We start from the raw sequence: 230,686 nt of genomic DNA, 5'->3' as shown, positions 1-230,686 counted from the left end.
GTCATGATTTAAACTAGCAATTCGCATTGATTGTCAGAGGCTTTGCAGTCCAAGAAAATCGACAATCTGGGTGAAATGATCCTCAAAGCCCGTGAAAGCATGATTTCCGCCCTCTTCTACAGTTTGGCGGCAGGATGCGTAATACGCCACTGCCTGGCGGTAATCCAGCACTTCATCACCCGTCTGCTGCAGCAGCCAGATGAGATCGGGCGCTTCCAGCGGGTCTACCTGCATGACTTTGAGGTCGTAAATATGGCGTGACTCTAGCACATATTGTTGTCCGGTGTAGGGGTTCTCGTTTTGCCCGAGAAAGTCCCTCAGCAGCTCAAACGGGCGTACCGCCGGGTTAACCACCACGGCGGGCACCATAAACGCTTGCGACAGCCAGGTGGCGTAATATCCGCCGAGCGACGATCCCACAATGCCAAGCGACTCTCCGCCATGTTCCAGCACAATGGATTCCAGCATCTCCGCCGCGTCTGCCGGATAGGGCGGCAGCTGGGGGACGATCATCTCAACGTGCGGATGATGCTCGCTCAGCCACTGGCGAAACAGCGTCGCTTTTGCAGAGCGCGGGGAGCTGTTGAATCCGTGTAAATAGAGAAGCGTCGACATCAATAGCCTTCTGAAGCGGTATCGGGACGAAATTCTGCACCTGACAACCGGCAGACTTCCGTGGTCAGGGTGCCGTCGGCATGCAGTTCCAGCCACCGCCAGCCCGGCGCGATGGTATCCAGCGTGAAGCTGTCGCAGTGCGGCTTGAACTGTACGCAGGTCGAAGGGGTAGCCAGCAGGCGGCGACCGTTCCAGTCGAGATCCTGCTCCTGGTGAATGTGCCCGCACAGCAGGTTTTTCACGTGCGGGAATTTCACCAGCACTCTGTCCAGCGCGGCCGAGTTGCGCAGGCTGTGTTGATCAAGCCAGCTACAGCCCGCAGGCAGAGGGTGATGATGAAGCAAAAGCAGCGTATGCCGCGCAGGCTCAGCGGCCAGTTTGCTCTCCAGCCAGTCGAGCTGAAAGTCGCTCAGTTCACCGTGAGGAACGCCAAACACCTGACTGTCGAGCAGCAGAACTTGCCACTGTTCGCCGAGGAACACACACTTCGCCGGGGAGATCCCCGCCTCCTGAAGCGAGCTGTACATGGCAGGCTGAAAGTCGTGATTGCCCGGCAACCAGACGCAAGGTGCGCTGAAGCTCGCGATGCCTTCAGAAAAATGCTGATAGGCCGCGGAGGATTGATCCTGCGCCAGATCGCCCGTTGCGACAATCAAATCGCAGCGGCGGTTTTCGGCATGAATCGCGCTTAATACAGCCTGATAACTCTCCCAGGTATTCACGCCCAGCAAAGTCTCATGCTTTTCGGCAAAAAGGTGAGTATCGGTGATTTGTAATATCCTGACTGGCGCCCCACCAGCAACAGTCAGGTTCAACAGGCTTTCCAAATGGTGTCCTTAGGTAGGTTTATGACGCTAACAAACCGGAATCGCCATTGCTCCATGTGCTAAACAATATCTTAGCCAGTCGGCTAAAAACTGGTTAATTTGATGCTTTTCGTCGCGTTGATGCAACTTTTTATTGGGATAATCATACCGCGCTTTGAAGCGAAAGATCTGCTGGCTTGAACACACTTCAGCGACCATTGCGTCATGATAGAGGCGTACCGACATCGACGGCAGGCTCCAGTAGCTAATGGTGGGCGCGGTTTGTTCTATCTCGACCAGGGTCGTGTAACGCGTTGATTCTGTAATAGTTAACCGGTACTGCGCGTTGCTCACCTGATAGCTAACCGTTTCGCCGGGTGCGTCGTTTCGCGGCAGCAGGCGGCGCAGCTGGGCGAAATTGGTTTCGCACAGGCGCATCATTTCTGGGAAGTCAGGTGTATAACGCTTCATTTTAACCACTCGTTTCTTAATTTCTGATGATGCAGCTGCAGCCATTGCAGGGCGATGACAGACGCTGCGTTGTCGATTTTCCCCTCTTCTACCCACTGGTAAGCCTGTTCCCGGCTCACCACATGAACACGAATGTCTTCGTTTTCATCAGCCAGACCGTGAATACCTTTCGCGGTCGTGGCGTCCACTTCGCCTACCATAATAGATAAACGTTCGCTCGTGCCGCCTGGGCTTGCCAGATAGCTCAGCACGGGCTGCGTTCTGCCGACGACCAGCCCCGCCTCTTCCTGCGCTTCGCGGCGGGCAACGTCCTCGACGGACTCGCCTTCTTCGATCATCCCGGCCACCATCTCCAGCAGCCACGGGCTTTCACTGACATCATACGCCGCAATACGGATCTGCTCGATCAGCACCACTTCATCACGCACTGGGTCAAAGGGTAGCAAGACAGCCGCATGGCCGCGCTCAAAAATTTCACGTTTAATTTCACCGCTCATCTCGCCGTTAAATAAGCGATGCCTGAAACGGTAAAGATCCATTGAAAAAAAACCGCTATAAAGCGTTTCTCGTGCAATAATTTCTACATCGTTTTTGGTGAAAGTCACTGGCAACTTTTCTGGTTTTTGCATGAGTCATGTCCTGGTAGCAATAGTGATGAAATTGTGAATTTCAAGTCTGTTTGGCTGCCGTTTGTAAGGCTATATGGTAGATTGGTGCAAATTACCGCCAGATGGCACGTAACGCCAACCTTTTGGTGCGGATGATTCTGTTAGAATCGGCAATAATTTTTTAATTTGATCAGCGCTAATACTGCTTCACAACAAGGAATGCAAATGAAGAAATTGCTCCCCATCCTTATCGGCCTGAGCCTGACGGGCTTCAGTTCAATGAGCCAGGCAGAGAACCTGTTACAGGTCTACCAGCAGGCACGTCTGGGCAACCCTGATTTACGTAAATCAGCGGCCGATCGTGATGCTGCGTTTGAAAAGATTAACGAAGCACGTAGTCCGCTGCTGCCGCAGCTGGGCCTGGGTGCTGATTATACCTACGGTAACGGATACCGCGATAATAATGGCGTCAACTCTAACGCCACCAGCGCGTCGCTGCAGTTAACGCAGACCCTGTTTGATATGTCCAAATGGCGCGCCCTGACCCTTCAGGAAAAGAGCGCGGGCATCCAGGATGTGACCTATCAGACCGATCAGCAGACGCTGATCCTGAACACCGCCACCGCGTATTTCAACGTGCTGAGCGCCATTGACTCGCTCTCCTACACCGAAGCGCAGAAACAGGCCATTTACCGTCAGTTGGATCAAACCACCCAGCGTTTCAACGTGGGTCTGGTGGCGATCACCGACGTGCAAAACGCCCGCTCACAGTACGACAGCGTGCTGGCGAACGAAGTGACCGCGCGTAACAACCTCGACAACGCGCTGGAATCGCTGCGTCAGGTCACCGGTAACTACTACCCTGAGCTGGCCTCCCTGAACGTGGACAGCTTCAAAACCGATAAGCCGCAGGCCGTCAACGCGCTGCTGAAAGAAGCAGAAAACCGCAACCTGGCGTTATTGCAGGCGCGTCTGAGCCAGGATCTGGCCCGCGAGCAGATCCGTCAGGCACAGGATGGTCACCTGCCAACGCTGAGCCTGAGCGCATCAACCAGCGTATCCGATACCACCTACAGCGGCTCCAAAACCAATACTCAGGCCTATGACGACAAAAATATCGGTCAGAATCAGGTTGGCCTGAGCTTCTCCCTGCCGCTGTACCAGGGCGGAATGGTGAACTCTCAGGTGAAACAGGCGCAGTACAACTTTGTTGGCGCAAGCGAGCAGCTCGAAAGCGCGCACCGCAACGTGGTGCAGACCGTTCGTTCGTCATTCAACAACGTGAACGCCTCTATCAGCAGCATCAACGCCTATAAACAAGCCGTGGTGTCTGCGCAAAGTTCACTGGATGCGATGGAAGCCGGTTACTCCGTTGGTACACGTACTATCGTCGACGTGCTGGACGCAACCACCACGCTGTACAACGCCAAACAGCAGCTCTCCAGCGCCCGTTATCAGTACCTGATTAACCAGCTGAACATCAAGCAGGCACTGGGTACGCTGAACGAACAGGATCTGCTGGCGCTGAACAATGCGCTGGGCAAACCGGTCTCGACGTCGCCTGAAAGCGTCGCGCCGGAGAACCCACAGCAGGACGCCGCCGTTGATAATTTTAACGGTAACGGCAATGCGCCTGTCGCGCAGCCTGCCTCTGCGCGTACGACCGCGCCTGCCGGCAACGGTAACAACCCGTTCCGTCAATAAGCCCTGCCTTCCCTCTCCTGGCTAACGGGAGAGGGAGAACACATATCACACCTGAACGTAAGTCAACGTAAAGACCCCCTGATTTCGCCCCTCTTCGCTTCATTTTCAACCACTCATCCTCTATCCTGAGCGTTATCACCACTGGGTCCTGGAAGACAAAGATGAAACGGACAAAAACGATTAATCACGCTTCGTTCCGCAAAAGCTGGAACGCGCGTCACCTCACACCGGTCGCGCTGGCGATCACCGCCGTCTTTATGCTGGCGGGCTGTGAACAAAATGACGAAACCGTCTCGATGTATCAAAACGCCGACGACTGTGCGTCCGCGACCGGTAACGCAGCTGAATGTAAAACGGCCTACAACAACGCCCTGAAAGAAGCGGAACGTACCGCGCCGAAATATGCCTCACGCGAAGACTGCGTGGCGGAGTTTGGTGAAGGCCAGTGCCAGCAGGCACCTGCGCAGGCAGGCATGGCGCCGGAAAACCAGGCGCAGGCGCAGTCCAGCGGCAGCTTCTGGATGCCGCTGATGGCGGGTTATATGATGGGCCGTCTGATGAGCGGCGGTGCAGGCTACCAGCAGCAGCCGCTGTTTAGCTCCAAAAATCCAAACAGCCCGGCGTACGGCAAATATACCGATGCCAGCGGCAAAAACTACGGCGCTGCCACGCCGGGTCGTAGCATGACCGTACCGAAAACGGCAATGGCACCGAAACCGGCGACCACCAGCACCGTTACCCGTGGCGGCTTCGGTGAATCCGTCGCGAAACAAAACACCATGCAGCGCAGCGCAACGGGTTCTTCAACTCGCTCAATGGGCGGCTGATCATGGAAAGAGTCAGTATTATCGAGCGCCCGGACTGGCGCGAAAAAGCCACCGAGTACGGTTTTAACTTCCACACCATGTACGGCGAGCCGTACTGGTGTGAAGATGCCTATTACAAACTCACGCTCGCCCAGGTTGAGAAGTTGGAAGACGTGACCGCAGAGCTGCACCAGATGTGCCTGAAGGTGGTGGAGAAGGTGATAGACAGCGACGAGCTGATGACCAAATTCCGCATTCCAAAGCACACCTGGAGCTTCGTTCGCCAGTCATGGAAAACTAGCCAGCCGTCGCTTTACTCGCGCCTCGATCTGGCGTGGGACGGCGTGGGTGAACCCAAGCTTTTAGAGAATAACGCCGATACGCCGACCTCCCTGTATGAAGCAGCGTTCTTCCAGTGGATCTGGCTGGAAGATCAGGCTAACGCAGGCAACCTGCCGGAAGGGAGCGATCAGTTCAACAGCCTGCAGGAAAAGCTGATCGCGCGTTTCGCCGAGCTGCGTGAACAGCACGGTTTTAACCTGCTTCACCTCGCCTGCTGTCGCGACACGGAAGAAGATCGGGGAACGGTTCAGTATCTGCAGGACTGCGCCGCAGAAGCCGAAGTCGCAACCGAATTCCTTTATATGGAAGATATCGGCCTGGGTGAGAAAGGTCAGTTTACCGATCTGCAGGATCAGGTGATCAGCAACCTGTTCAAGCTCTATCCGTGGGAATACATGCTGCGCGAAATGTTCTCCACCAAGCTGGAAGATGCCGGTGTACGCTGGCTGGAGCCGGCCTGGAAGAGCATTATCTCCAACAAAGCGTTGCTGCCGATGCTGTGGGAGATGTTCCCGGACCACCCTAACCTGCTGGAAGCGTACTTTGCCGAAGACGACCATCCGCCCATGGAGAAATACGTCGTTAAGCCGATTTTCTCCCGCGAAGGGGCGAACGTGTCGATTATCGAAAACGGTAAAACGCTGGAAGCGGTTGAAGGGCCGTATGGCGAAGAGGGAATGATCGTCCAGGCGTTTCATCAGCTGCCGAAGTTTGGCGACAGCTATACGCTGATTGGCAGCTGGCTGATTAACGATCAACCTGCAGGGATTGGCATTCGTGAAGACAGAGCGCTGATTACCCAGGATCTGTCACGGTTCTATCCGCATATCTTTGTGGAGTAAGATCTGCCGGGTGGCGGCTTCGCCTGACCCGGCCTACGGTTTTATAGGCCCGGTAGCGTAGCGCCACCGGCCATTTTTCACCCTACCTGCACCGACAACATACTGATACTGCCCATCTCAATACCCTCGACCGGGACGGTCACCGGCTCCTCTGCGTCCCATGCGCCTAAGACATACAGCAGCGGCAGAAAGTGTTCTGGCGTCGGGTTAGAGAGCGATCCGCCTTCGTGATCCAGATAGTTGACCAGCGGGTGCTGCTCAACCGGGCCTTGCCAGGTCAGGTTCGCTTTCACATAGTCATTAAAGGATGTTGCCCACGGATACGGCGTGTTCTCACCGTGCCAGCGTGCCGTGCGCAGGTTATGCACCACGTTACCACTGGCGATCAGCATGATGCCTTCATCACGCAGCGCCGCAAGCTTACGGCCCATCTCAAGATGCCACGCCGCCGGTTTGGTGCTGTCGATGCTCAGCTGCACCATCGGGATGTCGGCATCCGGGTACATCTTAATCAGCACGCCCCATGAGCCGTGGTCAAAGCCCCAGGCCTCTTTGTCCAGGGCAACAGGAACGGGCGCGAGTAAATTCACCAGCCGCTGTGCCAGCTCAGGCGAGCCGGGTGCCGGATAGTGCGTGTCGTACAGCGCCTGCGGGAAACCGCCGAAATCGTGGATCGTTTTTGGGGTTTCCATCGCGGTCACACCGGTGCCCCGGGTGAACCAGTGCGCGGATACCACCACAATGGCTTTCGGGCGCGGCAACGTCTCACCCAGCTGACGCCAGGCGCGTGTATAGACGTTGTCTTCCAGAACGTTCATTGGGCTGCCATGGCCTAAAAACAGTGCTGGCATACGAGGCGAACTCATGGTGTTATCCTTAAAGAATGTGTCATGTTGATGGCTCTACATTACGCGTAATGCAGGTAAGATGAACCCAGATAACCATGATGATCATCATCAGGAAATTTGAATATAAGGAGAGAGAGGGATGTCAGTGCCTTTGATTCTGACCCTACTTGCGGGCGCGGCCACCTTCATTGGCGCGTTTCTCGGCGTACTCGGCCAGAAGCCGTCCAACCGCGTGCTGGCCTTTTCGCTCGGCTTCGCCGCCGGGATCATGCTGCTCATCTCCCTGATGGAAATGTTACCCGCAGCGCTGGCCACTCAGGGCATGTCACCGGTGCTGGGTTACGGGATGTTCGTCTTTGGCCTGCTGGGGTACTTTGCGCTCGACCGCCTGTTACCCCATGCGCACCCCCAGGATTTAATGGAGAAACAGGCCGGGCCGCAGCCGCGCACGATCAAACGCACCGCGATTCTGCTGACGCTGGGTATCAGCCTGCATAACTTCCCGGAAGGCGTTGCCACCTATGTGACGGCCAGCAATAACCTGGAGCTGGGGTTCGGCATCGCGCTGGCGGTGGCTTTACACAATATTCCTGAAGGACTTGCCGTCGCCGGGCCGGTTTATGCGGCGACGGGGTCAAAACGCAAGGCCGTATTCTGGGCGGGAATCTCCGGCCTGGCCGAAATTCTCGGCGGCGTGCTGGCGTGGCTGATTCTGGGAAGCCTTATTTCACCCGTGGTGATGGCTGCGATTATGGCGGCAGTGGCCGGGATCATGGTGGCGCTCTCTGTCGATGAACTTATGCCGCTGGCAAAAGAGATCGATCCTAATAACAATCCCAGTTACGGCGTGCTGTGCGGGATGTCGGTAATGGGGTTAAGTCTGGTGCTGCTCCAGGCGGCGGGGATTGGCTAATCTGTCGGGGCCTCCTTATGGGGGCCCTTGCGTTTTATGAATACGTGCGGCGCTTTAAATATGTATTAGAAATTAATCAAACGAAAAAATATAATCTCTCTGTTTTATTTTATCTAAAGTCAATATTTAAACTGGATATTATTATTCTCAATAAATTAATTGCAATTCGCGCAAAGAAAAAGACAAGCCCTTCAAAATCAAGCAGCACAAATCACTCCAGATAATACATTTAACGCCGCTACATTAATATTTAAGTTTGATTAATCGCATCCCCCCCGCCCACACCGTTATACTTTTACCGAAGTTTACTGAAATAACATTCAGACGATGAATTAATTTGAAAAAGGATATTTTCATGCACTTAGCTAAAAAAGCGCTGTTAGCGATTTCCATGGCAACCATCATCTCCGGCTCAGCCTTTGCGAGTGAGCAGGGTTCCGGGAAAATCAAATTTAAAGGTGTGGTGATTAATGCGCCTTGCAGCATTGCACCAGACAGCGTTGATAAAGAAGTTGATCTGGGTGAAGTGACCACCGCAACGATCAATGCCAATAGAAAATCGGCACCGGTTGCAGTCGATATCAACCTGCAGAACTGCGAGCTGGAAAACCCAGGCGATGAGTCGGCCACACCAATCACGAAAGTGGACGTCACATTCACCAGTACCGCAACCAACGCGGCAGACACCAGCCTGATGGCAAACACCTATGCCGATGGCGCGCAGAACGTTGGCGTACGTCTGCTGGATAATACCGAAACCAAGATCACGCTGGGCTCAGCAAAGGAAGTTGCTCTGCAGTCAGGTTCAGACACTCAGGTGCTGCACTTTAAAGCGCAGATGGAAGTCCCTACCGGTGCAACTGCAACAGCCGGCCAGGTTGAAGCGACTGCCAACTACGTCCTGCAGTACAAATAATACTGCCAGCATCACCGTTTAACCGGCTGATGAATTTTATCAGTCGGTATTTTTATTCTCTCGAGTAACAGTATGATGAAAAATAAATCACAATGGATAATCATCATTACTGCCCTGTTAATGACGAAAGTCGCCTCTGGCACCGAATTTAATATCAACGCCATCGATAAAGATCTCCGAAGCGGCATTGACCTGTCCCGTTTTAAAGATGAAACATCCGTCACGCCCGGCCGCTATTTCGTTAGCGTTTCTATTAATGATATTCCACTGACAAATGGCTGGCAGCTAACCTGGAAAGAGGTCAATGATACTGTTCAGGTGTGTATTCCTTCAGAACTTGCTGATACCTTTGGTTTGCAGGATAAATTACGCCAGAAACTCCCGGTCAACGATGGTTGCGTGGATTTTAGCACGCTCCCGGATATTACCTTTACCTTCGAACAGGCAACCCAGACCTTAAAGGTCACGGTTCCGCAAGCGTGGCTTCAGTATCGTTCCACCGACTGGATGCCCCCGTCGACCTGGGATAACGGCGTCGCAGGCGTCCTGCTGGATTACAATCTGTTTGCCAGCCACTATCAGCCCAACAGCGGCACCAGCACGGATAACGCCAACGCCTATGGCACGGCAGGCGCGAACCTGGGCGCGTGGCGATTGCGCAGTGACTTCCAGTATAACCAGACGCATACCGACGGAGGTTCAGAGCACGACGGGCGCTTCTCACGCGTGTATATGTTCCGACCGCTGCCCGCCTTAGGGGCGAAGCTCACGCTCGGTGAGACCGATTTCCAGTCCGCCATTTTTGATGCCTTCACCTACACCGGTGCGTCGCTTATCAGTGATGAACGCATGCTGCCATGGTCGCTTCGCGGCTACGCGCCGCAAATTTCCGGTATCGCGCAGACCAACGCCACGGTAACGGTCTCGCTGTCGGATCGTGTGATCTATCAGGCCAAAGTTCCACCCGGTCCCTTTGTCATTCAGGATTTGAATCAGTCGGTTCAGGGTACGCTGGACGTTAAAATTACTGAAGAAGACGGGCGCGTCAGCACCTTTCAGGTTTCCGCGGCGTCGGTCCCTTTCCTGACGCGTAAAGGCCAGATCCGCTACAAGCTTGCAGCGGGTAAAGCCCGTGAAGATGCCTCACACAGCGTCGAGGACAGTGCGTTTATGAGCGGGGAGTTCTCATGGGGGGTTCTGTCGCAAACGTCGCTGTACGGCGGAACCCTCGCGGACGGCGATCGCTACCGTTCCGTTGCGGCAGGTATCGGGCAAAACCTGGATATCCTGGGCGCCATTTCCTTCGACGTCACCCAGGCAACCAGCCAGGTGCCCGATCAACGCAGCCAGACGGGGTACAGCTATCGCTTTAACTACAGCAAGCGGTTCGATACCACGGGAAGCCAGCTCACGCTCGCCAGCTATCGCTATTCCGATCCGCAGTTTCTGAGCTACGCGCGCTTCCTTGAGCGTGACGACGATGACAACCAGACTGAAAAGCAGACCCTGAGCGTGACGGCAAGCCAGTACATTCCGGCGTTGTCGCTCAACGTGTATCTGAGCATGTTACGCCAGACCTGGTGGGACGACTCGCCGTCCACCACCGGCAGCATCACGGCAGGTTATAACTTTGACCTGGGTCGCTGGAAAAATATGGGGATAACCGTCTCGTTAAGCAAAACGCATTACGAGGATCAAAAAGACGATAACCAGTTTTATCTCTCCCTCAGCGTTCCGCTGGATACCGACCATCGTCTGACCTACGACCTGCGTAACAGCGACAACCTGAGCCAGAACGTCTCCTGGTACGACACCTCGGATCGGGATAACACCTGGGGCGTGTCCGCCGGTACGGAAAGCGAAAAAACGGATGCGGGCGCGCAGTTTAGCGGTAACTACCAGCACTACTCTTCGCTTGGCGATCTCAACGTGTCCGGAAGCTACAAGGCGAATGAGTATAACTCTCTCAGCGCCAGCTGGAACGGCTCCGTAACCGGCACGGCGAAAGGCGTCGCTCTGCATCGTCGCAGCTACGGCAATGAGCCCCGGGTGATGGTGAGCACAGACGGTATTGGCAACATTCCGCTGAATATGTCCCGGGATGAAACCAACGCGTTTGGCATAGGCGTATTACCGTCCTTCTCCAGCTACTCGCCGTCTAACGTGCAGGTCAACATGAATAACCTGCCGGACGGGATCGATGTGGACAATCGGGTCACCACCTCGACATGGACAGAAGGGGCCATAGGCTATCGCCAGATCGCTACACGTGCGGGGAGCGATGTCGTCGGGGTCCTGCGCACCGCGTCCGACGTTCCCCCTCTCGGTGCGCAGGTTCTCCTGCAGGAGAGTGGCCAGGAAGTGGGCATTGTGGCCGATGAAGGACACATCTGGCTCGGGGCCGTTAAACCTGAACAACAGTTCCTGGTGACCTGGGGGGACAACAATCAGTGTCGCTTCTCGTTGCCGTCACACCTTGAAAACAGTAAGCAGTTGATGCTGCCATGCCGGTAAGAAACCCATGATGAAACATTCACCCTTAAAACTTCTGTGCCTGATGCTCATCGGCACCAGCTTAACGACCCACGCCGCGATCAACCTGGATCGCACCCGGATTGTGTTTCCACAGAGCGACAAAGCCAGTAGCCTGAAGGTCGATAATCAGAGCAAATCTCTGCCGTATCTCGCGCTCTCCTGGATTGAAGACGAGAACGGGCGCAAGGAAGACAGCCATTTTATGGCTCTCCCGCCCATCCAGCGTATTGAACCAGGCGCATCGTCACAGGTGCGGATCGTCAGGCAGGCGGGCGTCAGCCAGCTTCCTAGCGATCGCGAGTCGCTGTTTTACTTCAACCTGCGCGAAGTCCCGCCGAAAAGCAGCAACGCCAGCGAGGAGCGCAGCGTGATGCAGGTTGCCATGCAAAGCCGCATCAAGCTGTTCTGGCGTCCTAAAGCCATCAGCAAAAAAGCGGGCGAGAAGAGTGAAATGCGCTTAGAAGTCACGGCGACCGCTAAGGGGCTTACCTTCCATAACCCGACGCCTTACTACATTACGCTGGCCTGGCTCAGTAAAGATGCAAAAACCATGCTGCCGGGTTTTGACAGCCTGATGATTGCGCCGTTTGCCACCGCTTCCGCCTCCACCGGTAGCTACCACGGCAGCTACTACAGCATCGGTTACATTGATGATTACGGCGCGCTGCGCAAGGTAGACGCCAGCTGCGCGGGTGCGGCGGCGTGTAAGCTCAGCGAGCGCAAGGTAGAGAGCGATGAAAAGACTCGCTAAACTTCTGTTTTTAAGCCTGCTGCTGTTCGTCCCGCTTAAGGAGGCCCTGGCGCTGAACTGCTATCTGGGCACGGCCAACGGCCCGGTTGAGCAGACGAAAACCATCGCGCCGTTCTCCATACCGAGCAACGCACAGCCGGGGCAAAAAATCTGGGAATCTGACGATATTAAAATTCCGGTGTACTGCGATCGCAACACCGCGTCGAACCATGCAAACGAAGACGTTTACGCGTGGGTGAACCCCTACTTATCCAGCGAGGATCCTTATTACCAGCTGGGGGTGACCTACGAGGGCGCGGACTATGACGCAGCCGGGCAGCCAACCGGGATCGACACCCATCAGTGTCTGGATAACAACAGCCTGAACACCTATACCCCCGCGCAGCTGCATGACATGGGCTGGGAGCATTACATCTGTTCCGGCAATGTTAACGACATCCACACCAGCCGCTATTTTATCGCGCGTTTTCGCCTGTACGTGAAAATCAAAACCATGCCGCCCCACGGCTACATCAGCTCGCTCGGGGATTACATACTGGTGCAGTTCGACGGTAAGGGGGGCGTGAACACGCTGTCTGATGCGAAGAACCTGAAATATCACGTGAACGGTCTGAATAACATCAACGTTCTGGACTGCGGGGCAACGTTTAGCATCTTCCCGGAAAACCAGGAGATCGACTTTGGCTCCTTCAGCGCCCGCGACATCGTCAATCAGGGTACCCGTAACCGGACGTTTACCGTTAAAACCACCAAAGTGCAGGACGCCCAGTGCTCGGACGGCTTCAAGATGGACTCGTCGTTTTACACCGACGGTTCCCTCAGCAATAACGATACCGCGCTGCTGATCGGAAACGGGCTTAAGCTGCGGATCCTGGATGGCACCCGGCCGTTTACCTTTAACCAGTATAATGAGTACGCCGATTTTACGGGCAGCACGTTGCAGGTTGAGCAGACCTATACCGCTGAGCTTTCGCCCGTTGCGGGGAAAGCCATTGATTCTGGCCCCTTTGAAACCGTCGTGCTGTTTAAAATTAACTACCACTAAAAACAAAAAAAGCCGGGGGTCGCCCGGCTTTTATCGTTACGTTTGCGCCTTTCAGCTGGCTTTGCGCTCGTGCGCCTGGCGATATTCAACCAGATCTTCGATGGTCACCACCGGCATGTTATGCAGACGGGCAAAGGTGATGCACTCTGGCGCGCGCGCCATGGTGCCATCATCGTTGGTCAGTTCGCACAGCACGCCTGCAGGTTTGAAGCCTGCCAGGGTCACCAGGTCGATGGTGGCTTCGGTATGGCCGCCGCGGGTCAATACGCCACCCGCCTGCGCGCGCAGAGGGAAGACGTGGCCTGGGCGATGCAGATCGGATGGCTTCGCACCGTCGGCAATCGCAGCACGCACGGTGGTCAGACGGTCAGCCGCTGAGACACCGGTAGTCACGCCGTGCGCCGCTTCGATGGTCACGGTAAAACCGGTTCCAAAGGCGCTGGTGTTGTTTTCAACCATCATTGGCAGGTCGAGCTGCTTGCGGCGGTCTTCGTTGATGCACAGGCAGACAATGCCGCTACCGTGACGAATGGTGAGTGCCATCTGCTCTACGGTCATATTTTCAGCGGCAAAAATCATGTCGCCTTCGTTTTCACGGTTTTCATCGTCAAGCACCATCACACCGCGGCCTTCGCGCAGTGCATCCAGTGCATGTTCAACACGTTGAGTTGAAGTGCCAAAAGAGGAAAGTAGCGTCTGATTCATGGTAAAAAAACCTCATTAACTATATGGTTACCAGAATCAGGGCAGTCTTAGGAGCGCCGTATACGCGGCAAAAAGATAACGTGAGCGGGCCTTTGCCCGACTGGATCGTTACTCTCTCCCATCCGGACTCTAACCGTCGGCCCCGGAATTACACCGGATCTGCTGACCTTTGAGTGTTCACCCAAAGCGCTCGCGGGCTTTCAGCATGACGCTGATTTACCGCCGGTGGGGAATTTCGCCCCGCCCTGAGAATAAGCGAGATAACTATAACGCTATTGATTAACCTGGGCAATGCATAAGCTTCAAACAAATCTTGTTTATGCCCGGCACTTACAGGCTACAATGGTTTCTGAGACCGTTTTACCAAGGGAAGCCACAATGATTGACCCGAAGAAAATTGAGCAAATTGCGCGTCAGGTTCATGAGTCCATGCCGAAGGGCATTCGTGAGTTTGGTGATGACGTTGAGAAGAAAATCCGCCAGACGCTGCAGGCGCAGTTGGTCCGCCTTGATTTAGTCAGCCGCGAAGAGTTTGACGTGCAAACGCAGGTTCTGCTGCGCACCCGCGAAAAGCTGGCGCTGCTGGAGCAACGTCTGAACGAGCTGGAAAACCGCAACGTGCCGGAAGAAGTGAAACCGGCACCGGCTATTCCGCCGGTGGACGATCAGGCGTAATTGCGGCCTGTTGTGCCCGGTAGCGGCTACGCCTTACCGGGCCTGGATGAACGCGTAGGTCGGGTAAGGCACAGCCGCCGCCCGCCATAAAAAAACGGGCCAAACGGCCCGTTTTTTACTGACTGTCTTTCTGGATCTTCTTAATGATGTTGGTGGTTGAACACCCGTCCTCAAAGTTGAGCACCATCACCTCGCCGCCGTTGGCCCAGACCTCTTCGCTCCCCGCGATTTGCTCTGGCTTGTAATCGCCGCCCTTCACCAGCAGATCCGGCAAAATACCTGCAATCAGGCGCTGCGGCGTGTCTTCCTCAAACGACACCACCCAGTCCACCGCTTCCAGCGCGCCGAGCACGATCATGCGCTGCTCCAGCGGGTTCACCGGGCGCGTTTCGCCTTTAAGACGTTTGGTTGACGCATCGCTGTTCACCGCCACAATCAGGCGATCGCCGAGCTTACGCGCATTCGCCAGATACGAGACGTGGCCCGCGTGCAGAATGTCAAACACGCCGTTGGTCATCACCACTTTTTCACCGCGCTTACGCGCCGCGGCAACGGCCACCTTCAGCTCGTCTTCGGTCATCACCCCAAAACCGGTGTCGGCACGGCCACGCACAGCGTTTTCGAGCTCGATTGGCGACACGGTAGAGGTGCCGAGTTTACCCACCACCACGCCCGCTGCCGCGTTAGCAAAGTAGCAGGCCTCTTCCAGGGAGTTCCCCGCCGCCAGCGTTGCCGCCAGCACGCCAATCACCGTATCACCGGCTCCGGTCACGTCGTACACTTCCTGCGCCTGCGTCGGCATGTGCAGCGGCGCTTTGCCCGGCTGCAGCAGCGTCATGCCCTGCTCGGAACGGGTCACTAACAGCGCGGACAGCTCGAAATCGGCGATGATTTTCATGCCGCGCTCAACCAGCTCTTCTTCGGTTTTGCACTTGCCCGCCACCGCTTCAAACTCAGAGAGGTTTGGCGTCAGCAGCGTTGCGCCGCGATAGCGTTCAAAGTCGGTGCCTTTCGGGTCGATCAGTACCGGCACGCTGGCTTTACGCGCCAGCTGGATCATGGTCTGCACGCTTGCCAGCGCGCCTTTGGCGTAGTCGGACAGCACCAGCGCGCCGATATTGCCCAGCGCCTGGTTGATGCGCTCGTGCAACGGCTCGGGATCAACGCCCTCGAAACCTTCTTCAAAGTCGAGGCGAATCAGCTGCTGGTTGCGTGACAGCACGCGCAGCTTGGTGATCGTCGGGTGGGTGGGAACAGAAACAAAGTCGCACTTCACGTTCACGTCCGCCAGCGACTTGCTCAGCGCACGCGCCGCATCGTCGATGCCGGTCAAGCCAACCAGACGCGACTGCGCGCCCAGAGAAGCAATGTTCATCGCCACGTTTGCCGCGCCGCCGGGGCGCTCTTCAATGGTGTCGACCTTTACCACCGGAACGGGCGCTTCCGGGGAGATGCGGCTGGTCGGCCCATACCAGTAGCGATCCAGCATCACATCGCCGACAACCATAACCCCAGCACGTTCAAACTCTGGCAGTGTTACTTTCATTCCTGACTCCAGAAAGATTCACAATTTGCGCGCGATAATATCACACTTGCTTTGTTACGCACGGTTCCACCAGCCACTTCAGCCAGCTGGCGGTCACCTGCGCCCGCTCGTCGACGAACTGGTCGAGCGCCACATGGCCCGGCTGCTCCTGCAGGGCCAGGTGATGCAGGGCATCCCTTAGCGTGGTGTAGGCCCGGGTCAGCGCCTGCGCCTCCTGCTCATCCATAATCTCATTCTGCGCAAGCAGCTCCAGAATGCGCACGTTATCGGACCAGCGCGTCAGCTTTGGCTTCGCGTGGGCGTGCAGCAGCACCAGATACTGGGTAATAAACTCAATATCGGTAATTCCGCCCTCATCAGCTTTGATATCAAAGCGATCGCGGTGTTTATTGCCAAGATGCGCGCGCATTTTTTCGCGCATCTCGCGCACCTCGGTCTGCAGCGTGCTGCCGTCGCGTAAGGTGGTCATGACCTCCTTGCGGATGAGATCAAACTGCGTTTTTAACTGCGGATCGCCATAGACCACGCGGGCGCGCACCAGCGCCTGATGTTCCCACGTCCAGGCCTCGTTTTTCTGATAATCGGCAAAGGCGTCCGTGGAGGTAACCAACATGCCCGCCGCGCCGGACGGGCGCAGGCGCGCATCCACCTCGTACAAAATGCCCGACGAGGTGCGCGTGCTGAACAGGTGCATAATGCGCTGCGCCAGTCGTAGGTAAAACTGACGCCCGTCGATTTCACGCTCGCCGTCGGTCATGACGTCTACCGGGCAGTCGTGCAGGAAGATCAGATCAAGATCGGAGCTGTAACCCAGCTCCCAGCCGCCGAGCTTGCCATAGCCGACCACCGCAAAGCCGCGCCCTTCACGCTCGGCCAGATGTTTCGGCTGGCCGTAGCGTGCCACCATCTGCACCCAGGCCTGATGCACGACGGCATCAATCATCGCTTCCGCCAGCCAGGTTAAGTGATCGCTGACTTTCATTACCGGCAGCGTTCCGGCGATATCGGCCGCCGCCACACGCAGCATCTGCGCCTGCTTAAACTGACGCAGCGCCTCCAGCTGCTGCTCTTCATCCTCTTCCGGCACGCGCAGCAGATACTGGCGCAGTTCGTCGCGGTAGGCGTCCGTTGCCGTGGGCTGGTAAAGGGTGTTGGGATCGAGCAGTTCGTCCAGCAGCAGCGGATAACGCGCCAGCTTGTTGGCGACCATCGGCGACGCGGCGCAGAGTGAAATCAGATGCTTGAGCGCGCCGGGGAATTCGCTCAACAGTTCAAGATAGGTGGTGCGGGTGATGATCCCGCTCAGGAGCGGCATCATTCGCGACAGCGGCACCGGGGCATCCGCGCGCGCGCAGACGTCGCTTAGTAGATGCGGCATCAGGTGATCCAGCACCTGGCGACCGCGCGGGCCAATGGCGCGCTTGTTCAGTTCGAGACGGAAATCGGCAATTAACGCCACCACGCGGTGTCGGTCGTCATCGCTTAAATGCGCCAGCACCGGCGTGGTGTCATCTTCCTGGAGGGCGTCCTGCCACAGCTCGCGCCAGTGTTCGGACAGCGCATCGTCCTGCGACTCCCCTTCGTCGTCGCCGATCAGATCGTTAAAGATCCGACGCACGCCTGCCATGTGGGCATCCAGCCTCTCGGTGAGCGCCGCCCAGCCTTCCATGCGCATTCCCCAGGCGAGCCGCGCCCGGTTCAGGTCATCCCCTGGCAGGGTTTGGGTTTGTTCGTCGTTTATGCTTTGCAGCAGGTTTTCCAGCCGACGCAGGAACAGGTAGGCCTCGCGCAGCGTTTGCGCGTCGCCCTCCGGCAGCAGGTGAAGCTGTTCGATGGCGTTCAGCGTCGGTAGCAGCGAGCGGGATTGCAGCGACGGCTCACGACCACCGCGGATAAGCTGGAAGACCTGAACGATAAATTCGATTTCACGAATGCCGCCCGCGCCGAGCTTGATGTTGTCTTTCAGGCCACGGCGGCGCACTTCGCGGGCGATCATCCCCTTCATATTACGCAGGGACTGGATCACGCTGAAGTCGATGTAGCGGCGGAACACGAACGGGCGCAGCATGGCACGCAGTTCGTTGGCATAGGCATCGTCGCTGTCGCCCATGATCCGCGCCTTCACCATCGCGTAGCGCTCCCAGTCGCGCCCCTGTTCCTGATAGTAATCTTCCAGCGCGGCAAAGCTCAGCACCAGCGGGCCGCTGTCGCCGAACGGCCGCAGGCGCATATCAACACGATAGACAAAGCCATCCTGGGTGGGCTGGTCCAGCGCCTTAATCAGCCGCTGGCCAAGGCGGGTAAAGAACTGGGCGTTATCCAGCTCGCGCCGCCCGCCGCGCGTGGCCCCGTTCTCAGGCCAGGCAAAAATCAGATCGATATCCGAGGAGAAGTTCAGCTCGCATCCGCCAAGCTTCCCCATCCCCAGAATCAACAGCGGCTGAGGAACCCCTTCCTCGTTGCACGGCGTGCCCCACTCTTTACAGCATGCGGCATACAGCCAGTCGCGTGCGGCAACAATCAGCGTTTGCGCCAGCTCGCTGAGCTGCTGCAACGTACTCTCTTCGCTGACCAGCTCCAGCGCCTGGGCCCAGGCAATGCGCACCATCACCCGGCGGCGGAACTGACGCAGAACGCGCATTAACGTGGCTTCATCCGCTACGTCTGCAAGCGCAGCCTGCAGCCAGCTGGCGTACTGCCGCCACTCTTCCGCCTGCGGAGGCGCGCTTTCCAGCGCCGCCAGCCAGCCCGGATTCGCCGCGACACTCTCCTGCACAAAATCACTGAAGGTAAGCACGCACTTCGCCTGCTCACTTAGGGATGACGGCGATAATAACTCAGGCAGACGTTCGCAAACAATCTGCCACTGCTGCTGTAACTGCGAAGAAAGCGCCATGATGGGGGTTCCTTGCCAGAATTAACGTTTTCCGCTGTGCAGCCAGAACGGCTCCTGCGAAATGGCCTCGTTGCGGAAATGCTCAATCTCGACCTGCTGGCGGTTTTCGATGGCTTGCTTCAGCCCCTGCCAGTTCTCCATCCAGGCCTGCGCTTTCACGCCGTCATAGGCACCGGACAGCAGCAACATGCTGTCGATATTACGCGCCAGACGCGGAAGCTGATCGCCGTACTGGTCGCCCAGCGGGTAGGCAAACGTGGTTCTCAGCTCAGCGGCATGCCGCGAAAGATGAATATCCGCAAAGCGCTTAAAGTTATCCGCGATTTTGGTCTGCGCTTTTGCATCAAGGAAAGTCCGCCAGCCGCGCGTTACCAGAAACTCAGTGAGCGCCAGTTTGGCCGAGGCGGCCTGTGGGCTATAGAGCGCCGTTTGTGCCGACACATCGGAGAGCATAAGTGCTTCGGTTTGGGTAAGCAGATCACGTAAGTGAGCGCTTGCTTTACGCGGCACGATACCGCCGAACAGCGCCAGCGTATGACGCACCAGGCCAATAGCCGCCATGACGTGGGTTTTCGCATTTTTGACATTTCGCGCCCACAACTCTTCGTGGTACAGCCACTGAGAGAGCGCCAGTTCCAGCGCCGCTTCCATGCCCTGTTCGATGCTGGCTTTCGGCACAACGCGTAAAATCGGCGTCTCTTTCACCGTACGTGGCGCATTCCCGGCCGCCAGATGATAACCGCGTGCGGCCTTACTCAGGCTGCCCTGACGCAAGCCGGACTGGTTCACCAGCTTACGTGCCAGCTTCAGCACGTCGTTCGCGTCACCTTCCAGCAGCTCAAGCTCCAGTTCGCAGAGTGGCTCCTGCCATTCGCCCGCCTTCACGTCACCCAGATCGAGGGCAATCTCTATGCGGCTTTTGCCTTCCGTCACCTGCCATTTTTCGCGCCAGAAATCGGTGCTGAACAGCGGCTGCACCTGCGCCGCTAACGTTGCCGGCAGCTCGCCCTCTGGCCATACCTCGGCCGGGAAACGCGCCAGTTCAAGTTCCGGCTTGCTGATATCAATATTGTATTCCGGGCGCTGGTGTAACCCGCCGACCACGCGGCCAGCGGTTTTCATCGTCATTTCATAGCGCCCGCCCGCTCCCCGGATGCGCAGCCCCATGTCGTGCTGGCGCAGCCAGTTGTCCGGCGTTTCGTAATAGATGTTAAGCAGCTGTACCGGTTCATGGTGCTCGCCGGAAAGCGTGTGCAGATGCTGACGAAGCGCGTCAACGCTGTCTTTTTCGACGATAAACTTTAATTCGATTTCTTGTGCCATAGCCTTGTACTTTTGCGTGCGTCACAGACGCGTCAATGAAGGCGAACTTCCTCGCCATTTGTTTGTCAGTACATAGTATTTTGCGCCAAATTGCCATGCAATGAGCAATTTGACGGGCGTAAAAGTTTAAAGCAGTAGAAATCAGGACACAGATGATTCCGATTGATGATGAATCCTTTGCGTAGAGACACTGATGCCACTACTATCGTTCCACTATTTATGAATATAACGACTGATATGCTTAAATTGCGCCTGATTGGACTTACTTTACTCGCTTTTAGCGCCGCAACCGCGGTGCACGCTGAAGAAAAGCGTTACGTTTCTGATGAACTCAACACCTGGGTACGCAGTGGCCCCGGAGACAATTATCGCCTCGTGGGCACGGTGAATGCCGGCGAGGAAGTGGTTCTGTTACAAACCAATGCAGATACCAACTATGGCCAGGTTCGCGACAGCACTGGCCGCACTTCGTGGATCCCGCTCAAAGAGCTGAGCAACGTGCCAAGCCTGCGCACGCGCGTGCCGGACCTGGAAAACCAGGTGAAAACCCTGACCGATAAGCTGAACAACATCGACAGTACCTGGAACCAGCGTACCGCAGAGATGCAGCAGAAAGTCGCGCAGAGCGACAGCGTGATCAGCGGCCTGAAGGACGAAAACCAGAAACTGAAAAACGAGCTGATTGTCGCGCAGAAGAAAGTGAACGCCGCCAATCTGCAGCTTGACGACAAACAGCGCACCATCATCATGCAGTGGTTTATGTATGGCGGCGGCGTGCTGGGCGTGGGTCTGGTGCTGGGTCTGGTGCTTCCAATGCTGATCCCAAGCCGCAAGCGCAAAGACCGCTGGATGAACTAACTCGTCTTCTCTGCCACACTTACGTATTATCTTGCGAAAAGAAAAAACGGGAGTGTGGCTGTGAAGAGTTATCTGGTCGGTGGTGCGGTTCGTGATGCGTTATTAGGTCTGCCGGTCAAAGATAAAGACTGGGTTGTGGTCGGCGCCACGCCAGAAGAAATGCTCGAGGCGGGCTACCAGCAGGTAGGCCGCGATTTTCCCGTGTTTCTCCATCCGAAAAGCCGTGAAGAGTACGCCCTGGCGCGAACGGAGCGAAAATCCGGCGCGGGCTATACCGGCTTCACCTGCTATGCCGCCCCGGACGTGACCCTGGAGCAGGATTTACTGCGCCGCGACCTCACCGTTAACGCCCTGGCACAGGACGAGCACGGCCAGATCATCGACGTTTACGGCGGCCAAAACGATCTCCGCGATCGGCTCTTGCGCCACGTTTCTCCCGCGTTTTCTGAAGATCCGCTGCGCGTACTGCGCGTGGCGCGTTTCGCTGCCCGCTATGCTCACCTGAGCTTCCGCATTGCCGATGAAACGCTGGCGCTGATGACCGCCATGACCGAGGCGGGCGAACTGGCGCACCTGACGCCGGAACGCGTCTGGAAAGAGACTGAAAACGCGCTGACCACCCGCAACCCGCAGGTCTTTTTCCAGGTCCTGCGCGACTGTGGTGCCCTGAAGGTGCTGTTCCCGGAAATCGATGCGCTGTTTGGCGTTCCGGCGCCGGCGAAGTGGCACCCGGAAATTGATACCGGCGTGCATACCCTGATGACGTTAAGCATGGCCGCCATGCTCAGCCCGGAGGTTGACGTCCGTTTCTCGACCCTGTGTCACGATCTCGGCAAGGGGCTGACGCCGAAAGCGTTGTGGCCGCGCCACCACGGACACGGCCCGGCGGGGGTGAAGCTGGTTGAAGGGCTTTGCCAGCGCCTGCGCGTGCCTAACGACATCCGCGACCTGGCGAAACTGGTGGCGGAGTTCCACGACCTGATCCACACCTTCCCGATCCTGAAGCCAGCCACCATCGTTAAGCTGTTCGACAACATTGACGCCTGGCGCAAACCGCAGCGCGTAGAGCAGATTGCGCTCACCAGCGAGGCTGACGTGCGCGGGCGTACCGGGTTTGAAGCCAGCGATTATCCGCAGGGGCGCCTGCTGCGCGAAGCCTGGAACGTGGCGAAAGCGGTGCCGACGAAAGAGGTGGTTGAGGCAGGATTTACCGGCCCGGCTATTCGGGAAGAATTGACGAAACGGCGGATTGAGGCGGTTGCGGCCTGGAAGGAAACGCGTTGCCCTCAGCCAAAGGACTGAGGGCGGTCGGTCATCAGAAGAAGACCACGTACACGGCAGCTGCGACGATAAAGCGGTAGATCGCGAACGGAATGAACGAGATACGCTTAATCAGCTGCAGGAAGGTTTTAATCGCAATCAGCGCCACGATAAAGGCGGTGATAAAGCCCACAGCAAACATCGGGATGTCGCCGGTAGTCAGGAAGCCGATGCTTTTATAGAGGTCCAGCGCGGTGGCGCCCATCATCATCGGGACCGCCAGCAGGAAAGAGAACTCTGACGCCGCATAGCGGCTCACGCCCATCAGCATCCCGCCGGAAATGGTCGCCCCTGAACGGGAGAAGCCCGGCCACAGCGCCAGACACTGGAAGCAGCCAATGATAAACGCCTGACGATAGGTCATGTCATCCAGACCTTCCGCACGCGGGGTTTTAGGTTTGAGCAGTTCCGCCGCGATCAACAGGACGCCACCAACCACCAGGGCGTACATCACGTTGATGGGATTAAACAGCGACTTGATGGTATCGTGGAATATCAGCCCCAGCACCACTGCCGGGATCATCCCGAGCAGGATATGAATCAGCGTCAGACGGCCTTTGCCCTCGCCTTCGCGCTGCGGCAGACGGCCAAAGTGGATGCCAATCAGGCCAAACAGACGACGCCAGAACATCACCACCACGGCCAGGATTGAACCGAGCTGGATCACCACTTCGAATGTCTTTGCGGTATCCCCCTCAAAGCCCAGCAGATGGCCCACAATAATCATATGGCCCGTACTGGAAACCGGCAAAAACTCCGTCAATCCCTCGACCACACCCAGTATTGCCGCCACCAGCAGCGAGTGCATATCGCTCATCTATAAACCCCTAAAAAGATATAAAAAAACGGTCGCTATAAAGGCTCCCGTGAAAGATACAGCTTTAAGACCTGTATAACCGAAAATGGTTTAGCGATTATGACGTTAAATCATTCCTTTCAGATTTTTGCCACGCTCGATAATCACGCCCACGTTGGCGGCGCGCGCCACGGCGCCGGGTTTGCTCAGCTTGATACGCACCCACGGTGAATTAAACTTGCTCAACAGCAGCTCCGCAACCTCTTCCGCCACGCGTTCAACCAGTGCAAAACGCTGCCCTTCTACGTGGCTCACGACGGTTTCGCTGATGTCGGCATAGCTTAAACAGTCATTCACGTCGTCGCTTTTTGCCGACGCGCGGTTATCCCAGCCCATTTCGATATCGAACACTAATTTCTGTTCTATGGTCTGTTCCCAGTCGTAAACACCAATAGTGGTGATTACCGAAAGTTGCTCTATAAATACAATATCCATCACGACCTGCCTGCTTTTTGGCTAAACCGGATACCACTTCCGGCGAATTATGCGTATTATCCACAGATGCTGAGAATACAGATACATTTTCAAAACGGAACAGCGTTATGAGTGCAATCGCGCCTGGAATGATCCTCCTCGCCTACCTTTGCGGCTCAATCTCCAGCGCCATTCTGGTCTGCCGCATTGCCGGGTTACCTGACCCGCGCGAAAGCGGCTCCGGGAATCCCGGGGCGACCAATGTACTACGAATTGGCGGCAAGGGAGCAGCCGTAGCGGTTTTGATTTTTGATGTTCTGAAAGGGATGCTTCCCGTCTGGGGCGCGTATGCGCTGGGCGTCACGCCGTTCTGGCTGGGGCTTATTGCCATTGCCGCCTGCGTTGGCCATATCTGGCCGGTATTCTTCGGCTTTAAAGGCGGTAAAGGCGTCGCGACTGCCTTCGGTGCCATCGCGCCGATCGGCTGGGATCTCACTGGCGTAATGGCCGGGACCTGGCTGCTGACGATTTTACTGAGCGGCTATTCGTCGCTGGGCGCCATTGTCAGCGCGCTTATCGCGCCGTTCTATGTCTGGTGGTTTAAACCGCAGTTCACCTTCCCGGTTTCGATGCTCTCCTGTCTGATTTTGCTGCGTCATCACGACAACATTCAGCGCCTGTGGCGTCGCCAGGAGACCAAAATCTGGACGAAGCTGAAGAGAAAGAAAAAAGAGCCGAAAAACGGCTCCTCCTGATTACGCCTCCGGCAGTTCTGCCAGCGGCCAGCGTGGACGCACGGAAACGCTGAGATCGGATGTCGCGCCGGCATTGAGCCGCACCATACCCGCGTAGGCGATCATCGCGCCGTTGTCGGTACAAAATTCCGGACGGGCGTAAAACACTTCACCGCGACGCTTTTGCATCATCTCGGCCAGCTTCGCGCGCAGCGTACGGTTGGCGCTAACGCCCCCGGCCATTACCAGGCGCTTAAAGCCAGTCTGATCCAGCGCGCGCTTGCATTTGATCATCAGCGTATCGACGACTGCATCTTCAAATGCCCGGGCGATATCCGCGCGGGTCTGTTCATCATTATCGTTGTTGCGAATGGTGTTGGCGGCAAAGGTCTTCAGACCAGAGAAGCTGAAGTCCAGGCCCGGACGATCGGTCATAGGGCGAGGGAAGACGAAACGGCCTTCCGTCCCCTGCGCGGCCATTTTCGACAGCATCGGGCCGCCAGGATAATCCAGCCCCAGGAGCTTGGCGGTTTTGTCGAAGGCTTCACCGGCTGCGTCGTCAATCGACTCGCCCAGCAGTTCATACTTGCCAATGCCCGTCACGCTAATCAGCTGCGTGTGGCCGCCAGAAACCAGCAGCGCCACAAACGGGAACGCCGGCGGATTGTCTTCCAGCATCGGTGCCAGAAGGTGCCCTTCCATATGGTGAACCGGGATCGCCGGAACATCCCACGCAAACGCCAGAGAACGCCCGACGGTTGCACCGACCAGCAGTGCGCCGACAAGGCCAGGACCTGCGGTATACGCCACGGCATCGATATCTGTTGAGCTCAGCCCGGCCTCTTTCAACGCCGCCTGAATTAAAGGGACGGTTTTACGCACATGGTCACGAGAGGCCAGTTCAGGCACGACGCCACCGTAGTCAGCGTGCAGTTTCACTTGACTATACAGTTGGTTGGCCAGCAGCCCTTTTTCGTTGTCGTAAATGGCGATGCCGGTTTCATCGCAGGATGTTTCAATACCCAGTACACGCATGACTTGTTTTACCTCGCTTCAGTACCGCGCAGTGTAGAGCCTGGGCGGGTTGATGTAAAACTTTGTTCGATCCAGGAGAAAGGCTCGTGTATACTCCTCACCCTTATTAAAGTCCCTTTCAAAATCGCTTCGGTGCTTTACAAAGCAGCAGCATTTGCAGTAAAATTCCGCACCATTTTGAAATAAGCTGGCGCTGATGCCAGCGGCAAACCGAATTTATTAAAGGTGAGAGTTACATGCCGGTAATTAAAGTACGTGAAAACGAGCCGTTCGACGTAGCACTGCGTCGCTTCAAACGTTCATGCGAGAAAGCAGGTGTTCTGGCTGAAGTTCGTCGTCGTGAGTTCTATGAAAAACCAACGACTGAACGTAAGCGCGCTAAAGCTTCTGCAGTGAAACGTCACGCGAAGAAACTGGCTCGCGAAAACGCACGCCGTACTCGTCTGTACTAATGTGTTGAGGGCGCACGCTCTCAGCTGACAGACAGAGTAATAGTCGTAAGGCCGTGCTTCCGGAAGGAATGCGCGGCTTGTTTTCGTTTATAAGTCGCTAAACTATTGGGGCCTATGGCTGGACGAATCCCACGCGTTTTTATCAATGACCTGCTGGCCAGAACCGACATCGTCGATCTCATCGACGCGCGGGTAAAGCTCAAAAAGCAGGGCAAGAACTACCATGCGTGCTGTCCGTTCCATAACGAAAAAACCCCCTCTTTCACCGTAAACGGTGAAAAACAGTTTTACCACTGCTTCGGCTGTGGCGCCCACGGTAACGCGGTCGATTTTTTGATGAACTACGACAAGCTCGAGTTCGTTGAAACGGTCGAAGAGCTGGCGGCGATGCACAACCTTGAAGTGCCATATGAAGCAGGCAGCGGACCCAGCCAGATAGAGCGCCATCAACGGCAAACGCTTTATCAGCTGATGGACGGCCTGAATGCATTCTATCAACAGTCTCTTAAGCACACTGCGGCTGAGCCTGCGCGTCAATATCTGAATGCGCGCGGACTGAGTGACGATGTGATTGCGCGTTTCGCTATTGGTTACGCCCCGCCCGGCTGGGACAACGTGTTAAAGCGTTTTGGCGGCAATAGCGAAGATCGTAAGTCTCTCATCGATGCAGGCATGCTGGTCACCAACGACCAGGGACGAAGCTACGACCGCTTCCGTGAACGGGTCATGTTCCCGATCCGCGACAAGCGTGGCCGGGTCATTGGTTTTGGGGGTCGCGTGCTGGGCGATGCCCTGCCGAAGTACCTCAACTCCCCGGAAACCGATATTTTCCATAAAGGCCGCCAGCTTTACGGTCTTTATGAGGCGCAGCAGGAAAATGCGGAACCTCCGCGTCTTCTGGTCGTCGAAGGCTATATGGACGTCGTTGCCCTGGCGCAGTACGACATCAACTATGCCGTTGCGTCATTAGGCACGTCCACCACGGCCGATCATATTCAGCTGCTGTTCCGGGTGACGAATAACGTCATCTGCTGTTACGACGGTGACCGCGCAGGACGCGATGCCGCCTGGCGTGCGCTGGAAACGGCGCTGCCTTACATGACCGACGGACGTCAGCTACGCTTTATGTTTCTGCCCGACGGTGAAGACCCGGATACGCTGGTGCGTAAAGAGGGTAAAGCGGCGTTTGAAGCGCGGATGGAGCAGGCTCAGCCGCTCTCCACGTTTTTGTTTAACAGCCTGATGCCGCAGGTGGATTTGAGTACCCCTGACGGGCGTGCGCAGCTCAGTACGCTGGCACTGCCGTTAATCAGCCAGGTGCCCGGCGAAACGCTGCGCATCTATCTGCGTCAGGAGTTGGGTAATAAGCTCGGCATTCTGGATGACAGCCAGCTTGAACGTTTAATGCCTAAACTTGCTGAAAACGGTGCGGCTCGTCCGGCGCCTCAGCTAAAACGCACAACCATGCGTATACTGATAGGATTGCTGGTTCAAAACCCAGAACTTGCGCCGCAAGTGCCGTCGCTGGCGGGTTTGAACCATGAGAAGCTGCCCGGGCTTGGGTTATTTTCAGAACTGGTCAACACGTGCTTGTCACAGCCAGGACTCACCACCGGACAGCTTTTAGAGCATTATCGCGGCACTAAAGAGGCCGCTACCCTTGAAAAACTGTCGATGTGGGACGATATAGCAGATAAGGACATTGCAGAAAAAACGTTCACCGACTCACTCAACCATATGTTTGATTCGATGCTTGAACTGCGCCAGGAAGAGTTGATTGCCCGCGAGCGCACGCACGGTTTAAGCAGCGAAGAACGCCGGGAACTCTGGATGATTAACCAGGAACTGGCGAAGAAATAGAAGAAATAAGTAAAAGACAAAATCATTCGCGTTGTATCAAGGCAGCAAGTGAACGAACGCCAGAGAGTGTACAAAAGTACACGACCAGGATGAGAAAACGCCGCTAACGCAGAGACAACGTGAAGGATAAAGTATTTAACGGCTTAAGTGCCGAATATCGATCGGGAAGCCCCCGGCAGCCGCACTGAGAGGCAGCGGCAAAAATATAAGTACGCCCTCGCTTTAAATGTTGGCAGCCCCATCGCCGACACCAATCAAACGAATTAAGTGTGGATACCGTCTTATGGAGCAAAACCCGCAGTCACAGCTGAAACTTCTTGTCCAACGCGGTAAGGAGCAAGGCTATCTGACCTATGCCGAGGTCAATGACCATCTGCCGGAAGATATCGTCGATTCAGATCAGATCGAAGACATCATCCAAATGATCAATGACATGGGCATTCAGGTGATGGAAGAAGCACCGGATGCCGATGATCTGTTGCTGGCTGAAACCTCCAACAACACTGACGAAGATGCCGAGGAAGCTGCTGCACAGGTACTGTCCAGCGTGGAATCTGAAATCGGGCGTACCACTGACCCGGTCCGCATGTATATGCGCGAAATGGGTACCGTTGAACTGTTGACCCGCGAAGGCGAAATCGACATCGCGAAACGCATTGAAGACGGGATCAACCAGGTTCAGTGCTCCGTTGCTGAATACCCGGAAGCGATCACCTATCTTCTGGAACAGTACGATCGCGTTGAAGCGGAAGAAGCGCGTCTGTCCGATCTCATCACCGGCTTCGTCGATCCGAACGCTGAAGAAGACATGGCGCCTACCGCCACGCACGTCGGGTCTGAACTGTCTCAGGAAGAGATGGATGACGACGAAGACGAAGATGAAGAAGAAGACGACGACAGCAGCGATGACGATAACAGCATCGACCCTGAGCTGGCGCGTGAGAAGTTTGCCGAACTGCGTACGCAGTATGAACTGGCCCGCGATACCATCAAGGCGAAAGGCCGCAGCCATGCTGCCGCTCAGGAACAGATCCTGAAGCTGTCTGAAGTGTTCAAGCAGTTCCGTCTGGTGCCTAAGCAGTTCGACTACCTGGTTAACAGCATGCGCGTGATGATGGATCGCGTACGTACCCAGGAACGCATCATCATGAAGCTGTGCGTCGAACAGTGCAAAATGCCGAAGAAGAACTTCATCACCCTGTTCACCGGCAACGAAACCAGCGAAACCTGGTTCAACGCCGCTATCGCGATGAACAAGCCGTGGTCTGAAAAACTGCACGACGTGAAAGACGATGTGCATCGCGGCCTGCAGAAACTGCAGCAGATTGAAGAAGAGACCGGCCTGACCATTGAGCAGGTAAAAGACATTAACCGTCGTATGTCTATCGGTGAAGCGAAAGCCCGCCGTGCGAAGAAAGAGATGGTTGAAGCGAACCTGCGTCTGGTTATCTCTATCGCCAAGAAATACACCAACCGCGGTCTGCAGTTCCTGGATCTGATTCAGGAAGGCAACATCGGTCTGATGAAAGCGGTAGATAAGTTTGAATACCGTCGTGGCTATAAGTTCTCCACCTACGCAACCTGGTGGATCCGTCAGGCAATCACCCGCTCTATCGCGGATCAGGCGCGCACCATCCGTATTCCGGTGCATATGATTGAGACCATTAACAAGCTCAACCGTATCTCCCGCCAGATGCTGCAAGAGATGGGCCGCGAGCCAACGCCGGAAGAGCTGGCTGAACGCATGCTGATGCCGGAAGACAAGATCCGTAAAGTGCTGAAGATCGCCAAAGAGCCTATCTCCATGGAAACGCCAATCGGCGACGATGAAGATTCGCATCTGGGTGATTTCATCGAGGATACCACCCTCGAGCTGCCGCTGGACTCTGCCACTACCGAGAGCCTGCGTGCTGCCACGCACGACGTGCTGGCTGGCCTGACCGCCCGTGAAGCTAAAGTCCTGCGTATGCGTTTCGGTATCGATATGAACACCGACCACACGCTGGAAGAAGTGGGTAAACAGTTTGACGTTACCCGTGAACGTATCCGTCAGATCGAAGCGAAGGCGTTGCGTAAACTGCGCCATCCAAGCCGCTCTGAAGTGCTGCGTAGCTTCCTGGACGATTAATCCAGGTAACAGCAAAAAGCTCCCATTCGGGAGCTTTTTTTTATTCTTCTACCTCTTGGAGAGGGTCAGGCCGCAGAGGCCCTACAGTCCCCGCACCATCAACGCCTCATCGAGTTCGCGGTACGCCTCTACCAGCTTATCCAGCGTCGCCCTGTTCAAGCCGCTCGGGTTTGGCAGCACCCACACCTGCGTCGCACCGATACTAATGCTCTGCTTGCCCCACTGCGCTCCACGCTGGCTGAACGCCTGTTCATAGGCCTGCTTGCCGAGGATCGCCAGCGCTGCCGGCTGGTAGTCTTCTATCTTTTTGATAAGCTCCCGCCCACCGCTGCGCAGTTCGTGCAGGTTAACTTCACTCGCCTGCACCGTTGGGCGCTCAACCAGCATGGTGATCCCACAGCGCGTGTCCAGCAGATGTTGCTCCTCTTCAGGCTTAAGTAACTTGTCGGTAAACCCCGCCTGATAGATCACCTTCCAGAAGCGATTTCCCGGATGGGCGAAGTGAAAACCGGTGTGCGCCGAGGACTTGCCCGGATTGATTCCGCAGAACACCACCCGCAGGCCCGGTGCCAGAATGTCGTTAATCATCTCTACTCCCAATCGATACATCGTTATAGAAGTATAAAGGATTGATTATGCGTTGTTTATAAAAACAGCAGGCAGGTGCGAATGGCTGGATTGCTGAAGGGAGTTACTTTATAATTCACCGCCACGGCCCCTTAGCTCAGTGGTTAGAGCAGGCGACTCATAATCGCTTGGTCGCTGGTTCAAGTCCAGCAGGGGCCACCAAATTTTAGCTTTAAAATCATCCATTTAAGCCACTCGATTGAGTGGCTTTTTTGTTGACTGAGGATTAAGTGTCGCAATGTGTCCCACGAAAAGTGAAAGCGGCCACTTACTCCTTCAACTCACCCCCCCCTTACGTCGCGGGCGGGTTCAGCATCTCGCCTGTTATCTGAAGATTTTACCTGCCTCACAGACGGCAAAAACTAAAGAAATCCCCCGTCGCGCCGATCATCATCCGTGTGTATTATTTCCTGTAGCGTTTACCGCAACTAACCTTAACTCAAATACTTAAGCGCCAAAGCGAAAGGCATCATGAGCACACCGATCAAACGGCTAGAAATCATTAAAAATGCCATTGAACTGGAAGATGACGACATCATCCAGAGCCAGCTGACACGCCTGAAAAACGAAGCGTTTGACGAGGGGCTGCAGGCGATCGTCGTGGCGCTTGAACAGAAGAACTACACCGACGCCATGGCGGCCATCACTGCCTGGCTGCAAAGCCAGCGGGCCATCACGCAGTGGCGGGATCCGCAGGTGGCAGCCAGCAGGCTGGAGCTGAAGGCGCTGGAAGAGCGCCTGCGGGATCTGATCGACCGCCGCAACGCGCGCGTTCAGCAACTTGATGAGTTCAACGATCTCTATTTCTCCCGGCTCGGCCCGCTGATGCAGCAGATCCTTGCCCTGCGCAAAACGCTGGCGGAGCTGAACCTGCGTCGTCAGCAGGCGGAAGCCCGCCGTCGCGAAGAGGATTATCGCCGCTGCCAGCGCTACATGGCGCAGGCGGTGGAGGTGCTGACCACACTCACGCAACGCTGGCGCGAGCTGCCCGCGGACTCTGTGCAGGCTGCCGAGGCCCGTAAGCATCTGCAGCAGCAAAGCGATCTGATTGCGAATCTGCTGGCCGAAGCGCGCGAACTGGAGAGCGGCCTTACCCGTGAAGAAGAGCCGGCACGTCAGGCGCGCGACGAGGCAAATGATGAGTATGAGAAGTATCGCGAGCAGCATCACGATGCGGAGATACGTCTGCGCAAAGGAAAAACGCTCTCTGAAGACGATCGAAACGAACTGAAGCGGCTCTGGCGTCAGGCGAGCAAACTGTGCCACCCGGACCTCGTCGCAGATGATTTAAAAGAAGAAGCCAACGCCATGATGGTGCAGCTCAATCAGGCCAAACAGCGTGGCGACGTTAAGGCGATCCGTTCACTGGTGGCGCGTCTGCAGCAGGGCTTTGAACCGCTGATGGCGAGCGACAGGCTGAACGATCTGGAGCGTATCCGCAAAAAAATGGCGCAGGTTCGCGAGCAAATCGACACCTTAGTAAACGAGCTGGCTGAGCTCGAGAAAGAAGAGTCCTGGCTGCTGGTCTCGTCGCTGAACAACATGGAAGCCTATTTTGCGCAGCAGGAGAAAGCGCTGCACGACGTCCGCGCTTCGCTCGAACATCAGGTAAGCGAAGCGCAGATGGATTCAGCCGCGTAGCTATTTGGCGTGCCAGTATGCGCTGGCACGCACCAGCTGCTGATCAATCGCGTCGGTCTCAAAGCGACGGCTCAGGTTTTTCACCACCTTCCCTTCCCCCGTCAGCCAGATAAAGTAATCTTCCGCCGGAACGGTCAGCGCGGCCAGTTGGTCTGCCACCGCCTGTTCGCTATGGCCCACAATCCAGGTAATGTTGAACCCGCTCAGGTTCGCGAGATAAGTCTTGTAAGACGCATCGCCGACGGTCACCACCGCATGGATCTCCGGGCGAACCTTCAGGCTGGCGATAGCCTCTAAACGACGGCGCAGCGCGGGCATCCCGGACTCGTCGCACACGTAGAGCTGCCAGGCGTAATCTTCCGGCACCACCAGCGAACCGCGCGGGCCGCCGATCGTCAGCTTATCGCCCACTTTCGCTTCCAGCGCCCAGCGGCTGGCGACCCCGCCGTCGTGGACGAAGAAATCGAGCACCAGTTCGTTGTGTTCCGCGTCAAACAGCGGGGTATAGTCACGCGCCTGCGGGCGGACGCCCTCTCCCCAGTCGATGCCTTCCTCAGTCACGACGGGCGGAACGAAAGTCGTACCCGGCGCCGGGAAAAAGACTTTGGTATGGTCGTCAAAGCCCCGTGAGCTAAAGCCCTCCAGCGCTTCACCGCCTAAAACAATGCGCTGAAAGCCAGCATTGACGCGCTCGACGCGGAGCACGTCCAGCTCGCGAAAACGCAGGTCATTACGAACACGTTGCGGGTAACGAGGTGATGTCATGGTGATGCCCTCTCAGATGAATACGATATATCTAAATAAATTTTAAATGATAATGATTGCTAATTAGCAAGAATGCAAGATCTTTTAGATTGCATCTAAACATATCTACGATATAGTTTAGATATATCTTTTAGAGAGACATGACATGCGACATGAACATGAGGGCGGCCGCCGTCCGCGTTTTTTTGGACACGGCGATCTGCGGCTGGTGATCCTGGATATCCTGACGCGCAATGCGAGCCACGGTTACGAGCTGATCAAAGCGATCGAAAACCTGACTCAGGGGAACTACACCCCCAGCCCGGGTGTGATCTACCCGACCCTGGATTATCTGCAGGATCAAACCTTTATCACCATTACGGAAGAAGAGAGTGGCCGCAAGAAAATAGCGATCACCGTGGCCGGACAGCGCTGGCTGGATGAAAACCGGGAACAGCTGGAACAGATTCAGGTGCGTATCAAAGCGCGCAGCGTCGGCTTCCAGCTGCGTAAAAACCCGCAGATGAAGCGGGCGCTGGATAACTTCAAAGCGGTATTAGACCTGAAGGTTAATCAGGGAGAGCTCAGCGACGCGCAGCTTAAGCAGATCATCGGTGTGATCGACCGCGCGGCGCTGGAGATCTCCCAGCTGGATTAAGCCAGCGCGTGCTCGCTCACGCGGAACACTTTTACCAGCTCTTTCAGGTGCATCGCCTGATCGTTCAGCAATGCCGCTGCGGCCACAGACTCCTCCACCAGGGCTGAGTTCTGCTGCGTGGTGGCATCAATCAGGCCAATCGCGCTGTTGATCTGCGAGATCCCTTCCGTCTGCTCATGGCTCGCCTGGCGAATTTCGCGCAGGATCACGTCCATCTCTTCCACGTTGCCAACCATCCCGTTGATCAGCCCGCTGGCTTTTTCGACCAGGTTCATTCCGTCCTGCGTCTGGCTGGAGGAGCTTTCAATCAGCTGGCGGATTTCACTGGCTGAAGAGGCGCTTTTTTGCGCCAGTTGGCGCACTTCACCGGCGACAACCGCGAATCCACGGCCATGCTCACCCGCACGCGCCGCCTCTACCGCCGCGTTCAGCGCCAGAATGTTGGTCTGGAAAGCAATGGCGTCGATCAGGTCAATGATGTCGGACATCCGGTTCGATGTTTCGTTAATCAGGCGCATTTTGCTGGTCACCTGCTTCATCATTTCACCATTATTTTTCACCACCGCAGCCGCATCGGCGGAGAGGTTGGTGGCTTCCCCGGTGTGGGATGCGGTGTTTTTGACCGTCGCGGTGATCTGCTCCATCGACGCCGCCGTCTGTTCAACGGAACTTGCCTGCTCTTCCGTGCGCGCGGCCAGATCCTGGTTGCCCGCCACAATTTGCGCGGCCGCGCTGGAGATATTCTCCGACCCGGTCTGCACCTGCTGCACAATCTCCAGCAGGCGAGTTTTCATCTCCATCAGCGCAGAGAGCAACAGGCCCGTTTCATCTTTCCCGTGGGAGGCGATGCTGCCAGTCAGATCGCCGTCGGCAATGGCCTCGGCAAAGCTCACCGCCTCGCCCAGCGGACGAGTAATCGAGCGCATAATAAACCAGCCAATCAGGCTCCCCATCACCACGCTAAAGAGCGTGATAAGGATCAGCACCAGCCGGTTGGTGCGAAAATCACCGTCCACCTGCGCGCCTGCGTTTTGCATCTCCGCGTCCTGAACCGCAATCAACTCCTGCACTTTCGCTTTGTAGGCCTGCTGCAGGCTAAGCGTGGTGGTCATCATCTCCTGAATAGCCCCAGGACGATCGTTGTTTTGCACCGCCTGTAAAATACGGTAACGCGAGTCCAGGTACTGCTGGCGGACGTCGCGAATATCCGACAGAACCTGCTGAGATTTTTTATCCTGCAGGTCGGTGTTCAGCTCACCCAGGATGACGGTGATACGCTCGCTGATAGCCTTCAAACGCTGCTGTGACTGGGCGGTGTAACTCCCCTGCTCATCCAGCAGCATGAGTTGCTGAGTGCTAACAAATTCCTGGAAGTTATCGATGAGCTGGTTCGCTTTTATCGTGGTGGGATAATCATGGGAAAGGATTGTTTGCATTCCGTGATTGGCCCGATTCAGGCTCATCAGGGACAAACTCGCGCTGACCACCATCAGTACAATAAAGAAGCCAAACGCCAGAAATAATTTAGTGCCGATCTTTACGTCATGTAAGTACATATTTACTCCATCGATGTGATTATTTCTCAGACGATCGCTGTTATCGGTAACTGTCGCGCTAACTTTATGACTTTGATCGTTTTTTTATTTCATAACCCACACAATGGATAGGCAGAGGCTATTAATTTCGCCCCATCGATCGTTATGCGGCCGCTTATGAGGGCATTGATGAAATAGCGTAGGGGAAAACCGACTTAGGCAGGAACAAATAACTGAGGCATTTCTTTAGTTATTTAATATTATATTAACAATAAACCACATGAATAATCACAAAAAAAAGCCGCTTATTCCTGAACGAATAAACGGCTTTACGGGAACATGCCGAAATCAGTGCAGCACCGTGACCGCATCTTCAAGCCGTCCGGCGCGATGCTTCACCATGGCGGAGATGTGCGCACTCTCTTCCACCAGATCGGCGTTTTTCTGCGTGATGCTGTCCAGCTCCTCAACGGCGCGGGTCAGCTCAGACAAACCGGTCGCCTGTTCTGACGTTGAGTGGCTGATCTGGGCGATGAGCCGGGTGACGTTTTTCACCTGCTCGACGATATCATCCATCGTCCGGCCCGCGGCATGAACCTGATCGGAGCCGGACTGCACCTTGCTGGCGCTGGCATCAATCAACTTGCGGATATCGTTGGCGGCGTTCGCGCTGCGGCTGGCGAGATGGCGCACTTCACCGGCCACCACCGCAAATCCTTTGCCCTGCTCGCCCGCCCTCGCCGCTTCTACCGCCGCGTTCAGCGCCAGGATATTGGTCTGGAACGCGATATCGTTGATAAGCGTGGTAATGGAGCCGATTCGCTGCGTGCTGTCGGCAATGTCGTCCATGGTTTTCACCACGGTTTGCATCGCGTGCCCGCCTTCCGACGCCGCACTGCTGGCGGCGACGGAGAGTTTGTCCACTTCGGCAGCGGTCTCGGAGTTACTTTGCACCGATGCTGCCATCTGGTTCATGGTCGCCACGGTTTGCTGGACGTTGGAGACGGTCTGGCGCGTGCGGTCGTTCAAATCTTCATTGCCCTGCGCCAGTCGGTCGCTGCCGTCGCGTACGCTCACCACCTGGCTTGAAACGTCATTGATCAGCCAGCGGCACATCAGCCCCAGTTGCCCGACTGCGCGCAGCGTCAGCCCTAGCTCGTCGCTCCGGTTCAGGTGCTGCACGCTGTTACGTTCTCCGGTCGCCACTTTCAGTGCCTGACGCGCCACGTTCTCCACCGGGCGGACGATCTGCTGTTCAAATAATGCCGTGCCCACCAGCATGACAACGGCACTCGCGGCAAGCGATACCCAGCCCGCAGACGTTACGAAAAGCGTTGCGGCTAACAGTGCAAACAGGATGGCCATGACGCCGCGTACGCGCCAGCGCAGCGGCATCGCGGGCATCTTCCCGAGCCAGCCTTTGCGCACCACCAGTCCCTTATGGATACGCTTGTTGCAGCGGCCTTCATTCAGCGCCTTATAGAGCGGCTCAACCGCCGCGATCTCCTCCGCCGTCGCCCGGGTACGGATCGACATATAGCCGGTCATCTGCCCCTGACGGACCATCGGCACGGCGTTCGCCCGCACCCAGTAGTGGTCGCCGTTCTTGCGGCGGTTTTTGACGATCCCGCTCCACGGCTCGCCTTTTTGCAGGGTGTACCACATATCGGCAAACGCCGCTTTGGGCATATCCGGATGGCGTACCAGATTGTGCGGCTGCCCGATCAGCTCCTGAAGCGAATACCCACTGACCTGTACGAAAGTGTCGTTAGTGTGAGTCATATAGCTGTGGAGGTCGGTCGTCGACATGAGCGTGGTGTCGTCGTCCAGAGGGTATTCGTTCTGGGTGACGCTGGATGGAGAGGACATAATGAGCATCCCTTGCAGGTTATTTGAATGTTAATTTTGTGGTTTATTGTTTTTTCGGCGGTTAAGAATTTATCTTTAGTTGTTAAACATGATTGAGATCGCAAATTTCAGTTAAACCGCACTTTTTGCGCGCCTTTTTAATTAATTGATTTTAAATACTTTCGTTGTGAAATTACTCACAAAGCATGATCTGTTAACGCCCACTAAAGAAGCACACGCCGCACCGCACTGGTGCGCCTGCTTGCAGGAGGCAAAAACCGGCCTGCCGCTTCATCTCGTCCGGGCTTTACCGGCATGATTAAATATTGCGCAATAATCATTTCCCCTGGCGTTTATCCCGATTTTTGTTAAGTCCTCTGAAGTGGCGTAATCCCTGCAATAATTAACGCAGTATCATGTGATACGCGATCCCCGGGAGCATATTTTGAACAGGTTACCTTCCAGCGCCTCGGCTCTTGCCTGTACCGCGCACGCACTGAATCTCATTGAAAAGCGAACGCTTGACCATGAGGAGATGAAACACCTGAATCGCGAGGTCATCGACTACTTTAAAGAACATGTGAACCCTGGATTTTTGGAGTATCGCAAATCTGTTACCGCCGGCGGGGATTACGGAGCCGTAGAGTGGCAAGCGGAAAGTTTGAACACGCTTGTCGACACCCAGGGACAGGAATTTATCGACTGCCTGGGTGGTTTTGGCATTTTCAACGTGGGGCACCGTAATCCAGTTGTGGTTTCCGCCGTACAGAATCAACTCGCGAAACAACCTCTCCATAGCCAGGAACTGCTCGACCCGCTGCGCGCCATGCTCGCAAAAACGCTGGCGGCCCTCACACCCGGCAAACTGAAGTACAGCTTCTTTAGCAATAGCGGCACGGAATCGGTCGAAGCGGCGCTCAAACTCGCGAAGGCGTACCAGTCGCCGCGCGGGAAATTCACCTTTATTGCCACCAGCGGCGCGTTCCACGGTAAATCCCTGGGTGCACTGTCGGCGACTGCCAAATCGACCTTCCGCAAACCTTTTATGCCGCTGCTGCCGGGCTTCCGCCACGTGCCGTTTGGCGACATTAATGCCATGCGCACCGCCCTTAGCGAATGCCGTAAAACCGGCGATGACGTGGCGGCGGTGATCCTGGAACCCATCCAGGGCGAAGGCGGCGTGATCTTACCCCCGCAGGGCTATCTGCCCGCCGTGCGTCAGCTGTGCGATGAATTTGGTGCCCTGCTGATTTTCGACGAAGTGCAAACCGGCATGGGGCGCACCGGCAAGATGTTTGCCTGCGAGCATGAGAACGTTCAGCCGGACATCCTGTGCCTGGCAAAAGCGCTCGGCGGCGGGGTGATGCCGATAGGTGCCACGGTTGCCACCGAAGAGGTGTTCTCGGTGCTGTTCGATAACCCCTTCCTGCACACCACCACCTTTGGCGGCAACCCGCTGGCCTGTGCGGCCGCGCTGGCGACCATCAACGTGCTGCTGGAGCAAAACCTGCCTGCGCAGGCGGAGCAGAAAGGCGACATGCTGCTGGATGGCTTCCGTCAGCTGGGGCGTGAATATCCGGATCTGGTACAGGACGCGCGCGGCAAAGGCATGCTGATGGCCATCGAGTTTGTGGATAACGAAACCGGCTATAGCTTCGCGAGCGAGATGTTCCGCCAGCGTGTACTGGTGGCCGGTACGCTTAACAACTCAAAAACCATTCGCATTGAACCGCCGCTCACGCTGACGATTGAACAGTGTGAGCAGGTGCTAAAAGCGGCACGTAAAGCGCTGGCCGCGCTGCGGGTGAGCGTGGAAGAGGCGTGAGATTGTGCCGGGTGGCGTTAGCGCTTACCCGGCCTAATAAATACTGCATATGTAGGCCCGGTAAGCGTTAGCGCCACCGGGCTGCTTTTTATCGGTGAAACTCCGCCACCGTCATGGTGAAGCGAAGCATGGTATTGCCTTGACTGGCATAGCCGTGCGCCGCTTCGATTTTCGCCACCACGGACGCCCCGGCAGCAACCTGCAACAATTGATGCCTGGCGCAACGGCTCAGGTCCAACTGCTGGAACTGTAAGAGGACAACACGATATTTCACGGGTTAAGCGCCTTTCCGTTAACGCCCCTGAAAGAGGGTAAGTTTGACGAGCGGGCCTTTATCAATCTGCTGCGTCCCGTGGTCGACGCCGGCGTGGATTCGCTGGGTATTCTGGGTTCAACGGGCACGCGTATTTCACCGTTGAGGCGCGCGCACATAACCCGCTGCGCGGTGGAGCATGCCAATGCTCTTCCCGTCATGGTCAGTATTGGCGCGCTGAGGCTGGTCTGAAAAATACCGGGTGGCGCTAGCGCTTACCCGGCCTACAAAACAGTAACAGGCTGGGTAAGGGTTCAGGTTCAACTGCAGACCTTTTACTCACGCATGGAAATCTCGCAATAATGATTCCCTTTCCAGGATGAGATATCATTTCCCGATAATCGACCAGCAATCTCTGAGGGACCATGCGCTATTTTTTTCTGGAATGGGTCAATCCTTTCGAAATCATGATGCTTAATTCGCTTGCGCAGGATCATCCCGTTAAGCAAATTAATCGTATTATGCGACGTTACAAATCGATCAATGCCTTGTTACCAGGCAACGCGTTAAAAAAATGGCATAAACGCACGCATTGTGCTGTGAAACTATCAGCAATAAAACCCGATGATATTGCGATTTGTAATGGATACAGCATCTTTCCGTTCCTGGATTATGTCGCCAGGATGCCGTGTAAAAAAGTGCTGATTCTCCGCGACTCCGTAGATGCTCTGACGCGTAAACGTCGTCTCCTTGGGCAACTGGCTCACGATCAGGATTATATCGAGACCGTTCGCCCTGCGTTTGATGCTATTTATAGCTTTGATCCCGCCGATTGCGAACGCTATGGCCTGCGTGCGATAGAGCAGTTTTTACCCTTTAGCTGGAAAGAGGTTGAGCAGTTTCAAAAGCAACATCCAACGGAAAATAAAAGCTGTTTTTTTGTCGGTGGTTATGATCCCATTCGTGCAAATATTGTGCAAACATTAACACCGGTACTCGAAAATAGCGGCTACAAAACAGATTTCTTCCTGCTGGATAAGTACGGTAATCAGGACAACTATCCTGATAATTGTCAAAATAAAAAACTTAGCTATCAGGAGAATATTGAAAAAGCCAAACGCTGCTCGGTCATGCTGGAAATAAACAAACCCGAGCAACAGGGATTAACGCTCCGCGCCCTGGAGGCCCTGATACTGAACAAGAAACTGATCACCACAAACGCGTCTATTAAAAACATGGCACTTTACGATCCCGCCCGTATTTTCATTTATAACGGTGTTGATACCGAAGGCCTGGAGGCCTTTCTTCACGGTGATCTGCCTGAAAGGGATGAAAAACTCCTCAGACAATATTGCGCAGACAGCCTGCTCGCAACGCTGCAGAGGCATCATGCCTGACCGACGTTAGCCCGGCAGTACACTACCGGGCAAGGTCTCTACTCCGGCAGCAACCCCACAAAACAGCGCTTTTTGCGCGGCTCCGACATCAGCGCCTCAAGCTTCTCCACGCAGGCCAGATAGTGCGGTGTCTGCTTGTGCGCCAGCACTGCCGCTTCGTCTTTATAGGCCTCGTAGATAAAGAACCGGCTTTTCACCCGCGGGTCCTGCAGCACGTCAAAACGCAGGTTTCCCGGCTCCTGAATCGCCCCTTCGTGGTTGGCGCGAAACACCTCCAGAAACTCGTCCACGCGCTCGGGTTTGATGTTGATCTCGACTAACGTCACGTTCATTTTGCTTCTCCCTGTTTTTCTTCCTGCCAGAACTGGAACGCGTCCCGCGCGCTCATGTTCTCGTGAACCACTTTTTTCACCGCTTTCAGCATGGCGAGCGGCGCGCTGGACTGGAAGATATTCCGCCCCATGTCTACGCCGGACGCCCCCTGATCGATCGCCCGCCAGCACATCTCCAGCGCCTCGTTTTCCGGCAGCTTTTTGCCCCCGGCGATGACAATCGGCACCGGACAGCTGGCGGTCACTTTTTCAAAGCCCTCGTCGACATAATAGGTTTTAACGAACTGCGCCCCCATCTCGGCGGCAATACGGCTGGCGAGGGAGAAATAGCGGGCGTCACGCGCCATCTCTTTGCCAACGCCCGTCACCGCCAGCGTCGGCACGCCGTAGCGCGCGCCCGCGTCCACCAGTTTGATGATGTTATTGATCGACTGATGCTCAAATTCACTGCCGATATAGACCTGCGCCGCCACCGCGCAGGCGTTCAGGCGCAGCGCGTCTTCCATCGCGACCGCCACGCACTCGTTAGACAGTTCGCCCAGAATCGAGTTACCGCCCGAAGCGCGCAGCACCACCGGCTTATTGGTGGCCGCTGGCACGGTGCTTCGCAAAATACCGCGGGTGCACATCAGTACATCGGTTTCACCAAATAGCGGGGCAATAGAAAGATCGATACGCTCAAGGCCGGTGGTCGGGCCCTGAAAATAGCCGTGGTCAAAGGCCAGCATTACCGTGCGGTTGCTTTGCGGGTTGAAGATCCGCGCCAGCCGGGACTGCATGCCCCAGTCCAGCGAGCCACAGCCCTTCAGGGTATAGGGCGTGTTTACCTGTGGCGTGCCGATGCCAAAATCCTTGCCGTCTTTGATGTCGTCTAAATCAGCCATTTGCTCCCCCGTCAGAAATCGTATTTGCCGATGTTCTCTTTGGTAAACACCACGCGCTCCGGCAGCAGCACAATACCGTTGCCCTTCGCCTCATACTGGTAGCCCTGCACGCTGTTTGGCTCGACCTTGAGCGTGCCGATATCTTTTACCTCCACGCTGTCGCCCACGTTAAGATCGCCTTTTTTCAACAATTGATCGGCGACATTGACCGCAATTTTGCCCTGTTGCACCACATCCCACAGGCCGAAGGCTTTCACCGTGCCGCGTTCAACGTACGGACGCATGACGTTCGGTGTGCTGAACCCGACGATGGCGACGCCCTCCCGCTTCAGGTTTTCTGCCGCCTGCGCCGCAGCTGGCAGGGCGTTAGCGTCCGGGGCAATGATCGCATCCAGATCCGGATATGCTTTTAAGATCCCTTCAGCGGTTTGCAGGGATTTCGTGGCGTCGTTATAGCCGAACTGGGTGGTGACGACCTGCCACTGGGGATGATCTTTCTCGATTTTGGCCTTCGCCTCTTTGACCCACTGGTTCTGGTCAGTGACGGTTGGGCTGGAGTAGAAGAACGCGACTTTGGCATTCGGTTTGGTGACCTGCTTACCGGCCATATCGACCAGCAGGCCGCCGAGCTGTTCCGGCGTCCCCTGGTTGATGTAAATGCTGCGGCACTCCGGTTTAGTGTCGGAATCCCAGGTCAGCACCTTCACGCCGCGCTGCATCGCACGCTTCAGCGCCGGGCAGAGGCCGTCCGGCGACACGGCGGAGACGATAATCGCGTTATAGCCCTGGTTCACGAAGTTATTGATCAGCTGCACCTGGCCGGAGACGCTCGGCTCAGTCGGGCCGTCGTAGGTCACGTCCACGCCAAGATCTTTACCCGCCTCTTTCGCGCCGTTGCCGCCGCTGGTAAAGAACCCCACCCCCACCAGCTTCGGGATAAAGGCGATGCGGTCCGCCGCCTGCGCAGACGCCACGCTGAGCGCCATCGCCAGGACTATCAGTTTTGTTTTCATCTTACGCTCCGGATATGTTTTGTGAGGAGAGAGCGCACCCATTCACGGTGCAGACTCAGCGAACGTCCCATCACCACCACAACCAACAGCGCCCCTGACAGCGCGCTCGACACCTGGTTGGGGATGCCGACCATCTGTAAACCCTGTTGCAGATACCCCACCAGCAGCGCCGCCAGTGCCGTACCGATAACCGAACCTGAACCGCCGTAGATATTCGCGCCGCCCAGCACCGCGGCGGTCAGCGCGGGCATCAGTAAATCGCGCCCCAGATCCGAACGCGCCGAGCCGAAATAGGAGACCATCACCAGCGCGGCAATCGCCGAGGCGACGCCCACCAGGCCATACAGCGCGTAAGGCATACCGTTCACCGATAGCCCCGCATAGCGTGCCGCACGCGGATTTTGCCCCATCAAAAACAGGTGCCGACCGAAGCGCCCGCGATGGGTAATCAGCCAGAAGAAAAGGGTTATCACCGCGAACAGCACCAGCGGGATCGGCAGACCCAGCACGGTGAGGTTAGCGAAGGCGGTAAAACTGTCCGGAAAGCCGCCGATCCCCTCGTAGCCAGTCGCGCCCGCCATGCCGGAGAGCAGCAGCGCCCCGCCGCCATAGAGGTACAGCGTGCCGAGGGTTATCACTAACGGGCTGATGCCGGTGTAGTGGATCAGCGCGGCGTTCACCAGCCCGCACAACAGACCGAGCAGCAGCGTCAGCGGGATCGCCACCGCCATCGGCCACCCCGCCTGCATCATCACGCCCAGCGCAATGGCGCACAGGCCGATGGTGGAGCCGAGCGAAATATCGATCCCACCGCTGATGATGACCAGCGTCAGCGGCAGCGCCACAATACCGATGCAGATAAAGTCGCTGGTGCTGAACAGCAGCATATTGATATCGAGCATTCGCGGGTTGATGGCCCCAAAGAGCAGGATCTCCAGCACCAGCAAAATCAGCAGCGCGCTTTCCCAGTTAAGCCTCATTTACGCCACCTCTTTTTTGCGTTTTGGAAACGGGGTAACGTGCTTTCCCCCTTTATTACCCGGCTGGAAACGGCTGTATTTCAGCGCCCGCTGATGCCTTGCGAGCGCCTGACGCAAGCGCCCGTCGAGCACCAGCACGCCCAGCAGCACCAGCCCGGCAATAAAATCGTTCCACCAGGCCGGGAGCCTGAACAGCACCAGCACGGTGTCGATTTGGGTCAGGAAGAACGCACCGAGCAGCGCGCCAATCAGCGTGCCCGTCCCGCCCAGCAGCGAAATACCGCCAAGCACGCAGGCGGCGATGGCTTTCATCTCCAGGCCACTGCCGGTCTGATTCGGTACAAAGCCAATCTGCGCGGCAAAGACGATGCCTGCACAGGCCGCCAGCATCCCGTTAAGCGTAAAGGCGATTATCCGCGTGCGGTTGACCGCCACGCCCAGCTGGCGCGCGGCGGCGAGGTTGTCCCCCACGGCGTAGAAGTCACGGCCAAAGGCGGTGCGCGACAGCGTCCACGCGCCGACGGCGGCGAAGAACAGCACCACGAAGCCCAACGGTGAAATCCCGAGGGCAACCGGCGCGGAGAGCGCTTTCAGATCCGGCGGAAGCCCTTCAATCCACTTCCCGCCGGTCCAGAGCAGCATCGCCCCACGATACAGCCCCAGCGTGCCGAGGGTGGCGACAATCGCCGGTATCCGCAGCCCTACCACCAACACCCCGTTGAACGCGCCTGCCAGCGCGCCGATCGACAGGGCAAAAAGGATGGCGGCCGGCAGGCTGTAACCGCTGTTGAGCGCCACGCCAACCGCGATGGCAGACAGCCCCACGGTAGACCCGACCGAAACGTCGATGTTGCGGGTCAAAATCACCAGCGCCGCGCCAAGCGCCAGCAGGATCAGGATCTGCGCGCTGGCGAAAATCATCCCCAGGGTTTGCAGACTGAGATAGGCCGGGTTCAGCGCCACCAGCACAACGAACAGGGCGAGGATCGCCAGAAACGCGCTCAGCTCGCGGTTTTTCAGTAAGGTCTTCATGATTGCCCTCCAAACGCCAGCCCCATCATCCGATCGAGCGTCACGGCGTGGCGCGGCAGTTCACCGCTGAGCATGCCCTGATGCATGACCAGCACGCGATCCGCAAGACCGGGAAACTCGTCGAGATCGCTTGAGATCATCAGCACCGCCACGTTCTGCGCCGCCACGCTTTTGATCAACTGATAGATATCGGCGCGCGCCGAAACGTCCACACCGCGCGTGGGTTCATCGACAATCAGCAGCAGCGGGTTGGCCTCCAGACAGCGCGCCAGCAGGACCTTCTGCTGGTTACCGCCAGAGAGCGTGCGCACGGTTTGATCCGCATGGTTAAGCTTGATCCCCAGCGCCCGGTGATAACGCTCCACCACCGCAGATTCCCGCCTGCGCTGCTGCCAGAGAGACGGCTCGTTCAGGGTCACGGTGTTCCAGCGAACCGGCGCATCCAGGAACAGGCCGGAGACCTGCCTGTCTTCCGGCAGGTAGACCAGCCCTTTTTCCAGACGCGCGGCAACCGAATCCGCGTTGATCTCCTGATTTTCAAGCCAGACGCGTCCGCCGCGCACGGGGCGCAGGCCGTAAAGTGTTTCAGCGAACTCGGTACGCCCGGATCCCACCAGCCCGGCCAGGCCGACGATCTCCCCGGCGTAAATCTCCAGGCTGAGATCGATAAACCCTTCCCCGGTAAGATCGTCTACCCGCAGCACCGGAAAGTCCTGCGGCTGGGTCCGGCGATTCCCGGGCAGCGCCAGCCACAGTTTTTGCGTGTCGCTTAAGCGTTGTTCCCGGCTCACCGGGGTCATGGCGGCAATCAGGGCGTTATCGTCAAAGGTCGCGGTTTCGCCGCTCAGCACCACGGCCCCATCGCGCATCACCGAGACGTGGCTGGAAAGCTGGCGGATCTCCGGCAATTTATGTGAAATAAAGACAATGCCAACGCCCTGATCCTGCAGGGCGCGGATCTGGCGAAACAGCCGCTCGGTTTCGCCAGGGGTCAGCGACGCCGTAGGCTCGTCGAGGATCAGAATTGTTGCATTACGCATCAGCCCGCGCAGGATCTCCACCATCTGCTGATCCGCCACCTCCAGCGTGCTGGCGGTAGCATCGAGACTGAGCTGGCACTGCAGCTGCTGCAGCTTCTCCGCAAGACGCTCGTCCACCCCCTTTTCGCGCGGCAGGCGGAAAAGGATATTTTCCCGCACCGTCAGGTTAGGAAACAGCAGCGGCTCCTGCGGCACCAGGTAGATCCCCAGCCCGTGCGCCTGGCCGGGACTGAGGCGTGCATATGCCCGTCCGGCAACCGAAAGTTCACCGCTGTCCGGCGTCTCGACGCCAGCGATAATCTTCATCAGCGTCGATTTCCCCGCCCCGTTACCGCCCATTAACGCATGCACCTGGCCCGCAAGCAGCATGAAATCAATGCCTTTTAACACCGGCACGCCCGAGAATTGCTTGCTGATATTCCGTGCTTCGATAAGTTGGGTCATCACCGCTCCGCTGTTGAACAAATGATTTTTTGATTTAATAATGTTCAAAAGCGTAGACGGTGAACTATATTTACAACCGTGCAGGGATCACAGTTTTATCGATTAAGATCCAGATACCCCTAAAACAATTTTAAAGATCTGTTTTGCCGCGTGGCTCACATTTTCGGCCCGCGCCTGAGCGAACATATGATCTAAATTTTTATAAGAGTTCAAATATGAGCGATAAACGCACTGTGGAAGAGGGTCGTTTTGCCGGGCTGGCGCTGGCGGAAGAGGAGCTGGTCGCTCGCGTGGCATGGTGTTACTACCACGACGGGCTGACCCAGAACGACATTGGCGAACGGCTCGGCCTGCCGCGCCTGAAGATCTCCCGCCTGCTGGAGAAAGGCCGCCAGTCGGGGGTGATCCGCGTGCAGATCAACTCGCGCTACGAGGGCTGCCTGGCGCTGGAGACCGAACTGCAGCAGCGCTTTGGGCTGAAGCTGGTGCGCGTGATGCCCGCCCTTAACACCCCGCCGATGAATATGCGGCTGGGCATTGGCGCAGCGCAGTCGCTGATGGGCGTTCTGGAACCCGGCCAGCTGTTAGCGGTGGGATTTGGTGAAACAACCATGAGCAGCCTGCAGCACTTAAGCGGTTTTATTAGCTCACAGCAGATCCGCCTGGTAACGCTCTCCGGCGGCGTCGGGCCGTATATGACCGGTATCGGCCAGCTGGATGCGGCCTGTCGCGTCAGCATGATCCCCGCCCCGCTGCGCGTTTCATCCGCCGGGGTGGCCGGGATCTTAAAGCGTGAAACCAGCGTGCGGGACGTGATCCTCGCCGCCACCGCCGCCGACGTGGCGGTGGTTGGGATTGGTTCAGTGAACCAGCGCCGCGACGCCACCATTTTACGCTCCGGCTATATCAGCGAAGGTGAACAGCTGATGTACGCCCGGAAAGGGGCGGTGGGCGACATTCTCGGTTACTTCCTGAATGCCGACGGCGAGTGCGTCGAGGAGCTTGAGATCCATAAAGAATTACTCGGCGTCACCCTTGATGAACTGGCGCAGCTGCCCACCATCGTTGGCGTGGCCGGAGGTGAAGAGAAAGCCGATGCGATTTACGCCGCACTGAAAGGTCGCCGTATTAATGGCCTGGTGACGGAAGAGACGACAGCCCGCGCGGTGCTTGCTCTGGCAACATAAGAGACGGCCCTGCGCCTGACACGAGGCATGCTATGAGTTACCTTTTAGCGTTAGATGCAGGGACAGGCAGCGTTCGCGCCGTTATTTTCGATGTGCAGGGCAACCAGATTGCCGTCGGCCAGGCCGAGTGGAAACACCTGAGCGTGGAGAACGTGCCCGGCTCGATGGAGTTTGACCTCGAGACCAACTGGCGGCTGGCCTGCCAGTGTATTCACCAGGCGCTGGAGCGTGCCCACCTGCGCGCGGCGGATATTCAGTCCGTGGCCTGCTGCTCCATGCGCGAAGGCATCGTGCTGTATGACCGCAACGGCGACGCCATCTGGGCCTGCGCCAACGTCGACGCCCGCGCCAGCCGCGAGGTGGCCGAACTCAAAGAGATCCACGACGACCAGTTTGAATCCGAAGTGTATGACGTTTCCGGCCAGACACTGGCCCTGAGCGCCATGCCGCGCCTGCTGTGGCTGGCGCACCACCGCCCGGATATTTATCGCAAAGCGGCGACGATCACCATGATCAGCGACTGGCTGGCGGCAAAACTCTCTGGCGAACTTGCGGTGGACCCCTCCAATGCCGGCACAACCGGCATGCTGGATCTCTTTTCCCGCGACTGGCGTCCGGCGCTGCTCGACATGGCCGGGCTGCGCGCCGATATCCTCTCCCCGGTGAAAGAGACGGGAACCGTGCTGGGGGCCATTACCCGCGAAGCCGCGCAGCAGAGCGGCCTGCGCGAAGGCACGCCGGTGGTGATGGGCGGCGGCGACGTGCAGCTTGGCTGTCTCGGGCTGGGCGTGGTGCGTGCCGGGCAAACGGCGGTGCTGGGCGGCACTTTCTGGCAGCAGGTCGTCAACCTGCCGCAGGTGCGAACCGATCCGGATATGAACATCCGCGTGAACCCTCACGTCATCCCCGGTATGGCGCAGGCGGAGTCGATCAGCTTCTTTACCGGGCTGACCATGCGCTGGTTCCGCGACGCCTTTTGCGCGGAGGAGAAGTTAATTGCTGAACGCATGGGCATGGACACTTACACCCTGCTCGAAGAGATGGCCAGCCGCGTGCCTGCGGGCTCACACGGGGTGATGCCGATCTTCTCCGATGCGATGCATTTCAGGCAGTGGTACCACGCCGCGCCGTCGTTTATTAACCTCTCCATCGACCCGGAAAAATGCAACAAGGCCACGCTGTTCCGTGCCCTGGAAGAGAATGCGGCGATTGTCTCCGCCTGCAACCTGACGCAGATATCGCGATTCTCCGGCGTGACGTTTGACAGCCTGGTCTTTGCGGGCGGCGGCGCGAAGGGCGCGCTGTGGAGCCAGATTTTAAGCGATGTCACCGGGCTGCCGGTACGCGTGCCTGAAGTCAAAGAGGCGACGGCGCTGGGCTGTGCCATCGCCGCGGGTACTGGTGCCGGGCTGTTTACCGACATGGCCTCCACGGGCGAGCGGCTGGTGAAGTGGAGCCGCGAATTTACGCCGAACCCGGAATACCGGGAACTGTACGACGGCATGATGCAGAAATGGCAGGCGGTGTACGCGGATCAGCTTGGGCTGGTCGACAGCGGGCTGACCACGTCGATGTGGCAAGCCCCGGGTCTGGTGCGGGCATCCCCCTCACCCCGGCCCTCTCCCTGAGGGAGAGGGAGATCGTGTCCCCTCTCCCCGTGGGAGAGGTTTAGAGTGAGGGCACCAGGCCGCACAATATTTGAATCCCATCACAATCGCCGCATTACCCTTTTCCCTTTTACTCTCCGCTGGCTAAATTAGTAACTCATCCGACCACATAACAATAATTTTACACTGGAAGAGACTATGAGCCGCTACCCGTCGTTATTCGCCCCCCTCGATCTGGGGTTCACAACGCTCAAAAACCGCGTGTTGATGGGTTCGATGCACACCGGGCTGGAGGAGCGTCCGGACGGCGCCGAGCGGCTGGCCGCTTTCTACGCCGAGCGCGCCCGGCACGGGGTGGCGCTGATCGTTACCGGTGGCGTGGCCCCCGCGGTTTCTGGCGTGACGATGGAGGGCGGCGCGGTGCTGAACGATGCGGTCCAGCTGCCGCATCACCGGATCGTGACCGACGCGGTGCATAAAGAAGGCGGTAAAATTGCCCTGCAAATTCTGCATACCGGGCGCTACAGCTATCAGCCAAATCTGGTTGCCCCGTCGGCCCTTCAGGCCCCGATCAACCGCTTCACACCCCATGCCCTTACCCACGATGAGATCCTGGCGCTGATCGAGGACTTCGCCCGCTGCGCGGCGCTGGCGCGCGAGGCGGGCTATGACGGCGTAGAGGTGATGGGGTCGGAAGGCTACCTGATTAACGAGTTCCTCGCCGCCCGGACCAACCATCGTGACGACGAGTGGGGCGGCGATTATGCCCGCCGTATGCGTTTTGCCATCGAAGTGGTGCGCGCCGTACGGGAACGTGTGGGCGCAGATTTTATTATCGTCTACCGCCTGTCGATGCTCGATCTGGTGGAGGGCGGCGGCACGTTCGACGAAACCGTCCAGCTGGCGCAGGCAATTGAAGCCGCCGGGGCCACGATCATCAACACCGGCATCGGCTGGCACGAGGCGCGTATCCCGACCATCGCCACGCCGGTACCGCGCGCGGCGTTCAGCTGGGTGACGCGTAAACTGAAAGGGAAAGTGTCTGTTCCGCTGATTACCACTAACCGCATTAACGATCCGCAGGTGGCGGAAGAGGTCATTGCGCGCGCCGATGCCGACATGGTGTCGATGGCACGCCCGTTCCTCGCCGACGCGGCGATCCTTTCCAAAGCGCAAAGCGGACGCGCGGACGAGATCAACACCTGCATCGGCTGCAACCAGGCCTGTCTGGATCAGATCTTCGCGGGCAAAGTCACCTCCTGTCTCGTCAACCCGCGCGCCTGCCATGAAACGAAAATGCCGGTAACACCTGCCGTCACCCCAAAACGGCTCGCCGTGGTCGGCGCGGGCCCCGCCGGGCTGGCGTTTGCGGTGAATGCCGCCGCGCGCGGGCACAGCGTGACGCTGTTTGATGCCCTGGCTGAGATCGGCGGGCAATTTAATATTGCCAAACAGATCCCCGGCAAAGAGGAGTTTTACGAAACCCTGCGCTATTACCGCCGGATGATCGACCTGACGGGGGTCGAGCTGCGGCTTAACCATTTTGTGAATGCGTCTGATCTGGTGGCGTACGATGAGGTGATCCTGGCCAGCGGGATCGTCCCGCGCCTGCCGGCGATCGCGGGCGTCGATCATCCGAAAGTGCTGAGCTATCTCGACGTATTGCGCGACAAAAAACCGGTCGGCGATCGCGTGGCGATAATCGGCTGCGGCGGGATCGGTTTTGATACCGCCATGTACCTGAGCCAGCCGGGGGAAGCCACCAGCCAGAATATTGCGGCGTTTTGTGAGGAATGGGGGATCGATACCAGCCTCAATCAGATCGGCGGCCTGCGACCGGAAGGTCCGCAGCTGCCAAAAAGCCCGCGCCAGATCGTCATGCTGCAGCGTAAAGCCAGCAAACCGGGCGACGGGCTGGGCAAAACCACGGGCTGGATCCACCGCGCCACCCTGCTCTCACGCGGGGTGAAGATGATCCCGGCGGTGAGCTACCAGAAGATCGACGACGACGGGCTGCACGTGCTGATCGGCGGTGAGCCGCAGCTGCTGGCGGTGGATCATGTGATTTTGTGCGCCGGGCAGGAACCGAAGCGCGATCTGGCCGAACCGCTGCGTGAGGCGGGCAAAACGGTGCATTTGATCGGCGGGTGTGACGTGGCGATGGAGCTGGATGCGCGGCGGGCGATTGCGCAGGGAACAAAGCTGGCGCTGAGTATTTAACGGCATTGCCCGGTGGCGCTGCGCTTACCGGGCCTACGGGTCCGAGGCCATTGTAGGCCCGGTAAGCGCAGCGCCACCGGGCGTTTGAAACTACAGGCCTGTGCAAGCGCAGCGCCGCCAGGCGAAACACGCTTACCGACGACGCCCCAGCTTAACCGCTTTCAGCACCACAAACTTATTGTTCGTCGCAATGGTGACGCAGTTACCGAAAATCTTCTTCAGCTTGTGGAAGTAGTCCAGATGACGGTTTGCCACGATGTACAGCTCGCCGTTAATCTTCAGGCAGCGGCGGGCATGGTGGAACATCTCCCACGCGACGTTATCCGTCAGGGCGTGCTTCTGGTGGAACGGCGGGTTGCAGAACACGGCGTTGAAGCGGAAAGGCTCCACGCCCGACAGCGCGTTGTTGATCATAAACTCGCAGCGATCCAGCGCGTCCGGCATGTTGGTTTCGACGTTCAGACGGCTTGATGCCACCGCCATCGGCGACTCATCGCTAAACACCACGCTGGCGTCCGGGTTCTTCGCCAGCAGCGTCAGGCCAATTACGCCGTTGCCGCAGCCCAGGTCAACGATCTCGCCTTCCAGGTTTTCCGGCAGATGTTCGATAAAGAAACGCGCCCCGATATCCAGCCCGGTGCGGGAGAAGACGTTCGCGTGGTTGTGGATGGTCCAGTCGGTGCCCTCCAGTTTCCAGCTCAGGGTGTCTGGTGCGTCAGCCAGTTCCGGTGCGCTGAAGGTACAGTTGATCAGGCGCGCTTTTTTCCAGGCCAGCGTGGTGGTGGTGGGGCCGAGCACTTTTTCGAACAGTTCCAGCGTCGACGTGTGGATATCACGCGCCTTGGCACCGGCGATGATGCGCGTTTGTGGCGTGACGACCTTACGCAGCGCGCGCAGCTGCTGCTCCAGCAGCGCCATGGTTTTCGGCACTTTGATCAGCACCACGCCCGGCGCCTGCGGGTAATCCGCGGTGCTGTCGAGGAACTTCACGCTGCCTTCATCGATATCGTTATGGCGCAGGTTCTCGCGCGTCGCCAGCTCGCTTAAGTAAGAATCTCCGATGCTGTAAGGCGTGTGCTCCGCCAGGGCACAGCCCAGTGCGCCAAACGCGTCATTCAGGATCAGAACCGGGCCGCTGATTTCGGTGTCATCCAACTGCTGCAGCAGATAGTCATCCGCCGCTTCCCACGCCTGAAGCGGGTTAACGTCGTCCGTTTCCGGGAAACGTTTAAGGTTGAGTGAACGGAAACCGTTGTCTAAGTGGCTCATCGGCCCTCCTGAATGGTAAAATTTGGCTTATCCCTGAAAAGGGTGCGTGAGTATACCCGTTTTATTGTCGATTTGGGGCGTTGATGAACCAACTTACTTATCTCCAGGGCTACCCGGAGAACTTACTGACTCAGGTTCGCAGCCTGATTGCCGAACAAAAGCTGGGCGCGGTGCTGGAAAAACGTTATCCGGATACGCACGATTTCGCGACCGATAAGGCGCTCTGGCAGTATACGCAGGATCTGAAAAACCGGTATCTGAAGAGCGCGCCGCCGATCAATAAGGTGATGTACGACAACAAGATCCACGTGCTGAAAAATGCGCTTGGGCTGCACACCGCCATCTCCCGCGTGCAGGGCGGCAAGCTGAAAGCCAAAGCCGAGATCCGCGTGGCAACGGTGTTTCGCAACGCACCGGAGGCCTTTTTGCGGATGATCGTGGTGCATGAGCTGGCGCACCTGAAAGAGAAAGAGCACGACAAAGCGTTCTACTCCCTGTGCTGCCACATGGAGCCGCAGTACCACCAGCTGGAGTTTGATACCCGCCTGTGGCTGACGCATTTATCGTTAAAGAGTAATGCGCAGTAGCGCACGCGAAATGTCATGATGACGTGCTACAGTGGCTACAGGTCCCCCGTTACGGAGTACGTAAACGTCTATGATACGTTTCGCAGTTATTGGTACGAACTGGATCACACGCCAGTTCGTCGACGCCGCCCACGAAACCGGCAAATACAAGCTCACCGCAGTTTATTCCCGCAGCCTTGAGCAGGCGCAGAGTTTCGCCAACGACTACCTGGTCGAGCATCTATTCACCTCGCTCGACGAGATGGCGCAAAGCGACGCCATCGACGCGGTCTATATCGCCAGCCCGAACGCCCTGCACTTCCCGCAAACGACGCTGTTTCTCAGCCATAAAAAGCATGTGATTTGCGAGAAGCCGCTGGCCTCCAACATTCAGGAAGTGGAAGCCGCCATCGCACTGGCGCGCGAAAACCAGGTGGTGCTGTTCGAAGCCTTCAAAACCGCCAGCCTGCCGAACTTCCTGCTGTTGCAGCAGTCCCTGCCGAAAATTGGCAAGGTGCGTAAAGCCTTTATCAACTACTGCCAGTATTCGTCGCGCTATCAGCGCTACCTTGACGGTGAAAACCCGAACACCTTCAACCCGGCGTTCTCTAACGGCTCGATCATGGATATCGGTTTCTACTGCCTGGCCTCCGCCGTGGCGCTGTGGGGCGAACCGCACGGCGTGACGGCCACCGCCAGCCTGCTGGAGAGCGGCGTGGACGCGCACGGTATCGTGGTACTGGACTACGGTGATTTCAGCGTCACGCTCCAGCACTCCAAGGTGAGCGATTCAGTCTTACCGAGCGAAATTCAGGGCGAAGACGGCTCGCTGGTCATCGAAAAAATCTCCGAATGCCAGAAGCTCAGCATCGTGCCGCGCGGCGGCAAAGCGCAGGAGCTGACGCAGCCTCAGCATATCAACACTATGCTGTATGAGGCAGAGGTCTTTGCGCGTCTGGTTGAGGACAATGAGGTGAACCACCCGGGGCTGGCGGTCAGCCGCACCACGGCGAAACTGCAAACGGAGATCCGCCGTCAGACCGGCGTGGTGTTCCCGGCAGACGGCGTGGGTGCGCAAGTTACCGCGTAAAACTGTGTAATGAATTCATGCCGAGCCTTGACGGATCGCCGGGCCTGACATATTTTGTTACCAGCAAAGGGGAGTAACTTCCTTGCCGGTGGATCGTCATTACGATGCGTGCAATACCGCATCCGGTCGCCGGGCAACCCTCGTGGTTGTAAGTGAGACCTTGCCGGAAGGCGAGGTCTATGCATAAAAAGCTAACGGCTATCGTCTTCTGACCATAGCCGTTTTTGTTTTTTTATGTGTAAGGAAAATAGTATGCATTCTGTCGGCACTCCAATGTTGTGGGGCGGATTCGCGGTTGTCGTGCTCATCATGCTGGCGATCGATCTCTTTTTGCAGGGGCGTCGTGGCGAGCACGGCATGACCATGAAGCAGGCTGCCGCCTGGTCACTGGTGTGGGTCACCCTCTCCCTGCTTTTCTGCGCCGCCTTCTGGTGGTATCTGGCCTCGACCGAAGGCCGTACGGTGGCCGATCCTCAGGCACTCGCCTTCCTCACCGGTTATTTGATTGAAAAAGCCCTCGCGGTCGATAACGTCTTCGTCTGGCTGATGCTGTTCAGCTACTTTGCCGTGCCTGCGTCACTGCAGCGCCGCGTGCTGGTCTATGGCGTGCTGGGCGCGATTATCCTGCGTACCATCATGATCTTCGCGGGCAGCTGGCTGATCACCCAGTTTGAATGGCTACTGTACGTTTTCGGCGCGTTCCTGCTGTTCACCGGTGTCAAAATGGCGCTGGCGAAAGAGGATGAAACCGGCATCGGCGAGAAGCCGCTGGTGAAGTGGATCCGCAGTCACCTGCGCATGACGGACAAAATCGAAAGCGAGCACTTCTTCGTGCGCAAGAACGGCCTGCTGTTTGCCACCCCGCTGCTGCTGGTGCTGATTCTGGTTGAGCTGAGCGACGTGATTTTCGCGGTAGACAGCATTCCGGCAATTTTCGCGGTCACGACAGATCCATTCATCGTCCTGACTTCTAACCTGTTCGCGATCCTCGGCCTGCGTGCCATGTACTTCCTGCTGGCGGGTGCGGCAGAGCGCTTCTCCATGCTGAAGTACGGCCTGTCGGTGATCCTGGTCTTTATCGGTATCAAGATGCTGATTGTCGATTTCTACCACATTCCGATCGCCATCTCGCTCGGCATTGTGTTTGGCATTCTGATCGTGACGCTGATTATCAATACCTGGGTTAACCGCCAGCACGATAAAAAGCAGCAGGCTTAGTGCTTTTTGCCCGGTGGCGCTGCGCTTACCGGGCCTACAACGTCACCCCGAAGGCCGGGTAAGCGCAGCGCCACCCGGCACTTTCGTTAATCAACAGTTAAAAAATATGACGCAACACGTAAAATCCAGCATTTTACGCTTCCCTCCTTTCGCGCATTCCCTATACTCGACCAGGCAAACATTTTCTTACATCCGGACATAAATGTGACTTAGAGCACATCCGGAATGGAACACAATTTCACTCAGGAATACTGTATGAGCACACAATCAACGGGGCTTTTTGCGCGCCTGGCGCAGGGGAGTCTGGTTAAACAAATTCTGGTAGGGCTGGTGCTGGGTATTCTGCTGGCGATGGTGTCAAAACCTGCAGCGGAAGCCACGGGACTGCTCGGCACCCTTTTCGTGGGCGCTCTGAAAGCGGTCGCGCCGGTTCTGGTTCTGATGCTGGTCATGGCGTCGATAGCCAACCACCAGCACGGACAAAAAACCAACATTCGCCCTATTCTGTTCCTGTATCTTCTGGGGACTTTCTCTGCTGCATTAACTGCCGTTGTGTTCAGCTTCCTGTTCCCGTCCACGCTGCATTTAACCAGCGCGGCCGGTGATATCACGCCGCCCTCCGGGATTGTCGAAGTCCTTCGCGGGCTGCTGATGAGCATGGTCTCTAACCCTGTCACCGCGCTGATGGAAGGCAATTACATTGGCATCCTGGTGTGGGCGATTGGTCTGGGCTTCGCGCTGCGTCACGGTAACGACACCACGAAAAACCTGGTCAACGATCTGTCCAACGCCGTGACCTTTATGGTGAAGCTGGTGATTCGTTTTGCGCCAATCGGCATCTTCGGGCTGGTCTCTTCCACCCTGGCAACCACCGGTTTTGAGGCGCTGTGGGGCTACGCGCAGCTGCTGCTCGTTCTGGTCGGCTGTATGCTGCTGGTGGCGCTGGTGATCAACCCGCTGCTGGTGTTCTGGCAGATCCGTCGCAACCCTTATCCGCTGGTGCTGACGTGCCTGCGCGAAAGCGGCGTGTACGCCTTCTTTACCCGCAGCTCGGCGGCTAACATTCCGGTTAACATGGCGCTGGCTGAAAAACTGAACCTGGACCGCGATACCTATTCGGTGTCGATTCCGCTGGGCGCAACCGTCAACATGGCCGGCGCGGCCATCACCATTACCGTGCTGACGCTGGCGGCGGTGTATACGCTGGGTATTCCGGTGGATCTGCCCACGGCGCTGCTGCTGAGCGTGGTGGCATCGCTGTGTGCCTGTGGTGCATCCGGCGTGGCGGGCGGTTCGCTCCTGCTGATCCCACTGGCGTGTAATATGTTCGGCATCCCGAACGAGGTCGCCATGCAGGTGGTTGCCGTAGGCTTTATCATCGGCGTGCTGCAGGACTCCTGTGAAACCGCGTTGAACTCCTCAACCGACGTGCTATTTACCGCAGCGGCATGCCAGGCGGAAGACGCGCGTTTAGCGAAGAACGCCCTGCGCAGTTAAAAACAAAAGCCCGGTGGCGGCTACGCCTTACCGGGCCTACAAGGTAAATGCAAAACGGCAACATGTGTTGCCGTTTTTAATGTTTGTACCCTCTCCCCGTGGGAGAGGGCCAGGGTGAGGGCATCAGGCCGCACCGATTAAAGCGTCACTCCACTCTTGAAGATCGCCAGCTCGCGGAAGTCGTTTTTCTCGTTGCAGGTCTGCTTGCCGTTAGCAAATTCCACAATGGTATCGACAAATTCATTAAGCAGCTGCGGCATCGCTTTACCGTGGATCAGCTGTCCTGCATCAAAGTCGATCCAGTGTTTCTTCTTCGCCGCCAGCTCGCTGTTGGTGGCGATTTTTACCGTCGGCACAAAGCCGCCGTAAGGCGTACCACGACCGGTACTGAACAGCACCATATGGCAGCCCGCCCCGGCCAGCGCGCTGGTCGCCACCGCATCGTTACCCGGCGCACTCAGCAGATTCAACCCGTGCGTTTTCAGGCGTTCACCGTAGCGCAGAACGTCGACCACCTGGCTGGCGCCTGCTTTCTGGGTACAGCCGAGGGATTTCTCCTCAAGCGTCGTGATGCCGCCCGCCTTGTTACCCGGCGACGGGTTCTCATAAATAGGCTGGTTGTGGGCGATAAAATACTGTTTGAAGTCGTTCACCATCGCGACGGTCTTTTCGAAGGTCTCTTCGTCGCGGCAGTGGCTCATCAGAATACGCTCAGCGCCGAACATCTCCGGCACTTCGGTCAGCACGGTTGTGCCGCCGTTGGCAATCATATAGTCCGAGAAACGGCCCAGCATCGGGTTGGCGGTGATGCCCGAAAGCCCGTCCGATCCGCCGCACTCAAGGCCAAATTTCAACTCGCTCAGCTTGCCCGGCTCACGTCTGTCGTGGCGCATCACCTCATACAGCTGGTGAAGTTGCTCCAGACCCGCTTCCACTTCGTCGTCCTGATGCTGACACACCATAAAGTGCACGCGCTCAGGATCGAACTCACCCAGCGTTTCGCGGAAGGCATCCACCTGGTTGTTTTCACAGCCCAGGCCAATCACCAGCACCGCACCCGCGTTCGGGTGGCGCACCATGTTTTGCAGCATCGTGCGGGTATTGATGTGATCGTCACCCAGCTGCGAGCAGCCGTAGGTGTGGCTGAAAAGATGCACGCCGTCGGTGCCTTCAGCGTCATTGGTCTCTTTCAGGAAACGCGTCTGGATTTGACGCGCAATCCCGTTTACGCAGCCGACGGTTGGCAGGATCCACAGCTCATTGCGGACCCCAACCTCGCCGTTCGCACGGCGGTAGATCTGTACGTCACGATCTGCCGCCTGCGCCTCTTCCGTCTGGAAATCCGGTTGATAGCTGTACTCGTCCAGATCGCTAAGATTGGTGCGGGTATTGTGGGAATGAATATATTCACCCGGCGCAATGTCCGCCAGCGCATGACCAATCGGCAAACCGTACTTCACGACGTTTTCCCCTTTGGCGATGGGGATCAGGGCAAACTTATGCCCGCGTCCAACGGCCTGGCGCAACGTCACCGACTGCGTATCGAAAGTCACTTCCGTGCCTTCGGACAGATCCGCCAGTGCGACGGCAACGTTATCCAGCGAATGGATTTTGATGTATTGCATATCAACCTCAGACAGCACTAGTTCAGTTCAATGGCGAAGTAGTCACGCGCATTGTTAAAGCAGATGTTTTTCACCATCTCGCCGAGCAGCTGGATATCCGCCGGAGCTTCGCCAGCCTGTACCCAACGGCCAATCATCTGGCACAGAATGCGGCGGAAATATTCGTGGCGAGTGTAAGACAGGAAGCTGCGGCTGTCGGTCAGCATGCCGACAAAGCGGCTTAACAGGCCCAGCTGCGCCAGCTGCGTCATCTGACGTTCCATGCCGTCTTTCTGATCGTTGAACCACCAGCCGGAACCGAACTGCATCTTGCCCGGCATCCCTTCACCCTGGAAGTTGCCGATCATAGTGCCCAACACTTCGTTATCGCGCGGGTTCAGACAGTAGAGAATGGTTTTTGGCAGCAGGTTTTGTTCGTTCTGCTTGCTGAGCAGCTTAGAGAGCTCTTCCGCCATCGGACGGTCGTTAATGGAGTCGAAGCCCACGTCTGCGCCCAGCAGTTTGAACTGGCGCAGGTTGTTGTTGCGCAGCGCCCCAATGTGGTACTGCTGCACCCAGCCGCGACGGGCATATTCCGCGCCGAGGAACACCAGTACCGCGGTTTTGAACTGCGCCACTTCGTGTTCGCTTAACGTCTCACCCGACAGACGACGCGCCAGGATGCTGTCCAGCTCGGCTTCGTTTGACTCGGCAAACAGCACCACGTCAAGCGCGTGGTCAGAGACCTTACAGCCGTGCGCCGCAAAGTGGTCCAGACGTTTGGTCAGCGCGCTTTGCAGGTCAGCGAAGCGGCGGATGTCGGTATCGGACACGTCCGCCAGCTTAGCCATATAGTCGTTGAAGGTCGCCTGCTCAATGTTAAAAGCCTTATCCGGACGCCAGCTCGGCAGGACCTTAACATCGAAAGTGCTGTCTTTCGCCACGACGGCGTGATGTTCCAGCGAATCGATTGGGTCGTCAGTGGTCCCGACCATTTTGACGTTCATCTGCTTCATGATGCCGCGCGCGGAGAAGGCATCCTGCGCCAGCAGCGCGTTGCACTCATCCCAGATTTCATCTGCGGTAGCCGGGGAGAGCAGCTTGCCGGTGATGCCAAACGGACGGCGCAGCTCGAGGTGCGTCCAGTGGTATAACGGGTTGCCGATGGTGTGCGGCACGGTTGCCGCCCAGGCGTCAAACTTCTCGCGGTCAGTGGCATCCCCCGTACACAGACGCTCCGCGACGCCGTTGGTGCGCATCGCGCGCCATTTATAGTGGTCACCTTTCAGCCAGATGTCATACAGGTTTTTGAAGCGGTAATTTTCGGCAACCTGCTGCGGCGGTAAATGGCAGTGGTAGTCGAAAATCGGCTGGTCTTTTGCATAGTCATGATACAGGCGACGGGCAAATTCGGTATCTAACAGAAAATCGTCGGTCATAAACGGGGTCATTATCGTCATCCTCTGTAACGGGAGCGTCAGAAAGCGTATGTTCAGATGCTGCAAAGTTATCACACCAATTTCCAGCACCCGAAGGTTTTTTCGTGAGTTAGATCAATAAACGCCGACAAATAAATTACCCTCAAAGGAGTAAACCCGCCTGTAAGCCGCGCCAGTTCTGGCTTCCTACGACTGAGCGAAAGCCCCTACAAAGATTCCAGCATTTGTGATGTCACTCACCTTTTAAAGTTGTATGACAAGTTATCTTTTCGCCGTCGCAAACGATAAGCCGACTAAATGCATTCCCGGTGAGAGATACACCGGATTTACGGTACGGATACCGACTTAAGCACGATTACTTATGGCAAGGTTCGGGCCGTACCGGGAAATACCGCCGGTAGCGCCCCTCCCGTTAACAGCCACTCCCGAACACGGTTGAGAGGTTGCCGCGCCCCGGTGCGGAAATAACATAACGATGAGGTTTTAGATGCGTAAAATTAAAGGGTTACGTTGGTACATGATCGCGCTGGTGACGCTCGGCACCGTGCTGGGCTATCTGACACGTAATACCGTGGCAGCGGCCGCACCCACGTTGATGGAAGAGTTACATATCTCCACGCAGCAATATTCTTACATCATCGCTGCTTATTCCGCTGCTTACACCATCATGCAGCCTGTGGCGGGCTATGTCCTTGATATTCTGGGTACGAAAATCGGTTACGCCTTCTTCGCCGTGGCCTGGGCCGTGTTCTGCGGCGCGACGGCGCTGGCCGGCAGCTGGGGTGGCCTGGCGCTGGCACGTGGTGCAGTCGGTGCCGCAGAAGCCGCGATGATCCCGGCGGGCCTGAAAGCCAGCTCCGAGTGGTTCCCGGCGAAAGAGCGTTCCATTGCGGTGGGTTACTTTAACGTTGGCTCCTCTATCGGGGCGATGATTGCACCGCCACTGGTGGTGTGGGCTATCGTGATGCACAGCTGGCAGATGGCGTTCATTATCTCCGGTGTGCTGAGCTTTGCATGGGCGATGGCGTGGCTTGTCTTCTATAAGCATCCGCGCGATCAGAAAAAACTGTCCGAAGAAGAACGCGATTACATCATCGGCGGTCAGGAATCTCAGCATCAGACCAACAACGGCAAAAAAATGTCCGTCTGGCAGATCCTGGGTACCCGCCAGTTCTGGGGTATTGCCCTGCCACGCTTCCTGGCCGAACCCGCCTGGGGGACCTTCAACGCGTGGATCCCGCTGTTCATGTTCAAGGTCTACGGCTTTAACCTGAAAGAGATCGCCATGTTCGCCTGGATGCCGATGCTGTTTGCCGACCTCGGCTGCATCGTGGGCGGCTACCTGCCACCGCTGTTCCAGCGCTGGTTTGGCGTGAACCTGATTGTCTCCCGTAAAATGGTGGTCACCATGGGCGCGCTGCTGATGATTGGCCCGGGTATGATCGGCCTGTTCACCAGCCCGTACGTTGCCATTGGCCTGCTGTGCATCGGTGGTTTTGCTCATCAGTCGCTGTCCGGCGCGCTGATCACCCTCTCTTCTGATGTCTTTGGCCGTAACGAAGTGGCGACGGCAAACGGCCTGACCGGCATGGCCGCCTGGACAGCAAGTACAATGTTTGCTCTGGTCGTGGGTGCGCTGGCCGATACCATTGGCTTTAGCCCACTGTTCGCGGTGCTGGCAATCTTCGACCTGTTGGGGGCCGTGGTTATCTGGACGGTGCTGAAAAGCAAATCCGCAGATGAGTTGGCAAAAGAGTCGCTCGGACGACCGGCCACGCAGAGTTAGCGCGAGCGGCACCCGGCAAAAGCCGCCTTCGGGCGGCTTTTTTGATGGCAAAATCTGGAGACTGGCGCGCAGAAGTGGTATAACAAATAATCCGCCGTACCCTGCCTGGAGCGCATATGGAAATCACCGAACCACGACGTTTATATCAACAACTTGCTGCCGAGCTGAAAGATCGCATCGAGCAAGGGGTGTATCTTGTCGGTGACAAACTTCCCGCTGAGCGCTTTATCGCGGATGAAAAGAGCGTGAGCCGCACGGTTGTGCGCGAAGCAATCATCATGCTGGAAGTCGAAGGCTATGTTGAGGTGCGCAAAGGCTCCGGCATTCACGTCATCTCGAATCAGGCAAAACACTCCCCGGCACCGGACGAAAGCCTGGAGTTCGCCAACTACGGTCCGTTTGAACTGCTGCAGGCCCGCCAGCTGATTGAGAGCAACATCGCTGAATTTGCCGCCACGCAGGTGACCAAACAGGACATCATGAAGCTGATGGAAATTCAGGATAACGCGCGTAAGGAAAAATGCTTCCGCGATTCTGAATGGGATTTACAGTTCCACGTGCAGGTCGCCCTGGCAACCCAGAACACGGCGCTGGCGGCAATCGTTGAAAAAATGTGGACTCAGCGCGTTCATAACCCGTACTGGAAGAAACTGCACGATCACATCGATTCCCGCACCGTCGATAACTGGTGCGACGATCACGACCAAATCCTTAAGGCGTTGATTCGCAAAGACCCGCACGCGGCCAAACTGGCGATGTGGCAGCATCTGGAAAATACCAAGCAGATGTTGTTCAACGAAACCAGTGACGACTTCGAATTTAACGCAGACCGCTATCTTTTTGCCGATAATCCTGTCGTTCATCTCGATACGGCGTCCAGTCTGGCAAAATAGCTTGCCTTATCGCTGGCAGGCGCTTCGTTGCGCCTTACGCCAAAGGTGGGTAAGCAAATATATAGAGTGTCAGCCTTTGTAAATCCCCTCGCGCCCCTCCTGGGGTTACGCCAAAATCATCTCATCCCTGCAAATTCTGTGACGCAGATGGTTGGGCTTTGTTACAATTGGATTCAATTCGCTATTTTGTAAGTTAGTGCTTGCTAACCAGCCAATTAACAGGGAACAGTGTTGGCCACATCGTAATGTGTCCGCGAGCGACCACAATGAAATCACAATAATGTCGCCGTGCTGTTTTACCCGGATAACAGGCGTGACGTTAACCGATTTCCAGGAACACTGAATGGAACTTTTGACCCAACTTCTGCAGGCCTTGTGGGCGCAGGATTTTGAAACGCTGGCCAATCCCTCCATGATTGGCATGCTCTATTTCGTCCTCTTTATGATCCTGTTCCTTGAGAACGGATTGCTTCCTGCCGCCTTTTTACCCGGCGACAGCCTGCTGGTTCTGGTTGGCGTGCTGTGTGCCAAAGGGGCCATGGCGTTCCCGCAAACCGTTTTGCTTCTGACTATTGCCGCCAGCCTCGGCTGCTGGGTGAGCTATATTCAGGGCCGATGGCTGGGCAACACGCGCATCGTACAAAACTGGCTCTCGCACCTCCCGGCCCATTACCACCAGCGAGCGCACCACCTTTTCCATAAGCACGGGCTATCTGCCCTGCTGATTGCACGCTTTATCGCGTTTGTCCGCACCCTGCTGCCGACCATCGCCGGCCTTTCCGGGCTGAGCAGCACGCGCTTCCAGTTCTTCAACTGGATGAGCGGCCTGCTGTGGGTGCTGATCCTCACCACGCTCGGCTACGCCCTTGGTAAAACACCGGTATTCATGAAATATGAAGATCAGCTGATGTCCTGCCTGATGCTGCTGCCGGTTGTGCTGCTGGTTGTCGGTCTGGTCGGTTCGCTGGTCGTGCTGTGGAAGAAGAAATACGGGGCAAGGAGCTAACCATGGTTATCTCTCCGCTCGCCCTTCGCCGCTTGTCCTGGGCCATGATTGCGTTATTGATGTTCATCGCCCTGTTCCTGGCATGGACGGCGGTGCAGAATCAGGAATCTACGCTGGCGATACGTTCTGTGAATCAGGGTGCCAGCGTGCCGGACGGTTTTTCCGTCTGGCATCATCTGGATGCGAACGGCATTCGTTTTAAGAGCATTACGCCGCAGAACGACGTGCTGCTGATAAAGTTTGATTCCAGTGCGCAAAGTGCCGCCGCGAAAGCGGTACTCGACCGAACGCTGCCGCGCGGTTACATCATCGCGCAGCAGGATGATGACAGCCAGCCAGCGGCGTGGTTATCACGTCTTCGCGATACCTCGCATCGGTTTGGTTAATTACCAGGATTCCGAATCTTTTCACTAACTTTGGTGAATCCCCCGTTTACTTACTATGCTTAAGTACGCGGAGCACCCCTCAGATGTTCTCCGCAATGAACTGGAAACGGCTCACGCCGTAACACAATGGAAGGTTTCGATAATGAAATACCGCATGACTCTGGCTCTGGCCCTTTTTTCTTTAAGCACAGCGTCCTTCGCGAACACTCTCTGTCAGGAGAAAGAAAAGGACATTCAACGCGAAATCAGTTATGCCGAAAAGCATAATAATCAGCACCGTATTGACGGTCTGAAAAAAGCGTTAAGCGAAGTGAAAGAGAACTGCACGGACAGCAAACTGCGTGCCGATCATCAGAAAAAAATCGCTGAACAAAAGGACGAGATTGCCGAGCGCCGTCAAGACCTGCAGGAAGCGAAAGAGAAAGGTGATGCGGAAAAAATTGCCAAGCGTGAGAAAAAGCTGCAAGAGGCGCAGGACGACCTGAAAGCGCTGGAAGCTCGCGAATATTGAGTTAACGGAAATCTCAACAGGAGAGAATCATGTCAAAAGATACGACGTCAGAAAACCTACGCGCTGAACTGAAATCCCTGGCAGACACCCTGGAAGAGGTGCTTAGCTCCTCTGCCGACAAATCAAAAGATGAAGTCAGCAAACTGCGCAGCAAAGCCGAGAAAGCACTGAAAGAGAGCCGTTACCGCCTGGGTGAAACCGGCGATGTGCTGGCAAAACAGACGCGTGAAGCTGCCGCGCGCGCTGACGAGTATGTGCGTGACAATCCATGGACTGGCGTAGGTATTGGTGCCGCGATTGGCGTGGTGCTGGGTGTCCTGTCGACGCGTCGTTGATTATGGAAGATCCACGTCACGCACAAGGGCCTGCTAATAACGTCCTCGGCATCGGTCAGCGTATCTTAACGACGCTGGTCGGGATTGCCGAAACGCGCGTCCGCCTGGCGGTAGTCGAGCTGGAAGAAGAGAAAGCCAACCTCTTCCAGATGCTACTGATGCTCGGGCTTACCATGCTCTTCGCCGCGTTTGGTCTGATGAGCCTGATGGTATTGATCATCTGGGCCATCGATCCGCAGTATCGTCTTAACGCGATGATTGCAACGACCGTGGTTCTGCTGGTTGGGGCATTGATCGGTGGCGTCTGGACGCTTCACAAAGCCCGCACGTCTACCTTCATGCGCCACACTCGCCAGGAGCTAGCCAACGATCGCTCGCTTCTGGAGGATGACAAATCGTGAGCAGCGCAGCCGAACGTCAAAAGCGAAAAGCGTATCTGTTGAGCCAGATCCAGCAGCAACGGCTGGATCTGTCCGCCAGCCGTCGTGACTGGATAGCATCCACGCGTCGTTTTGACCGTGGCTGGAATACTGTCCTGAGCCTGCGCTCCTGGGCGCTGGTCGGCAGTAGCGTCATGGCTATCTGGACGGTTCGGCATCCCAATATGCTGATCCGCTGGGCCCGCCGCGGCTTTGGTGTCTGGAGCGCCTGGCGTCTGGTCAAGACCACGCTGCGCCAGCAGCAGTTGCGGTAGCCTTCTCGTCGGGTGACGGCTTCGAGGTAAAAGCAAAACGGTAACTCAGGTTACCGTTTTTTGTTTTTGCGCCCTCTCCCCGTGGGAGAGGGTTGGGGTGAGGGCACCAGCGCGCACCTCTTTTTACTCAATATCTTTGAAGAAGATTGACAGTTTTCCTAGCTAACAATTCTTTTCCGCCCCGTTTACACTCCTCTCCATCGACAGCAAAGACGCGGTATCTACCCGAATTTGCACATAAATAACGTTATGCCGCGTATGTGGTTTCCTGGAGAGTAAAATGAAAAAATTAGAAGATGTTGGCGTACTGGTCGCACGTATTTTGATGCCTGTGCTGTTTATCACCGCAGGCTGGGGCAAAATCACCGGCTATGCAGGCACTCAACAATACATGGAAGCGATGGGCGTTCCGGGGTTCCTGCTGCCGCTGACCATCCTTCTTGAATTTGGTGGCGGTCTGGCCGTGCTGTTTGGCTTCCTGACCCGTACCACCGCCCTGTTCACCGCAGGCTTCACCCTGCTGACGGCGTTCATCTTCCACAGCAACTTTGCGGAAGGCGTGAACTCCCTGATGTTCATGAAAAATCTGACCATCGCAGGCGGCTTCCTGCTGCTGGCCATCACCGGCCCGGGCGCATACAGCATCGACCGCGTTCTGAATAAGAAGTGGTAAGCACGCTATACTGAATGAACAAAGCGAGGAGACATCTCCTCGCTTTTGCTATCTGACGGAGGAGAAAAAAATGGGACAACTTGTAGACGGCGTCTGGCAGGATGTCTGGTATGACACCAAATCCACCGGCGGACGCTTTAAGCGCTCCGTTTCCGCCTTCCGTAACTGGCTGACCGCCGATGGCGCACCCGGCCCAAGCGGCGAAGGCGGCTTTGCGGCCGAGAAAGATCGGTATCATCTGTATGTTTCTCTCGCCTGCCCGTGGGCGCACCGCACGTTGATTGTACGCAAACTGAAAGGCCTTGAGTCGCTGATCCCGGTGTCGGTTGTTAACCCGCTGATGATGGAAAACGGCTGGACGTTCGACAGCAACTTCCCGGCAGCCACCGGCGATGATCTTTATCACCACGATTTCCTGTACCAGCTCTATCTGCGTGCCGACCCGCACTACACCGGGCGCGTCACCGTGCCGGTCCTGTGGGACAAAAAAAACCAGACCATCGTCAGCAATGAGTCTGCGGAGATCATCCGCATGTTCAACACCGCGTTTGATGCTCACGGCGCACTCGCCGGAGACTACTACCCGGTGGAACTGCGCGATAAAATCGACGAACTGAATAGCTGGATCTACGACAACGTTAACAACGGCGTCTATAAAGCCGGTTTTGCCACCAGCCAGGAAGCCTACGATGAGGCGGTCGGGAAAGTGTTCGAGTCGCTGGAACGCCTGGAGCAGATCCTCGGCCAGCACCGCTACCTGACGGGCGATCGCCTGACAGAGGCGGATATTCGCCTGTGGACCACGCTGATCCGTTTCGATCCGGTCTACGTCACCCACTTTAAGTGCGATAAACATCGCATCGGTGATTACCTGAATCTGCACGGTTTCCTGCGCGATATCTACCAGACGCCAGGCATTGCTGAAACGGTCGATTTTGACCATATCCGCACCCACTACTATCGCAGCCATAAGACCATCAACCCAACGGGCATTATCTCAATTGGGCCATGGCAGGATCTGGATGAACCGCACGGGCGTGACGTCCGTTTTGGATAAATATGAAGGGTATCAATAGATGCCCTTTTTTAATTCACAATATCCATCTATTCTTACCTCGATCGCTTAGAAAACAAGTGATTGACTGATTAATGAGGCAAGGAAAATGGACTGGTATTTAAAAGTACTGCGCAATTACGTTGGATTTGGTGGCCGCGCCCGCCGCAAAGAGTACTGGATGTTCATTCTGGTGAACTTCGTCCTGCTCATGGTGCTGGGTATTGTTGATAAACTACTCGGCTGGCAGCGGGACGGCGGGGAAGGCATTCTTACGTCAATCTATGGGATCTTTATTCTGCTGCCGTCCTGGGCCGTCCAGTTCCGGCGTCTGCACGATACCGACCGTTCAGCCTGGTGGCTACTGCTGCTGTTGATCCCGATTATCGGCTGGCTGGTAATTCTGATTTTCAACTGCCAACGCGGCACGCCGGGCGAAAACCGCTTTGGCCCGGATCCTAAGATCGCTGCGTAAATTATTGCCCGGTGGCGCTGACGCTTACCGGGCCTACACGCTTATTTATTGTAATGCGCAAAGAGCTTCGGGATTTCGCGTAAGCACCATGACTTCGCCTCGCCCATGCTGTCGCGTCGCCACGCCATAATGATATCCACTTCGCTGGTGTACTCCGGGCTGACAACCCGCAGCCGCCCTTCGGCAATATCCTTTTCAACAAACGGATACGGCATAGTGGCAACACCTAAACCTGCCAGCAACGCCTGACGTTTATCTTCCAGTGACGTGACGGTCAGGCGCGGCTGTTTATCCAGCAGCTGCACCGTTAACACCGGGCGCTCGCGTGCGGTATCGGCGACCGCCACGCCGCGATATTTCACGCGCGTCACCTCTGAGAGCGGCTCCGCCTCCTGGTGGATCGGGTGATCCGGTGCCGCGACGTAGACGTTCATCACGCTGTAGAGTTTTTTCGAGTTAATCTCTGAGGAAGAACGGAAGTGCATGTCCGGCGCGATCACGATATCCGCTCGCCCCGTCTCCAGACGCTCCCAGGCACCGGCCAGCACTTCGGTGATGATCGACAGCTGGGTATTGGCCTTGTCCGCCAGACGCTCCACCAGCGGGAACAGCGCCTCGGTCGGGACCAGCGCTTCCGTGACCAGCGTCAGGTGCGTTTCCCAGCCGCGGGCCAGGGCTTCGGCATCGGTTGTCAGCTTGTCTGCCGCTTCCAGCAGCACGCGCCCGCGCTCAAGCAGCATACGGCCTACATTGGTGAATTTTGTTCGATGACCGGAGCGGTCGAACAGCACTACGTCCAGCTCTTCCTCCAGCTTCTGCATGGTGTAGCTCAGCGCAGACGGAACGCGCCCCAGTTCATCTGCCGCTGCGGCAAAGCTGCCGCGACGGTCTATTGCGTCCATGACGCGAAGCGCCTCAAGCGTCAATGCTCTCTCTTTAGCCATCTCGTTCTCATTCAGGAAATTTGAACATACCGGGCAGAATATCTGGCTAACAATGCAGCGTCCATACCTTTACCATTGTTTTAGTGTAAAGAGAGGTCAAGTTTATGATTACGACAAGAACAGCTAAACAGTGCGGACAAGCCGATTTCGGTTGGCTGCAGGCGCGCTACACCTTCTCCTTTGGACACTACTTTGACCCGAAACTCCTCGGTTACGCCTCACTGCGCGTGTTGAATCAGGAAGTGCTCGCCCCTGGCGCCTCTTTCCAGCCGCGTACGTACCCGAAAGTCGATATTTTGAACCTGATCCTGGAAGGCGAGGCAGAATACCGCGATAGCGAGGGCAATCATGTCCAGGCGAAGGCTGGCGAAGCCTTACTGATTTCAACGCAGCCGGGCATTAGCTATAGCGAGCACAACCTCAGCAAAGACAACACGCTGACCCGCATGCAGCTGTGGTTAGATGCCTGCCCGGAGCGGGAAAATCCGCTGGTACAGAAGCTGGATCTGAAAGGCGGTCAGCAGCAGCTGATTGCCTCCCCGGACGGCAGCAACGGCAGCCTGCAACTGCGCCAGCAGGTATGGTTGCACCACATCGAGCTGAAGAAAGGCGAACAGGTTAGCGTGCAGCTTCACGGCCCGCGTGCATACCTGCAGTCGATTCACGGGACGGTGCACGCCGTCACGCATACGGAAGAGAAAGAAGCGCTTACCTGCGGTGACGGGGCGTTTATTCGCGACGAAGCGAATATTACGCTGGTTGCCGATACGCCGCTGCGGGCACTGCTGATTGATTTGCCGGTTTAATTAAACCTTACCCCTCTCCCCAAAGAGGAGAGGGAACGATCGAGCCCCTCGCCCCTTTGGGGAGAGGGGTTGGGGTGAGGGGAATTCTTTACACCTTACTCGCCATTATCTCAATAATCTGCCGATCCGTTGCCTGCATTGAACGACACGCCAGCGCGCACAGATTAGCGATAGACTGCTCCACGTCGTGCGCCACAATCCCTTCGTTGCCCGTCACGGCCGTTTCATCCAGCGCCATCATCACCGCTTTCCAGGCGCTGCCTACGCTGGTAGAGACCTTCATCGCGCAGCTGTTCGATGCGCCATCGCAGATCATCCCGCTGACATCCCCGATCATGCTGCCGATCGCCATGGCAATGGTCTGGTAGCCTCCGCCCATCAGCCACGCCATCCCAGCCGCAGCGCCCATTGCTGCCGTCGTTGCCGCACACAGTGCGGATAAACGTGGAAGCTGATGATGGATGTAGATAGCCGACAGGTGCGAGAGCATCAGCGCCCGGGCAAGCCGCTCTTGATCGGCCTGTACGTGCTCTGCCACGACCACCACAGGCATGGTCGCGGCGATCCCCTGGTTGCCGGAACCCGAGTTGCTCATCGCCGGGAGCGTCGCCCCGCCCATACGCGCATCTGACGCCGCGCTGGTGCGGATAACGATATCCGACCCGACATCCTGCGCCAGCCAGCCGCGCGCGCGTTGCTTAGTGAGCGTTGCGCCAATGTGCAGCCCCCATTTACCGCTCAGCCCCTCCCGGGAGAGCGCATCGTTCAACTCCCCTGCTTGCAGAATAAAGCGGATCGCCCCGAACGGAACCTGTTCGGCAAACGCCATAATCTGAGCAAGCGTGGTGTCCGAAAGTACCGACAGGGGATCGGCGTTCACCTCGCCCTGCGGCTCGTCGAGCGTAAAGCGCGTTTCGCCCCGGCACACCACCTCGACAACGCGCGTATGCCCCCCTGCGATGGTCACCATCGCAGAGGCCTCTCCGGCGTAAACACAGGCGCGGGAATAGAGGATCTCATCGCACGGCTCTTGCAGTTTCACCTGCACCAGACCGGCCTCCAGCAAGGCTTTGGCGCGCGCCAGCGCCTCAGGCGTGGCATCTTTCAACACCTCCAGCCCGGCCTGCGCGTTGCCGCCAATGGCCCCCAGCGCCGCCGCAATCGGCAGGCCGACCATGCCAGTACCGGGCACCGTAACGCCCAGACCGTTTTTCATCAGGTTTGGCGATACCCACGCCTCAATTTTCGTGACCTCAGCGCCCAGCTGCTCAGCGGCAATCGCACAGGCCAGCGCCAGAGAGACAGGTTCCGTACACCCCAGGGCAGGCTTAACTTCTTCCTGCACCGCACGAATAAACTGCGTCCATAAAGGATTGATTTGCTCAGACATCGTGACAACCTTATTCACTCCTCAGGAAAACGCGAGGAAAGGAGAAACACACAGCAGCAGTCCGGTAATAACGATAATCACCAGCGACACGCCTTTATATTTGTGCAGCGCCGGGACTTTGTAGACCAGCCACGCCGGAATTAAGCAGCCCACCATGCCGAAAATGGGGCTGCAAATTGAGGTAAAGCTCAGCACGGGCGCGTTTAACACAATGGCGCTCCAGGCCAGCAGAATGGCGAACAGCATGATGCCGCGCTGCACGGTACGTTCATTGATTTTGTCTGTCGGCATTTTGCGGCGCAGGATATTCATCACAATGCCCTGCGTCGCCTCGCGAAAGCCGAGATACACCCCGAAGAACGCGGTCATGACGGCGAAAATATTGAGGATCACGCTGACGATTTTGACCCAGCCCGCGCCGTCGCCGCTGATAAACTGCGCCGCAATCGCCAGAGCTGAAATATTCTGCTCGTAGGCTTTTACCGCTTCGTCGTGGCCCATTGCCAGGGTGAAGGAGACGGCGTAAAAAAAGACCGTCACAAACAGGATGCCGAAGGCGATATTCATTGCCCGCAGAGCCTTGTGGCGCGCGACCTCAACGGACTTCTCACGTGAGCGATACGAAATGACCATCGGGCTTAAGGTCTGAATAAACAGGATCGACGTTAAGGTAAACGGCAGCGTGATAATGGCGTTTTTAATCAGCAGCCCCATCGGCGGCAGCATGCCCACGTTGGCTAAATGCCAGAGGCCGATCATCGACAGCCCAAGCGCCGCCACCACAAACAGCTTGGTGAGCACCATCAGGCTTGAGACTTTAAACAGCAGCTTCTCACCGCGCGACGAGATCGCGACCAGAATGCAGATCAGGAATAAGCCGTAGAACGGGTTTTCCGAGAGCAAGCCGTCGGTCAGACCAAAGGTGTGCAGATAAGAGGCGCTGTCGTTGGTGATGGCAGTAGAATAGACGAACATCCAGATCACCAGCATCACGAAATAGAGCGCGCCTAATAATATGCCCCAGTTTTTCCCGAGATAACCGCTGATCACGCTCGGGTAATCTTTGCATTCCGGGGATTCTGCCAGCGTATTAATAAACAGACGCTGGAATAAATACATGGCCGGATAGCCAATGATCGACGAAAGTAAAAACACCCACAGGCCCATTAATCCGACCTGCACCGGGAGAAAAACGATCCCCGCGCCGATAGCCATCCCAATACTCATGATGACCCATCCCGTGTCGGTGCTGTCGAATTTAATCGCCTCGCGCCATTCGCTTTCACTCATACCTGCCCGCCTTGCCGCGGACGAGTCTTTCACAATCACACTGCTTTTTGTTGCCGTTTCCATTGGGCACTCGCTTATTTTGTAGGGTAACTAATTATTTTTTATTTGGTTTTTTCTCATCAGCGATAATGAGCAGAACTGCCGCAGGTGTGTGTTTTTAGAATGAAAAGATGATATCCGCAGAGGAAGAGAAAAAAGTCACAATTTTTATGAGGATTTACGCAAGCGGGAGGAAATTTTACTTCTTAATGGAGGGTTTTCGCCCTGTTTTGCTAAAAGTGACGGCGATCAAGAAAAAAAAGCCCCCTGTTATCGAGGGGGCTGGAGACATTGCAGGTTACATCGCCTGAGTAAAGGTTCGGGAGATCACGTCCTGCTGCTGCTCGCGCGTCAGGGCGTTAAACCGCACCGCATAGCCTGAAACGCGGATCGTCAGGTTCGGGTAATTCTCCGGGTGCTCAATGGCATCCATCAGCATCTCCCGGTTCATGACGTTGACGTTCAGATGCTGCCCGCCCTCTATGGCCGCTTCGTGATGGAAGTACCCGTCCAGCAGCCCCACAAGGTTGGTTTTGCGCACGCCTTCATCTTTGCCCAGCGCCTGCGGCACAATCGAGAAGGTGTACGAAATACCGTCTTTGGCGTAGGTAAACGGCAGCTTCGCGACCGACGTCAACGAGGCCACCGCCCCTTTCCTGTCGCGTCCGTGCATCGGGTTGGCGCCCGGTGCAAACGGTGTCCCGCCGCGGCGGCCATCCGGCGTGTTGCCGGTCTTCTGACCGTAGACCACGTTCGAGGTGATGGTCAGGATCGACTGGGTCGGCACGGCGTTACGGTAGGTTGGCAGCGCCTGAATCTTCTTCATAAAGCGCTCGACCAGATCGCAGGCGATGCTGTCCACCCGATCGTCATTGTTGCCGTACTGCGGATAGTCGCCTTCAATCACAAAATCCACCGCCAGGCCAGTGTGGTCGCGCACCGGCTTCACCGTGGCGTACTTGATGGCTGACAGCGAATCCGCCGCCACTGACAGCCCGGCGATGCCGCAGGCCATGGTGCGATAGACATCGCGATCGTGCAGCGCCATCAGCGAGGCTTCGTAGCTGTACTTATCATGCATGTAGTGAATGAGATTCAGCGCGCTGATGTACTGTACCGCCAGCCAGTCCATAAAGTGATCGAGGCTCGCCATCACGGTGGCGTAATCCAGCACCTCGTCCAGCAGCGGATCGGTTTTCGGCCCCACCTGGATCTTCAACTTCTCGTCCACGCCGCCGTTGATCGCATACAGCAGCGTTTTGGCGAGGTTGGCACGCGCCCCGAAGAACTGCATCTGCTTGCCGATCACCATCGGGCTGACGCAGCAGGCTATCGCGTAATCGTCGCTGTCGAAGTCTGCGCGCATCAGATCGTCGTTTTCATACTGCAGCGAAGAGGTGACGATCGACACCTGCGCGGCATATTTCTTGAACGCGATCGGCAGGTGTTCAGACCAGAGGATCGTCAGGTTCGGCTCCGGCGCAGGCCCCATGGTGTGCAGCGTGTGCAGGTAGCGGAAGCTGTTTTTGGTGACCAGCGTGCGGCCATCCAGCCCCATACCGCCGATCACCTCCGTGGCCCAGATAGGATCGCCGGAAAAGAGCGTGTCGAACTCCGGCGTGCGCAGGAAGCGTACCATGCGGATCTTCATAATGAAGTGGTCGATCAGCTCCTGCGCCTGCATTTCGCTCAGGCGGCCTGCCTGCATATCCCGCTCAATGTAGATATCCAGGAACGTAGCCGTGCGCCCCAGCGACATCGCCCCGCCGTTCTGGGATTTCACCGCCGCCAGATAAGCAAAGTAGACCCACTGCACCGCCTCCTGAGCGTTCATTGCCGGGCGGGAGATGTCAAAGCCATAGCCCGACGCCATCTGCTGGATCTGCAGCAGCGCGCGTTTATGTTCCGCCAGCTCTTCGCGCAGGCGGATCGTCGCCTCCAGATCTTCACCGCGCTCAAGTTTTCCCTGCAGATCGGCGAACTGCAGCTCGCGCTCGCGCACCAGATAGCTGATGCCGTACAGCGCCACGCGACGATAATCACCGATGATCCGCCCGCGTCCGTAGCCGTCCGGCAATCCCGTCAGCACGCCCGATTTTCGGCAGCGCATCATCTCCGGGGAGTACACATCAAATACACCCTGGTTATGGGTTTTGCGCAGATCGGTAAACAGGTACTCAAACTGCGGATCCATTTCGCGCCCGTAGGCCTCGAAAGAGCTGCGGATCATGTTGATCCCGCCGTACGGATGCAGGGCGCGCTTGAGGGGTTTATCGGTTTGCAGACCGACGATCGTCTCCAGATCTTCGTCGATATAGCCCGGCCCGTGCGCGGTAATGGTGGTAGCAATATTGGTGTCAAAATCCACCGGGGCGTGGGTGGCATTCTCCTGACGAATGCCGACCATCACCTTCTGCCACAGCGCCGTCGTTGCAGGCGTCGCCTGCGCGAGGAAAGCCTCATCACCTTCATAAGGGGTGTAGTTATGCTGAATAAAATCGCGCACGTTGACGGCGTCTTTCCATTCTTCACCGCGAAACCCGGCCCATGCGTCGCTGTAGGGCGCAACGCGCGTATCGATAGTTACTTTCATTCTCTTCTCGCTTTATCAGGCATAAGCCGCAGCCGATGTGACCTTCCCAAGACGGAGGGCATCCAGCGCGATCATTTTTTCTTCGTTGGTCGGGATCACCGCGCAGGCCGCACGGGACGCGTCGGTGGAAATAATGCGCTCGCCTGCGCTGCCCGGCAGGGCGTTTTTGGCGTCGTCCAGCGTGATGCCAAAGACCTTGAGCCGTTCAGCCACCAGCGCGCGGATAAGCGTTGAGTTCTCGCCGATTCCACCGGTGAAGATCACAGCGTCCAGCCGGTGCAGCGACGCCGCGTGCCCGGCAATGTGCCGCGCGATACGGTGCACAAAGGTGTGTATCGCCAGCTGCGCCCGCTGATGGCCTTCATGCCAGGCTTTTTCGAGCGTTCGCAGGTCGGACGATATTCCGGAGACCCCCAGCAGACCGGACTCTTTGTTAACCATCCGTTCCAGATCGTCGAGCGATTGATCCGTCTGCCGGGCAATCCACGCCATCGCGCCAAAATCCACGTCGCCGCAGCGCGTGCCCATCATCAACCCTTCCAGCGGCGTCATGCCCATAGAGGTATCGACGCTTTCACCGTTACGCACCGCGCAGATGGATGCCCCATTGCCCAGATGGGCAATAACCAGCCCGCTGTCGTCAGGCGAAAGCCCAAGAAGCGTATGCGCCTGCCCGCTAACGTAGCGGTGCGAGGTGCCGTGGAAGCCGTAGCGGCGCACGCCCAGCTCTTCGAAATAGCGATACGGCAGCCCATAGAGCCAGGCGTGCGGTGCCAGCGTCTGGTGGAAGCTGGTATCAAACACCGCAACCTGCTGCACGCCCGGGAACATGCGTTCAGCCGCTTCCACGCCGCTCAGGTTGGCGTAATTGTGCAAAGGCGCCAGCGGAGACACCTGGCGGATCTGCTCGATGACCTCCTCGGTGATAAGGGTGGATTCGCTGAAGCGATCGCCACCGTGGGCAATGCGGTGGCCAATCAAGGCCACGCTGCTCATCAGATCGCGCTTCTCCAGCTCAAGGGCGATGGCCGCCAGCGCCCCTTCGTAATCCTGGTGAGCCAGTTTGACCGGCTCACCGCCGTTCACCGAGATACAGGCGTTCTCAGTGTTGATGCCGTCTGCAATGCCCGTCATCAGGGCATCGCAGTGTGCTGCGTCGAGTACTGAAAACTTAACCGAAGACGATCCGCAGTTAATGACCAGTACAACCGGAAATTCAATCATGGTGTGACTCCGCTCATCCTGAGCTTTGGGTTAGAACAGTTTGTAAACGATATTCAGAATGGTCAGCAGGCCGACCGCAGTAACGAAAATGTTCTCCGCTCTGCCTTTATATTTCGCCAGCGCCGGTGCCTTGCGAATGGCATACATCGGCAGCAGGCACAGCAGTGAGGCGATGATTGGCGCACCCATGGCTTCAATAAGGTCGAGAATGTTCGGGTTGGCGTAGGCCACCACCCAGGTTGACCCCATGATGAATACCATGCTGATGGTGTTCAGTTTGCCGACCGAGACGTTCTTCTTGTCACCCTTGTAACCAAACTTCAGGATCAGGCCGTTCAGCCCTTCCAGGGTGCCCAGGTAGTGGCCGAAGAAGGATTTGAAGATCGCTACCAGCGCGATGATAGAAGCACCGTATTCCAGTACCGTCGCGAAGGTCGATTTGCTGCCCGACATCGAAGCAAAGTGGTTCGCCAGATAAGAGAGCACCGGAATGTTCTGCGCTTTGGCTTCCGCCATGTTCTGTGGGGAGAGCGTGAACAGGCAGCTAAAGGCAAAGAACATCACCACGGCGACCATCAGCAGGCTGGCGCGACTGATGATTTTGGAACATTTCTGCTCGGTGAACGCTTTGCCAAACTCCGGCTCGTACTCTTCGCGTTTGGAGACCACAAACGAGGAGACGATAGGCGAGAAGTTAAAGGAGAAAACCATGATGGAGATGCCCAGCCAGACCGTCACCAGAATGCCGTCGTGCCCGGTAAAGGCGATATCGCTCAGGTTGACCTGGTCGATCACCGCCGAGTTCCAGTAGGGGATCAGCGACAGGGAGATCAGCACCAGACTGGCGATAAACGGGAACACCAGGAAGCTCATCACCTTCACCATCAGGTCTTTACCAAACCAGATCACAAAGGCCATCAGCAGCAGCAGGAACAGCGCCACAAAGCCACGGTTAAGCGCCGGGAGCTGCAGTTGGTTTTCCCAGAAGGTCATAAAGGTGTTGGTAATGGTGACGCCGTAAATCCACAGTAGCGGGCAAATTGCAAAGAAGTAGAGGAAGGTGATCACCACCCCACCGGTCTTGCCGAAATGCTCTTCCACCGTTTCGGTGATGTTCCCGGAGACGTTGCTCCCGGACAGGCACAAACGCGCCAGCGCGCGGTGGCAGTAAAAGGCGATGGGATAGGCCAGCACGAGCATCAGCAGGATTGGGATCAGCCCGCCAAAGCCTGCACGGATCGGGAAGAACAGCACGCCTGCGCCAATGGCGGTACCAAACAGGCCCAGCGTCCAGGTGGTATCAGACTTACGCCATGCGGACGTTTTTGTCTGGCCAACGATAATGCTTTCTGTGTTGCTCATAGGTCATCCTTTATGCGTCAACGAAGCCGGTAATTTGCGAAACGCGGGAAAGATCGATATTGCCGCCGGAAATAATGCACACCGTTTTGCGGCCCTGAATATAGTGGTCCAGTTTGCCGCTTAATAAGGCGGCACAGGCCAGCGCGCCCGCCCCTTCTGTCACCACTTTATTTCGCTGAATAAGTGCAATCATGCTGTTGCGAATGTCATCCTCGCTGACCAGCACAATGTCATCGACTAACTCACGAACAATGTCGAACGTTAATTTACCCGGGCGAGAGACATCGCAGCCGTCGGCTAATGTGCCGGTTACACGGTGATTAATGATTTCTCCGGCTTGCCAGGACGCCGCCATACCGTGTACGTTTTCTGACTGCACGCCGATAATATTAATGGTTGGGTTAACGGATTTAATGGCCGTAGCAATGCCGGCAATTAATCCGCCGCCGCCAATAGGCACAATCACGTTATCCACATCATAGAGATCTTCAAGAATTTCCAGGCCAATTGTTCCCTGCCCGGCAATGACCTTAGGATCGTCATAAGGCGGGATAAAAATGCGCCCTTCCATCTCAACGATTTCGCTCACTTTCGCGATGGTATCGTTGAAGTTTTCGCCGTGGAGCACCACCTCGGCGGAGTAGTCGCGCGTAGCGGCGACCTTGGATTTCGGTGCGCCCATCGGCATGACCACTTTGCCATCGATACCGAGCATGGCGCAGGAGAGCGACACGCCCTGAGCATGGTTTCCGGCGGAACACGCCACCACGCCTTTGCGTTTCTCCGCCTCCGTAAGCGAACTGAGTTTATTAAACGCACCGCGAATTTTAAAAGAGCCGGTGCGCTGCATATTTTCAAATTTCAGAAAAATTTCACCCTTGCAGCGTTCGCTGAGATAATTTGAACGCGGCATACCGGTTTTATAAACCTTACCGGCCAGGCGTTTTCTGGCATCCTGAATATCTTCGATGGTCACCGGGAGGTCGTAGGTAATGTGCATAATATCCTCGTTATAATAATTGATTGTTTTCAGGCAAAGTCAGGGTATCAGAGCGCTAAAACGACACGCTCCGGGTGTTTTTTAAACTGTTGTTACGATTTCATCGTCGTCGTTCGATATTCATTGACGAATATTGTTTCGCCAGTTCGACTAATACCGAAGCGGATTTTTTAATACTGTAATTTTTGGACCACACCGCGGCGTAACGTGCCACGGGTAATTCATCTTCAACCGGCAGCATAATAAACTGGTCAGAACCGAACGGCGCAATCATGTCGCGAGGAATAACCGTCAGGTAATCGGCATTCAGGACAAGGTTATAAATGGTGACGACCGAATCGGTCTGGACGATATTTTCAATGCTGATGTGGTTGTCTTGCAGGGTAGTCAGAAGTTCTTTGTAGTAGCCCATATCGGTTTGCGGCATCACCCACTGTTCATGCGTGAGCGATGCCAGTGTAGTCGAGCCGGTGCACGTTCGTGATTTGCTGGCGACCAGCACAAACTCGGACTCAAACAGCGGCTCCACGTGAAGATCCTGCAGCAGCATCTCGTCGCTCAGCGTGCCGATAGCAAAATCCAGCCGACCATCGCGAATGGCGGGCAGGAAAGAGGAGAGCTGCGCTTCATACATGGATACCCGCGCTTTCGGGAACACTTCCTTGAACTTTTTGATCATCTCCGACAGGAAGGTGAAGCCGATGAGCGACGGATAGCCGAATGAAACGTCCATGACGGTGCTAAAGCTGAGGCTGTTAATTTCGCTCACCATGTTCTTCATCTCTCGGGTGATCGACTCTGAGTACGACAGCAACACCTGGCCTGCGGCAGTAAGCTTTACGCCGGTATTTTTACGAACCATCACTTCGACGCCGAAGTAGGATTCGATATCGCTGATGATTTTGCTGACCGCGGGTTGCGTCAATCCCAGTTGTCTTGCAGCAGAACCTATGGAGCCACTTTTAATGACTTCCTGAAATACCACGAGATGCTGTGTTTTCGGTAGAATAATAGTGTTCATAATATTCTGCGCTTATTTCCCTATGACCGGGCGAATTCTACCCAATATTGTTTCAGGGGGTATGTGCTGTTACTCACAATTTGCCTTTACTCGCTTTCACCACCCATAATAAAAACCCATTAAATTTCTTTTTATTCAATAAGTTAAACAAAAATAAACACGCTATTTGGCTGATATTGATCAACAAAATCGCAGGTAATAAAAATATTTTATGGTGATAACTGAGGTGAATTTTTTGGATATATAAGCGGCAAGAAAGGCGATATTTCAAGCAATTAAAGACTACTAAGTAACCATTATTTTGTTAAAACATTCCTGTATTTTATCAAATAAAGCGATAACGAATGATTGCTGCCAAAGTAAAGAGTGGAGCGGGTCACATATTCACATGGCAAATGTATTGAATTTCAATATATACATTTCAACTACGAAAACTTTCACTCTCATTCATGTAACACTATTCACATCAGAACAACACTGCGAATCGTCACTTTTTTAGCGTGAAATTTTGTGATTGCGATCGTCTACGGATGATGACCTGCCAGCAAAACGGCGTTGGGAGTGAAATGTGCTTAATGTCGCAAATATGAGAATTGATGTCGTTTACCGGGGGTTATGGGTGGTACGGCGCTTACCCGGCCAACAACCGAACGGGCCAACGACCGACAGATAGCAAAAACCCGCCGAGGCGGGGTTCTTTAAGACGTTGAAGCTGACCGGTAAGCCGCGTTCTTTCATAGAAAGCGGAGTGGACAGTCATTCATCTCATTTAGTGTACATAGCAAAAACCCCGCCGAGGCGGGGTTCTTTAAGAAGTTGAAGCTGACCGATAAGCCGGGTTCTGTCGTGGACAGTCATTCATCTAGGCCAGCAATCGCTCACTGGCTCAAGCAGCCTACCCGGGTTCAGTACGGGCCGTACCATGTGAACCCCTATTTGGCCTTGCTCCGGGTGGAGTTTACCGTGCCACGGACTGTTACCAGCCGCGCGGTGCGCTCTTACCGCACCCTTTCACCCTTACCTGATCCCGCTTGCGCGGGCCATCGGCGGTTTGCTCTCTGTTGCACTGGTCGTGGGTTTCCCCCCCAGGCGTTACCTGGCACCCTGCCCTGTGGAGCCCGGACTTTCCTCCCCTCCGCCCGTCTCCCCCCGAAAGGGGACGACGACGAAGCGGCGACTGTCTGGTCAGCTTCGGCGCGAAGTATAGAGGGTTTGCGTCTCGCTGTCACCCTTACGTGCGCATCCCCACCTGCAAAGTGGCGGCGATATTGCGCGAGGCGCGATAAATATTGTCATAGGCCCCGCGAAACGCCTCCTCCAGCGAGCCAATACTGGTCAGCACGCTAAACACCGCGTCAATGCCATATTGATGTACCACGCCGACGTCCTGCGTCAGGCTTCCGGCAATGCCGATCACCGGCTTATGGTATTTTTTGGCGACGTTCGCCACGCCCACCGGCACTTTGCCATGAATGCTCTGGCTGTCGATGCGCCCTTCCCCCGTCAGCACCCAGGTACAGTCATGGATATGCTCTTCAAGGTTGAGTGCCTGGGTGACAATTTCAATGCCGCTCTTCAGCTCTGCGCCGAGGAAGGCCATCAGCGCCGCCCCCATTCCGCCTGCGGCCCCCGCGCCCGGCACCTGTTTAACATCGATGCGCAGGGATTTTTTAATCACGTCGGCATAATGGCTAAGGTTGGCATCGAGTTCGAGGATCATCCCCTCGGTCGCCCCTTTCTGTGGGCCAAAGATCCGCGACGCGCCCTTTTCGCCCACCAGCGGGTTCGTCACGTCACAGGCGACGCGGATAGTGCAGCCTTTGAGCCGGGCATCCAGGCCCGTAAGATCGATACTGTTCAGCGCCATCAGGCTGCCGCCGCCATAGCCAATGTCCGTGCCGTTCGCGTCGGTGAGCTTCGCGCCCAGCGCCTGCATCATGCCCGCCCCGCCGTCGTTGGTTGAACTGCCGCCAATGCCGATAATAATGTTGCGTGCGCCTTTATCCAGCGCACAGAGGATCAACTCGCCCGTGCCGCGCGAGGTGGTCACCAGCGGGTTACGCCGCGTGGGAGGCACCAGCGCCAGGCCGCTGGCCGCCGCCATCTCGATAAAGGCGGTGCCGCCATCGCCAGACATCCCCCAGCAGGCATTGACCTTCTCGCCCAGCGGGCCAGTGACCACGGCATGCTGTTCTGTGCCCCGGGTCGCGGCAATCATCGCTTCGACTGTCCCTTCTCCACCGTCAGCAACAGGCACAGAAACATAAAGTGCATCGGGGAAGATTTCCCGAAATCCTTTTTCAATCGCCTGTGCTACCTCGGTGGCAGAAAGGCTTTCTTTATACGAGTCTGGCGCGATTACGATTTTCATAGTTGTAGCCTGTTACTACACAACGCCCGGCAGGCGTAACGCCGCCGGGCAGGACGTCATTAGCGAGAGACTTCCACCTTCGCCAGCTTTTCGTAGTAGCACGCAATCGCGCTATGGTCGGCGGTACCCAGACCGTCGGCGCGCAGCGCCTGCATCATCTCCATCACCGCGGCGGTCAGCGGCAACTGCGCGCCCACACCGTGCGAGGTATCCAGCGCGTTCGCCAGATCTTTAATGTGCAGATCGATACGGAAGCCCGGCTTGAAATTACGATCCATCACCATCGGCGCTTTGGCATCCAGCACGGTACTGCCCGCAAGACCGCCACGGATCGCCTGATACACCAGGTCCGGGTTAACGCCGGCTTTGGTTGCCAGCGTCAGGGCTTCAGACATCGCGGCGATGTTCAGCGCAACAATCACCTGGTTTGCCAGCTTGGTGACGTTGCCCGCCCCGATTTCACCGGTATGCACTACGGAACCGGCCATCGCTTTCATCAGGTCGTAGTATTTGTCGAAGATAGCCTTATCACCGCCGACCATGACGGAAAGCGTGCCGTCGATGGCCTTTGGCTCACCGCCGCTTACCGGCGCATCCAGCATATCGACGCCCTTCGCTTTTAGCGCTTCGCTGATCTCGCGGCTCGCCAGCGGGGCGATAGAACTCATGTCGATCACCACCAGGCCCGGCTTCGCGCCCTCGATAATGCCGTTCTCACCCAGCGCCACCTCTTTGACGTGCGGGGAGTTGGGCAGCATCGTAATGATGACATCGCACTGTTCGGCAATGGCTTTGGCCGTGGTCGCGGCTTCTGCCCCGGCCGAAATAACCTCAGCCACCGACTCCGGATTACGGTCAGAAACCACCAGTGAGTAACCGGCTTTGATGAGATTTTTGCTCATGGGCTTGCCCATGATCCCCAGGCCAATAAAACCGACTTTCAGCGTCATAATCTTTTCCTCGATGATGGTTATTTTTTAAAAGCGTCCGCTAATTTCTGCGTGGCCGAGCGGAACACGCCGAGATCGCTACCCACGGCGACGAAGGTTGCCCCCCACTCAAGGTAACGGCGGGCGTCTGCCTCAACCGGTGCCAGGATGCCGCACGGTTTGCCGTGCGCTTTGGCGCGGGCAAAGATGTGCTGGATGGCGCGCTGCACCTCCGGGTGCCCGGCATTGCCGAGGTGGCCGAATGCAGCCGCCAGATCGCTTGGGCCGACGAAGATGCCGTCCACGCCGTCGGTCGCCGCGATAGCATCCACGCTATCAACGCCCTGCTGGCTCTCGATCTGCACCAGGATGGTGATGTTCTTGTTGGACTGCGCGAGGTAGTCCGGCACGGTGCCAAACATATTGGCGCGATGCGAAACGGACACGCCGCGGATGCCTTCCGGCGGGTAGCGGGTAGAGGCCACGGCCTGCACCGCCTCTTCTTCACTTTCCACAAACGGGATCAGGAAGTTGTAGAAACCGATATCCAGCAAACGTTTGATGATCACCGGCTCGTTAGTCGGGACACGTACCACCGGCGCGCTCTGGCTGCCTTTCAGCGCCATCAGCTGCGGGATAAAGGTGCTGATGTCGTTCGGCGCATGTTCGCCGTCCAACACCAGCCAGTCGAAACCGGCAAGACCCAGCACTTCGGTACTGATGGGGTTCGCCAGCGCAGACCAGCAGCCAATCTGGATCTGGTGTGCCGCGAGGGCCGCTTTAAATTTGTTCGGGAAGATATCGTTACTCATCGCTTATACCTTTGCTTATTTCTGCAATTCCATACGTTTGATGTCGCCTACCACAAACAGGTAGCAAACCATCGCCATCAACGCTGAACAGCCCACGAATACCAGCGCCGCGTTGAACGAATGCAGCTCGCTGACCAGATAACCAATGACCAGCGGCGTCGCGATAGACGCCACGTTACCAAAGACGTTAAATACCCCACCGCACAGGCCGACAATCTCTTTTGGTGCGGTGTCGGAAATGACCGGCCAACCGAGTGCACCAAATCCTTTACCGAAGAAGGCCAGCGCCATCAGCGCTACCACAAGCGTGGTGTTATCGGTGTAATTACACAGGATGATGGAGGACGCCAGCAGCATGCCCAGCACAATCGGCAGCTTACGCGCCAAGGTGATCGACTTGCCCTGCTTAATCAGATAGTCCGAGAACACTCCGCCGAGCACGCCACCGGCAAACCCGCACAGCGCCGGAATAGAGGCCACCAGGCCCACTTTCAGAATCGACATGCCTTTTTCCTGCACCAGATAAATCGGGAACCAGGTGAGGAAGAACCAGGTGATGGTGTTGATAAAGTATTGACCAAAAAAGACGCCCAGCATCATGCGATTGGTCAATAACTGTTTGATGTAATGGAGCTTAGGCCCGCTGGCAACCTGCGCGCCCGGCTTTTTATGATCCATATCCACCACGGCGCCGCCTTCAGTAATGAAGTTCAGCTCCTGCGCGGACATCCGCGGATGGTCGGTCGGGTTATGGATAAACTTCACCCAGATGCCCGTCAGGACAAAACCGATCGCGCCCATCACGGTGAACACATGTTCCCAGCCCCAGGCGAAGGTCAGCCAGCCCAGCAGCGGAGAGAAGATCGCCAGCGAGAAATACTGCGCGGCGTTAAACAACGCGGAGGCCGTCCCGCGCTCTTTGGTCGGGAACCAGGCCGCCACAATACGGGCGTTCGCCGGGAAGGACGGCGCTTCAGAGAAGCCGAGCATAAAACGCATGACAAACATCGACACGCCCGCCCAGGCCAGGGGGAAAACGTCCACAAAGCCCTGCAGGAAGGTGAACAGCGACCAGAAAAACAGGCTATAGGTATAGACCTTTTTGGAGCCAAACTTATCGAGAAGCCAGCCGCCGGGGATTTGCATCAGCAGGTAGGCCCAGCCGAATGCGGAGAAAATATATCCCATTGAGACGGCGCTAAGCTGCAGCTCTTTCGCCACTTCCGTACCGGCAATCGACAGCGTGGCACGGTCAGCGTAGTTAATGGCCGTCACGATAAAAATAATAAGCAGAATTAAATAGCGGGTAGGCATACCCTTTCTCGATTCTACGGTCGTATCCAGTATCATGTTTATTTCCTCGGGCACATCGGGAGTTTTATATTTATAATTTTAGGAAGAGTCTCTCCTGATTATTTATCGATAGCAGCTCATATCAGGTAATTAACCAGACGCAATGAAATCGTGATTCAGTATAGCCACCGTCCAATGGCATCACATTGGATTAACGCTCAATTATTACGGCAATTTTCAATAATGTTTTGAGCATATGCACAACGTACTGGGCGCTGATGCACAGAATCATCGATAACCTGCCGGGTGGCGTGTTCTCTCGCCTGACGAGGTGATCTTGATCACATTTTTATATCCCAGGTCCTGACATTCTTTATTTAGAAAGCAGCGTCTTTATTTCGACAATAAGAAAATAAATACACATCTGGCTGCATTTATTATCAGACACTTTGCTGGAGAATACTGAACAATGGCCGACATTGAAATTCGACAAGCATCGCCGACGGCGTTCTATATTAAAGTTCACGATACCGATAACGTGGCGATTATTGTCAACGACAACGGCTTAAAAGCGGGGACGCGTTTCCCGGACGGGCTGGAATTAATTGAGCATATTCCTCAGGGGCATAAAGTCGCACTGGTGGATATCCCCGCTCACGGTGAAATCGTGCGTTACGGCGAAGTGATTGGCTACGCGGCGCGGGCCATTGCGCAGGGAAGCTGGATTGAGGAGTCCCTGGTTGAGCTGCCAACCGCGCCGCCACTGAACACCCTGCCGCTGGCGACCCGCGTACCGGAGCCGCTGCCGCCGCTGGAAGGCTATACCTTTGAAGGCTACCGCAATGCGGACGGCAGCGTCGGCACCAAAAACCTGCTCGGTATTACCACCAGCGTGCACTGCGTGGCGGGCGTGGTGGATTACGTGGTGAAGATCATTGAGCGCGACCTGCTGCCGAAATACCCCAACGTCGACGGCGTGGTGGGTCTGAACCATCTCTACGGCTGCGGCGTAGCCATCAACGCCCCCGCTGCCGTGGTCCCGATTCGTACTATTCACAATATCGCCCTGAACCCCAACTTTGGCGGCGAGGTTATGGTGATTGGTCTGGGCTGTGAAAAACTCCAGCCTGAGCGCCTGCTCCAGGGCACCGAAGATGTCAAAGCCATTGCGGTCGACGACGCCAGCATCGTGCGCCTGCAGGACGAGCACCACGTCGGCTTTCGCTCAATGGTTGACGACATTCTTCAGGTGGCAGAGCGTCATCTCGACAAACTGAACATGCGCCAGCGCGAAACCTGTCCGGCTTCCGAGCTGGTAGTGGGCACCCAGTGCGGCGGCAGCGACGCGTTCTCCGGCGTGACCGCTAACCCGGCGGTCGGCTATGCGTCCGATTTGTTAGTGCGCTGCGGGGCGACGGTGATGTTCTCCGAAGTTACCGAAGTACGCGATGCCATTCATTTGCTCACGCCGCGCGCCGTCAATGAAGAGGTCGGCAAACGTCTGCTGGAAGAGATGGCCTGGTACGATAACTATCTTGATATGGGCAAAACCGATCGCAGCGCCAACCCCTCGCCGGGCAATAAAAAAGGCGGCCTGGCAAACGTGGTGGAAAAAGCCCTCGGTTCGATTGCGAAATCGGGCCAGAGCGCGATTGTCGAAGTGCTTTCGCCGGGCCAGCGCCCGACCAAACGCGGCCTGATCTATGCGGCAACCCCCGCCAGCGATTTTGTCTGCGGCACGCAGCAGGTGGCGTCAGGCATTACGGTACAGGTCTTCACCACCGGGCGCGGCACGCCGTACGGCCTGATGGCAGTACCGGTGATCAAAATGGCGACCCGCACCGAGCTGGCAAACCGCTGGTATGACTTAATGGATATCAACGCGGGCACTATCGCGACCGGGGAAGAGAGCATTGAGGAGGTGGGCTGGAAGCTGTTCCACTTTATTCTGGATGTGGCGAGTGGACGTAAGAAAACCTTCTCCGACCAATGGGGACTGCACAATCAGCTGGCGGTGTTTAACCCGGCGCCGGTGACGTGATTATTCCCCTCACCCTGCCCTCTCCCCAAAGGAGAGAGGGTGAAAATCGCACCGAACGGTTCCCTCTCCCTGTGGGAGAGGGTTAGGGTGAGGGGGAAAAGCCCTTTAAACCAGCACCACTTCAATCCCGCTCTTACGCAGCCCCTCCAGGCTTTCAACCGGTATCCCTTCGTCAACGATAATCATATCAATTCGCTGCGTATCGATGATTTTATGCAGGCTTGAGCGGTTAAACTTGCTTGAGTCAGTCACGACAATAATACGCTCGGCCACTTCGCACATTTTGCGGTTCAGGCGGGCCTCATCCTCGTTGTGCGTGCTCACGCCGCGATCGAGATCGATGGCATCAACCCCCAGGAACAGCAGGTCGAAATGGTAGTTTTGCAACGACTGTTCCGCCTGGTCGCCATAGAAAGATTGCGACTGGCGTCGCAGGTGTCCACCGGTCATCAGCAGTTCTACCCCATCCGCTTCCAGCAGGGCATTCGCAACGTTCATACCGTTCGTCATGGCAATCACATCCGTATGCTGGCGCAGCATGCGGGCTATTTCAAAGGTGGTGGTACCGGAGTCCAGAATAATGCGATGCCCCGGCTTCACCAGTCCGGCCGCGGCCTGGGCGATGCTGCGTTTCACCGCCGTGTTCAGCGAGCTTTTGTCCTCAACGGAAGGCTCGACCCCAGCGGCAGTGCCTTCGCAAATCAGTGCGCCGCCATAGGCGCGAACCGCAATCCCCTGCTTCTCAAGAAACGCCAGGTCGTTGCGGATGGTCACCGTCGACACGCCGTATAAAGAGGAGAGATCGTTCACCTGCACGCTTCCCTGCGCCCGCAACCGCTGAATAATGTGTTCTCGCCTTTCACTGGTCCCGGTGATGCGCTTCTCTGCGGAGGAATCGGTGCTGCTCATGCGAGCTCCTTAATCAATAAACTTTCGTTTCATTTCGTTTTATCTATTAACGCCTTTCTTTTACGAAAATGCAACCCCGCCACGGCCCCGTGGCGTCAGCACTTTTCGCGCTGAAACCTTTCATTATGTTTCTTTTGTGAAACAGATCGGAAAACTATTATCTTTCGTTTTATTTTTATACCACCATGATACAGTATCAAATGAAACAAAACGAAAGATTGACACCATCACCATCCGAAATGGAGAGGAAAGTGAAACATCTGACAGAAATGGTGAAGCAACATAAACGGGGGAATGCAAACGGGATTTATGCCGTCTGTTCCGCACATCCGCTGGTCCTTGAAGCCGCAATTCGATACGCCCAATTGCACCAGACACCGCTGCTGATCGAAGCCACCTCGAACCAGGTGGATCAGTTTGGCGGTTATACCGGCATGACGCCCGCCGATTTTCACGGGTTTGTCTGCCAATTGGCGGAGTCTCTTGGCTTCCCGTCGTCACAGCTGATCCTCGGCGGCGACCATCTGGGGCCAAACCGCTGGCAAAGCCTGCCTGCGGATCAGGCAATGGCCAATGCCGACGATCTGATCAGGTGCTATGTCGCAGCCGGTTTTAAAAAGATCCACCTCGATTGCAGCATGTCCTGCGAAGACGATCCGGTCCCGCTAACCGATGCCATTGTTGCCGAACGCGCGGCGCGTCTGGCAAAAATTGCCGAAGAGACCTGCCGCGCGCGGTTTGGCACCGCTGACCTGGTCTATGTCATCGGCACGGAAGTGCCGGTGCCCGGGGGTGCGCATGAAACGTTAAGCGAGCTGGACGTCACCACGCCCGAGGCAGCACGCGCCACGCTTGAGGCGCACCGTCACGCGTTCGAAAAGGAAGGATTAAATGCTATCTGGCCACGCATCATTGGCCTGGTGGTGCAGCCCGGCGTCGAATTCGACCACACCCAGGTGTGTGATTATCAGCCGCAAAAAGCCGTCGCGCTCAGTAAAATGGTAGAGGCTTACGACACCCTGGTGTTTGAGGCACACTCCACCGATTACCAGACGCCGCAGTCCCTGCGACAATTAGTGAACGATCACTTCGCGATCCTCAAAGTCGGCCCGGCGCTCACCTTTGCCCTGCGTGAAGCCTTGTTCTCTCTGGCCGCGATAGAAGAAGAGTTATTACCCGCCAAAGCCAGCTCTGGCCTGCGTCAGGTGCTGGAAAACGTCATGCTCGACCGCCCGGAATACTGGCAAAGCCACTACCACGGCGATGGCAACGCACGGCGTCTGGCACGTGGCTACAGCTATTCCGACCGCGTGCGCTACTACTGGCCAGACGGCCTGATTGACGATGCCTTCGCGCGGCTGGTGCGTAATCTGGCAGACGAACCTATCCCCCTGCCGCTTATCAGCCAATATCTGCCGTTGCAGTACAGCAAAGTTCGCGAGGGTGCTCTCAAGTCGACGCCACGGGACCTCATCATTGACCACATTCAGGACATACTCCAGCAGTACCATGCCGCCTGCGAAGGCGTAACGACTCAACACGCATAATTAAAAAAGAGGAACACGCTATGCCAAACATTGTTTTATGCCGCATCGATGAACGCCTGATCCACGGTCAGGTAGGCGTGCAGTGGGTTGGGTTTGCGGGGGCAAACCTGGTGCTGGTGGCTAATGACGAGGTTGCAGAGGATCCGGTTCAGCAAAACCTGATGGAAATGGTGCTCGCAGAAGGCATTGCCGTGCGCTTCTGGTCGCTGCAAAAAACGATCGACAACATTCACCGCGCCGCCGACCGCCAGAAAATTCTGCTGGTTTGCAAAACCCCCGCTGATTTTCTGACGCTGGTAGAAGGCGGCGTGCCCATCACCCGTATCAACGTCGGAAATATGCACTATGCCAATGGCAAACAGCAAGTTGCCAAAACGGTGTCTGTAGACGCGAACGATATCGCCGCGTTCAACGGCCTGAAAACCGCCGGGGTGGAATGCTTCGTTCAGGGCGTTCCAACAGAAACTGCTTTGGATCTCTTTAAACTGCTCTGAGGGATTCACAATGGAAATCAGTCTGTTGCAGGCATTTGCGTTAGGCATTCTCGCCTTTATCGCAGGCCTGGATATGTTTAACGGGTTAACACACATGCACCGCCCGGTGGTGCTTGGGCCGCTGGTCGGCCTGATTCTGGGCGATCTCCACACCGGTATTTTGACCGGCGGTACGTTAGAGCTGGTCTGGATGGGGCTGGCACCGCTGGCAGGCGCGCAGCCGCCGAACGTGATTATCGGCACCATTGTCGGTACCACGTTCGCGATTACCACGGGCGTGAAGCCGGACGTGGCCGTTGGGGTCGCCGTGCCCTTCGCCGTGGCGGTACAGATGGGCATAACCTTCCTGTTCTCGGTCATGTCCGGCGTGATGTCGCGCTGCGATCGCATGGCGGCCAATGCGGACACCGACGGCATTGAACGGGTCAATTATCTGGCGCTGCTGGCGCTCGGGGTCTTCTACTTTCTGTGCGCGTTTCTGCCCATCTACTTTGGTGCGGAACACGCAAAAACCGCCATTGATGTCCTGCCGGAGCGTTTGATCGACGGCCTCGGCGTCGCGGGCGGCATCATGCCGGCTATCGGCTTTGCCGTGCTGCTGAAGATCATGATGAAAAACGTCTACATCCCTTACTTCATTATCGGTTTCGTGGCGGCTGCCTGGCTGAAGCTCCCGGTGCTGGCCATTGCGGCAGCGGCGCTGGCGATGGCCCTGATCGACCTGCTGCGTAAATCCCCTGAACCGACGGCACCCGCAGCCCAGAAAGAGGAATTCGAAGATGGCATCTAATCACACTACCCTGCCGGACGTCATCGAAAGCGAAACGTCGCTGCTCACCGGCGTAAACGAAAACGTCTACGAAGACCAGCAGATCGGGGCTGAGCTGACAAAAAAAGATATTAACCGCGTGGCCTGGCGTTCGATGCTGTTACAGGCGTCGTTCAACTATGAACGTATGCAGGCTTCCGGCTGGCTGTATGGCCTGCTGCCCGCGCTGAAAAAAATTCACACCAACAAACGGGACCTGGCGCGCGCCATGAAAGGCCATATGGGCTTCTTCAATACCCACCCGTTCCTGGTGACCTTTGTGATCGGCATTATCCTGGCGATGGAGCGTTCCAAGCAGGATGTGAACAGCATTCAAAGCACCAAGATTGCCGTGGGCGCCCCGCTCGGCGGCATCGGCGATGCCATGTTCTGGCTCACCCTGCTGCCCATCTGCGGCGGTATTGGTGCCAGCCTGGCGCTGCAAGGCTCCATTCTTGGCGCGGTGGTCTTTATCGTGCTGTTCAACGTGGTGCATCTCGGCCTGCGCTTTGGCCTGGCGCACTACGCATACCGAATGGGCGTTGCCGCCATTCCGCTGATAAAAGCCAACACCAAAAAGGTGGGCCATGCGGCCTCTATCGTCGGGATGACGGTGATTGGCGCGCTGGTAGCAACCTACGTACGCCTCAATACCACCCTTGAAATTAAGGCCGGGGATGCGGTGGTCAAACTGCAAACCGACGTTATCGACAAGCTGATGCCCGCATTTCTGCCGCTGGTCTATACCCTGACCATGTTCTGGCTGGTACGCCGTGGCTGGAGCCCGCTGCGCCTGATTGGTATCACCGTGGTCCTGGGCGTTGTCGGTAAATTCTGTCACTTCCTGTAAACGCGAAGAGGTTGCGATGTTAGGCATTATTTTGACGGGTCATGGCGGTTTTGCCAGCGGGCTTGAGCAGGCGATGAAGCAGATCCTCGGCGAACAGCCGCAGTTTATCGCCATTGATTTTCCCGCGTCTTCCACGACAGCGCGGCTGACCGCTCAGCTCGAGCAGGCGGTGAGTGAGCTGGACGGGCAATTCGACATTGTGTTCCTTACCGACCTGCTGGGCGGTACGCCATTTCGCGTGGCTTCAACGCTGGCGATGCAGCGGCCCGGCAGCGAAGTTATCACCGGCACGAATCTGCAGCTTCTGCTGGAGATGGTGCTGGAGCGCGAGGGACTGAGCAGCGAAGCGTTCCGCCTTCAGGCGCTGGAGTGCGGGCACCGCGGCCTGACGAGCCTGGTGGATGAACTTGGCCGCTGTCGCGAGGAAGCGCCTGCCGAGGAAGGGATATGAGCCAGGTACTGCGCGCGCGGCGGCTACTCACCGAAGGGGGCTGGCTGGACGACCACCAGCTGCGCATTGAAAAAGACGTGATCGTTGCCATCGAACCCATACCGACGGGCGTGACCGCGCGCGATGCCGAACAGCTTTGTCCGGCCTATATCGATACCCACATTCACGGCGGCGCGGGGGTGGATGTGATGGATGAGGCGCCCGGCACGCTGGATACGTTAGCCCGGCATAAAGCGCGTGAAGGCGTGGGGGCGTTTCTGCCCACCACCGTCACCGCGCCGCTGGAGGCCATTCACGGTGCGCTCACGCGGATTGCCCGGCGCTGTCTGGCCGGTGGTCCCGGCGCGCTGGTGCTGGGCAGTTATCTGGAGGGGCCGTACTTTACGCCGCAGAATAAAGGGGCGCACCCGCCCGGACTGTTTCGCGAACTGGATATCGCCGAGCTGGACGCGTTGATGGCGGTCTCGCAACACACCCTCAAAGTGGTGGCACTGGCACCAGAAAAACCGGGTGCGCTGCAGGCGATTCGCCATCTGAAGCAGCGAGGCATCCGCGTGATGCTGGGCCACAGCGCCGCCACCTACGGGCAGACGCTTGCCGCCTTTGACGCAGGGGCAGACGGGCTGGTCCACTGCTATAACGGCATGACGGGATTACACCACAGGGAACCCGGTATGGTGGGTGCCGGGCTAACGGACGAGCGGGCGTGGCTGGAGCTGATTGCCGACGGGCACCACGTTCACCCCGGCGCCATGCGCCTGTGCTGCTGCTGCGCAAAAGACCGCATGGTGTTGATTACCGACGCCATGCAGGCGGCCGGTATGCCCGATGGCCGTTATACGCTTTGCGGTGAAGACGTTACTCTGCACGGCGGCGTGGTGCGTACGGCGGCAGGTGGGCTGGCGGGCAGTACGCTATCGCTGGATGCTGCCGTACGCAACATGGTTGAACATACGGGCGTAACGGCAGAAGAGGCGATTCATATGGCCTCCCTGCACCCTGCCCGCTTGCTGGGCATTGACGGGCAGCTCGGATCGCTCGCCCCGGGCAAGCGCGCCAATATTATCGCGCTGGACGGCGGTTTACACCTCCAGACGATCTGGATCCAGGGTCAGGCTCTCTCCCTCTGACCTTTCACTTTGCGCTTTTTGGCTTTACGACCCCACCTCGTAAGGCCTTTCTTTTCCTTTCCTTCATTTTTTGCTTTTCCTTTTCGATCACACTTTTCGTTTTATTTCTTTTTTCACATTGAACTTTCGATTTCTTTTCTATAAATTTTATTCAACTGCTGAAGTGAACAAGTGAAACGAAACGAAAGATAGCGACACGTTTGCCAGCGTCTGATGTGGAATTCACACGACTAAGGACTGAGTTATGCCAGAAACTATCCCCACCGCCACGACCGGCACATGGACTGAAGAAGAGATCCGCCAGCAGCCATCAAGCTGGATCCGATCGCTGAACAACATCGATAGCCTGCGCGCCTCGATTGACGGTTTTCTTCAACCGCTGCTGCGCAAGCGCGATCTTCGGATCGTACTGACAGGCGCAGGCACCTCCGCCTTTATCGGCGATATCGTTGCGCCGTGGATCGCCAGCCACACCGGGAAAAACATTACCGCCGTACCCACAACCGACCTGGTCACTAACCCAATGGACTACTTCAGCGCCGCGCATCCGCTGCTGCTGGTCTCCTTTGCCCGCTCGGGCAATAGCCCGGAAAGCGTCGCAGCCGTACAGCTGGCTAACCAGTTCGTGCCGGAGTGCTATCACCTGACCATTACCTGCAACGAGGCGGGAAGCCTCTACCAGAACGCGGTCGACGGTGATAACGCCTTTGCCCTGCTGATGCCTGCCGAAACGCACGATCGCGGGTTCGCGATGACCAGCAGCATCACCACCATGATGGCGAGCTGCCTGGCGGTGTTCGTGCCAGAAGTCTTTAACAGCCAGGCGTTTTGCGCCGTCGCCGATCGCTGTCAGGCGATCCTCTCCTCGCTGGGCGATTTTAGCCACGGCGTTTTTGGCAACGAGCCATGGAAGCGGATCGTCTATCTGGGGAGCGGCGGCCTGCAGGGCGTGGCACGCGAGTCGGCGCTGAAAGTGCTGGAGCTGACCGCAGGCGAGCTGGCGGCCTTTTATGATTCCCCAACCGGCTTCCGCCACGGGCCAAAATCCCTGGTAAATAACGAAACGCTGGTGGTGGTCTTCATCTCCAGCCATCCGTATACCCGCCGTTACGATCTGGATCTGCTGGCCGAGCTGCGCCGCGATCGTCAGGCGATGCGCGTGGTGGCGATCGCAGCCGAAACAGATCCCGTTATAGAGGCTGGTCCGCATATTTTGCTGCCGCCTTCCCGCGCGTTTAACGACATGGAACAGGCGTTCTGCTTCCTGATGTACGCCCAGGTCTTTGCGCTCACCCAGTCCATTCGCGTGGGCAACACGCCAGATACCCCGTCTGCCAGCGGCACGGTCAACCGTGTGGTGCAGGGCGTGGTTATTCATCCGTGGCAGGCTTAAGAGGATCGCATTATGAGTATCATCTCAACCAAATACCTTCTGCAGGACGCGCAGGCCAAGGGCTACGCCGTACCGGCATTCAACATTCATAACGCCGAAACGATCCAGGCGATCCTTGAAGTGTGCAGCGAAATGCGATCACCGGTGATCCTCGCGGGCACGCCGGGCACCTTCAAGCACATTGCGCTCGAAGAGATCTACGCCCTCTGTAGCGCTTACTCCCTCAGCTATGACATGCCGCTGGCGCTGCATCTCGATCACCATGAATCGCTGGACGATATTCGTCGCAAGGTGAACGCCGGCGTGCGCAGCGCCATGATCGACGGCAGCCACTACCCGTTTGAACAGAACGTGAAGCTGGTGAAATCGGTTGTCGATTTCTGCCACCTCAACGACTGCAGCGTCGAGGCCGAACTGGGGCGACTGGGCGGCGTGGAAGATGACATGAGCGTGGACACTGAGAGCGCATTTCTGACCGACCCGCAGGAAGCGAAACGCTTCGTTGAACTGACGGGCGTGGACAGCCTTGCCGTCGCCATCGGAACGGCCCACGGTCTGTACACCAAACGGCCAAAAATTGATTTCCAGCGCCTGGCGGAGATCCGCGACGTGGTGAGCGTTCCGCTGGTGCTCCATGGCGCGAGTGATGTGCCGGATGAATATGTACGCCGCACCATCGAGCTGGGCATTTGCAAAGTCAACGTGGCTACCGAGCTAAAAATTGCCTTTTCTGATGCGGTTAAAGCCTGGTTTGCCGACAACCCGCAGGGCAACGATCCGCGCTATTACATGCGCGTCGGCATGGACGCCATGAAAGAGGTGGTCAGAAGCAAAATCAACGTGTGCGGCTCGGCCAACCGACTGCTGCTTACGGCTGATGCCTGAATCCCGTCGTAAATAACATCGCTCTCTGAAAATAACTATAAGCCTCGCAAATATGAAGGCGCGTCCTTAAGCCGGACAGCGCCTTCCTTTACCATAAAAAAATTCCGAGGAGTCCCTACATGACACAGGAAAAGTCGTTTAAATCGAAAGCGTGGGCGTTTTTTCAAAGTCTGGGAAAGACCTTTATGTTCCCGGTCTCGCTGCTGGCCTTTATGGGCCTGCTGCTGGGGATCGGCAGTTCCGTCACCAGCCCTTCAACCATTAAAAGTTTCCCTTTTCTGGGTGGCGAGCTCACACAGCTCACCTTTGGTTTTATTGCCATGGTCGGCGGTTTCGCCTTTACCTATCTTCCCCTGATGTTCGCGATGGCGATCCCGATGGGGCTTGCCAAACGCAACAAGGCCGTGGGCGCGTTTGCCGGGTTCGTGGGCTACATGCTGATGAACATGAGCATTAACTATTACCTGACCGCAACCCACCAGCTTGCCGATGCGGCCACCATGAGGCAGGTGGGGCAATCCATTGTGCTGGGGATCCAAACCCTGGAGATGGGCGTACTGGGCGGGATCGTGGTTGGGGTGATTACCTATTTTCTGCATGAGCGTTTTCAGGACACGGTATTACACGACGCCTTCGCTTTCTTTAGCGGCATCCGCTTTGTGCCCATTATTACCGCGCTGACCCTCTCGCTGGTCGGCCTGTTCATTCCCCTGCTGTGGGAATACGTGGCGCTGGGCATTGCCGGAATTGGCCATATCATTCAAAGCACCAGCGTTTTCGGCCCGTTCCTGTACGGCGTGGGCGTGCTGCTGCTCAAGCCTTTTGGCCTGCACCATATCCTGCTGGCGATGGTGCGTTTCACCCCGGCGGGCGGCATTGAGATGGTCAATGGTCATGAAGTGGCCGGTGCGCTGAATATCTTCTACGCCGAACTCAAGGCCGGACTGCCGTTTAGCCCGCACGTCACCGCATTCCTGTCGCAGGGCTTTATGCCGACCTTTATCTTTGGGCTCCCGGCGGTGGCGTATGCCATCTACCGCACCGCGCGCCCGGAGAATCGCCCGGTAATCAAAGGGCTGCTGCTCTCCGGCGTGCTGGTTTCCGTTGTTACCGGTATTTCAGAACCGATTGAGTTCCTGTTCCTGTTTATCGCGCCGGCGCTTTACGCCTTCCATATCGTGATGTCTGGTCTGGCGCTGATGGTTATGGCCCTGCTGGGCGTCACCATCGGCAACACCGACGGCGGCATTCTGGACCTGCTGATCTTCGGTGTAATGCAGGGCATGTCGACCAAATGGTATCTGCTGTTCCCGGTAGGCATCGCCTGGTTCGCCATCTACTTCTTCGTCTTCCGCTGGTACATCCTCAAGCACGACATTAAAACGCCAGGGCGCGAAGTGGATACCCAGGGGGCGCTGCAGGCCGTTGAGGCCAACACCCGGGCGCGCGGAAAATCGAAATATGATCATGGGCTTATCCTGCGTGCGCTCGGCGGTAAAGAGAACATTGAGTCCCTCGACAACTGCATTACCCGCCTGCGTCTGGTGGTGAAGGATATGGGGCTTGTGGATCAACAGGCGCTTAAAACGGCCGGGGCGTTATCCATCGTGGTGCTCGACGCACACAGCGTGCAGGTGATTATCGGCCCGCAGGTCCAGAGCGTGAAAACCGGCATTGAAGCCTTAATTTAACAGGGGGTAGTTGTGTTTGATTTTGACAAAATCATAGAGCGCAAAAGCGATAGATGCCGCAAATGGGATCACGCCTTTGTCTGTTCACGCTTCGGTGATGTGCCTGAGGGGTTTATCCCGCTGTGGATTGCGGATATGGATTTCACCTCACCGCCCGCCGTGATTGAAGGCTTTCAGCGCATCGTGGAGCACGGCACCTTTGGCTATACCTGGTGCTTCGACGAATTCTACGATGCCGTTATCGCCTTCCAGCGCCAGCGCCATCAGGTAGAAGTTGAGAAGGCGTGGGTAACCTTAACCTACGGCACCGTCTCTACGCTGCATTACACGGTCCAGGCATTCTGCGAGCCCGGTGACTGCGTGATGATGAACACACCGGTATACGACCCGTTTGCGATGGCAACGCAGCGTCAGGGCGTGCAAGTACTTGCTAACCCGCTGCGTGTGGACGACAACCGCTATTACCTGGATTTTAACCGGGTGGAGGAGCAGCTTAAAACGCACCGACCCCGGCTGTGGTTCTTCTGCTCGCCGCATAACCCCTCCGGAAGGATCTGGCGGGCAGACGAGATTCGCCAGGTCTCCGACCTGTGTCAACGCTACGGCACTCTCCTGGTGGTCGATGAGGTGCACGCGGAACACATTCTCGACGGCAGGTTTGTTAGCTGTCTGACAGCCGGCTGCGCTGCGCAGGACAATCTGATCGTTCTGACCTCGCCAAATAAGGCGTTCAATCTGGGCGGGCTGAAAACCTCTTATTCCATCATCCCGGATGATTCTCTGCGCCAGCGCTTCCGCCAGCAACTGGAGAAGAACTCCATCACCTCACCCAACATCTTCGGCGTATGGGGAATTATTCTGGCCTATCAGCACGGCCTGCCGTGGCTTGACGCGCTGAACAATTATCTGCGCGGCAATGCACGTTATCTGGCAGATGCCCTCCAGACCCACTTCCCGGCATGGAAAATGATGAACCCGGAGTCGTCGTATCTCGCCTGGATAGACGTCAGCGCCGACGATCGGAGTGCCACCGAGCTGACCCGGCATTTCGCCCGGCAGGCGGGCGTGGTTATCGAGGATGGCAGCCACTACGTACAAAACGGCGAAAACTACCTGCGGATTAACTTCGGCACCCAGCGCGACTGGCTGGAGCAGTCCATCGACCGCATGCTGAAGCATTACTGATATCGACCCGCGTCGGCTGGTCAGGTCAGACTATGACCTGCCAGCTGCCTCCTTTCCTGGCACCTTCACGCTTCACTTTATTTTTGTGTTGTAACGTACGGAGATAACGCTCAACGGTGCGGGAACTCACGCCTAACGCGGATGCCAGCATCGCGGCGGTCATCTGAGGATGGGCGGTAAGAAGGTGCAGAATCGCGATCTCTTTTTCCGACATTTGTTCCGACATTTGTTCCGACATCTCTGTCGGAACGGCAATACCTTCACGCAGCGTATCCGCCATATTCCGCAGCATAAACTCGATAAAAGCGGTGCAATCGCTCGCACGATCGCACTGGCCCAGGATTTCGTAATAACGTGATTGCTGGAAATGGATCAACGTCTCGACAGGCAACCAGGCAAGTTCAGCCCGCCAGTGGCTCAGGATAAGCGTTTGCCACAACCGTCCCATACGGCCATTGCCATCGGAAAAGGAATGAATAAATTCAAACTCGTAGTGAAACACAGAGCTGGCTATCAGGGGATGGATGTCGGTTTGCTCCAGCCAGCAGAGGAGATCGTTGATAAGACGTTGCATTTGCGAAGCGGGCGGGGCCATATGAACCAGTTGCGTTCCACGGTAGACCCCCACATCACCCTGCCTCAGTTTACCAGGATTATCGACCAGACCAGACATCAACACCCGATGCGCGCTGAGCAAATCGTTGAGACGCCAGGGCTTCCAGTCGGGCAGTTTCTCGTAGGCAAGGATAGCGTTGCGCACCTCCTGAATATCCTTCTCAGGTGCAAGTACACGTTTCCCGTCCATAATCGCCGTTACCTGCCCGGTCGTCAGCGAGTTATGCTCAATCGCCAGGGATGCCTGAATGGTCCGAATGCGATTCTCTTTGCGTAGCAGAGGGGATGTTCTGCCAGAATGCGCCGCCCAGTGTCCCAGTAGTTCGCCGATCTCAATAACCTGATTGAGGATAGAGGGCGTAATCGTAAAAGGAGGCTGATAGCGGCTCATGTGTTACTCCCCCTGCTGCTCCAGCGCATACTTATACAACGCATTTTTCTTCACGCCGTGAATCTCTGCAGCCAGCGCGGCGGCTTTCTTGAGCGGCAGTTCAGCCTGCAGCAGCGCCAGGGTGCGCAGCGCATCGGCGGGCAGTGCATCTTCCTGCGCTTTATGGCCTTCGACTATCAGAACCATTTCGCCCTTGCGGCGGTTTTCGTCCTCTTTGACCCATGCCAGCAGTTCGCCCACCGGCGCGCCGTAGATGGTCTCCCAGGTTTTGGTCAGTTCACGCGCCAGCACCACATAGCGGGATTCGCCCCAGACGGTGACCATATCGTCCAGGCTTTCCAGCAGACGATGGGTGGATTCGTAGAAAATCAGCGTACGCGGCTCGGCTTCCAGATCTTTTAACACATCGCGACGGCCTTTGGATTTCGCGGGCAGAAAGCCTTCGTAGCAGAAACGGTCGGACGGTAAACCGGCCGCGCTTAACGCCGCAATGGCCGCGCATGGGCCTGGCAGAGGGACCACGCGGATGCCCGCTTCACGGCAGGTACGCACCAGATGGTAGCCCGGATCGTTGATCAGCGGCGTGCCGGCGTCGGAGACGAGTGCAATGTTCTGCCCCTCTTTCAGCTTTGCCACCAGCGTTTCTGCTTTTTGTTGCTCATTGTGATCGTGCAGGGCAAACAACCGGGCGCTAATGGCGAAGTGTTGCAGCAGTAAACCGGTATGTCGGGTGTCTTCAGCAGCAATTAAATCAACGGCTTGCAATACGGTAAGTGCACGTTGGGTAATATCAGACAAATTCCCGATAGGAGTAGGTACAATATAAAGCTGGCCTTGAGAATTATCTGCCGTTTCGTGTTGTTTCATTGTTTAGTCCGGATTGCCGATTTAATATTGAGCATTGCGTAAAAAAAATCACTGGATACAGTATGGTACCGTTAACGTTTATAAGAACAAAAGCCGCACGCAGCGTGCCTCTCCTGCTGGCCGCCCTGATCTTCGCAGGCTGTGGCACGCAGGCACCCGACCAGAGCACGGCCCACATGCAGGGTTCGGCTCAGGCTGATTCTGGCTTTTATCTGCAACAAATGTCGCAGAGCTCGAATGATACCAAGACCAACTGGCAATTACTCGCCATTCGTGCACTGCTGAAAGAGGGTAAAACCCAGCAGGCCGCCGAACTGTTCAACCAGCTGCCGCAAGATCTGACCGACACCCAGCGTCGTGAGCAGGGTTTACTCTCTGCCGAGCTGAAAGTGGCGCTGAAAGATTACGAATCAGCGAAGAAAATCCTCGGTAACATTGACGTGGGCGCGCTGGATAAAAACCAGCAGGCCCGCTTCTGGCAGGCCGGTATCACCGCGGAGCAAGGCCGTCCGTCCCTGACGCTGCTGCGCGCGCTGATTGCCCAGGAGCCGTTGCTGAGCGGGGCCGATAAACAGAAAAATATCGATGCCACCTGGCAGGCGCTCGCCTCCATGACCCAGGATCAGGCCCGGGCGATGGTCATCAATGCGGACGAAAACGTGCTGCAGGGCTGGCTGGATCTGCAGCAGATGTGGTTCACCAACCGCAGCGATCCGAACATGCTGAAAGCGGGCATTACCGACTGGCAAACACGTTATCCGCAAAACCCGGGGGCCAAAATGCTGCCCGGGCAACTGGTCAACGTGCAGAACTTTAAGCCAGCCTCCACCAGCAAGATTGCCCTGCTCCTGCCGTTGAACGGTCAGGCGGCGGTGTTTGGTCGCGCGATCCAGCAAGGCTTTGAAGCCGCGAAGAACGGCACAACGACAGTGTCAGGCAGCGCGGTTCCGGATCAGGCAGCCCAGGCGGCGAACGTCAGTGACGTGATCAGCCCGTCCGCCGCAGAGACCAGCGACCTGACCACAGCGCAAGCTCCGGCTCAGGGGACCCTGCAAAACCCGGTTACGGCACCGACGACGCCACCAGCTGAGACAGCGGCACCGGCCCCGGCGGCCCAGGCCCCTGTTGAAACGCCAGCCGCGCCGGCGACCGAGGCGACAACCACGGCGCAACCGCAGGCCACTCAGCCAGAGCAACAGCCTGCCGCGCAGCAGCAGACCGTAGCAACGCCCGGCGCTAACCCGGGCGCGGAGCTGAAAATCTACGATACCAGCGTCCAGCCGCTCGACCAGGTACTGGCGCAGGTGCAGCAGGACGGCGCGAGCATCGTTGTCGGCCCGCTGTTGAAAAACAACGTAGAAGAGCTGATGAAGAGCAACACTCCGCTGAACGTGCTGGCGCTTAACCAGCCGGAGCAGGTGCAAAACCGTGCCAATATTTGCTATTTCGCCCTCTCACCGGAAGACGAAGCACGCGATGCGGCGCGGCATATTCACGAGCAGGGCAAACAGGCCCCGCTGCTGTTAATCCCGCGTAGCGCGCTGGGCGACCGTGTCGCTACCGCCTTTGCCGACGAGTGGCAAAAACTGGGCGGCGGCGTCGTGCTGCAGCAGAAATTTGGCTCAGCCGGTGAATTGCGCGCTGGGGTAAACGGCGGCGCAGGCATCGCGCTGAACGGCAGCCCGGTCGCCGCCAGCCTGCCACAGCAGCAGAGTGTAACCATCGGCGGCCTGACCATCCCGGCACCGCCAACGGACGCACAAATCAGCGGTGGCGGTAAGGTCGATGCGGCTTACATCGTTGCCACGCCGGAAGAGATTGCCTTCATCAAGCCGATGATCGCCATGCGTAACGGCAGCCAGAGCGGGGCGACGCTCTACGCCAGTTCCCGCAGCGCGCAGGGCACCGCAGGCCCGGATTTCCGTCTGGAGATGGACGGCCTGCAGTACAGCGAAATCCCGATGCTGGCAGGCAGCAACCCTGCGCTGATGCAGCAGGCGCTCGGCGCAGTACGTAACGACTACTCCCTGGCACGCCTGTATGCCATGGGCGTTGATGCGTGGGCGCTGGCCAACAACTTTACCCAGATGCGTCAGGTACCGGGCTTTGAGCTGAACGGTAACACCGGCGATCTGACGGCAACGCAGGACTGCGTGATTAACAGGAAGTTATCATGGCTCAAATACCAGCAGGGGCAAATCGTCCCGGCCAGTTAAGCCGTAAAGAGACCGGCGACGCGTGGGAGGTAAAAGCGCGTCGCTGGCTTGAAGGCAAAGGACTGCGCTTCATTGCCGCCAACGTTCGCGGACGCGGCGGCGAAATCGACCTGATTATGAAAGACGGCCCGGTCACCGTGTTTGTTGAAGTGCGCTATCGACAGTCGTCCCGTTTTGGCGGTGCTGCCGCCAGCGTGACGCTCGCCAAACAACATAAATTATTACAGACTGCCCACTTGTGGCTCGCCCGCCATAATGGGAGTTTTGATACTGTGGATTGCCGGTTTGATGTGGTAGCCTTCACCGGAAATGAGATCGACTGGCTTAAAAACGCTTTTGGCGAAGACGCATAATTACGATTTAAAGGGATAACGTGCTCGATAGAATTAAAGTGTGCTTCACAGAAAGCATTCAAACGCAGATTGCCGCGGCGGAAGCTCTCCCGGACGCGATTTCCCGCGCCGCGATGACGCTGGTGCAGTCCTTGCTCAACGGCAACAAAATCCTCTGTTGTGGTAATGGTACCTCGGCCGCCAACGCACAGCATTTTGCTGCCAGCATGATCAATCGTTTTGAAACCGAACGCCCAAGTTTACCCGCCATTGCACTAAATACCGATAATGTGGTCTTAACTGCGATTGCAAACGACCGTCTGCATGACGAAATTTACGCAAAGCAGGTGCGCGCCTTAGGCCATGCCGGAGATGTGCTGCTGGCGATTTCAACCCGCGGCAACAGCCGTGACATCGTCAAAGCCGTTGAAGCGGCCGTCACCCGTGATATGACCATCGTGGCATTAACCGGCTATGACGGCGGCGAACTGGCCGGTCTCCTTGGGCCGCAGGATGTGGAAATCCGCATTCCTTCTCACCGCAGCGCCCGCATTCAGGAAATGCACATGCTGACGGTGAACTGCTTATGCGATCTGATCGATAACACGCTTTTCCCTCACCAGGATGATTAAGGAGTTTTCATGAAGGCTTTATCGACCCTTGCAGTCCTTATGTCTGCACTGCTACTCCAGGGTTGTATCGCGGCGGCCGTCGTCGGTACCGCCGCCGTGGGTACCAAAGCGGCGACCGATCCGCGCACCGTCGGCACACAGGTTGATGACGGCACGCTGGAGCTGCGCGTCAACAGTGCGCTGTCTAAAGACGAACAGATTAAGAAAGAAGCGCGCATCAACGTGACGGCCTATCAGGGCAAAGTTCTGCTGGCAGGACAGGCGCCAACCACTGAACTCGCGTCACGTGCTAAACAGATTGCGATGGGCGTAGAAGGGACAATCGAAGTGTTTAACGAAGTGCGTCAGGGGCAGCCAATCAGCCTTGGTACCGCATCGTCAGATACCTGGATCACCACCAAAGTACGTTCCCAGCTGTTGGGTTCTGACCAGGTCAAATCCTCTAACGTGAAAGTGACCACCGAGAACGGCGAAGTGTTCCTGCTGGGTCTTGTGACCGAACGTGAAGGGAAAGCGGCAGCGGATATCGCCAGCCGGGTGAGCGGCGTGAAACACGTCACCACCGCGTTTACTTACATCAAGTAACCTAAACCTGCCCCCAGGCCCGGTAAGCGCTAGCGCCACCGGGCTTTTTTTTTTACAGCAGCGCAATACTTCCCACAATTATCCCACTCAAGGCCACCAGCCCCGCCGTCAGCCACAGCGCTTTCGCAGGGAATGACTTACGCAGCATAACGAACGAGGGCAGGCTTACCGCAGGTAGCGTGATAAGCAGCGCCAGCGCGGGCGCGGTGCCCATTCCGGCCAGCATCATGGTCTGGACAATCGGAATTTCTGCCGCCGTTGGGATCACAAACAGGCACCCTGCCACCGCCATCGCAACCACCCACATCAGCGTGTTGTCGATAGCCCCATCCGCATGGGGGAACAGCCAGACGCGCGCCGCGCCGAGAACCAGTACCGCCAGGATATAAACCGGGATAGTGCTCCAGAAGAGCTGCCACAGCGCTTTGCCCCAGCGAGCGAAGAACCCGCCCTGCGGCTCGCGCATCTCCAGTTCAACGGACGCTGTTTCTACCGTCTTGTCCTTCACCAGGTGCTGCACCAGCGTGGCGACCACCAGCACGGTCAACAGCCCGGCGACCAGGCGGATAAAGGCAAAATGCCAGCCGAGGACAAAGCCCATGAACACCAGCGTGGCCGGATTAAGCAGCGGGTTTCCCATCCAGAACGCGAGCGCCCCGCCCATTGAGACGCGCTGGCGACGCAGACCGGCGGTAACCGGCGCAGCGCAGCAGGAGCACATCATGCCCGGCAGGGAGAAAATCGTCCCCAACAGCGTGCCCTGAAAGCGCGGCTGGCCTAAGGTTTTCACCAGCCAGTTACGCGGGATAAGGACCTGAACCAGCGAGCCGAGGAGCACCCCTAATACCGCCGCTTTCCAGACGGCAAGGAAATAGACCATGGCATAGTCCCACGCCGCCCGTAGCGGGCTGGCATCGGCCTGTGCGAGGATGGATTTACCAATACTGTGCGTGTCGGCAGCGGTGAAGGCTTTACCGTAGTAAGGCTGCCATTTCACGTACCAAAGGCCAACGATGACCACAAGAAAGAAGAGTGCGGGCTTCCACCATTGAACAGGTGTTGCCGCCTGAGATGAAGACTGACCAGTCATAGCATTCCCCGGAGAGTGTTATTGAATAAGCCGGGGGAGTTTACGCCTCGCCCTGCGCGATTTCACGCAGTTTTGCTGAGGGGATAATATTCACACCTTTTTTAGAGGGCGACAGGCCTTCTTTTAACATGGCGCGGGCGACGTCTCTTGCCTCGATGGATTTCCAGTTTCCGGGCAGGATTTTAAACAGCGGGGCAAAAAAGGATTCGTTGAACCGTCGCTCGTCACGGTGCCCGAGCAGCATCGAAGGCCGGACAATGGTCAGATACTCCCACTCCTGAGCGATCAGCGCCTCCTCCATTTTGCCTTTTACCTTGCTGTAGAAAAAAGGCGAGCTGGCGTTGGCACCCATTGAGCTGACCACCACAAAATGCTTCGCCCCCAGCTTTTTGGCCGTCAGGGCCGTATCGACAATCAGCGTGTAGTCGGCATGCACGAACGCCTCTTTGCTGCCCGCCTCGCGCCGCGTGGTGCCGAGACAGCAAAAGGCGATATCTATGGGGTCCTGCACCTGCCCCAGCGCATCGGTAAGCTGCGGATCGTGAGGATTAAAGACGCCTGAGATATCGGCCAGCGGGCGACGCGTAGGCGCGGCGATATAGTTTACCCTTCGCTCCTGAATCAATAGCCGCAGCAGATGGTCGCCCACCAGCCCGGTTGCGCCTGTTATCAATACCTGGCTCATCCTCTTCCCCTTTACAGAATAGTCCGTTTGCGATTCTGGCCTGCTCGACCACACTTAAAAGTCTGTACGGTAAGTATTTACCACAAACGGGAAAAAAACAGTCTGAAGCGATAACAACGGAGGAACCATGGGTAAAAAAATCGCAGTCTTGATTACCGACGAGTTTGAAGATTCAGAATTCACGTCGCCAGCAGAGGCATTCCGCAAGGCGGGCCACGAGGTCGTTACCATCGAGAAAGAAGCGGGTAAAACCGTGAAGGGCCACAAGGGCGAAGCCAGCGTGACCATTGATGAATCCATTGATAACGTCAGCCCGTCAGATTTCGATGCCCTGCTGTTACCAGGCGGCCATTCACCGGATTCCCTGCGCGGAGACGATCGTTTCGTCACGTTCACTCGTGATTTCGTCGCCACCGGCAAGCCGGTCTTTGCCATTTGCCACGGGCCTCAGCTGCTGATCAGCGCTGATGTCGTGCGCGGACGTAAGCTCACCGCGGTGAAACCGATCGTTATCGATCTGAAAAACGCGGGTGCCGAGTTCTACGATCAGGAGGTGGTCAACGATAAGGATCAGCTGATCACCAGCCGTACGCCGGACGATCTGCCAGCGTTTAACCGCGAAGCGTTACGCCTGCTCGGCGCGTAACCAGTGCAGCTTTTTGCCAAAGCCCAGCGTGTTGTCGGTAAATTTCAGCTCATCAAGGCGGATTTCCCACACCGGGGCTTTTAGCGCAGCGGCAACCGGGAAGCGTCGCGTATAGCGTTTACGCTGCGCGTCGCTTTCCTCTCCTTCCAGACGGCGAATTTCCCCTTTGAACTGAAGCCCGCGGATCAGTGCCACCGTTTTCGGCTGGCCGTTTACCGTGCCGGCCACCTTCGCCTGTTGGCCCGTCATTTGGGCATGACGCGTTTTGTCTTCGCTGAGGACGTAAAACGCCACCCGCTCCGGGTCGTAATAGTAGAACGCGTTCGCGCACCACATCTCCCCTTCGTCGTAGACACACCAGGTGACAACATGCTGCTTCGCAAGCCAGCGGTTTATGGCGGCCAGTGTTTCCATTTTTACTCTCTCTCATGCTAAGGTGCGTTTCACCTTAACATACTGAATCTGAATACCGTGTGCTGGTTTCTCTATCTTGTCCGAACCGCTGATAACGCGCTCTACACCGGGATCACCACCGATGTGGCGCGGCGTTTTATCCAACATCAGACGGGGAAAGGGGCTAAAGCCCTGCGGGGAAAAGGGGAACTGCGGCTCGCGTTTTCTGCCGCCGTTGGCGACCGTTCGCTGGCACTCAGGCTGGAGTACCGCATAAAGCAGCTGACGAAGCGCCAGAAAGAGCGTCTCGTCAGTGGAGACGGCTCCTTCGAGGCGCTACGCGAAAGCCTGATTAAAAGCGATTGAAATGGTCGTGATACTCCACCAGACCATTAACGCCGTTCAGCGCGTCATCCGCCAGACGATGTACCTGGAAGGCGGATTCGGTGCCCGGCCAGCGGCAGCGCAGATCGTAATGCGCCGCCTGCTCAAAGCCTAAACGGCCATAGAACGCCGGATCGCCAAGCGTCACCACCGCCGCGTAGCCGAACTCATTCAGCGAATCCAGCCCTTCATAGACCATCTGGCGCGCCAGCCCCTGGCCGCGATAACGCTCATCGACCGCCAGCGGGGCCATTCCTACCCACTGTAGCTCTTCGCCCTGAACCACCACCGGACTGAATGCGACATAGCCCACCACCTGACCTTCGTCATCGGTGGCGACCAGCCCCAGCGTAATCAGGCCGTCTTCACGGAGATCCTGAACCAGTTGGGCTTCGGCATCGCTCTCAAAGGAGCGGCGCAGCAGCGCGTCAATACCCGGAGCATCAATCCCAATTTCGACTCGAATCAGCATGGCTCACCTACTGAAGTGTGTTTACCGTCCGGCGGGGTTTTCAGCCCGGCCTCAACGAAATCTGCCATTTGCATCAACATCATGCGCAGCGCTTTTGGCATCTGCTCCAGCTCAATGGCATCCATTAAATTTTTGACGTACAGACCCAGTTCCGTGTCACCTTCAATCACCAGACGGCGCTGGAAGAACAGCGTATCCGGATCCTGTTTACGCGCGGCGATCATCAGCAGATCGCTGGCACAGGCGCTAAAGCTCACATCCGCTTCGGCAGATTCACGCACGATCAGCTGGTCGTTCTCCACGGAGGTAAACCAGCGCAGCCCGATATCGCGGACCTCAATACTCAACCAGCGGCCTTCAAGGAACGCCAGCTCGCCGTCCTGCAGCGCCTGGCGGAATTGCCAGCTCAGGACCTGCTCCAGCACCTGGCGCTTGAGCGCGAACGGGGCCAGTTTGACCGGCACGCTCAGCATTGATGGGCCAAATTGTACGAGACGCGAACGCAGTTTATCCAGCACGAGCATTACTCCCTGATGTCTATAATCCTGTTATTTTGCCATATCCCGACGAGAACATAGCGGCGTAAATCAACAAACCGGCGTCCGCCTTACCTCATTATTGGTGTCATCAATACGCCATTAGCTGCCTTAAATCAAAAATTGTCGCGTATAGGTTAATTAAAATCCCAGCTCGTTAACAATTTTGCGATCGCTGCGATCGTCAACATCGGGATAATTTATGGAGCTGCTCTGCCCTGCCGGAAACCTTCCGGCGCTTAAGGCGGCCATCGAAAATGGGGCCGACGCGGTCTACATTGGGCTTAAGGATGATACCAACGCCCGTCATTTCGCTGGCCTAAACTTTACGGAGAAAAAGCTTCAGGAAGCCGTCAACTTCGTCCACCAGCACCGCCGCAAGCTGCATATCGCCATCAACACCTTTGCGCATCCTGATGGCTACGCCCGCTGGCAGCGCGCGGTGGACATGGCTGCCCAACTGGGCGCCGATGCCTTAATCCTGGCCGATCTCGCCATGCTTGAGTATGCGGCAGAACGCTATCCGCATATTGAGCGCCACGTCTCTGTTCAGGCATCTGCCACCAACGAGGAGGCGGTGCGTTTCTACCATCGTCACTTTGACGTTGCCCGCGTGGTTCTGCCGCGCGTGCTCTCTATCCATCAGGTGAAGCAACTCGCACGCGTCACGCCGGTGCCGCTGGAAGTGTTTGCTTTCGGCAGCCTGTGCATCATGGCTGAAGGGCGTTGTTATCTCTCGTCCTATTTAACCGGTGAGTCTCCGAATACCGTCGGAGCCTGTTCCCCTGCCCGCTTCGTTCGCTGGCAGCAAACGCCGCAGGGGCTGGAATCTCGTCTCAACGAGGTGCTGATCGACCGTTATCAGGACGGTGAAAACGCGGGCTACCCGACGCTGTGCAAAGGCCGCTATCTGGTAGACGGCGAGCGTTATCACGCGCTTGAAGAGCCGACCAGCCTCAACACGCTGGAGCTGCTGCCGGAACTGCTGGCGGCGAATATCGCCTCGGTAAAAATTGAAGGTCGCCAGCGCAGCCCGGCCTACGTGAGCCAGGTGGCGAAAGTGTGGCGGCAGGCGATTGACCGCTGCATGGCCGATCCGCAGAACTACGCCGCCCAGCCTGCCTGGATGGAGACGCTCGGATCAATGTCCGAAGGCACGCAGACCACGCTTGGTGCCTATCACCGTAAATGGCAGTGAGATAACCATGAAATATTCATTAGGGCCGGTGCTTTACTACTGGCCAAAAGAGACGCTGGAAGATTTCTACCAGCAGGCGGCAAACAGCAGCGCCGATGCGATTTACCTCGGCGAAGCGGTATGCAGCAAGCGCCGGGCCACCAAAGTGGGCGACTGGCTGGATATGGCGAAAAGCCTCGCAGGAAGCGGTAAACAGGTTGTGCTGTCAACCCTCGCGCTGGTGCAGGCCTCGTCGGAGTTAGGCGAGCTGAAGCGCTACGTTGAAAACGGCGAGTTTCTGGTGGAGGCCAGCGACCTGGGCGTGGTGAACCTGTGCGCCGAGCGTAAGCTGCCGTTTGTCGCCGGCCATGCGCTGAACTGCTATAACGCGGTGACGCTGCGCCTGCTGCTTAAACAGGGGATGACGCGCTGGTGCATGCCGGTTGAGCTTTCCCGCGACTGGCTGGACAATCTGCTGAAACAGTGCGACGAGCTGGGTATTCGCCATCAGTTTGAAGTAGAGGTACTGAGCTACGGCCATCTGCCGCTGGCCTACTCGGCCCGCTGCTTTACCGCCCGTTCGGAAGATCGTCCGAAAGATGAGTGCGAAACCTGCTGCATTAAATACCCGAACGGGCGCAGCATGCTGTCCCAGGAAAATCAGCAGGTCTTTGTCCTCAACGGCATTCAGACCATGAGCGGCTATGTGTATAACCTCGGCAACGAGCTGGCATCGATGAACGGACTGGTGGATATGGTGCGCCTGTCACCGCTGGATACCGGTGTCCTTGCGATGCTCGACGCGTTCCGCGCCAACGAAAACGGTGCCTCGCCGCTGCCGCTTACGTCCAACAGCGACTGTAACGGCTACTGGAAACGTCTGGCCGGGCTGGAACTTCAGGCCTAAAAAAGGCTCACTTTGTTAACAACGGTTAGTAAACTTTAATGCAGTATGAAAGATTCACCGTCGACAAAGTGAGCTGCTATGACTGACAAAACCATTCCGTTCTCGGTGCTGGATCTCGCGCCGATCCCACAAGGCTCCTCGGCACGAGAAGCCTTTTCGCATTCGCTCGCGCTCGCTCAGCTGGCCGAAAAGCGCGGCTATCACCGCTACTGGCTGGCCGAACATCACAATATGGTCGGCATCGCCAGCGCCGCCACGTCCGTGCTGATTGGCTATCTGGCGGCCAATACGACGACGCTGCACCTCGGCTCGGGCGGCGTGATGCTGCCTAACCATGCCCCGCTGGTGATTGCTGAGCAGTTTGGCACCCTGAATACGCTCTATCCTGGCCGTATTGATCTGGGGCTTGGCCGCGCACCGGGAAGCGATCAGCCAACGATGCGCGCGCTGCGCCGCCACATGAGCGGTGATATCGACAACTTCCCGCGCGATGTCGCCGAACTGGTGGACTGGTTCGACGCGCGCGATCCGAACCCGCACGTACGTCCGGTGCCGGGCTACGGCGAAAAAATCCCGGTCTGGCTCCTGGGCTCCAGCCTGTATAGCGCCCAGCTCGCAGCACAGCTTGGGCTGCCGTTTGCGTTTGCTTCGCATTTCGCGCCAGATATGCTGCACCAGGCGTTGCATCTGTACCGCACCCACTTCAAACCGTCCGAGCGTCTGGAGAAACCGTACGCGATGGTGTGTATCAACATCATTGCCGCCGACAGTACCCGCGATGCGGAATTCCTGTTCACCTCCATGCAGCAGGCCTTCATGAAGCTGCGTCGCGGCGAAACCGGCCAGCTACCGCCGCCGGTGGAGAACATGCATCAGCTGTGGTCCGCCTCCGAGCAGTATGGCGTTCAGCAGGCGCTAAGTATGTCTCTGGTGGGGGATAAGGCGAAAGTGCGTCACGGGCTGGAAGCGGTGCTGCGTGAGACCCAGGCGGATGAGATTATGGTTAACGGCCAGATCTTCGATCATCAGGCGCGTTTGCATTCGTTTGACCTGGCGATGCAGGTAAAAGAAGAGTTGGTGGGGTAGCCTTTTCGCCCGGTGGCCCGTCGCTTACCGGGCCTTCGGGATCGCATAGGCCGGATAAGGCGTAGCCGCCATCCGGCACAAAAAACTTACTGATACACTGGCAACAGATTGAAGCTCGACAATACGTGTACCACCGCGTTGCCTACCCCGAACACCAGAATCAACGCAATCATCGGCTTACCGCCCCAGACGCGGAACGTCGGGCTACCAAAGCGCTTACGGGATTTGCGTGCCAGCAGCGCCGGAACGATTGCCGCCCAGATGGTTGCTGCCAGCCCTGCATAGCCAATGGCGTACAGGAAACCGTTCGGCCACAGCAGACCGCCGACAACCGGCGGCAGGAAAGTCAGCAGCGCGGTTTTGAAGCGCCCCATCGCCGAATCGTCAAAGCCAAACAGATCCGCCAGGTAGTCAAACAGACCCAGGGTAACGCCCAGGAAGGAGCTGGCCACCGCAAAGTTAGAGAACACAACTAACAGCAAATCCAGGCTGCGGCTGTTCAGTACGCCGCTCAGCGCCTGGACCAGCACATCAATATTACCGCCCTTCTGCGCAATGCCGATAAATTCCGGACGCGGGATGTTACCCATTGTCCCCAGCAGCCAAATCACATACAGCCCCAGCGCCAGCAGCGTGCCATAGATCAGGCACTTCACAATGGTGCGCGGATCTTTACCGTAGTATTTCATCAGGCTCGGCACGTTGCCGTGATAGCCAAACGAGGCCAGACAGAACGGCAGCGTCATCAGCAGGTATGGCGTATAGGAGGTGTTCACTTCCGCCACGTTAAACAGCGTCGCGGGGGTGACATGGCCGAGCAGGCTGCCGAAAGTCAGGAAGAAGGTGATCACCTTCGCGCCCAGCACGATCGCCGTCATGCGGCTCACCGCTTTGGTGCTTAACCAGACGATAAACGCCACGACCAGCGCAAAGCTGAATCCGGCCACGCGCGCTGGAACGTTCAGCGACATCTCTGAAAACGTATGGTGCAGAATTGAACCACTCGCGGAGATGTACGCGTAGGTCAGGATATAGAGCACGAACGCAATCGAGAGGCCGTTGATCAGGTTCCAGCCCTTGCCCAGCAGGTCTCTGGTGATGGTGTCGAAGCTGGAGCCCACGCGATAGTTCAGGTTAGCCTCCAGGATCATCAGCCCGGAATGCAGCATGCAGAACCAGGTAAAGACCAGCGCCGCCAGCGACCAGAAAAACCACGCACCGGACATGACCACCGGCAGGGAGAACATCCCAGCACCAATGATGGTTCCGCCGATGATCACCACGCCGCCAAGCAGCGAAGGTGACGTTTGGGTGGTGGTTAGTGTCGCCATACAGCCTTTACTCCAGTCAAAAATGTGGTTCGCAGTTTAATGTGCAGCACTGTACCAGTACAAGAGTACAAAGGAAATAAAAAAAGCCCCGATCGCGTTGATCGGGGCTGTATATTTTACTTTACGTCTGAAGCGTAAGGCTTACGCGTCACGGCGACGGCTTGCGCCTTCGTCACGACGTGGGCCACGGTTTTCACGGCGTTCGCCGGAGAAACGACGACCTTCACCACCGCGACCTTCGCTACGACCGCCTTCACGACGCTCGCCACCGAAGCTGCGGCCACCGCCACGACGTTCGCCGCCGCGGTCAGTGCGAGGCTGTGCATCGCCCATCAGCTGCATGTTCATCGGCTTGTTCAGGATGCGAGTGCGAGTAAAGTGCTGCAGTACTTCGCCCGGCATACCTTTCGGCAGTTCGATGGTGGAGTGGGTACCGAACAGCTTGATGTTACCGATGTAACGGCTGCTGATGTCGCCTTCGTTAGCGATCGCGCCAACGATGTGACGCACTTCAACGCCATCATCACGGCCCACTTCAATGCGGTACAGTTCCATATCACCCGCGTCACGACGCTCACGACGTGGACGGTCTTCACCACCACGCTCTGGACGGTCACCACGTGGGCCACGGTCGTTACGGTCGCCACGACGTTCGAAACGGTCGTCACGGTCACGGAACTCACGCTTAGGACGCATAGGCGCATCTGGCGGAACGATCAGGGTACGTTCGCCCTGTGCCATTTTCAGCAGTGCTGCAGCCAGGGTTTCGATATCCAGCTCTTCGCCTTCAGCGGTAGGCTGGATCTGCGACAGCAGCGCACGGTACTGATCCAGATCGCTGCTTTCCAGCTGCTGCTGAACTTTGGCGGCGAATTTTTCCAGGCGGCGTTTGCCCAGCAGCTCTGCGTTTGGCAGCTCAGCTTCTGGAATGGTCAGCTTCATGGTGCGTTCAATGTTACGCAGCAGACGACGCTCGCGGTTCTCAACGAACAGCAGCGCACGACCAGCACGACCCGCACGACCGGTACGGCCGATACGGTGAACGTAAGACTCAGAGTCCATCGGGATGTCGTAGTTTACAACCAGGCTGATACGTTCAACGTCCAGACCACGTGCTGCCACGTCGGTTGCAATCAGGATATCCAGACGACCGTCTTTCAGGCGCTCCAGAGTCTGCTCACGCAGGGCCTGGTTCATGTCACCGTTCAGCGCTGCGCTGTTGTAGCCGCTACGTTCCAGGGCTTCAGCCACTTCCAGGGTCGCATTTTTGGTACGCACGAAGATAATCGCCGCATCAAAATCTTCTGCTTCCAGGAAACGAACCAGCGCTTCGTTTTTACGCATGCCGTATACAGACCAGTAGCTCTGGCTGATGTCCGGGCGAGTGGTAACGCTGGACTGAATGCGTACTTCCTGCGGCTCTTTCATGAAGCGGCGGGTAATACGACGGATAGCTTCTGGCATGGTGGCAGAGAACAGAGCGGTCTGATGACCTTCCGGGATCTGCGCCATAATGGTTTCTACGTCTTCGATGAAGCCCATACGCAGCATTTCATCTGCTTCATCCAGTACCAGACCGCTCAGTTTAGAGAGATCAAGGGTACCGCGCTTCAGGTGATCCAGCAGACGGCCCGGCGTACCGACAACAATCTGTGGACCCTGGCGCAGGGCGCGTAACTGCACGTCATAACGCTGGCCGCCGTACAGGGCTACCACGTTTACGCCGCGCATATGTTTAGAGAATTCAGTCATCGCTTCAGCAACCTGAACAGCCAGTTCACGGGTTGGAGCAAGGACGAGGATCTGCGGTGCACGCAGGTCCGGATCAATGTTGTGCAGCAGCGGCAGCGAGAATGCTGCGGTTTTACCGCTACCAGTCTGGGCCATGCCCAGCACGTCACGACCAGAGAGCAGATGCGGAATACATTCTGCCTGGATCGGAGATGGTTTTTCGTAACCCAGATCGGTAAGGGCTTCAAGGATAGGAGCCTTCAGGCCCAGATCTGCAAAAGTGGTTTCGAATTCAGCCATGTAGTACAAGTGCCTCGATATTAATGGCGGCCAGTCTACTTAGCTCATCGTGAAAATGATTAGCAATTTTCATTGAAAAGTGTGAACCGGCTCAAAGTAGGTGTATTGACGAACAACAACGCCCTCACCAGTTAAGGTGATGGCAATCAAAAAGATTACGGGCTGATGTTTATGTCGTCAGCTATTGCTGGTCCGATTCTGCCAGGTCGTCTTGCTCCTGGCCCAAGAGCGATAATTCCAACAATGCATAACGGTGCTCAACGAAGTTGTGTACGTTGTTAGCAACCGCTAATTTGAACAGTGCCGTAGCGCTGTCCTTTTCCCCCAGACTTAGGTAGTACTTACCTAAATAGAAGTTGGTTTCACTGAGATGCTCAGCGAGCGAGGTGTTATCCGTTGCGTCCGCCTTGAGGCGTTCCATCAGCGTTGCTTCGCTAATGTTGCCCAGGTAGAACTCGACAATGTTCCATCCCCACTGTTCCTTGTCCGATTTATCGAAGCGCTGTTTCAGTGCTTCTTTTGCCTGCTTCTCATCGAGCTTCTGCTCAACGATGTAAAGCCACAGGCTGCGGAAAGGATCATTAGGATCGTCTTGATAAAACGCCAGCAGATCATCTTGCGCTAACTTGTCACGACCGCCGTAATACAATGCGATACCGCGATTCAAGTGCGCGTAGTTGTAAGTTGGATCAAGCTCAAGTACAGAATCAAACGCTTCATAGGCAGCATCAAAATTGCCTGCCTGCGTTAAATAAATGCCTAAGTAATTGAATACTTCAGGCATATCAGGTCGGATTGCCAGTGCTTGTGAAAAATCATTTCGCGCTAATGCCCTCAGACCGAGACTATCATACAACACTCCGCGCTCATATAAAAGCTGTGCGCGTTCGTCATCGGTTAAAGCCCGACTGGCAAGAATTTGTTCCATGCGTGCCAGAATCACTTCCTGCTGCAAAGTCGGTTGCAATGGCACTGCGAGGACTTCGCTCTTACGCCAGGCAGAGTTGCTGCATCCTGCCAGCGTTAAAGCTGTCGCAACGAAACACCAGCGCAAAAAAGGCTTCATTTCCCACTCCCGAAGACAACTATTGGATGACGTCCTGTCCCCCGGCTGCTAACAAGGCGTCCTGCCTGGTAATAGGCCCTCCGCAACGCGGAGGGCAAATGGCAACCTTACTCGCCTTGCTGTTCTGCTGCCGGTGCTTCTGGCGCAGCAGGCTGAGACTGCTCGGTTGCTTCTTTAATGCTCAGACGGATACGGCCCTGGCGGTCAACTTCCAGAACTTTAACCGGAACTTCCTGGCCCATCTGCAGGTAATCGGTCACTTTCTCAACACGCTTGTCAGCGATCTGAGAGATGTGTACCAGACCTTCTTTACCGCCACCGATGGCAACGAATGCGCCAAAGTCAACGATACGGGTCACTTTACCTGCATAGACGCGGCCCACTTCGATTTCTGCCGTGATTTCTTCGATGCGACGGATAGCGAATTTCGCTTTCTCGCCGTCGGTCGCTGCGATCTTCACAGTACCGTCATCTTCGATTTCGATAGTGGTGCCAGTCTCTTCGGTCAGGGCACGGATAACGGAACCGCCTTTACCGATAACGTCTTTGATCTTGTCTGGATTGATCTTGATGGTGTGGATACGTGGCGCGAACTGAGAAATATCGCCACGCGGCGCGTTGATCGCCTGTTCCATCACGCCCAGGATGTGCAGACGCGCACCTTTAGCCTGGTTCAGAGCAACCTGCATGATCTCTTTGGTGATGCCTTCAATTTTGATATCCATCTGCAGTGCAGAGATACCTTCGCGGGAACCCGCGACTTTGAAGTCCATATCGCCCAGGTGATCTTCATCACCCAGAATGTCAGACAGAACAACGAAGTTGTCGCCTTCTTTCACCAGACCCATTGCGATACCCGCAACAGCGGCTTTGATCGGCACGCCTGCATCCATCAGCGCCAGAGAGGCACCACACACGGAAGCCATAGAAGAGGAACCGTTAGATTCGGTGATTTCTGACACTACGCGAACGGTGTACGGGAATTTGTCAGCTTCTGGCATCACTGCCAGCACGCCGCGCTTCGCCAGACGACCGTGACCAATCTCACGACGCTTCGGTGAGCCCACCATACCGGTTTCGCCTACGGAGTACGGAGGGAAGTTGTAGTGGAACAGGAAGCTGTCGGTACGTTCGCCCATCAGTTCGTCGATGTTCTGTGCATCACGGGCAGTACCCAGCGTGGCGGTAACCAGCGCCTGAGTTTCGCCACGGGTGAACAGTGCGGAACCGTGGGTACGTGGCAGAACGCCAGTACGCACGTCCAGACCACGGATCATATCTTTTTCACGACCATCGATACGCGGTTCGCCTGCCAGTACGCGGCTACGAACAACGTTTTTCTCGATTGCGTGCAGGATTTCGCCAATTTCGTTAGCGTCCAGCGTTTCGTCTTCAGCAACCAGGGTCGCGGTCACTTCAGATTTGATCACATCAACCTGAGCATAGCGCTCCTGTTTGTCGGTGATGCGGTATGCGTCGCTCAGACGAGATTCTGCCAGTGCCGCTACGCGTGCATTCAGCGCGTCGTTAACCGCTTCTGGCTGCCAGTCCCAACGTGGTTTACCGGCTTCTTTCACCAGGTCGTTGATGTTCTGGATAACGATCTGCTGCTGGTCGTGGCCGAAGACCACAGCGCCCAGCATCTGGTCTTCACTCAGCAGCTCTGCTTCGGATTCAACCATCAGAACCGCGGCTTCGGTACCGGCAACGACCAGGTCCAGCTTACTTTCTTTCAGCTCTTCCTGCGTTGGGTTCAGCACGTACTGGTCATTGATGTAACCTACGCGTGCAGCACCGATTGGGCCGTTGAATGGAATACCAGACAGTGACAGGGCAGCGGATGCGCCGATCATCGCAACGATGTCCGGGTTAACCTGTGGGTTAACGGAAACAACGGTGGCGATAACCTGAACTTCGTTAACGAAGCCTTCCGGGAACAGCGGACGAACCGGGCGGTCAATCAGACGCGCAATCAGGGTTTCGCCTTCGCTTGGACGGCCTTCACGACGGAAGAAACCACCCGGGATTTTACCGGCAGCGTAGGTACGCTCCTGGTAGTTTACGGTCAGTGGGAAAAAGTCCTGACCTGGTTTAGCTTTTTTCTGGCCCACAACGGTAACGAACACCGCGGTGTCATCCATGCTTACCATTACGGCAGCAGTAGCCTGACGCGCCATCATGCCGGTTTCCAGCGTGACGGTGTGCTGACCATACTGGAACTTACGAACGATCGGATTCAGCAAAATTCTATCCTTTCTTAAATGTGTGACAGCACACCACCGGTGTGCTGACGATTTAACCCGACCTTCTTCGCATCCTCGCGACTAATGACAACCGACACCCCCATGGGTGAAGCCTCTCATTAGCCGCGCGAACCTCTGCAATGAAGATCATTTATAGCAACAATACAATAGTTTCCATTGAATTGCTGCCGTCTGGTTGAAAAAAGGGGCCATCAGGCCCCCTTTTCTGAAACTCGCAAGACTTAGCGACGCAGACCCAGACGCTCGATCAGCGAGGTGTAGCGTGCAACATCTTTACGCTTCAGGTAGTCGAGCAGTTTACGACGCTGAGAAACCATGCGCAGCAGACCACGACGGCTGTGGTGATCTTTTTTGTGCTCTGCAAAGTGACCCTGCAGGTGGTTAATCTGTGCAGTCAGCAGTGCAACCTGAACTTCGGTAGAACCGCTGTCGTTAGTACCACGACCAAACTCAGAAACGATTTTAGCTTTAGCTTCAACGCTTAGAGACATTTTCAAACTCCAACATATAAAGAATTTAAGGATGCCGATCTCTAATTCAGCAATCCCAGTGTACGACCCGCAGATTGTTAAACAATTTGCAGACCGTTAAGCGGCGATATTCTACTCGTCTCCCCTGCTTATCGCAAGGTGAGCCGTTATCGCCGTTAGCCTTCGACCGGGTATTCAACCACCAGACGGCGCGGCGCAACGCGCCCTTCGCCATCCATTTCACCCATGCCGATAAACTTCCCTTCCTCACCTTCGGTCACGCGAACCAGGCCTTCAGCCGGCGCGTCCGTTGTACGAACCGGGTTTCCGTTCTTAAAGTACACGGAAGACGTTAAAGGAAGGTTAACGACAGGGAAATCGGCCGCCGGGCTGTCCATCGGCATCAGCAGCGGATCGAGCAGCTCGGCAGGGGAAATCTCCTGCGCGTGCGCCTGCTCAACCAGCGCATGAAGATGCTCAAGGGTCACCATGCGTTCAACCGGATATTTACTGACGGCCAGACGACGCAGGTAAATCACGTGCGCACCGCAGCCCAGCTTTTCACCGAGATCGTCAATGATGGTCCGAATATAGGTCCCTTTCGAACAGTGGACTTCCAGCTCCAGCTCATCGCCCTCGTGGCGGATAAACAGCAGCTCATACACCGTGATCGGGCGTGCCTCGCGCGGCACCTCAATGCCCTGACGCGCGTATTCGTAGAGCTTCTTGCCCTGATATTTCAGCGCCGAATACATCGACGGCACCTGCATGGTATCGCCGCGGAAGCTCTCCAGCGCGGCATCCAGCTGTTCGGCGCTAAAGGTTACGGGGCGCTCTTCCACTACCTGACCATCGGCATCGGAGGTATCCGTGCGCTGGCCGAGCTTGGCGATAACGCGATAACGCTTATCGGAATCCAGCAGATACTGAGAAAACTTTGTCGCCTCCCCCAGGCAAACCGGCAGCATACCGGTTGCCAGCGGATCCAGCGCGCCAGTGTGGCCCGCACGGTTGGCGTTAAAAAGACGCTTCACTTTTTGCAGCACGTCGTTGCTGGATGCGCCCTGGGGTTTATCCAGCAGCAGCACGCCATGCACGTCGCGACCACGACGACGAGGACGACTCATCAGTCCTCCTTGCTGTCGTCCGCTGGGTTAACACGACGTTCATCGTCATGTTTCACCACGCTGGTCACCAGGTTGGACATACGCATACCTTCGACCAGCGAGTTGTCGTAGAAGAAGGTTAGCTCAGGCACGATACGCAGGCGCATCGCTTTGCCGAGCAGAGAGCGGATGAAACCAGAGGCTTCCTGCAGGGCTTTAATGCCGTTTTTCACTGCCGCTTCGTCCTGATCGTTCAGGAAGGTCACGAACACTTTGGCATAGGCCAGGTCACGTGACATTTCAACGCCGGACACGGTGGTCATCATGCCCACGCGTGGGTCTTTAATTTCGCGTTGCAGAATGAGCGCGATCTCTTTCTGCATTTCCTGCGCTACGCGCTGAGGGCGACCAAATTCTTTCGCCATAATAAATTCTCCAGACAAAAAAGGGGCTAAAAGCCCCTTTTGAAATTATTGCCGGGTGGCGCTTCGCTTACCCGGCCTACGCGAATTAATCATCAAAGGATTTTGGATTGCCGCCAACACCGTGGCGGCCCAAAAACCGACGACGATTACGCGATGGTACGTTGGATTTCGATGATCTCGAACACTTCGATCATATCGCCAACGCGAACGTCGTTGTAGTTCTTCACGCCGATACCACATTCCATGCCGTTACGCACTTCGTTAACGTCATCTTTGAAGCGGCGCAGGGATTCCAGCTCGCCTTCATAGATAACCACGTTGTCGCGCAGTACACGGATTGGGTTGTGACGTTTGATGTTACCTTCGGTAACCATACAGCCCGCGATCGCACCGAATTTCGGTGATTTGAACACGTCACGCACTTCAGCCAGACCGATGATCTGCTGTTTCAGCTCAGGAGACAGCATGCCGCTCATTGCCGCTTTCACTTCGTCGATCAGGTTATAGATGACGGAGTAGTAACGCAGATCCAGGCTTTCCGCATCGATAACTTTACGCGCAGAGGCGTCAGCACGAACGTTGAAGCCAACCAGGATAGCGTTGGACGCTGCAGCCAGGGTCGCGTCGGTTTCGGTGATACCACCTACGCCAGAACCGATGATCTTCACTTTCACTTCGTCGGTAGACAGTTTCAGCAAGGAGTCGGAGATCGCTTCCACAGAACCCTGAACGTCGGCTTTCAGTACGATGTTCACTTCGTGAACTTCGCCTTCGGTCATGTTCGCGAACATGTTCTCAAGTTTAGATTTCTGCTGACGAGCCAGTTTCACTTCACGGAATTTACCCTGACGGTACAGAGCCACTTCACGCGCTTTCTTCTCGTCACGTACAACGGTCACTTCGTCACCCGCGGCCGGAACACCGGACAGACCCAGGATTTCCACTGGAATGGATGGACCCGCTTCCAGCACTTCCTGACCCAGTTCGTTACGCATCGCACGAACGCGACCGTATTCGAAACCACACAGTACGATGTCACCCTTGTTCAGAGTACCTTCGCGAACCAGAACGGTCGCTACCGGACCACGACCTTTATCCAGGAAGGATTCGATAACCGCACCGCTCGCCATACCTTTACGAACCGCTTTCAGCTCCAGTACTTCAGCCTGCAGCAGGATGGCGTTCAGCAGGTCGTCGATACCGGTACCGGCTTTTGCAGAAACAGGGATGAACTGCGCTTCGCCGCCCCACTCTTCCGGCATAACGCCGTACTGGGAGAGTTCGTTCTTAACGCGATCCATATCGGCTTCTGGCTTATCGATTTTGTTGACCGCAACAACCAGAGGCACCTGCGCCGCTTTCGCGTGCTGGATAGCTTCAATGGTCTGTGGCATCACGCCATCGTCTGCTGCGACAACCAGTACAACGATATCCGTTGCCTGAGCACCACGAGCACGCATTGAGGTAAACGCTGCGTGGCCCGGGGTATCCAGGAAGGTGATCATGCCGTTTTCGGTTTCTACGTGGTAAGCACCGATGTGCTGGGTAATACCACCCGCTTCGCCGGAGGCAACCTTAGTAGAACGAATGTAGTCAAGCAGAGAGGTTTTACCGTGGTCAACGTGACCCATGATGGTCACAACCGGCGCGCGCGGTTCAGCCGCTGCACCCGTGTCACGGTCGCTCATGACTGCTTCTTCCAGCTCGTTTTCACGACGCAGGATAACTTTGTGGCCCATCTCTTCGGCAACCAGCTGTGCGGTTTCCTGGTCGATGACCTGGTTGATGGTCGCCATTGCGCCCAGTTTCATCATCGCTTTGATGACCTGAGAGCCTTTAACCGCCATCTTGTTCGCCAGATCGCCAACGGTGATGGTTTCGCCGATCACAACGTCACGGTTAACGGCCTGCGCTGGCTTCTGGAAGCCCTGCTGCAGAGCGGAACCTTTACGCTTACCGCCTTTACCGCCGCGAACCGCTGCACGTGCTTCTTCACGGTCAGCTTTAGATTCAGCGTGCTTGTTGCCTTTTTTCGCTGGACGCGCGGCTTTGGTGCTGCGAGTACGGCCACGACCACCTTCGACTTCACGGTCGTTGTCATCTTCAGCCTGGCGTGCGTGCTGGGAAGTGGTAACGTGATAATCGCTGTTGTCTTCAGACGGCTCAGCGGTATTCACACCGTTTTTCTCGTTTTCTTCTGCCATACGGCGTGCTTCTTCTGCCACACGACGCGCTTCTTCTTCCAGCTTGCGGCGTGCTTCTTCTTCCGCTTTACGCTTCAGTTCGGCAGCTTCATTTTCACGGCGGGCTTTTTCAGCCTGGGCGGTTTTTGTCATATCGTCGGTCTGTTGATTGCTCACTTTGTCTTTTTCCGCAGCTTCACGCTTCACTTTATCACTTGCGTCGCGTTTCGCTTTTTCTGCGGCCTCACGTTCAGCTTTTAATTCTGCTTCGCGTTTGGCAGTTGCTTCTGCCTCACGCTGAGCTTGTTCTTCCGCTTCACGCTGTGCCTGCTCTTCCGCAGCAAGGCGTTCGGCCTCTTGCGGATCACGTTTTACAAAGGTGCGCGTCTTGCGGACTTCGATTTGTACCGATTTGCTTTTGCCACCGGTACCAGGGATATTCAACGTGCTACGCGTTTTGCGCTGCAGCGTTAACTTGTCAGGCGTAGAACCGTGTTCACGGTTCAGGTGCGCTAACAAGGTTTGTTTTTCTTGCGCGGTCACCGAGTCATCAGCGGACTTCGGGATCCCTGCATCAGCAAATTGCTGTACCAGGCGGTCCACGGAGGTCTGAATCTCGGCAGCCAGCGATTTTACAGTTACATCAGTCATGCTGTTCCTTCCTGCTACAGTTTATTACGCTTCGTCGCCGAACCAGCAAATATTACGTGCGGCCATGATGAGTTCGCCGGCTTTCTCGTCGGTTAAACCTTCGATATCGGCCAGGTCATCAACGCCTTGCTCAGCGAGATCTTCCAGCGTACAAACACCACGGGCAGCCAGCTTGAACGCAATCGCACGATCAAGACCTTCCAGATTCAGCAGGTCATCAGCCGGCTTGTTATCGCCAAGGCTTTCTTCCTGAGCCAGCGCCAGGGTGGTCAGTGCGTTTTTAGCGCGTTCACGCAGGGCTTCAACGGTCGCTTCATCCAGACCGTCAATTTCCAGCAGCTCTTTCATTGGCACATAGGCCAGTTCTTCCAGCGTAGAGAAACCTTCTTCAACCAGAACGGTGGCGAAATCTTCGTCAATGTCCAGGTATTTGGTGAAGGTATCGATCGCCGCGTGGGCTTCAGCCTGATGCTTGGCCTGCAGGTCATCAACGGTCATCACGTTGAGTTCCCAGCCGCTCAGCTGTGACGCCAGACGTACGTTCTGACCGTTACGGCCAATCGCCTGCGCCAGGTTACCCGCTTCTACCGCGATATCCATGGTGTGCTTGTCTTCGTCAACCACGATAGACGCCACATCAGCCGGCGCCATTGCGTTGATCACGAACTGCGCCGGGTTATCGTCCCACAGAACGATATCGATACGCTCGCCGCCCAGTTCGGTAGAAACCGCCTGAACGCGCGCGCCGCGCATACCCACACACGCACCAACCGGATCGATACGCTTATCGTTGGTTTTCACCGCGATTTTCGCACGTGAACCAGGATCGCGAGCCGCTGCTTTGATTTCGATAACTTCTTCGCCGATTTCCGGCACTTCAATACGGAACAGTTCTACCAGCATTTCTGGTTTAGAACGGGTCACGAACAGCTGTGCGCCACGCGCTTCAGGGCGAACGGCATACAGCACACCGCGGATACGGTCGCCTGGGCGGAAGTTTTCACGCGGCAGCATGTCTTCACGCAGGATAACGGCTTCAGCGTTACCCGGCATCCCTTCGGATTTGATCTCCAGAGAGATGTTGTCGCGGTTCACTTTCTTCACCACACCCGTGATGATTTCGCCTTCCTGATCGCGGAACTGATCGACAACCAGCGCGCGCTCGGCTTCGCGTACTTTCTGTACGATAACCTGCTTCGCGGTCTGCGTGGTGATACGGTCGAAGGTAACAGATTCAATCTGATCTTCAACGTAATCGCCCACGTTCAGGCTTTCGTCTTCGTAACGCGCCGCTTCCAGGGTGATCTCTTTAGTCGGCTGGGTAACTTCTTCAACAATCACCCAACGACGGAATGTATCGAAGTCACCGCTTTTACGATCGATTTCTACGCGAACATCGATCTCTTGTTCGTATTTTTTCTTGGTTGCTGTAGCCAGTGCACTTTCCAGCGCTTCGAAAATCTTCTCACGCGGCAGTGATTTCTCGTTGGAGACGGCTTCAACAACAGCCAAAATTTCTTTGTTCATCGCGGGCTTTTCACCTCAATCCAGACTGTTAAAAGTGGGGAACCAGGTTCGCCTTCTGGATATTACTCAGCGCGAACACTTCATCTTTGCCTTCGACTGTAACCGTGATCATTTCACCATCAACAGCTTTGATAATTCCCTGCCATTTACGGCGGTTCTGTACGGCCATACGCAGAACGAGAGCCACTTCTTCACCGGTAAAGCGCACATAGTGCTCGGCCGTGAACATCGGACGATCGAGGCCGGGTGAGGAAACTTCCAGGTTGTACGCAACGGTAATTGGGTCTTCAACATCAAGAACCGCACTCACCTGGTGGCTAACATCAGCACAATCATCAACATTGATGCCATCTTCACTATCAATATAGATGCGCAGCGTCGATGTGCGGCCGCGAACGAATTCGATGCCGACCAGTTCGTAGCCCAGTGCTTCGACCGGTGCAGTAATCATCTCTGTTAATTTTTGCTCTAATGTGGACAAGCCCACCCCCAAGACATAAAAAAAGGGCGTAAAGCCCAGTTATTCTGTAGTCAGATAACAAAAAACCCCGAAAAATCGGGGCTTTAGATAACTGAACCCTATAGCCACAACTGTGGCCTGGAGCACTCTCCGAAAGAATTTTTTCAAATCCAGCTACGAAGGCTCTGAGTCTTCACAGTATATTTGAAAAAGAACTTTATGGGAAAGTGGTTGCGGGGGCCGGATTTGAACCGACGACCTTCGGGTTATGAGCCCGACGAGCTACCAGGCTGCTCCACCCCGCGCCTGAAACGTGGCAAATTCTACGCGTTTTGAGGAGAATTTGCAAATAATGCTGGGATTTGGTACCGAAGACGGGACGTAAAATCGGCGTTCAGTATATTGATAGTGACCCCCACCTGTCAACCCAACATAACGTAGCGTAAAGAGAGGGAAATTTTTACAAAAAATGCACACGTCTCTTCCGGTCATCGTCAAAAGATGATTAAATGAATACTCACTTATTTTGCATAAACATGCATCGAGAGCGAAAGCGATCTCTTCTCAGTCAATCAAGCAGGGTTTTATTTTATGACGACGATTCTCAAGCATCTCCCGGTAGGACAACGTATTGGCATCGCTTTTTCGGGCGGCCTGGATACCAGTGCTGCGCTGCTGTGGATGCGACAAAAGGGAGCGGTTCCGTATGCATATACTGCGAACCTGGGTCAGCCGGACGAGGAAGATTATGATGCTATCCCACGTCGTGCCATGGAGTACGGTGCAGAGAACGCCCGTCTGATTGACTGCCGTAAGCAACTGGTGGCGGAAGGCATTGCTGCCATTCAGTGTGGCGCGTTCCACAATACCACTGGCGGCCTGACCTATTTTAACACCACCCCGCTGGGCCGTGCCGTCACCGGCACCATGCTGGTTGCCGCCATGAAAGAAGATGGTGTGAACATCTGGGGTGACGGCAGTACCTATAAAGGCAACGATATCGAACGTTTCTATCGTTATGGCCTGCTAACCAACGCCGAGCTGCAGATCTACAAGCCGTGGCTGGATACTGATTTTATCGATGAACTGGGCGGCCGTCATGAAATGTCAGAATTCATGATCGCCTGCGGCTTTGACTACAAAATGTCGGTCGAAAAAGCCTACTCCACCGACTCCAACATGCTGGGTGCCACGCACGAAGCAAAAGATCTGGAGTTCCTGAACTCCAGCGTGAAAATCGTCAACCCAATCATGGGTGTGAAGTTCTGGGACGAAAACGTCAAAATCCAGGCTGAAGAAGTGACAGTACGTTTCGAGCGCGGCCATCCGGTTGCCCTGAACGGCAAAACCTTCTCTGACGATGTCGAGCTGATGCTGGAAGCGAACCGTATCGGCGGACGTCACGGTCTGGGCATGAGCGATCAGATTGAGAACCGTATTATCGAAGCGAAAAGCCGTGGCATCTATGAGGCTCCGGGGATGGCGCTGCTGCACATTGCCTATGAGCGTCTGCTGACCGGCATTCATAACGAAGATACCATCGAGCAGTATCACTCTCATGGCCGTCAGCTGGGTAAACTGCTGTATCAGGGCCGCTGGTTCGATCCACAGGCGCTGATGCTGCGTGATGCCCTGCAGCGTTGGGTGGCGAGTGCCATCACCGGGGAAGTGACGCTGGAACTGCGTCGCGGTAACGACTACTCGATCCTCAACACCGTCTCTGACAACCTGACCTATAAAGCAGAGCGCCTGACCATGGAGAAAGGTGATTCAGTATTTTCTCCGGACGATCGTATTGGTCAGCTGACCATGCGTAACCTGGACATCACCGATACGCGCGAGAAGCTGTTCAACTACGTTGAGAACGGTTTGCTCTCAGCCAGTTCTGGCAACGGCCTGCCGCAGGTTGAAAACCTGGAACACAGCGATAAGAAGTAACGCTGACAAGAGATGCAAAAGGCGCCCGTTGGGCGCCTTTTTTATTTGGGTTTTCGTAGACCCGGTAAGCGCAGCACCACCGGGCAATATAGCGGGTGGCGCCAGGCTTATCCGCCCTACGAAAGATCGAAGACACACGATCTTCAGACGAAAAAAAAGACGTCTTTCGACGTCTTTCTTCTGGAATATTGGTACCGAGGATGGGACTCGAACCCACAAGCCCGTTAGGGCACTACCACCTCAAGGTAGCGTGTCTACCAATTCCACCACCTCGGTACTGAGTACTTAGTGTGGGATGTCGCTGGTCGGCTTAGCCGGTTCAGCTGGCTGAGTCTGCTCAGTTTTAGACGGAGCACTCAGATTTTCCCACTCGCTTCCTTTACTGGTCTTGTTGCTGTTGATATTGCCCAGCACCAGACTGATGATGAAGAACAGCGTAGCCAGAATCGCAGTTGTACGGGTCATGAAGTTCGCAGAACCACTTGAACCAAACAGCGTACCGGAAGCGCCTGCTCCGAAGGAGGCTCCCATATCAGCGCCTTTGCCTTGCTGCAGCATGATCAGCGCTACAAGAGCGATGGCTACAATAAGGAAAATAACTAAAAGAGCTTCGTACATAATCAACCTGTTCCTTGCGGATTTGCCGCATACCAATGCTTCGACCAATTAGCAGGATTTCGTGTTTCCCACTGAAGCGGGTGTGAATACTAACCAAAGCGAATGACCTTCGCAAGGGCAATTTTGGCACATTTTATCAAGTGAGGAAAAAACCATCAAAATGAATTTAAAGTGACCATAAAACTCAGAAATCCAATCGAAAAATGTTATTTAGTTGCCTTCGAAAGGGCTTGATCCATTTTTTGCAGCTTGTATTTGCCAAATTTACTCACGATACGCCAGTTACCTTCATCCGTTTCGACGATTTCCTGTGGAGAATACATCGTCATTTTACGCCCAGTCCGCACGCCGATTTGTAATGATTCGCCTTCGCCAGCGATTACCGCAATTTTCGGCGTCATATCGACAGGTTCTGGAGCTGGTAACGATTCGGATACGACCTGTAATGCCGGATGCGCATCTTTTTCCCCGGCAGGCTCAAAAAGGAGTGTCATGGGATCGAGCAGCTTGTCATCATGAATAATTTCAAGATGCAGATGAGGCCCGTCTGTGCGGCCAGTATTCCCGGACAGCGCAATCACATCGTCCTTTTGTACATACTGATTTTTGACCAGCAGCAGTTTATTCAGATGCAGATAACGACTACTCCAGCCGTCAGGATGGCGAATCGTCATATACAGACCCGTAACCGGCCCATAACCAGTTTCTGTCACCATGCCGTCTGCAATAGACATGACCTCACTGTTTAGCGCCGCGCGAAGATCTACCCCCTCATGACGCATGAAAGTATGGATGATGGGGTGATAACGCATACCAAACGGAGAGGTCACCACGGGCTCGGCGCGCAACGGGAAGACGAAATGCTGCCCCCTCGCTTTTTGGCTGAGCAACGGTCTCCAGACGGGTGCCGGGGCACTCGTGGTCGGAATTGTCGCGTTCATTACCGAGAATACGCTGCTCGTTGCCTCTCCACCATCGACGGGCAGGTTCTCCTCATCGGAAGCGTCATCAGATATCACTTCCGCCGACAGGTCTTCCTGAGCCTCCACCAGCAGAGACGCCGGTTCAAAAGGCGCGCTGATGAGTGTCGTCGCAACGCCTGCTGAATCATATTCTTGCGTCGGTGGTAGATGAGTTGCCAGCCAGGTCCTGATATCGGATACGCTCAGGTAACTCTCTTCTTTAAGATCATTCCAGCACAGTTCTGGCTCTGATGACTTAAACGGCTGAAAGTCTGGGTCATATTCCTTTGATAGCAGAATTTGCGACAGGTGATGAGACACCGGATAATAGCACTCAGCACCGTGCGTAGAAGCAGGATGCATCGTTAACAGCAGACCGGATAAAAGCATATAAGACATTAATTTAGCACCTCCATGTGCATAATGATGATAGCGGTAATGGCAATTGCAGGGCCGAACGGGATATATCCCCCCGCATCATCTGCTTTTTGGGAACGGAAACGGATACCCCAGCGCACAAAAAAGAACAATGCCCCCAGCGAAGCCGAACCCAGCATTAATTGCCCGATGTGCTCGCTGCCAATCCACGCCGCACAGGCCGCAAAGAGTTTTACGTCGCCATTACCAAATCCTTCCCGCCGGGTGACCCACGTAAATCCTTTTGCCATCACCCAACTGAATACCCAAATAAAAGCGGCACCTGTCACGCTATCGCGTGGTGAAACGGGAATGATATTTCTGACAGAGGCGATCAGACCTGCCCAGAGAAGCATATAGACGAGGCTATCTGGCAGAAGAAAGGTCTTGATATCGATCATCGCCAGGGTATAGAGCAGGCTAAAAAATAACGCCACGAACGCAATCTGGATGAGGCTATGCTGTGGGTAGTAGCAAAAGACCAGTAAAAAGTATCCAATGCCGATCAACCCTTCACTTATAGGGTACTGGAAAGGGATCGCGCTTTTGCAGCAGCGACATTTACCACGCAGCAGTACCCAGCTCAACACAGGGATGTTATCCCAGGGTTTAATCAACGTTTGACACAATGGGCAGTGCGACGGCGGCCACCAGAGATTGACATTGGGTAAGGTTTTCAGCGTTTCATCGTCCGCCGACTCCCGAAAGAGCATGACGGGCAGACGATAAATCACAACGTTAAGAAAACTGCCAATCAGTAGCCCTAACCCTAAGGCAAGCCAGGGGAACCAGGGGGCGAAAAACGCTTCCAGGCGCATTAAACATATCCTTTAACTAAAATGCATCTTCACGACGAAATAGCGAGACGTCAGTTGAAGTAAGTATTTTCCGCAACATCCATCATTCAAATCAATAATGCCAAATAGCTACTTTTCTCTGTAAAACCATTTGACATTTTTATATCTTAACCCCCTGCCGTTTTGGAGAGCGTATCCATTAATGCAAATAACGCTATGAAGACCCACACAACGCAGCCCCCCAGGACGACCGTGGCCAGGTTTTTCAATAAACCCGCCAGTTTTTTAATATATTCCTGAATATGATCGCGTGAACGATCTGAGACCGAACGCAATACCTCATTGAACGAGGGAAGTTCCGCATACAGGCTAATGTTCAGTAACTCTTCTTTGCCGAGTAAGCCCGTCGAGAGTGCCTTACTATAGTGAACCCCCTGAGCCATTTTGTCATTCATGACATCAATATGCCAACGCAACCAGCGGTTTGCATTTAGACGTACAATATGTAAAGAGTCAGTCAGCGGAATGCTGTTACTGAGCATCAGCGCCAGGTTATTCAAAAATACGGAAGACGCAAGCTGCCTGTAGGTTGAAAACGGTAGAACTTTATCAAAGATTTTATTACGAACATTGCCACTCAGGTTTGCCATAGCAAATTTGGATAAGAAAACAAAAGTAATAAAACCAACCAGGATCTTAATCCACAACCCTTGATATAACGCTGTACCAAAATTATATAAATTCTGGGTAACGCCCGGCCATTTTTCCACCGGAACTACCGAGGCGAAGGCAGGGAATACTTTTTGTGAATAACCCGCAATAACAATCAGCGACAAAGTGATCATGATCAGAGGGAAGATCATTGCGCCGACGATTTTTTTACGCAGTTCATCATTGTATTTAATCACGGCGACCAGTGTTAGAAAACCCTCCGCGAGGCTTCCGCTTTTTTCTGCCGCGGTAATCACACTCAGTTCAGAGTTAGGGACTACGTCAGAAAATACTGCTGACACCGACACCTCCTGCTTCATCTGCAGGATAACCGCGCCCAGTTTATCACTGAACCCTTTACCAAGGAGCGTGCGTCCTTCGGTTTGCAACTTTTGCAGCGAATCGAAAAGCGGTAAGCCTGCGCTAATCATATCGGCACAAAACTGATAGAGGTACAGACGCTGTTTTTTACCGAATTTTTTCAACGATCATCTCCAGATCTTCATCCTTCATTGCGCCAAATTCCATGGCAAACCATGCAGCATCAATACGTCCCTTGAGGACATGCGCCATGACCTTTTCACGAATTTCAAACCCTTCAGCTAACCCCTGCGCCGCAGCACGTTTTTTACGCCAAAGCGTGTATACGTTCAGCCATTCCTGCTTAGAAATTGCGGCTAACTCTTCGTAGGTCGGCAGGAAGTATTCCATCGCCAGCTGGCGTCCTTTGATCCCGCTCTGACGACACTGTTCGCACCCACCCTCCCCTGCGGTATAGAGGGTAAACTCTCGCCCGGAAATGGTTTTGGTGCCCATGACGGTTTTGCAGTTTTCGCACAGCACGGGAACCAACTTTTGGCACTGCAAGCCGGCAATAAAGCCCGGAGTGGACATTTTGTCGCTACCGATCCCTAACGCAGACATACGCTGCAGCAATGAGACGATGTTACCGGCATGAACCGTAGTGAAGCAGTAGTGACCACTTTCGACCGCACCCGCCAGGGCATTAGCAGAAATGTTGTCACGGATCTCCCCCACCATCAGCACATCCGGATCGCGGCGCAGAGCGGATTTAATTGCGGCGTGGAACCCACCACCCGAGACATCCACCACGGAACTCTGCTTCGCCCCGTAAATCTGATATTCCACCGGATCTTCTACAGTCAGGAAGCAACCGCGGTCTTCATAGCGGTTGATCTGCAACCACTCCATCAAATTTTTAAGCGTGGTGGATTTCCCTGAACCTGTCGTACCGGCGATAACGTATGCACCATAGGGATTACTGAGGATCTTTTTCAGATCCGCCACTTCTTCATCCGATATACCGATCTTATCCAGTGAGCCAATATTCCCCTTCTGGAGACCTGATGGAATAATACGCAATACCGCATGGTAACAATCCGCCGTTTCACCAAAGATCGGGAAGTGCGCGTAACGGAAGCGGTAAGGCTTACCGGACAGGTTATAAAGAATGTTAGCGTTTTGCGGAATTGCACGGTTCCAGGTCGTATCGCGAGTCGTCGCTTCTACGTTATAGAGGACGAACACCAGCTCATCGCAAAGCTGAGATTTGAGCTGCATAAAGGGCATCAACACCCCATTCACGCGGGCTTCAAAGAGCGCCAGCACATCATTGCGCGTTATATGTAAGTCGCTCGCGCCCATACTCACGACGCGCTGGAGGATAGCCGCCAGTCGCTTCTGAGTGTCGGTAATATCAATATTTTTACTCGCGTCATTAAGCTGTTTTAATGAAACATGCTCAATAATCCGGTAATAATCTTCCTCGGCGACAAGCGCCAGGCCTTCGACCTGACGCTTGTGCTGAGAAATCAGCCTTGATACCTGGATCTGATATTCAAACAGGTTTTCAATGCCGAGCGTATTCACCACCAGGTAATCGCGCTCTTCAGCTGTTGCCGTAAAGCCAATTCCCTCAAATTCCTGGTAAGTCCATTTCCCAGCGAGTAATTCGTCGGCTGAAATACGCGTAAAGTCCATTTTCACTGCACAGCATCCTCTGCCATAACGACTGACTTCCTGTCTTTCGACAGCTTGTATTTGATATTGCCCACGGTGAACGTTTCACCCGGGCGAACATAGCTAAGCGTATTTCCGCTCATTACGGCAACGCGATTCGCACCACCGATATCCGCTTCCAGAACAACGCGCGGCGTTTCAGACCTTGCAGATGCTGATATTTGCCCCTTAGACGCTGAGGCAGAAGTCGCTGGCGTGGTTTTGATTTTATCTTCGCCACGGAGCTTGACAATTTCACTACGCAATTTTTCAAGTTCTACCAGATTTGCAAGCTTGCGTCGCATTTGTTCAAAGGCATAATCTTCTTCGGCCATTGACGCCAGTCGATCCTGGATACTCGCCGTGTTATCCGCCTTGTCTTGTTCGGCGTCTCCCGATGGCACCAACGGATCCTTGTCTTCCAAAGAGGACGTGAATGTTTCCTGTTTGGCAGCTACAGAGCCAGAGGCATTCGCTTGCGCTTTTGGCGTGGCGGCTACGGCGCTCTGCGTGTTTTGGCCTTTTTCACTTTTCCCTGAGACAACGTCATCAACAACCTTCTGCATTTTTTTTGACAGTACCGGGGGTTGTTCGGTTGCGGGAGCCGCTTCAGCAGCACCAACAATGAACGTTAGCGCACCGACCATTACCATTGACTTTACTTTTTGCATACCAGTCCTCCTGAAACTATCAGTCCCTTGTCTTTCGTCTCAACTTTATTAACGATAAACGCATCGCGATACGCCTGCTTATAAAGTAATAATTGCATGTTCGTCATATCATCAATTGATAACGAACTTTCGTCTTTCTTAATTTCCAGCTCCCATTTCCCCACCTGCAAGCCGTATGCTTTTACTTTTCCTGAAAGCGTTGACTCAAGGTCATTCACGGAGGAAGTTGGCATTTTTTTTATCACGACCTGATCAAGGTTTTTCTTACCTCCCCCTTCTTTTTTCACCATCGAATTGAAGGTCATGATATAAGAAACTACATCGCTACAAGGATAAAGTTTCAGCGGCTTTTTGCTGTCATACTCTTTCAGATACTTATTATTATTAAGTCTCGACTCAATCTTATCGTACTGAAAATCCATTTTATCCTTACCGCCAGATTTCTTATTCCCCGTTGCTAAAGCGGTGGGGTTGTATGTCTTATCCCAGAATGACTTTTGAGGAAGTATCCAAAGCGCCCCCTTTTTTAGGGCATATGAGAACTTACAGCTTTTGGGATCGCATACAAATGAATATTTTTCCAAAGGAATGATCGACAGTTTCTCATTACTTTTCTTAACTTCATCGAGCAGTAATACGGTTTCATCAATACCGCCACCCGTCAGAGAACTGGTATAGAATTTCTTAACGGCTTCAATATCATCCCTTAACTTCTGAGCTGCCTGCTGTTGCCTTGCAATAGCTTCTTCTTTCGCTTTTTCATCGGGAAGCATCACGAAATAATACCAACCACCCGCGCAACCGCCGAGAATCAATATCGCAATCAAAAGAAAACCCAGCACCAGCTTCGCTTTTGAAACTGAGCCATTTTTATCTTTCCAGAAATACATTCCTTCCAGCATACGTTATCCCGTCACAAAAATATGAAGCAACAATGCCAAAACCGTCAAAAACGCAATCCCACTCGAAAAAATAGAGCCGATAATGATGCGGCGCCGGCGCTTCAGGCGTGCCTGCCTGGCACAACAGCGCTCAACAACGGCATTAATCTGGATCTCTTCCAGAGGGGTGACTTCCAAATGATTGTATGCATCCTGGTGTTTCATCAGCTCGTCAAAAAGCTCTTTACTCACGAAACAGTCCGTACCGCTGACAATACGCCCTTCATTAATTATCAAAAAATATGTCGTTAGATCGTTCTCGTGAGAGAAGTAGATGCCATCGCCATAAAGCTCTTTAATATAAAGTGCAAAAGGTTCGTAAAGGGTGGATATCTTAGTACTGTAACCAATTGCCATCTGCCCCGCGCCATCTTTATATACCAGTCTGCGATAGGCTTTCATCATCCCGCGGAATGACGCCTGCTCGGCCGGTTGCAGATTTTCCAGGCTTTCGGGCTCCCAGTAGAGCCCGGTTAATATGTTATTTTTAAATAAAATATCGTTCATAACTAAGCCATTCACTCATCGCGTGAAGTGATTGGCTGACGATAATAATCAACCCCGACCACCATTAGGACTGTCGCTACGCCGCTGGAGTCATTGTCGCTGGCACCTAACACTTCATACTGCAAGCCGTTTTTACTGGTCTTCACTTCAAATTTTCCTACTACCAGCAAGTCACCCGGCTTAATGATGGAAGAGTTGAACGACTCTGTAGTACTCACGTTTGGCAGCTGCACTTCATCATACTCATCCAGAGAGTTCAGGAAGCGTTTAGTAAACCCACTCACCACCTCAATACGCCCATCGGACAACACGCGTGGGGTAATGATAAAGCTGGTGCCAGTCACTATTTCATCGGTGTTTACTTCTACGTTCACCTCACCCGTATCATCCGTTGTACGCGTTCTGCTGGAAACGTAGTACTGAGACTGGGTCATGTTGACCGGGATCGCCATATTATTGCGGGTAATAAATGAACCACTTTGCAGCGACTCGCTCCCCGTTAATTTGTACAGTGCATCCAGACCGGTGCTGATATCAACATGGCTGTTCTTCCACCCTGCCGTGATCCCACCGGCCAGGTTATTCAGGACGCTCCCGCTGATATTGACGGTGTTATGCAAATCAGAGAAATTGAAGTTCAACCCACCCGCCAGCGTTTTTTCTTTCTCTTTATCAAGGATATAAATACGATACGTCACGATAAACTGACGGCTGTTATCGGATTTATATTTATCCAGCGCTTTACTCAGTGACTCATGTTCGGACGGACGTGAATTGACCATCAAAATAGATGAATCTTTGAACAAGGTATAGTTGCCTGACGTAACGTAGTTTTTTGCCATCGTCTCTACGTCATCCCAGAAAGAGGACTCGAATTTAGTTTCGGATTTCCCGGTCAGGCCACCGCCTGACGTCGCCTCGTTTCCAGAGAGATCAAGCGTGGTTTCAGTTTTGTTATTTTCGCCATAAAAATCGAGACGCATGACATAGGTGTCAAAAACGTTAATTTTGAGAACGTTGTTGGTATCCAGCGTAGGACTAACATCATAGAGCGAGCCGATGTACTTCATAAAGTCTTCGAAGTTACCGTCAAACTGTACCGAACGCGGGACATCCCAGGAGTCATCATCCGCACTGGCTTTTTTGTCACCGGTTGCAGAGGCGTTGATGCGATAACTCGTGCCGGTCTGTGCTGCCACAATTTCCATCAGTGCTGATAACGTTGTTGGCTCATATGAAGTAATCTTCACATGCTTACCCATTATCTTTTGCTGCTCAACGCTATACTGCACTTTTTTGCCTAAATAGGCCGAGTCGTATTTTACGTAAGGCTTCGTCTTCGCTTCATCTAGTGTGGTCGAATCTGAAGTTTGTTCATTTAGTTTTTTAGGCACGTCATAATTTTTCTCAAAATCACTCATGCATCCTTGCGCAAGGAAAGCTAACAGCAATACACCTGTTTTCAGTTTCATGGGTTCCATCCACTTACATTTCATCGACAACAATCACGTGGTTTTTTTCGTACTTTTTAACGACCAAACCATAATTCTCGGAGAAAAAGAGATCTCCCAATGATTGCAGAATATCATCATCCGTTTTCCCACTGAGGGTTATGGTGTTGTAAATCAAATAATCCTTTTTACTGTTCCAGAACAGCTTATAGTGATTGCTTTCAGCCCACTGCTTGATAGCCTGACTTAACAACTCGTTTTCCTGCAATACCAGCGAAGCGACTGAAGATGAATAAACCGGTGAAACGACACTTTCCGATGTAAAGGGATTGCGCGGCGTTTTTTCCACTACAGGCGTTGCTGCATTAGTAGAGGGTTCCACCGCAGGTGATGTATTCATCGATGCATGGGCATAGCTCATGCTACACAACAATATGCCTGCCATTGTCCATTTATTACATTTAATAATATTCATATTATTTATATTCCATTATCATAATATATACTTATTGGTATTGCTGAGTATCTAGTATATCTGCAGGCGTACCATCCTGAGGAATGGTGCTACACCACGTATGAAAAACGTAAGAAGCGGTACCCGGGTTCAGTACGTCATAGGTGGTTGCTGTTTTTTCATCATACATTCTCATAATGCCAGAGATAACCCATACATATTTTAAATTGCTATATAAATGGTGCGACCCCCCAGTCACAAAAAAATTGTCACTTGAGCGACGACCCTGCTCTGCAATTTCAACCTGCACCGCAAGTCCCGTAAGCGAGCCCACCTCGTCATTTTCGTCGTGTTCACTCAGGCCCTGCCTGGTTTTATCTGACGCATAAAAACCATTGGGAATAACACCATTTTTTATTGCCGTTGCCCGATACGCTGCAACGGATGAAATAGAGGCAGTCATTCTCGGGTATAATTTCCTGGCGTATTTATAGGTTTTTACCTTTCCGTTTTCATCGCGCAGTGGATTACCCCTTGCATCACGAAGCACAATATCTTGCTCTACCTGAGGACAGGTTTGTACCGCATAACGATACCCCCCGCCATTGGAATCGTAATAACCTTGTGACGTGTGTATATTATCCAGAACATGGGCTGGGTTATGTGCATTGTCATCATATTCAGTAATATTAATGTCATCATCATCATCATTATCAAAATTCTGGCCATCTCCAGCGCGATGGTTGAGGTTAATACCCTGCTGATTATTTGTTATATGACCTTTTTCACTGTACGCCGTGACGGCAGGCGTCACTAATTCATAAGCGTCAAAAGCAGCGTCTGGATAGTCAGGAGTATCTAATTCGAAACCACCATCCGCACTTTCCTCGGCATTGTAGAAGCCGCCTTCCGAATCACTGCCTGAAAGTTCAACCGTATAACGGTCGCCGTTCTTATCTTTACGATGCAAAGGTAACGGATTACCGTCCGAGTCAAATTTTAAACTGCCCCCTGAACGTTGAAAAATATTCACCCGAGAAGCGGTATTTTCCATGACAACGTTCGCCTTTAAGGTCCCCGTCATGACTTTTTCACCACGCGGATTGTCCGGGTCGGTCATATTGAGCGCCAGCACCGTGTCTTCGCCACGCTCACCGGTGCCCGGATTATCATCGTAACAAAGCTTCACGCCGCTATCGCCGCGGGTCCAGCATACCTTACCGCCCATATTGCTGCTGTTGCTGGAGTTATCATTGGTGTCAATGGTAAAGCGCACGCCGAATTCGTCTTTTTTGTACTGATCCAGCGCATCAAGGTTGCTGCCTAAGCTGCTCAACTCGACAGGGGTTGTATTGTCCTTCTTCTTCAGTACCAGCTGCCAGTCAGATGAACTGTTCTTGCGGTGTACGACAATCGAATGCGATACCGCGAAACCCGCCTTTGCAAAGGCCTCGTTAAAATGCGGTGTTAAATCAGCAAAGTGATAGTCGCTGTTTGTCTCTTCTTTTTTGAAGCGGACGATCACATCGATGCGGTTGATATCATATTTACGATCGGAGTCTTCATCGTTATTACCGGTCGCAAAACCCACGCGGTCTATGACAGCCGTGGAGTTAGTTGCCACATTGCGCATAAAGCATGGCAAATACTCTTTTTCGAATTCGAATTCTGATTTTAAAGAGGTTTTACAGGCGCTGCTTATAAACAGATAGCGCTGCTGCTGGTTTTTACTACTGCTATTACCCCACAAATAATAGTTGTCTTCAGTATCTGTATCGGTTTCATTTATCTCATTGGTGATTCGATGGTGATAATCGTCATAAAAAGGTTCCACATCACTGTAAAGCGGATTATCTCTTTCGTTTTTCGTTCCAACGAGGGCGATAGTGTCGTCATCAATGAAGTTGAGAACTCCTTTCATCTCTTCAGCAATGGCGTCCGTAACATTTTGCTGGGCTATGTTTTCAGCTTTATTCCGCGCATAGTGCGTGTACATCACCATAACGCCACCGGCGATAGTCATCACAATAATGATTTCCAGCAAGCTGAAGCCTGAATCCTTTCTGCTACGCATTAACTGATACCCTTTCCATCGCACCATTAACAAAGCACCCGCCCCGAAGGGCGGGTGCTAAATACGTTACTTAATTATTTGCTGCCGAAGATCACGCCGTTAACTGCACCAGCGCCATCACAGACACCTGTAGCAGTGATGTCTGCTGCTGCGATCTCACCAGAAGTCAGAGTTTTCAGGATCGCTCCAGACTTAGCTACGCTCAGGTTACGACCAGTTACACTTGCAACAGTTTTACCGGCACTGGCACCATCTTTCAGTGCTTCTACGTAATCCCACTGGTTGCCCATTTCGGAGATCAGGTTACGACATTCTTCGGTTTCCAGGCCGTTTACCACCAGCACAAAGGCTTTGTTCTGGGAAGTCGTATCGTCAATTTTTGCATTGGTGAGCTGGAACGCATCGTTAGAAACGCCGTTGAAGGATTCGTCTGGAGAGATTTTACCCAGTTTAACCAGCGTTACGATTGGCGTATCCAGAGTAGATTTAGCAATGGTAGACTTGGTCAGACCAACGATACCGCCTTTATCTTCAGGATAGCTGCCTTCATCTTTAAATGCTTCAGTCATGGATGTACGGATGCTGTTCGCATTGTTCTGAATGTCTGACAGATCCTGTGCGGTAAATGCACGCTGTGCCAGAATAACCACGCCTGCGGCGATAACGCCGATAATGCCCAGTACGATAATGATTTCAAGCAGGGTTACACCGCGCTGCTTTCTCATTTCTTGTAATTTCGCTGCCTTGCGATTCATATTCCCTTTCATTTTCCAAACCAGACTATTCATTCTATTTCCCTTAAAATATTTAACTTCCCAAGACCCTTCCTGAGAACGGAGCGAATTATAAGAACAATAATTAAAATTTTATATGCAGATAGGAAACATTAGGAATAAATTTAGATTTATGGATAAACTCTATAAAAAATAAACAAACCAATTAAATCAAGCTATATTAATTTAAAAGATAATTAAGAATTAATTAAAAAAGGAAAGATCAACAGGAAACAAGAAAATCAGAAATATATTGTAATAGTATCATACCACTTTCACAAAAGCAGTTACATTATTACATGATCATGTCATTATTTGTGTCTTGTCGATCGCATTTTAAAAAAATATTTAAACCACTGATATATATATATAAAAAAGGGCGATTTGAATCGCCCCCTTAACAAAAAAACGATATTACTGGTTTATGCAGATTTCACCGCATCCGCAATGCGATGTGCTAATTCCGTCACATGCGCTTCGTCTTCACCTTCCACCATAACGCGGATTAACGGTTCGGTACCGGACTTACGCAACAGTACGCGACCACGATTACCGAGCGCTTCTTCAACCTCCGCCATCACCGCTTTCACCTGTTCATTTTCGAGCGGATCGCCTTTACCGGCGGTAAAACGCACATTGACGAGGATCTGCGGGAACAACTTCATGCCGCTGCACAGATCGTGCAGGCTCATATGGTTGCGCGCCATCGCCGCAACCACCTGCAGCCCCGCCACGATGCCGTCACCGGTGGTGGTTTTGTCGAGCAGGATCACGTGACCTGAGTTTTCTGCGCCAATGCGCCAGCCTTTCTCCTGCAGTTTCTCCAGCACGTAGCGGTCCCCCACTTTCGCGCGAACAAACGGGATACCCAGCTGTTTCAGCGCCAGCTCAAGACCCATGTTGCTCATTAGCGTGCCGACCGCGCCGCCGCGCAGTTGGCCCTGACGCAACCCTTCGCGGGCAATGATGTAGAGGATCTGATCGCCATCGACCTTGTTGCCTTCGTGGTCGACCATGATCACGCGATCGCCGTCACCATCGAGCGCAATTCCGAGGTCAGCTTTTTCAGCCAGCACGCGCGCCTGCAGCGCACGCACGTCCGTCGCGCCAACTTCTTCGTTAATATTCAGGCCATCCGGCTCGCAGCCGATGGTGATGACTTTTGCACCCAGCTCGCGGAAAACGTTTGGCGCAATGTGGTAGGTCGCACCGTTGGCGCAGTCCACCACGATTTTAAGGTGGGCAAGGCTCAGTTCATTCGGGAAGGTGCCTTTGCAAAACTCAATATAGCGGCCAGCGGCATCGACGATGCGGTTCGCTTTACCCAGCTCTGCGGAGTCCACGCAGGTGATCTCTTTTTCCATTTCGGCTTCAATGGCTTCTTCAACTTCATCCGGCAGCTTAGTGCCATCGATGGAGAAGAACTTGATGCCGTTGTCATAGAATGGGTTGTGCGAAGCTGAAATGACAATCCCCGCTTCCGCGCGGAAGGTGCGAGTCAGATAGGCTACGGCCGGCGTCGGCATTGGGCCTGTAAAGGAGGCGGAAAGCCCCGCAGCCGACAGACCTGCTTCAAGCGCAGATTCCAGCATATAGCCTGAAATACGGGTATCTTTACCGATGATAATCTTACGCGAGCCGTGACGCGCCAGCACCTTACCTGCCGCCCAACCCAGCTTCAGAACAAAATCAGGAGTGATTGGAGCATCGCCAACGCGCCCACGGATACCATCGGTACCAAAATATTTACGATTACTCATAGCGTTTGTTTTCCTTGGCAGCCAGGGTGGCTTCTACCACGCGCATGGCTTCTACTGTTTCTTTTACGTCATGGACGCGAATAATGTGTGCTCCCTGCATCGCTGCAATTACCGCACAAGCGAGGCTGCCGCTGAGACGCTCACTCGGTCCGATATTCAGCAATTGTCCGATCATCGACTTTCTCGACATACCAACCAGCAGCGGAAGGCCGAAATGATGGAATTCGGACAAGCGTGCAAGCAGTGCATAGTTGTGTGAAAGATTTTTACCGAAACCGAACCCCGGGTCGAGCAGCAATTTCTCTTTTGGGATGCCGGCACGTTCACAGCGTGCGATATGGTCAATAAAGAAGCGATTTACATCGGCAAAGACATCGTCGTACTTAGGCGCTTCCTGCATCGTTTTCGGCTGCCCCTGCATATGCATCAGGCACACCGGTAAACCGGTTTCTGCCGCCGCCTCCAGCGCGCCCGGCTCGGTCAGCGAGCGAATGTCATTGATGATGTGAGCACCCACTCTCGCCACTTCGCGAATCACTTCAGGCTTTGATGTATCGACAGAAATCCATACCTCAAAACGTTGCGCAATCGCCTCAACCACCGGCACCACGCGCGCCAACTCTTCGTCTACTGAAACATCCGCCGCCCCCGGACGCGTGGACTCCCCGCCAACATCAATGATGGTGGCACCCGCATTGATCATCAAATTCGCGTGCTTAACCGCCTCAATAAGCGTGTTGTGCGTACCGCCGTCGGAGAAGGAGTCAGGGGTAACATTCAGGATACCCATCACATGAGGATGTGAGAGTTCAAGATGCGAATCCTGGGCGAAAAGTTTCATGGCAAAAATCCCTGGTATCTATATGGTTTAGCGAAAAAGAAAAACCCCGGAGCAAGCTCCAGGGTTTGAAGTTAAGACAAACGCATCAACAGCAGTGACTTACTTGTCGCCCAACTGTTCTGACATGGTGTTACCCGGGTTTGGCGTACGCGGTTCATCGACCGGACGCGGTGCACGCGGGGTGCCATTGTTGTCAGAATTGTTGGAAGCGCCTGGGTCTTCCCAGCCCGCTGGCGGACGCACTTCGCGACGTGCCATCAGGTCGTCAATCTGCGGAGCATCGATGGTCTCATATTTCATGAGCGCATCTTTCATCGAATGCAGGATGTCCATATTGTCGTTCAGGATCTGACGTGCGCGAGCGTAGTTACGTTCGATCAGCGCTTTCACTTCCTGGTCGATGATACGTGCAGTTTCATCGGACATATGTTTGGCTTTCGCGACGGAACGGCCCAGGAATACTTCACCCTCTTCCTCTGCATACAGCAGCGGACCGAGTTTGTCGGAGAAGCCCCACTGAGTCACCATGTTACGCGCCAGGTTTGTCGCCACTTTAATATCGTTGGACGCACCGGTCGAAACATGTTCCACACCGTAGATAATCTCTTCCGCCAGACGACCACCGTACAGGGTCGAAATCTGGCTTTCCAGCTTCTGACGGCTGGCGCTGATTGCATCGCCTTCCGGCAGGAAGAACGTCACGCCCAGCGCACGACCGCGCGGAATAATCGTCACTTTATGCACCGGATCGTGTTCCGGTACCAGGCGACCAATAATCGCATGGCCTGCTTCGTGATATGCCGTGGACTCTTTCTGCGCTTCCGTCATCACCATGGAGCGACGTTCCGCACCCATCATGATTTTGTCTTTCGCTTTTTCGAACTCGACCATGGACACGACGCGCTTGTTGCCGCGAGCAGCAAACAGCGCCGCTTCGTTGACCAGGTTCGCCAGGTCCGCACCGGAGAAGCCCGGGGTACCACGCGCGATAATTGCCGCGTCGATATCAGGTGCCAGCGGTACGCGACGCATGTGAACTTTCAGAATCTGTTCACGGCCGCGAACATCCGGCAGACCGACCACAACCTGACGGTCGAAACGACCTGGACGCAGAAGCGCAGGGTCAAGAACGTCCGGACGGTTAGTTGCCGCGATAACGATGATACCTTCGTTACCTTCAAAGCCGTCCATCTCAACCAGCATCTGGTTCAGCGTCTGTTCACGTTCATCGTGACCGCCGCCCAGGCCTGCGCCACGCTGGCGGCCTACGGCATCGATTTCATCGATGAAGATAATGCACGGTGCTGCTTTCTTGGCCTGCTCGAACATGTCACGCACACGAGATGCACCGACACCCACGAACATTTCAACGAAGTCAGAACCTGAAATAGTAAAGAACGGCACCTTCGCTTCGCCTGCGATGGCTTTCGCCAGCAGGGTTTTACCGGTACCCGGAGGGCCAACCATAAGCACGCCTTTCGGGATCTTACCGCCCAGCTTCTGGAAACGGCTCGGCTCGCGCAGGTATTCAACCAGCTCGCCCACCTCTTCTTTCGCTTCGTCACAACCTGCAACGTCGGCAAAGGTGGTCTTGATCTGGTCTTCCGTTAGCATACGCGCCTTGCTCTTACCGAACGACATGGCACCTTTGCCACCGCCGCCCTGCATCTGACGCATAAAGAAGATCCAGACGCCAATAAGAAGCAGCATCGGGAACCAGGAGATGAAGATAGAAGCCAGCAGGCTTGGTTCTTCTGGCGGCTCACCAACCACTTTGACGTTTTTAGTCAGAAGGTTATCAAGCAGCTTAGGATCGTTCACCGGGATGTAGGTCGTGTAACGGTTACTATCTTTCTTGGTAACGTTGATCTCACGTCCGTTGATACGCGCTTCGCGAACCTGGTCCTGATTGACCTCCTGCAGGAAGGTAGAATAATCCACCTTGCGGCCATTCGACTCGCTGGGCCCAAAGCTCTGGAATACTGACATCAGCACAACGGCAATGACCAGCCAGAGTATTAGGTTTTTCGCCATGTCACTCAAGGGATTAACCTCATATTACAACTGTGTTAAAAACAGCGTCAGGATACTCTATATCCAGTGTCATTCAAACTTTCGTTTGAAATCCACCGGTTATCATTTTCGCCCGGTCGCTACAATATACACTTCTCGAGAACGAGCCCGGGAAGAGTCCGGCTTACGAACTTTGACCTTCGCAAACAGGGAGCGAATTTCCTTAAGATACTCCTCGAAACCTTCGCCCTGAAACACCTTCACAACAAAACTACCACCAGGCGCTAGTACATCACGACTCATTTCTAACGCTAGCTCCACCAGATACATGGCGCGGGGGATATCCACCGCCGGTGTTCCACACATATTTGGTGCCATATCAGACATGACAACCTGGACCTTACTGTCACCTACACGATCAAGTAACGCTTTCAGTACTAATTCATCACGAAAGTCGCCCTGAAGGAAGTCCACACCAACGATAGGATCCATTGGTAAAAGATCGCATGCGATGATTCGGCCCGTTCCGCCGATTTGCGTAACCGCATACTGAGACCATCCGCCAGGTGCTGCACCGAGATCGACAACCGTCATTCCCGGCTTAAAAAGTTTGTCACTTTGCTGTATTTCATCAAGTTTAAACCAGGCGCGGGAACGCAACCCCTTTTTCTGCGCCTGTTGAACATATTTATCGCTAAAGTGTTCCTGTAGCCAGCGGCTTGAGCTGGCAGAACGCTTTTTACCTGTCATTTAACATTTCCGTCCTGGTTCATCGTTGCTTGCCTGTGACGTAAATTTCTACGCAGCTATTTGGCGATATTAGGGAGATGGCGGTAGAATGAACCGTTTTCAATCCCAACGTAAGCAAAAATATACGATGAATCTGAGTACTAAACAAAAACAGCACCTTAAAGGTCTGGCACATCCGCTCAAGCCGGTAGTTATGCTTGGCAACAATGGTTTGACCGAAGGGGTGCTTGCCGAGATTGAACAAGCGCTGGAACACCACGAGCTGATCAAGGTGAAAATCGCCTCTGAAGACAGAGACACTAAAAACCTGATCGTGGAAGCCATCGTGCGCGAAACCGGCGCCTGTAATGTACAGGTCATCGGTAAAACGCTGGTGCTCTATCGCCCATCTAAAGAGCGTAAAATCTCGCTGCCACGCTAAGGATATCCTGAATCGAACACATTTTCTGTGTAAAACGAGGGATTTCTGTCAGCAGGTGAGCAAAATGCCACGCTACTTAAGTTGATAAAAGGCCGCTATGCGGCCTTTTTCTTATCTTTACAATGTATCAACATCTTATCGGAGATGCGAATTACAGGTATTCAACCTTAATAATTTCGTATTCCACTTCACCACCCGGAGTGCGGATGACGACAACATCGTCCTGCTCTTTGCCAATCAGACCGCGCGCAATCGGCGAGTTTACCGAGATGAGGTTCTGCTTAAAGTCAGCTTCGTCATCCCCAACGATGCGGTATTTCTGCTCTTCGTCGTTGTCCAGGTTCAGCACGGTAACGGTAGCGCCGAAAATCACGCGACCATTGTTTGGCATTTTGGTGATATCGATAACCTGCGCATTAGACAGCTTCGCTTCGATATCTTTAATACGGCCTTCGCAAAAGCCCTGCTGCTCACGCGCGGCGTGGTATTCAGCATTTTCTTTCAGGTCGCCGTGCTCACGCGCATCCGCGATAGCGGCAATGATTTCAGGGCGACGTACGGATTTAAGGAAATCCAGCTCTTCGCGCAGTTTTTCTGCGCCACGTAAGGTCATCGGAATAGCTTGCATTTGTTATACCTCTTGAACATTCCTGTTGGGAGCAGCGTCACCTGCTCCGGCCCCTGCGCCCATGTACATCCAACCATGAGCGGGCCAGAAGCAAAAAGAAAACCGACCCGGGAACAAAGTCCCAGGTCAGCAGCAATTTTTCAATTTGATACGCATTTTACCGCGAAGTTCACTATGGGTCATCGTTTACTTTGCAGTGCCATGCACCGTAGTATGACGGTTTGTTTTCGGGTTGTTAGCGCGAGACTATGCGATTTTCCAGATTTATCATCGGATTGACTACCAGTATCACGTTCACCGTTCAGGCCGCGAATGTTGATGAGTACATTAACCAGCTGCCCGCAGGGGCTAACCTTGCGCTGATGGTGCAGAAGGTTGGAGCACAGGCACCCGATATTGACTATCACAGTCAACAGATGGCGCTGCCTGCCAGTACCCAAAAGGTGATCACCGCCCTCGCCGCGCTGCTTCAGCTTGGTCCTGACTTCCGCTTTACCACCACCCTTGAGACCAAAGGTAACATCGACGGTGGCGAGCTGAAAGGCGATCTTATCGCCCGGTTCGGCGGCGACCCAACGTTCAAGCGCCAGGATATTCGCAACATGGTGGCGGTGCTGAAAAAATCTGGTGTGCAAAAGATCGATGGCAACGTACTGATCGACACCTCGATTTTTGCCAGCCATGATAAAGCCCCAGGCTGGCCGTGGAACGACATGACGCAGTGCTTTAGTGCCCCGCCAGCCGCGGCTATCGTTGACCGTAACTGTTTCTCCGTGTCGCTTTACAGCGCACCAAAGCCGAATGATTTAGCCTTTATTCGTGTCGCCTCTTACTACCCGGTCACGATGTTCAGCCAGGTGCGTACGCTGGCAAAAGGATCGCCGGATGCGCAGTACTGTGAGCTTGACGTCGTCCCGGGTGATTTAAACCGCTACACGCTCACCGGCTGCCTGACGCAGCGTGCCGACCCGCTGCCGCTGGCCTTTGCTATTCAGGATGGCGCGGGTTACGCAGGTGCCATTCTTAAAGACGAACTCAAACAGGCCGGAATTACCTATTCTGGCACCCTGCTGCGCCAGACGCAGGTTAATCAGTCGGGTAACGTCATCGCCAGCAAACAGTCCGCGCCGCTGCACGATCTGCTTAGGATTATGCTGAAAAAATCGGACAATATGATCGCGGATACGGTGTTCCGCATGATTGGCCATGCGCGTTTCGGCGTGCCGGGTACCTGGCGTGCGGGGTCTGACGCTGTACGGCAGATCCTGCGCCAGCAGGCGGGGATCGACCTTGGCAATACGATTGCCGTCGATGGTTCAGGGCTGTCACGCCATAACCTGATCTCCCCCGCGACCATGATGCAGGTGCTGCAGTACATTGCACAGCACGACACTGAACTAAACTTTATTACGATGCTGCCGCTTGCCGGGCACGATGGCTCCCTTCAGTACCGCGCCGGGCTTCATGCTGCGGGAGTGGATGGAAAGGTCTCGGCTAAAACAGGCTCGCTGCAGGGCGTGTATAACCTGGCAGGCTTTATCACGACCGCCAGTGGACAACGCATGGCGTTCGTACAGTATCTTTCCGGCTATGCCGTCGAACCAGCAGACCAGCGTAATCGTCGCATTCCTCTGGTGCGCTTCGAAAGCAGGCTATACAAAGACATTTATCAAAATAATTGACGATGACGGTGGCCTGTATAGCGTGCAGGCCACCGCTATACTTCATTTCCGCTCAGCCGTTCCTGCTACTGGCACAATTTTTATTTCAACCAGCCCTATACCTATCTTTCTGACGGGTGAGGTGAAACTTTGCCCTAATATGCTGCCTTCACGGCTTAGTATTGGCTCAGGCGGAGTAAGGGTGATCAAACGTGAGTACATATCCCCCGTGTAATGAAGGGTCACGCGAGTCGGATTTTCCCCGAATTTAGCGTATTGCGTCTGATCTCCGATGGTAATTGCTACCGGAGCATTGATATTTTTGCCATAGGCTTTCGCTTCAATTTCTACATCAAATTTCTGAGGAAAAGGCGATTTATATAACAGCATCACCATAGGAGAAGTAAGCGCATCCGACCAGCGCCCCCAGGGTTCTTGTCGACCAATCCCCATCATGTTTTCGATGAAATCAGGTCTGCCATCCAGACCAAATTTGAAAGTATCAGAGACATAACGAATATCTTCAGGATTCACTTTCAACAGCGCCTGCTCACGCTGATAGCGCGCGGTATTTGTCGGCGTATCATCAGTATTCACTTTGCCGTCATATTTCTTACCATCGATTTTTTTGACTACGATATTTCCACCAGCTCTCCCCTGAGTCACGCACCACGCTTCAGAAAGCACCAGACTGTTCATCCAGACGGTTCCTGGATGGAAACATTTATCTACCCATATAAATTTTTCGCCTTCGGATAAATACGCCAGCGATTGCCTTAATGAGATGTCTCGACTGTCATCATCTATGACAGGCAATACTTGATCCTTTTTGATATCAATGACTATCGGCAAGGGGTAGGTACGGCCGCTGAACGAAAATGTCTTTTCTCGAGTATTAACGGTAAAACGATCGATATGGTTTGGCGTCCCCCAGAGGTTACGTATGCTATCGCCCCATGCGTAAAGCTTATTCTTGAAGTCGGGTACGCTTTCCGCGAGAGATTTTTCGCTGGCGGAACTCCTTCCCAGACCTATTTTTGTTCCCCCACCCAACAGGTCAAGAACGGTCGCACCGTTATCCAGGGTAGTTCTGGGCTGCGCTTTTACACCAGGTTTCACCTGGGGTCCAAGGACGAAAAACAGATCCCGACGCTCGAGTTTGTTCAGATAGTCGACTGAAACCGCCGTGCTAGGCATAGCCAGATGATCTGATGAAAGAACAATAATCGTGTTACGGGCCCAGGGAGAGGATTGGATGCGTTCAACAAACCGGGCAATATCTTCCTGACTGCACAGCACAGCGCTTAACGCTTCAACCGAGCGCCCATCAATCTGGTAATTTTTCTTACTGCAACCGGGTGAAATATAGCCTTTAGGAGGATGCGTATCGACTGTCAGCGTGAACAGTGCGAAACGCTGGCCTGAGGAGGATAATTCGCTGAATTTTTCCCAGGCTTTATCCAGCACCACGTTGTCATAAAGCCCCCAGTTATTTTGCACGTCAAAATTATCCTGCAGGCCGGATTCAGTAAGACCCCATACATGCTTTATGCCGTGAACCTTAAAAAAAGCATCTTTATCAGCGAAGTGCAGGTTGGCGCCTTGATAAAAATACGTCTCATAACCTGATGCGCTGAGTATATCGCCAAGGCAATGACTTTCAGGATAAAAACTACTGGCTGTGTTTTGGCCATTAAACGCCGTGGGTTTAAATAATGGTAGCCCACATTGCGAAGCAACAATACCGGCGATGGTAAAATCGGTGGCTGGCATTTGTAATGTATCGGAAAAATCCATACTTTTTTCACGAAACTTATTCAAATCGGGCAGCAAGTCAGGAAACACGTCATTATTAAAATAAGTGCGTTCCAGACTTTCACCATAGATATAGACCAGATTGAATTTTGGCTTTTCTATCTGACTGATCTCATTAATAAAATACTCATTAAAATCAGATCCATCTATTTTTTCTGCCAGTAATGTATTTCTGCTAATTTGTGAAAATGCTGGTGATATCAGCAATGCAAGGACACTGCAGCACGTCGCTAAAAACGCGTAAGTCCAGCTTTGTTTTTTACCCGAGTCACCATGAAATAAGATTCTATGAATGACAATAATGGTTACAACACAAAACAGAATTGCTAATATTGATGGAAAAATGTAATCATTAATTTCACCGCCTTCCATGGTTGTCGTCAGCGTGTAAAGAACGGACTCGTTGACCCCATCACCGGTAAAGTACTGACACACGACCCAGAAACAATCCAGTAAGACAGAGACAACGGTCAGTACAAAAATGAATACTGAAATGTAAGCATTTTGTTGAGATTTATATCGGTAAACAGCCGTTGCACAGAAAATAAAGCATACAGAAAGCATTAATAAACTAAAAGATTCCATTCTATTACTCGTTAATTACTGGACGCTACTGACAATGACAGTTTATGAAAAAGATTATTAGTATATCTTTTGAGTCAAAGCCTCACTATTCATTTAAAATAAATTAGGATTTTATTAAGATTAAAGGCAGAATGCAGCAAGGCACGAGTCTTCCTTTCTGCCATAATCATGAAATTGAAAGGATAAAAGGCAGAACAAACTGAGATGAAACTCCTGATAGTTGAAGACGATCTGTTATTGCAGGAAGGGCTGGCGCTCGCGCTGGCCAATGAGGGCTATGCGCTCGATTGTGCCGCGACGGCAGCAGAAGCGGACGCCCTGATCCAGAGCGGCGAGTACAGCCTGGTGATCCTTGATTTGGGCCTGCCAGATAAAGACGGTGCCACACTGTTAAGCCAGTGGCGTCGCCGGGGCGTTGAAAACCCGGTGCTGATCCTCACGGCGCGCGATGCCATTGAAGACCGCATTAACGGCCTCGACTCGGGCGCTGATGACTATCTGGTAAAACCCTTTGCGCTGGCAGAGCTTCAGGCCCGCGTGCGGGCGCTTATCCGCCGCTATCAGGGGCACAGCGATAATCTACTGACCGACGGAGACATCACGCTCAATCTGCAAACCCAGCAGGTGCTGCGCCAGTCTCAGCCCGTTGAAGTCACGCCAAAAGAGTTCGCCCTCCTGACCCGCCTGATTATGCGCAGCGGGCAGACGGTGCACCGTGAAACGCTGCAGCAGGACATTTACTCCTGGCAGGACGATCCAGGTTCTAACACCCTTGAAGTTCACATTCATAACCTGCGGCGCAAGCTCGGCAAGGACAGAATTAAAACCGTGCGCGGCGTAGGCTATCGCCTTGAGAGTCAGAAATGAACAGCATGCGTCGGCGATTAATGGTGTTGCTGGCGGTTATCCTGTTATTTTTCCAGTTGATCAGCGTGATTTGGCTGTGGCATGAGAGCCGCGAGCAGATTGGCTTTCTGGTCAGTGAAACCCTGTCGGCGAAAGCGCGTAACAGCCACGTCGAAAAAGAGATCCGCGAGGCCATTGCTTCGCTGCTGGTCCCCTCGCTGGTCATGGTCGGCTTTACCCTTCTGTTTTCGTTCTGGGCAGTGACCTGGATAACCCGACCACTCAATAAGCTGCGCGTCAGCCTCGCCAACCGCTCGGCGGATAATCTCACCCCTCTGCCCATGTATTCTGATATGGAAGAGATTGGTGCGGTCACGACTTCATTAAATCAGCTGCTGGCGCGTCTGGATCACACTATTCAGCAGGAGCGCCTGTTCACCGCTGACGCGGCCCACGAACTGCGAACGCCGCTTGCCGGTATCCGGCTGCATCTGGAGCTGATGGCGCAATCCGGCTCACCTCAGGCGGCCCCGCTGATAAGCCGCATCGACCAGCTCATGCATACCGTAGAACAACTGCTGATGCTGGCCCGCGCCGGGCAGGCGATGGCCAGCGGGCATTACGATACCGTCAACTGGACCACAAACATCATTGCCCCGCTAAGCCTTGAGCATGAAGCCAAAGAGCACAAGGTGATATGGCCCGCTGACAGCGCGCTTACGGTGCAGGGAGACCCTGTCCTGCTGCGCCTGATGCTGAGGAACCTGCTGGAGAATGCCTCCCGCTACAGCCCTGTGGGGACGACCATTGAGGTGAAGCTCACCGAGCGGGACGGGGGAACGCAGGTCAGTGTGATTGATGAGGGGCCGGGCATCGACGAAGCGCATCGCCAGTCAATCACCGAACCGTTCAGACGTCTTGACCAGCGCTACGGTGGAAGCGGCCTGGGGCTGAGCATCGTGCAGCGTATCGTTCAGCTCCACCACGGGCAATTAACGCTGGAGAACGGCCCTCAAGGCGGCTTAATTGCCAGTTGCTGGCTGCCTTCGAGGTTAGGATAAAAAAAAGCCCCTTAACAGGGGCTTCTTGCAGGAATCAATGCTTGTAGATGAACTCGACGCCTTCTTCGTCATCTTCATCCCAGTCATCGTCCCAGTCTTCATCATCTTCTTCCGCTTCCTGCTCTTCGAGCTGCTGGCGGTGGTAGTCATCCCACATGAATTCGACTTTTTCTGGCTGTTTCACTTCTTCAGCCTGAACGATTGGGTTTTCGATGATAAAGTTCATCACATCCCAGCAGAGATCTTTCACGCCAATCTGGCTTGCCGCAGAGATCAGGTAGTATTTATCTTCCCAACCCATCGCTTCAGCAATGGCTTTCGCTTTGGCTTCAGCTTCCGCTTTGTCCATCAGGTCGATCTTGTTAAAGACCAGCCAGCGCGGCTTGCCTGCCAGTTTTTCGCTGTATTTTTCCAGCTCGCCAATAATGATACGGGCGTTATCCACCGGATCGGATTCATCAATAGGGTTAATATCGATGATATGCAGCAGGACACGGCAACGCTCAAGGTGCTTCAGGAAGCGAATCCCCAGACCCGCGCCCTCTGCCGCGCCTTCGATCAGGCCCGGAATATCCGCTACCACGAAGCTCTTTTCGTGGTCCATGCGGACAACGCCCAGGCTTGGTACCAGCGTGGTGAAGGGATAATCTGCCACTTTCGGCTTCGCGGCAGACACGGCACGAATGAAGGTTGATTTACCTGCATTTGGCATACCCAGCATACCCACGTCAGCCAGCAGCATCAGTTCAAGCTGCAGATCGCGCGTGTCACCCGGCGTACCCATGGTTTTCTGACGAGGAGCACGGTTCACGGAGGATTTAAAACGGCTGTTGCCCAGACCGTGCCATCCGCCTTTTGCCACCATCAGGCGCTGACCGTGTTTGGTCATGTCACCCATGGTTTCTCCGGTACCCTGATCGATAACGCGGGTCCCGACAGGCACTTTAATGACCACGTCTTTACCGCGTTTACCGGTACAGTCACGGCTCTGGCCGTTTTGACCACGTTCAGCGCGGAAAGATTTTTCGAAACGGTAGTCGATCAGCGTGTTGAGGTTTTCATCCGCCTCAAGCCACACGTCGCCGCCATCTCCGCCGTCGCCGCCGTCAGGGCCGCCACGTGGAATATATTTTTCACGGCGGAAGCTGACACAACCGTTACCGCCATCACCTGCAACGACCAGAATCGTCGCTTCATCAACAAACTTCATTTTACTTCTCCGTAAATCATTCGCCTGAGCGGGGGATCGTTACAACCGCTTCATTTTTGCGCCAGCGCCCCCAGAGACGATGACCAATGGCGGAATACATCGCGCCCGCAACCACGACAAACGCACCGAGATAGCCCAACAGGTTGAGCATCGGTCTGACGAAAACATCGGGCCAGGCCATTGATAACAAATCTGAAAATAACAGCGTAAACAGCGGAGTCAGCGTGATTAATGCGCTCACCTGCGCTGCCTGCCAGCGCGCCATTGCTTCGGCCAGCGCGCCATAACCGACCAGCGTGTTTAGCCCACAAAAAATGAGACACGCCAGCTGCCAGTCGCTCAGTTGGGTAATCACACCCGGTTTTGCTAACGGCAACAGTGCTATTGTACACAAAGTGTACAACAAAAGGAGGATCTGCTGTGAGGCCAGGCGGCGCAATAACACCTTTTGCGCGACGCCGTAACTCACCCAGACCGTTGCTGCACCCACGCCAAAAATCACACCCCAGGTGTAATCCGTCAGCCGGGTGAAAATCTCAATCAGGCTGGTGTTGAAGAACATCACCAGCCCGCAGAGCAACATACTCGCCCCCACAATCTGCGTCCCGCGCATCTTCTCTTTGAGGATGAAGACGCTGGCGACCATCATGCCCACCGGTGAAAGTTGACCAATCACCTGCGACGCCGTGGGGCTAAGATACTGCAGGGAAGAGCTGAACAGAATGAAGTTCCCGAACAGCCCGCCCGTCGCGATAGCCAGTAATACCAGCCAGCGCGGTTTACGGAAGAGGCGCAGCGGCGGAAGCTTGCCCTTGATCGCCAGAATGGCACCGAGGCCAATACTCGCCATCAAAAAGCGATAAAACACCACCGTCGGCGGCTCCATCACTTCCAGAACCTGCTTCATTGCAATTGGCAATGCACCCCAACACATCGCGGTGGTCAGCGCCAAAAGAATACCAATGCCGGCCTGCTGCTTCATGCCCGTTTTCCCTACAGAAAATTTTCCGGGTTTCCAATGTAAAAAGCCCCGCAACACGTTGCGGGGCTTTAATCCGTTACCGGACCGAGAAAACCTTACTCAGCAACGATGCTGATGTATTTACGGTTGTTCGGGCCTTTAACTTCAAATTTCACTTTACCGTCTGCTTTAGCAAACAGAGTGTGGTCACGACCGCAACCTACGTTGTTGCCAGCGTGGAATTTGGTACCACGTTGACGAACGATGATGCTACCCGCCAGAACGGATTCGCCACCGAAACGCTTAACGCCAAGGCGTTTAGCTTCTGAATCGCGACCGTTACGTGTGGAGCCGCCAGCCTTTTTATGTGCCATTTAAATCTCTCCTCAGGTCTTAGGCGCTGATGCCAGTAATTTTCACATCAGTGAACCACTGACGGTGGCCCTGCTGCTTACGGTAGTGCTTACGACGACGAAACTTAACGATTTTAACTTTCTCGCCACGACCGTGTGCAACAACTTCAGCTTTGATAACGCCGCCATCAACGAAAGGAACGCCGATTTTGACTTCTTCACCGTTTGCGATCATCAGAACTTCAGCGAATTCAACAGATTCGCCAGTTGCGATGTCCAGCTTTTCCAGGCGAACGGTCTGACCTTCGCTTACTCGGTGTTGTTTACCACCACTTTGGAAAACCGCGTACATATAAACTCCGCTTCCGCGCACATCCTCGTATGATTCAGAGTGCGCTATAAATATTCACAATAGGGCGCGAATATTACGCAAAACGCGAGCCTTTGACAAGTGCTACCATCAATAGATGAAGAAAAAAAACACAACACGTACGGTAACGTTTATCTGCGCCGTTTTTTCAGTACAATCAGCGATACTATTGATAAACCGAAACCCTTTGTGAACCCACATCCCGTGGGATAAACAGGATAAAAAGCCCGGCTTTTGCGATGAATTTAGATAAAATCAACGAGTTAACCGCGCAAGATATGGCGGGTGTGAATGCAGCAATCCTGGAACAACTCAACTCTGACGTTCAACTGATCAATCAGTTGGGCTATTACATCGTCAGCGGCGGCGGTAAACGCATTCGCCCGATGATTGCCATTCTGGCCGCAAGAGCCGTTGGCTATCAGGGAAATGCCCATGTGACAATCGCGGCGCTGATCGAGTTTATCCACACCGCCACGCTCCTTCATGATGACGTTGTGGATGAATCTGACATGCGTCGCGGCAAAGCCACGGCTAACGCCGCGTTTGGCAATGCGGCAAGCGTACTGGTGGGTGATTTTATCTATACCCGTGCTTTCCAGATGATGACCAGCCTCGGCTCGCTGAAGGTGCTGGAAGTGATGTCTGAAGCGGTGAACGTGATCGCCGAAGGCGAAGTGCTGCAGCTAATGAACGTCAACGATCCGGACATTACCGAAGAGAGCTACATGCGCGTGATTTACAGCAAGACCGCGCGTCTGTTTGAAGCAGCGGCTCAGTGTTCCGGTATCCTCGGCGGCTGCACCGACGTCCAGGAAAAAGGGCTTCAGGACTATGGCCGCTATCTTGGCACCGCGTTCCAGCTGATTGACGATCTACTGGACTACAGTGCCGATGGCGAGACGCTGGGCAAAAACGTCGGCGACGACCTGAACGAAGGCAAACCGACCCTGCCGCTGCTACACGCCATGCGCAACGGTACACCCGAGCAGGCAAAAATGATCCGTGAAGCGATCGAGCAGGGAAATGGTCGACATCTTCTGGAACCTGTCCTGGAAGCCATGGCGATCAGCGGTTCACTTGAATGGACGCGTCAGCGTGCCGAAGAAGAAGCCGATAAAGCCATTGCAGCACTTCAGGTGATCCCGGACAGCCCATGGCGCGATGCGCTTATTGGCCTTGCCCACATCGCCGTTCAACGCGATCGTTAATCCCCTTCCCCGGGCTCCCTGCCGCCGCGCAGGGAGCTTCCAGTACGTTCTTAAAAACTCCATTTTCACGTTAAATCATCGGTTTACAGGCCGCATGAATAAAGTCATGTCTTATTCTGAATATTGCTTCCAGTAACTCGAACTTTTTAGAACCGCTGTTCGAAGACGGTATAGTAACCCCGTCATTTCAGGAGAAATGGCATGGGTGAACATGAACACAAGGACAGCTTCAATGGATACGAAATTTATCGACTGGCATTCGGCTGATATTATTGCGGCACTTCGCAAAAAAGGGACATCTCTGGCTGCAGAGTCGCGTCGCAACGGGCTCAGTTCTTCCACACTGGCAAACGCACTGACACGACCATGGCCTAAGGGTGAATTGATTATCGCCACCGCGCTGGACACCCAGCCGTGGGTAATCTGGCCGTCACGCTACCACGATCCCGTTACCCATGAGTTTATCGACAGAACGCGCATGATGCGCCAGAAAAAAACGACATGAAGCGCTGTTGAGGTAACACGCGCATTTTGACAGGAACAGCAATCCCCCGACCATCTCTGGCAGGGGGCTGCCGGAACGATTACTCGCCCTTCACACGCTCGATATTAGCACCCAGTGCGCGCAGTTTATCTTCAATACGCTCATAGCCACGATCGATGTGGTAGATACGATCGACAACGGTAGTCCCTTCCGCAATACAACCTGCCAGCACCAGGCTTGCAGACGCACGCAGATCGGTTGCCATCACCTGCGCACCAGACAGTTTTTCAACGCCGTGGCAGATCACCGTATTGCTTTCGATTTCCGCATGCGCGCCCATACGGATCAGTTCCGGTACGTGCATAAAGCGGTTTTCAAAGATGGTCTCGGTAATAAAGCCCGTCCCTTCGGCCACCAGGTTCAGCAGGGTGAACTGCGCCTGCATATCGGTCGGGAAAGCCGGGTGCGGAGCGGTACGCACGTTGACCGCTTTAGGGCGATTGCCGTGCATGTCCAGGCTGATCCAGTCTTCACCAATTTCGATATCGGCGCCCGCATCACGCAGTTTCGCCAGCACGGCGTCCAGAGTATCTGGCTGTGCATTGCGGCAGGTGATTTTCCCGCCGGAAATCGCAGCGGCCACCAGGAAGGTACCGGTTTCGATACGGTCCGGCAGCACGCGGTACACGCCGCCGCCCAGGCGATCTACGCCCTCAATGGTGATGCGATCGGTGCCCTGACCTGAAATTTTCGCGCCCAGCGCCACGAGGAAGTTTGCGGTATCCACAATTTCCGGCTCGCGTGCGGCGTTTTCGATGATGGTGGTACCTTCCGCCAGCGTTGCCGCAGACATAATGGTCACCGTTGCGCCCACGCTCACTTTGTCCATGACGATGTGCGCGCCTTTCAGACGACCGTTCACGGACGCCTTAACGTAACCTTCTTCGAGCTTGATCTCTGCGCCCAGCTTCTCTAAGCCAAAGATGTGCAGATCGACCGGACGCGCGCCAATCGCGCAACCGCCCGGCAGGGAAACCTGTCCCTGACCAAAACGCGCCACCAGCGGACCAAGCGCCCAGATGGAGGCACGCATGGTTTTCACCAGATCATAGGGCGCGGAGAAGTTGTTAACCTGGCTGGCGTCGATCCAGACGGAACCATTGCGCTCCACCTTAGTACCCAGTTGAGCAAGCAACTTCATGGTCGTGTCGATATCTTTCAGCTTCGGTACGTTCTGGATCTCTACCGGCTCTTCGGCGAGCAGCGCCGCAAAGAGGATAGGCAGCGCGGCGTTTTTGGCGCCGGAAATAGTGACTTCGCCCTGGAGACGCGTTGGCCCCTGTACACGAAATTTGTCCATTGTTTGCTCTCTTATAAATTCAACCGTGCTGCGGGCTGTCGCCCTCAGCTTAGAAACCGTTTAGTTTGCGATCGCGTGCCCACTCTTGCGGGGTGAACGCTTTAATCGACAGGGCGTGGATGCGGTTGTCCGCAATGTATTCCATCAGCGGCGCATACACAGCCTGCTGTTTCTTCACACGACTCATACCGTCGAAGATCTCACCCACAGCAATAACCTGGAAGTGACTGCCATCGCCAGAGACGTGGGCTTCCTGAAGGGAGAGTGCATTCATCAGCACAGTCTGGATTTCATTATTTTCCATGGGGTCTTTATCATCTGATTGTGAAAACAAGCCCAACATCTTAGAGCAAAGTGGCGTTGTCTTAAACAAGCAAAAAGCCCCGACGGTGAAACTGTCGGGGCTTTCGGAAGTAACGCACTGAAAATGTTAGCGAGGTAAAACGTCGTCGGGCAAATTGTAGAGCTGCGCAAGGGTCACAACATTGTCGCTCGCGCCAGCAAGCCGGACTTGCGTTCCGTGCTTTTTCCCCACGGCGACAAGATGTGCCAGCATCGCAACACCGGCGGTATCCACGCGGGTGACGCTGTTCAAATCAACCAGCGTCACGCCCTTCATCGCGTCATCGCGCGCGTCCCAAAGCGGGTTGAGCAGGTCCTGGTCCAGCTCACCCTTAAGCTTCAACGTTTCACCTTCACGCGACCAGCTAAGTTGCTGCGTCATTACTTCTTCTCGTCCAGGGAAATTTTCTGACGAGAGATAGACTGAAGCTGTGCAGTCAGGCCATCAATGCCCTTGGTGCGCAGCAGATCACTCCACTCGTTCTGTTTAGTGGTGATCATGCTTACGCCTTCGGCGATCATGTCATAGGCCTGCCAGTTACCGGTCTGGCTGTTTTTACGCCACTGGAAATCCAGGCGAACCGGCGGACGGCCATTGGGATCGATGATAGTGACACGAATAGGTACAATCGTGGCATCACCCAGCGGCTGCTCCGGGGCGATCTGGTACGTCTGGCCGTGGTACATCGCCAGCGCCTGACCATATGCCTGCTTCAGGTATTCACGGAATGCGGCAAAGTAGGCTTCACGCTGCGCAGGGGTAGCATCTTTGTAATAGCGCCCCAGCACCAGCGCACCCGCGTATTTGATCTGCACGTACGGCAGCAGTTCCTGATCGACAACATCGCGAAGATAGTCAGGGTTGGCGCGAATTTTTGGCTGTTCGTTTTTAAGACGATCGAAGGTTTTCTTCGCGGCCTCATCCATCAGTTTGTACGGGTTGCTCTGATCCGCCGCGTGGGCTGCGGTAAGAGGGGCGATGACCAGCATGGCAACCATTAATAGTCGTTTAAACATGAATGACTTCTCCTGATATTAATTCGCTGCACCAGGCGTCGGTGCGACATTGGTAGGGTCCTCACTCTGCGCAGGGGCAGCGTCAGATTTTTTATCATCCCCTTTACTGTTGTAAAGGAATTGACCAATCATATCCTCCAGCACCATGGCGGATTTCGTATCCTGAATCACGCTGCCGTCTTTAAGGATAGTCGTTCCCAGCTCGGGATCTTCGAAACCAACGTTAAGTGCCAGATATTGTTCACCCAGCAGCCCCGAGGTACGAATGGAAAGCGAACTGGTATCGGGAATGTGGTTGTAACGCTCTTCGATATCCATCGCGACGCGCGGCAGATAGGTTTTCTCGTCAAGCGTGATATCCGCCACGCGGCCAATCACCACGCCACCGATGCGGATCGGTGAACGCGCTTTCAGGCCGCCGATGTTATCGAAGGTGGCATAAACACGGTAAGTCGGTTCAGTCCGGATAGAGGTGATATCCGCCGCTCGCAGGCAGATGAAGAGTGCTGCCAGAAGCGCCAGAAGCAGAAATACGCCGACCCAAATTTCATTTTTTCTCGTTTGCATGAACTCAATTCCCAAACATCAGTGCGGTGAGCACAAAATCCAGACCCAGTACGGCCAGCGACGAATGAACGACAGTACGTGTTGTCGCGCGGCTAATGCCCGCCGACGTAGGGATTGCGTCGTAACCATTGAACAACGCAATCCAGGTAACCGTAACGGCAAATACCAGGCTCTTAATCAGGCAGTTGATCAGATCCATCCGCAGGTCAATGGCGTCCTGCATCGCGGACCAGAAGAACCCGGCGTCGATCCCTTTCCAGTGCACGCCGACCAGCGAACCGCCCCAAATCCCGACGGCGACAAAAAGAATAGTCAGCAGCGGTAACGAAATGACTCCCGCCCAGAAGCGGGGAGAGATCACGCGGCGCAGCGGATCGACCGCCATCATCTCCATGCTGGAGAGCTGCTCGGTGGCGCGCATCAGGCCAATTTCGGCGGTTAATGCCGAGCCGGCACGTCCGGCAAACAGCAACGCGGCCACCACCGGCCCGAGCTCACGCAGCAGGGACAGGGCCACCAGCATCCCGAGGCTCGTTTCTGCACTGTAGGTCGTCAACACCAGGTAACCCTGCAGCCCAAGCACCATGCCGATAAACAGACCGGAAACGATGATGATAACCATCGACAGTACGCCGACGTTATAGAGCTGCCGCACCAGTAGCGGCGCATGCTTGCGGAATTCCGGTTTGCCGACCAGCGCGTTGAATAACATCAATCCGGCACGCCCGAACGTCCTGATGGTTTTTATGCCACGGTGTCCAAGAGCGGCCAACGCATTTAACAGCATGAGTGGCTTAACTCCCTATTCCCAGTAAATCGTCACGATAATCACCTGCCGGATAGTGGAACGGGACAGGCCCGTCCGCAATACCGTCGAGGAACTGCCGCACGCGCGGATCGCAATTTTCCTGCAGCGCCTGAGCGCTGCCGTGCGCGACGATCCTTTTGTCTGCCACTATGTAGGCGTAATCAGCAATGCTCAGCACTTCCGGCACGTCGTGTGACACCACGATGCAGGTTACACCGAGCGCGCTGTTTAACTCAGAAATTAACTTCACCAGCACGCCCATGGTAATGGGGTCCTGTCCGACAAACGGCTCGTCGAACATGATTAAATCAGGCTCTAAGGCGATAGCGCGCGCTAATGCGGCACGGCGGGCCATCCCACCAGACAGCTCCGACGGCATTAATTTGGCGGCTCCGCGAAGCCCAACGGCCTCAAGCTTCATCATCACCGTGCTTTTCAGCAACTCAGGCGGCAGGCTCGTATGCTCACGCAGCGGGTAGGCTACGTTATCAAAGACGTTCATATCGGTGAACAGCGCCCCGGACTGAAAAAGCATGCTCATCCGTTTGCGGACAGTATACAAACGCGAACGTGACATCGCCGGGACGTTTTCACCGTCGAAGAGGATTTCGCCGCCGTCAGGTGGAATTTGCCCACCGATCAACCGCAGCAGCGTCGTTTTACCGATCCCGGATGGCCCCATGATGGCAGTGATCTTGCCACGCGGGACGGTCAGGGAAATATCTTCAAATATCAATCGGTTGCCGCGAGAGAAACTGACGCCACGGACATCGACTAAATTCGCCATCGTTTGGCTCATTTATGGTTCCTTTCTTACCGTGCTTCACGTTTGCATGAAGCCTAAATCAGCCCTAAACCCCACATTTTTACAGAATATTAGCCGTGGAGGTTAGCGAAAGCTGGCATTTGTTTTACTTTTCCGGCGCATAAAGTCAAAATTAGGAATTCGTTACGCCTCAGACTGTATGCAGCGCCCACAATAATTTTTGCGCGGTGGACCGGTGAGTATACCTGAAGAAAGGACTTTTGATGCTTTTAGCAACAGCACTGTTAATTATTGGTTTACTTTTGGTGGTCTACAGTGCTGACCGTTTGGTGTTTGCCGCATCAATCCTGTGCCGGCTGTTGGGCGTCCCGCCTATCGTCATTGGGATGACGGTGGTCAGCGTCGGAACCTCTCTTCCGGAAATTATTGTTTCAGTCTCGGCATCGCTGCATGGCCAGGTTGATCTGGCGATTGGCACGGCGATTGGCTCAAACATCGTCAACATTTTACTCATTTTAGGCTTAGCCGCCCTGCTGCATCCATTTCGCGTACATTCTGATGTTCTGCGCCGCGAACTGCCGCTAATGTTAGTCGTAAGCCTGCTGGCTGGCTACGTGCTGCATGACGGCGTGTTGAGTATTGATGACGGCATTTTCCTGCTCGCGCTGGCCGCGATTTGGCTGCTGTATAGCGTTAAAATTGCCCGTAACGCCGAGAAACAAGGAAATGACACCCTCACGCGCGAGCATGTCGCTGAACTGCCGCGTGAGGGGACGCTACCCGTCGCCCTGCTGTGGCTGGGCGTCGCGCTGATCATCATGCCAATGGCCACGCGTATGGTGGTGGATAACGCGACCGTGCTGGCGAATTACTTCGCGATGAGCGAACTGACAATTGGCCTGACGGTGATCGCCATCGGGACCAGCTTGCCGGAACTCGCCACCGCCATTGCGGGCGCGCGTAAAGGCGAAGATGATATCGCGATAGGCAATATCATCGGCTCGAACATTTTCAATATCGCGATTGTCACGGGATTGCCGGCGCTGATCGCGCCGGGGCCGTTTAACCCGATGGTCTTCTCGCGCGATTACGGCGTGATGCTGCTGGTGAGCGTGATATTTGCCCTGCTCTGCTGGCGCAAGCAGCGACAGATTGGTAAAGGCGCAGGCGCGCTGCTGACGGGTGGTTTTATCGTATGGATGGCGATGCTGTACTGGCTTTCGCCTCTTCTCTCTGGGTAAACGGAAACGCATTATGTCGCAAATAGAATTGCAGCCGGGTTTTGACTTTCAGAAAGCAGGTAAAGACGTTCTGGAGATTGAACGTGAAGGCCTGGCGCAGTTAGATCAGTACATTAATCAGGATTTTAGTCTGGCCTGTGAGAAGATGTTCTACTGTGCCGGTAAAGTCGTGGTGATGGGTATGGGCAAATCCGGCCACATTGGGCGCAAAATGGCGGCGACTTTTGCCAGCACCGGCACCTCGTCCTTTTTTGTCCATCCTGGTGAAGCCGCACACGGCGACCTGGGTATGGTCACGCCGCAGGACGTCGTGATCGCCCTGTCGAACTCGGGCGAGTCCAACGAGATTTTAGCGCTGATCCCGGTTCTGAAGCGGCTGCAGGTGCCCCTGATTTGCATGACCAGCCGTCCGGAGAGCAGCATGGCGCGCGCCGCCGATATCCACCTGTGCGTGAAAGTACCGAAAGAAGCCTGCCCGCTGGGTCTGGCACCGACCTCCAGCACCACCGCGGCGTTAGTCATGGGCGACGCGCTTGCCGTTGCGCTACTGGAAGCACGCGGCTTTACGCCCGAAGATTTCGCCCTTTCTCATCCCGGAGGCGCGCTGGGGCGTAAGCTGCTGCTGCGGGTCAACGATATTATGCACACCGGCGACGAGATCCCTCACGTAAGCAAAGAGGCCTCGCTGCGCGATGCGTTACTGGAAATCACGCGAAAAAATCTGGGCATGACGGTTATCTGCGATGACCTGATGAAAATCCAGGGGATCTTCACCGATGGCGACTTGCGCCGCGTGTTTGATATGGGTGTGGATGTCCGCACGCTGGGCATTGCCGACGTCATGACGTCAGGCGGCATCCGCGTGCGTCCCGGCACGCTGGCGGTTGAAGTGCTCAACCTGATGCAGTCCCGTCATATTACCTCAGTGATGGTTGCCGATGGCGACCAACTGCTGGGTGTGGTACATATGCATGATCTGCTGCGCGCGGGCGTAGTGTAATGAAGGATAAGACAATGAGTAATGCGGGTGCATCCCTTGCAACCTGTTATGGCCCGGTCAGTACCCACATGATGGCAAAGGCGGAAAATATTCGCCTGTTGATCCTTGATGTGGACGGTGTGCTCTCCGACGGCCTGATTTATATGGGCAATAACGGCGAAGAGCTGAAAGCATTTAACGTACGCGACGGCTACGGCATTCGCTGTGCCCTCACGTCAGGCATTGAAGTTGCTATCATCACAGGACGGAAAGCTAAACTGGTAGAAGATCGCTGCGAAACGCTGGGGATTACCCATCTCTATCAGGGGCAGTCTGACAAAATGATGGCCTTCAGGGATTTACTGGGGAAACTGGCTGTCGCGCCGGAAAACGTTGCCTACGTGGGCGACGATTTGATTGACTGGCCGGTCATGTCAGAGGTGGGGCTGAGTATCGCCGTTGCCGACGCCCATCCGCTGCTTATTCCGCGCGCTGACTATGTTACTCACATTAACGGTGGCCGCGGTGCCGTACGTGAAGTCTGCGATCTGCTTCTGCTGGCGCAGGGCAAGCTTGATGAGGCCAAAGGGCAATCGATATGAGTAAAACCAGACGTTGGGTTATCATTCTGCTGACGCTTGTCGTACTGGTACTGATTGGCGTGAATCTCGCTGACCGTGACGATACGCAACCGGATACGGTCAACACAAGCGATCCAACCTACAAAAGCGATCACAGCGATACCGTGGTATATAGCCCGGAAGGTGCGCTGAACTATCGCCTGATTGCCCAGCACGTTGAATATTTCTCAGATGATGGGGTCTCGTGGTTTACCAAACCGGTGATGACCACTTTTGATACGGATAAAGTCCCGACGTGGTCAATCAAGTCTGACCGCGCAAAACTGACGAATGACCGTATGCTTTATCTGTATGGCCATGTTGAGGTCATCGCCCTGACCGCTGATGCTCAACTGCGCAGAATCACCACGGATAACGCCCAGATCAACCTGGTTACCCAGGACGTGACATCTCAGGATCTGGTCACATTGTACGGCACGACATTTAATTCCAGCGGTTTGAGAATGCGCGGGAACTTACGCAGCAAAAACGCCGAGCTGATTGAAAAGGTTAGAACCTCCTATGAAATTCAAAACAAACAAACTCAGCCTTAAAGTACTTATCGCCAGCGCACTGCTGGCCGCCAGTCTTCCCGCGCTCGCTGTGACTGGTGATACCGAACAGCCGATCCATATCGAGTCTGACGCCCAGTCGCTTGATATGCAGGGTAACGTCGTCACCTTTACGGGCAACGTCGTCATGACCCAGGGCACCATTAAAATTAACGCCGACAAAGTGGTGGTCACCCGCCCTGGCGGCGAGCAGGGTAAAGAGATCATTGATGGTTACGGCAACCCTGCCACCTTCTACCAGATGCAGGACAACGGCAAACCGGTAAAAGGCCGCGCCTCGCATATGCATTACGAGCTGGCGAAGGATCTGGTTATCCTGACCGGTAACGCCTATCTGGAACAGCTGGACAGCAACATTACCGGCGACAAGATCACCTACCTGGTGAAAGAGCAGAAAATGCAGGCCACCAGCGAGAAAGGGAAACGCGTCACCACCGTGCTTGTGCCTTCGCAGCTGCAGGACAAAGGCAAAGGCCAGGCCCCGGCACAGAAGAAGAGTAACTAATTCGTTATGGCAACATTAACTGCTAAAAACCTCGCGAAAGCGTATAAAGGCCGCCGCGTCGTCGAAGATGTCAGTCTGACCGTCAACTCCGGCGAAATTGTGGGCCTGCTTGGCCCTAACGGTGCAGGTAAAACCACCACCTTCTACATGGTGGTCGGTATTGTGCCGCGCGATGCAGGTAACATTATCATCGACGATGAAGACATCAGCCTGCTGCCGCTGCACGCGCGTGCACGCCGTGGTATCGGCTACCTGCCGCAGGAAGCGTCAATCTTCCGTCGCTTAAGCGTCTTCGATAACCTGATGGCCGTGCTGCAGATCCGTGACGATCTGACCAGCGAGCAGCGCACCGACCGTGCGAACGAGCTGATGGAAGAGTTCCACATTGAACATCTTCGCGACAGCCTCGGTCAGGCGCTCTCTGGCGGTGAACGTCGCCGCGTTGAGATTGCACGTGCGCTGGCCGCTAACCCGAAATTCATCCTGCTGGATGAACCTTTCGCGGGCGTTGACCCCATTTCCGTTATTGATATCAAACGCATTATTGAGCACCTGCGCGATAGCGGGCTTGGCGTACTTATCACTGACCATAACGTCCGTGAAACGCTGGCCGTCTGCGAACGCGCCTACATTGTTAGCCAGGGCCATCTGATTGCCCACGGTACGCCGCAGCAAATCCTCCAGGATGAGCATGTTAAGCGCGTGTACCTTGGGGAAGACTTCAGACTCTGATAGGGTAGAGGCAACGTAGCGCCGAACCGGAGAAAAATGCTCTGAATATGAAGCAAGGTTTGCAATTAAGGCTGAGCCAGCAACTGGCGATGACGCCGCAGCTCCAGCAGGCGATCCGTCTGCTGCAGCTGTCCACGTTAGAACTTCAGCAGGAGCTCCAGCAGGCGCTGGACAGCAATCCGTTGCTGGAGCAAACCGATCTTCATGACGAGGTAGACACCCAGCAAACGCAAGACGCAGAAATGCTCGACACCGTTGATGCGCTCGAACAAAAAGAGATGCCGGACGAGCTTCCGCTGGATGCCAGCTGGGATGAACTCTACACCGCCGGTACCCCTTCCGGAACGCGTGCAGACTACCAGGACGACGAGCTGCCGGTCTACCAGGGCGAAACCACCCAGTCTCTGCAGGATTACCTGATGTGGCAGGTGGAGCTTACGCCGTTCTCCGATACCGATCGCGCCATTGCGACCTCCATTGTCGATGCCGTGGATGACACAGGCTATCTGACCGTCACGCTGGACGACATTCTGGAAAGCATCGGCGACGAAGACGTTGAGCTGGAAGAAATTGAAGCCGTGTTAAAGCGCATCCAGCGCTTCGACCCGGTCGGTGTGGCGGCGAAAGATCTGCGCGACTGCCTGCTGATCCAGCTTTCGCAGTTCGCCAAAGAGACGCCGTGGATTGACGAAGCCCGCTTAATCATCAGCGATCATCTGGATCTGCTCGCCAACCATGATTTCCGTTCGCTGATGCGCGTCACGCGTCTGAAAGAAGAGGTGCTGAAAGAGGCGGTGAATTTAATTCAGTCCCTCGATCCGCGTCCCGGCCAGTCGATCCAGACCAGCGAACCGGAATACGTGATCCCTGACGTGCTGGTGCGAAAGCATAACGGTCGCTGGGTGGTTGAACTGAATTCAGATAGCATCCCTCGTTTGCAAATTAACCAGCAGTACGCCTCCATGTGCACCAGCGTTCGCAACGACTCCGACAATCAATATATTCGTAGCAACCTTCAGGAAGCGCGATGGTTGATCAAAAGTCTGGAGAGCCGAAATGATACGCTGCTGCGCGTAAGCCGCTGTATTGTCGAACAGCAGCAGGCGTTCTTCGAGCAGGGCGAAGAATTTATGAAGCCGATGGTGCTGGCAGATATCGCCCAGGCCGTCGAGATGCATGAATCAACCATTTCCCGCGTGACCACGCAGAAGTATCTGCACAGTCCGCGCGGTATTTTTGAGCTTAAGTATTTCTTCTCCAGCCATGTGAATACCGAAGGCGGCGGCGAAGCCTCGTCAACGGCAATCCGTGCACTGGTGAAGAAGTTGATCGCCGCGGAAAACCCCGCGAAGCCACTGAGCGACAGTAAGTTGACCACCCTTCTCTCCGATCAGGGTATTATGGTGGCTCGTCGTACCGTTGCGAAGTACCGAGAGTCTTTATCCATTCCGCCGTCTAACCAGCGTAAACAGCTGGTCTGACTCAACCGATAAGGAAGACACTATGCAGCTCAACATCACTGGACAAAACGTCGAAATTACTGAGGCCCTGCGCGATTTCCTGAACACGAAGTTCGCGAAATTAGAGCAGTATTTCGAAAGGATCAACCAGGTCTATATTGTGTTGAAAGTGGAGAAAGTGACTCATATCTCGGATGCCACCCTGCACGTAAACGGGGGTGAACTGCATGCGAGTGCGGAAGGGCAAGACATGTACGCGGCTATCGACGGCTTGATTGATAAGCTTGCACGACAGCTCAATAAACATAAAGATAAACTGAAACAACACTAATTGTCCGGGCAGTTAACGGGTGCAGGAAGGCCTGTTGTGAAACACAACAGGCCGTTTGTACAGTTAGCGCTTAGGTGAAATTATGATGAACAACGATTCCGCTCTTCAATTGAGCAATGTCCTGAACCAGGAATGTACCCGCAGTGGCGTTCACTGCCAGAGCAAGAAACGTGCGCTGGAGATTATCAGTGAGCTGGCCGCAAAGCAGTTGGGCCTGCCGCCGCAGCTGGTATTTGAAGCGATTCTGACCCGTGAAAAAATGGGCAGTACCGGTATCGGCAACGGCATCGCGATCCCGCACGGCAAGCTGGAAGAAGACACCCTGCGTGCCGTCGGCGTGTTTGTGCAGCTCGAAACGCCCATCGCGTTCGATGCCATTGATAATCAGCCGGTCGATCTCCTCTTCGCCCTGCTGGTGCCTGCCGATCAGACGAAAACCCATCTGCATACGCTGTCACTGGTTGCTAAGCGACTGGCCGATAAAACCATTTGCCGTCGACTGCGCTCAGCCCAAAGTGATGAGGAGCTGTATCAAATTATCACTGAAGCAGAAGGCAATCAGGATGATGCATAACCGGGAGATGGCCTTCACATCTGTTGCCCTGAGGAGAAACGGAACATGGTGTTGATGATCGTCAGCGGTCGTTCAGGGTCGGGGAAATCCGTCGCCCTGCGCGCGCTGGAAGATATGGGCTTTTACTGCGTAGATAACCTGCCGGTGGTGCTCTTGCCCGAGCTGGCTCAAACGCTCGCGGACAGGCAGATCTCGGCGGCAGTGAGTATCGACGTCCGCAACATGCCAGAGTCGCCGGAAGTGTTTGAGCAGGCGATGAGCAACCTGCCGGAGGCTTTCTCGCCTCAGCTGCTGTTCCTTGACGCCGACCGTAACACGCTGATCCGTCGCTACAGCGACACGCGTCGTTTGCACCCGCTCTCCAGTAAAAACCTCTCACTGGAAAGCGCCATCGATCAGGAGAGCGACCTGCTGGAGCCGCTGCGTTCCCGCGCCGACCTGATTGTCGACACCTCCGAAATGTCCGTCCACGAGCTGGCAGAGATGCTGCGTACCCGTCTACTGGGAAAACGCGAGCGTGAACTGACAATGGTGTTCGAATCCTTCGGCTTTAAGCACGGTATTCCGATCGATGCGGATTATGTCTTCGACGTGCGCTTCCTGCCGAACCCCCACTGGGATCCCAAACTGCGTCCTATGACCGGTCTGGATAAGCCCGTCGCGGCGTTCCTCGACAGACACACAGAAGTTCACAATTTTATCTACCAGACGCGAAGCTACCTTGAGCTATGGTTACCTATGCTGGAGACCAACAACCGTAGCTACCTGACGGTGGCGATTGGCTGTACCGGCGGTAAACATCGCTCGGTTTATATTGCCGAGCAGCTGGCCGATTACTTCCGCTCACGCGGCAAGAACGTTCAGTCCCGTCATCGCACGCTGGAAAAACGTAAAACATGACCGTAAAACAGACCGTTGAGATCACCAATAAGCTGGGTATGCACGCCCGTCCGGCGATGAAGCTGTTTGAACTGATGCAGGGCTTTGACGCAGAGGTGCTGCTGCGCAACGATGAGGGGACCGAGGCAGAAGCCAACAGCGTAATTGCGTTGCTGATGCTGGATTCTGCCAAAGGTCGTCAGATCGAGGTGGAGGCCACCGGTCCACAGGAAGAGGAAGCGCTGGCCGCGGTGATTGCCCTGTTTAACGCCGGGTTTGACGAAGACTAACCCTCAGCGCAAAGGCGGGTGGCGCGATGCTGCCCCGCCCTACATCAGCTTGTTACGCTCCATAAACCCTTCCCCACCCAGCTGGCGCATCTGACGCATGATCCACGCCTGACGGCTGCGCACATACCCTGTCGGCGCGTTTGCTTTAAAGCGGATCGGATTCGGCAGGACGGCAGCCAGCAGCGCCGCTTCAGACATACTTAACCGGCTTGCGGGCTTATTGAAATAACGTTGTGAAGCGGCCTCCACGCCAAACACGCCGTCACCGAATTCTGCGATATTGAGATAGACGGTCAAAATGCGCTTTTTGCTCCAGACCGTTTCAATGCCCAGCGTCAGCCCGGCCTCCAGCCCTTTTCTCACCCAACTACGGCCATCCCACAAAAAGAGATTTTTCGCGGTTTGCTGCGATATCGTCGATGCGCCGCGCACCCGGTTCTCATGGCGTTCGTTATGAGCAAGCGCCTTTTCGATCGCCGCCACGTCAAAACCCCAGTGCTCCGGGAATTTCTGATCTTCTGCCGCCATCACCGCCAGCCCCATCCACGGCGAAATCGACTCCGTGCTCACCCAGTCAGCGTGTGCAACGTAGCCAAAATCCCCGGTGAGCCAGGCACTCAGCTGCCGTTCGACCATGACGGCGGAGAAAGGCACCGGTACGATGCTGAACAGGGCAATCCCGCCGCCCCAGAATACCGCCAGCACCACCACGATGCGCATCAGGATGCGTTTCACCCATGCGCCTGCTCCCCATTTGCGCTTCATTCGCTCAGAACCAGCACCCGGTCCACCAGCTTATCAATGCCCGTGGCGGCCTCAGCGATACTCTGCGCCAGCATGTACGCGGGCGTGGTGATAATCTTGTTCTCTTCATCGACCACGATGTCGTCCACCGGGCAAGGAACATGTTCGCCCCCCATCTCTTCAATAAGGTCGGCCGTATCGATATCGGTCCCGATGGTCAGACGCAGCGGGAAATCAAAGATTTTCGGCAGCATCGCGGGCGCAATACAGATAAAGCCCAGCGGTTTACCCGCCGCATGCATTGCCCTGGCGAGGGAGCGTAAATCGGGATCGACATGGCACTCCGCCCCCTGGGCAGCAAAGGTGCTGAGATTTTTGGCCGCACCAAAGCCTCCCGGCACGATTAACGCGTCGAGCTGTGCCGCGTCTGCCTGCCCCAGCGGATGAATATCCCCGCGGGCGATGCGCGCCGCTTCAATCAGCACGTTACGGCTTTCCGCCATCGGTTCGCCGGTGAGATGATTGATCACATCCGCCTGGCTTTTATCCGGCGCGAAGCAGACCACCTCCGCGCCCTGGCGGGAGAGCGCCAGAAGGGTTAATACCGCTTCATGGATCTCCGACCCGTCGTAAACACCGCAGCCACTCAGCACGACACCTATTTTTTTCATCTTGAGGATCCTTCTTTGCAACGTACTGAAGCACATTAATAATTTTGATTAAAACGCTATGCTTCACACATTTCACTGATTCATGTAACAAATCATTTAAGATTTGCTATCTTATCTGCGTGCGGCCTAAATATTCAGGCGGCGTCCATGCGAAAACAACACAAAAAATCCGGCGCAGCCACGATTTCCCTGGTGTTGGCGCAGTATTCGCGCACCCCGGTTAAGCCGGGGTCATTTTTTTCTGGCGTCCACCCAGGCTTTCAGCACCGCCACATCGTTTTGCCACTCCTGTTTCATCTCTTCAACCCATTCAGCCACATTATCTTCCCAGGCAGGAAGATCCGGCGACTGGATCTGCTGGCCAAGCTGCTGCAGATGGCGCAGGCCGACCGAACCGGCGGCACCTTTGATTTTATGCCCTTCCTCGACAATGCCTTTTTGATCCCGCGCGGTCAGGTTGGACTCGAGCACGCTCAGATAGCCCGGCATCATTTTCTCAAATATGGCCAGGCCATCGGTAATCAGCTTAGGTCCGACCAAATCGATATACTGCTCCAGCATGGCAGTATCCAGTATCGTTTGGGCTTTCGCGCTATCAACAGACGTCATGGTGCTCTCCTCTTCATCTCGGGTATCCCAGAACTTCTTGATCATGGCGGTCAGGGCAGGCACCGCCAGCGGCTTGCTGAGCACATCATCCATACCGGCATCGAGGTACTCTTTTTTATCCTTCAGCACGTTCGCCGTCAGCGCAACCAGCGGCGGCAGATCTTCCGCCGCATAGGTGCGGGTCAGCTCGCGGGAGATATCCAGGCCGGTCATGTCCGGCAACTGGATATCCAGCAGAACGAGGTCATATTCCCCCGGTGTGAACATCTCCAGCGCGGCTTTACCGGTCATGGCGACGTCCACGCTGTTACCGAGTTTCTCCAGCACCGAGCGGGCGACAATCACGTTCAGCTCGATGTCTTCCACCAGCAGAACGTGCAGTGCCGGCAGCGGCATATCGTCACTTTCAAACGTGTCTTCAACCTCTTCGGCCACCGCTGGGGCATGGACCGTCAGGGTGAAGGTCGAGCCTTTACCCGGCTGGCTGGAGACGGTGATATCTCCTCCCATGCTCTTCGCCAGACGTTTTGAGACGGCCAGACCAATGCCGGTACCCGTCGCGGGCTTGCCGCCCTGGCTGTCTTTGACCTGATAATACATAGCAAAGATTTTATCCTGCTCCTCCTGCGGGATGCCGATCCCCGAGTCTTCTACCTCAAAGCGCAGCATATCCCCTTCTTCATTGCGAATACGCACCGCGACCCGGCCCCCGTGCGGGGTAAATTTCACCGCGTTGCTGATGAGGTTCCACAGGATCTGCCGCAGGCGTGTGCCGTCCGTCACCACTTTGTGCGGCAGCGGCAGGGTTGGCTCCATCACGAAGCTCAGCCCTTTTTGCTGCGCCTGAAGGCCGGAGAGGTTTTCCAGGTCTGCCAGGAAGCCGGTGAAGTCTACCGGCTGGTTATCGAGCTGCACCTTGCGGCGCTCCATCTTATCCATGTCGATAATATCGTTGAATATATTGCCCAGCGTAACCGCCGAAACGTGGATCGTTTTAAGGTATTTTTCCTGCTCAGCGGTCAGGTCGGTGTCGAGCAAGATACGGCTCAGCCCCACAATACCGTTGAGCGGCGTACGCAGCTCGTGGCTGATGGTGGAGATAAAGGTGGTCTTATCGCGGCTGGCGCGTTCCAGTGCGTCCTGATAGCGCTTACGCTCGGTGATATCGCGGCCAAAGCCCATCAGACCGTGACGTTTACCCACGCGGTCGTAGTACGGCACCTTGCGGATCTCAAAGCAGGCCTTACGCCCGTCCGGGTAGTCTAGCCACTGTTCGTAGGTCAGTGAGACGTTGTGGCGGAACACCTTTTCGTCGGTCTCCATCACCTTGGCGGCCGCCTCTTCGGAGTAAACATCCTGCGGCTTCAGGTTTACCAGCTGTTTTTCGCTTTTCCCGGTCAGCAGCTCCATCGCGCGGTTACAGCCGGAGAACTCTTTATCTTCGTTTCGGTAGAACACCAGATCTGGCGAGGCATCAAGGAAAGAGCGCAGGAAAGAGGATTGCTGCTCGAGCTGGATCTGCGTGACTTCGCGCTCCTTCATCTCAATTTTGAGCTGCTCAAGCGTGGTCTGACGCTCGGCTTCGGCCTTCTCGCGGTCAGTAATTTCCTGATTTAACTGGGCGATATTGTCTTTGAGCTGGACGTTGAGCTTAAGATCGCGCTCGCGCATCTCCTCCAGCTTATCAACCAGCTTTGACAGGCGCTGGCGAGACTCCTCCAGTTGTTCCACCACCACAGAGAGGAAATAGACCGCCCACGGCGTAATTAACAGGCCAAAGAAAATGGAGCGGATGACGTCGATGCTCTCGACCTGGCCATGCAGAACCATGGTCACGGCCATTTGCACCACAATTGCCAGGACGACCAGTGCCAAAGCCAGCAGCATGGAGAAACGCACCAGCCCGAGCTTCATCATCAGATCGACGTAATACTGGGCCAGCATTCGAATTTGCTTCATAGAGGATCCCTTCACGACGTTATCGCTCAATAATACTCAAATTCGCGGCGAGGCGTGGAAGGTTGTGAGAAAAAGTGCGGGGTGAAACAGGAGATTAGCCTCGCTCCCGGGGATCCGGGAGCGAGAAAGCCGCGTTATCAGGAGCGTCTTAGCAACATCCAGAGACTGATCAGCAAGAAGCTGGCGCTTGGCAGCAACGCACCGATAATGGGCGGGATGCCGTAAACCAGCGTCAGCGGACCAAAGATCTGGTCAAGCACGTAGAACACGAAGCCAAAGCTGATCCCGGTGACCACGCGCACGCCCATCGGCACGCTACGCAGCGGGCCGAAGATAAACGACAAGGCCATCAGCATCATTACCGCCACCGACAGCGGCTGGAAGATTTTGCTCCACATGTTGAGCTGATAGCGCCCGGCATCCTGGCCACTCGACTTCAGGTACTTGACGTAGTTATGCAGGCCGCTGATGGAGAGCGCATCAGGATCAAGCGCCACCACGCCCAGCTTGTCCGGCGTCAGGTCGGTTTTCCAGGTGCCAGTGACCGTCTGCGTACCGGTGATTTGCTTCGGATCGGTCAGGTTTGATTCATCCACCTGCGAAAGACGCCACTGTTTGTGCTCAGCGTCGAACTTCGCAGACGAGGCGTGACGAACCGACTGCAGGCGGCGCTCGTTGTTGAACGCATAAATGCTCACCCCGCCCAGCTCGTCGTCACCTTTCACACGTTCGATATAGACGAAGTTGTTGCCGTCTTTCGCCCACAGCCCCTGCTGCGTTGAAAGCAGCGAGCCGCCGTACATGGCCTGCGCACGATAGTTACGCGCCATCTGTTCGCCCTGCGGCGCGACCCATTCGCCAATCGCCATGGTCAGCAGCACCAGCGGAATCGCGGTTTTCATTACCGACAGCGCAACCTGCATACGGGTGAAGCCTGACGCCTGCATCACGACCAGCTCGCTGCGCTGTGCCAGCATCCCCAGCCCCAGTAGCGCCCCCAGCAGGGCCGCCATCGGGAAGAAGATCTGCACGTCTTTTGGCACGCTGAGCAAGGTATACATCCCCGCGCCCATCGCGTCATAGTTGCCCTGGCCGGCTTTTTTCAGCTGATCGACAAATTTGATAATGCCCGAGAGCGACACCAGCATGAAAAGCGTCATCATGATGGTGGTAAAAATCGTTCTACCGATATAGCGATCAAGAACGCCAAATGCCTGCATTAGATGGCTCCTTTACGCGTAAAACGGGCGCGGATCCTGCGCACAGGCACCGTATCCCATAAGTTAAGCCCCACTGCCAACAACAGATACAGACCATTGACCACCCAAGTCCAGATGGCCGGATCGATCTTACCTTTGCCACCGTTAGACTTAATCGAGGTTTGTAACAGGAAGAACACCAGGTAGAGCAGCATGGCGGGCAGCATGGAGAGCACGCGCCCCTGACGTGGGTTCACCACGCTCAGTGGCACCACCATCAGCGCCATCATAAACACCGTGAAGACCAGAGTGATACGCCAGTGCAGCTCAGCGCGCGCGCGGTCGCTGTCTGTGGCGATCAGGGTACGCATGTTCATCTGTTCGGTATCAGTGGGGTCGAGCGCAACGGTCTGATGACCGACAATCGCCTGATAGTTCTGGAAATCGGTAATGCGGAAGTCGCGCAGCATCGCCGTGCCTTCAAAACGTGTGCCTTTATTGAGCGTCACGACCTGAGAGCCATCTTTACGCTGCGACAGTTGGCCTGAGTCCGCCACCACCACGGAGGGGCGAGCGTTACCTTTTGGGCGCAGCTGAGCAAGGAAGACATCGTTAAACCGGTTGCCATTCACGCTTTCGATAAACAGCACAGAGTTGCCGTCGCTGGCCTGCTGGAACTGCCCTTGCGCTAACGCGGCGAGTCCCGGGTTGGCTTTCGCTTCGGCCAGCACCTCATCCTGATGCCGGGAGGAGGCGGGCCCCGCCCACATCACATTCACGGCAGCAATAATACCGGTGAACAGTGCCAGCACCATGGCTGCCTTAACCAGCACGGCTTTACTCAAGCCGCAGGCGTGCATCACCGTAATTTCACTTTCGGTATAGAGCTTACCGAGCGTCATCAGCAGGCCGAGGAAAAGGCTTAACGGCAGGATCAGCTGCGCCATTTCCGGCACGCCTAACCCCAGCAGGGAAAGCACCAGATTCGTTGGGATTTCGCCGTCAACCGCCGCGCCGAGGATCTTGACCAGCTTCTGACAGAAAAAGATCAGAAGAAGGATAAAGAGGATCGCCAGTTGGCTCTTCAGCGTCTCCCGCACCAGATATCTTATGATTATCACTTTAAATACGCCCGTAAAAACTCGTCTTTTGCAGGAATTTAGCTTGTTTCATGGCTTAAACGTCATTTATTCTCTTGAGTCGTCGAAATCATCGCTAAGATTAAAAAACCCGGCGGAATCGCGATACAGCTCATTACATGACGTGTCGAAACCGTAGTAACGTAAGATTAACACGAAGTCACCACAACCGCGGACATGAGTTACGAAAGGTTTCAATTCTATCCGTAGCAGCCGTCGTTGTCTTTAAGATTCAGGAGCGTAGTGCATGGAGTTCAGTGTAAAAAGCGGTAGCCCGGAGAAACAGCGGAGTGCCTGCATCGTTGTGGGCGTCTTTGAACCACGCCGACTCTCCCCCATCGCCGAACAACTCGATAAGATCAGTGACGGCTATATCAGCGCCCTGCTGCGCCGTGGCGAACTGGAAGGCAAACCTGGGCAGACGCTGTTGCTGCACCATGTTCCGAACGTACTGTCTGAACGTATTCTGCTGATTGGCTGCGGTAAAGAACGCGAGCTGGATGAGCGTCAGTATAAGCAGGTCATTCAAAAAACGATAAATACGCTGAATGATACCGGCTCGATGGAAGCCGTTTGCTTCCTGACCGAACTGCACGTTAAAGGCCGCAACACCTACTGGAAAGTACGCCAGGCCGTCGAGACCGCAAAAGAGAGCCTCTACAGCTTTGATCAGCTGAAGACCAACAAAAGCGAGCCGCGTCGCCCGCTGCGTAAAATGGTCTTTAACGTCCCTACCCGCCGCGAGCTGACCAGCGGCGAGCGCGCTATCCAGCACGGTCTGGCAATTGCCGCCGGGATCAAAGCCGCAAAAGATCTGGGTAATATGCCGCCAAACATCTGCAACGCTGCATATCTCGCCTCTCAGGCTCGCCAGCTGGCTGATGCTTACAGTAAAAACGTTATTACCCGCGTCATCGGCGAGCAGCAGATGAAAGAGCTGGGCATGCATTCATATCTGGCGGTCGGTAACGGCTCCCAGAATGAGTCCCTGATGTCGGTCATCGAATATAAAGGCAACCCGTCCGAGGACGCGCGTCCTGTGGTGCTGGTGGGTAAAGGCCTGACCTTTGACTCCGGCGGTATCTCCATCAAGCCTGCCGAAGGCATGGACGAGATGAAGTACGATATGTGCGGCGCGGCAGCGGTATACGGCGTCATGCGAATGGTCGCCGAGCTCCAGCTCCCGATTAACGTTATCGGCGTACTGGCAGGCTGTGAAAACATGCCTGGTGGCCGCGCCTATCGTCCGGGTGACGTGCTGACCACCATGTCCGGCCAGACCGTTGAAGTGCTAAACACCGACGCCGAAGGCCGTCTGGTGCTGTGCGACGTGCTGACCTATGTGGAACGCTTCGAACCTGAGGCGGTTATCGACGTGGCAACCCTGACCGGTGCCTGCGTCATCGCGCTGGGCCACCACATCACCGGCCTGATGTCGAACCATAACCCGTTGGCGCACGAGCTGATCGGGGCGTCCGAGCAGGCTGGCGACCGCGCATGGCGACTGCCACTGGCCGACGAGTTCCAGGATCAGCTGGAATCCAACTTTGCCGATATGGCGAACATTGGCGGCCGTCCTGGCGGAGCGATTACCGCAGGCTGTTTCCTGTCACGCTTCACCCGCAAGTACAACTGGGCGCACCTGGATATCGCAGGCACCGCGTGGCGCTCCGGTAAGGCCAAAGGCGCAACCGGTCGTCCGGTCGCGCTGCTGTCGCAGTTCCTGCTGAACCGCGCGGGTTTTAACGGCGACGAGTGATGTTAAACGCCGGGTGGCGGCTTCGCCTTACCCGGCCTACAACGTCGCTCAACCGTAGGCCGGGTAAGCGTAGCGCCACCCGGCTTTGCATTTAAATCCACGACAAGAAGCCCCATATATGAAGAATGCAACGTTCTACCTTCTGGACAATGACACACAACAGGACGGCCTCAGCGCCGTAGAACAACTGGTGTGTGACATTGCCGCAGAACGTTGGCGCGCAGGCAAACGCGTGTTGATTGCCTGTGAAGATGAGCAGCAGGCGATTCGCCTTGATGAAGCGCTGTGGGCACGCCCGCCGGAAAGTTTTGTCCCGCATAACTTATCGGGTGAAGGGCCACGCGGCGGTGCGCCGGTTGAAATTGCCTGGCCGCAAAAGCGCAACAGCAGCGCGCGCGATATTCTTATCAGCCTGCGGATAGACTTTGCAGATTTTGCCACCGCTTTCACAGAAGTGGTAGACTTTGTCCCTCACGAAGAATCTTTGAAACAACTGGCGCGCGAACGCTATAAAGCGTACCGCCTGGCCGGTTTTAACCTGAATACGGCAACCTGGAAATAATGGAAAAGACATATAACCCACGCGATATCGAACAGCCGCTTTACGAGCACTGGGAACAGCAGGGCTATTTCAAGCCTAACGGCGATGAAAGCAAAGAGTCCTTCTGCATCATGATCCCGCCGCCGAACGTCACCGGCAGTTTGCATATGGGTCATGCTTTCCAGCAAACCATCATGGACACCATGATCCGCTACCAGCGCATGCAGGGTAAAAACACCCTGTGGCAGGCGGGGACTGACCACGCGGGTATCGCGACCCAGATGGTGGTTGAACGTAAAATTGCCGCTGAAGAAGGTAAAACCCGCCACGACTACGGTCGCGACGCGTTCATCGACAAAATCTGGCAGTGGAAGGCAGAATCCGGCGGCACCATTACCCGCCAGATGCGTCGTCTCGGCAACTCCGTGGACTGGGAGCGCGAGCGCTTCACCATGGACGAAGGCCTCTCCAACGCCGTGAAAGAAGTGTTTGTCCGTCTGTATAAAGAGGACCTGATTTACCGTGGCAAACGCCTGGTGAACTGGGACCCGAAACTGCGCACCGCCATCTCTGACCTGGAAGTGGAAAACCGCGAGTCAAAAGGCTCGATGTGGCACATCCGCTATCCGCTGGCCGACGGCGCAAAAACCGCAGACGGTAAAGATTACCTGGTGGTCGCTACCACCCGTCCGGAAACCCTGCTGGGCGATACCGGCGTGGCCGTTAACCCGGAAGATCCACGTTACAAAGATCTGATCGGTAAATTCGTGGTCCTGCCGCTGGTTAACCGCCGTATTCCGATTGTGGGCGACGAACACGCCGACATGGAAAAAGGCACCGGCTGCGTGAAAATCACCCCGGCGCACGACTTCAACGACTACGAAGTGGGCCGTCGTCACGCCCTGCCGATGATCAACATCCTGACCTTCGACGGTGACATCCGCGAAAGCGCGCAGGTCTTTGACACGAAAGGCGAAGAGTCTGACGTTTACTCAAGCGATATCCCGGCCGAGTTCCAGAAGCTGGAGCGTTTTGCCGCGCGTAAAGCCATCGTCGCTGCCGTTGACGCGCTGGGCCTGCTGGAAGAGATCAAGCCTCACGATCTGACCGTGCCGTACGGCGACCGTGGCGGCGTGGTAATCGAACCTATGCTGACCGACCAGTGGTACGTGCGTGCCGACGTGCTGGCGAAACCGGCCGTTGAGGCGGTTGAGAATGGCGACATTCAGTTCGTGCCGAAGCAGTACGAAAACATGTACTTCTCCTGGATGCGTGACATTCAGGACTGGTGTATCTCCCGTCAGCTGTGGTGGGGCCACCGTATTCCGGCGTGGTATGACAACGACGGCAACGTCTACGTTGGCCGCACCGAAGACGAAGTGCGTCAGGAAAACAACCTGGGCGCTGACGTTGCCCTGCGTCAGGACGAAGACGTGCTGGATACCTGGTTCTCCTCCGCGCTCTGGACCTTCTCTACCCTCGGCTGGCCGGAAAATACCGACGCGCTGCGTCAGTTCCACCCAACCAGCGTGATGGTATCCGGCTTCGACATCATCTTCTTCTGGATCGCCCGCATGATCATGATGACCATGCACTTCATCAAAGATGAAAACGGCAAGCCGCAGGTTCCGTTCCATACCGTCTACATGACCGGCCTCATCCGTGACGACGAAGGCCAGAAGATGTCCAAATCCAAGGGTAACGTTATCGACCCGCTGGATATGGTCGACGGTATTTCGCTGGAAGAGCTGCTGGAAAAACGTACCGGCAACATGATGCAGCCGCAACTGGCCGAGAAGATCCGCAAGCGCACCGAGAAGCAGTTCCCGAACGGGATTGAGTCTCACGGTACCGATGCACTGCGTTTCACCCTGGCGGCGCTGGCCTCTACCGGCCGCGACATCAACTGGGACATGAAGCGTCTGGAAGGTTATCGCAACTTCTGTAACAAACTGTGGAACGCCAGCCGTTTCGTGCTAATGAATACCGAAGATCAGGATTGCGGCTTTAACGGCGGCGAAATGACGCTGTCGTTGGCTGACCGCTGGATCCTGGCGGAATTCAACCAGACGGTGAAAGCCTTCCGTGAGGCGCTGGACAGCTACCGCTTCGACATCGCGGCAGGCATCCTGTACGAATTCACCTGGAACCAGTTCTGTGACTGGTATCTGGAGCTGGCGAAGCCGGTGATGAACGGTGGATCCGAAGCCGAGCTGCGCGGCACGCGCAACACGCTGATCACCGTACTGGAAGGACTGCTGCGCCTGGCGCATCCGGTCATCCCGTTCATTACCGAAACCATCTGGCAGCGCGTGAAGCTGATTGCAGGCATTGATGCCGACACCATCATGCTGCAGCCGTTCCCGGAATTCGATGCTGCGCGCGTTGATGAAGCCGCCGCTGCCGATACCGAATGGCTGAAGCAGGCGATTGTTGCCGTGCGTAACGTTCGTGCAGAAATGAACATCGCCCCGAGCAAACCGCTGGAACTGCTGCTACGCGGCTGCAGCGAGGCTGCCGTTCGTCGCGTGAACGAAAACAGCACCTTCCTGAAAACCATGGCGCGTCTGGAAAGCATCACCGTGCTGCCTGCCGATGACAAAGGTCCGGTTTCTGTGACCAAAATCATCGACGGTGCGGAGCTGCTGATCCCGATGGCGGGTCTTATCGACAAAGACGCCGAGCTGGCGCGTCTGGCGAAGGAAGTGGCAAAAGTCGACGTGGAAATCGGCAAAATCGAAAGCAAACTGGCGAACGAAGGCTTTGTCGCCCGCGCGCCGGAAGCGGTCATCGCTAAAGAGCGTGAGCGTCTGGTTGCTTTCGCAGATGCGAAGACCAAACTGATTGAGCAGCAGGCGGTTATTGCAGCCCTGTAATGCTTTTACCCCTTACGCTTCAGGGCGTAAGGGGTTTCCTTCCTGAAAACTCCTCGCTTGCACTCCCCTTGCTCCAGTGCTATTAACAGCACCTGTGTGTCAATTTTTGTCATGAGTAATGCTATGAGCGTGATTGCCCCCGTCGCGACGACGATGCGTCGTATCACTGAACAGGACAACCCGGCTATCGCCGCCGTTATCCGCACCGTTTCCGCCGAATATGGCCTTACGGCCGATAAAGGCTACACCGTAGCCGACCCCAATCTTGACGAACTGTTCCAGCTTTACAGCCAGCCGGGCCACGCCTACTGGATCATTGAGCAGGCAGGCAAAGTCGTGGGCGGTGGCGGCGTGGCGCCTTTGACCTGCAGCGAGCCGGATATCTGTGAGCTGCAGAAGATGTACTTTCTGCCCACCATTCGCGGCCAGGGGCTGGCGAAAAAGCTGGCGCTGGTTGCGCTTGAACACGCCCGCGCAGAAGGCTTCACCCGCTGTTATCTTGAAACCACCGCGTTCCTCAAAGAGGCCATTGGCCTGTATGAACATCTGGGCTTCGAGCATATCGATGCGCCGCTGGGCTGCACCGGCCACGTTGATTGCGAAGTCAGAATGCTGAAAAGTCTGTAATTCCCGTTCCTGCCGCCTTCTGTTAAGCGGCTGTAAACTGAATGCTCTACACTCTCAGTTCACACCATAACGGGGGAAACACGATGTCGAAGATAAAAAGCTACGCCGCACCGCAAGCGGGTGCAGAACTTGAACTGTACGAGTACGATGCGGGCGAACTGAAAGCTGAAGACGTCGAGGTACAGGTGGATTATTGCGGGATCTGCCACTCGGATCTCTCCATGATCGACAACGAATGGGGCTTCTCGCAGTATCCGCTGGTCGCCGGTCACGAAGTGATTGGCCGCGTGGTCGCGCTCGGTACCGCCGCGCAGGATAAAGGGCTGAAGGTTGGCCAGCGTGTTGGCATCGGCTGGACCGCACGCAGCTGCGGTCACTGTGATGCCTGTATCAGCGGCAACCAGATCAACTGCCTTGAAGGCGCCGTGCCAACCATCGTGAACAGAGGCGGTTTCGCCGATAAACTGCGCGCCGACTGGCAATGGGTGATCCCGCTGCCGGACAGCATTGATATCGAATCCGCAGGCCCGCTGCTGTGCGGCGGTATTACGGTATTTAAACCGCTGCTGATGCACCACATCACCGCCACCAGCCGCGTGGGCGTGATTGGTATCGGCGGTCTGGGCCATATCGCCATCAAGCTGCTGCACGCCATGGGCTGCGAAGTGACGGCGTTCAGCTCTAACCCGTCAAAAGAGCAAGAAGTGCTGGCAATGGGCGCGGATAAAGTCGTAAACAGCCGCGATCCGCAGGCGCTGAACGCGCTGGCGGGCCAGTTTGATCTGATCATTAACACCGTCAACGTCGATCTCGACTGGCAGCCGTACTTTGAAGCGCTGGCCTACGGCGGCAACTTCCACACCGTTGGCGCGGTGATGAAGCCGTTACCTGTCCCTGCGTTTACGCTGATTGGCGGCGATCGCAGCGTTTCAGGCTCCGCCACCGGTACGCCTTTTGAACTGCGCAAGCTGATGAAGTTTGCCGGACGCACTAAAGTGGCGCCAACCACCGAGCTGTATCCGATGTCGAAAATCAACGAAGCCATTCAGCACGTGCGCGACGGCAAAGCCCGCTACCGCGTGGTATTGAAAGCGGATTTTTAATGTAAACAGGCCGGGTGGCGGCATCGCCCTACCCGGCCTACACCCGGTTTTGTAGGCCCGGTAAGCGTCGCGCCACCGGGCTTTTTCGCTACTGCGCCAGGGCTTTAAACACCTCCGCCACCGCTACCGCTCCCGGGTCCATCACGCCATCCAGATTCTCTTGATTAACATACGACGAGCGCCCCGCGCCGGCTTTCGCCATTTTGGCCGTTGCCTCCGCGCCCTGCTGTGCGGCCTGCGCCACGGCCTGAAGATCGCCTTTCAGCAACGCCTCCAGCGCCGGTTGCAGCGCGTCGATCAGGGTGCGATCGCCCAGATCCGCACCACCGTACTGCTTCATCTGCCCCAGGCCGCTCAGCAGCGCTTCCGGTAATGCCTGGCCTTCATCCAGCTTCTGCCCGGCAGCGGTAAAGAAGATCGACATCAATACGCCGCTCGATCCGCCCATCACCGTGGCAAGGCGCTCGCCCACCAGCGAGAGCAGGGTCGGCAGGTCGTTCAGCGGAAGTGTGTTCTCTTCCAGACGTTGCGCAATATCCCGGGCGCCCTGCGCAAAGGTGGAGCCGGTATCACCGTCGCCCACTTTTGCATCCAGCGCATTGAGGTGGTTCTCCAGCTGGATCAGCGTGCTCGTGACCGAGGAGACAGCCTTTCCGACCTGCGGGTTCGCTGACGGGGTATATTCCACGCGATCGTGAAGGGCGCTGTGCGCAACGGTACGCACTGGCGCAAACGCCACCGGTTTCTGCCAACCGAGCGTTTCAACGTCGGCATGCAGCGCTTTTTCGAACAGATCGTTGAGCTTGAGCAGCGTCAGCGAAAATCCCTTCATATCCAGCGCACTCACCAGCGGCGCGGGGCCAATCAGACAGTCGATGTTTTCTTTAAGGGCTGAATGCGCCAGCTCTTTGGTTAATTGCGCCATCTCCAGCGCCGAGACGCCGCCAAGGTTGTTAATGAGCACCGCAAAGCGCCCCTCGCCCGCCTTCGCGATAAGCGGCGTCACCAGCATCTCGATAATCGCTTTGCTGTTTTGCGTGTCGACAACGGACGCCCCCGGCTCACCGTGAATACCCAGCCCCAGCTCCACATGGCCTTGCTTAATGCGCCCCTCTTCATCATCATCGCTGCCCGGCAGGTTGCAGGTTTGCATCGCCACACCCAGGCTCCAGAGGTTATCGCAGGCCTGCTGCGCAATCTCCCGGACTTCACTCAGCGGTTTGCCCTGCTCCGCCGCATAGCCCGCAATTTTATGCACCAGCACCGTACCCGCAATGCCGCGCGGCTGTTTGTTATCCGGCAGGGCGATATCGTCCGCCACAATGACCATCTCAACGTTCAGCCCGTAGCGTTTCGCTTTCTCCGCCGCCAGGCCAAAGTTCAGCCTGTCACCGGTATAGTTTTTTACGATCAGCAAACAGCCCTGCTCACCCGTCACCGCCACAATGGCATTCAGCACGGCATCCACGCTCGGCGAAGCAAACACGTCGCCGCACACTGCCGCCGTTAACATCCCCTTGCCGACAAACCCGGCGTGTGCCGGTTCATGGCCTGAGCCTCCACCGGAGATCACCGCCACGCGGCTTTTGTCCCAGTCGCCGCGAGCCACTACGCGAATAGCCGGATCGATATCCAGTTTGACGAGGTTAGCGTGCGGAGCCGAAAGCAGTATGCCTTCAATAGCGTCGTTGACCAGCTGTTTGCGGTCATTAAAAAAGAATCTGGACATAGCTTCCCAAAATTTTGTTTAACGTATGAAAAAGCATAGTCTGCGCTGGATAATGCGCCGCAAAGTCAGGAATTTGCGCAGACAATTTGCCGTCGGGTTGCCTATACTCCACTCATGAAAATGAGAGGATGTGAATCATGAGTACACCGCTGCTAATCGCCCGGACGCTGGAAAAAGAGCTGTTTTTACTCCCCGCTATGACCAACCGACACGGTCTGATCACCGGCGCGACCGGGACGGGAAAAACCGTTACCCTGCAGAAGCTGGCAGAGTCGCTTTCAGAGGCGGGCGTACCGGTATTTATGGCCGATGTGAAAGGCGATCTCACCGGGGTGGCTCAGGAAGGGACGGCTTCAGAAAAGCTGCTCGAACGTCTGAAAAATATTGGCATCACTGACTGGACCCCGCACAGCAACCCGGTCGTGGTATGGGACATTTTCGGTGAGAAGGGGCATCCGGTGCGCGCCACCGTCTCCGATCTCGGTCCGTTGCTGCTGGCGCGTCTTCTCGATCTTAACGAGGTGCAAACCGGCGTCCTGAATATTATCTTCCGCATTGCGGACGATCAGGGGCTGCTGCTGCTTGATTTCAAAGATCTGCGCGCCATCACCCAGTATATCGGCGATAACGCCAAATCCTTCCAGAACCAGTACGGCAATATCAGCAGCGCCTCGGTGGGAGCCATCCAGCGCGGTTTGCTGACGCTGGAGCAACAGGGCGCCGAGCATTTCTTCGGTGAGCCGATGCTGGATATTAAAGACTGGATGCGTACCGACAGTCAGGGCAAAGGCATCATCAACATACTGAGTTCAGAAAAGCTCTATCAGATGCCGAAGCTCTATGCCGCCAGCCTGCTGTGGATGCTCTCTGAACTTTATGAGCAACTGCCTGAGGCAGGCGACCTTGATAAACCGAAGCTGGTGTTCTTCTTTGACGAAGCGCACCTGCTGTTCAACGATGCGCCGCAGGTGTTGCTGGATAAAATTGAGCAGGTGATCCGCCTGATCCGTTCAAAAGGCGTCGGCGTCTGGTTTGTTTCGCAAAACCCGTCGGACATCCCGGACAATGTTCTGGGGCAACTCGGCAACCGCGTACAGCATGCCTTACGCGCCTTTACGCCGAAGGATCAGAAGGCGGTCAAAGCCGCCGCGCAAACCATGCGCGCCAATCCGGCTTTTGATACCGAAGCGGCTATTCAGGCGTTGGGCACCGGTGAGGCATTGATTTCCTTCCTGGACGCGAAGGGTAGCCCGTCGGTGGTCGAGCGTGCCATGGTTATCGCCCCGTGCTCGCGTATGGGACCGGTCACCGATGATGAGCGTAACGGCCTGATTAACCATTCCCCCCTCTACGGCAAATACGAAGATGAGGTGGATCGGGAGTCCGCGTTCGAAATGCTGCAAAAAGGGGTACAGGCAACGGCAGAATCGCAGGGCGCGCCGCCCGCCAAAGGCCAGTCCGTGGCCGTGGACGACGGGATCCTGGGCGGCCTGAAGGACATTCTGTTTGGTACCACCGGGCCGCGCGGCGGCAAGCGCGACGGCGTGGTGCAGACGATGGCGAAAAGCGCAGCGCGTCAGGTCACCAATCAGATCATCCGCGGCATGCTGGGAAGCCTGTTAGGCGGCCGTCGTCGGTAGGCGGGGAACCCACGGTCTCCCCAGGGCAGAACCCTGTACACCGTGCTCTTGCAGGAAGCGGTCGATTTCCACCATCCCCGTCCAGCGGTTCTCGCACCACAGCGGTGCCAGCAGCGTTGGACGGCGGGCGCTGGCGGAAATGCGATGGTAGACAATTTCCGGCGGCGTATGGCGAATCATCTCCCCGGCGGTCACCGTATAGTCTTCAAGTTCGATACCGTTCAGGCGGCCTGCTTCCCAGGCTTTCGCCATAATGCTGCCTTTCACAATATGCAGTGGATGCAGCTTGATGCCGTCAACGCCGGTTTCGACCACTTTTTCAAGCGTCTCAAGCCCGTGCTGCTGCCCTTCCCCCGGCAAGCCGACAATCAGATGCGAGCAAACTTTTAGCCCACGCTCGCGCGCCAGACGGGTGGTGCGCTGATAGCAGGCAAAATCGTGTCCACGGTTGATGCGATGCAGGGTTTTATCGTGCGCGGTCTGCAATCCCAGCTCAAGCCAGATCTCGTAACCCTGTTCTTTATACTCGCTGAGCAAATCCAGCACCGCGTCCGGGACGCAATCCGGGCGTGTGCCCACACACAGCCCCACAATGTTGGCCTGACTGACCGCCTGCTGATACATCCCGCGCAGCACCTGCACCTCCGCCCATGTGCTGGTATACGCCTGAAAATAGGCCAGATATTGCTTCGCGCGGTTTACCCGGCTTGCCTGATGCGCAAGCTGTTCGGCAATGGATTTGTGCTGCTGGGCTTCGTCGGCAAACGAGGCCACGTTACAGAACGTGCAGCCACCACGCCCGATGGTTCCGTCGCGATTCGGGCAGCTAAAACCGCCGTGCAGCGTCAGCTTATGAACCTTTTGCCCGTAACGCTGCGAAAGATCCCCACCAAACATATTGACTAATTTCTGTAACTGCATAATCTGATAGACCGTCCCGGAGAAAGGGGACAAGCCTGCCATTTTTAGCCTCTGTCGGCGATGACCTGGATCAATCGCTCTGGACGGCCTTTACCCCTATGAATAAATAATCACTATAACTGCAGTTTCATTCAAACAAACCGTAATTACTTTTCCTTATGTTCTGATGGTTTTTTTCATTTATAGCGCCAACGCGTAAAAACAGTGACTTTATGCGGGTTTGCACCCCAGCCCAGATGATTATTCTGCTTTAAAACGGCTATTCAGCACGCTGCGGGGATAATAACGCTTTCATATAGTGAGTCAGATCACACTCCCTGCGCGCTTCCCGGAGCAAAGCGTGGTTGTAAAAATAGATAAATTATCTTTTTAAACAGAAAGTTATCTACCTCTTAGCACATTTTTGTATAAATAAGATTGCCATTTGACCTGTGTACCAATTCCCGATAAGTTGGAAATCCGCTGGAAGCTTTCTGGATGAGCAATCTGCTCATCATATTTATGCAGTAATTGAGATTCCCTCTGAAGCAAGTCCTCAAACTTGTTTACCTGCGCGAAAGGATGAAAAAGAGGGCGAATGCGAGGTGCGCGTATGAAACGCAATCCCCGTCGCCATGCTCTTTCTGTGCCTGTGCGCCACGGTAACGTTCAGAGAGAAGCCCGACGAGCCTGGGGAGGTTCACTGATATGTTGTACGATAAATCCCTTGAGAAGGATAACTGTGGTTTCGGCCTGATCGCCCACATAGAAGGCGAACCTAGCCACAAGGTAGTGCGTACTGCCATTCACGCACTGGCCCGTATGCAGCACCGTGGTGCCATCCTTGCCGATGGTAAAACCGGCGACGGTTGCGGTCTGCTGCTGCAAAAACCGGATCGTTTCTTCCGTATCGTGGCGGAAGAGCGCGGCTGGCGTTTAGCCAAAAACTACGCTGTCGGCATGCTGTTCCTGAATCAGGATCCTGAAAAAGCAGCCGCCTCACGCCGCATCGTTGAAGAAGAACTTCAGCGCGAAACCCTGTCGATTGTCGGCTGGCGCGATGTGCCAACCAATGAAGGGGTGCTCGGTGAAATTGCCCTCTCCTCGCTGCCTCGCATTGAACAAATTTTTGTCAACGCGCCTGCGGGCTGGCGTCCACGTGATATGGAACGCCGTCTATTTATCGCTCGCCGCCGCATTGAAAAACGTCTCCAGGACGATAAAGAGTTCTACGTCTGTAGCCTCTCCAACCTGGTGAACATCTATAAAGGTCTGTGTATGCCGGCTGACCTGCCACGCTTCTACCTGGACCTGGCGGACCTGCGTCTGGAATCGGCCATTTGCCTGTTCCACCAGCGCTTCTCCACCAACACCGTTCCACGCTGGCCGCTGGCTCAGCCGTTCCGCTATCTGGCACACAACGGCGAGATCAACACCATCACCGGTAACCGCCAGTGGGCGCGCGCCCGTACCTATAAATTCCAGACGCCGCTGATCCCCGATCTGCACGACGCCGCACCGTTCGTGAACGAAACCGGCTCGGACTCCAGCTCCATGGATAACATGCTTGAGCTGCTGCTGGCAGGCGGGATGGACATCGTTCGCGCCATGCGTCTGCTCGTGCCACCGGCCTGGCAGAACAACCCGGATATGGATCCGGAGCTGCGCGCGTTCTTTGACTTTAACTCCATGCACATGGAGCCGTGGGACGGCCCGGCGGGCATCGTCATGTCCGATGGCCGCTTTGCCGCCTGTAACCTGGACCGTAACGGCCTGCGTCCGGCGCGCTACGTTATCACCAAAGATAAGCTCATCACCTGCGCGTCTGAAGTCGGTATCTGGGATTACCAGCCTGACGAAGTGGTCGAGAAAGGCCGCGTTGGCCCGGGCGAACTGATGGTTATCGATACCCGTGGCGGGCGTATTTTGCACTCCGCCGAAACCGATAACGACCTGAAAAGCCGCCACCCGTACAAAGAGTGGATGGAGAAAAACGTCCGCCGTCTGGTGCCGTTCGAAGACCTGTCCGACGACGAAGTGGGCAGCCGCGAGATGGACGACGACACCCTCGCGAGCTTCCAGAAACAGTTTAACTACAGCGCGGAAGAGCTGGACTCGGTGATCCGCGTGCTCGGTGAAAACGGCCAGGAAGCGGTCGGCTCAATGGGCGATGACACCCCATTTGCCGTGCTCTCCAGCCAGCCGCGCATCATTTACGATTACTTCCGCCAGCAGTTTGCGCAGGTTACCAACCCGCCAATCGATCCGCTGCGTGAAGCGCACGTCATGTCGCTTGCCACCAGCATCGGTCGCGAGATGAACGTCTTCTGCGAAGCCGAAGGCCAGGCCCACCGTCTGACCTTTAAATCGCCGATCCTGCTCTACTCCGATTTCAAGCAGTTGACCACCATGAAAGAGGAGCACTATCGCGCCGACACGCTCGATATCACTTTCGACGTGACCGAAACGAGCCTCGAAGAGACGGTGAACGCGCTGTGTGATCAAGCCGAACAGATGGTGCGCAACGGCACCGTTCTGCTGGTGCTCTCTGACCGCAACATCGCCAAAAACCGTCTGCCTGTGCCTGCGCCGATGGCCGTAGGAGCGATCCAGACGCGTCTGGTGGATAAGAGCCTGCGCTGCGACGCCAACATCATTGTTGAAACCGCAAGCGCCCGCGATCCGCACCACTTTGCCGTGCTGTTAGGCTTTGGTGCGACGGCCATCTACCCTTACCTGGCCTACGAAACGCTGGCACGCCTGGTGGATACTCGCGCGATCGACAAAGACTACCGCGCCGTGATGCTGAACTACCGTAACGGCATCAACAAAGGCCTGTACAAAATCATGTCCAAAATGGGCATCTCGACCATTGCCTCTTACCGTTGCTCGAAGCTGTTTGAAGCGGTTGGCCTGCACGACGATGTGGCGAACCTGTGCTTCCAGGGCGTGATCAGCCGTATCGGCGGAGCCGGTTTTGCTGATTTCCAGCAGGATCTGGTGAACCTGTCGAAACGCGCCTGGCTGGCACGTAAGCCGCTGGATCAGGGCGGCCTGCTGAAATACGTTCACGGTGGCGAATACCACGCCTACAACCCGGACGTTGTGCGCACGCTGCAGCAGGCGGTGCAGAGCGGTGAATACCGTGATTATCAGCAGTACGCTGAGCTGGTGAATAACCGTCCGGCGGCGACGCTGCGCGATCTTATTGCCCTTAACCCGGGCGACGAGGCGGTTAGCATCGACGACGTGGAGCCAGCAACCGAGCTGTTCAAACGCTTCGATACCGCGGCGATGTCTATCGGCGCGCTCAGCCCGGAAGCCCATGAAGCCCTGGCGGAAGCCATGAACAGCATCGGCGGTAACTCGAACTCCGGCGAAGGCGGCGAAGATCCTGCCCGCTACGGAACCAATAAAGTGTCGCGTATTAAGCAGGTGGCATCCGGTCGCTTTGGCGTAACGCCTGCGTACCTGGTCAACGCCGACGTGATTCAGATTAAAGTCGCTCAGGGGGCTAAACCGGGCGAAGGCGGTCAGTTGCCGGGTGATAAAGTCACGCCGTACATCGCCAAACTGCGCTACTCGGTGCCGGGCGTGACGCTGATCTCCCCACCGCCGCACCACGATATCTACTCTATCGAGGACTTAGCGCAGCTGATTTTCGACCTGAAACAGGTTAACCCGAAGGCGATGATCTCCGTGAAGCTGGTTTCCGAACCGGGCGTCGGCACCATCGCCACCGGCGTGGCAAAAGCCTACGCAGACCTGATCACCATCGCCGGCTACGACGGCGGTACCGGCGCAAGCCCGCTCTCCTCTGTGAAATACGCGGGCTGTCCGTGGGAACTGGGCCTGGTGGAAACCCAGCAGGCGCTGGTGGCTAACGGCCTGCGCCACAAGATTCGCCTGCAGGTGGACGGGGGTCTGAAAACCGGCCTCGACATCATCAAGGCAGCGATTCTGGGTGCGGAAAGCTTTGGCTTCGGCACCGGCCCGATGGTGGCGCTGGGCTGTAAATACCTGCGTATTTGCCACCTCAACAACTGCGCAACCGGTGTGGCAACCCAGGACGAGAAGCTGCGTAAGAATCACTATCACGGTCTGCCGTTCAAAGTGACCAACTACTTTGATTTCATCGCCCGCGAGACCCGCGAGCTGATGGCGCAGCTGGGCGTGAAGCGTCTGGTGGATCTGATTGGCCGTACCGACCTGCTGAAAGAGCTGGAAGGGTTTACTGCCAAACAGCAGAAACTGGCGTTGGGCAAACTGCTTGAAACCGCGCAGCCGCACCCTGGCAAAGCGGTCTACTGCACCGAGAAAAACCCGCCGTTCGACAACGGCGTGCTGAATGCGCAGCTGTTGCAGCAGGCGAAGCCGTATGTGGATGATAAGCAGAGCAAAACGTTCTGGTTTGATATCCGCAACACCGACCGTTCCGTCGGTGCCTCGCTCTCGGGCTACATCGCGCAAACGCACGGCGACCAGGGTCTGGCATCCGATCCGATTACCGCGCATTTCAGCGGCACGGCGGGTCAGAGCTTTGGCGTGTGGAACGCGGGCGGCGTTGAGCTGTACTTAACCGGCGATGCCAACGACTACGTCGGCAAAGGCATGGCAGGCGGTCTGCTGGCGGTACGTCCGCCGGTCGGCTCCGCCTTCCGCAGCCACGAAGCCAGCATCATCGGTAACACCTGTCTGTACGGCGCAACCGGCGGTCGTCTGTTTGCAGCCGGTCGTGCAGGTGAGCGTTTTGCGGTGCGTAACTCCGGTGCCATCACCGTGGTGGAAGGCATCGGCGATAACGGCTGTGAATACATGACGGGCGGGATTGTTTGCGTCATGGGTAAAACCGGCGTTAACTTCGGCGCAGGCATGACGGGCGGGTTTGCTTACGTCCTGGACGAAGACGGCGAGTTCCGCAAACGCGTGAACCCGGAACTGGTGGAAGTGCTGGACGTTGATACCCTGGCAATCCACGAAGAACACCTGCGCGGTTTGATTACCGAACACGTGCAGCATACCGGTTCTTCGCGCGGCGAAGAGATCCTGGCGAACTGGCCAGCGTTCTCTGCGAAATTCGCGCTGGTTAAACCGAAGTCCAGCGATGTGAAAGCACTGTTGGGTCACCGTAGTCGTAGCGCAGCAGAGCTGCGTGTGCAGGCGCAGTAAGGGGTAGCAATGAGCCAGAACGTATACCAGTTTATCGACCTGCAGCGCGTTGATCCGCCAAAGAAACCGCTGAAGATCCGTAAAATTGAATTTGTAGAAATCTATGAGCCGTTTTCAGAAGGCCAGGCCAAAGCGCAGGCAGACCGCTGCCTGTCCTGCGGTAACCCTTACTGCGAATGGAAATGCCCGGTCCATAACTACATCCCAAACTGGCTGAAGCTCGCCAACGAAGGACGTATTTTTGAAGCCGCCGAGCTGTCTCACCAGACCAACACCCTGCCGGAAGTGTGTGGCCGCGTCTGCCCGCAGGACCGCCTGTGTGAAGGCTCCTGTACGCTGAACGACGAGTTTGGTGCGGTGACCATCGGTAACATCGAACGCTATATCAACGATAAAGCGTTCGAAATGGGCTGGCGTCCGGATATGACCGGCGTGCGTCAAACCGACAAACGCGTAGCCATCATTGGTGCAGGCCCGGCGGGCCTGGCCTGTGCGGACGTGTTGACCCGTAACGGCGTCAAAGCGGTGGTCTTCGACCGTCATCCAGAAATCGGCGGCCTGCTGACGTTCGGCATCCCGGCCTTCAAGCTGGAAAAAGAGGTCATGACCCGCCGCCGCGAAATCTTCACCGGCATGGGTATTGAGTTCAAACTGAACGTGGAAGTGGGCCGCGACGTGCAACTCGACGACCTGCTGAAGGATTACGATGCCGTGTTCCTCGGCGTAGGGACGTATCAGTCCATGCGCGGCGGGCTGGAAAATGAAGATGCGCCTGGCGTGTATGATGCGCTGCCGTTCCTGATTGCCAATACGAAGCAGATCATGGGTTACGGCGAAACGGCCGACGAGCCGTTCGTCAGCATGGAAGGCAAACGCGTGGTGGTGCTGGGCGGCGGTGATACCGCCATGGACTGTGTGCGAACCTCCATTCGTCAGAATGCGGCGCACGTTATCTGTGCCTATCGTCGTGACGAAGAGAACATGCCCGGCTCTAAGCGTGAAGTGAAAAACGCGCGTGAAGAGGGTGTGGAGTTCCAGTTCAACATCCAGCCTCTGGGCGTGGAAGTGAATGCCAACGGCAGAGTGAGCGGCGTGAAAATGGCGCGTACCGAGATGGGTGCGCCGGATGCGAAAGGCCGTCGCCGTGCAGAAATCGTGGCGGGCTCCGAGCATGTGATCCCGGCGGATGCGGTGGTGATGGCGTTCGGCTTCCGTCCACACAGCATGGAGTGGCTGGCGAAACACAGCGTTGAGCTGGATTCGCAGGGCCGCGTGATTGCTCCGGAAGGCAGCGACAATGCCTTCCAGACCAGCAACCCGAAAATCTTCGCCGGTGGCGATATCGTTCGCGGTTCCGACCTGGTGGTCACAGCGATTGCCGAAGGTCGTAAAGCGGCTGACGGGATCCTGAACTACCTGGAAGTGTAAAAGACGAGCCGGATGAGCACACGCCATCCGGCTTTTTTTACGCGGTTAACAGGCTGGCACGGACCTTCACAACGGCCTTTTTGATCTCCCCCGTCGAAGCCACCGCGCAGCCCGGCTTGTGCGGCTCTCCCGGCATAAAGACCACAAACATTCCCGGTTGCAGTACCAGCGATTGCTCCCCTTCAATGCGGCTACACAGCTGATAATCTTCACTGCTATGCCATTCCCCGCATTCGCGCGCGGCCCCCGCGACACCAAACAGGATACGTTCTTCACCCGCAAGCAGCAGCTGGATATCAATATACGCTTCGTGCAGCTCGGCCTGCTTCTGCTCCGGCCACTTGGTGGCAAACTGCATGACGTTCATAAAGATCTCCTCGCCCTGCAGCGCGTAATGGCCGGGCGCTTTCTCCTGCGGCCGCGCGGCAAGCGCCAGAGTTATGGCGTGCTGCAAGTGTGCGGATAACCCTGATGACGCCAGCGACGGTAACTCGCCCAATATCATAACGTGCCTCCCTGAGCCACAAGCGCGGCACCCAACAGCCCGGCATCGTGGCGATAATACGCCGCCCGAAGCGCGACCTGATAAACACCCGGCTGCTGAGACAGATATCCGGCAACCTGCGGTAAATACCCTTCCGCCAGCCCCACGCTGCCGCCTACCACCACGGTCTGACAGTCGGTGACGGCTTTGACGTCTGCAATGAGGGCGGCCAGCGTTCGCGCGGAGTGCGCCACCAGCTGACGGGCCTGAGGATCGCCCTGCGCCGCGCGGGCGAATATCGCTTTTGCATCCAGCCCGGCCAGTTCACCGTGCGCTGCCGCGGCAATTCCACGACCGGAGGCAATGGCCTCGACGCAGCCTCGTCGCCCGCAGCCGCACAGCGGCCCCGCCGGGTCGGCCTGAGTGTGCCCCAGATGGCCGGCCAGCCCACCGCGGCCCGTCTGGAGTTTGCCATTAAGCACCTCGCCACCGCCCACGCCGGTTGATACGGTCAGAAAGACCATATCGTCATTGTCGGGCAGCGCGCAGAACTCGGCCCATGCCGCGGCCTGCGCATCGTTGATTGCCGTTACGGGCAAATCGGTCATTGCAGAGAGAGACGCCACCAGCGGAAACTGCGCCAGCCCGCCCAGATTCGACGGGTTAATGGAGGTCAGAACGCCTTCGTGAATGATGCCCGTGGAGGCTACCGCCACCCGCACGGCCTGTGCCCTTAGCGGCGCGATCAGCGTGCGTAGCGCCTCCTGCAACGCCTGCGGCGTCTGGCTGGCGGGGGTTGCGCACTCACGGCGAGCGGTAATGCTGCGGCCCTCAACCCGCGCGGCGGCGAGCTTTGTCCCGCCGATATCAATGGCCAGGGTTGTCATGGCGCACCTCACGCATCGCGTCGTTAAACCACTGGCAGATATGCTCCAGCCGGGTGATCGCAGACCCTACGGTTACCGCCCACGCCCCATGCTGCATTGCCTGAGCGGCCAGTTCCGGGGAGTTATAGCGTCCTTCGGCGATAACCCGATAGCCAGCTTCGCTCAGGGCACGTACCAGCGCCAGATCAGGCTCGTCGGGCGTGTCCGGCGTCAGGTAGCCCGAGAGCGTCGAGCCGATAAATTCGGCCCCGAGCTGCTGGCAATAGCGTCCATCTTCAGGCGAGGAACAGTCGGCCATCGCCAGCCGCCCATGGTGGTGGATCCTTGCCACAATCGCCTCTCGAGTGGCGGGCCGCAGGCGATCGGTGCCGTCAAAGGCAATAATATCCGCCCCGGCGTGCGCCAGATCGTCCACATCCTCAAGACACGGCGTGATGCGTACCGGCGAATCGGGGAGATCGCGTTTGATGATGCCAATTACCGGAATTGAGAGCAGCGGTCGCGCGGCACGCAGGTTGGCAAGGCCCTCAATGCGAACGGCAATGGCATCGGCGTGTTCAGCGGCAAGCGCCATCGCCGCGACGATCTCAGGCTTGTCTAACGGGCTTCCCGGCACCGGCTGGCAGGAGACGATCAGCCCGCCCGTGACGTTTATTTTCTGGCTCAGGGTTTCAATCAACGACATCACATTATCCTTTATGTTTGATCGGGCCACGTTTGTCTGCACCCAACGGCACTGCGCCACTCAGCGGTTTACCGTCAATCGCGTCGTGTGTACGCAGGGCTTCCGGGCGGACCCAGCGCTGAACGCGTGAGGGCATGTCCAGACCGATGAGCAGGATCACCACGAACGTCAGGCCAAACGAGAGCGACCCCAATGCCGTGCCCAGCTCCATGTTTTGCGCCAGCAAGGCGCCAATCACTGGCGCAATGGCCCCGCCCAGCGCCCCGACGTTGTAGGTAAAGCCCAGCCCGGCGGCACGCTGGTCGGTATCGAAATAGCCGCCAATGAGCTTGGGTAAGATCCCGGAAATGCCCTGCCCCAGCATCTGCTGGAAAAAGAGTAGCAAGCCCAGTACCCAGACATTTGCGCCACCGATCGCAAAGACGGGGATGATCAGCAGCTGCGAGGCCATCAGGCTGTAGACGTACGCCTTGCGCGTGCCCAGCCAGTCTCCGAGGAAACCGCCCACGCAGCAGCCTACCGCTGCCCCAAACCCACTAAAGAACAGCACGCGCGCCACCGTTGACGGGTCATACCCCAGCTCGGTTTTAAGCCAGGTGGGCAACAGCGCCTGAATCGGCCATGAGTAGAGAAAAGCAAACAGCACCACCACCATCAGCGTGACGCCCGTAGGCCAGCGTTTGCCGCTACTTTGCACCATAAAGCTGATGAACACGATGGCGCACAGCAGGCCCAGGATCACCACAAGCCCCGCATTATTCAGCTCTCCGGCAAAGCAGAACCACAGCGCGGTACCGGCAAACACGGTCATCAGGATGTTAATCACGCGGTATGGGCCGCGATAGAGAATGTCGACCATGGTGCATACTGGCGCTTTACCTTCGTGCTTCGCCTTCCAGTCTTCCGCTTCCGGTATGTTTTTACGCAGCCAGAGAGCAAAAACGATAGGCAAAATGCCGATAAAGAACAGCGCGCGCCAGCCCCACACCGGCACGACCAGGCTGTAGACCTGAGCGGCTATCACCGCACCCACGGAAAATCCGGAGATCAGAAAACCGCTTGCCTTGTTGCGCAGCTGCGTCGGCCAGCTTTCAATCACGTAGGTTGCGCTGGAACCGTATTCCCCCGCCATCCCCATACCGATCACCATGCGGGCGATAAACAGGGTGACGTAGCCCGGCGCAAAACCGCAGGCCAGCGTGCCGCAGGAGAAGAGTACAATGCTGGTGATCATCGCCAGCTTGCGGCCATAGCGATCGCCCATTGCGCCCAGCAGCAGGCCACCGAACCAGCGTGAAATAAAGGCCGCCGATATCAGGCTTGCCGCTTCCACCGTGGTGAGGCCAAATTCACTTTTTATTTCCGTCAGAACTAAGGCTATTAATACAAAATCGAAGCCATCAAGCAGATATCCCAGCCAGGCGGCGGAGAACGCACGCCACTGGGGGCGGCTAAGATGGCGATACCACGGGATGCTTTGGGTAGACATACTCATTTGACTCTCCCGACGATTTCTCTGTCGTTGAGCCGGATGGCGGCTGCGCCTTATCCGGCCTACGTATCGCGTTTTTACAGGCCGGATAAACGAAACGCCATCCGGCAGTGCGTTAGCGTTTTTCCGCCATCAGTTGCTCTGCCAGGGCTTTAAGCGCCGGCACAAATTTTTCGTCTACCGGCGCAAACGGCTTGCGGCACAGCGGGACGGAGACCACATCCATATAGTGCAGCACCGTTTTCAGGCCGCGGAAAACGCCGGCCTTGATCAGCAGGTCGATGACCTTGTTGCATTCGCTTTGCAGACGCTGCGCGGTGGCGTTATCCCCCTCGCGTACCGCCCGGGCAATGGCCTGATAGCGCCAGCCCATGATGTTGTAGGTGCTGCCGATGCCGCCGTCAGCCCCTGCCAGCAGACCGGATGCAAAGATTTCGTCGTAGCCGTTGTAGAGCACCAGATCCGGATGCGCCCGGCGGATCTGCTCCATCTGGAAAAGATCCCCTGAGGTTTGCTTCAACGCCCCCACGCCCGGGAAAGTCACCAGCGTGTTGATCTGATCGAGCGTCAGTTTGACCCCGCTCAGCGCCGGAATGTTATAGACCACCATCGGCAAACCATCCGCAGAATCAATAATTGCACGGTAGTGATCGCAATGTTCCTCAAAGCTGAACGGATAGTAGAACGGCGTGACGGCGGACACAGCATCAAAGCCCTGGCGCGCCGCAGAGGCTGCGAGCTGCTGGCTTTCCGCTGTGCTCACGCAGCCGACGTGGGCGATCAAGGTGATTTTGCCCTTCGCCTCGTCCGCTACGATCGCCATCACCTGTTCTCGTTCGGAAAGGCTTTGTACAAAGGCCTCCCCTGTTGATCCGCCGACATAAAGCCCGTCGATTCCCTGCGCAATATTGAACTGCACCAGCCGGCGCAGGCTCTCTTCGTCCAGCATTTGCTGCTGGTTAAACGGGGTCAGGAGTGCGGCCATTACGCCGCGTAGTTGCATTGCCATAGTTACCTCAAGCGATCGTGTGTTTGTTATAACGACATACCTTTATACCTGTTATACCAGATCACTTATGCAGCAGTATCATAGAGAACGCGTATATTGCGATCTACTTCACTAAAGGATCGTGATTATTTGGCGCTGGAATGCTGGCCGAAAGCGTGCCAGGTGGCGGAAACGCTGTTGAGATGGGTTTGTAGCGCGCGATCGGCTTCATCAGGATCGCGTCGGCGGATCGCATCGACGATCGCAATGTGCTGACGGTAGCTGACTTCATTGTGCTGATACAGTTCGGCATCGGGCACCTGAGGACGGGCGGCAATCAGCCAGTCAAGCAGCGCAACGTGGATGGCATTAAAAATCGGGTTGCCGGGGATCTCGGCCAGCACGCGGTGGAAATCGACGTCGGATCGAATAAACAGCGCGTTGTCGTTGAGCGACTGGCTGTTAATGTCCAGCGCCCTGGTCAGGCGATCGATCTGATCGTCTGTGGCGTACTCTGCGGCATAGCGCACCAGGCTGGATTCAAAGAACAGGCGCAGCTGCTCGAAGTGGGCAATGCCGCCAGGCTGGGTCAGGAAATCTTTCGCCATCCCCGACAGCTCGCTGATTATGGTATCAGCCGAAGGGACGGTGACGCGGGCACGTTCGCCGTTGTTGATCTGCACCAGCCCTTTACGCTTCAGCGCCGCCAGCGCCTCACGCACCGAGGGGCGACCGACGTTGAAGAATTCCATCAGTTCACGCTCGGAGGGAAGCTGCTCGCCCTGGGCAAACTCTTGACGGCGGATCATCTGCTCCAGCTCTTCTTCCACCATGTCGGACAGCTTTTTACGCGCCAGCGGACGCCGACGCAGCATACGCCCCATCGTTTCGGATGACTTTTCAGCTTTGAGATCAATCGGTTTCATAGCAGTCCAGTGCCGGAGAAGGAAAACGCTTCATCATAACACAGGATATCTGAGGGCGCGAAACAGCGCCCTGCCGCCGGCAAGGGACGGCAGGACGTGGGAGGCGGGACTACTTCGTCAGCAGACTCCAGGTCAAATCACTCTCAAGGGACGTTTGATCGGTGACATGGCTAAAGGCGGCATCTTTTAACACCGGCGATAGCGTTACCTTAAAGCTCATCTGCCGTCCGGATGGGATCTGGTTATTTTCCACCGCGATAACCGCTTCATTGTTGTGCAGATAGAACGGCGAAGGGCTGCCGCTGACCGGCGTGAAGTTCAGCTGATCGACCGTCTTACCCACGGTATAGCTTTTACCATCAACGAACAGATCGGCAATTTTCACCGCAACACCGCCGGACTGGCCCAGCATAAAGCGCCCTTTTTCACCGGAAGCGCCCTGCACTAACACCGCCATCTTATGCGGCTCCGGGCAGAAGACGTTCACGTTCACGTCACGATCGGCCATTTTATGCCAGTCCTGCTGCGTGGCTTTGATATCCTCGCGGCGCATCGTGTGGTAGTCCACCACGGGCTGAGAGAGCGTGATTTGGCACTCATCGGCCCAGGCAAAAGACGACATGCCAACCATCATCAGTGCCGCCAGGCCGCCTAAACGTCGATTATTCATTGGCATACTCCATTAATTTCTTCGTAAAACGCCTCTTCATCACGCTTCTCAGGCAGGCTGTAGTTAATTTTGCACAGGCGATTGTTGTTGTCGTCTATGGCGTACAGCCCTGAAAGTTGCTCTGCGTCGTTGATAAAGACGTGGCCATCGTCCACGCTGGTCACGATGTAGTTGCCGCTGGCATCCTCAATCGTCAGCCCTTTTTTCAGCGCCTGCCCATTGCTCATCTTCACGCGCAGCATGACGCGTCGGCTGTTGAGCACCCTAAAGTCGACTTCGCTTACCGAGGCATGCCCTGCGGCAAGGTACTTGGTCCCGTTTGCCAGAGTCATGTTTTGCGGCAGCTTGTTCGCATCCACTTCGATACGTGAGTTTTGCCATTCATTCAGAGAAGGAATAACGGCCTGTCCCCAGGCATCGGTCCAGATGGTGCCCTGCGGTGAGGATATCTCTACCCCGCTTTTTTTCTCGCTCAACCGGGCGATAGCGAAGGTATCCCGGATGGCATATGGCGAGAAGGTCACGCCGTTTTTGTGCACCGCCACGCCGCCTGAAAGGGTAGCATTGTAGTTGCGTTGGTTATCACCGCTGGTGCCGCCTCCGACGCTGACCTGCGTGTAGTGCAGGTTGGTGTTGAGGTTGCCGTTAACGCTGTTCTGTTTAGAATCCTGGTCGCGGTCGGCGGAGATGTAGTAGTGGGTGTTATCCCCAATGGACCCGCTGTTAGACACGCCGTAGCTGGTGCTGTCTCCCTCTTTACGCATATAGGTGCTGACCGACTGGCCGCTACTCAGCGGAATGCTCACGTTGATGTACAGCAGATCGTTGTCCTGATCGTCATCAACGTTGCCTACCGCGCTCTGCCAGTTTGCCGTCACGGACGCGTATTTAAAGGTTTTGCCCCACGAGAGCAGCAGATAGCGCGAATCCTGATCGTCCCCGCCGCTCTGGTTGTAGGTAAACCCGGCGCTAATATTGCCAGCCGCGCCGGCAGAGACGTTGAGGCTACCGGTATAGGTGTTGTCATACCCCGTGTACTCATCGTCCATGGCATCGGACAGTTCGCGATATCCCCCACTGTAGTGGGTTGCACTGGCGGAAAATCCAACGTCTTCGCTCAGCCTGACATTACTTTCCAGCTCGGTTTTCAGGCCGTTATTGCTGTCTCCGAACGACGCTTTACTTGCCGCCGCGGTAGTCGACAACGTCCAGTCATCGGTAACGAGGAAATCTGTTTTTCCGCCCACTGCCTGGTAATCTTCCGCAGCCGCGGCGGAAGCAACCAGGTTCATCCACGGGAAAATACGCCATCCGTCGGACACGTTCATCACCAGCGGATCGCTGTATTCGCTATCAATATTTCTCACCTGCCCGACGGAAACGGTCAAACCCTGCGGCCGCGACAGGTTGCGCGCCTTCACGGCGGTGGCAGGCACAATAAAGCGGTTGATGGCACCATCCGCTTCAACCACGGACACATCAAGATTCACGTTGTTACGCGCGACGGGAACGTCATCAAGGGTGAAGGGACCGGCCGGTACCAGGGTGCTGAAAATCATCTGCCCGTTCTGGCGAATTTCAACGCGGGCCTGCGAAGAACGCGCGATACCGGAGACGCTCACGCCAGAGCCGCTCTGGGTGAGGCCGTCCGTCGGCATCAGTTGAATACCGGTAATGGGAACGCCGCTGAGTACGTTTGAGTTGGCGTTGATTTCGCCAATCTGCATCGTGAGCTTTTGCGGAACAAAGACATGCTCCGCATAGGTATAAATGCTATCCGCGCTTTTTTTGCCTTCATCATCCGTCAGGATGTAGTTGCTGCGCAGCGACCAGTCGAAGGCGTTAAAGCCCGCTTCCAGGTTTGCCTGGGAGTAGCGGCTGCTATCGCTATCACCGTATTCGTTCAGGGTGCTGAACAGCGTATAGTTCAGAAGCCCTGCGGTGCCGCCATGCTGAAAGTTTTTAATGTCCGAGGAGAGGCTGTTAACGGCTTCAGGCGGGAGATAAAGCTCAACGGCTTCCTGGTTCGGCAGGGCGTTGATGACCGCGCGGGGATAGTCGTCGTGGATATCAGGACAACTCTCCTTCGCCCCAATCGGAACGGGCATCAATCCCGCAAAATCGAGAAGATCGTTATCAAAACAAAGCTTGCCGTCCTGGTTAAACCGGACGGCAGCTACCCCGCGCTCCTGGCCGTTAACTTTTACGTTGACGGAGTGAGTGCCGGGTAAAAACCGGGGAGCTTCTGCAAAATACTTGTTTAAATCTGCATTTAAACCCAGCGTTTGCATGACGCCCATATCAAACATCACTTCCCTCGCCAGGACGGAAGTGGGTTCGAGGATAACCAGAGGTAGTGTGCCGCAAAGAATGGCGCGGACACAAATTGCAAGGCGGCTTCGTTTACTCACCGTCAACGTCCTGTTTTATTTGTTTAATTCCGAAATAAAGCTCGGTACTTCTACGCCATAGCGGCTTGCAGGGAAGAATTTGACGTTAGCGTCGCCGCTTGCCGATTTGTTTAACGAAGCGGACATCGTTTCGCCCGGCAAAATATAGGTTTTATCAAACGTCCCAATTGCCCCAGACGGCTGAAGTACGACTTTTTGTGCCAGTCGAACAACATATTTACTCGGGTTAGTTGCGGTAACGGTTGAACCCGTCGACGACCATTTCAAATATTTCCACGCATCCGTCACCACACCCAGTTTCGCAGGACGGATCAGTACCGGGATATCCTGACGGATATTGATCCCAATCTTTATTTTGTTATCGTCTTTTTTCGGTGGAATACCATCGAAGGTAACACGTTTATAATGTTCTACATCCAGGGGTTGTTTGCTCTGCAGAATAAAGCGCAACTGCTGTGTTTGACCCGGTTCAAGGCGAACCACAGGTTGCGTCACAATCAGCTTCAGGCCTTGGTCATCCGGCAGGTCAATAATATTTGTATAGAGTAGCGAGGGATGAGAATCGGTGTTCTTTATATTGATCGTTCCGCTATGTGTTGCCTCATCAATAATGAGCAAACTGGTCTCCGGAACCATCCCTTCCGCGTGCGCGGCAAAATTCATCGAAAATAATGCGGCAGCGATGAGTGTTTTAAGAACATCTGATTTTAAGCATTGCATCGTGTTATCTCCTTGATAGCAACAACTTCACATTCCATGTTGATCGCGCTAAGACAAAGAGAGTAAATGTATGCCATTTACTCTCTGCGTTAATTTAGCTGTCGTTTACGCTATAAAAAAATTACAGGTAACGCAGGCTGATGGTGATCTGACCGTCCAGATTAGTGTCATCGGTGATCGCCAGGGTAGACGTTTTGTCGATTGCCAGAGACGTTACCAGTGGGAAGGTAGCGGTCTGGAATGCCAGCGGGTCTACAGAGCCAGTGGTCGCAACGGTAAAGTCACGCAGGCTCTGCCCCTGAGCGGAACCGTTCGTGCTCTTAGTCCATGCACCGGAAGTGCCGGAACGAATGATTGGATCGACGGTAACGTTATCGGCTTTAACGCTGTCTGTTTTCACAAACAGAGAATAGGAACCGATGTTAACGTTACCGGCAGTTTTGCCGACACCAAAAGTCTGGTCGGTAGAAGTCAGGGCATCACCGTCGAAGCGTGCGTTTGCGACTTCCAGGTTGGCGTTGGTATCAGCACGATCGTCAACCATGTTCCAGGAGACGCGTGTTGCTGCAGCACAGTTGATAGTCAGATCGATATTTTTCTGACCCAACTGGTTGACGTTAGTTGGGCTCAGGCTACCCAGGTTAATAGTACCGTAGTCAACGGTACCACCATTGCTTAATACTGGCGTACATGCCGCATTGGTCAGTGTACCTCTAACCTTCAGTACCGCAGTTGGGTTTGCTGCGAAAGCAGAAGTGACACACAGGGAAAGCGCAGTAGCGAGAAGAACCTTTTTCACTTGTTAATCCTTAACATTGAATCATGAAATATTTTATACAGCTTTGATAAATTCAATTTATCTCTTTCTGTTTTAGGCATGCGTTAAAGCATGGTGTGATAATATATTTTTTATTAATAGATTCAATTTAGGAAATTTAACGACTCTCTTTAGTATTATAAGATCTATAAGCTATGATTATTAACTACGTGCTATTGGCGTAATTATTGCCGTTATCATTCACAGCACGAATGTTCATTCCTCCATCAACGCACTATTTACGCTACGCCTTCCCCTAATTACATCATTAATGATTTATTACATTAATATGTTATTTTTTAATGAATTGAGATAAGAGTATGGATAAAAAAAGGGTAACAAGACAGGTGACGATCTGCACGCCTCAGCAGGCTTACCCGTATGATTTTACGCCTTCATTCTGACGATAAAAGTCAGCGCAGGCTATGGGGATGTACTGCACACGCAGCCGCGGGCGTATCGATACATGCGGTTCAAGAATAGTTTCAATTCGACTACGTTTAAAAATTTTACTAACAATTTGTTTTAATGATATTTGTTTCCATAAATAAAAAATCCAGTTGGCTATTAGCCAACTGGATTATCAGTACAACGTCATTTGTACTATTTAACCACGCGTAAGGCCGGGCGACCACCGCGCGGTGGCGGATCGTCATCGGGATCGTTATCGTCGCTATCATCAGGCTTATCACCCTCGATAACTGACATCACCGTCTCGTTTTCCGACGCGCCTTCTTCATCATTGAGGCTGGCGACATCTTCATCATAAGCCGTTTCCGGCTCGAACATGGTCCCCGCGCCGTTTTCACGCGCATAAATAGCCAGCACTGCAGCCAGCGGAACGGAAACCACGCGTGGCACACCGCCGAAGCGCGCATTAAAACGCACTTCATCGTTAGCCAGTTCAAGGTTGCCTACCGCACGCGGCGCAATGTTCAGCACGATCTGCCCGTCACGCGCATACTCCATCGGAACCTGCACGCCTGGCAACGTCACATCCACAACCAGGTGCGGCGTGAGCTGGTTGTCCAGCAGCCATTCATAGAAGGCGCGCAGCAGATACGGACGGCGTGGTGAAAGTTGTGACATTTCCACAGTCATTAGCCTCGGCCGAGACGCATTTCACGTTCCGGTTCAGTTAAAGATGCCAGGAATGAGTCGCGCTCAAAGACGCGCGTCATGTAGCCTTTCAGTTCTTTCGCGCCCGGACCGCTGAACTCGACGCCCAGGGTTGGCAAACGCCAGAGCAGCGGCGCCAGGTAGCAATCCACCAGGCTAAATTCGTCACTCAGGAAGAAAGGTTTCTGACCAAAGACAGGTGCGATAGCCAGCAGTTCTTCACGCAGTTGCTTACGTGCAGCATCGGCTTCAGAAGAGGAACCGTTGACGATAACGTTCATCAGCGTGTACCAGTCTTTTTCGATGCGCTGCATGTACAGGCGGCTTTCACCACGAGCAACAGGGTAAACAGGCATCAGCGGCGGATGCGGGAAACGCTCATCCAGGTATTCCATAATGATACGGGATTCCCACAGGGTCAGCTCGCGATCCACCAGCGTCGGTACGCTTTGGCTCGGGTTGAGATCGATCAGATCCTGAGGCGGGTTATCCTTTTCCACATGCTCGATCTCAAAACTGACACCCTTCTCGGCCAGCACGATACGAACCTGATGGCTATAAATGTCAGTAGGACCAGAAAACAGCGTCATTACCGAACGTTTGTTGGCAGCGACAGCCATGAAAACCTCCAGGTATATTCAGAATTTTACTGCTACTGGCCCAACGAGGCCAGCCAGATGAAGTATCGCCCATCCCAGAGAAGACACACTGTTCAAGAATCGAACAAAAACCGAGTATTCACTGATATTTGGGCAGAAAATTGGATGATAGTTTACCAGATTTTGATGGCTTTGTGGTGAGGGGATTCTGGAAATGTGGAAAAAGAGAAGATATATGCCTTGATGCTGTGGATAACCTACGCATTATCCATAAAAAAAACCCGCCGAAGCGGGTTTTTCGCCAATCGTTCTGCGTGAGCAGAAAAGGATTAACGTTTGGAGAACTGTGGACGACGACGTGCTTTACGCAGACCCACTTTCTTACGTTCAACCTGACGCGCGTCACGAGTAACGAAGCCAGCTTTACGCAGTTCAGAACGCAGGGATTCGTCGTACTCCATCAGAGCGCGGGTGATACCGTGACGGATCGCACCTGCCTGACCGGAGATACCACCACCTTTAACGGTGATGTACAGATCCAGTTTTTCTACCATATCAACCAGTTCCAGCGGCTGGCGAACTACCATGCGGGCAGTTTCACGACCGAAGTACTGTTCCAGAGAACGTTGGTTGATTACGATTTTACCACTGCCCGGTTTGATGAACACGCGAGCTGCGGAACTTTTGCGGCGACCAGTGCCGTAGTATTGATTTTCAGCCATTGCCTATAATCCCGATTAGATGTCAAGAACTTGCGGTTGCTGTGCCGCGTGGTTGTGCTCGTTGCCTGCGTAAACTTTCAGTTTACGGAACATAGCACGACCCAGCGGGCCTTTTGGCAGCATGCCTTTAACCGCGATTTCAATCACACGCTCAGGACGGCGAGCAATCATCTCTTCAAAGGTCGCTTCTTTGATACCACCGATGTGGCCGGTGTGATGGTAATACACTTTGTCAGTACGCTTGTTGCCGGTAACAGCAACTTTGTCAGCGTTCAGAACGATGATGTAATCACCGGTATCAACGTGCGGAGTGTATTCCGCTTTATGCTTACCGCGCAGGCGACGAGCCAGTTCAGTAGCCAGACGGCCCAGAGTTTTACCGGTCGCGTCAACAACATACCAGTCGCGTTGTACGGTTTCTGGTTTAGCTGTAAAAGTTTTCATTAAAAGCTTACCCAAATAAATAAGTTACACGTTGGTGAACACCCAAACGTTTAGTCAGTTGAGGTTCACACGACAGAGTCCGGCAAACCTACCCCTTCGAATAGCACATGCCGACACATAGAAAGTTTCGGGAAAAAAACCTTCTCGTAACGTGGGGTCGCAAGATTATAGAGAAGTTGAGGTCAAAGATCGACCCCTAAATGTGATTCGGAGTGGGTTTTTCGGGGGGGGATTTGTGCGGTCTGGTGCCCTCACCCCCAGCCCCTCTCCCACAGGGAGAGGGTAGCGTAATAAAGCCGATGCCCTTACCCCCAGCCCCTCTCCACAGGGAGAGGGTGGCGTAATAAAGCCGATGCCCTCACCTCCAGCCCCTGTCCCACGGTGAGAGGGGGGATTTATGGCATATGCTCGCGCTTGAGGTACTCTTCGCTCTGCATCTCCTGCAGGCGCGACAGACAGCGCTGGAACTCAAACTTCAGGCGTTCGCCCTGATAGATCTCATATAAAGGCACGGCCGCGCTGACCACCAGCTTGACGTGCCGTTCATAAAACTCATCGACCAGCGCAATGAAGCGGCGCGCCTCGCTCTCCATCAGCTGCGTCATCACCGGCACATCAAACAGCATCACGGTATGGAAGAGGCGCGATAACGCAATGTAATCATGCTGGCTGCGGGCATCAACGCAGAGCGTGGCAAAGGAAACGGCCAGGGTTTGATTCTCTACGCCCAGCGTTTGTAACGGGCGATGGTTTATTTCCAGCACCGGCGCATTCTCACGTTTTGCCCCGGCCAGCGCCTGCCAAAGTTTATCCATCTGGCTCGTGGTCTGCGCGTCCAGCGGCGAAAGCCACAGGTGCGCCTGGGTTAACGTGCGCAGACGATAATCGACGCCCGCATCGACGTTCATCACGTCACAGTGCTGTTTGATGGCATCAATGGCTGGCAGGAAACGCGGGCGCTGCAGCCCGTTGTGGTACAACTCATCCGGTGGAATATTCGAGGTTGCCACCAGCGTGATCCCCCGCGCAAACAGGGCCTTCATCAGGCCGCCCAGCAGCATGGCGTCGGTGATATCGGAGACAAAAAATTCGTCAAAGCAAAGCACGTCCGTTTCGGCCTTAAAGCGATCGGCAACAATCTCCAGCGGATCGCTTTTGCCCTGTAGTTCCGTCAGCTCTTCGTGCACCCGCAGCATAAAACGGTGGAAGTGCAAACGCTGCTTACGCGTCCCCGGCAGGCTCTGGTAGAACATGTCCATTAACCAGGTTTTGCCCCGTCCTACGCCGCCCCACATATATAAGCCGCGAACCGGTGCATCAGCCTGAGGCGTTTTTTTGCCCAGCAACCGGCCAAAGGCCGCTTTCAACCCGCCGCCCTGCGCCGTTTCTTCGGGTTTGTGCGTCAGCGCCTGATAAATCTTATTGAGGCGGTTGACCGCTTCACGCTGTACGTTATCTGGCTGGTGTGAGCCCGTATCCAGGGCCTGTTGATATCGCGATGAGGGGGAAAGGCTTTGCATAATCTTATTGTTATTCCTTCGGTTAATACTCACCAGCAGGCGTGACTGATGAAAAAAAGGCCGCTCTACACTACGCGATGATACGTCAAGATTCCACTTCTGCGGAAATAGCGGTTATAGTGGCATAATCAGGCACAGGCAGGAGCCGAGCCAACACCCTACGGAACAACAAGACAACGGGAGAAGTTCATGACCTGGGAATACGCGCTAATTGGGTTAGTCGTCGGCATTATCATTGGTGCTGTGGCCATGCGTTTCGGTAATCGGAAATTGCGTCAGCAGCAGTCACTGCAGTACGAACTGGAAAAGAACAAAGCCGAGCTGGAAGAGTATCGTGAAGAGCTGGTGAGCCATTTTGCGCGTAGCGCGGAGTTGCTGGATAACATGGCAACCGACTATCGCCAGCTGTATCAGCACATGGCAAAAAGCTCCAGCAGCCTGCTGCCGGAAATGACCGCGGAAACCAACCCGTTCCGCAACCGCCTGGCTGACTCCGAAGCGGGTAACGATCAGGCGCCGGTTCAGATGCCTCGTGACTACTCAGACGGCGCATCCGGCCTGCTGCGCGGTGGCGCAAAACGCGATTAATCGCACAACCTTAATAAATTTTACGGGCGCCTCGGTTGCGCCCGTCCTTTCTTCTCGTCCCCAGCTATTATTTAGTCTAACGCCTCATTGTTCAGTGGATTAAAATTCAATAACATCAATATGTTTTTGGGCCGTTCTTCTTTCATTCCAGGATACGAGAGTCAGCATCGATGAAGAAAAAAAACCAGCTGTTAAGCGCTATCGCGTTAAGTGTCGGGTTATCGCTCTCGGCATCCTTCCCGGCTACCGCAACGCTGCCTGCACAGGTTCCCGGCCAGACGGCCATTCCTAGCCTCGCGCCGATGCTGGAAAAAGTCTTGCCCGCCGTGGTCAGCGTGAAAGTTGAAGGCACCGCGCTGCAAAGCCAGCGCGTCCCTGAAGAGCTGAAGAAATTCTTTGGCGACGAAGCCCCCGACCAGCAGGCACAGCCGTTTGAAGGCCTTGGCTCAGGGGTTATCATTGATGCGGCCAAAGGCTATATCCTGACCAATAACCACGTCATCAGCCAGGCGGATAAAATCAGCGTCCAGCTTAATGACGGACGGGAGTTTGATGCCAAACTGATTGGCGGAGACGACCAGAGCGATATTGCGCTGGTCCAGATACAAAATCCGAGCAAGCTGACCCAGATTGCTATTGCCGACTCCGACAAACTGCGCGTGGGTGATTTTGCCGTCGCGGTGGGTAACCCGTTCGGTTTAGGCCAGACCGCTACCTCCGGCATTGTCTCTGCGCTTGGGCGTAGCGGCCTGAATCTGGAAGGGCTGGAAAACTTTATCCAGACCGACGCCTCCATCAACCGGGGGAACTCCGGCGGCGCGCTGCTTAACCTCAACGGCGAGCTCATCGGCATTAACACCGCTATCCTCGCCCCGAGCGGCGGCAGCGTCGGGATTGGCTTTGCCATTCCCAGCAATATGGCCAAAACCCTCTCTCAGCAGCTGATTCAGTTTGGCGAAGTCAAACGTGGCCTGCTGGGGATCAAGGGCATGGAGATGAGCGCGGATATCGCCAAAGCGTTTAACCTTAACGTGCAGCGCGGGGCGTTTGTCAGCGAAGTGCTCGCCAACTCCGGCTCGGCCAAAGCAGGGGTGAAATCCGGTGATGTGATTGTCAGCCTGAACGATAAGCCGCTCAGCAGCTTCGCCGAGCTGCGTTCGCGCATCGCGACCACCGAGCCGGGGGCCAAAGTGAAGCTGGGCCTGATCCGCGATGGCAAGCCGATGGACGTGGAAGTGACGCTCGACAAGAGCACCTCCTCCTCCGCCAGCGCAGAGCTTATTGCGCCAGCCTTGCAAGGGGCGACGCTGAGCGATGGCCAGCTTAAAGACGGCACCAAAGGCATTACCGTCGATACGGTCGAGAAGAGCAGCCCAGCTGCCCAGGCGGGGTTACACCAGGAGGACGTGATCATCGGTGTTAACCGCAATCGCGTGCAGTCCATTGCGGAAATGCGCAAGATCCTGGAAAGCAAACCGGCCGTCGTTGCCCTGCAGATTGTTCGTGGCAACGATACGATCTACATTTTACTGCGTTAAGCATTTGCGACTCCGGACATCGCCGTCGCGTGTGATGTCCGGATAACTCATGTTATGCTGCAAACCGTTCCTTTATTACCGACGCGCGCATCATGCTTTTAAAGCTCACTCGTTCGATTGTCATTGGTTTACTTGTCGCTGGCCTGCTGCTAGTGGCGATGCCGTCTTTACGCCAGTTCAACAAACTGACGGCCCCTCAGTTCGACAGCACGGATGACACGCCTGCCACCTACAATCAGGCCGTTCGCCGTGCCGCGCCCGCCGTGGTGAATGTCTATAATCGCGGGCTTAACTCCTCAAGCCATAATCAGCTGGAGATCCGCACGCTCGGCTCCGGCGTCATTATGGATGAACGTGGCTACATCATTACTAACAAACACGTCATCAATGATGCTGACCAGATCATCGTCGCCTTGCAGGATGGCCGCGTGTTTGAGGCGCTTCTGGTCGGTTCTGACAGCCTGACCGATCTGGCCGTTCTGAAAATCAACGCCACGGGCGGTCTGCCGACTATTCCGATTAACCGCAAACGCACCCCGCACATCGGTGATGTGGTGCTGGCCATCGGTAACCCCTATAACCTGGGGCAAACCATCACCCAGGGGATTATTAGCGCCACCGGGCGAATCGGCCTGAACCCGTCAGGACGGCAGAACTTCCTTCAAACCGACGCATCAATCAACCACGGAAACTCCGGCGGCGCGCTGGTAAATTCGCTGGGCGAGCTGATGGGGATCAACACCCTTTCGTTCGATAAGAGCAACGACGGTGAAACGCCGGAAGGCATCGGTTTTGCCATTCCCTTCCAGCTGGCCACAAAGATTATGGACAAGCTGATCCGCGATGGCCGGGTGATCCGTGGCTATATCGGCATCGGCGGACGTGAAATTGCGCCAATGCACTCGCAGGGCGGCGGTATCGATCCGATCCAGGGTATCGTGGTGAACGAAGTCTCTCCGGGCGGCCCGGCGGCCAACGCGGGGATTCAGGTGAACGACGTTATCGTATCGGTTAACGGTGTCCCGGCCGTTTCCGCGCTGGAAACCATGGACCAGGTGGCTGAGATCCGCCCAGGCTCCATCATCCCTGTCGAAGTCATGCGTAACGATAAGAAGCTGACCATTCAGGTAACGATTCAGGAATACCCGGCGACGAACTGACAGCCATAAAAAAACCGAAGCCTGTGCTTCGGTTTTTTTTGCCGGGTGGCGCTCACGCTTTCCCGGCCTACAGCAGAAGAATATGTTTTACTTGTTAACGAACTCTTCGCCCAGGGTGATATCTTTCTTCAGCGTGTCCAGCATGCCTTCCATCGCGTGTTGTTCAAACGCGCTCAGCGTGCCAATAGACTTACGCTCTTCGATACCGTTTTTGCCCAGCAGCAGCGGCTGAGAGAAGAAGCGAGCGTGTTCGCCGTCGCCTTCAACGTAAGCGCATTCCACAACGTCTTTCTCGCCCTGCAGCGCACGCACCAGAGACAGACCGAAACGCGCCGCCGCCTGGCCCATAGAGAGCGTTGCCGATCCGCCACCCGCCTTCGCTTCGACCACTTCGGTACCCGCGTTCTGAATGCGTTTGGTCAGGTCAGCCACTTCCTGCTCGGTGAAGCTCACGCCCGGGATCTGCGACAGCAGAGGTAGAATGGTCACGCCAGAGTGGCCGCCAATAACAGGAACCTCAATCTCCGCAGGCTGTTTGCCTTTCAGCTCAGCCACGAAGGTATTGGAACGGATAATGTCCAGAGTAGTGACGCCGAACAGTTTGTTCTTATCGTAAACACCGGCTTTCTTCAGCACTTCGGCGGCGATAGCAACCGTGGTGTTCACCGGGTTGGTGATAATGCCGATGCACGCTTTCGGGCAGGTTTCAGCGATCTGCTGCACCAGGTTTTTCACGATGCCCGCGTTCACGTTGAACAGGTCTGAGCGATCCATACCTGGTTTACGCGCTACGCCTGCGGAGATCAGCACGACGTCTGCACCCTGCAGAGCAGGACGCGCATCTTCACCGGAGAAGCCTTTGATTTTCACAGCTGTCGGGATGTGGCTCAGATCGACCGCCACACCAGGGGTGACAGGAGCAATATCGTACAGGGAGAGTTCTGAGCCGGAAGGCAGTTGGGTTTTCAGTAGTAGGGCAAGCGCCTGGCCGATACCACCAGCAGCGCCGAGGACTGCGACTTTCATCCTAAACTCCTTATTATGGTTAACTTTAGTATCTGTAAATCCGTTGCGGGGACCATAATTCAGCAGGTAAATAATTACAATTTTCGTCGCTAAATATTTTGAGGTCACACGCCTTTATTGCCAGAATGCCATCCGGGCAACAGCGGCAACGATTTAAGAGGGGTTAACAATACACCCTGCCCCGCCATCAAAACAACATCATTTTGATAACATTTAATTTACTTTTAAGCTTATTTGCGTGGCGTGAGCCAGGCATGTTTTCTGATAACTAAACCTGATAAAATCACTCCCTTTTCATAACATTATTTCAGCCAGGCCCCTGGCAGATTGTTTGCATAAAAATTCATCCACATGCATAATAATGTTGTTTCTACCGTCATATTTCGGGTGACTTATGCGAAGCTCGTCTAAGCAAGAAGAGTTAGTAAGGGCGTTCAAAGCGCTGCTTAAAGAAGAGAAATTCAGTTCTCAGGGAGAAATTGTTCACGCGCTACAGGAACAAGGCTTCGACAACATCAACCAGTCGAAAGTCTCCCGCATGTTAACCAAATTTGGGGCGGTGCGTACGCGTAACGCCAAAATGGAGATGGTCTATTGCCTGCCGGCTGAACTTGGCGTGCCGACAACCTCCAGCCCGCTGAAGAATCTGGTACTGGATATCGACTATAACGATGCCGTGGTGGTTATCCACACCAGCCCGGGCGCGGCGCAGTTAATTGCGCGTCTGCTGGACTCCCTCGGCAAAGCGGAAGGTATTCTCGGCACCATCGCCGGTGACGACACTATCTTTACTACCCCGGCAAACGGCTTCTCGGTTAAAGACCTTTACGAAGCTATTCTGGTGCTGTTCGAACAAGAACTGTAATCCCCTCTCCCCGTGGCCCGTCTGCGGGGATTGTTCTGCTCCTCATGTATTTCCCCCTGCTTTCCACTGCGCTTACTTTAGCAAATAGTGCTTTTTACCTCCCATTAACATTCATCCAGTGAATATCACCGCCCAAGATCGCACGAAAAATCAAAGCGCCATATCTCTATGATTTTCTTATAAATAAAAACGCAACATGGCTAATAAGTAACCAATTTTATGCATTTTGGTTATAAAAATGAGTCTTATTAACGCGTAATTACACGCGAAACCATTAGTCTGGTATTAATTTTTTCCGTTATTAGTGTATACTTGATTTTGTGATGAGGGTCACGAAATGAAGACCCCAGTAAAAAATTCGACGAGGTAAAGAATCATGAAAATCAAAACAACTGTAGCAGCACTTAGCGTTCTCTCTGTCCTGTCATTCGGTGCTTTCGCAGCCGATTCCATCAACGCCGATCAGGCGCAATCCCGTCAGGCGATTGGTACGGTCTCCGTTGGTGCAGTGGGGACTTCCCCAATGGACATGCATGAGATGCTGAACAAGAAAGCGGAAGAACAAGGTGCATCATCTTACCGTGTCATCGAAGCACGTTCAGGCGATCACTGGCACGCTACCGCAGAGCTGTACAAATAAGTTTTAGTAACAGAAGACGAATTACCCCTCAACGGCACCAGGCATAAAAATAGCAGTTCAACCCTTCTCGCCGTTGAGCAAATAATTTCAGGAGTAAAGACTATGAAAACCAAATTAATCATCGCAACCCTTGGCTTAGCATCCGTTCTCTCTTTCGGCGCGAGCGCAGCCGTTCAGCAGGTCAATGCGGAGCAGGCACAAAATCTGCAGTCCATGGGTAGCGTATCCGTAACATCTATTACCGGCTCGCCGATGGATATCCGTCACGATCTGGCAGCAAAAGCTGAAAAAGCGGGCGCCAGCAGCTACCGCGTCACCGAACTGAATCAGGGTGACCACTGGCACGCCACGGCTGAACTGTATAAATAAACCCTCGTCGTATCTCATCATACGACTTGCCCCTGACCTCCCGGTCAGGGGCTTTTTTATTACTGCCGCGCGTTGAAACGCAGCTGCCCTTCCAGCTCCTCTTCGGCTTCATCAAACAGAAGCACCAGCGCGCCAAAACGTCGGCGCAGCTTGTCAGGCAAATGGATAAATTCTATCTCAAACGGTAACGGTAGCTGATTACCGGTGACCACATCCCACAGCGTATCAAGATCGGTAACGCTTCCCTGTTCCAGCCCAAACACCCGACTAAATTCACGATAGAAGTCTTCCTGACTGTCGATCTCGTCAAAATCAAAGGTATAAATTTTCATTGCCAGCCACCCGATCCAGGCGGGCGGCAAACGCCGCCCTGACTATTATAATCCCCCGATATGCAGGGTTTTGACTTCCAGAAACTCTTCCAGCCCCAGTACGGAACCTTCCCGGCCCAGCCCGGACTCTTTCACGCCGCCGAACGGTCCCAGCTCCGTAGAGACTGCACACTCGTTGATGCCAATCATCCCGCTCTCAATCGCCTGCGAGACGCGGAACACGCGCGACAAATTCTGGGTATAGAAGTATGCCGCCAGCCCGTAAGGGGTATTGTTGGCGCGCATAATAACTTCATCTTCTGAGGTAAAGCGGAAGCAGGCCGCCACCGGGCCAAACGTCTCCTCTTCCGCCAGCTTCATGCCTTCATGGCAATCCCCCAGCACGGTTGGCATCCAGAAGTTGCCGCCCAACTCATGGGGTTTACCACCGGCCAGCACGGTCGCGCCTTTCGCAATGGCATCTTCAACGTGCTCTTGTACTTTCTTCACCGCCGATGGTTCGATCAGCGGACCGACAACCACCCCCTCGTCGAGGCCGTTGCCGACCTTCAGCGCCTTCACCGCGTCGGCCAGCTGATTAACAAACTTGTCATAGACCGTTTCCTGGATGTAGAAACGGTTTACGCTGACGCACACCTGACCGGCATTGCGGAATTTGTTGGCGATAGCGCCTTTCACCGCGGCATCGATATCCGCATCTTCAAAAACGATATACGGGGCATTTCCCCCCAGCTCCATCGAGACTTTTTTCATGGTCTCGGCCGCGTTACGCACCAGCGTTTTGCCCACGGCGGTAGAACCGGTAAACGAGATTTTCCGCACGTCATGACTGGCCATAATGGCATCGCTGATTTCAGATGTGCTCCCAGCCACGGCGTTCAGCACGCCATCCGGCACGCCCGCCTGCTTCGCCAGGGTAAGCAGCGCGAAGGCGCTCAGGGGCGTGTTATTGGCGGGCTTGATCACGCCGGTGCAACCTGCGGCCAGCGCCGGGCCGAGTTTGCGCGTCAGCATCGCCATAGGAAAGTTCCACGGCGTGATGGCGGCAACCACGCCAATGGGTTCGCGGGTCGCCAGAATGCGGGAGCCGGGTTTGATCGGTGGGATGATTTCACCGTTTGCGCGCTTCGCCTGTTCGGCAAACCACTGAATGAAGCTGGCGGCATACTCTACCTCGCCTTCGGCTTCCTTCAACGGCTTACCCTGCTCGGTAGTCATCAGCCGCCCGAGCCAGCTTTTGTTCTCAATAATCAGTTCATACCAGCGATAGAGGATCGCCGAGCGCTCTTTCGCGGTTTTGGCACGCCATGCGGGAAACGCTTTTGTCGCCGCCGCAATCGCCTCTTCGGTTTCGGCTTTGCCTGCTTTCGCCACGCGGGTGATCACTTCACCGGTGGCCGGATTCAGCACCTCAAAGGTGGTGTCGAGCGTTTTCCAGATGCCGTTAACCAGATAGCCGTTCTGAAAAAGGATGTGGTCCTGGAGAGCCTGGGTAGTCATGTGTCCTCCCTGTCTGAATGTAAGAGCCTGCAGAAATAAGTATAGCCATAAAAAAACCGACGCTTCTGGCGTCGGCTTTTTACGTAGTCAGCTATTGGTTAGTGCGTTTTGATATCGATGCAGCATGTACACCAGACGCCCAACCGGCTCGGTCACCTGCGGCGGCGCGTCCCAGTACCGCAGCTTCTCCTGGTAGATATCCAGCTCCTCAAGCAGCTGGTTAAAGTAACGCCGACGTTTGTCGTCACTGGTCGCCGAGAGCACATGATCGGCGGTGTGACGAAGCTGACGGTGGAAGCTGGAGAGATCGTCATTGATGGGCACCGGCGCATTACGCAGACGCTGGTGCGCGATGATCATGGTTAACGCCAGGCGGAACTTGGCAACGTCGCCCGGGAATTTATTCAGCAGTAAAAACAGCTGCTGATAGAGCGCAGGCAGATGGTTCTGTTTACGGCGCGCGGTGTTGGTGGTCAACGACGATACGGCCGCCGAAACGAACTGGTTTAACAGCACGCGACCGGTGCGCGCCTGCGAATTATCCCGCACCAGCAGGATCACCATCATCGCCAGGAAACAGCCCACCAGTTGACCTAACGCGCTGTCGAGGAACTGGCTGAAGTGGAACGTCATCGGGTTATCCAGCACGAGGATATTGATGGTGCTCGCCAGCGCCCCCAGCGATCCCAGGCGACGTTTCTGCACTTCGATACCGATAAAGAACGCCATGACCGCAAGGCTGATACAGAGCAACAGCATGCTCTGCTGCGTCGAGGGTAAAATTACCAGGAAATAGAAAGCCCCAAGCGGCAGAGCGGCTATCGTGCCGTACAGGAAGTCGATAGCGACCATGCGCGGGTTCGGCAGACGCATCGCCAGTGAGGTAACAACGGCGATCATCACCATCGCCCCGCTGCCGGAGGTCCAGCCGGTCCACAGCCAGAACAGCGTACCGAGCATACAGGCCAGCGTGGTGCGCCAGAAGTTCACCATCGCGTGGTGGCGTTCCGCCGACTCGGCTTTGATCACCACTTCACCCTGCAGCACCTCTTCTTCTGCGGCACTGATTTTGGCATTCCCGATGACGCCGCGCTTGAGCAAGAGGTAGCGCGTTGCCGCCCCGACCCAGGTGTAAATGGTCACTGGCGTATCGCGCTCGCCGGTCCAGGCGATGACGCGACGCATGCGTTTGAGCTGCTTATGCACGTCCTGCACCGTTTCAACCGGCTCGGCGAAGAGTTCGCGGAAGGTGTCGGTCACGACTTCAGGACGGGTATTTTGGATCAGGTAGGTTTCACACGCCTGGGTTATCAGCGTTAAGGCCACGGTGTTGATCGCCTTAAGACGACGGTTTGCCCGGGACCAGCGGGAAGACTCCATATTCAGGTTGCTGCGCATCCCTTCCAGCGCGGTGGTGCGCCGTACCAGGCCACCCCAGGCGTTATCAACCTCTTCGCTGTCGCCATGCTTAATGCACAACTGCATCAGTTTGTACTGGTCGACAATTAACGCATCCAGTTCGCGATCCACTTCCTGCTTGATGGAACGTGGCGAAAACAGCAGGTCGGCCACGATGGCGCAAACAATACCGATGACAATTTCACTGCAGCGTTCGACGGCAAACTGTGGGGCAAGCAGCGGCTCTGCCTGAATGGTGATGATGATAATCAGCGCGGTATAACCCGAAAGTCCCCAGGCGTAGGAGTTCTCTACTTTTACCAGCGAGGAGACCCAGGTACAGAAGCCCGCCCAGATGCAGCACACCATCAGCATCAGCAGCGGCGTGCGGATCATCAGAATAATAATGGTAAGCGCCGCGATACAGCCGATAAACGTCCCGACGATACGCAACATCCCGCGGTAGCGAATGGCGCCCGAGTAGGGTTCACCACCCGCCGCAAAGGCCGGCCCCGCCGCGACAATCGCCGCCGTCAGCACCGCCCAGCGGGGCGTTTCGAGCTGAAAATGAAAGCCGACAAACAGCGCCAGCACGATGGCGCACGCCAGCTTCACGGCGAAGCGGAGGTGCTGGCTGGCGATGGAAAAGATACCCATAGCGATTAACCAAACTCGCGCAGGCGGTGGGCGATTTTACGGAAGAGAGAGTCCTGGCTGGCGTCGCGGTCTTTTTCGCCGGTGATCACCACGGTGGCCGTGGTGCCTGCAGGCCAGAGATTGCCCTGCTGTTCATCCAGGTGAATACGTACCGGTACACGCTGCGCCAGACGGACCCACTCAAGGTTGGAGTCCACGGTCGCCATCCCTTTGGTGTCATTGCTGCTGCTGGAGTTGGTGACGCCTGCGGCCACGCTGTCGACCGTGCCTTTAAAGACGCGGTTGCTGCCAAGCGGCGTGATTTCCGCGCGGTAACCCGGACGCACGCCTTCCAGCTTCGTCTCTTCCATATAGGCCAGAACGTAGAAGGAGTTCTGTTTCACCAGCGCCACCGCGGTGGAGCCACGGGTGATAAACTCCCCGGCGTAGACGTTCAGGTTGGTGACCCAGCCGTCAGACGGCGCGCGGATCACCGTACGCTCCAGATCGAGCCGGGCGAGATCGCGCGTCGCTTGCGCCTTCGCAAGCTGGTGAAGCACGGTTTGCAGCACGTTGTTGGACTGGTCGATCTCTTCGCGGGACATGGCCTGCACGCCAAGTCGGTTACGGCGGCCCGCCTCACGACGTTTCTCGGAAGCCAGCGCCTGATAATAGGCCACGTCCGCTTCCGCCTCTTCTAATGCTTTCTGGTAGCGAGGCTGATCGATAGTGAACAGAACCTGATCTTTCTTCACCAGTTGGTTATCGTGGACGTTAACCGCGGTAATCAGCCCGGCGACGTCGGGCGCTATCGCCACAACATCCGCGCTGAAACGCGCGTCACGCGTCCACGGTGATTCGGTGTAATAAACCCAGGCGCGAAAGATCGCGATGAACGCCAGGACAACCAGCGCCATGGTAATGGCAGTGCGGGAGATTTTTCTTGTTAGCGTTTTCACATCAACCTCAAACAAACATGCGCGATATCAGATAGAACAGGCAGCAATACAGCGCCGTATTAAACAGTGCAGGGTGCCAGACAAAATCATAGATCCCGGTTGGGACCAGCACCTTGCGCACCAGCCAGAAAATCGCCAGTGACAAAAGAAGCTCAAAGAATATCGGTGGGAACGACAAACCGAACACCACGATAACGGGAAACAGACTCATGTTGACCTTGATTAGAGAGAGTGCAGGCTACGGTATTTTTCAGCGTGCGCCGCCGCAGGAGAGCAAGAAAAGCCGGGCGAGAGTGGCGACGCCGTTATGTAATTAATAATATATTAACGTAACTGTTATGCTGTTATCTATAATATGTGATCTAAATCACTTTTAAGCCAGAGTGAACAATGGAACGTTTAAAACGCATGTCGGTGTTTGCCAAAGTGGTTGAACTGGGCTCCTTTACCGCCGCCGCCAGGCAGCTGCAAATGAGCGTCTCGTCCATCAGCCAGACGGTGTCAAAACTGGAAGATGAACTTCAGGTCAAGCTGCTCAACCGCAGCACCCGGAGCATCGGGTTAACCGAAGCGGGCAAAATTTACTACCAGGGCTGCCGCCGGATGCTGCATGAAGTGCAGGATGTCCACGAGCAGCTTTACGCTTTTAACAACACGCCTATCGGTACGCTGCGCATCGGTTGTTCTTCAACTATGGCACAAAATGTCCTCGCTGCCATGACGGCGGATATGCTCAAAGAGTATCCGGGCTTAACTGTAAATCTGGTGACTGGCATACCTGCGCCGGATTTGATCGCAGACGGGCTGGATGTAGTGATCCGCGTCGGCGCACTGCAGGATTCCAGCCTCTTCTCCCGCCGCCTGGGCAGCATGCCGATGGTGGTCTGCGCCTCAAAAAGCTATCTGGCACAGTACGGCGTTCCGGAAAAGCCTGCCGACCTGACGAACCACTCCTGGCTGGAATACAGCGTGCGCCCGGATAACGAGTTTGAACTGATTGCCCCGGAAGGGCTTTCCACGAAGCTACTGCCCGTGGGGCGTTTCGTGACAAACGATCCGATGACCATCTCACGATGGCTGGTGGCGGGTGCCGGCATCGCCTACGTCCCGTTGATGTGGGTGATCAACGAGATCAACAGCGGCGAGCTGGAGATTCTATTCCCGCGCTACCAGTCCGATCCCCGTCCGGTCTACGCGCTGTATACCGAAAAAGATAAGTTGCCGCTGAAGGTGCAGGTCTGTATTAACTATCTGACCGAGTATTTTGTGGACGTGGCGGAACTGTTTCAGGGAATGCGGGGAAGACGTAAAGAGTAGGTTCACCGACCCTCTCCCGCGTGGGGAGAGGGTCAGGGTGCGGGGGAATTACGCGGTGCCGCCCACCGTTAAGCTGTCGACCTTCAGGGTAGGTTGCCCCACGCCAACCGGCAGGCTCTGGCCTTCTTTGCCACACACGCCCACGCCGTTATCGAGCTTCAGATCGTTACCGACCATGGAAATCTGCTGCATAGCTTCAATACCGGAGCCAATCAGGGTCGCGCCCTTCACCGCTTTGGTCACTTTGCCCTTCTCAATCAGATAAGCTTCTGAGGTCGAGAAGACAAACTTACCGGAGGTAATATCCACCTGACCGCCGCCAAAGTTTGGCGCGAAGATACCGTAATCAACGGATTCGATAATCTCCTGCGGCGTGGATTGCCCCGGCAGCATATAGGTGTTGGTCATGCGCGGCATCGGCAGGTGCGCGTAAGATTCGCGTCGACCATTACCCGTAGGTGCCACGCCCATCAGACGCGCGTTGAGCTTGTCCTGCATGTAACCTTTCAGTACGCCGTTTTCAATCAGCACGTTGTACTGGCCCGGCGTTCCTTCGTCGTCGATAGCCACAGAGCCACGACGGTCAACCATAGTACCGTCATCAACCACGGTGCACAGTTCGGAGGAGACGAGCTGCCCCATCTGGCCGCTAAACACCGACGTACCGCGACGGTTGAAGTCGCCTTCCAGACCGTGGCCTACCGCTTCGTGCAGCAGTACGCCCGGCCAGCCAGCACCCAGCACGACCGGGAAGGTCCCCGCCGGTGCAGCTACCGCAGAAAGATTCACCATTGCCATGCGCACGGCCTCTTTGGCCCACGCATCGGCACGGGCTTCACCGTCAACGTCACCCAGGAACCAGTCATAGCCAAAACGACCGCCGCCGCCGCTGGAGCCGCGTTCACGCTTGCCATCGTCTTCCACCTGCACGCTAATCGAGAGACGGACCAGAGGACGGACGTCGGCAGCCAGCGTACCGTCGGTTGCTGCGACGAGAATCAGCTCGTATACACCGCTCAGGCTGGCAGAAACTTCCTGCACGCGTTTGTCCGCGGCGCGGGCCACTTTGTCCACGCGGCGCAGAATATCCAGTTTCTCTTCACGGCTCATGCTCTGCAGCGGATCGATGCTGGTATAGAGTGCAGAATGCTGAATTTCACCCAACGTTTTCACACGGCCATCGCCGGTATCGCGCACGATAGTACGCGCGGCCTGCGCGCTCTGCTCAAGTGCCGCAAGGCTAATCTGGTCGGCATAGGCAAAGCCGGTTTTCTCGCCGCTGACGGCGCGCACACCAACGCCCTGGTCAATGTTATAAGAGCCATCTTTGATGATGCTGTCTTCTAAAACCCAGGATTCGTGATAGCTCGACTGGAAATAGAGATCGCCGTAGTCGAGACGGCGTTCGGTCAGTTGACCAAGAATGGAGAACAGGTCCTGATGGCTCAGGCCGTTCGCTGCGAGCAAATGTTCACTTACCAGGTTCAGACTCATCGTATTGCTACTCGTTCGTTGCCGCTTGGGCGGTAAAAAATTCATATTTATTGAGAGTGAGGCAATTACCCGCCCACGTCAAATCATTGCTGTGCATCTTTGCGCGGCTGGCGCAGCACCTCATTAATCTGCGGTTTATCGATCGGGCCGGTAATGCGGTAGCGCAGAATGGAGACCTTGCTCCACAGCGGCCCCAGTACCTTACTGGCGGCAAACACCGCCGCGCCGACAATCGGGTTCACCACAAAGGCCGCCGCGACGCCCACGGTGGCGGAGATTTCCGGCGCAACCACGGCTTCCATATCCAGTTCGCGGCGCACGAGGTTTACCGACCCTTTCATTGCAATGTCTGCTTCGAGACCATCCACCAGCGTATCGTCAGTGTGCATCACACCGTCCTTGATCCACGCCGTGCTGCGAATGGAGTCATAGTAGAAACCTTCGCTGAAGGTGTCGCTGAAATCGAAGCGCAGCTTACGCAGCAGGGCATCGAAGCTCAGCAGGCGCAAAATCTGTCCGGCGTGGCCGGTGCTCACGTCCGCAATTTCGCCCTTACCGAAGCGGGTTTTCAGGATGCCGTTCAGAGAGGCCTCGTCTGGCGTCCACGGTGCCGCGCGCCAGTGCAGGTCGTAGTTAACATCAAACGACGAACCGCGAAGCGGCGTGCTGATGCCAAAGAAGTTGGCGGCGGCATCCAGCTTATTGCCTTTGATATCGCCCTTCAGCGAGGTGCGCTGCCCGCCAGGATTGTTCACCCACTCGCCCTGCGCCGTCAGGCGGCCAAAGCCGGTATCCACCAGGCCGCCGGTCAAACTCAGCGTATTCCCGCGGATAGCGAAATCACCGTCGATGCGGCCATATTTTTGTCCCCACAGCCAGCACTCCGCGCAGCGCAGCTGCAGATCGGGCCAGCCGCTGAAATCCACGCGAGAAGCATTGATCAGCGGCGGCGTGCTCGCAGACGGCTCTTTTGCCTTCGCTGTGGCAGGGTTGTAATAAAGGTAACGGATCGCCGCCTGCCAGGGGGCGTGATCTCGCATAGTCAGGGTGCCGTTAATCTCCCGTCCCTGCGCCTCAACCTTCGTACCGTTTGCCGCAGGTTGCGAAACGATGCTGAGGTTATTCCACGTTTGCCCGCCCAGCGTTAGCGCTGGCGTGCGCGCAGTGATGGTCTGCGGGATCTGCACGACATCGTTCGCGTTTTGTCCAACGCCTTTCTGGAACAGGGCCAGCCATTCAGCGCCGTCCAGAGGAGGCAGGTTCAGCTCAACGCCCGCCTGCTCAGGCAGCGGAGGCGTGCTTCGGCTGTCCGTCGTCCATATGGCTCTGTCGAGCGTCAGCTTGCGGTTAAGCAGCCAGCGGCTGTTAAAGTGGTTTGTCCCACCCGCGCTGCCGGTTAAGTCAAAGCTGTTGAGGCCACCCGCCACGTTGATTTTCATCGGCAGCGGCTGCCCGGCTTTTTTGTCCAGCGGGGCAGGCAGTTGGCTGCTGATGTTTTTCAGATCGCCGGTGATATCTACGTTATACCGCGCCCCGGCGTGATAAGGCAGCTCGATACCGACCTTGCCACGCCAGTCAACCGCGCCGCCGACCGCACTTTCGATCTGCCGGGGCAGCACGCCCATGCGCGATGGCTGCCAGCTGGCATTCATGTTGACCGCCACCTGGTAGGCTTTTTCACCCTCGGTGGTGGAAAAATCGATATTGATCGGTTGGTTAAACCAGGTGGCGTTGAGCGGCTCGCTCTTGAGGTTGCCGTTTACAAAGCTGAACTGCCCGTTGAGGTTGGTCAGCGTGCTGTTCAGCGGCTTGATAAAGAGGCTGTTGTTCTGGAGCCGGACGTCACCTTTAGCGGTCGTCATTTCGCCATCAAGCGGGATGTCCAGATGTAAGCGAGCATTCACATCGCCATCCAGCTGCAGCTGATCGAGCGTTGCCGCCAGCGATTCCTTTAGCGGCGTCCCGTCAAAGTAGGGGCCAACCGCCTTTCCGGGCCCCTTGATGTCCGCATCAATGAGCAGCTTCTCTTTGGAGTAATCCGGGATGTTTGCCGTCAGGTTACTGGCGGTCACACCGCCCAGCGCCACGCTGTCCGTCTTCATCCACAGCCCGTCATTGAGGAAGTTCAGTTCGATATTGAGGTTTTGCAGCGCAGGCCAGTCCGGCTGGAAGGCAAAGGTCGCGTTGTGTAACGGCACCAGCACCTGGAACTGCCCTTCGTTGTGTTTGTACGGGAAGAGATGCGGATTGCCGCCATAAACCAGCGTGGCATTATCTGCCTGACCGCCCTGGATCGCACCGCTGAGGTAGTCCACCAGCGCTTTGCCCATCAGATTTTCCGGGAAATAACGCCAGGCCTGCGCGCCATCGTCGGTGCTGATCCCCGCCAGAATACCCAGCCATGGCTCTTCACCTTTAGGCTGCAAATAGCGGAAATCACCGCGCGCATGCACCGCTTTGGCTTTTACATCGATCTGGCGGCCATCCAGCTGAAAGCCTTTATCGTTGTGCAGCCAGTTGAGAACGGCGGAGCCTTTTTCAATCTCAAGCGGAGCACGGAAAACTGTTTCATACGGCATTTTGGCATCGCGCATTTCTGCCGTCAGCCTGCCGTCTTCCACGCTGCCTTCCAGCTTACCGCTAAAATGTTCTGCGCCCGGCAAGAGCTTCCACTGTTTCCAGGCAAGACCGGTCCAGGACGCGAGAAATCGGGTTTTCTCTGTTGCCTGCAGCGGAATGTCCAGCGCCAGCGCGTCTACCGTTCCCGTTGGCTGTGTTGCCAGCCAGATATCACCAAGTTCCGGAGAGAGCTTCGTCGCCATTGAGCGCAGCCCTTCTATCGCCTCCAGATCGAGATTGCTGGCACGAATGCGCAGCTCATCGCTGCGTTTACTGTTCGTGCCGCCCACATCCTGCTCCGGCATCCAGGCGAGCGTCAGCGCGCCGCGCGGCCAGGGCTTGCTGTCCATGGTGATACGCGTATCGGGAATGGCAAATTGCCAGCCCCCTTTCACCTGGGTCACATGCGCGGTGAGGTTATCAACGGAGAGCTGATGCGGTTGTTTTTCATCTTTCCAGCTTGCGCCCCCCTGCTTCAGCCAGATATCCCCGCTGGCAAATTCACCTTTCGTCAGGGTCATCCAGCCTTCCAGGCTAAAACGGGCGGTTTCGAGCTGCATATTTTGCTGGATCCAGTCGCCCAGCCACGGCTTGACATCCACATCGTCAGCCTGCAGCCACACTTTGCCGTTGTTTAACAAGCCGTCGTCATCACGCAGATCCATTCGCACCTGCATAACACCGTGCTGCCCGTTAAGGCTCGAGAGGCTCACCTGCCCTTCGGCGCGGTGACGATCTTTGCCATTGAGCCAGGTCAGCTGGGGGATCGCCAGCGACGATCGCTGGCCGGAAAGCGTAATGAAGCTCACCTCACTGTCACGCAGATCGAAGTGATCGAACTGGCGCAGGAAAAGATCGCTAAACCGGTTGGTCTCAAGCCCCTTGCTGGAGCCATCGCTGCTGATCGGCGTGTTGGTCAGGAACCTAAGTTGGTAAAAGGTGAGATCGCGGAACTGCCAGCGCAGGTGCAGCAAACTTTGCCAGACGTCCAGCGCCAGGGTGACACGTTTAATTTTGAGGTAGCCGCCGTCTTTCAGGCTGGCATTGATATCCCGCACGTCCAGCGTCGGGCCAAAGTTCTGCCAGCTGGCGCTGATCTGGCTGACATCCACCGGCACCCCGGTGGAGGATTCGATTTTCGCCAGCAACTGCGGACGCCAGCTGTCCAGATGCGGTAAAACGAGACGCAGCCCGCTCACGAGCAACGCGACAATCACGACGAGCGTTGCCCCTGTAAGCAGTAAAATCCCCGGCAATCGCCTCACGCGTCTCTCCTTGTCAGCCTTTATTCTCGCAGCGCATCGCGCCTTACATCATGACTACGTCAAATTGTTCCTGATTGTAGAGCGGTTCAATTTGCACTTTGACCTGCTTGCCGACAAAAATTTCCACTTCTGCCAGCGCGTGGGACTCTTCGCCTTTGAGCGCTTCCGCCACCGAAGGGGAAGCATAGACCAGAAAACGGTCGGAGTCGTAGGCGTGATGAACGCGGACAATTTCACGCATGATTTCGTAGCAGACGGTCTCCACCGTCTTTACCGTGCCGCGTCCATGACAGGTAGGACACTCGTTACACAGCACATGTTCCACGCTTTCACGGGTCCGTTTCCGGGTCATTTCCACCAGACCCAGCTGCGAGAAGCCGTTGATGCTGGTTTTTACGCGGTCTTTGCTCAGCGCCTGCTCCAGGGAATGCAGCACGCGGCGGCGGTGATCCTCATTATTCATATCGATAAAGTCGATGATGATAATGCCGCCCAGATTGCGCAGACGAAGCTGGCGGGCAATGGCCTGCGTCGCTTCGATGTTGGTGTTGAAGATGGTGTCATCCAGGTTGCGATGGCCGACAAACGCCCCGGTGTTGATGTCAACGGTGGTCATGGCTTCGGTCTGATCGATGATCAGATAGCCGCCGGACTTCAGCTCCACCTTACGCTCAAGCGCGCGCTGGATTTCGTTTTCGACGTCAAAGAGATCGAAAATCGGCTGACGCCCGGTGTAGTGCTCCAGCAGGCCCGGCATTTCAGGGATGTATTCGGCGGTAAACTCCAGCAGCGCTTCGTAGGTCAGGCGGGAGTCCACGCGAATGCGGTCGAGCTGCGCATCGGCGAAATCACGCAGTACGCGCTGGGCAAGCGCCAGCTCACCGTAAAGCTGATAACGGGTCTGGTTGCGTTTTTTACGCTCCATCACCTTGGTCCAGACACGCTTAAGATAGGCCGCATCGGAGGCCAGATCCTCTTCGCTGATCCCTTCCGCTGCGGTACGGATGATAAACCCACCCTGCTCGTCGCAGTAGGCGCTGACCACCTTTTTCAGGCGCTCGCGCTCGCTTTCGCTCTCAATACGCTGCGACACCCCGACGTGCGAGGCACCCGGCATAAAGACCAGATAGCGGGAAGGTAAGGTGATGTCGGTGGTCAAACGCGCGCCTTTGGTGCCGAGCGGATCTTTCACCACCTGCACCATCAGGTCCTGGCCCTGGCGCACCAGCTCAGAAATATCGCGTACGGCAAACTGCTTCTGCTCTTCGCCCGCCACGCACTCGGTGTGCGGCATGATGTCGGAGGCGTGCAGAAACGCGGCCTTATCGAGTCCAATATCTACAAAAGCCGCCTGCATACCCGGCAGTACGCGACTGACCCGACCTTTGTAGATATTGCCTACTATTCCGCGTCGCGCCTCACGCTCAATGTGAATTTCCTGAAGAATGCCACCATCAATGTAGGCCACACGGGTTTCCGAGGGCGTTACGTTTACCAACAATTCAGCCGTCATAATTATCCCTTCCCTCACGCAGTGAGTTAAAATTGCTCAGCAACTCATACGTTTCCACCAGCGGTAAGCCGACTACGGCGTGATAGCTGCCATTAATCTTCCTGACAAAACAGCCACCCAACCCTTGAATACCGTATGCACCTGCTTTATCCATCGGTTCACCGCTCGCGATATAGGCGGCGATCTCGTCATCGGTAAGCACTCTGAACGTGACGTCCGTCACCACCAGGCAATCCAGCACATCCTGACTGTCGGCCAGTGCGACCGCCGTCATGACCTGATGCGTTTGCCCGGACATGTTGCGCAGCATGCGCGCCGCATGGTCCGCGTCGTGCGGTTTCTCAAGCACTTCACCGTTCAGGATGACGATGGTATCGGCACCCAACACCGGAAGATCGTGCGGCACTTGCGCCACGCCAGCCTGCGCTTTTTCTCGCGCCAGGCGGCAAACGTACTGCTGAGCGCTTTCGCCCTCTGCACGTTTCTCTTCGATACCCGTAACGATGCGCTCGAAGGAGATGCCCAGCTGCGTGAGCAACTCCTGACGACGCGGTGAACCAGAAGCAAGATAGACAGACGTCATAGAAACCTTTTATTGCACGGCAAACTGCTGGCGAATTTTACGCATCAGCAGGAACAGCCATGGCCAGAGCACACCGTTTACTACACTACTCCAGAACACTTCCGGTCGGAAAGAGACGTTGATCACTAAAAACTCTGCCCAGAAAACAACAACATCCGCAGCGAGCGACAGCAACATCACCACCAGCGCCTGTTGCCAGAGCGCGAGATTACGAAAAAGCTGGAATTTAAGCGCGACGAGATACGCGATAATGCTCATGGATAAGGCTCGCACGCCAAGCGTAGAGCCGCTAATGAGATCCAGTATGGCACCCATCACAAAACCCGTGCCGACATTTACGCGGTGCGGCAGGGCCAGGATCCAGTAGAGCAGAATGAGCAATACCCAGTTAGGCCGGAAAACGAGGATGTCGTCCGGCCAGGGCATAATCTGCAACAGCAGTGCGATAAGAAATGAGAGCCAGATAACCCAGCGTCCCTGGCTACGATAGCTTGCCACTACTGCCCTCCCGACGAGCGCTGAGGCGGTGGCGGTGCGTCCGGCAGCGGCTGCGTTAAGCCCGTTGCAGGAGCCGGGACGGGCGCAGGCGGCCCCATCGAATCCGGCGAAGGGAGAACCTGCGGCATCATCTGCATGAGACGCTCATTCGCCACACGGTGCACCTCTTCCGGCGTCATCGGATTTGATCCGTTACGATCGGCCCCCCACAGCAGCAGCAGATAGCGCAGACGCTGTAACCCGGCCGTTGGACGCGCCTGAATCACGGTGTAGGCACGTTGCGTATCAAGCCTCACGGAGGAGACCACCGCAACCGGATAGCCCTCAGGGAAACGACCGCCGAGACCTGACGTCACCAGCACGTCGCCCACACGGATATCCGTATTGGCTGGCAGATGTTCAAGCTGCAGATCGTCCGTGCAGCCGTTACCGGCCGCGATCACGCGGATATCATTACGCAGCACCTGAATCGGCAGCGCATGGGTAGCATCACAAATCAGCAGCACGCGGCTGGTCAGTTTAGCAACCGCCACCACCTGGCCGACAACGCCCTTATCGCTGATGACCGGCTGACCTTCATAGACGCCGTTAACGCTACCTTTATCGATAACAACCTGATCGCTGTAAGGATCGTTGACGGTTGAGATCACCTGGGTGACCATTTTCTGCTCATCCTGACGCAGCGGCGAGCCAAGCAGTTCACGCAGTCGCGCGTTTTCCTGCTTATATTGACCCAGCATTAACAGCTCGCTGTTTTTCAGCAGCAGTTCCTGACGTAACGCCCGGTTTTCGAGTTCGAGTTGGTCACGCGAAGACAGCGTTTGCGAAACGGAGTCGAGTAATTCACGGGGACCATTTGATATAAAGTAGAAAGGACTGACGGCGGTATCCATGTACGTTCTGATCTGGCTGAACGTACCGAGGCGGCTATCGGCAATAATGACCCCAAGCGCAACCAGCACCGCCAGGATAAGGCGAAACTGTAGCGATGGGCCACGGCTAAAAATTGGCTTCATAGGCTATGCGTCTTCTCGCGTCAGAGAGAAAGGGTAGCCATTTGCTACCCTTTCACACCCGACTACTCTTCGCTGAACAAGTCGCCGCCGTGCATGTCGATCATTTCCAGCGCCTTGCCACCACCACGGGCGACGCAAGTCAGTGGATCTTCTGCAACTACGACAGGAATACCTGTCTCTTCCATCAACAGGCGGTCGAGGTTACGCAGCAGCGCACCACCACCGGTCAGCACCATACCGCGCTCGGAGATATCAGACGCCAGTTCTGGTGGGCACTGTTCCAGCGCAACCATCACCGCGCTCACGATACCGGTCAGCGGCTCTTGCAGCGCTTCGAGGATTTCGTTGGAGTTCAGGGTAAAGCCGCGTGGAACGCCTTCTGCCAGGTTACGACCGCGCACTTCGATCTCACGCACTTCATCGCCTGGGTAAGCAGAACCGATTTCGTGTTTGATACGTTCTGCGGTGGCTTCACCGATCAGGGAACCGTAGTTACGGCGCACATAATTAATAATGGCTTCGTCGAAACGGTCGCCACCGATACGCACGGAAGAGGAGTACACCACACCGTTCAGGGAGATCACGGCCACTTCAGTGGTACCGCCACCGATATCCACAACCATGGAACCGGTCGCTTCAGAAACCGGCAGGCCTGCACCGATAGCTGCCGCCATAGGTTCTTCAATCAGGAACACTTCACGCGCGCCTGCACCCTGAGCGGATTCACGGATTGCGCGACGTTCTACCTGGGTTGCGCCAACCGGCACACACACCAGAACACGCGGGCTTGGACGCATGAAGCTGTTGCTGTGAACCTGCTTGATAAAGTGCTGAAGCATTTTTTCAGTCACGAAGAAGTCAGCAATAACGCCGTCTTTCATTGGGCGGATCGCGGCGATGTTGCCTGGGGTACGGCCCAGCATTTGCTTCGCATCATGACCGACTGCAGCGACGCTTTTTGGCGAGCCGGCACGATCCTGACGAATGGCCACAACGGAAGGCTCATTCAGTACGATGCCTTGTCCTTTTACATAAATAAGGGTATTCGCGGTACCCAGGTCAATGGACAGGTCATTTGAAAACATGCCACGAAATTTTTTCAACATACTAAGGGATAATCCTGAAAGCTGGGGCGGAATACAAAATCCGCTTACTTTACCAACCACACGTAGCAGCGACAAGGCGCAAAAATCGTCAGCTACGGTGAAAATTAGTGCAGTACGTTTCCTTTGTTACAAATTCATCCCCTGAATCCCTCAGGGCTGAGTAAACAGTAGCGTCCTCACTTGCATTTGTAACCCGTTAAAGGTCGTTCACTGGCTTCTGCTCGTCATACTCAAAGCTACAGGCGCGATATTCTACGTGAAAACTGATTAAACGGCAGGTCAAACAGAGTATCTTTGCAAATATTTTTTCACATTGGTGTCAAGCGGCTGAGAGGCGGCAAAAAAATCACCCTGACCACCTGCAACCCCGCGCTCTGTCAACATCTGCCATTCACCCCGCGAGCGCACGCCAGCGGCAAATACCTGTGTTTGTGTTCCCTTACACGCTTCCACCAGGCTCTGTACCAGCAGCTGGTTTTCCGTGCGTTTTTCAATATTCCTTACCAGCCCCGGATGCAGCTTCAGTAGCTCGGCACCCAGCTCCTTGATCCAGCTGGTACTGACCAGCGTCAGGCCCGCCTGCGTCAC

The 230,686-nt window shown here is 55.5% G+C and carries 214 protein-coding genes, 3 tRNA genes, 1 other RNA gene, 1 pseudogene and 1 riboswitch (2 of these 220 running past the window's edge); of the genes and pseudogenes, 93 read left to right on the top strand and 126 right to left on the bottom strand.

All coding sequences use genetic code 11. The annotated features are described in order from the left end of the window. The 5 genes in view from parE to nudF are tightly spaced (at most 28 nt apart) and all read right to left on the bottom strand, a layout consistent with a single transcriptional unit that may run on beyond the window. A protein-coding gene (parE, locus tag I6L58_RS16245; RefSeq protein WP_006178564.1) for a DNA topoisomerase IV subunit B crosses the window boundary here: on the bottom strand, window positions 1–5 show its beginning. It extends 1,888 nt beyond the left edge of the window; only the first 5 of its 1,893 coding nucleotides appear in the window; its start codon is at window positions 3–5; its stop codon lies beyond the left edge, outside the window. Window positions 6–33: 28 nt separating this feature from the next. After that, window positions 34–615, bottom strand: a complete 582-nt coding sequence (gene yqiA / locus I6L58_RS16240; protein WP_058610749.1) for an esterase YqiA — start codon at window positions 613–615, stop codon at window positions 34–36. Beyond that, a complete protein-coding gene (gene cpdA / locus I6L58_RS16235; protein ID WP_088208515.1) occupies window positions 615–1,442 on the bottom strand; it encodes a 3',5'-cyclic-AMP phosphodiesterase in 828 nt (275 codons plus the stop codon). The genes yqiA and cpdA overlap by 1 nt, the downstream gene beginning before the upstream one ends. Before the next feature lie 27 nt (window positions 1,443–1,469). Further along, window positions 1,470–1,892, bottom strand: coding sequence for a DUF1249 family protein (locus I6L58_RS16230; RefSeq protein WP_006178567.1), 423 nt, complete (start codon window positions 1,890–1,892; stop codon window positions 1,470–1,472). Next, window positions 1,889–2,521, bottom strand: coding sequence for an ADP-ribose diphosphatase (nudF, locus tag I6L58_RS16225; RefSeq protein WP_006178568.1), 633 nt, complete (start codon window positions 2,519–2,521; stop codon window positions 1,889–1,891). The genes I6L58_RS16230 and nudF overlap by 4 nt, the downstream gene beginning before the upstream one ends. Before the next feature lie 204 nt (window positions 2,522–2,725). On the opposite strand from nudF, the gene tolC reads away from it, so the two are divergent. The 3 genes from tolC to I6L58_RS16210 all read left to right on the top strand — a co-directional run bounded on the left by tolC (window position 2,726) and on the right by I6L58_RS16210 (window position 6,194). Further along, window positions 2,726–4,204, top strand: coding sequence for an outer membrane channel protein TolC (gene tolC, locus I6L58_RS16220; RefSeq protein WP_042322011.1), 1,479 nt, complete (start codon window positions 2,726–2,728; stop codon window positions 4,202–4,204). A gap of 161 nt (window positions 4,205–4,365) precedes the next feature. Further along, window positions 4,366–5,031, top strand: coding sequence for a DUF1190 family protein (locus I6L58_RS16215; protein ID WP_006178573.1), 666 nt, complete (start codon window positions 4,366–4,368; stop codon window positions 5,029–5,031). Window positions 5,032–5,033: 2 nt separating this feature from the next. Continuing rightward, window positions 5,034–6,194, top strand: a complete 1,161-nt coding sequence (locus I6L58_RS16210; RefSeq protein WP_058610747.1) for a glutathionylspermidine synthase family protein — start codon at window positions 5,034–5,036, stop codon at window positions 6,192–6,194. 77 nt (window positions 6,195–6,271) lie between these two features. Here I6L58_RS16210 and ygiD read toward each other — a convergent pair whose 3' ends face one another. Continuing rightward, window positions 6,272–7,060 carry a 4,5-DOPA-extradiol-dioxygenase gene (gene ygiD, locus I6L58_RS16205; protein WP_088208514.1) on the bottom strand — a complete coding sequence of 263 codons (789 nt, stop codon included), beginning with the start codon at window positions 7,058–7,060 and terminating at the stop codon, window positions 6,272–6,274. Window positions 7,061–7,181: 121 nt separating this feature from the next. Between ygiD and zupT the strand changes: the two genes are divergently transcribed. The 5 genes from zupT (at window position 7,182) to I6L58_RS16180 (ending at window position 13,202) form a co-directional block, all read left to right on the top strand. Next, a complete protein-coding gene (gene zupT / locus I6L58_RS16200) occupies window positions 7,182–7,955 on the top strand; it encodes a zinc transporter ZupT (protein ID WP_006178577.1) in 774 nt (257 codons plus the stop codon). A gap of 355 nt (window positions 7,956–8,310) precedes the next feature. Further along, entirely contained in the window at window positions 8,311–8,871 is a 561-nt protein-coding gene (locus tag I6L58_RS16195) for a fimbrial protein (RefSeq protein WP_088208513.1), read from the top strand. 75 nt (window positions 8,872–8,946) lie between these two features. Next, window positions 8,947–11,385, top strand: a complete 2,439-nt coding sequence (locus I6L58_RS16190; protein WP_088208677.1) for a fimbria/pilus outer membrane usher protein — start codon at window positions 8,947–8,949, stop codon at window positions 11,383–11,385. Window positions 11,386–11,395: 10 nt separating this feature from the next. After that, window positions 11,396–12,157, top strand: coding sequence for a fimbrial biogenesis chaperone (locus tag I6L58_RS16185; protein WP_088208512.1), 762 nt, complete (start codon window positions 11,396–11,398; stop codon window positions 12,155–12,157). Beyond that, window positions 12,141–13,202, top strand: coding sequence for a fimbrial protein (locus tag I6L58_RS16180; RefSeq protein ID WP_088208511.1), 1,062 nt, complete (start codon window positions 12,141–12,143; stop codon window positions 13,200–13,202). Before I6L58_RS16185 ends, I6L58_RS16180 begins: the two co-directional genes overlap by 17 nt. A 51-nt stretch (window positions 13,203–13,253) precedes the next feature. On the opposite strand, the gene ribB is transcribed toward I6L58_RS16180, so the two are convergent. Then, window positions 13,254–13,907, bottom strand: coding sequence for a 3,4-dihydroxy-2-butanone-4-phosphate synthase (ribB, locus tag I6L58_RS16175; protein ID WP_023309208.1), 654 nt, complete (start codon window positions 13,905–13,907; stop codon window positions 13,254–13,256). A 106-nt stretch (window positions 13,908–14,013) separates the two neighbouring features. Continuing rightward, a riboswitch (FMN riboswitch) is annotated at window positions 14,014–14,164 on the bottom strand. Window positions 14,165–14,285: 121 nt separating this feature from the next. Between ribB and ubiK the strand changes: the two genes are divergently transcribed. Continuing rightward, a complete protein-coding gene (ubiK, locus tag I6L58_RS16170) occupies window positions 14,286–14,582 on the top strand; it encodes a ubiquinone biosynthesis accessory factor UbiK (protein WP_140418808.1) in 297 nt (98 codons plus the stop codon). 115 nt (window positions 14,583–14,697) lie between these two features. On the opposite strand, the gene hldE is transcribed toward ubiK, so the two are convergent. From hldE to I6L58_RS16155, 3 genes are read right to left on the bottom strand one after another with little or no spacing between them, the layout of a single operon-like run. Further along, window positions 14,698–16,128 carry a bifunctional D-glycero-beta-D-manno-heptose-7-phosphate kinase/D-glycero-beta-D-manno-heptose 1-phosphate adenylyltransferase HldE gene (gene hldE / locus I6L58_RS16165; protein WP_045404039.1) on the bottom strand — a complete coding sequence of 477 codons (1,431 nt, stop codon included), beginning with the start codon at window positions 16,126–16,128 and terminating at the stop codon, window positions 14,698–14,700. A 40-nt stretch (window positions 16,129–16,168) separates the two neighbouring features. Next, complete coding sequence (gene glnE / locus I6L58_RS16160; protein ID WP_088208509.1) at window positions 16,169–19,027, bottom strand: bifunctional [glutamate--ammonia ligase]-adenylyl-L-tyrosine phosphorylase/[glutamate--ammonia-ligase] adenylyltransferase; 2,859 nt, start codon at window positions 19,025–19,027, stop codon at window positions 16,169–16,171. Window positions 19,028–19,045: 18 nt separating this feature from the next. Further along, complete coding sequence (locus I6L58_RS16155) at window positions 19,046–20,347, bottom strand: CYTH domain-containing protein (protein WP_088208508.1); 1,302 nt, start codon at window positions 20,345–20,347, stop codon at window positions 19,046–19,048. A gap of 237 nt (window positions 20,348–20,584) precedes the next feature. On the opposite strand from I6L58_RS16155, the gene I6L58_RS16150 reads away from it, so the two are divergent. Both I6L58_RS16150 and I6L58_RS16145 read left to right on the top strand, forming a co-directional pair. After that, complete coding sequence (locus I6L58_RS16150) at window positions 20,585–21,205, top strand: TIGR04211 family SH3 domain-containing protein (protein WP_042322026.1); 621 nt, start codon at window positions 20,585–20,587, stop codon at window positions 21,203–21,205. 60 nt (window positions 21,206–21,265) lie between these two features. After that, window positions 21,266–22,507, top strand: a complete 1,242-nt coding sequence (locus I6L58_RS16145) for a multifunctional CCA addition/repair protein (protein ID WP_088208507.1) — start codon at window positions 21,266–21,268, stop codon at window positions 22,505–22,507. A 13-nt stretch (window positions 22,508–22,520) separates the two neighbouring features. Here I6L58_RS16145 and bacA read toward each other — a convergent pair whose 3' ends face one another. Both bacA and folB read right to left on the bottom strand, forming a co-directional pair. Further along, a complete protein-coding gene (gene bacA, locus I6L58_RS16140; protein WP_058610738.1) occupies window positions 22,521–23,342 on the bottom strand; it encodes an undecaprenyl-diphosphate phosphatase in 822 nt (273 codons plus the stop codon). Between the two features lie 105 nt (window positions 23,343–23,447). Then, window positions 23,448–23,816 (bottom strand): bifunctional dihydroneopterin aldolase/7,8-dihydroneopterin epimerase, encoded by a 369-nt coding sequence (gene folB, locus I6L58_RS16135; protein WP_006178599.1) that lies wholly within the window; start codon window positions 23,814–23,816, stop codon window positions 23,448–23,450. A gap of 107 nt (window positions 23,817–23,923) precedes the next feature. Here folB and plsY point away from each other — a divergent pair, with 107 nt between their 5' ends. Continuing rightward, entirely contained in the window at window positions 23,924–24,550 is a 627-nt protein-coding gene (gene plsY / locus I6L58_RS16130) for a glycerol-3-phosphate 1-O-acyltransferase PlsY (RefSeq protein ID WP_006178600.1), read from the top strand. Here plsY and tsaD read toward each other — a convergent pair whose 3' ends face one another. Then, on the bottom strand, window positions 24,551–25,564 hold the full coding sequence (gene tsaD / locus I6L58_RS16125; RefSeq protein WP_042322033.1) for a tRNA (adenosine(37)-N6)-threonylcarbamoyltransferase complex transferase subunit TsaD: 1,014 nt from the start codon (window positions 25,562–25,564) through the stop codon (window positions 24,551–24,553). 236 nt (window positions 25,565–25,800) lie between these two features. On the opposite strand from tsaD, the gene rpsU reads away from it, so the two are divergent. The 3 genes from rpsU to rpoD all read left to right on the top strand — a co-directional run bounded on the left by rpsU (window position 25,801) and on the right by rpoD (window position 30,004). Continuing rightward, window positions 25,801–26,016 (top strand): 30S ribosomal protein S21, encoded by a 216-nt coding sequence (gene rpsU / locus I6L58_RS16120; RefSeq protein WP_001144069.1) that lies wholly within the window; start codon window positions 25,801–25,803, stop codon window positions 26,014–26,016. Window positions 26,017–26,130: 114 nt separating this feature from the next. Further along, complete coding sequence (gene dnaG / locus I6L58_RS16115; protein WP_088208506.1) at window positions 26,131–27,876, top strand: DNA primase; 1,746 nt, start codon at window positions 26,131–26,133, stop codon at window positions 27,874–27,876. Window positions 27,877–28,159: 283 nt separating this feature from the next. Continuing rightward, on the top strand, window positions 28,160–30,004 hold the full coding sequence (gene rpoD / locus I6L58_RS16110; RefSeq protein WP_006178605.1) for an RNA polymerase sigma factor RpoD: 1,845 nt from the start codon (window positions 28,160–28,162) through the stop codon (window positions 30,002–30,004). Between the two features lie 81 nt (window positions 30,005–30,085). Here rpoD and mug read toward each other — a convergent pair whose 3' ends face one another. Next, window positions 30,086–30,592, bottom strand: a complete 507-nt coding sequence (gene mug / locus I6L58_RS16105) for a G/U mismatch-specific DNA glycosylase (RefSeq protein WP_042322035.1) — start codon at window positions 30,590–30,592, stop codon at window positions 30,086–30,088. 125 nt (window positions 30,593–30,717) lie between these two features. Here mug and I6L58_RS16100 point away from each other — a divergent pair. Further along, window positions 30,718–30,793 (top strand) — tRNA-Ile (locus I6L58_RS16100). A gap of 309 nt (window positions 30,794–31,102) precedes the next feature. After that, complete coding sequence (locus I6L58_RS16095) at window positions 31,103–32,272, top strand: DNA repair protein (protein ID WP_088208505.1); 1,170 nt, start codon at window positions 31,103–31,105, stop codon at window positions 32,270–32,272. Here I6L58_RS16095 and I6L58_RS16090 read toward each other — a convergent pair whose 3' ends face one another. Beyond that, window positions 32,273–33,037, bottom strand: coding sequence for a siderophore-interacting protein (locus I6L58_RS16090; RefSeq protein ID WP_088208504.1), 765 nt, complete (start codon window positions 33,035–33,037; stop codon window positions 32,273–32,275). Window positions 33,038–33,182: 145 nt separating this feature from the next. On the opposite strand from I6L58_RS16090, the gene I6L58_RS16085 reads away from it, so the two are divergent. After that, window positions 33,183–33,674 (top strand): PadR family transcriptional regulator, encoded by a 492-nt coding sequence (locus I6L58_RS16085; protein WP_006178635.1) that lies wholly within the window; start codon window positions 33,183–33,185, stop codon window positions 33,672–33,674. On the opposite strand, the gene I6L58_RS16080 is transcribed toward I6L58_RS16085, so the two are convergent. Together I6L58_RS16080 and I6L58_RS16075 are read right to left on the bottom strand one after the other, a co-directional pair. Further along, window positions 33,671–35,230: a methyl-accepting chemotaxis protein gene (locus I6L58_RS16080; protein ID WP_088208503.1), complete on the bottom strand. Its 1,560-nt coding sequence runs from the start codon at window positions 35,228–35,230 to the stop codon at window positions 33,671–33,673. The genes I6L58_RS16085 and I6L58_RS16080 overlap by 4 nt on opposite strands. A 327-nt stretch (window positions 35,231–35,557) precedes the next feature. Next, entirely contained in the window at window positions 35,558–37,078 is a 1,521-nt protein-coding gene (locus tag I6L58_RS16075; RefSeq protein ID WP_088208502.1) for a methyl-accepting chemotaxis protein, read from the bottom strand. Window positions 37,079–37,502: 424 nt separating this feature from the next. Between I6L58_RS16075 and ygjG the strand changes: the two genes are divergently transcribed. Next, window positions 37,503–38,882 (top strand): putrescine aminotransferase, encoded by a 1,380-nt coding sequence (gene ygjG / locus I6L58_RS16070; RefSeq protein ID WP_176399428.1) that lies wholly within the window; start codon window positions 37,503–37,505, stop codon window positions 38,880–38,882. Window positions 38,883–38,970: 88 nt separating this feature from the next. Here ygjG and I6L58_RS23060 read toward each other — a convergent pair. Further along, a pseudogene (locus I6L58_RS23060) lies at window positions 38,971–39,087 on the bottom strand (XRE family transcriptional regulator); the annotation flags it as partial. Between the two features lie 147 nt (window positions 39,088–39,234). Between I6L58_RS23060 and I6L58_RS22935 the strand changes: the two are divergent. Then, entirely contained in the window at window positions 39,235–39,387 is a 153-nt protein-coding gene (locus I6L58_RS22935; RefSeq protein WP_254082122.1) for a hypothetical protein, read from the top strand. 173 nt (window positions 39,388–39,560) lie between these two features. Continuing rightward, on the top strand, window positions 39,561–40,532 hold the full coding sequence (locus I6L58_RS16055; RefSeq protein WP_088208500.1) for a hypothetical protein: 972 nt from the start codon (window positions 39,561–39,563) through the stop codon (window positions 40,530–40,532). A gap of 38 nt (window positions 40,533–40,570) precedes the next feature. Here the strand turns inward: I6L58_RS16055 and lsrG are convergent, their stop codons facing one another. From lsrG to lsrA, 6 genes are read right to left on the bottom strand one after another with little or no spacing between them, the layout of a single operon-like run. Beyond that, on the bottom strand, window positions 40,571–40,864 hold the full coding sequence (lsrG, locus tag I6L58_RS16050; RefSeq protein ID WP_088208499.1) for a (4S)-4-hydroxy-5-phosphonooxypentane-2,3-dione isomerase: 294 nt from the start codon (window positions 40,862–40,864) through the stop codon (window positions 40,571–40,573). Continuing rightward, entirely contained in the window at window positions 40,861–41,748 is an 888-nt protein-coding gene (lsrF, locus tag I6L58_RS16045; RefSeq protein WP_088208498.1) for a 3-hydroxy-5-phosphonooxypentane-2,4-dione thiolase, read from the bottom strand. Before lsrF ends, lsrG begins: the two co-directional genes overlap by 4 nt. An 11-nt stretch (window positions 41,749–41,759) precedes the next feature. Next, a complete protein-coding gene (lsrB, locus tag I6L58_RS16040) occupies window positions 41,760–42,761 on the bottom strand; it encodes an autoinducer 2 ABC transporter substrate-binding protein LsrB (RefSeq protein ID WP_088208497.1) in 1,002 nt (333 codons plus the stop codon). Further along, window positions 42,758–43,741: an autoinducer 2 ABC transporter permease LsrD gene (gene lsrD / locus I6L58_RS16035; RefSeq protein WP_058609441.1), complete on the bottom strand. Its 984-nt coding sequence runs from the start codon at window positions 43,739–43,741 to the stop codon at window positions 42,758–42,760. The genes lsrB and lsrD overlap by 4 nt, the downstream gene beginning before the upstream one ends. After that, complete coding sequence (gene lsrC, locus I6L58_RS16030) at window positions 43,742–44,773, bottom strand: autoinducer 2 ABC transporter permease LsrC (RefSeq protein WP_088208496.1); 1,032 nt, start codon at window positions 44,771–44,773, stop codon at window positions 43,742–43,744. Next, window positions 44,770–46,257, bottom strand: coding sequence for an autoinducer 2 ABC transporter ATP-binding protein LsrA (lsrA, locus tag I6L58_RS16025; RefSeq protein WP_088208495.1), 1,488 nt, complete (start codon window positions 46,255–46,257; stop codon window positions 44,770–44,772). The genes lsrC and lsrA overlap by 4 nt, the downstream gene beginning before the upstream one ends. 215 nt (window positions 46,258–46,472) lie before the next feature. Between lsrA and lsrR the strand changes: the two genes are divergently transcribed. The 3 genes from lsrR to I6L58_RS16010 all read left to right on the top strand — a co-directional run bounded on the left by lsrR (window position 46,473) and on the right by I6L58_RS16010 (window position 51,271). Continuing rightward, entirely contained in the window at window positions 46,473–47,444 is a 972-nt protein-coding gene (gene lsrR / locus I6L58_RS16020) for a transcriptional regulator LsrR (protein WP_088208494.1), read from the top strand. A 32-nt stretch (window positions 47,445–47,476) separates the two neighbouring features. Beyond that, window positions 47,477–49,072, top strand: coding sequence for an autoinducer-2 kinase (lsrK, locus tag I6L58_RS16015; protein ID WP_088208493.1), 1,596 nt, complete (start codon window positions 47,477–47,479; stop codon window positions 49,070–49,072). A 177-nt stretch (window positions 49,073–49,249) separates the two neighbouring features. Further along, the gene (locus tag I6L58_RS16010) at window positions 49,250–51,271 is read left to right on the top strand and encodes an NADPH-dependent 2,4-dienoyl-CoA reductase (RefSeq protein ID WP_088208492.1); all 2,022 of its coding nucleotides are present in this window, start codon (window positions 49,250–49,252) and stop codon (window positions 51,269–51,271) included. A 132-nt stretch (window positions 51,272–51,403) separates the two neighbouring features. Here the strand turns inward: I6L58_RS16010 and rlmG are convergent, their stop codons facing one another. Next, entirely contained in the window at window positions 51,404–52,540 is a 1,137-nt protein-coding gene (gene rlmG, locus I6L58_RS16005) for a 23S rRNA (guanine(1835)-N(2))-methyltransferase RlmG (protein WP_088208491.1), read from the bottom strand. Between the two features lie 83 nt (window positions 52,541–52,623). Here rlmG and I6L58_RS16000 point away from each other — a divergent pair, with 83 nt between their 5' ends. From I6L58_RS16000 to sstT, 4 genes are all read left to right on the top strand, one after another. After that, window positions 52,624–53,127, top strand: coding sequence for a YgjP-like metallopeptidase domain-containing protein (locus I6L58_RS16000; protein ID WP_006178666.1), 504 nt, complete (start codon window positions 52,624–52,626; stop codon window positions 53,125–53,127). Between the two features lie 70 nt (window positions 53,128–53,197). Next, a complete protein-coding gene (locus I6L58_RS15995) occupies window positions 53,198–54,196 on the top strand; it encodes a Gfo/Idh/MocA family protein (protein WP_058609436.1) in 999 nt (332 codons plus the stop codon). Between the two features lie 252 nt (window positions 54,197–54,448). Beyond that, window positions 54,449–55,414 (top strand): TerC family protein, encoded by a 966-nt coding sequence (locus I6L58_RS15990; RefSeq protein ID WP_088208490.1) that lies wholly within the window; start codon window positions 54,449–54,451, stop codon window positions 55,412–55,414. A gap of 255 nt (window positions 55,415–55,669) precedes the next feature. Next, on the top strand, window positions 55,670–56,911 hold the full coding sequence (gene sstT / locus I6L58_RS15985; RefSeq protein ID WP_088208489.1) for a serine/threonine transporter SstT: 1,242 nt from the start codon (window positions 55,670–55,672) through the stop codon (window positions 56,909–56,911). A gap of 137 nt (window positions 56,912–57,048) precedes the next feature. Here the strand turns inward: sstT and I6L58_RS15980 are convergent, their stop codons facing one another. Both I6L58_RS15980 and uxaC read right to left on the bottom strand, forming a co-directional pair. Then, window positions 57,049–58,536 carry a UxaA family hydrolase gene (locus I6L58_RS15980; RefSeq protein WP_042322348.1) on the bottom strand — a complete coding sequence of 496 codons (1,488 nt, stop codon included), beginning with the start codon at window positions 58,534–58,536 and terminating at the stop codon, window positions 57,049–57,051. 17 nt (window positions 58,537–58,553) lie between these two features. Further along, on the bottom strand, window positions 58,554–59,966 hold the full coding sequence (uxaC, locus tag I6L58_RS15975; RefSeq protein ID WP_042322071.1) for a glucuronate isomerase: 1,413 nt from the start codon (window positions 59,964–59,966) through the stop codon (window positions 58,554–58,556). A gap of 475 nt (window positions 59,967–60,441) precedes the next feature. On the opposite strand from uxaC, the gene I6L58_RS15970 reads away from it, so the two are divergent. From I6L58_RS15970 to I6L58_RS15920, 11 genes are all read left to right on the top strand, one after another. Further along, window positions 60,442–61,740 carry an MFS transporter gene (locus tag I6L58_RS15970; RefSeq protein WP_006178677.1) on the top strand — a complete coding sequence of 433 codons (1,299 nt, stop codon included), beginning with the start codon at window positions 60,442–60,444 and terminating at the stop codon, window positions 61,738–61,740. A gap of 116 nt (window positions 61,741–61,856) precedes the next feature. Next, window positions 61,857–62,633: a transcriptional regulator ExuR gene (gene exuR, locus I6L58_RS15965; protein WP_006178678.1), complete on the top strand. Its 777-nt coding sequence runs from the start codon at window positions 61,857–61,859 to the stop codon at window positions 62,631–62,633. 343 nt (window positions 62,634–62,976) lie between these two features. Continuing rightward, the gene (gene yqjA / locus I6L58_RS15960) at window positions 62,977–63,639 is read left to right on the top strand and encodes a DedA family general envelope maintenance protein YqjA (protein ID WP_006178679.1); all 663 of its coding nucleotides are present in this window, start codon (window positions 62,977–62,979) and stop codon (window positions 63,637–63,639) included. A gap of 2 nt (window positions 63,640–63,641) precedes the next feature. Next, entirely contained in the window at window positions 63,642–64,025 is a 384-nt protein-coding gene (gene mzrA, locus I6L58_RS15955) for an EnvZ/OmpR regulon moderator MzrA (protein WP_006178680.1), read from the top strand. Window positions 64,026–64,167: 142 nt separating this feature from the next. Beyond that, the gene (locus tag I6L58_RS15950; RefSeq protein ID WP_042322076.1) at window positions 64,168–64,536 is read left to right on the top strand and encodes a DUF1090 domain-containing protein; all 369 of its coding nucleotides are present in this window, start codon (window positions 64,168–64,170) and stop codon (window positions 64,534–64,536) included. Window positions 64,537–64,565: 29 nt separating this feature from the next. After that, window positions 64,566–64,871 carry a DUF883 family protein gene (locus tag I6L58_RS15945; RefSeq protein ID WP_088208488.1) on the top strand — a complete coding sequence of 102 codons (306 nt, stop codon included), beginning with the start codon at window positions 64,566–64,568 and terminating at the stop codon, window positions 64,869–64,871. A gap of 2 nt (window positions 64,872–64,873) precedes the next feature. Then, entirely contained in the window at window positions 64,874–65,272 is a 399-nt protein-coding gene (locus tag I6L58_RS15940; RefSeq protein ID WP_006178687.1) for a phage holin family protein, read from the top strand. Then, window positions 65,269–65,565, top strand: coding sequence for a YqjK-like family protein (locus tag I6L58_RS15935; RefSeq protein WP_006178688.1), 297 nt, complete (start codon window positions 65,269–65,271; stop codon window positions 65,563–65,565). The genes I6L58_RS15940 and I6L58_RS15935 overlap by 4 nt, the downstream gene beginning before the upstream one ends. Before the next feature lie 280 nt (window positions 65,566–65,845). Then, window positions 65,846–66,238, top strand: coding sequence for a DoxX family protein (locus I6L58_RS15930; protein ID WP_006178691.1), 393 nt, complete (start codon window positions 65,846–65,848; stop codon window positions 66,236–66,238). A 70-nt stretch (window positions 66,239–66,308) separates the two neighbouring features. Then, window positions 66,309–67,295 (top strand): glutathione S-transferase family protein, encoded by a 987-nt coding sequence (locus tag I6L58_RS15925; protein WP_006178695.1) that lies wholly within the window; start codon window positions 66,309–66,311, stop codon window positions 67,293–67,295. Window positions 67,296–67,401: 106 nt separating this feature from the next. Continuing rightward, window positions 67,402–67,767, top strand: coding sequence for a DUF805 domain-containing protein (locus I6L58_RS15920; protein ID WP_006178697.1), 366 nt, complete (start codon window positions 67,402–67,404; stop codon window positions 67,765–67,767). Between the two features lie 41 nt (window positions 67,768–67,808). Here the strand turns inward: I6L58_RS15920 and I6L58_RS15915 are convergent, their stop codons facing one another. Further along, window positions 67,809–68,711, bottom strand: a complete 903-nt coding sequence (locus tag I6L58_RS15915) for a LysR family transcriptional regulator (protein ID WP_006178698.1) — start codon at window positions 68,709–68,711, stop codon at window positions 67,809–67,811. A 104-nt stretch (window positions 68,712–68,815) separates the two neighbouring features. Between I6L58_RS15915 and I6L58_RS15910 the strand changes: the two genes are divergently transcribed. Next, entirely contained in the window at window positions 68,816–69,517 is a 702-nt protein-coding gene (locus tag I6L58_RS15910) for a pirin family protein (protein ID WP_006178701.1), read from the top strand. An 88-nt stretch (window positions 69,518–69,605) separates the two neighbouring features. On the opposite strand, the gene I6L58_RS15905 is transcribed toward I6L58_RS15910, so the two are convergent. The 12 genes from I6L58_RS15905 to I6L58_RS15850 all read right to left on the bottom strand — a co-directional run bounded on the left by I6L58_RS15905 (window position 69,606) and on the right by I6L58_RS15850 (window position 84,898). Then, on the bottom strand, window positions 69,606–70,907 hold the full coding sequence (locus tag I6L58_RS15905; protein ID WP_088208487.1) for an L-cysteine desulfidase family protein: 1,302 nt from the start codon (window positions 70,905–70,907) through the stop codon (window positions 69,606–69,608). Between the two features lie 21 nt (window positions 70,908–70,928). Further along, entirely contained in the window at window positions 70,929–72,260 is a 1,332-nt protein-coding gene (locus I6L58_RS15900) for an SLC5/6 family protein (protein WP_006178704.1), read from the bottom strand. A gap of 274 nt (window positions 72,261–72,534) precedes the next feature. After that, window positions 72,535–74,829: a formate C-acetyltransferase gene (gene pflB, locus I6L58_RS15895; protein WP_088208486.1), complete on the bottom strand. Its 2,295-nt coding sequence runs from the start codon at window positions 74,827–74,829 to the stop codon at window positions 72,535–72,537. A 15-nt stretch (window positions 74,830–74,844) separates the two neighbouring features. Next, on the bottom strand, window positions 74,845–76,053 hold the full coding sequence (gene tdcD / locus I6L58_RS15890; protein WP_088208485.1) for a propionate kinase: 1,209 nt from the start codon (window positions 76,051–76,053) through the stop codon (window positions 74,845–74,847). A gap of 30 nt (window positions 76,054–76,083) precedes the next feature. Further along, complete coding sequence (gene tdcC / locus I6L58_RS15885) at window positions 76,084–77,415, bottom strand: threonine/serine transporter TdcC (protein ID WP_006178708.1); 1,332 nt, start codon at window positions 77,413–77,415, stop codon at window positions 76,084–76,086. A gap of 10 nt (window positions 77,416–77,425) precedes the next feature. Continuing rightward, complete coding sequence (gene tdcB / locus I6L58_RS15880) at window positions 77,426–78,415, bottom strand: bifunctional threonine ammonia-lyase/L-serine ammonia-lyase TdcB (protein ID WP_088208484.1); 990 nt, start codon at window positions 78,413–78,415, stop codon at window positions 77,426–77,428. Between the two features lie 100 nt (window positions 78,416–78,515). Beyond that, the gene (gene tdcA, locus I6L58_RS15875) at window positions 78,516–79,436 is read right to left on the bottom strand and encodes a transcriptional regulator TdcA (RefSeq protein WP_006178710.1); all 921 of its coding nucleotides are present in this window, start codon (window positions 79,434–79,436) and stop codon (window positions 78,516–78,518) included. 814 nt (window positions 79,437–80,250) lie between these two features. Continuing rightward, window positions 80,251–80,629: RNase P RNA component class A (gene rnpB / locus I6L58_RS15870), an RNA gene on the bottom strand. A gap of 38 nt (window positions 80,630–80,667) precedes the next feature. Then, on the bottom strand, window positions 80,668–81,807 hold the full coding sequence (garK, locus tag I6L58_RS15865; protein ID WP_088208483.1) for a glycerate 2-kinase: 1,140 nt from the start codon (window positions 81,805–81,807) through the stop codon (window positions 80,668–80,670). A 59-nt stretch (window positions 81,808–81,866) separates the two neighbouring features. Beyond that, the gene (gene garR, locus I6L58_RS15860) at window positions 81,867–82,757 is read right to left on the bottom strand and encodes a 2-hydroxy-3-oxopropionate reductase (protein WP_006178715.1); all 891 of its coding nucleotides are present in this window, start codon (window positions 82,755–82,757) and stop codon (window positions 81,867–81,869) included. Window positions 82,758–82,777: 20 nt separating this feature from the next. Beyond that, on the bottom strand, window positions 82,778–83,548 hold the full coding sequence (garL, locus tag I6L58_RS15855; protein WP_058609426.1) for a 2-dehydro-3-deoxyglucarate aldolase: 771 nt from the start codon (window positions 83,546–83,548) through the stop codon (window positions 82,778–82,780). Window positions 83,549–83,563: 15 nt separating this feature from the next. Next, a complete protein-coding gene (locus I6L58_RS15850; protein ID WP_006178718.1) occupies window positions 83,564–84,898 on the bottom strand; it encodes an MFS transporter in 1,335 nt (444 codons plus the stop codon). A gap of 412 nt (window positions 84,899–85,310) precedes the next feature. On the opposite strand from I6L58_RS15850, the gene garD reads away from it, so the two are divergent. Continuing rightward, window positions 85,311–86,882, top strand: coding sequence for a galactarate dehydratase (gene garD / locus I6L58_RS15845; RefSeq protein WP_058609425.1), 1,572 nt, complete (start codon window positions 85,311–85,313; stop codon window positions 86,880–86,882). A 105-nt stretch (window positions 86,883–86,987) separates the two neighbouring features. Here garD and I6L58_RS15840 read toward each other — a convergent pair whose 3' ends face one another. Beyond that, on the bottom strand, window positions 86,988–87,791 hold the full coding sequence (locus I6L58_RS15840) for a DeoR family transcriptional regulator (RefSeq protein WP_006178723.1): 804 nt from the start codon (window positions 87,789–87,791) through the stop codon (window positions 86,988–86,990). A gap of 239 nt (window positions 87,792–88,030) precedes the next feature. On the opposite strand from I6L58_RS15840, the gene kbaZ reads away from it, so the two are divergent. The 10 genes from kbaZ (at window position 88,031) to I6L58_RS15790 (ending at window position 98,225) form a co-directional block, all read left to right on the top strand. Then, the gene (gene kbaZ, locus I6L58_RS15835) at window positions 88,031–89,338 is read left to right on the top strand and encodes a tagatose-bisphosphate aldolase subunit KbaZ (protein WP_088208482.1); all 1,308 of its coding nucleotides are present in this window, start codon (window positions 88,031–88,033) and stop codon (window positions 89,336–89,338) included. A gap of 20 nt (window positions 89,339–89,358) precedes the next feature. Next, window positions 89,359–89,832 (top strand): PTS N-acetylgalactosamine transporter subunit IIB, encoded by a 474-nt coding sequence (gene agaV / locus I6L58_RS15830; protein ID WP_006178725.1) that lies wholly within the window; start codon window positions 89,359–89,361, stop codon window positions 89,830–89,832. 10 nt (window positions 89,833–89,842) lie between these two features. Beyond that, on the top strand, window positions 89,843–90,622 hold the full coding sequence (gene agaW, locus I6L58_RS15825) for a PTS N-acetylgalactosamine transporter subunit IIC (protein ID WP_006178726.1): 780 nt from the start codon (window positions 89,843–89,845) through the stop codon (window positions 90,620–90,622). Continuing rightward, window positions 90,612–91,490: a PTS N-acetylgalactosamine transporter subunit IID gene (gene agaE, locus I6L58_RS15820; RefSeq protein WP_088208481.1), complete on the top strand. Its 879-nt coding sequence runs from the start codon at window positions 90,612–90,614 to the stop codon at window positions 91,488–91,490. Before agaW ends, agaE begins: the two co-directional genes overlap by 11 nt. A 16-nt stretch (window positions 91,491–91,506) precedes the next feature. After that, window positions 91,507–91,941, top strand: a complete 435-nt coding sequence (agaF, locus tag I6L58_RS15815; RefSeq protein ID WP_006178729.1) for a PTS galactosamine/N-acetylgalactosamine transporter subunit IIA — start codon at window positions 91,507–91,509, stop codon at window positions 91,939–91,941. Next, window positions 91,938–93,071, top strand: coding sequence for an N-acetylglucosamine-6-phosphate deacetylase (gene nagA, locus I6L58_RS15810; protein ID WP_088208480.1), 1,134 nt, complete (start codon window positions 91,938–91,940; stop codon window positions 93,069–93,071). The genes agaF and nagA overlap by 4 nt, the downstream gene beginning before the upstream one ends. 244 nt (window positions 93,072–93,315) lie before the next feature. Next, a complete protein-coding gene (locus I6L58_RS15805; RefSeq protein WP_088208479.1) occupies window positions 93,316–94,464 on the top strand; it encodes an SIS domain-containing protein in 1,149 nt (382 codons plus the stop codon). Between the two features lie 12 nt (window positions 94,465–94,476). Beyond that, a complete protein-coding gene (kbaY, locus tag I6L58_RS15800; RefSeq protein ID WP_088208478.1) occupies window positions 94,477–95,349 on the top strand; it encodes a tagatose-bisphosphate aldolase subunit KbaY in 873 nt (290 codons plus the stop codon). Between the two features lie 119 nt (window positions 95,350–95,468). Then, a complete protein-coding gene (gene malX, locus I6L58_RS15795) occupies window positions 95,469–97,040 on the top strand; it encodes a maltose/glucose-specific PTS transporter subunit IIBC (protein ID WP_088208477.1) in 1,572 nt (523 codons plus the stop codon). Window positions 97,041–97,052: 12 nt separating this feature from the next. Then, on the top strand, window positions 97,053–98,225 hold the full coding sequence (locus I6L58_RS15790) for a MalY/PatB family protein (protein WP_088208476.1): 1,173 nt from the start codon (window positions 97,053–97,055) through the stop codon (window positions 98,223–98,225). A 25-nt stretch (window positions 98,226–98,250) separates the two neighbouring features. On the opposite strand, the gene I6L58_RS15785 is transcribed toward I6L58_RS15790, so the two are convergent. After that, window positions 98,251–99,231: a Fic family protein gene (locus tag I6L58_RS15785; RefSeq protein ID WP_088208475.1), complete on the bottom strand. Its 981-nt coding sequence runs from the start codon at window positions 99,229–99,231 to the stop codon at window positions 98,251–98,253. A 3-nt stretch (window positions 99,232–99,234) separates the two neighbouring features. Further along, entirely contained in the window at window positions 99,235–100,098 is an 864-nt protein-coding gene (gene rsmI / locus I6L58_RS15780) for a 16S rRNA (cytidine(1402)-2'-O)-methyltransferase (protein WP_088208474.1), read from the bottom strand. Window positions 100,099–100,160: 62 nt separating this feature from the next. Between rsmI and I6L58_RS15775 the strand changes: the two genes are divergently transcribed. Genes I6L58_RS15775 through dolP form a run of 4 tightly spaced genes read left to right on the top strand, consistent with a single transcriptional unit; the run spans window position 100,161 to window position 103,863 of the window. Further along, window positions 100,161–102,314: a penicillin-binding protein activator gene (locus tag I6L58_RS15775; protein WP_088208473.1), complete on the top strand. Its 2,154-nt coding sequence runs from the start codon at window positions 100,161–100,163 to the stop codon at window positions 102,312–102,314. Then, a complete protein-coding gene (locus I6L58_RS15770; RefSeq protein ID WP_088208472.1) occupies window positions 102,272–102,667 on the top strand; it encodes a YraN family protein in 396 nt (131 codons plus the stop codon). Before I6L58_RS15775 ends, I6L58_RS15770 begins: the two co-directional genes overlap by 43 nt. Window positions 102,668–102,687: 20 nt before the next feature. Further along, complete coding sequence (diaA, locus tag I6L58_RS15765; RefSeq protein ID WP_006178740.1) at window positions 102,688–103,278, top strand: DnaA initiator-associating protein DiaA; 591 nt, start codon at window positions 102,688–102,690, stop codon at window positions 103,276–103,278. Between the two features lie 9 nt (window positions 103,279–103,287). Further along, window positions 103,288–103,863, top strand: coding sequence for a division/outer membrane stress-associated lipid-binding lipoprotein (dolP, locus tag I6L58_RS15760; protein ID WP_006178741.1), 576 nt, complete (start codon window positions 103,288–103,290; stop codon window positions 103,861–103,863). A 52-nt stretch (window positions 103,864–103,915) separates the two neighbouring features. Here the strand turns inward: dolP and I6L58_RS15755 are convergent, their stop codons facing one another. Both I6L58_RS15755 and I6L58_RS15750 read right to left on the bottom strand, forming a co-directional pair. Then, window positions 103,916–104,953: a permease gene (locus I6L58_RS15755; RefSeq protein WP_088208471.1), complete on the bottom strand. Its 1,038-nt coding sequence runs from the start codon at window positions 104,951–104,953 to the stop codon at window positions 103,916–103,918. Between the two features lie 40 nt (window positions 104,954–104,993). Then, window positions 104,994–105,638, bottom strand: a complete 645-nt coding sequence (locus I6L58_RS15750) for an NAD(P)H-binding protein (protein WP_006178743.1) — start codon at window positions 105,636–105,638, stop codon at window positions 104,994–104,996. A gap of 127 nt (window positions 105,639–105,765) precedes the next feature. Between I6L58_RS15750 and I6L58_RS15745 the strand changes: the two genes are divergently transcribed. Next, window positions 105,766–106,284 carry a type 1 glutamine amidotransferase domain-containing protein gene (locus I6L58_RS15745; RefSeq protein WP_006178744.1) on the top strand — a complete coding sequence of 173 codons (519 nt, stop codon included), beginning with the start codon at window positions 105,766–105,768 and terminating at the stop codon, window positions 106,282–106,284. On the opposite strand, the gene I6L58_RS15740 is transcribed toward I6L58_RS15745, so the two are convergent. Further along, on the bottom strand, window positions 106,264–106,698 hold the full coding sequence (locus I6L58_RS15740) for a YhbP family protein (protein WP_006178745.1): 435 nt from the start codon (window positions 106,696–106,698) through the stop codon (window positions 106,264–106,266). The genes I6L58_RS15745 and I6L58_RS15740 overlap by 21 nt on opposite strands. Window positions 106,699–106,755: 57 nt before the next feature. On the opposite strand from I6L58_RS15740, the gene I6L58_RS15735 reads away from it, so the two are divergent. Beyond that, entirely contained in the window at window positions 106,756–107,043 is a 288-nt protein-coding gene (locus I6L58_RS15735) for a GIY-YIG nuclease family protein (protein ID WP_006178746.1), read from the top strand. On the opposite strand, the gene I6L58_RS15730 is transcribed toward I6L58_RS15735, so the two are convergent. Together I6L58_RS15730 and ubiT are read right to left on the bottom strand one after the other, a co-directional pair. Beyond that, window positions 107,030–107,533: a GNAT family N-acetyltransferase gene (locus tag I6L58_RS15730; RefSeq protein ID WP_006178747.1), complete on the bottom strand. Its 504-nt coding sequence runs from the start codon at window positions 107,531–107,533 to the stop codon at window positions 107,030–107,032. The two genes, I6L58_RS15735 and I6L58_RS15730, sit on opposite strands and share 14 nt — an antisense overlap. Further along, complete coding sequence (gene ubiT / locus I6L58_RS15725; RefSeq protein ID WP_042322351.1) at window positions 107,527–108,051, bottom strand: ubiquinone anaerobic biosynthesis accessory factor UbiT; 525 nt, start codon at window positions 108,049–108,051, stop codon at window positions 107,527–107,529. The genes I6L58_RS15730 and ubiT overlap by 7 nt, the downstream gene beginning before the upstream one ends. Window positions 108,052–108,271: 220 nt before the next feature. On the opposite strand from ubiT, the gene ubiU reads away from it, so the two are divergent. The 3 genes from ubiU (at window position 108,272) to I6L58_RS15710 (ending at window position 111,239) form a co-directional block, all read left to right on the top strand. Beyond that, the gene (ubiU, locus tag I6L58_RS15720) at window positions 108,272–109,267 is read left to right on the top strand and encodes a ubiquinone anaerobic biosynthesis protein UbiU (protein WP_088208470.1); all 996 of its coding nucleotides are present in this window, start codon (window positions 108,272–108,274) and stop codon (window positions 109,265–109,267) included. Between the two features lie 7 nt (window positions 109,268–109,274). Further along, complete coding sequence (locus I6L58_RS15715; RefSeq protein ID WP_088208469.1) at window positions 109,275–110,153, top strand: U32 family peptidase; 879 nt, start codon at window positions 109,275–109,277, stop codon at window positions 110,151–110,153. Window positions 110,154–110,231: 78 nt separating this feature from the next. Next, window positions 110,232–111,239 (top strand): luciferase-like monooxygenase, encoded by a 1,008-nt coding sequence (locus tag I6L58_RS15710; RefSeq protein ID WP_088208468.1) that lies wholly within the window; start codon window positions 110,232–110,234, stop codon window positions 111,237–111,239. A gap of 86 nt (window positions 111,240–111,325) precedes the next feature. Here I6L58_RS15710 and mtr read toward each other — a convergent pair whose 3' ends face one another. From mtr to I6L58_RS15650, 12 genes are all read right to left on the bottom strand, one after another. Then, window positions 111,326–112,570 carry a tryptophan permease gene (gene mtr, locus I6L58_RS15705; protein ID WP_088208467.1) on the bottom strand — a complete coding sequence of 415 codons (1,245 nt, stop codon included), beginning with the start codon at window positions 112,568–112,570 and terminating at the stop codon, window positions 111,326–111,328. 141 nt (window positions 112,571–112,711) lie between these two features. After that, the gene (locus I6L58_RS15700; protein ID WP_006178753.1) at window positions 112,712–114,601 is read right to left on the bottom strand and encodes a DEAD/DEAH family ATP-dependent RNA helicase; all 1,890 of its coding nucleotides are present in this window, start codon (window positions 114,599–114,601) and stop codon (window positions 112,712–112,714) included. After that, on the bottom strand, window positions 114,594–114,674 hold the full coding sequence (yrbN, locus tag I6L58_RS15695; RefSeq protein WP_097397692.1) for a protein YrbN: 81 nt from the start codon (window positions 114,672–114,674) through the stop codon (window positions 114,594–114,596). Before yrbN ends, I6L58_RS15700 begins: the two co-directional genes overlap by 8 nt. 108 nt (window positions 114,675–114,782) lie before the next feature. Further along, window positions 114,783–115,667 (bottom strand): lipoprotein NlpI, encoded by an 885-nt coding sequence (nlpI, locus tag I6L58_RS15690; RefSeq protein ID WP_006178754.1) that lies wholly within the window; start codon window positions 115,665–115,667, stop codon window positions 114,783–114,785. Window positions 115,668–115,774: 107 nt separating this feature from the next. Continuing rightward, the gene (gene pnp / locus I6L58_RS15685; RefSeq protein WP_006178755.1) at window positions 115,775–117,910 is read right to left on the bottom strand and encodes a polyribonucleotide nucleotidyltransferase; all 2,136 of its coding nucleotides are present in this window, start codon (window positions 117,908–117,910) and stop codon (window positions 115,775–115,777) included. A gap of 242 nt (window positions 117,911–118,152) precedes the next feature. Next, window positions 118,153–118,422: a 30S ribosomal protein S15 gene (gene rpsO / locus I6L58_RS15680; RefSeq protein WP_002434239.1), complete on the bottom strand. Its 270-nt coding sequence runs from the start codon at window positions 118,420–118,422 to the stop codon at window positions 118,153–118,155. A gap of 155 nt (window positions 118,423–118,577) precedes the next feature. Next, window positions 118,578–119,528: a tRNA pseudouridine(55) synthase TruB gene (gene truB, locus I6L58_RS15675; RefSeq protein ID WP_058609406.1), complete on the bottom strand. Its 951-nt coding sequence runs from the start codon at window positions 119,526–119,528 to the stop codon at window positions 118,578–118,580. Beyond that, window positions 119,528–119,932 carry a 30S ribosome-binding factor RbfA gene (rbfA, locus tag I6L58_RS15670; protein WP_003024988.1) on the bottom strand — a complete coding sequence of 135 codons (405 nt, stop codon included), beginning with the start codon at window positions 119,930–119,932 and terminating at the stop codon, window positions 119,528–119,530. Before rbfA ends, truB begins: the two co-directional genes overlap by 1 nt. Window positions 119,933–120,078: 146 nt before the next feature. Beyond that, a complete protein-coding gene (gene infB, locus I6L58_RS15665) occupies window positions 120,079–122,766 on the bottom strand; it encodes a translation initiation factor IF-2 (RefSeq protein ID WP_006178758.1) in 2,688 nt (895 codons plus the stop codon). 24 nt (window positions 122,767–122,790) lie between these two features. Next, the gene (gene nusA, locus I6L58_RS15660) at window positions 122,791–124,293 is read right to left on the bottom strand and encodes a transcription termination factor NusA (RefSeq protein ID WP_006178759.1); all 1,503 of its coding nucleotides are present in this window, start codon (window positions 124,291–124,293) and stop codon (window positions 122,791–122,793) included. A 28-nt stretch (window positions 124,294–124,321) separates the two neighbouring features. Further along, the gene (rimP, locus tag I6L58_RS15655; RefSeq protein WP_014833432.1) at window positions 124,322–124,774 is read right to left on the bottom strand and encodes a ribosome maturation factor RimP; all 453 of its coding nucleotides are present in this window, start codon (window positions 124,772–124,774) and stop codon (window positions 124,322–124,324) included. 207 nt (window positions 124,775–124,981) lie between these two features. After that, a tRNA-Met gene (locus tag I6L58_RS15650) sits at window positions 124,982–125,058 on the bottom strand. A gap of 286 nt (window positions 125,059–125,344) precedes the next feature. Between I6L58_RS15650 and argG the strand changes: the two genes are divergently transcribed. Beyond that, window positions 125,345–126,691, top strand: a complete 1,347-nt coding sequence (gene argG, locus I6L58_RS15645; protein ID WP_006178761.1) for an argininosuccinate synthase — start codon at window positions 125,345–125,347, stop codon at window positions 126,689–126,691. A 189-nt stretch (window positions 126,692–126,880) separates the two neighbouring features. On the opposite strand, the gene I6L58_RS15640 is transcribed toward argG, so the two are convergent. The 17 genes from I6L58_RS15640 to rlmE all read right to left on the bottom strand — a co-directional run bounded on the left by I6L58_RS15640 (window position 126,881) and on the right by rlmE (window position 144,450). Continuing rightward, window positions 126,881–126,967 (bottom strand) — tRNA-Leu (locus I6L58_RS15640). A gap of 9 nt (window positions 126,968–126,976) precedes the next feature. After that, window positions 126,977–127,309 carry a preprotein translocase subunit SecG gene (secG, locus tag I6L58_RS15635; protein WP_006178762.1) on the bottom strand — a complete coding sequence of 111 codons (333 nt, stop codon included), beginning with the start codon at window positions 127,307–127,309 and terminating at the stop codon, window positions 126,977–126,979. Between the two features lie 206 nt (window positions 127,310–127,515). Then, window positions 127,516–128,670 (bottom strand): M23 family metallopeptidase, encoded by a 1,155-nt coding sequence (locus I6L58_RS15630; protein WP_088208466.1) that lies wholly within the window; start codon window positions 128,668–128,670, stop codon window positions 127,516–127,518. Then, a complete protein-coding gene (locus I6L58_RS15625; protein WP_088208465.1) occupies window positions 128,670–129,506 on the bottom strand; it encodes a prepilin peptidase in 837 nt (278 codons plus the stop codon). Before I6L58_RS15625 ends, I6L58_RS15630 begins: the two co-directional genes overlap by 1 nt. A 146-nt stretch (window positions 129,507–129,652) precedes the next feature. Further along, the gene (locus tag I6L58_RS15620) at window positions 129,653–130,681 is read right to left on the bottom strand and encodes a type II secretion system F family protein (protein WP_088208464.1); all 1,029 of its coding nucleotides are present in this window, start codon (window positions 130,679–130,681) and stop codon (window positions 129,653–129,655) included. Further along, entirely contained in the window at window positions 130,665–132,197 is a 1,533-nt protein-coding gene (locus I6L58_RS15615) for an ATPase, T2SS/T4P/T4SS family (protein WP_254082164.1), read from the bottom strand. The genes I6L58_RS15620 and I6L58_RS15615 overlap by 17 nt, the downstream gene beginning before the upstream one ends. A gap of 2 nt (window positions 132,198–132,199) precedes the next feature. Further along, entirely contained in the window at window positions 132,200–132,886 is a 687-nt protein-coding gene (locus I6L58_RS15610; protein WP_088208462.1) for a hypothetical protein, read from the bottom strand. Then, on the bottom strand, window positions 132,874–133,788 hold the full coding sequence (locus I6L58_RS15605) for a hypothetical protein (RefSeq protein WP_088208461.1): 915 nt from the start codon (window positions 133,786–133,788) through the stop codon (window positions 132,874–132,876). The genes I6L58_RS15610 and I6L58_RS15605 overlap by 13 nt, the downstream gene beginning before the upstream one ends. A gap of 3 nt (window positions 133,789–133,791) precedes the next feature. Further along, window positions 133,792–134,334 (bottom strand): pilus assembly protein, encoded by a 543-nt coding sequence (locus tag I6L58_RS15600; protein ID WP_088208460.1) that lies wholly within the window; start codon window positions 134,332–134,334, stop codon window positions 133,792–133,794. 11 nt (window positions 134,335–134,345) lie between these two features. Then, window positions 134,346–135,806: a type II and III secretion system protein gene (locus I6L58_RS15595; protein ID WP_088208459.1), complete on the bottom strand. Its 1,461-nt coding sequence runs from the start codon at window positions 135,804–135,806 to the stop codon at window positions 134,346–134,348. A gap of 13 nt (window positions 135,807–135,819) precedes the next feature. After that, window positions 135,820–136,260 (bottom strand): TcpQ domain-containing protein, encoded by a 441-nt coding sequence (locus I6L58_RS15590; protein WP_254082121.1) that lies wholly within the window; start codon window positions 136,258–136,260, stop codon window positions 135,820–135,822. 31 nt (window positions 136,261–136,291) lie between these two features. Next, a complete protein-coding gene (locus I6L58_RS15585; protein WP_176399427.1) occupies window positions 136,292–138,313 on the bottom strand; it encodes a type II secretion system protein in 2,022 nt (673 codons plus the stop codon). 74 nt (window positions 138,314–138,387) lie between these two features. Then, complete coding sequence (locus tag I6L58_RS15580; RefSeq protein WP_088208457.1) at window positions 138,388–139,101, bottom strand: type IV pilus major pilin; 714 nt, start codon at window positions 139,099–139,101, stop codon at window positions 138,388–138,390. Window positions 139,102–139,508: 407 nt separating this feature from the next. Continuing rightward, window positions 139,509–140,846, bottom strand: a complete 1,338-nt coding sequence (glmM, locus tag I6L58_RS15575; protein ID WP_088208456.1) for a phosphoglucosamine mutase — start codon at window positions 140,844–140,846, stop codon at window positions 139,509–139,511. Next, entirely contained in the window at window positions 140,839–141,687 is an 849-nt protein-coding gene (folP, locus tag I6L58_RS15570) for a dihydropteroate synthase (RefSeq protein WP_006178764.1), read from the bottom strand. The genes glmM and folP overlap by 8 nt, the downstream gene beginning before the upstream one ends. Before the next feature lie 99 nt (window positions 141,688–141,786). Continuing rightward, on the bottom strand, window positions 141,787–143,721 hold the full coding sequence (gene ftsH, locus I6L58_RS15565) for an ATP-dependent zinc metalloprotease FtsH (RefSeq protein WP_006178765.1): 1,935 nt from the start codon (window positions 143,719–143,721) through the stop codon (window positions 141,787–141,789). Window positions 143,722–143,823: 102 nt separating this feature from the next. Next, window positions 143,824–144,450, bottom strand: coding sequence for a 23S rRNA (uridine(2552)-2'-O)-methyltransferase RlmE (rlmE, locus tag I6L58_RS15560; protein ID WP_006178766.1), 627 nt, complete (start codon window positions 144,448–144,450; stop codon window positions 143,824–143,826). Between the two features lie 127 nt (window positions 144,451–144,577). On the opposite strand from rlmE, the gene yhbY reads away from it, so the two are divergent. Then, on the top strand, window positions 144,578–144,871 hold the full coding sequence (yhbY, locus tag I6L58_RS15555; RefSeq protein WP_003861814.1) for a ribosome assembly RNA-binding protein YhbY: 294 nt from the start codon (window positions 144,578–144,580) through the stop codon (window positions 144,869–144,871). Between the two features lie 151 nt (window positions 144,872–145,022). On the opposite strand, the gene greA is transcribed toward yhbY, so the two are convergent. Continuing rightward, the gene (gene greA, locus I6L58_RS15550) at window positions 145,023–145,499 is read right to left on the bottom strand and encodes a transcription elongation factor GreA (protein WP_006178768.1); all 477 of its coding nucleotides are present in this window, start codon (window positions 145,497–145,499) and stop codon (window positions 145,023–145,025) included. A gap of 248 nt (window positions 145,500–145,747) precedes the next feature. Between greA and dacB the strand changes: the two genes are divergently transcribed. Continuing rightward, entirely contained in the window at window positions 145,748–147,181 is a 1,434-nt protein-coding gene (dacB, locus tag I6L58_RS15545; RefSeq protein ID WP_088208455.1) for a serine-type D-Ala-D-Ala carboxypeptidase, read from the top strand. 42 nt (window positions 147,182–147,223) lie between these two features. Here the strand turns inward: dacB and opgB are convergent, their stop codons facing one another. Next, complete coding sequence (opgB, locus tag I6L58_RS15540; RefSeq protein WP_088208454.1) at window positions 147,224–149,560, bottom strand: phosphatidylglycerol--membrane-oligosaccharide glycerophosphotransferase; 2,337 nt, start codon at window positions 149,558–149,560, stop codon at window positions 147,224–147,226. 204 nt (window positions 149,561–149,764) lie between these two features. Between opgB and pmrA the strand changes: the two genes are divergently transcribed. Together pmrA and pmrB are read left to right on the top strand one after the other, a co-directional pair. Then, the gene (pmrA, locus tag I6L58_RS15535) at window positions 149,765–150,427 is read left to right on the top strand and encodes a two-component system response regulator PmrA (RefSeq protein ID WP_006178770.1); all 663 of its coding nucleotides are present in this window, start codon (window positions 149,765–149,767) and stop codon (window positions 150,425–150,427) included. Continuing rightward, on the top strand, window positions 150,424–151,467 hold the full coding sequence (gene pmrB / locus I6L58_RS15530; protein ID WP_088208453.1) for a two-component system sensor histidine kinase PmrB: 1,044 nt from the start codon (window positions 150,424–150,426) through the stop codon (window positions 151,465–151,467). Before pmrA ends, pmrB begins: the two co-directional genes overlap by 4 nt. 34 nt (window positions 151,468–151,501) lie before the next feature. On the opposite strand, the gene cgtA is transcribed toward pmrB, so the two are convergent. The 4 genes from cgtA to rplU form a co-directional block, all read right to left on the bottom strand. Continuing rightward, complete coding sequence (cgtA, locus tag I6L58_RS15525) at window positions 151,502–152,677, bottom strand: Obg family GTPase CgtA (RefSeq protein ID WP_006178772.1); 1,176 nt, start codon at window positions 152,675–152,677, stop codon at window positions 151,502–151,504. A gap of 16 nt (window positions 152,678–152,693) precedes the next feature. Further along, window positions 152,694–153,659: a DMT family transporter gene (locus I6L58_RS15520; protein WP_006178773.1), complete on the bottom strand. Its 966-nt coding sequence runs from the start codon at window positions 153,657–153,659 to the stop codon at window positions 152,694–152,696. A gap of 95 nt (window positions 153,660–153,754) precedes the next feature. Continuing rightward, a complete protein-coding gene (gene rpmA, locus I6L58_RS15515; RefSeq protein ID WP_004385076.1) occupies window positions 153,755–154,012 on the bottom strand; it encodes a 50S ribosomal protein L27 in 258 nt (85 codons plus the stop codon). A gap of 19 nt (window positions 154,013–154,031) precedes the next feature. After that, entirely contained in the window at window positions 154,032–154,343 is a 312-nt protein-coding gene (gene rplU, locus I6L58_RS15510) for a 50S ribosomal protein L21 (protein ID WP_003025032.1), read from the bottom strand. A gap of 257 nt (window positions 154,344–154,600) precedes the next feature. On the opposite strand from rplU, the gene ispB reads away from it, so the two are divergent. Together ispB and sfsB are read left to right on the top strand one after the other, a co-directional pair. Then, entirely contained in the window at window positions 154,601–155,572 is a 972-nt protein-coding gene (gene ispB / locus I6L58_RS15505; protein ID WP_006178774.1) for an octaprenyl diphosphate synthase, read from the top strand. Between the two features lie 232 nt (window positions 155,573–155,804). Then, on the top strand, window positions 155,805–156,077 hold the full coding sequence (gene sfsB, locus I6L58_RS15500) for a DNA-binding transcriptional regulator SfsB (protein ID WP_042322106.1): 273 nt from the start codon (window positions 155,805–155,807) through the stop codon (window positions 156,075–156,077). Between the two features lie 79 nt (window positions 156,078–156,156). Here the strand turns inward: sfsB and murA are convergent, their stop codons facing one another. The 7 genes from murA to mlaF all read right to left on the bottom strand — a co-directional run bounded on the left by murA (window position 156,157) and on the right by mlaF (window position 160,949). Further along, on the bottom strand, window positions 156,157–157,416 hold the full coding sequence (murA, locus tag I6L58_RS15495) for a UDP-N-acetylglucosamine 1-carboxyvinyltransferase (RefSeq protein ID WP_088208452.1): 1,260 nt from the start codon (window positions 157,414–157,416) through the stop codon (window positions 156,157–156,159). 49 nt (window positions 157,417–157,465) lie between these two features. Further along, complete coding sequence (ibaG, locus tag I6L58_RS15490) at window positions 157,466–157,720, bottom strand: BolA family iron metabolism protein IbaG (protein WP_042322109.1); 255 nt, start codon at window positions 157,718–157,720, stop codon at window positions 157,466–157,468. A gap of 126 nt (window positions 157,721–157,846) precedes the next feature. Beyond that, complete coding sequence (mlaB, locus tag I6L58_RS15485) at window positions 157,847–158,140, bottom strand: lipid asymmetry maintenance protein MlaB (protein ID WP_088208451.1); 294 nt, start codon at window positions 158,138–158,140, stop codon at window positions 157,847–157,849. Further along, window positions 158,140–158,775: a phospholipid-binding protein MlaC gene (gene mlaC, locus I6L58_RS15480; RefSeq protein ID WP_006178779.1), complete on the bottom strand. Its 636-nt coding sequence runs from the start codon at window positions 158,773–158,775 to the stop codon at window positions 158,140–158,142. Before mlaC ends, mlaB begins: the two co-directional genes overlap by 1 nt. Before the next feature lie 18 nt (window positions 158,776–158,793). After that, window positions 158,794–159,342, bottom strand: a complete 549-nt coding sequence (gene mlaD, locus I6L58_RS15475; protein WP_006178780.1) for an outer membrane lipid asymmetry maintenance protein MlaD — start codon at window positions 159,340–159,342, stop codon at window positions 158,794–158,796. A 4-nt stretch (window positions 159,343–159,346) separates the two neighbouring features. Then, window positions 159,347–160,129 (bottom strand): lipid asymmetry maintenance ABC transporter permease subunit MlaE, encoded by a 783-nt coding sequence (gene mlaE, locus I6L58_RS15470; RefSeq protein ID WP_006178781.1) that lies wholly within the window; start codon window positions 160,127–160,129, stop codon window positions 159,347–159,349. A 7-nt stretch (window positions 160,130–160,136) separates the two neighbouring features. Then, complete coding sequence (mlaF, locus tag I6L58_RS15465; RefSeq protein WP_006178782.1) at window positions 160,137–160,949, bottom strand: phospholipid ABC transporter ATP-binding protein MlaF; 813 nt, start codon at window positions 160,947–160,949, stop codon at window positions 160,137–160,139. 230 nt (window positions 160,950–161,179) lie between these two features. On the opposite strand from mlaF, the gene I6L58_RS15460 reads away from it, so the two are divergent. The 11 genes from I6L58_RS15460 (at window position 161,180) to npr (ending at window position 169,099) form a co-directional block, all read left to right on the top strand. Beyond that, on the top strand, window positions 161,180–162,157 hold the full coding sequence (locus I6L58_RS15460) for a calcium/sodium antiporter (RefSeq protein ID WP_088208450.1): 978 nt from the start codon (window positions 161,180–161,182) through the stop codon (window positions 162,155–162,157). Window positions 162,158–162,170: 13 nt separating this feature from the next. After that, the gene (kdsD, locus tag I6L58_RS15455; protein ID WP_006178784.1) at window positions 162,171–163,157 is read left to right on the top strand and encodes an arabinose-5-phosphate isomerase KdsD; all 987 of its coding nucleotides are present in this window, start codon (window positions 162,171–162,173) and stop codon (window positions 163,155–163,157) included. A 14-nt stretch (window positions 163,158–163,171) separates the two neighbouring features. Beyond that, entirely contained in the window at window positions 163,172–163,738 is a 567-nt protein-coding gene (gene kdsC / locus I6L58_RS15450) for a 3-deoxy-manno-octulosonate-8-phosphatase KdsC (protein WP_058609399.1), read from the top strand. After that, the gene (gene lptC, locus I6L58_RS15445) at window positions 163,735–164,310 is read left to right on the top strand and encodes an LPS export ABC transporter periplasmic protein LptC (RefSeq protein WP_006178786.1); all 576 of its coding nucleotides are present in this window, start codon (window positions 163,735–163,737) and stop codon (window positions 164,308–164,310) included. Before kdsC ends, lptC begins: the two co-directional genes overlap by 4 nt. Next, window positions 164,279–164,833, top strand: a complete 555-nt coding sequence (gene lptA / locus I6L58_RS15440; RefSeq protein WP_006178787.1) for a lipopolysaccharide ABC transporter substrate-binding protein LptA — start codon at window positions 164,279–164,281, stop codon at window positions 164,831–164,833. Before lptC ends, lptA begins: the two co-directional genes overlap by 32 nt. A gap of 6 nt (window positions 164,834–164,839) precedes the next feature. Further along, entirely contained in the window at window positions 164,840–165,565 is a 726-nt protein-coding gene (gene lptB, locus I6L58_RS15435; RefSeq protein ID WP_006178788.1) for an LPS export ABC transporter ATP-binding protein, read from the top strand. A gap of 47 nt (window positions 165,566–165,612) precedes the next feature. Continuing rightward, on the top strand, window positions 165,613–167,046 hold the full coding sequence (gene rpoN / locus I6L58_RS15430; protein ID WP_088208449.1) for an RNA polymerase factor sigma-54: 1,434 nt from the start codon (window positions 165,613–165,615) through the stop codon (window positions 167,044–167,046). A gap of 22 nt (window positions 167,047–167,068) precedes the next feature. Further along, window positions 167,069–167,356: a ribosome hibernation promoting factor gene (gene hpf / locus I6L58_RS15425; RefSeq protein ID WP_006178790.1), complete on the top strand. Its 288-nt coding sequence runs from the start codon at window positions 167,069–167,071 to the stop codon at window positions 167,354–167,356. A gap of 82 nt (window positions 167,357–167,438) precedes the next feature. Further along, window positions 167,439–167,930: a PTS IIA-like nitrogen regulatory protein PtsN gene (ptsN, locus tag I6L58_RS15420; protein WP_006178791.1), complete on the top strand. Its 492-nt coding sequence runs from the start codon at window positions 167,439–167,441 to the stop codon at window positions 167,928–167,930. 45 nt (window positions 167,931–167,975) lie between these two features. Beyond that, complete coding sequence (rapZ, locus tag I6L58_RS15415; RefSeq protein WP_006178792.1) at window positions 167,976–168,830, top strand: RNase adapter RapZ; 855 nt, start codon at window positions 167,976–167,978, stop codon at window positions 168,828–168,830. After that, on the top strand, window positions 168,827–169,099 hold the full coding sequence (npr, locus tag I6L58_RS15410) for a PTS phosphocarrier protein NPr (protein ID WP_003861872.1): 273 nt from the start codon (window positions 168,827–168,829) through the stop codon (window positions 169,097–169,099). The genes rapZ and npr overlap by 4 nt, the downstream gene beginning before the upstream one ends. Before the next feature lie 39 nt (window positions 169,100–169,138). Here npr and mtgA read toward each other — a convergent pair whose 3' ends face one another. From mtgA to lptF, 5 genes are all read right to left on the bottom strand, one after another. Further along, window positions 169,139–169,864, bottom strand: a complete 726-nt coding sequence (mtgA, locus tag I6L58_RS15405; RefSeq protein ID WP_088208448.1) for a monofunctional biosynthetic peptidoglycan transglycosylase — start codon at window positions 169,862–169,864, stop codon at window positions 169,139–169,141. Further along, the gene (gene elbB, locus I6L58_RS15400) at window positions 169,861–170,514 is read right to left on the bottom strand and encodes an isoprenoid biosynthesis glyoxalase ElbB (RefSeq protein ID WP_088208447.1); all 654 of its coding nucleotides are present in this window, start codon (window positions 170,512–170,514) and stop codon (window positions 169,861–169,863) included. The genes mtgA and elbB overlap by 4 nt, the downstream gene beginning before the upstream one ends. 231 nt (window positions 170,515–170,745) lie before the next feature. Further along, a complete protein-coding gene (gene arcB, locus I6L58_RS15395) occupies window positions 170,746–173,082 on the bottom strand; it encodes an aerobic respiration two-component sensor histidine kinase ArcB (protein WP_006178795.1) in 2,337 nt (778 codons plus the stop codon). A gap of 137 nt (window positions 173,083–173,219) precedes the next feature. Then, complete coding sequence (gene lptG, locus I6L58_RS15390) at window positions 173,220–174,302, bottom strand: LPS export ABC transporter permease LptG (protein ID WP_006178796.1); 1,083 nt, start codon at window positions 174,300–174,302, stop codon at window positions 173,220–173,222. Beyond that, entirely contained in the window at window positions 174,302–175,402 is a 1,101-nt protein-coding gene (lptF, locus tag I6L58_RS15385) for an LPS export ABC transporter permease LptF (RefSeq protein WP_088208446.1), read from the bottom strand. Before lptF ends, lptG begins: the two co-directional genes overlap by 1 nt. A 265-nt stretch (window positions 175,403–175,667) precedes the next feature. Here lptF and pepA point away from each other — a divergent pair, with 265 nt between their 5' ends. From pepA to ahr, 5 genes are all read left to right on the top strand, one after another. Continuing rightward, window positions 175,668–177,179, top strand: a complete 1,512-nt coding sequence (pepA, locus tag I6L58_RS15380) for a leucyl aminopeptidase (RefSeq protein ID WP_042322124.1) — start codon at window positions 175,668–175,670, stop codon at window positions 177,177–177,179. Window positions 177,180–177,297: 118 nt separating this feature from the next. Further along, on the top strand, window positions 177,298–177,741 hold the full coding sequence (gene holC / locus I6L58_RS15375; RefSeq protein WP_006178800.1) for a DNA polymerase III subunit chi: 444 nt from the start codon (window positions 177,298–177,300) through the stop codon (window positions 177,739–177,741). Further along, a complete protein-coding gene (locus I6L58_RS15370) occupies window positions 177,741–180,596 on the top strand; it encodes a valine--tRNA ligase (protein WP_088208445.1) in 2,856 nt (951 codons plus the stop codon). Before holC ends, I6L58_RS15370 begins: the two co-directional genes overlap by 1 nt. 123 nt (window positions 180,597–180,719) lie before the next feature. After that, the gene (locus tag I6L58_RS15365) at window positions 180,720–181,223 is read left to right on the top strand and encodes a GNAT family N-acetyltransferase (RefSeq protein ID WP_042322128.1); all 504 of its coding nucleotides are present in this window, start codon (window positions 180,720–180,722) and stop codon (window positions 181,221–181,223) included. Window positions 181,224–181,306: 83 nt separating this feature from the next. After that, entirely contained in the window at window positions 181,307–182,326 is a 1,020-nt protein-coding gene (gene ahr, locus I6L58_RS15360; RefSeq protein WP_006178803.1) for an NADPH-dependent aldehyde reductase Ahr, read from the top strand. An 88-nt stretch (window positions 182,327–182,414) separates the two neighbouring features. Here ahr and I6L58_RS15355 read toward each other — a convergent pair whose 3' ends face one another. Beyond that, on the bottom strand, window positions 182,415–184,055 hold the full coding sequence (locus I6L58_RS15355; RefSeq protein ID WP_088208444.1) for a glycerone kinase: 1,641 nt from the start codon (window positions 184,053–184,055) through the stop codon (window positions 182,415–182,417). A gap of 137 nt (window positions 184,056–184,192) precedes the next feature. Here I6L58_RS15355 and I6L58_RS15350 point away from each other — a divergent pair, with 137 nt between their 5' ends. Further along, a complete protein-coding gene (locus tag I6L58_RS15350; RefSeq protein WP_088208443.1) occupies window positions 184,193–185,695 on the top strand; it encodes a helicase HerA-like C-terminal domain-containing protein in 1,503 nt (500 codons plus the stop codon). Here the strand turns inward: I6L58_RS15350 and I6L58_RS15345 are convergent. Further along, window positions 185,675–186,616, bottom strand: a complete 942-nt coding sequence (locus I6L58_RS15345; protein ID WP_140418810.1) for a TIGR01212 family radical SAM protein — start codon at window positions 186,614–186,616, stop codon at window positions 185,675–185,677. The genes I6L58_RS15350 and I6L58_RS15345 overlap by 21 nt on opposite strands. Before the next feature lie 687 nt (window positions 186,617–187,303). Between I6L58_RS15345 and gltB the strand changes: the two genes are divergently transcribed. Then, window positions 187,304–191,764, top strand: coding sequence for a glutamate synthase large subunit (gene gltB / locus I6L58_RS15340; protein WP_088208442.1), 4,461 nt, complete (start codon window positions 187,304–187,306; stop codon window positions 191,762–191,764). Between the two features lie 9 nt (window positions 191,765–191,773). Further along, window positions 191,774–193,192 carry a glutamate synthase small subunit gene (locus tag I6L58_RS15335; RefSeq protein ID WP_088208441.1) on the top strand — a complete coding sequence of 473 codons (1,419 nt, stop codon included), beginning with the start codon at window positions 191,774–191,776 and terminating at the stop codon, window positions 193,190–193,192. Between the two features lie 37 nt (window positions 193,193–193,229). On the opposite strand, the gene nanQ is transcribed toward I6L58_RS15335, so the two are convergent. From nanQ to zapE, 15 genes are all read right to left on the bottom strand, one after another. Next, complete coding sequence (nanQ, locus tag I6L58_RS15330) at window positions 193,230–193,697, bottom strand: N-acetylneuraminate anomerase (protein WP_088208440.1); 468 nt, start codon at window positions 193,695–193,697, stop codon at window positions 193,230–193,232. Beyond that, window positions 193,694–194,563: an N-acetylmannosamine kinase gene (nanK, locus tag I6L58_RS15325; RefSeq protein ID WP_088208439.1), complete on the bottom strand. Its 870-nt coding sequence runs from the start codon at window positions 194,561–194,563 to the stop codon at window positions 193,694–193,696. Before nanK ends, nanQ begins: the two co-directional genes overlap by 4 nt. Next, on the bottom strand, window positions 194,544–195,248 hold the full coding sequence (locus I6L58_RS15320) for an N-acetylmannosamine-6-phosphate 2-epimerase (protein WP_088208438.1): 705 nt from the start codon (window positions 195,246–195,248) through the stop codon (window positions 194,544–194,546). The genes nanK and I6L58_RS15320 overlap by 20 nt, the downstream gene beginning before the upstream one ends. A 4-nt stretch (window positions 195,249–195,252) precedes the next feature. Beyond that, a complete protein-coding gene (locus tag I6L58_RS15315) occupies window positions 195,253–196,743 on the bottom strand; it encodes an MFS transporter (RefSeq protein ID WP_088208437.1) in 1,491 nt (496 codons plus the stop codon). A 112-nt stretch (window positions 196,744–196,855) separates the two neighbouring features. Next, complete coding sequence (gene nanA / locus I6L58_RS15310) at window positions 196,856–197,749, bottom strand: N-acetylneuraminate lyase (protein WP_088208436.1); 894 nt, start codon at window positions 197,747–197,749, stop codon at window positions 196,856–196,858. 125 nt (window positions 197,750–197,874) lie between these two features. After that, window positions 197,875–198,654, bottom strand: a complete 780-nt coding sequence (gene nanR, locus I6L58_RS15305; protein WP_006178815.1) for a transcriptional regulator NanR — start codon at window positions 198,652–198,654, stop codon at window positions 197,875–197,877. A gap of 109 nt (window positions 198,655–198,763) precedes the next feature. Further along, window positions 198,764–199,324 (bottom strand): DUF1120 domain-containing protein, encoded by a 561-nt coding sequence (locus I6L58_RS15300; RefSeq protein ID WP_088208435.1) that lies wholly within the window; start codon window positions 199,322–199,324, stop codon window positions 198,764–198,766. After that, complete coding sequence (locus I6L58_RS15295) at window positions 199,321–201,741, bottom strand: fimbrial biogenesis usher protein (RefSeq protein WP_088208434.1); 2,421 nt, start codon at window positions 201,739–201,741, stop codon at window positions 199,321–199,323. Before I6L58_RS15295 ends, I6L58_RS15300 begins: the two co-directional genes overlap by 4 nt. Before the next feature lie 9 nt (window positions 201,742–201,750). Next, the gene (locus I6L58_RS15290; protein WP_088208433.1) at window positions 201,751–202,455 is read right to left on the bottom strand and encodes a fimbria/pilus chaperone family protein; all 705 of its coding nucleotides are present in this window, start codon (window positions 202,453–202,455) and stop codon (window positions 201,751–201,753) included. Between the two features lie 121 nt (window positions 202,456–202,576). Further along, window positions 202,577–203,254: a DUF1120 domain-containing protein gene (locus I6L58_RS15285; RefSeq protein ID WP_088208432.1), complete on the bottom strand. Its 678-nt coding sequence runs from the start codon at window positions 203,252–203,254 to the stop codon at window positions 202,577–202,579. A 621-nt stretch (window positions 203,255–203,875) separates the two neighbouring features. Next, window positions 203,876–204,367, bottom strand: coding sequence for a ClpXP protease specificity-enhancing factor (gene sspB / locus I6L58_RS15280; RefSeq protein ID WP_042322359.1), 492 nt, complete (start codon window positions 204,365–204,367; stop codon window positions 203,876–203,878). 5 nt (window positions 204,368–204,372) lie between these two features. Further along, the gene (gene sspA, locus I6L58_RS15275) at window positions 204,373–205,011 is read right to left on the bottom strand and encodes a stringent starvation protein SspA (protein ID WP_014071978.1); all 639 of its coding nucleotides are present in this window, start codon (window positions 205,009–205,011) and stop codon (window positions 204,373–204,375) included. Between the two features lie 308 nt (window positions 205,012–205,319). Continuing rightward, a complete protein-coding gene (rpsI, locus tag I6L58_RS15270) occupies window positions 205,320–205,712 on the bottom strand; it encodes a 30S ribosomal protein S9 (protein WP_003860436.1) in 393 nt (130 codons plus the stop codon). Between the two features lie 15 nt (window positions 205,713–205,727). Further along, window positions 205,728–206,156, bottom strand: coding sequence for a 50S ribosomal protein L13 (rplM, locus tag I6L58_RS15265; protein WP_006178824.1), 429 nt, complete (start codon window positions 206,154–206,156; stop codon window positions 205,728–205,730). Between the two features lie 395 nt (window positions 206,157–206,551). Beyond that, window positions 206,552–207,676 carry a cell division protein ZapE gene (gene zapE, locus I6L58_RS15260; protein ID WP_088208431.1) on the bottom strand — a complete coding sequence of 375 codons (1,125 nt, stop codon included), beginning with the start codon at window positions 207,674–207,676 and terminating at the stop codon, window positions 206,552–206,554. A 189-nt stretch (window positions 207,677–207,865) separates the two neighbouring features. On the opposite strand from zapE, the gene zapG reads away from it, so the two are divergent. The 3 genes from zapG to degS all read left to right on the top strand — a co-directional run bounded on the left by zapG (window position 207,866) and on the right by degS (window position 210,962). Continuing rightward, the gene (gene zapG, locus I6L58_RS15255; RefSeq protein ID WP_006178827.1) at window positions 207,866–208,264 is read left to right on the top strand and encodes a Z-ring associated protein ZapG; all 399 of its coding nucleotides are present in this window, start codon (window positions 207,866–207,868) and stop codon (window positions 208,262–208,264) included. A 170-nt stretch (window positions 208,265–208,434) separates the two neighbouring features. Beyond that, entirely contained in the window at window positions 208,435–209,802 is a 1,368-nt protein-coding gene (gene degQ, locus I6L58_RS15250; protein WP_006178828.1) for a serine endoprotease DegQ, read from the top strand. 92 nt (window positions 209,803–209,894) lie between these two features. Beyond that, window positions 209,895–210,962: an outer membrane-stress sensor serine endopeptidase DegS gene (degS, locus tag I6L58_RS15245; protein ID WP_006178829.1), complete on the top strand. Its 1,068-nt coding sequence runs from the start codon at window positions 209,895–209,897 to the stop codon at window positions 210,960–210,962. Between the two features lie 87 nt (window positions 210,963–211,049). Here degS and mdh read toward each other — a convergent pair whose 3' ends face one another. Next, on the bottom strand, window positions 211,050–211,988 hold the full coding sequence (gene mdh, locus I6L58_RS15240; protein ID WP_088208430.1) for a malate dehydrogenase: 939 nt from the start codon (window positions 211,986–211,988) through the stop codon (window positions 211,050–211,052). A 394-nt stretch (window positions 211,989–212,382) separates the two neighbouring features. Between mdh and argR the strand changes: the two genes are divergently transcribed. From argR to yhcN (I6L58_RS15225), 3 genes are all read left to right on the top strand, one after another. Next, complete coding sequence (gene argR / locus I6L58_RS15235) at window positions 212,383–212,853, top strand: transcriptional regulator ArgR (protein ID WP_006178832.1); 471 nt, start codon at window positions 212,383–212,385, stop codon at window positions 212,851–212,853. A 376-nt stretch (window positions 212,854–213,229) separates the two neighbouring features. Continuing rightward, window positions 213,230–213,493 carry a peroxide/acid stress response protein YhcN gene (yhcN, locus tag I6L58_RS15230; RefSeq protein ID WP_006178835.1) on the top strand — a complete coding sequence of 88 codons (264 nt, stop codon included), beginning with the start codon at window positions 213,230–213,232 and terminating at the stop codon, window positions 213,491–213,493. A 102-nt stretch (window positions 213,494–213,595) separates the two neighbouring features. Then, window positions 213,596–213,862 carry a peroxide/acid stress response protein YhcN gene (gene yhcN / locus I6L58_RS15225; RefSeq protein ID WP_006178837.1) on the top strand — a complete coding sequence of 89 codons (267 nt, stop codon included), beginning with the start codon at window positions 213,596–213,598 and terminating at the stop codon, window positions 213,860–213,862. Window positions 213,863–213,921: 59 nt separating this feature from the next. Here yhcN (I6L58_RS15225) and I6L58_RS15220 read toward each other — a convergent pair whose 3' ends face one another. From I6L58_RS15220 to aaeX, 5 genes are all read right to left on the bottom strand, one after another. Next, complete coding sequence (locus I6L58_RS15220; RefSeq protein WP_006178838.1) at window positions 213,922–214,194, bottom strand: barstar family protein; 273 nt, start codon at window positions 214,192–214,194, stop codon at window positions 213,922–213,924. A 45-nt stretch (window positions 214,195–214,239) separates the two neighbouring features. Continuing rightward, a complete protein-coding gene (locus tag I6L58_RS15215) occupies window positions 214,240–215,694 on the bottom strand; it encodes an NAD-dependent succinate-semialdehyde dehydrogenase (protein ID WP_088208429.1) in 1,455 nt (484 codons plus the stop codon). Window positions 215,695–215,781: 87 nt separating this feature from the next. Then, a complete protein-coding gene (aaeB, locus tag I6L58_RS15210; protein ID WP_088208428.1) occupies window positions 215,782–217,749 on the bottom strand; it encodes a p-hydroxybenzoic acid efflux pump subunit AaeB in 1,968 nt (655 codons plus the stop codon). Window positions 217,750–217,754: 5 nt separating this feature from the next. Further along, window positions 217,755–218,687 (bottom strand): p-hydroxybenzoic acid efflux pump subunit AaeA, encoded by a 933-nt coding sequence (aaeA, locus tag I6L58_RS15205; RefSeq protein WP_042322362.1) that lies wholly within the window; start codon window positions 218,685–218,687, stop codon window positions 217,755–217,757. 7 nt (window positions 218,688–218,694) lie between these two features. After that, window positions 218,695–218,898: a p-hydroxybenzoic acid efflux pump operon protein AaeX gene (aaeX, locus tag I6L58_RS15200; protein WP_003860416.1), complete on the bottom strand. Its 204-nt coding sequence runs from the start codon at window positions 218,896–218,898 to the stop codon at window positions 218,695–218,697. A gap of 179 nt (window positions 218,899–219,077) precedes the next feature. On the opposite strand from aaeX, the gene aaeR reads away from it, so the two are divergent. Then, on the top strand, window positions 219,078–220,004 hold the full coding sequence (gene aaeR / locus I6L58_RS15195; RefSeq protein WP_042322147.1) for an HTH-type transcriptional activator AaeR: 927 nt from the start codon (window positions 219,078–219,080) through the stop codon (window positions 220,002–220,004). A 48-nt stretch (window positions 220,005–220,052) separates the two neighbouring features. Here the strand turns inward: aaeR and tldD are convergent, their stop codons facing one another. The 8 genes from tldD to csrD form a co-directional block, all read right to left on the bottom strand. After that, window positions 220,053–221,498, bottom strand: coding sequence for a metalloprotease TldD (gene tldD, locus I6L58_RS15190; protein WP_006178845.1), 1,446 nt, complete (start codon window positions 221,496–221,498; stop codon window positions 220,053–220,055). Between the two features lie 83 nt (window positions 221,499–221,581). After that, on the bottom strand, window positions 221,582–225,382 hold the full coding sequence (gene yhdP, locus I6L58_RS15185) for an AsmA2 domain-containing protein YhdP (protein ID WP_088208427.1): 3,801 nt from the start codon (window positions 225,380–225,382) through the stop codon (window positions 221,582–221,584). 43 nt (window positions 225,383–225,425) lie between these two features. Beyond that, window positions 225,426–226,895 (bottom strand): ribonuclease G, encoded by a 1,470-nt coding sequence (rng, locus tag I6L58_RS15180; protein WP_006178848.1) that lies wholly within the window; start codon window positions 226,893–226,895, stop codon window positions 225,426–225,428. Continuing rightward, a complete protein-coding gene (locus tag I6L58_RS15175) occupies window positions 226,885–227,478 on the bottom strand; it encodes a Maf family protein (RefSeq protein WP_006178849.1) in 594 nt (197 codons plus the stop codon). The genes rng and I6L58_RS15175 overlap by 11 nt, the downstream gene beginning before the upstream one ends. A gap of 9 nt (window positions 227,479–227,487) precedes the next feature. After that, entirely contained in the window at window positions 227,488–227,976 is a 489-nt protein-coding gene (gene mreD / locus I6L58_RS15170; RefSeq protein ID WP_006178850.1) for a rod shape-determining protein MreD, read from the bottom strand. After that, a complete protein-coding gene (gene mreC, locus I6L58_RS15165; protein ID WP_006178851.1) occupies window positions 227,976–228,992 on the bottom strand; it encodes a rod shape-determining protein MreC in 1,017 nt (338 codons plus the stop codon). The genes mreD and mreC overlap by 1 nt, the downstream gene beginning before the upstream one ends. A 62-nt stretch (window positions 228,993–229,054) precedes the next feature. Beyond that, complete coding sequence (gene mreB / locus I6L58_RS15160) at window positions 229,055–230,098, bottom strand: rod shape-determining protein MreB (RefSeq protein ID WP_000913396.1); 1,044 nt, start codon at window positions 230,096–230,098, stop codon at window positions 229,055–229,057. 279 nt (window positions 230,099–230,377) lie between these two features. Then, window positions 230,378–230,686: the 3' end of an RNase E specificity factor CsrD gene (gene csrD / locus I6L58_RS15155; protein ID WP_088208426.1), read on the bottom strand. The gene runs 1,632 nt beyond the window's last position; 309 of the gene's 1,941 nt are visible here — the last part of the coding sequence; its start codon lies beyond the right edge, outside the window; the stop codon is at window positions 230,378–230,380.

It is taken from the genome of Enterobacter cancerogenus, from assembly GCF_019047785.1.
Taxonomy (GTDB): Bacteria; Pseudomonadota; Gammaproteobacteria; order Enterobacterales; family Enterobacteriaceae; genus Enterobacter; species Enterobacter cancerogenus.
Note: the sequence above shows the minus strand (reverse complement) of the source record. Positions and strands in the feature narration are given on the sequence as shown.

Excerpts from the sequence above, each read along its gene's own strand:
- yqiA (WP_058610749.1), bottom strand. The coding sequence starts at position 615 with ATGTCGACGCTTCTCTATTTACACGGATTCAACAGCTCCCCGCGCTCT.
- I6L58_RS16230 (WP_006178567.1), bottom strand. The coding sequence starts at position 1,892 with ATGAAGCGTTATACACCTGACTTCCCAGAAATGATGCGCCTGTGCGAA.
- nudF (WP_006178568.1), bottom strand. The coding sequence starts at position 2,521 with ATGCAAAAACCAGAAAAGTTGCCAGTGACTTTCACCAAAAACGATGTA.
- tolC (WP_042322011.1), top strand. The coding sequence starts at position 2,726 with ATGAAGAAATTGCTCCCCATCCTTATCGGCCTGAGCCTGACGGGCTTC.
- I6L58_RS16215 (WP_006178573.1), top strand. The coding sequence starts at position 4,366 with ATGAAACGGACAAAAACGATTAATCACGCTTCGTTCCGCAAAAGCTGG.
- I6L58_RS16210 (WP_058610747.1), top strand. The coding sequence starts at position 5,034 with ATGGAAAGAGTCAGTATTATCGAGCGCCCGGACTGGCGCGAAAAAGCC.
- ygiD (WP_088208514.1), bottom strand. The coding sequence starts at position 7,060 with ATGAGTTCGCCTCGTATGCCAGCACTGTTTTTAGGCCATGGCAGCCCA.
- zupT (WP_006178577.1), top strand. The coding sequence starts at position 7,182 with ATGTCAGTGCCTTTGATTCTGACCCTACTTGCGGGCGCGGCCACCTTC.
- I6L58_RS16195 (WP_088208513.1), top strand. The coding sequence starts at position 8,311 with ATGCACTTAGCTAAAAAAGCGCTGTTAGCGATTTCCATGGCAACCATC.
- I6L58_RS16190 (WP_088208677.1), top strand. The coding sequence starts at position 8,947 with ATGAAAAATAAATCACAATGGATAATCATCATTACTGCCCTGTTAATG.
- I6L58_RS16185 (WP_088208512.1), top strand. The coding sequence starts at position 11,396 with ATGAAACATTCACCCTTAAAACTTCTGTGCCTGATGCTCATCGGCACC.
- I6L58_RS16180 (WP_088208511.1), top strand. The coding sequence starts at position 12,141 with ATGAAAAGACTCGCTAAACTTCTGTTTTTAAGCCTGCTGCTGTTCGTC.
- ribB (WP_023309208.1), bottom strand. The coding sequence starts at position 13,907 with ATGAATCAGACGCTACTTTCCTCTTTTGGCACTTCAACTCAACGTGTT.
- ubiK (WP_140418808.1), top strand. The coding sequence starts at position 14,286 with ATGATTGACCCGAAGAAAATTGAGCAAATTGCGCGTCAGGTTCATGAG.
- hldE (WP_045404039.1), bottom strand. The coding sequence starts at position 16,128 with ATGAAAGTAACACTGCCAGAGTTTGAACGTGCTGGGGTTATGGTTGTC.
- I6L58_RS16155 (WP_088208508.1), bottom strand. The coding sequence starts at position 20,347 with ATGGCACAAGAAATCGAATTAAAGTTTATCGTCGAAAAAGACAGCGTT.
- I6L58_RS16150 (WP_042322026.1), top strand. The coding sequence starts at position 20,585 with ATGCTTAAATTGCGCCTGATTGGACTTACTTTACTCGCTTTTAGCGCC.
- bacA (WP_058610738.1), bottom strand. The coding sequence starts at position 23,342 with ATGAGCGATATGCACTCGCTGCTGGTGGCGGCAATACTGGGTGTGGTC.
- folB (WP_006178599.1), bottom strand. The coding sequence starts at position 23,816 with ATGGATATTGTATTTATAGAGCAACTTTCGGTAATCACCACTATTGGT.
- plsY (WP_006178600.1), top strand. The coding sequence starts at position 23,924 with ATGAGTGCAATCGCGCCTGGAATGATCCTCCTCGCCTACCTTTGCGGC.
- tsaD (WP_042322033.1), bottom strand. The coding sequence starts at position 25,564 with ATGCGTGTACTGGGTATTGAAACATCCTGCGATGAAACCGGCATCGCC.
- rpsU (WP_001144069.1), top strand. The coding sequence starts at position 25,801 with ATGCCGGTAATTAAAGTACGTGAAAACGAGCCGTTCGACGTAGCACTG.
- dnaG (WP_088208506.1), top strand. The coding sequence starts at position 26,131 with ATGGCTGGACGAATCCCACGCGTTTTTATCAATGACCTGCTGGCCAGA.
- rpoD (WP_006178605.1), top strand. The coding sequence starts at position 28,160 with ATGGAGCAAAACCCGCAGTCACAGCTGAAACTTCTTGTCCAACGCGGT.
- mug (WP_042322035.1), bottom strand. The coding sequence starts at position 30,592 with ATGATTAACGACATTCTGGCACCGGGCCTGCGGGTGGTGTTCTGCGGA.
- I6L58_RS16095 (WP_088208505.1), top strand. The coding sequence starts at position 31,103 with ATGAGCACACCGATCAAACGGCTAGAAATCATTAAAAATGCCATTGAA.
- I6L58_RS16090 (WP_088208504.1), bottom strand. The coding sequence starts at position 33,037 with ATGACATCACCTCGTTACCCGCAACGTGTTCGTAATGACCTGCGTTTT.
- I6L58_RS16085 (WP_006178635.1), top strand. The coding sequence starts at position 33,183 with ATGCGACATGAACATGAGGGCGGCCGCCGTCCGCGTTTTTTTGGACAC.
- I6L58_RS16080 (WP_088208503.1), bottom strand. The coding sequence starts at position 35,230 with ATGTACTTACATGACGTAAAGATCGGCACTAAATTATTTCTGGCGTTT.
- I6L58_RS16075 (WP_088208502.1), bottom strand. The coding sequence starts at position 37,078 with ATGTCCTCTCCATCCAGCGTCACCCAGAACGAATACCCTCTGGACGAC.
- I6L58_RS16055 (WP_088208500.1), top strand. The coding sequence starts at position 39,561 with ATGCGCTATTTTTTTCTGGAATGGGTCAATCCTTTCGAAATCATGATG.
- lsrG (WP_088208499.1), bottom strand. The coding sequence starts at position 40,864 with ATGAACGTGACGTTAGTCGAGATCAACATCAAACCCGAGCGCGTGGAC.
- lsrF (WP_088208498.1), bottom strand. The coding sequence starts at position 41,748 with ATGGCTGATTTAGACGACATCAAAGACGGCAAGGATTTTGGCATCGGC.
- lsrB (WP_088208497.1), bottom strand. The coding sequence starts at position 42,761 with ATGAAAACAAAACTGATAGTCCTGGCGATGGCGCTCAGCGTGGCGTCT.
- lsrD (WP_058609441.1), bottom strand. The coding sequence starts at position 43,741 with ATGAGGCTTAACTGGGAAAGCGCGCTGCTGATTTTGCTGGTGCTGGAG.
- lsrC (WP_088208496.1), bottom strand. The coding sequence starts at position 44,773 with ATGAAGACCTTACTGAAAAACCGCGAGCTGAGCGCGTTTCTGGCGATC.
- lsrA (WP_088208495.1), bottom strand. The coding sequence starts at position 46,257 with ATGACCCAACTTATCGAAGCACGGAATATCAGCAAGCAATTCTCGGGC.
- lsrR (WP_088208494.1), top strand. The coding sequence starts at position 46,473 with ATGAGCGATAAACGCACTGTGGAAGAGGGTCGTTTTGCCGGGCTGGCG.
- lsrK (WP_088208493.1), top strand. The coding sequence starts at position 47,477 with ATGAGTTACCTTTTAGCGTTAGATGCAGGGACAGGCAGCGTTCGCGCC.
- I6L58_RS16010 (WP_088208492.1), top strand. The coding sequence starts at position 49,250 with ATGAGCCGCTACCCGTCGTTATTCGCCCCCCTCGATCTGGGGTTCACA.
- rlmG (WP_088208491.1), bottom strand. The coding sequence starts at position 52,540 with ATGAGCCACTTAGACAACGGTTTCCGTTCACTCAACCTTAAACGTTTC.
- I6L58_RS16000 (WP_006178666.1), top strand. The coding sequence starts at position 52,624 with ATGAACCAACTTACTTATCTCCAGGGCTACCCGGAGAACTTACTGACT.
- I6L58_RS15995 (WP_058609436.1), top strand. The coding sequence starts at position 53,198 with ATGATACGTTTCGCAGTTATTGGTACGAACTGGATCACACGCCAGTTC.
- I6L58_RS15990 (WP_088208490.1), top strand. The coding sequence starts at position 54,449 with ATGCATTCTGTCGGCACTCCAATGTTGTGGGGCGGATTCGCGGTTGTC.
- sstT (WP_088208489.1), top strand. The coding sequence starts at position 55,670 with ATGAGCACACAATCAACGGGGCTTTTTGCGCGCCTGGCGCAGGGGAGT.
- I6L58_RS15980 (WP_042322348.1), bottom strand. The coding sequence starts at position 58,536 with ATGCAATACATCAAAATCCATTCGCTGGATAACGTTGCCGTCGCACTG.
- uxaC (WP_042322071.1), bottom strand. The coding sequence starts at position 59,966 with ATGACCCCGTTTATGACCGACGATTTTCTGTTAGATACCGAATTTGCC.
- I6L58_RS15970 (WP_006178677.1), top strand. The coding sequence starts at position 60,442 with ATGCGTAAAATTAAAGGGTTACGTTGGTACATGATCGCGCTGGTGACG.
- exuR (WP_006178678.1), top strand. The coding sequence starts at position 61,857 with ATGGAAATCACCGAACCACGACGTTTATATCAACAACTTGCTGCCGAG.
- yqjA (WP_006178679.1), top strand. The coding sequence starts at position 62,977 with ATGGAACTTTTGACCCAACTTCTGCAGGCCTTGTGGGCGCAGGATTTT.
- mzrA (WP_006178680.1), top strand. The coding sequence starts at position 63,642 with ATGGTTATCTCTCCGCTCGCCCTTCGCCGCTTGTCCTGGGCCATGATT.
- I6L58_RS15950 (WP_042322076.1), top strand. The coding sequence starts at position 64,168 with ATGAAATACCGCATGACTCTGGCTCTGGCCCTTTTTTCTTTAAGCACA.
- I6L58_RS15945 (WP_088208488.1), top strand. The coding sequence starts at position 64,566 with ATGTCAAAAGATACGACGTCAGAAAACCTACGCGCTGAACTGAAATCC.
- I6L58_RS15940 (WP_006178687.1), top strand. The coding sequence starts at position 64,874 with ATGGAAGATCCACGTCACGCACAAGGGCCTGCTAATAACGTCCTCGGC.
- I6L58_RS15930 (WP_006178691.1), top strand. The coding sequence starts at position 65,846 with ATGAAAAAATTAGAAGATGTTGGCGTACTGGTCGCACGTATTTTGATG.
- I6L58_RS15925 (WP_006178695.1), top strand. The coding sequence starts at position 66,309 with ATGGGACAACTTGTAGACGGCGTCTGGCAGGATGTCTGGTATGACACC.
- I6L58_RS15920 (WP_006178697.1), top strand. The coding sequence starts at position 67,402 with ATGGACTGGTATTTAAAAGTACTGCGCAATTACGTTGGATTTGGTGGC.
- I6L58_RS15915 (WP_006178698.1), bottom strand. The coding sequence starts at position 68,711 with ATGGCTAAAGAGAGAGCATTGACGCTTGAGGCGCTTCGCGTCATGGAC.
- I6L58_RS15910 (WP_006178701.1), top strand. The coding sequence starts at position 68,816 with ATGATTACGACAAGAACAGCTAAACAGTGCGGACAAGCCGATTTCGGT.
- I6L58_RS15905 (WP_088208487.1), bottom strand. The coding sequence starts at position 70,907 with ATGTCTGAGCAAATCAATCCTTTATGGACGCAGTTTATTCGTGCGGTG.
- I6L58_RS15900 (WP_006178704.1), bottom strand. The coding sequence starts at position 72,260 with ATGGAAACGGCAACAAAAAGCAGTGTGATTGTGAAAGACTCGTCCGCG.
- pflB (WP_088208486.1), bottom strand. The coding sequence starts at position 74,829 with ATGAAAGTAACTATCGATACGCGCGTTGCGCCCTACAGCGACGCATGG.
- tdcD (WP_088208485.1), bottom strand. The coding sequence starts at position 76,053 with ATGATTGAATTTCCGGTTGTACTGGTCATTAACTGCGGATCGTCTTCG.
- tdcC (WP_006178708.1), bottom strand. The coding sequence starts at position 77,415 with ATGAGCAACACAGAAAGCATTATCGTTGGCCAGACAAAAACGTCCGCA.
- tdcB (WP_088208484.1), bottom strand. The coding sequence starts at position 78,415 with ATGCACATTACCTACGACCTCCCGGTGACCATCGAAGATATTCAGGAT.
- tdcA (WP_006178710.1), bottom strand. The coding sequence starts at position 79,436 with ATGAACACTATTATTCTACCGAAAACACAGCATCTCGTGGTATTTCAG.
- garK (WP_088208483.1), bottom strand. The coding sequence starts at position 81,807 with ATGAAAATCGTAATCGCGCCAGACTCGTATAAAGAAAGCCTTTCTGCC.
- garR (WP_006178715.1), bottom strand. The coding sequence starts at position 82,757 with ATGACGCTGAAAGTCGGTTTTATTGGCCTGGGGATCATGGGCAAGCCC.
- garL (WP_058609426.1), bottom strand. The coding sequence starts at position 83,548 with ATGAGTAACGATATCTTCCCGAACAAATTTAAAGCGGCCCTCGCGGCA.
- I6L58_RS15850 (WP_006178718.1), bottom strand. The coding sequence starts at position 84,898 with ATGATACTGGATACGACCGTAGAATCGAGAAAGGGTATGCCTACCCGC.
- garD (WP_058609425.1), top strand. The coding sequence starts at position 85,311 with ATGGCCGACATTGAAATTCGACAAGCATCGCCGACGGCGTTCTATATT.
- I6L58_RS15840 (WP_006178723.1), bottom strand. The coding sequence starts at position 87,791 with ATGAGCAGCACCGATTCCTCCGCAGAGAAGCGCATCACCGGGACCAGT.
- kbaZ (WP_088208482.1), top strand. The coding sequence starts at position 88,031 with ATGGAGAGGAAAGTGAAACATCTGACAGAAATGGTGAAGCAACATAAA.
- agaV (WP_006178725.1), top strand. The coding sequence starts at position 89,359 with ATGCCAAACATTGTTTTATGCCGCATCGATGAACGCCTGATCCACGGT.
- agaW (WP_006178726.1), top strand. The coding sequence starts at position 89,843 with ATGGAAATCAGTCTGTTGCAGGCATTTGCGTTAGGCATTCTCGCCTTT.
- agaE (WP_088208481.1), top strand. The coding sequence starts at position 90,612 with ATGGCATCTAATCACACTACCCTGCCGGACGTCATCGAAAGCGAAACG.
- agaF (WP_006178729.1), top strand. The coding sequence starts at position 91,507 with ATGTTAGGCATTATTTTGACGGGTCATGGCGGTTTTGCCAGCGGGCTT.
- nagA (WP_088208480.1), top strand. The coding sequence starts at position 91,938 with ATGAGCCAGGTACTGCGCGCGCGGCGGCTACTCACCGAAGGGGGCTGG.
- I6L58_RS15805 (WP_088208479.1), top strand. The coding sequence starts at position 93,316 with ATGCCAGAAACTATCCCCACCGCCACGACCGGCACATGGACTGAAGAA.
- kbaY (WP_088208478.1), top strand. The coding sequence starts at position 94,477 with ATGAGTATCATCTCAACCAAATACCTTCTGCAGGACGCGCAGGCCAAG.
- malX (WP_088208477.1), top strand. The coding sequence starts at position 95,469 with ATGACACAGGAAAAGTCGTTTAAATCGAAAGCGTGGGCGTTTTTTCAA.
- I6L58_RS15785 (WP_088208475.1), bottom strand. The coding sequence starts at position 99,231 with ATGAGCCGCTATCAGCCTCCTTTTACGATTACGCCCTCTATCCTCAAT.
- rsmI (WP_088208474.1), bottom strand. The coding sequence starts at position 100,098 with ATGAAACAACACGAAACGGCAGATAATTCTCAAGGCCAGCTTTATATT.
- I6L58_RS15775 (WP_088208473.1), top strand. The coding sequence starts at position 100,161 with ATGGTACCGTTAACGTTTATAAGAACAAAAGCCGCACGCAGCGTGCCT.
- I6L58_RS15770 (WP_088208472.1), top strand. The coding sequence starts at position 102,272 with ATGGCTCAAATACCAGCAGGGGCAAATCGTCCCGGCCAGTTAAGCCGT.
- dolP (WP_006178741.1), top strand. The coding sequence starts at position 103,288 with ATGAAGGCTTTATCGACCCTTGCAGTCCTTATGTCTGCACTGCTACTC.
- I6L58_RS15755 (WP_088208471.1), bottom strand. The coding sequence starts at position 104,953 with ATGACTGGTCAGTCTTCATCTCAGGCGGCAACACCTGTTCAATGGTGG.
- I6L58_RS15750 (WP_006178743.1), bottom strand. The coding sequence starts at position 105,638 with ATGAGCCAGGTATTGATAACAGGCGCAACCGGGCTGGTGGGCGACCAT.
- I6L58_RS15745 (WP_006178744.1), top strand. The coding sequence starts at position 105,766 with ATGGGTAAAAAAATCGCAGTCTTGATTACCGACGAGTTTGAAGATTCA.
- I6L58_RS15740 (WP_006178745.1), bottom strand. The coding sequence starts at position 106,698 with ATGGAAACACTGGCCGCCATAAACCGCTGGCTTGCGAAGCAGCATGTT.
- I6L58_RS15730 (WP_006178747.1), bottom strand. The coding sequence starts at position 107,533 with ATGCTGATTCGAGTCGAAATTGGGATTGATGCTCCGGGTATTGACGCG.
- ubiU (WP_088208470.1), top strand. The coding sequence starts at position 108,272 with ATGGAGCTGCTCTGCCCTGCCGGAAACCTTCCGGCGCTTAAGGCGGCC.
- I6L58_RS15715 (WP_088208469.1), top strand. The coding sequence starts at position 109,275 with ATGAAATATTCATTAGGGCCGGTGCTTTACTACTGGCCAAAAGAGACG.
- I6L58_RS15710 (WP_088208468.1), top strand. The coding sequence starts at position 110,232 with ATGACTGACAAAACCATTCCGTTCTCGGTGCTGGATCTCGCGCCGATC.
- mtr (WP_088208467.1), bottom strand. The coding sequence starts at position 112,570 with ATGGCGACACTAACCACCACCCAAACGTCACCTTCGCTGCTTGGCGGC.
- I6L58_RS15700 (WP_006178753.1), bottom strand. The coding sequence starts at position 114,601 with ATGGCTGAATTCGAAACCACTTTTGCAGATCTGGGCCTGAAGGCTCCT.
- yrbN (WP_097397692.1), bottom strand. The coding sequence starts at position 114,674 with ATGAAAATTGCTAATCATTTTCACGATGAGCTAAGTAGACTGGCCGCC.
- nlpI (WP_006178754.1), bottom strand. The coding sequence starts at position 115,667 with ATGAAGCCTTTTTTGCGCTGGTGTTTCGTTGCGACAGCTTTAACGCTG.
- rpsO (WP_002434239.1), bottom strand. The coding sequence starts at position 118,422 with ATGTCTCTAAGCGTTGAAGCTAAAGCTAAAATCGTTTCTGAGTTTGGT.
- truB (WP_058609406.1), bottom strand. The coding sequence starts at position 119,528 with ATGAGTCGTCCTCGTCGTCGTGGTCGCGACGTGCATGGCGTGCTGCTG.
- rbfA (WP_003024988.1), bottom strand. The coding sequence starts at position 119,932 with ATGGCGAAAGAATTTGGTCGCCCTCAGCGCGTAGCGCAGGAAATGCAG.
- infB (WP_006178758.1), bottom strand. The coding sequence starts at position 122,766 with ATGACTGATGTAACTGTAAAATCGCTGGCTGCCGAGATTCAGACCTCC.
- nusA (WP_006178759.1), bottom strand. The coding sequence starts at position 124,293 with ATGAACAAAGAAATTTTGGCTGTTGTTGAAGCCGTCTCCAACGAGAAA.
- argG (WP_006178761.1), top strand. The coding sequence starts at position 125,345 with ATGACGACGATTCTCAAGCATCTCCCGGTAGGACAACGTATTGGCATC.
- secG (WP_006178762.1), bottom strand. The coding sequence starts at position 127,309 with ATGTACGAAGCTCTTTTAGTTATTTTCCTTATTGTAGCCATCGCTCTT.
- I6L58_RS15630 (WP_088208466.1), bottom strand. The coding sequence starts at position 128,670 with ATGTCTTATATGCTTTTATCCGGTCTGCTGTTAACGATGCATCCTGCT.
- I6L58_RS15625 (WP_088208465.1), bottom strand. The coding sequence starts at position 129,506 with ATGCGCCTGGAAGCGTTTTTCGCCCCCTGGTTCCCCTGGCTTGCCTTA.
- I6L58_RS15615 (WP_254082164.1), bottom strand. The coding sequence starts at position 132,197 with ATGGACTTTACGCGTATTTCAGCCGACGAATTACTCGCTGGGAAATGG.
- I6L58_RS15610 (WP_088208462.1), bottom strand. The coding sequence starts at position 132,886 with ATGCAAAAAGTAAAGTCAATGGTAATGGTCGGTGCGCTAACGTTCATT.
- I6L58_RS15605 (WP_088208461.1), bottom strand. The coding sequence starts at position 133,788 with ATGCTGGAAGGAATGTATTTCTGGAAAGATAAAAATGGCTCAGTTTCA.
- I6L58_RS15600 (WP_088208460.1), bottom strand. The coding sequence starts at position 134,334 with ATGAACGATATTTTATTTAAAAATAACATATTAACCGGGCTCTACTGG.
- I6L58_RS15595 (WP_088208459.1), bottom strand. The coding sequence starts at position 135,806 with ATGAAACTGAAAACAGGTGTATTGCTGTTAGCTTTCCTTGCGCAAGGA.
- I6L58_RS15590 (WP_254082121.1), bottom strand. The coding sequence starts at position 136,260 with ATGAATATTATTAAATGTAATAAATGGACAATGGCAGGCATATTGTTG.
- I6L58_RS15585 (WP_176399427.1), bottom strand. The coding sequence starts at position 138,313 with ATGCGTAGCAGAAAGGATTCAGGCTTCAGCTTGCTGGAAATCATTATT.
- I6L58_RS15580 (WP_088208457.1), bottom strand. The coding sequence starts at position 139,101 with ATGAATAGTCTGGTTTGGAAAATGAAAGGGAATATGAATCGCAAGGCA.
- glmM (WP_088208456.1), bottom strand. The coding sequence starts at position 140,846 with ATGAGTAATCGTAAATATTTTGGTACCGATGGTATCCGTGGGCGCGTT.
- folP (WP_006178764.1), bottom strand. The coding sequence starts at position 141,687 with ATGAAACTTTTCGCCCAGGATTCGCATCTTGAACTCTCACATCCTCAT.
- ftsH (WP_006178765.1), bottom strand. The coding sequence starts at position 143,721 with ATGGCGAAAAACCTAATACTCTGGCTGGTCATTGCCGTTGTGCTGATG.
- rlmE (WP_006178766.1), bottom strand. The coding sequence starts at position 144,450 with ATGACAGGTAAAAAGCGTTCTGCCAGCTCAAGCCGCTGGCTACAGGAA.
- yhbY (WP_003861814.1), top strand. The coding sequence starts at position 144,578 with ATGAATCTGAGTACTAAACAAAAACAGCACCTTAAAGGTCTGGCACAT.
- greA (WP_006178768.1), bottom strand. The coding sequence starts at position 145,499 with ATGCAAGCTATTCCGATGACCTTACGTGGCGCAGAAAAACTGCGCGAA.
- dacB (WP_088208455.1), top strand. The coding sequence starts at position 145,748 with ATGCGATTTTCCAGATTTATCATCGGATTGACTACCAGTATCACGTTC.
- opgB (WP_088208454.1), bottom strand. The coding sequence starts at position 149,560 with ATGGAATCTTTTAGTTTATTAATGCTTTCTGTATGCTTTATTTTCTGT.
- pmrA (WP_006178770.1), top strand. The coding sequence starts at position 149,765 with ATGAAACTCCTGATAGTTGAAGACGATCTGTTATTGCAGGAAGGGCTG.
- pmrB (WP_088208453.1), top strand. The coding sequence starts at position 150,424 with ATGAACAGCATGCGTCGGCGATTAATGGTGTTGCTGGCGGTTATCCTG.
- cgtA (WP_006178772.1), bottom strand. The coding sequence starts at position 152,677 with ATGAAGTTTGTTGATGAAGCGACGATTCTGGTCGTTGCAGGTGATGGC.
- I6L58_RS15520 (WP_006178773.1), bottom strand. The coding sequence starts at position 153,659 with ATGAAGCAGCAGGCCGGCATTGGTATTCTTTTGGCGCTGACCACCGCG.
- rpmA (WP_004385076.1), bottom strand. The coding sequence starts at position 154,012 with ATGGCACATAAAAAGGCTGGCGGCTCCACACGTAACGGTCGCGATTCA.
- rplU (WP_003025032.1), bottom strand. The coding sequence starts at position 154,343 with ATGTACGCGGTTTTCCAAAGTGGTGGTAAACAACACCGAGTAAGCGAA.
- ispB (WP_006178774.1), top strand. The coding sequence starts at position 154,601 with ATGAATTTAGATAAAATCAACGAGTTAACCGCGCAAGATATGGCGGGT.
- sfsB (WP_042322106.1), top strand. The coding sequence starts at position 155,805 with ATGGATACGAAATTTATCGACTGGCATTCGGCTGATATTATTGCGGCA.
- murA (WP_088208452.1), bottom strand. The coding sequence starts at position 157,416 with ATGGACAAATTTCGTGTACAGGGGCCAACGCGTCTCCAGGGCGAAGTC.
- ibaG (WP_042322109.1), bottom strand. The coding sequence starts at position 157,720 with ATGGAAAATAATGAAATCCAGACTGTGCTGATGAATGCACTCTCCCTT.
- mlaB (WP_088208451.1), bottom strand. The coding sequence starts at position 158,140 with ATGACGCAGCAACTTAGCTGGTCGCGTGAAGGTGAAACGTTGAAGCTT.
- mlaC (WP_006178779.1), bottom strand. The coding sequence starts at position 158,775 with ATGTTTAAACGACTATTAATGGTTGCCATGCTGGTCATCGCCCCTCTT.
- mlaD (WP_006178780.1), bottom strand. The coding sequence starts at position 159,342 with ATGCAAACGAGAAAAAATGAAATTTGGGTCGGCGTATTTCTGCTTCTG.
- mlaE (WP_006178781.1), bottom strand. The coding sequence starts at position 160,129 with ATGCTGTTAAATGCGTTGGCCGCTCTTGGACACCGTGGCATAAAAACC.
- mlaF (WP_006178782.1), bottom strand. The coding sequence starts at position 160,949 with ATGAGCCAAACGATGGCGAATTTAGTCGATGTCCGTGGCGTCAGTTTC.
- I6L58_RS15460 (WP_088208450.1), top strand. The coding sequence starts at position 161,180 with ATGCTTTTAGCAACAGCACTGTTAATTATTGGTTTACTTTTGGTGGTC.
- kdsD (WP_006178784.1), top strand. The coding sequence starts at position 162,171 with ATGTCGCAAATAGAATTGCAGCCGGGTTTTGACTTTCAGAAAGCAGGT.
- kdsC (WP_058609399.1), top strand. The coding sequence starts at position 163,172 with ATGAGTAATGCGGGTGCATCCCTTGCAACCTGTTATGGCCCGGTCAGT.
- lptC (WP_006178786.1), top strand. The coding sequence starts at position 163,735 with ATGAGTAAAACCAGACGTTGGGTTATCATTCTGCTGACGCTTGTCGTA.
- lptA (WP_006178787.1), top strand. The coding sequence starts at position 164,279 with ATGAAATTCAAAACAAACAAACTCAGCCTTAAAGTACTTATCGCCAGC.
- lptB (WP_006178788.1), top strand. The coding sequence starts at position 164,840 with ATGGCAACATTAACTGCTAAAAACCTCGCGAAAGCGTATAAAGGCCGC.
- rpoN (WP_088208449.1), top strand. The coding sequence starts at position 165,613 with ATGAAGCAAGGTTTGCAATTAAGGCTGAGCCAGCAACTGGCGATGACG.
- hpf (WP_006178790.1), top strand. The coding sequence starts at position 167,069 with ATGCAGCTCAACATCACTGGACAAAACGTCGAAATTACTGAGGCCCTG.
- ptsN (WP_006178791.1), top strand. The coding sequence starts at position 167,439 with ATGATGAACAACGATTCCGCTCTTCAATTGAGCAATGTCCTGAACCAG.
- rapZ (WP_006178792.1), top strand. The coding sequence starts at position 167,976 with ATGGTGTTGATGATCGTCAGCGGTCGTTCAGGGTCGGGGAAATCCGTC.
- npr (WP_003861872.1), top strand. The coding sequence starts at position 168,827 with ATGACCGTAAAACAGACCGTTGAGATCACCAATAAGCTGGGTATGCAC.
- mtgA (WP_088208448.1), bottom strand. The coding sequence starts at position 169,864 with ATGAAGCGCAAATGGGGAGCAGGCGCATGGGTGAAACGCATCCTGATG.
- elbB (WP_088208447.1), bottom strand. The coding sequence starts at position 170,514 with ATGAAAAAAATAGGTGTCGTGCTGAGTGGCTGCGGTGTTTACGACGGG.
- arcB (WP_006178795.1), bottom strand. The coding sequence starts at position 173,082 with ATGAAGCAAATTCGAATGCTGGCCCAGTATTACGTCGATCTGATGATG.
- lptG (WP_006178796.1), bottom strand. The coding sequence starts at position 174,302 with ATGCAGGCATTTGGCGTTCTTGATCGCTATATCGGTAGAACGATTTTT.
- pepA (WP_042322124.1), top strand. The coding sequence starts at position 175,668 with ATGGAGTTCAGTGTAAAAAGCGGTAGCCCGGAGAAACAGCGGAGTGCC.
- holC (WP_006178800.1), top strand. The coding sequence starts at position 177,298 with ATGAAGAATGCAACGTTCTACCTTCTGGACAATGACACACAACAGGAC.
- I6L58_RS15370 (WP_088208445.1), top strand. The coding sequence starts at position 177,741 with ATGGAAAAGACATATAACCCACGCGATATCGAACAGCCGCTTTACGAG.
- I6L58_RS15365 (WP_042322128.1), top strand. The coding sequence starts at position 180,720 with ATGAGCGTGATTGCCCCCGTCGCGACGACGATGCGTCGTATCACTGAA.
- ahr (WP_006178803.1), top strand. The coding sequence starts at position 181,307 with ATGTCGAAGATAAAAAGCTACGCCGCACCGCAAGCGGGTGCAGAACTT.
- I6L58_RS15355 (WP_088208444.1), bottom strand. The coding sequence starts at position 184,055 with ATGTCCAGATTCTTTTTTAATGACCGCAAACAGCTGGTCAACGACGCT.
- I6L58_RS15350 (WP_088208443.1), top strand. The coding sequence starts at position 184,193 with ATGAGTACACCGCTGCTAATCGCCCGGACGCTGGAAAAAGAGCTGTTT.
- I6L58_RS15345 (WP_140418810.1), bottom strand. The coding sequence starts at position 186,616 with ATGCAGTTACAGAAATTAGTCAATATGTTTGGTGGGGATCTTTCGCAG.
- gltB (WP_088208442.1), top strand. The coding sequence starts at position 187,304 with ATGTTGTACGATAAATCCCTTGAGAAGGATAACTGTGGTTTCGGCCTG.
- I6L58_RS15335 (WP_088208441.1), top strand. The coding sequence starts at position 191,774 with ATGAGCCAGAACGTATACCAGTTTATCGACCTGCAGCGCGTTGATCCG.
- nanQ (WP_088208440.1), bottom strand. The coding sequence starts at position 193,697 with ATGATATTGGGCGAGTTACCGTCGCTGGCGTCATCAGGGTTATCCGCA.
- nanK (WP_088208439.1), bottom strand. The coding sequence starts at position 194,563 with ATGACAACCCTGGCCATTGATATCGGCGGGACAAAGCTCGCCGCCGCG.
- I6L58_RS15320 (WP_088208438.1), bottom strand. The coding sequence starts at position 195,248 with ATGTCGTTGATTGAAACCCTGAGCCAGAAAATAAACGTCACGGGCGGG.
- I6L58_RS15315 (WP_088208437.1), bottom strand. The coding sequence starts at position 196,743 with ATGAGTATGTCTACCCAAAGCATCCCGTGGTATCGCCATCTTAGCCGC.
- nanA (WP_088208436.1), bottom strand. The coding sequence starts at position 197,749 with ATGGCAATGCAACTACGCGGCGTAATGGCCGCACTCCTGACCCCGTTT.
- nanR (WP_006178815.1), bottom strand. The coding sequence starts at position 198,654 with ATGAAACCGATTGATCTCAAAGCTGAAAAGTCATCCGAAACGATGGGG.
- I6L58_RS15300 (WP_088208435.1), bottom strand. The coding sequence starts at position 199,324 with ATGAATAATCGACGTTTAGGCGGCCTGGCGGCACTGATGATGGTTGGC.
- I6L58_RS15290 (WP_088208433.1), bottom strand. The coding sequence starts at position 202,455 with ATGCAATGCTTAAAATCAGATGTTCTTAAAACACTCATCGCTGCCGCA.
- sspA (WP_014071978.1), bottom strand. The coding sequence starts at position 205,011 with ATGGCTGTCGCTGCCAACAAACGTTCGGTAATGACGCTGTTTTCTGGT.
- rpsI (WP_003860436.1), bottom strand. The coding sequence starts at position 205,712 with ATGGCTGAAAATCAATACTACGGCACTGGTCGCCGCAAAAGTTCCGCA.
- rplM (WP_006178824.1), bottom strand. The coding sequence starts at position 206,156 with ATGAAAACTTTTACAGCTAAACCAGAAACCGTACAACGCGACTGGTAT.
- zapE (WP_088208431.1), bottom strand. The coding sequence starts at position 207,676 with ATGCAAAGCCTTTCCCCCTCATCGCGATATCAACAGGCCCTGGATACG.
- zapG (WP_006178827.1), top strand. The coding sequence starts at position 207,866 with ATGACCTGGGAATACGCGCTAATTGGGTTAGTCGTCGGCATTATCATT.
- degQ (WP_006178828.1), top strand. The coding sequence starts at position 208,435 with ATGAAGAAAAAAAACCAGCTGTTAAGCGCTATCGCGTTAAGTGTCGGG.
- degS (WP_006178829.1), top strand. The coding sequence starts at position 209,895 with ATGCTTTTAAAGCTCACTCGTTCGATTGTCATTGGTTTACTTGTCGCT.
- mdh (WP_088208430.1), bottom strand. The coding sequence starts at position 211,988 with ATGAAAGTCGCAGTCCTCGGCGCTGCTGGTGGTATCGGCCAGGCGCTT.
- argR (WP_006178832.1), top strand. The coding sequence starts at position 212,383 with ATGCGAAGCTCGTCTAAGCAAGAAGAGTTAGTAAGGGCGTTCAAAGCG.
- yhcN (WP_006178835.1), top strand. The coding sequence starts at position 213,230 with ATGAAAATCAAAACAACTGTAGCAGCACTTAGCGTTCTCTCTGTCCTG.
- yhcN (WP_006178837.1), top strand. The coding sequence starts at position 213,596 with ATGAAAACCAAATTAATCATCGCAACCCTTGGCTTAGCATCCGTTCTC.
- I6L58_RS15220 (WP_006178838.1), bottom strand. The coding sequence starts at position 214,194 with ATGAAAATTTATACCTTTGATTTTGACGAGATCGACAGTCAGGAAGAC.
- I6L58_RS15215 (WP_088208429.1), bottom strand. The coding sequence starts at position 215,694 with ATGACTACCCAGGCTCTCCAGGACCACATCCTTTTTCAGAACGGCTAT.
- aaeB (WP_088208428.1), bottom strand. The coding sequence starts at position 217,749 with ATGGGTATCTTTTCCATCGCCAGCCAGCACCTCCGCTTCGCCGTGAAG.
- aaeX (WP_003860416.1), bottom strand. The coding sequence starts at position 218,898 with ATGAGTCTGTTTCCCGTTATCGTGGTGTTCGGTTTGTCGTTCCCACCG.
- aaeR (WP_042322147.1), top strand. The coding sequence starts at position 219,078 with ATGGAACGTTTAAAACGCATGTCGGTGTTTGCCAAAGTGGTTGAACTG.
- tldD (WP_006178845.1), bottom strand. The coding sequence starts at position 221,498 with ATGAGTCTGAACCTGGTAAGTGAACATTTGCTCGCAGCGAACGGCCTG.
- rng (WP_006178848.1), bottom strand. The coding sequence starts at position 226,895 with ATGACGGCTGAATTGTTGGTAAACGTAACGCCCTCGGAAACCCGTGTG.
- I6L58_RS15175 (WP_006178849.1), bottom strand. The coding sequence starts at position 227,478 with ATGACGTCTGTCTATCTTGCTTCTGGTTCACCGCGTCGTCAGGAGTTG.
- mreC (WP_006178851.1), bottom strand. The coding sequence starts at position 228,992 with ATGAAGCCAATTTTTAGCCGTGGCCCATCGCTACAGTTTCGCCTTATC.
- mreB (WP_000913396.1), bottom strand. The coding sequence starts at position 230,098 with ATGTTGAAAAAATTTCGTGGCATGTTTTCAAATGACCTGTCCATTGAC.